The organism is Bacillus cereus group sp. MYBK220-1, from assembly GCF_051916445.1.
Classification (GTDB): domain Bacteria; phylum Bacillota; class Bacilli; order Bacillales; family Bacillaceae_G; genus Bacillus_A; species Bacillus_A cereus.
In genome coordinates, this window is the sequence record NZ_JBQAGQ010000005.1 from 1 (window position 1) to 230,686 (window position 230,686).

Below are 230,686 nucleotides of genomic sequence, written 5' to 3' on the forward strand. Positions count from 1 at the left end.
AACGTGGTGAAGTATCTGTTGGTTCTGATGAAACCGAATTATTTTGTTGTGAACGTGGTGAAGTATCTGTTGGTTCTGATGAAACCGAATTATTTTGTTGTGAACGTGGTGAAGTATCTGTTGGTTCTGATGAAACCGAATTATTTTGTTGTGAACGTGGTGGAGTATCTGTTGGTTCTGATGAAACTGAATTATTTTGTTGTGAGCGTGGTGGAGTATAAAAAGGGATAGGATCTATATTAAACAATTTAAACTTAGGTTGTTTAATATTTTTTTGATTTGAACAAAACTGAAACATCTAAACACCTCCTAAAAAGAGTTGTACTATATAGTAAACAGATTATGTAAAAGAGTGCTAATAAAAAAATAATAAACAAGCCAAAATTATTTTCTATATAAGTGATATTTTAGGCTAATTTATATCAATTAAGGTTTTGTAAAATGAAATTTTAAAAAATGCAATGGGTATTTACAACCCATTGCATTTTTGGGTTTTATTGATTATTCCCCTTGGTCATCACTAACTGATAAAATTGAACTAATTTTAACACTAATTTGGTTTGGATTTTCAAGGTCTCCCCCAGTAGCATTACTTTCTACTTCGACACCTTCGCCGTTACCACGACGAAGAGTAACAAAGTTTTCTCCAATTCGAGTGATAAGACCTTCTACATGAAACGATGGTAAAAATAATACGACTCTTGCACCTACTAATTGAAATGCGTGTAACAATTCACGGATTTCATCTTCATGACGTTCTGGCATTTATATCTTCCTCCTCAAATAAATTAAAAAAGTAGAAAGGGGTTAAAAAAATACCTCTTTGCTACTTCTCAAGATAGGGTATGTTGAAAATTACTAATCGTAATAGACAAAGTGGTAATTTATTTTTAATGATGCGGAATTTTACTAGGGTTCAAATATCTCTATAGTGAGAAGTTATTAAGAGGTTATTAGCCCTTAAAATAGTAGTTAATCTTGTGTTTAAGTGAGAGATTATAGACATTCTGCTAATTTTAAATGGTAAATAATCTTGTTTTGGATTCATTTTAGTCTGTTTAATATTTTTTGATTTAAACAAAACTGACATATCTAAATACTCTCTAAAAAGAGTTGTATTATAAAATAAACAGTTTGTGTGAAGGAGTGATAATAAAAAGAATAATAAAGGAATCAAAATTACTTTCCATATAAGTAATATTTCAGGGTAATTCATACCAATTAAGATTCTGTAAAATGAAATTAAAAAAATGCAATGGGTATTTATAATCCCATTGCATTTTTGGGTTTTATTGATTATTCCCCTTGGTCATCACTAACTGATAAAATTGAACTAATTTTAACACTAATTTGGTTTGGATTCTCAAGGTCTCCACCATTAGCATTACTTTCTACTTCGACACCTTCGCCGTTACCACGACGAAGAGTAACAAAGTTTTCTCCAATTCGAGTGATAAGACCTTCTACATGAAACGATGGTAAAAATAATACGACTCTTGCACCTACTAATTGAAATGCGTGTAACAATTCACGGATTTCATCTTCATGACGTTCTGGCATTTATATCTTCCTCCTCAAATAAATTAAAAAAGTAGAAAGGGGTTAAAAAAATACCTCTTTGCTACTTCTCAAGATAGGGTATGTTGAAAATTACTAATCGTAATAGACAAAGTGGTAATTTATTTTTAATGATGCGGAATTTTACTAGGGTTCAAATATCTCTATAGTGAGAAGTTATTAAGGGGTTATTAGCCCTTAAAATAGTATTTGATCCTGTGTTTAAGTGAGAGATTGTAGACATTCTGCTAATTTGAACTGATAAATAATCTTATTTTTATAGCCATAATAAACTTTGATGAATGGTATTTTTATATATATTCATAGAATGGAATTAGCGTATTGTATACTGCGAAGATTAAGAATGAATAGGGATGAAACTTTATTACATCCTGTTATGGTTGGTAAGTATGTAATTCTTGTCGAGTAATCAGTAAATGAAATTTGTTTTTGGGATAGAATCATGAGGGAGCACTCTTTTTTCTTTGAATGGGATTTGGATATGAGGATATTTTGCTAGTTTAATAGATAAATTTTATTAATTATTTGAGCAGATTGTACAAATAAAAAGATTTAACTCAGAAGTACAACAAACTGCAACTAATATTTGGATATTTAAACAAAAAAATCCACAATTAATTCTCACATATAAATTGTCAGGACAAAATAATTTTTTACTGTTAGTTGACCATACAAATAGGTAAACTGATTATTTTAGAAAATGTTTTCTTGTTAAGGATTACAGCAGAGTCTGCTAAATTTATTGTTCATCTTCTTGCTCCATCAGAAAAAAAGTTTGTAGACACAGACAGGTTAATGGTCTAATGAGCGATGATACCTCCTCATACATCGAGTTACTAATTGAAGAAGAGAATAAGGATCAGAAGGAATCATTGTATTAATCAAGAAGGAAACTTTTATAATAAAGAGGGCTCCAAAGCCTTTATTTTTTGTTATCGGATATTTTATTTGCTTTAATAAATTAATTATTACAATGGACATATTGAAAAAAGACACCTCAAAATGTCTTTTTGTTTTAAATACAAGCCGCGTTTTAAGAAGGTTTAATTGGCGTATGAATTAAGGAGATGTCTTACTTGTTCTATAAAATAATGATGGTGTATATTATTTTTTGATACTCGACTAGCCATAATAGCTCCTTCCATGGAAGAAGAAAGGAAAGAAGTAAGTGACATAACATCTATATCATCTTTAATTTCTTTTTTTCGATTCCGTCTTTAAGTACTAAGAAGGTTTAATGTTGTTTATGTATTTGTTGAAGCTTAATGGATTTCGTAATGATTATGATATAATAAAGTTCAAGTATACTAAGGGGGATTAATGAGATGATTTTTCAAAGCATGATAACAGCTATTATAGAAAAATTACAAGAGACGGTGAATCCCTATTGGATAATTGTGTTTGGATCAACGGCTGAGAACAGAGAACGAGAAGATAGTGATATTGATATAGCTTATTTAAGTGACACAACTTTAGGGAACTATGAACGTTTTTTATTAGCACAGGAGTTAGCTAACATTGTTCATAGAGATGTTGATTTAGTTGATTTATCCGAAGCTTCTACAGTTTTTCAGGCTCAGATTATACATACAGGAAAGACAATATTTTGTTCGGATGAAAAACGTAAGGTCATTTTTGAAATGAAAACCTTAAAAATGTATTCAAAGTTGAATGAAGAACGACAGATAGTATTTGATGATATAAAGAAAAGAGGTTCTATATATGAAGAATGAGGTTATTTTAAATAAAATTTCTACAATAGAGCGTTGTATAAAAAGAATCCAAGATGTATATGGAAATGACCCTGAAAATTTAGAGGACTTTACAAAACAAGATTCAATAATATTGAACATACAAAGAGCTTGTGAAGCGAGTATTGATTTAGCAATGCATATTGTTGCAGGGAAAAAATTAGGACTACCCCAATCTAGTCGAGAGGCCTTTGATTTATTGGTTACAGCAGGATTACTTAGCGCTGATTTAGCAAATAAATTAAAGGCGATGGTAGGATTTCGTAATATTGCTGTTCATGATTATCAAAGTGTAAATTTAGATATTGTTCGTCAAATTATTGAAAAACATTTAACTGATTTTAAACTATTTACAAAAGAAGTTATGGGGATATTAGAATTTTAGGTAAAAGAATAGAATAATTAAGTTAAGATAAATTAAAAAAGAGATCTAATAAATAGGTCTCTTTTTTAATTTCGAAAAACATTAAATAAAACCAGTCTCCATTCCTCACCGATAAACACATTAAAATAAATAGTAACGAATCTAGTGTGAAATTTTTAAGGCGATAAATATGAAATTAAAAATCATGTTTAGTAGTCTATTAATTATTATAGTTGTTCTGGTAGGCTACAACTTTGATGTCATCGATTTAAAAAATATAAGTAGAAGTGGAAAGAATGGAGCACCAGAGGCTTCATATCTTCCACCCTTTATATTTCCAAAAACAGCTGGACATATAAAGGGTGCGAGTGTTCAATATATAGCCCTATGATAACCGAGGAGCGGTTTCTTGCATAGGGGAGGAAGTTAAGGGAATTAAATGACGGTATGAAGTTTAAAATTGTGGTGGAGTAAAAGAATTATAGCTGTTATTAGAAGTAGATTGTACTTATTTTCTCGTATAAAATGAAAAATTTGCAATTATAAAGAAATGAAATGATTAAACAATATAAGCAGAAGATCCAATAATTACAGAAATATTGTACCGCCTAATATTAAATTCTATAAAGTGTTATTGTATTAAGGAGGGGAAATATAAAAACTTTAGCATTATTATTTATAGATGTGATGGCTATCATATCTTTAGTATTGTTATATAAGGGAGAGCTAAAAATTAGCTGTATTTTAATGCTTATAAAAATTGCATGTTTTTGTTTATACGTACATAAACGTTTGGAGTCCTTAAATATTGCTATGAATATAGTGAAACAATCAAGATAAAAGAAAAAAGTTTTTTAAAAGATATTGCTACTTGCTTTAGCTTTATTCCAGAAATTAAGAAAGGTGATGTTAATGAAAAAATATTGGCATAAGCTATCGTTGCTTCAAAAAAATGTATTACTAACGGTATTAGTAATTCTGACCCTTGTTGGAAGTATGGGAGCGTTAAGTTTTAATATGTTTCAAAGTAGTATGATGTCTATATTTGAGAGGCAGTCTTTTGAAACAGGTGATTCGGTATTAAATCAATTAGATCTAGAAATAGTAAAAGATGTAGCAAAAGACCCCACAGCTCAAAGAGTGAAGAAAGAAAAATTGACGGAGCAATTAGATAAATCTATAAAAGATATGAAAAGTGTTGGACAAACATATGTTACAGGAGCCAAGCTAAGTGAAAAAGCTGAATTACAAATAGTAGCTCTGGATACAGAATTAGCACATACTGTTTCTGTAAAACCAGGTGAATACTATGAGCAGCCCACTTATTGGATGAAAACATATGATAAAGTAATACAAACAAAACAGGCACAAATGACAGAAGTGTATGAAGATGAATTAGGGTTCTGGGTAACAATTTTAGAGCCAGTTACAGATGAAAATAAAAATATAATTGCAATTGTTGCAGCGGATTTGGAAGCTTCTATTATTCCTCTTACAAAGAAACAATTTATGATACAAGGTTTACTATTTATTATAATTTCATTAACAATCGCAATTACAATTCAAATATTTATCTCACGAAGCTCTCTATCGCCTTTAAAGGATTTACAAGAAGGGTTACGTAAAGTTGGCGAAGGGGATTTAAGTATTAAATTGAATGAAAGATCTGATGATATAGGAATAACTAATATCTATTTTAATAATACTATTAAAAAGTTTAATAGTATTATAGATAAAGTAAGGCAGACTGCTGAACAGGTGTCTACATCTTCACAGGAATTGTCGGTAAGTACAAAAGAGAATAGCATAGCCTTTAAAGAAATTGCAAGTGCTATTACAGGATTAAATGTAGGAGCACATTCTCATGAATATGTATTGCAAAAATGTTTAGGGATTGTTCAAGAAATGGAAAGTAAGATGAAAGAAATTAAAGGAGCTGCAAAACAAGTTGGCAATGCTTTGGAAAACATGGACCAGCATTCTGCAAAGGGAAAAGATTTGATTAAGCAAATCGTGAATCAAATGAAAAGAATCAAAGATACAGTTCAGGATGTATCTTCTAGTATTTATGCATTAGAAGCACAATCTAAGGAAATTCATGAAATTCTTACTGTAATTACAACCATTTCAAATCAAACACATTCATTAGCTTTAAATGCTTCTACTGAATCCTCATGTGCTGGAGAGATGGGGGAAGAATTTTCAGGTGTTGCGGACGAGGTACGTATATTAGCGAAAAGAACCGAGGCATCTGCAAGGGATATAGCTAAATTAATTGGTGAAACCCAGGCTGAAGCAGAGAGAGCTGTAAGATCCATACAGAAGAGTTCAAAGGAAGTTGAATCAGGAATAACACTTGTTCAAAGTAGTGGTGCTTTCTTTGAAAAGATTTCAGAATCTGCACAATCTGTTACAAATCAAATTAAAGCGAATTCGAATAATTCAAGTGACATTCTAAAAGATAATCAAACAATTGTTCAGTTTGTAAATGAATTATCACACATTGTAAATACATATGTGAATAGCAGTAGTAATGTGGAGAAAAGTATGAAAGAGCAAGAACTATATGTACAAGATATTGCAGAGTTAGCAAATTCTTTAAATTGGCTCTCGCAAGAGTTACAGGGGTTAATAGGGGAATTCAAAAGTAAGTAGGATAGGAGAAGGTGTAGGTATAGAGTATGATCTATACCTTTATTTATTCCCACATAAGAGATGAAAGCTTAGGTATATATGTAAAATGGCTAAACGAATAATTTTTTTGCATATTTTGTTGGAAATAGAGCATGATATTACCAAATTCAACGGAGGTGTTTAAAAAATGCAAATTCGCGAAAATAATAATTCAAACGAAATCTTAATAGCAGCGGCAGCAAGTGCAATTGAGCAAATGAAGTATGAAATTGCTCAGGAGTTTGGCGTTACACTTGGACCAGATTCAACATCACGAGCAAATGGTTCAGTAGGTGGAGAGATTACGAAACGTTTAGTTCGTATGGCGCAAGAGCAGTTATCTGGTCAATATAAAATTCACTAAAGTTAAAGGTATATCCCATTGAAGGGATATACCTTTTTAATTTGCTTTTAAAGAGGATCGTTACATTTTTTATTGTTGGTTAAGTTTAGAAACCGCAAATTTAGCTGTGAAATTCATTTTCTTCATGTAAGAAGAATTTACTCCTGCTTGAAATTGAACAGAAATATTACCGTCTTTTTGTGCTTTGAATACGCGACCATATGGTGAATTAGCATTGTATGTGCCAATTACTTGATTATCTGCATCAAAGACTGTATAAGAAATTGGGAACCCGGAATTTTGTACAAAGACTGTAAGTTCTTCCCCTTTACTAAGATTAAATGATTCTTTTTGAGAAACTTCATAGGAATTCATAGAGTAATATTTTGTAACTTCTTGAATTTCTAAATTCGTAGTTGCCGCACTCGCTTTTGGTGCCTCTGCTCCTGGTAAATTCATACCTGATAGTACTGCAATTCCTAGTGCCCCTGCTAAAATAGCTTTTTTCATAATGCTAGTTCCTCCTTTAATATATTTTGAGATTTGAAAAGGAAGTGAAAATACAACTCCTTGAAACCATTATAGTTACAATGAGAATGGTTTTCAATATGGTTTGATATGTAATTCTGCATACACAAGGTGGCGATATAAGATAATCTATCTGAGATTTAGAATATTCTTAGAAGAAGAGGGGGACAAATTTTTAAAACTATGAATAGGATTGTAACTGTTTTTTACATACGTTGTTTTTTAAGTGAATATTTCGTTGAGTTTATTTTTGTTCGTTTGCTTTAAATGAAATATTTTAATGTTGATAAAGTTTTATAAGTTGGGATTATTAAACAAAAATGAGATATTGTGTGTTATTCTAAAAGAGCAACATAGCACACCATCCTGATAATATTGTGTATATTTATCCTATGTATGTCGTTTGTATTAGAAATGAGAAGTCTCTTAAAAAGAGACTTCTTATTTTTGTATGGAGGGAGTATTACAGATGATTGATTATTATCAAATTTTTTAATTAGCATGACAGGTATTGCCTTATTTTTTATATACAACATGCAGGAAAACCAACGAAAAGAAACAATTTGAGATCAAAAAGAAAACGAAATAGAAAGGATATTTTAGGTTAGGAAAATTTGAATGGCCTTGTCATTAAAGATAGGACCTTTCAAAAAGGAAGGATAATTGACAACTGTACCTACTATGATTAGGAATTTAATTCTAATCATCTTATGTTGAGAATTAAAAAATTATTTTGTAGAAGGCGAGATGGGAGGGGAATTCTTATAGATTTTACAAGAAGGGAAGGTAGAAGTAGAATTTTTATTGAGAAAAGCTTGTTGGCTAGAATAACTTAAAAACCTTATAATCTAATTAAATAATATAATTAGATTATAAGGTTTTATTTTAAATATAATAATACTTACTGTGATTTTTTATCGAAGAATAAATTTAAATCTGTTTTGTCTGTGTCATCTGCTAAAGCATTTTGTATAATATCATTTAATAATTGCATTTTTTCTTTTTCAAAGAATGGGACACTAATATGATAAGGTGTTCCTGCTTTTTCAATTCTTAATATTGTTTGAATGCCGCTACCCGCCATTCCAATACCTAATAGTAGTAAAATTAATCCACCAATAAAACTGTCACTTAAAGTACCTAATCCAAATAAGAAAATTAGTATTCCTAAAATCATCGGTTTAAAAAAATACTTGGTAGATAACATTGCTCCAGAAATATTTTTTAGAGGAATGTTTTGTTGGTCTTTACCAGCTGGAATAAAACCAAATAATGTGTTTGATAAGTTGGTTTTTACAAACCTATTATCAACGTCTACTCTGCCTTTTATCCAAAAAAATAATAGGCTGGTTGAAAATTCAAGTCCTTTCATCTTTTCATCTCCTGTTATAAATTACTAATAATAAAATTGCAATATTGTTATATTAACATGAATGATAAAATATGTGTATAATTTTTTATGCTTTTAAATAAAATTATAATATACAGAATAACAATAGTGAATAAAGTCTTAAGGGCAATACGATTATAGGGGGACTATTAACTAGTACAGGTTTTGCTGAAGTAAAAACGAAACGAATTCTGTTTGATGAGGTGCCAATGGATTATTGGTCATTTATGTAATATATAATTTATCTAACGAGGGAAATATTATTGTAGGATACGGAAATGGTATATTTGGTTTGGGAGATAATGTTACCCGTGGACAAGTAGCTGCACTACTTTATCGAGCGCATTTGAAGGGGGATGTGAAAGATGATCAGATACTACATATTCAAGGGAAGTCGTCATTTGCTAATCCTTATCATGATATTAATGAAAACTCAACAATGTTTTTAAAAGAATTTTTGATTGTGACAGAGTTAGGGATTTTTAAAGGAGATCCAAAGGGGTGCGTTTACACGCGCGGAGGTGGAACAAATAATTAAAAATGCTTTTCCCTACAGTGTGAAAGCTCCGCATTAATTTAAAGATATACCTGCTAACTTTTGGGTAAAAGAAGCAATTAGTGTAGTTTACTCTAATTATATTTTTGCAGGAGTAGAGATAGGAGAATTTGCTCCATTTATGACAGCAACTCGTGAACAGTATGCTCAATTTTTATATAATGCTCTTTGAAATGATCTTTCATTGAATCATAAGGATCTATTTGAATAATGAGAAAGACTTTTTGTGAAAGGTAAATCAGTTAGTGAACTACTCGCCACTTAGCAAAGTTTGAAGGGGGAGCTTCTCAGTTCCACGACGAGAGTAACTTTTCGTCTCCCTGAGCGTTACTTTGGGGTGTTCCACCCCTAGATGTTCAACGCATGGATGCTCTTTTGGTACGGTTGATATTTTACGCAGGAACCGAATGGCTTGGTTTTCGCACTCTATTTTCTTCCTGCAACCTTCTATATCAAGTTATCAAAGAACTTCATATAGCAAGTTTATCAAAAGTCTTTGGCTATGCCAAACCGAAATTCATCTCCCACCTATCGTTGGGCTACGCCCTTCACACGCTTGAGGAAGGAGAATTCTTTCGGGGAATACGTTAAACAAAGGCTATGGGATTTTCTTACTGTAACCATTTCTTATTTATCGCTAGACAGCTTTATTAATAAGAGAAAAAGGTTGGTGGGATAAAGGGCATCATTCTAATTAGAATGATGCCCTTCTTATTTTAAATATAATCTAATGAAATACTTTTTCAATTGTGGGCATAACAGCTATTGGTGGTAGGGATTTAGTCCATGCAGCTGCATATACATTTAATTTCTCACCTAATGTATAGTTTTCACTATCTGAAACAGGGACCTTTAAAATCTTATTTTGAGAAACTAGATCCCACCAATCATGTTGATAAGCAAGAGCTTCATCTTTTGTAGACGTAGCAGCAACTACTAAATAATTGTTCTCTACTGAAATAACATATCCAGTAAAAGGTTCTTGTTCTTGGTTCTGAATAGAATGAACAGGAATATTGTTTGCGGAAATCTTGTTAGAATCTGCAAAGGCCGGTGTTAATCCGAATGTAAATCCACAACCTAGTGTTAAAGCTGTTACCGTTGTTACGAATGTTTGTTTTTTGTTAAACATGGTATATCCCCCTTATATTTTATTCTTACACTATCCACTTTCAATTTACATACATATAAAGCCTTTTAATATTAAGATGTTTAACAATTTTGTAACAATAATTCTAAAAATGTTAATATTATCTATTTATGGAATTGAATTTGTGTTATAATTCACTAGGTGAACTATTATTGTTCATTTCATCTCTTGATGAATATATGCCCTTCCTTAAGTGTAAAGATGTTCGATTTTATTGGTGAAGAGAGGATATATCCCTCTTCTTTTTTTATTAATATGGGACTTTAGGGAATGAACAGAAAAAGAACCCTATAGGGTTCTTTTTCTAGGCATATTAACAGTAAGGAGAGTAATGAAATGCTATTTTCAAATCTTTACAAGGAGAAAAATTTGAAAAAGCTTATCATGTTATTATTTTTACATACATGTACTATAAAGTTAATTGATAATATGTAGATTCACTATTATTAATATTCAATTAAAATAGTTAGCACTTTGTTAATAGTGTTAACTATTTTAATTGGTGTGGAATGTGATAGAAAGTATAGGTTTACCGCAAATTTATGCTTTCAGGATTTGAAGAGTATTCTTAATATGAATTTTAAAGAAAATACAAAATTTTACTAGACGTGAGAAAAAAGGAACTGAAAATATCCTTTAAAATAAGATATATTTGGGTCAAAAAATTAGAGGGCACCAATTCATTAAAGCAGTAAAAACGTTTTAATGAATTGGTGTCCTTTTTGTTTTAAAAAGAGAATATATTTTCTCAACAGGACAAATGGTAATTAGCTATAATTATTAATTATAAGGATAACAGGAAAATAGAAATTAATAATAAAGGAGAATGCGAAATGATAACATTAATATCTGAAAGAAATCTAGCTGAAATCCAAGAAGACGATGTAGATGTATTAAAAGTAATGGCACATCCTGTTCGATTACAAATTGTAAATGAATTAATGCAACATAAAGTCTGCAATGTTACACAGTTAACGGAGATATTGAGACTACCACAGTCCACTGTTTCACAACATTTATCAAAATTGAGGGGAACCGTACTCCGCTCAGAAAGAAGAGGGATAGAGATGCATTATTTTATAGATAATGCTAAGGCACGTCAGATTGTTGAAATTTTAGGTTTGTAGGTTAATAATACATAAAAGGTTTTCTGTTACAAGGCAGGATGCCTTTTTATATGTATCTAATGATATTATCATATCATTAGATACTAACTAACCTAACAATAATTTAATTTATTAGCTTGTTTCATCTTGCCACACAAAATTTAACATAATGTATCAGTAAAAAATTAAAATAAGGGGTTTAAACGGAAAATGATATTAAATATTAGATATAACAATGGATTTCTTTAAGGAGGGTTTTGTTAAAAGCCCTAATTCCTCTGCAGAGATTAAACGTGTAGTAGCTGAAGGGGATACAGTTGCTCTTCATGTACATTTCCGAGCTAATTCTCAAGATAAGGGAGTTGCTATAGGGGATTTATTTCGTATAAAGGATGGTAAGATTGTCGAGCATTGGTATGCAATACAAGAGATTCCAAGTGAGACAACTAATAATAATAATAATAATAATATGTTTTAGGCAGAAGATATATTTTAGGTTTGTTTAATTGTTAGAGCTGTATAGGGTCTAAAGATTTAGATAAGTTATGTATAAGATGAGTAAAGTGGAGGGATGTCCTAGATATGGTATTAGGACATTTCTATATGTTTAAGGGTAGGGTATTCTCTTTTTTCTCGTGAACATTTAAATTAATAATTTAAATGTCTTATTTCCTTTAACAAGATTTATAAAATTTCATTCTTGAATGTAATATTAAATTATCTTCTGATTTTTGGTAACTTCGGATTTCCGAAATTAGGAATAAGTGGTTCGGCAATAGCAACTATAATTGCTTTAAGTATAAATTTAATTATTTATATGTATTTGTGTAGAAAACATTTAAAAATTACCTTTCAAAACATTAAAATATATATTAATAATTTAAAGTTCTTATGTAAAAAGAGCACCTCTCTAGTTGGTCAAGAGATTTTAGAAGGCGGTATTTTCATTATAGGTGTAAATGCTATGATTGCTCGAACAGGAGATATACAATTATCAGGATACTTATTAGTTTCTCAAATTTTAAGTATTATTTTAATTCCAATGTATATGTATTCTTCTGCTATTCTAACTTTAGTTAGTGAAAGGTACGGCTCTAAACAGTTAATAGATTTAAAGGAACTACCTAAGGTGACTTTAGGACTTATTATGGTATTTTACATGTTTTTAAGTATTATTTTTGTATTTTTAAAATATGAGGTTGTAGCTTTTATTACAAATGATACGAATTTAATTAATTATGCTGCAAGTATACTTACCTTTATTATAATAGCTAATGTCTTTAATCCGTTACATAATGTTTATAAATATGCTTTACAAGCTATAGGGCAAAGTAATTATGTTTTAATAAAAACAGCTATAATAAATTTAATTACTTTTGTAATGATGATTATTACCATTTATGTCTTCAACTTGAATATATTTGGTGTATTTATTAGCTTATTTTTTAATTATGTAATGTTATCAATTATATTTTCTAGAAAATATAAAGGGATTCTTAATGGTATTGAGAGTAATAAGAAAAAAATTCTTGCTTAAATTTAACAATGCCTTTTTCGTGTAGTAATTCTTAAAGAAACATCCTTAAATGAAATAAAAAAAGGCGGTGTATACTGCCTTTTTTTTACTCAATATGTTCTTTAATCCATGTTGTCTCTAATTAATAGCTTCCCATTTCTTCTCAGTATTTCTTTTCCAAAACCAAGTTTTATAAAAAACGACTCGAAAATTTCATCATTATTCACCCACTTTTTTATTCATCCCTTCTCAATTTCTATAGTTAAAACTGACGATTTAAAGCTTGGATCAATAAAAATATTTAATTAAAATGCTGGAGAGTAGGTGACATGGAAACAATTAGTAAAAGGTAAAATTAGTGCTAGAACCTTTAATAGACGATAATATTGAATCTGTACCTTTTGTACGCAAATCATCTGGTGATAAAGCAATTAAAAAAAAATGATTACGATTAAAGTAGTTGTAAACATAATTAATCTTGATGCCAATTATCTTCGCAAATTAATGAGAGAGGATAGAATCTTATCTAAACTTATGCAAGATAAGATGTGGTAGTATATGGAATAGGATAAAGCCAGTTAGGAGGGGATTTTATATTGAGTAAGAAAAAGTAACCAAGAATGATTGTTTAAGAGGAGAAAGTGGACTGTATATATCCCGCATACAAGTTCACCAATGGGAACGCAATCAGTAAATGTACCTATATAAGAGGTTCCAACCCTTGAGGCAAAACGTGTTGAGGGTAAAACACTTTTATTTGAAAGAAGAGTAATTCACCTATAAAGCATACAAGAAAAATCTAAATTCTCTGAAAGTAACCAAGATAAAATCCCTGCTATAAAAAAGAAGGGGAGAAAGCCCCCCTACTTTAAAATTTATTAAAAAATAACTTAATTCATTGATGAAATATTATTGAATTGGTGCACAACTCCAAATGTATTTTCCAACTACTTTTATTTCTGGACAATTTTCTATATCTGTACAATCAAACATTAATGGATGTATACTAGGATTAAAAGAATCTGGCTCTAGGATAATTCTATTATTAGTTTTGTAAATTCTTTTTAAAGTGGCGTCATATCCGTTGATGAGTACAGCGGCTATGTCGCCATTATTTATATTTGTTGTCCTCTCAAGTACAGCTATATGTCCATCATGTACAATTCTATTCATACTGTCTCCGTTTATACGAAGTGCTAATAGTTTTTCAAATCCATATTTATCTAAAATGATATCAGGTACCTGTATATCCCCAATTACATTTTCTATAGCTTCAATTGGTTTACCAGCTGCGATTGTACCATAAATGGGAATATTTCGTTTGGTAATTGCTTGATCTTCAGGACAATAGGATTCATTTTCATCAATAAAGTAAGTTGCAGAGACATTTAATATCTTAGCGATTTGAGATATTTTTGACATTTTAGGGCTTCTTTCACCATTTCTCCACCGCAAAACAGTAGTTCTACTAACAGATAATAATTCAGCTAATTGCTCGTCTGTCATATTATTTTTCTTCATCAATTGAGATAATTTTAAACCAAATGATTTCATGACTTTTTGTCACCTCCGTCTTGATTGATTATATAATCGGTGTGACAAAAATGCAACTTTCTTCGTGAATTGGTAAAAAAATTCTTGACTGTTTTGTCACGTAGTACTATATTTGAATTTGAAAAGAGGTGACAAAAATGCACAAGATGATATTTTTAGAAAGAAAATTAAAGAGAAAAACTATTGAAGAAGTTGCTGATTTTCTTAATGTTTCTCCACGTACATATTGGGCAAAAGAACATAATAAAAGTGAATTCACTCTGAAAGAGGCACATATGCTATCGTGCTATTTAGAGAAATCTATAGAAGAATTATTCCCGGATCTTTTTTTAAATAATTTGTGACAAAAATGCACGTATTTATATATGGATTATAGGATGTTTATTGGGGTATTTTAAACCAAATATCTAATAATTCTACTATTAAAGGTACTTCATATATAGTTTTTTTACTTAGAAAATAAGGAAAGAGATTCAAAAAATGAAACGCTAAAGTGTATTTGGTATATAAAAATTGAGATGAAATATAAAATGCTAGATATTCAAGTGGATGAAAGAGCAATCAGAAGATTATATTTAGAAAAATTAGAAGAAACGCTTAAAGAAGTGGATGCAGGATTTGTATTTTGGGATACAAGTGAATTAAAAAAAGAACGTGCATGTCGTGAACTACTATTCAAAAAGAATTCTTTTTTGATCAGCGTGTTCAAAAATTTAAAGTGGGCGGGACATGGTATTTTCCGGCTAAAGAAACGAAAGCATTTTTATTGAATTGGTTAACAGAGAATGAGGTGTAAGAAAAGAAAGACTATCGTCTTAAAAAACAAATCTTATAGGAAAGTATATTGTAGGGGGAAGGATTAATCATGATTTTTAAAGTGACAAAAAAACAAGGATATGTCAGCAAGAGTACTAAAGAAAATGAAGAATTTAGTAATACTATTCGTTTTGAATCGGAAAAGCTTTCGTATAAACAGTTAAAAATGATTTATGCCAAAATGCATATAATAGCATTGAAATATGATGGAGTAATATCAAAAGAGGAAATCAAAAATAAATTAAAAGTAAAACTTAAAATTCAATCACTGAGTGATCTTACAAGGAAGCAAGCTAATCAAGCTATAAAAGTATTAATAGGTTGGGAAATTTAAAGGTTTTGGAGCATAAAACCTTTAATATTTAAGAAATTTAATATATTGATTTTAAGAAAAAATCTGGAGGAAGATAAAATGAGTAGTTTGCTAATACAGGATGAGCCATTATTAGTATTACCTCGATTAGCAAGTAAGATTGGATTGAACGAGGCAATTTTTCTTCAACAAATACATTATTGGCTCAAGCGCTCGAAACATTATTATGATGATCGTTATTGGGTCTATAATAGCATTACAAATTGGCATAAACAATTCCCGTTTTGGAATGAAAGAACGTTGAAACGTATTGTTAAAAATCTAGAAGAGTTTAATTTATTGATAAGTGGTAACTATAACAAATTAAAGTTTGATAAAACAAAATGGTATTCAATAAATTATGACAGATTAGTTGAATTAGAAATAGATAACGATTGTGACAAATTGTCTCAACGAAAAGAACATATTGTCATGATGGAAAATGATAATATGTCTCAACCAATACCAGAGACTACACAAAAGATTAACTCAGAGAATACCACTCAAAAAGATATAGTAGAGATAATTAATTATCTCAACAGTGTATGTAATACAAGTTATCGTATTTCAACTAAAAAGACACAAATGTTAATTAAATCTAGACTACAAGAGGGATTTAATATAAATGAATTTAAAGAAGTTATTGAGACGAAGGCGAAAGAATGGCTTTATACAGAACAGGCAAAATATTTAAGACCAGAAACCTTATTTGGAACTAAATTTGAGGGATATTTGCAGCAGAGAAAGATGGTGAAATCAAATGGCTTTAACAAAGGTAACAGATATAGTACAAAGTCTTTCGAAGAAAATGAACTTCCTTTCTGAAACATGTGTGATATGTAATCAGGAGAGGAAGCGAATTGTAAGATTGATGGAGATTCAGGGTGAAACGATTTGTCCAGTATGTCGTTTAGAAGAAGAAAATAGAAGGTTAGAAAAAGAAATGAATGTTTTTCGTTATGAGAAAGAGGAAAGAAAACGTAAAAGTATATTTTACGATCAGAGTCTTATTAAAGATGAAACTATTAAATTAGCTAGATTTTCGACATTTATATCAGAATGTGAAGAGGATGAAAAGAATTTAATTTTAGCTAAAAAGGCTCTTACAGACTATTTAAATGATATTCGATTTAATTTGATCCTTGTGGGGAAAGTTGGAGCCGGAAAAAGTCATATTGCATACTCTATAGCGCATGAAATGAATGAACAAAGTTCGGATAAAGTTATGTATGTTACAAGTTCAGAACTCTTTGATTACATACGTTCGACATTTAATACGCAATCTTGTGAAACAGAGCATAGCATAACAAATATGCTAATTTCTATGGATTTATTAGTCATTGATGATCTAGGAGCAGAGCTAGGGGATATGGATATTAATGATTTAAAAGCCACAGCATTTGTAAATCGTGTGTTATTTAAACTATTTGATGGACGACAAGGGAAAAAAACAATTATTACAACGAATTTAACAGGTGAGGCAATTATAAAAGCGTACGATGAAAGAGTTACATCTCGTATGTTTAATACATATCGACACATAGAATTTAAAAAAACAAGAGATAAGCGTAAGAGAAAATTACCTTTTTAAGAAAAGAATATATATGCAGATAAAAACATGTTGTTCAAGAAATTTGTACTGTACGAATTGGTTCGGAAGTTAAGAAAGAATATGAGGAACGGAAAGAGTATTTGATTAGAAATTCCATGTACTTACATTGAAAGCAGTTTTTAAGTTTATTCTATATGTTTTAAATAATTAAATGGAGGCATCTTGAAAATGAGAACATATAAAGGATTTGAAGCAATTAAACGAATGCAAACAAATTGGATTACAACAGTACAAGAGACACCGATGTGTTGGAAAATAGAAGGTGAAAGAGTGATTGCTGATTATTTAGGTAAAAAAGAAAGCTATCAACAAATTAATTTCTTTTTTGAGAATGAATTTATAGATTGTAGAGAAACAATTCGAAAAGGAGAACTATTGTATATTGAAAATGAAAAAAGTGAAAAATTCATCGCTGAATATTGTAAAGAAAATGAAAAAGAAATAAAGCATGGTAGTTGGTTCTGGATTAATGGAGAGGAGTTCTCTAATGATTATGGTCATTTTGAAAAGAGTACGAAATTAAAAATTAGGAAAGCTGAAAAAAGTGAAAAATTATTATTTGAACGGGCAAAATTATTCGCTATTAAAGGGCGTAAAATAAATGAGTTTAGACTTGGTGATGTAGTTGAAAGAGATAATAAATTGTATAAAGTGGCTATTGTAAAAAGTAGAAGTGAATCTCAAATTGTAGTAGGATGTGTTCCGATTAATGGGGGCGCAATTTGTTATTATAATTCAAAAGATATTGAGATTCAATTTTTCGTTGAAGATATGGTGGTGTAGCAAGGTGAAGTTATTTTTAATTAATCAACTTATTGAAAATGGAATTTACAAATATAAGGATAAGCAATTGTACGAATTAAATAGTGATGAGTTAATAAAATTAATCAAAAATCATAAGGATAAGAAAATAAATGTTAGCAATACAATGTATGAAATAATACATGAAGGATATAAGCCTTAATAGAAAATCATTGTAATGATTTTGATATGTGAAATTCAAATTATGATTAAGGATAAATGATAAGAAAGGGGCTTAACATGTTAAATATAGAATTACCAGTATTAAATAAAGAAGCTACTAAAGAAAATGTACTGAAAGCTATAAAGAAATACAGATTATTTATGAAGTGTAATTATCTTAATGAAACGGTACTCTCGAAAGAAAATATATTAAAAGAAAATGCGAAAGAAGAGCGGGTCAATTATATTATTGCGATGAACAAAGGGTTAGAAAAGTTAGATATTGAAAGTGATAGAATAATTATTCAAAAATATTTGTTAAAGAATCGAGTTAATAGATATGAGGTTATGAAAGAGTTGAATTTATCCGAGGGAGATTATTATAGAAAAAGAAATACTGCTTTTTACAACTATGCATATGCATTAGGGATTGAGGTTGAGGAGTGTTAAGATTACTAATCATAAATAAGTTTTTAATATGGATTATAACCACCTGTGTAAACAAACAGGTGGTTATTTTTATGTAAAAAAATGATGAAAAAGAGATAAAAATGAATCGTTATATACATATATCATATAAGTACAAAGTAGCAATGATAAATAGTATTAAGCAAGATTTTTTTATAATTTTAGTTTTTTGGTGAGAAAAAATAAATGGAAATTAAATGTAGATTTAGATGGTCTCTATTTTTAACAATTTTGCTTTGTTATAAGGGTGGGAATGGTATATGCGAGATTTAATTATCCAATATAAAGAAACGTTATGTAAGCTAGAGAATGCTAAAATAAGTGCAAAAGAAGAAGAGATTAAAATATTAACAAGTATGATTAGTGATGTCACATATGCTTTGGAGTGGATGAAGAATGCAAAGATGCCGGGGAATCGTAGGGGAATAGAACGTAGAGCTGCTTACCAACGAGAAAAATCATATGATTCCTTGTTAATGCAAAGGTATTTTCGTAGTACTGATACAACATATGAATGGGATGATGAAAACAAAGAAAGTGTCATTTCAGAATGGGAGAGAATAAAACTAGAAGATGCGCTCTCTACTTTGACAAAATATGAAAAAGAAATATATATCATGTCAAGAGGAAGAGGCATTACACAAGAGAAAATTGCTAAATATTTGAATGTTTCAAGAAGCACAATTAAAACGATTCTATATAGATCTGAAATAAAAATTGCTAAACAAGTAAGAAAAAGTCTTTTCTGCGAAAGTAGTTAAGGCTTTTTTTAATTACAAATACATTCTTGTCACCATAGTGCCACCTATAAATAGAGAGTAATAAAATAAGTTTAAATGAAATATAAAAAATGAAGAATGGATACTAGCAAAAAGAAAGAGTAATCCAAAAAATATCTATAAATGAAATGAGAGATTTTAAAAGTGACGGCATCTTTTTATTTACTACAAAATAGGCAGTAGTACATGAAAAACTACAGAAGGATGCGATTAGATGTTAGAACAAGATATAGATACTATGCCAATATGTTCAATTTGCCTTGAAAAATGTTTGTGGGTTTTGAAATTTCCAATCACAATTCAGTATTGTGAACAAATGTTAATTCGTGAGGTAGTTGACGACAATATAACAACAATATGTATTGAGTGTTTAGAAAAAGAAATACAAATGATGAGTTAAAACGGGAGGGAATGCTAGTGGCGCGACCAATGAAATTGAATGATGAGCTGATAAATAGGTTGACCCAATATATTAAAGTAGGGAATTATATTGAAACCGCATGTGCGTTAGTTGGAATAAGTAGAAGTATAGTTTATGTTTGGTTAAAACAAGGGCGTAGGGCAATTGAAACGAGTGAAAAAACAGGTGAAGTAGTACCGAGAAAAGATAAGATTTATGTGAAGTTAGTCATGGAAATTGATCAGGCATTAGCATTTAGTGAAGCTAGAGACGTTGAGACAATTGGGGAGCATGCAAAATCTAATTGGAAAGCCGCAGCATGGAGATTAGAAAGAAAATTCCCAACTAAATGGGGAAGAAAAGATCAATTGCAAGCAAACGTAAATCATTCAGGAGAAATGAAAGTAGAGCATAATAAAATGGCTATGAAAATTGGGTGTGATGAGGAAATGCTTGATTTAGCTATGAAATTATTTGAGAAAGTTCAAGGAGGAGAATTACAATCATGACACGGATGAATGTGCATAAGTTAATAGATGAAAATACATTTAAGGAATTGGCAAAAGTGAACTACCCCTTTCTATGTTCAGTATACACATAAGGGATTCTATAAACATGCAAAGCACACAAAATTAATAACAAAGATTTGCCAAGATTTAATTGAAGAGAAATTATCGACTAATAGATTAATGGTGTTTATGCCACCTAGGCATTCAAAATCACAGTCTATAACAGAAACATTGCCAAGTTGGTATTTAGGAAATTACCCAAATAAGAGAGTTATAGAGGTATCTTATGCATCAAGTTTAGCTGAAAAGTTTGGTAGAAGAAATCGTGCTAAGATTGAAGAGTTTGGTAAAGAAATATTTAACATTAGAATTGATGAGCGGCAAGGTTCCGTAACAGATTGGGCACTACATAATCACTCTGGTGGAATGTTGTCTGTAGGAGTTGGTGGTTCGATTACAGGGGAAGGAGCAGATTTATTAATTATTGATGACCCTATTAAAAATCGCCAAGAGGCCGAATCAATTACATACCGAAATAGACTATGGGATGAATGGGAAGATACTTTATCTACACGTTTACAAAAAGGTGCAAAGGTAATTCTAATTTTGACGCGATGGCATGAGGACGATTTAGCTGGTAGATTGTTAGAGAAAGAACAGGAGAAATGGACTGTGTTATCAATTCCCGCTATAGCAGAGTCAAGGGATGATCCATTGAACAGAGAAATAGGAAGAGGCTTATGGATTGAACACTATGGCCAAAATTATTATGAAGATAAAAAGAAGTTTTCCTCTGCACGTTCATGGTTATCTTTATGGCAACAAAAACCATCAAGTGATATAGGGAATATTTTTAAAAGGAACTGGTTTCAATATTACGATGTATTACCAAATTGGGAACAATTTGATCAAATTATTACTTCCTGGGATATGGCTTTTGATAACACTACAAATAAAAGTTCATTTGTGGTTGGACAGATCTGGGGAAAGATAGATGGAGACAAATATTTAATTGATCAAGTGAGGGCGCAAATGAATTTCCTAGAAACAAAGAAAGCATTTGTTGTTTTTCATCATAAATATGAGTCGATCCTTCGAAATTCTGGTTTTAAAAAGTCCATTCCGAAATTAGTTGAAAAAAAAGCAAATGGCCCTGCCATTATTAGTTCATTGAAGAATGAAATAAGTGGAATTATTCCTATAAATCCACAGGGTTCAAAAGAAACACGCGCTGAGGCGATATCCCCTGAATTTCAATCTGGAAATGTATATATACCTAATCCTAAAATACAATCTTGGGTATATGATTATATAGATGAATTAGCTTCTTTCCCATCTGGTAAGCATAATGATCAAGTAGATACAACGTCACAAGCCTTAGAATACTTTTTTACTAAGCAAAAAAAAATAATGGGTGGAAAAATAAAAAGAGTTTAGCTGAACATGTAATGTTCAGTTTTTTTATATTGGTAAAGTTTTTATGAAAAACATTGAATAAATGATTTGTATATGAGAGGAGGCATAAATCTTATGGTTGAGAAAAAAGCAATTAAAAATGTGAAGGTACTTAATTTACAAAGTCGTGAGATGGCTTTACGTGATGAGGAACTTCAAAGCAAACAAATGACAATTGATCCATTTGCACAAGTGTACGGTGATAAAGAACTAGTGAAGCCTCCATATGATATGCAAGTATTATTAAATTTGAGAGAAAGTAACCCTATTCACTCGGCATGTATTAGTGCAAAAGTAAATGATATTGCTGGTATGGGATTTGATTTTGCACCGCTAGATGAAGTGACAGAGGCAAATCAAGAACAATATAAAGAATTAAAGCGTTTTATGAGGTATTGCAACAATGAAATGACAAGTAGCGAAATACTTAGGGCAGTTTGGGAGGATTATGAAACTGTAGGTTGGGGAATTATAGAGGTTGTTCGTAATTTGAAAGGGGAACCAGCGCAGCTACACCATATTCCAGCACATACGGTACGTGCGCATAAAGATAAGATTCGATTTGCGCAGATTGTAAATAATGAGGAGAGATGGTTTAAGAGATTTAGTTATCCATCTGATTTTAGGTTAGTAGATGGAAAAATGATTAGTGATAGCTTAGATGAAAACTCGTTATTAGACACTGAAGAAAAAGCTGGTGAAGTTATTGTAATTCGTAAATTTGGTTCTAGATCATCATACTATGGTATTCCGGATTATGTGAGTTCTATTGGTTCCATTGTAGGATCACAAGCTGTAAGAGATTACAATATTAATTATTTTACTGGTAAAACAATTCCAGATGCTGTTTTGTTTGTTGAGGGTGTTGATGAAATAGATGATTCAGTTGAAAGAGAATTAAAAACATTTTTCTCTGTCGAAACAAAAGGAGAACATCATAAGTTAGCAGTTGTTCCTGTCCCTGAAGGAGCCAAAGCTCGCTTAGAGAAATTAGGGCCTGATGTCAAAGAAGCGAGCTTCCGTTTATATCGCCAAGATAATGCTATGGAAATTTGTGTAGCTCATCGAGTTCCACCATATAGAATTGGTTGGGCTATGACAGGGTCACTTGGACAGACGACAGCAAAAGAAATGAATGAAATGTATAAAAGATCAATTATTGAACCAGGTCAACAAATTTTAGAACATCGATTAAATACACAATTATTTAAAGAGTTTACAGAAACGTTGGGGGAGTTGGACTGGCAGTTTCAATTAAATGAAATTGATACAGATGATCGAGCAAGTGATATGCAATATGCAATAGATGGATATGAAAAGAGTATATTAACAAGAAATGAATGCCGAAAAGTTATTGGATACGAACCAGTTCTAGAAGGAGATAAATTTTTAAATGAAGATTCAAACTCGATTTAGTAGTCTTGCTAGAAAGTAGGAATATATTATGCCAAATGAATTGAAAAATGTAGAAATTAGTTATGTTTCATTAGTAACAAAGGGGGCTAATGGTAGGCCATTTGCAATTATGAAGGGTATGAACATGAATGGCTCTAACGTTTTGAAAAATGTCCCTATTTTAAAGAGGGAAGATGAAAAACAACTTGTAACAGGGGTTGTTTATGAACCAAATATAGAAGATGCACATGGTGATATCATGACGGCTGAAGAAATTGAAAGAGCAGCTTATAATTTTTTGGAGAAATATAGATATATAGATAAAAATCATGACGAGTTGGCAGGAAAAGGAACAGTAGTAGAAAGCTGGATTTCTAAAAATAATACGGTTGTTGGAAAACAAAATATTAAAAAGGGAACATGGCTTATGACTGTTCGAGTAGACGATAGTGAAACATGGAAAGAGATCAAAAAAGGGAAAATTACAGGCTTTTCGATGGGAGGGGTTGGAGAAAGAATGGAGATGCCACAAATGGATGAGTTTACACAAGATGAGAAAGGTGTAATTCGTAAGATGTTTAATTTTTTTAAGTCACATTATGACGAGGAACAAACTCAGGAGATGGATAATCAGTCAGTAAATAGTAAACAAAACTCTAAGATGCAAAAGGTATTTAATTTGTTTGAAGACGTATTTTATGTTGGGATTTGGGAGGGAAATGTAGATATTAAGCGGATGGTTTCCACCTTAGATGAAATGAAGGACATTTTAAATACAATGAAGGGTGGTGATACAGATTTCTTGCCGGAAGATATTACTATTAATTCCATAAATGAAGTAGGCAAAATCTTATATAAGAAAAATGATAAAAAATTTGATGAAATGATTTCTTTGATGAACCAAATTAAAGAAAATAAGTTACAAAAAAACACAGATCAAAATTTAGATGAGATTGCAGACATTGTAAAGAGAGAAATGGGTCCTTTTCTTGAGAGATTACAGGAGTTGGAAGAACAGTTAAATAAAGAACTTGAATCAACTCATGATACTAATGAATTAGAAAATGACAGAGAATCTAAAAAGACAAGTGAATTTATTCAGAAGGTAATAGACCCCATTTCAAAGAGACTTGAAGTAATTGAGCGATCAGCACAAGTTCGTAAAAGTCTTGGGGCTGATGCCAAACCAACAAACGAGATGAGAAAACCAGTAAATAAATGGGTAGGATTAGATCTATAAAGATAAGGAGAAATGAATCTATGAATAATAAAGAATTATTAGCACGTATTGAACGAATTGAAAAGAGTACAATGACAACAGGAGGAATGAAAGCGGGGCTATTATATCCGGAACAAAGTAAAGAATTTTTCCGAATGGTATTTGATGCAACTCCATTTTCTCAATTACATCGTAAAGAGATTCGCAAAGCGAAAAAAGGTGAATTAGATAAAATTGCAATCGGTGGTCGAATTTTACGTAGGAAAATGGAAAATAGTGATGATGGCTACCGAGCAGGTGTAGAAACGTCGAAAGTTGAATATGATACAGTTTCTATTCGTTTACCATGGGAGATTACGGAGGAGCTACTTCGAGAAAATATCGAAGGTGAAGGATATGAAGATACTGTTATGACATTAATGTCAACTCAGTTAGGTATTGACCTTGAAGACCTTCATTGGAATGGGGATGTAACTTCAGAGGACCCATTTCTACAAATTAATGATGGCTGGTTAAAACAAATTAAACAATCAAGTAAATCTCATATTGTCGATCATTTTAAATTAGTGACGGGAACGGGAGATGCTGAAGCTAGTGCTGGGTTTAGTAAAGACTCAATCTTTAATTTATCTAAGGCGATGCCTAATAAATATAAAAATGAAGGTTTAAAGTGGATTATGTCACCTGCTCGTAGAGAGAAGTGGATTGAATATTTAACAACTCGTTCAACTGGCTTAGGTGATGCAGCGTTATTAGGTACAGGGGATCAAGTTAATAAGCCGTTAGGGTATGAGATTGTCACAGTTCCTTCTCTTCAAGATGATGTAATTATTTTTGCAGATCCTAAAAACTTTATTGCGGTAAATACGTATGACACGCGAGTTCGTAAGACTGTAGAAGGTAAATCTGCTGTTATGGAAGATAAGCGATTCTATGTTATTCATTTGGATGATGATGCAGTTATTCAAGAAATGGACGCAGTAGCAATTCTTACTAATATACCTGATAAATTTGGGAATTAAGTAAGGTAATTTGCATATGAAGATTATAGAATTAAAATTAGGCGGTACATATACTGCATATGGCTATACTTTTTTTAACGGAGTAAAGGAAAAGGTTGCAAATGAGAAAGCAAACTATTTACTAAGTACAGGACATTTTAAGTTAATAGATAGTATAGAGGTTAAAAAGAAAGAGAAGTAAAAGAGGTGGAAAGATGGAAATTACTGTACAGGACATAAAGAACAGGGTAAATGTTCAACGAATGCCCGATACGGTAATCCAGGAGCTCATAAGTCAATATGAATTGATTACTAAAAACTATTTGAGAAGTAAGCCAAGTAACCCAATGAAAGAGAAAGTTAGAACAAGTAAATTGGCTTGGCTTTCTTTTCGAGCAGAAAATTTGATCAAGGTAATCCATATTGGCTCTGGAGAAGAAGTTACCAGTTCAGTTTTTTCTGATGGTTGCACTGTATATGGTTTAAGTGAGAATCAATTATATGAATTTGAGTATACCATACAAGATTATGATGGGCTTTTGACTTTAATGAAAAAATGCATCATCGATATGACGTGTTATGCGGTAATTCGAACAAATCTACAATATGAAAATATGAAAAAATCAGCAAATATCGGAGATTATTCATATGAAATAAATATTGAATCGCTAGATGAGGAAACTGTTAATAAAAAGATTTTAAAAGTATTAAAAAAATACCGAAGTAGAAACCCTTTAATAGCATTATGAATGAAAGAATAGGCTGTGAACATTAGATATGGAAGAATTATATATACATGAAGTAACTGTGAAAAGGAATCAAAAGGTAAAACAGCCGGCAGGAAATTTTAAAGAAGAGCCTGTCATTATTTATGAAAGAATGAAGTGTCGTGTAACAACACACACAGCGGTAGATAATGAAAGGTTAAAAAGAAATAAACAAAATTTTGAGCCGAATTTTAAAATTTATACTTCTGCAGAACATAACATCCATACAAATGATGTAATCTATTTTCATGATTATGTATTTGAGGTAAGAGGAGAACCAAGAAATCCATCATTTTTAAATCACCATATTGAATTGTATTGTGAGTTGTTGGAATAAAATGACGAATACATCGGAATTCATGGTTACACGTAATGTAGAACAGGTTAAAGAACAACTTAATAAAATGATGGTAGAAAGAATTATAAGTGCTTGCAATCAACTGCAACGAGAAATGAAACAAACAGTATCAGGTAGTCACAATGGTGTGAAGTATAAAATTCCACGATCAAGTCGCACATATATTGCTTCAAAACCAGGAGAGACATTTGCTTCTAGAACGGGAGAATTACAAGATTCTATTAAATATGGCTTACATATTACAGATAACGAAGTAGTAGGAACGATTGGAAGTCAATTAAAAAGAGCGGTGTATGTCGAAAATGGTACAAGTACTGTAGAAGCCCGACCTTTTTTCTTAAAAACGTTTGAAAAAGAGCGTGGTGAATTAAAAAGGACATTGGGAGGAGAACAATGACGACAAAAGCGATTGCAACAATTAGAAATATTATTGAGAAAGATACAATTGTGCAAAGTAATCTATCGAAATATGAAGGAGAGCCCGCTCTAACATTTCAAACTGCACAAAATGATATGAAAATGCCTTATGTGGTAATGAGAATTGAATCTAATAATCCGGATGATATAGAGGTAATTGATCGTATGATCCTCACTTTTGATATATATTGTGGCCAAGGTGATTATGAAAAAGCGGATGTAATTTCAAGGCGAATAGAACATTTGTTAGACAGAGAAGCGGGATTGTTAAGAGATTCTGGTATTATTACAATTCATCGAGCAGGCAGTATTACAGTTCCAGATGAAGATCCATCAATTATTCATATTAGTATTAAGTTTCTTGTACGGGTAGGAAGAATGGAATTATATTAAGGAGGGAAAAAAATGAGTTGGAAGCTTATTAATGGTGTACGTGAGGGTACAACTGATAATTTTGTTATTGGACCGGGTGTAATGTATAAAGGTTTTAAAAGTGTAAAAGACCTAGGTGAGATGTTAGGAGCTACTACAGGTGGCTGTAAAGTGGGGTTTACTAGAGAATACTATGATGCTGATATTGATGGTGTTTTAGGAAAACTAGTTCGCGGAAAATGGCTATTAAAAGATGAACCACATATGGAGGTTACACTTGTAGAATTTACGAAAGAAAATTTAGAGTTAGCTCTACCAGGTGTAGATGTAGATAGTACGACTGATAATGATTATAACATTGTAAAACCATCTAATGAAATTAAAGACGCAAGTTATAATGATATTGCAATAGTAGGTGTAGTTTCAGGAAGTGATATTCCGGTTATTTTTGTTATCCGAAATGCAATGGTAGTTTCTTCTGTAGAAATTGATTTAAAAGATGGTAAAGGAACTGTAGGACTTAAATGCAAATTTATTGGTCATTATAGCGAAAGTTCGCCTAATACACCCCCTTATGAAATTTATTTACCAAAGAAAAAAGCACCTAAATTACCTACAACAAGTAAATAAGTTGTAGGTTTTATTTTTAGGTTATAAAAGGAGATATTGAATATGACAACAATGCTAGAAAAAATGATGCATAATAGTACAGAAATTACAATTTCAGGTCAGAAGATGAAGATGAGACGTTTAAATGTAAAAGATGTTTGGCGTTTTACTAAGATTATTTCTAAAGTTGGTCGTCATGCAATGACTGATTTTATGGAGTTTGGGAAAGAAAAGAATGAAATTGATGAAAAAATTCAATTGGCCCAAATGAATGAAGAGCAACAAGAACAGTTAAATGAAATTGAAAAACTAAAAAAAGAAAAGGGTTTAGAGTTTGTCTTTCAATTATTGTCTATGATTCCGGAATGTGAAGATGAGTTTTCGGAATTTTTCTCTAGTCTATTACAGATTAAGCGTGAAGAATTCGATCAGTTACCACCAGAAGCTATGGTAGCAGTTATTGAAGGATTATTAGAAAGTGAAGATTTAATGTCTTTTTTCAATCAGGTCAAGGGTCTAATCAAATCTCAAAGTCTCAAGTGGAACAAACAAGAAATGTAGAAAATGACTCTAATAAATACATAGAAGAAACAGAGCAAAATATGCTAAGGGCTTTTGATAAAGTCCAAAAACGGTATGGATGGACAGATGATTATGTCTTATCCATACCGTATTCTCGTTTAATGGACTTATTTTCTTTTATTAGTCAGGAAGAGCAGCAAGAAGAATTAAATGAATGGAAAAAAATGGCCTTTATTGGATTTCAAACAAGGCAATTAGAAGAAGGAACAACTTTTCAGGACTATTTGCAAGCTTTTGGACTTACGGAATCTACGTCGGATGGGGAAGAAAATGAGACTATGGAAGTTTGGTCCAAAGAGGAATGTATCGACCATGCAAATAAGCTGATTGCAGAGTTTCAGTTTGAAGACGATCAGGAATAAAAAACTTCCTAGTTAGAAAGGGGGGAGTGAATGTTTACAGAAGTATTCCAGTTGTTTGGTACAATTGGAATTAAAGCAGATGAAGCTTATAAGGATTTAGCAAAGTTTGAGGAAAGTTTACAAAAGGCTTCTAAGAACATACAAGAAAAATTTCAAAAACCAGCAGAAGTACTTAATCAAATAAATGGCCAAATTCAAAAAATTGGTAACGGGGCGACCAATGTTTTTGGGAAGATTGGTAACAAAGCGGATCAGGCATATAAAGGTGTAGAAAAGTTTGAAGAGAGAGTGCAAAAAGCCTCTAATACAATGCAAGAAAAAATCCAAAAATCAGCAGATTCTCTTGGGAATATTAGTAAGCAAATGCAAACATTTGGTGACACTATTTCAAATAAAGTTACAAAACCTATAGAACAAGTCAATAGCAAAGCTTTACAATTTGCTACCGATGTGGAAGGTTCTCAAAAAAAACTACAGGATATGCTTGGGTTAACTGAAAAAGATGCAAAGAGTTTGGCTGGAACTATTCAACCTATCGCTCAACAAGTCGTGAAGATTTCCAATATAGTAATACCATCGTTGAAGCAAACGGTTGAGTTAATCAAATCTGTTTCTAGTCTTATATCTAAGGCGAGTGAAATCATTGGTGGCCTTGTAAATATAGTTAAAACATTAATGCAAATACCGGGTGCAATTACGGCGATTATTAAAGATGCCTTAAAACTAATTAAAGTTTTTAGTGAGTTCGCACAGATATTGACTGGTCTTGGAAAATCAATGTTTTCATTAGTATTAAGTCCATGGGGCATTGCAATACTTTTAATGGTTGGTTTAGTATATGTGCTGTATAAAAATTGGGATTCAATTGTGAAATATACAAAGCAGGCAGTGCAATGGATCAGTGATATTTGTTCTAAAGCCTGGGATGCTATCGTTAAAGTTGCGAAGTCAGTATGGGATAGCTTGTCAAAGTTTTTCTCAAGTTTTTGGGAAGGAACAAAAAAAGTATTCCAATCTGCGGTATCGTTTATAGATAAAATACTTAGCGGGGCATGGAAAATAATTACTACTGTAATTACAATGTATATCAACATATGGAAAAAGACATTTGAAATTGGTTGGAATTTAATAAAAACGATATTTAATACAGTGCTAAACGTAATAAAAAGTGTTGTTAAGTTTGCTTTAGAATTTATTAAAAGCTATATTTCTACTGCTATTAAAACATGGCAAAATATTTTTAAAACTGGCTGGGATATTATAAAAACAGTTTTTACGACGGTGCTAAACTTTTTGAAAACATTTATAAGTGGTGCATTTCAAGCAATTCGCAGCATAATTACGACTGTGATGAATGGGATAAAAACCGTCATTTCTACAGTGTGGAATGGAATAAAGGCAATTTTTACGACTGTATTAAACTTCTTAAAATCAGTTGTAAGTAGTGTGTTTCAAGCAATTCATAGCATAATTACAACTGTAATGAATGGAATAAAGATGGTTATTTCTACGATTTGGAATGTAATTAAAACAGTTTTTATAACTGTATTAGAGACTATAAAGAATTTTGTGGTTACAGCATTTCATTTTATAAAAAACACAATTACGACTGTAATGGATATCGTAAAGTCTATTATTGTAACCGCATGGAATTTTATTAAAGAAACAATAATAGTTGCTGTTCGGACATTTGTTAACTTTGTGGTGGATAACTTTAATAAGATAAAAAACACAATATTTAGTGTTGTTGGTGCTATTAGAGATTTCATAGTAAGTAACTTTGCAGCAATTAAAAAAGCTATCGTCGGAGCGTTTGACGGCATTGTTGATACAGTAAGGGATGTATTCGGTAAAGTTGGTTCTATAGTTAAGGGGATAGCAAACGACGCTGTAAGCTGGGGGAAAGATATTATTGCTGGTATTGGTAAAGGTATGACATCTATGGCTGGCTGGGTTGTTGATAAAGCTAAAGGCGTTGTAGACGGAATACCAAAAGCAGTTAAAAGTTTCTTTGGTATAAAATCTCCTTCTCGTCTAATGATGGAATACGGCGGATATATTACAGAAGGTCTTGGTGTAGGGATGGAAAAAATGATCCCGGCTGTGGACAAGGCTTCTGGATTGTTAAATAAAGCGGTTGTTCCACCAAAACCGATGCAACTAGTAACGGATGTATCTACCCGAATTGGACAAATGGGTGCACATTCTGCTGATATGATTGGAAAAGCTGCACATCCATTTGCTGGGCACTCTTCTGTTGAAAAGAAAACTGATAAGGGTGTTACAATTCAAAATGCTACATTCAAAGTTGCTGTTGAAAAATTGCAAACTGCAGAGGATTTTGTGAAAATGAGAAAATTACTACAAAACGTAGTTGCTGATGATCTAATGGGAATGGCGGTGCGTAATGTATGAGTATATTAAAAACATTGCATAGAAGAGCTGGTTCATATCATCTCTTATGGGATGTTACAGAATTAAAAAGTACAATTAAATATACTATTAATTTTTCATGGCCTGGGACATATAATTTTTCTTTTATGTCCCAAGTTCCTATTGGTTCTGATGGTATGTTACCAGATAAATACTTTATTGTTCGAGTAAATGGTATTGAAAAATTTAGAGCAAGAGGTGCTTATGCCTGGGAAGCAAGAGAAATTTTTGTTGGTGCAGGGCCACAAACAATTGAATTTACAACAATCGGTTACGGTTCTTCTGACGTAGCCTATTTGCGCGATGTTTATTATCATGCATATGGACCTATACCTACAATTGCAATGATTGAACAAACGAAAATGCCTAAATCCTTAAACGGATTAAAAAATTACAATGTTATGCATGGATATCCTCGTTACCAAAGTACTGGTAATAAAGGATGTGAAGTAGAATTTACTGCTTTATTCAATGATATCAGTCATTGGCGTGAGTTCATGAGTGAAATATATCGCCCTCATATTATTACAGGTGATTACGGTACCTATGGTGGTATTATTCCACCTAATGAAGTTGATGCAATACGTAAAGGAACACTAGTAATAGCAAAGTGTAAATTAATATCTATGTCACAAGCAGGTATTGGAGTTGATGGAATGTGAGAGAAGGATCTATTTCTTTAATCAGAATGTTGGGGAGCTATTTCCAAGTGGGGAATAATGCTCCTAATTTAATTGTTTATATGAAAAAAAGAGAATCTTCTTCTTATGTACAAATACAACATCGTGTAGTAAGCCTGGAAGTGCAAGAGAACGCAGATCAGTTCGCAAGTACATTTTCTATTACCTTTGCTAATGAATATGGGCAAATGGCACCTGATAACTGGTATGGTAAGTTTTCTTCCATTCAAGAATGGTTTTACAACAGTGAAGTAACAAACACAAACCAACTATATCCGCAGACTGAATTTAAGGTTTCTATCGGTTATGGTGAAGAAGCTTTACCGTATATACATGGTTTTGTATCTGACGTAAAGGTGAATGCCGAAAGCGGCACAATATCAGTTACCTGCACAACATCTTATAAAAAGGTTCTACAAAAATCAGTAATTCCAACGCCGGGATCAGATGAAATTGTTGCACCGACTGGAAATGTGTATGATGTAGTGAAATTCTTCCTTGAAAAAGCAGGAGTTACATTACACGGTAGTAGGGTAAATATTCCCGGTACAAATCAAAGCTGGATTGTTGAAGGGGCAACTGGAAAGAGGTTTCAAAAGTGGGATGAAATTGTAAGGGATATTATAGATACAACATTCCACTACATTAAACATGAACCAGATGGAAGTTGTACATTTATGAAAATGCCAGACTATGCAATTAATGAGCCTGCAAAGTTTAGTTTTAGAGAAGGCGAAAACCTTATCTCTTTAGATATGCAATTAACGGATCAGGACATTAGTAACAGTATTGTTATTAAATGTGGAGATTATGCTAATGGTTTTATTAATTCATTCTTACTTAAAAATGTCTCTTTAGGGGATTTGCGAGAGGAAATGATAGAAGTACCTTGGGCAACAACATTCTTTGCAAGAAGGGCAGTTGCTGCAGCTTATCATTTAAAAGCGATTCAAAAGTTCAGAACATTAACAGTTGCTGTGATAGGGGATCCGCGAATTCAATTGTTTGATGTGGTTTCCGTCTATAATAGGGATTCTGGGCAACAATGGAACTACTTTGTTAAAGGAATTAACACAATGATTTCTGCTGATGATGGATTCTATCAAACTTTAGATTTATCTGTTAACTATGGGTATGAACCTACCCCATATACAGATATAGCAGGAATCACAGTAAATGTTGATACATTAAGATTAAAGCTTTGGGATTGGGATGTAGAGGATGGAGATTTATTAAATATTTATTGTAACAATAAATTAGTCGAAGAAAATTATTTTATTCGGAACAATCCTACATACGTTGATATTTCGCTTGAATATGGAGTAAATATCATTGTATTTGAAGCGGTTCGAAATCCTAAAGGGATTCTTACAGGCCGTTTGCAAGTACTAGATACCAAGAATAATATCTTGTTCGATTATGGTTCCTTACCAGATTTATCATTTCCTCGAGTAAATCAAGATAAAGATCACTATTATACCCAAAGGCCAGCAAAAACTTGGTCTGTTACAAGGGTAAATTAGGGGTGATTCTATGATAATGCAAAAGAACTTATATGATCCTATTATGTATTTAATGAAAGGATTAATTGATAGAGAATTTTACAGCGGTGGAAAACCGATGCCTGGTAACGATCCAAATGATGTTTTTAAAGAGGCTATGACCGAAGGGTATACACTGGTTCGTGATGGTGCTCGTTTATCGGCAGTTGATGGAGATAAATATCTGCACTACGATTTGGTTTTTAATGGACAAGCACTACTTGAAAAGGTCATTATATCCCATAAAATAACAGGTAAAAAGATGGAGATTCAACTAATTTATAACGCAAATAAACAATTAGATCGAGTACAACCAAGGCTTATTAATAAAGGTAACGGTATGTTATCAGATTTACCAATTCCCGATGTGTCGTAATGATGCATGGGGATTTTTTAATACAATAAAAAGGGTGATTACCTTTGTTTGAAACAACTTATATAGCTGGTGGCCGATTAGATGCGCCATTTTATCCAACGAAAACTTTTCCGTATATGAAAGGTTTTATAATGGATTCTAAAGCATGGACAGAAGATAAGATGGAATACGTATTACCAATTGACATGGAGTTTTATGCCATTAGCGTGAGTAGTTCTATGTATGAAATCGATGATAAATGGTCGCTTATTGTAAATGACGGTATTGTTTGTGAGGATATTTATACAAAAAAAATACCAGAAGGTATAAGTCTTATGTCCTATATGCAATTAAAGGCTGGAGATAAAATTATTTTTAAATTTCATAACCAAGGAATTAATAATAAGCAAGTATGGATTGCTTTACAGTTTTTGAAGTAATGGGAGGGAGATTATGAGTTTTGCTGTAAATTATATGGCGGGTGGCCGATTAGATGCGCCATACTTTCCAACCAAAACAATTCCTTTTATAAAAGGAAGAAGAATAGGTGTTTATGAAAATATTCATCATAATGAATTTATAGCACCAGTTGATATGGAAATGATTGCATTTTCTATTGGTGCATCAAAATATAACGATAATGATTATTGGAATTTATATATTAATAATGAAAAAATAGCAGATGAAATTTATATGAAAGATGTTCCCGAAGGATTCAATTTTTCTGTTGTTAAACAAATTCCTGCGAAAGCGATTATCCGTTTTGAATATATAAATAAATCTTTAGAGAAAAAAGCTATTTGGCTAAATTATCAATTTTTAAAAGATTAGGAGTGAAGTAAAGTGGCGTTTATTGAAAAGGTATTTCAAGAAGGAAGTTTCTTAGATGATCTTATAAATGTAGCAACTAGTAACGGATGGACAAAGGTTAAAAGGTTTCAAAAAGCAGGTTATCCATTAGAAATTTTAAGGAATTCTGGTGTGAATGAAACATTATACCGTTTTGGAATTGCGGAACATACGATTATTAAAAATGCAGAAGGGGCTATGTATGGATTAGTCCAAATCGCATCTTGGGATATTGCTAAAAAGGATCTTTCGTATAAATTTAATACGGAGGAGGATAAAGCGGAGTTTATTAAGGATGCAAAATTAAGATATAGTAAAAATCTTGATCGTTCCTGTTTTTATGTTTATATGATTGAAAAAGATCCTGCATTTAAAGATGGGACAGCGATAGCAGTAGCTTATGATTCTTTCACAAAAATTTTAATAGATGTAGAAGTGAGTAAAACGGATATTCTTATGAAGAATGGCTATCCAAGTATAGATTATACCAGTGCTAATACGGATGTTATGATGTCACCGTTTGTAAAAATTACATTACGTAACCCGAATTTAGAAGGGGTTGATGTAAAAACAAATTGGTGGCCTGATTCATTAGTTAGAGTGACTGGCCAAGTAGATAAGGATCGTGTAGTTTTATTAATTCAAGCAGATAATACACCTGCATTTGAAAATAATGTAGTTCCGGTTACACCTTTATACATGGGTAAAATTGAAAGCTATGCGAAAGATGATCAAATTGGTGACGCACTTTGGGCTGGGACAGCATTTGATACAGGTACAGAAAATAGCTCACATGCATTTGATTTTAATGATAAGAAACCATATAGAAATGTGAATGATAGTTTGCCAATTTTAAAAACGTATCCTAAATCACCAGGTAATGGTATTGATAACGTTATTATTAAGCGTTCGCGATTAGGGGCTAGATATCAAGCGCATTATATTGCTTGGAATGTTGCTCCGAATGAGATGCCGCCTGATAGAAAAGGAGTAAATGGTGGTCAATATCCACTAGCTTGGCAGTCTCATGATAATGATGAATATAAGTATCAATTTAATCCTTCGGTATATAGTGGTCGAGTTCATACATCTCGTGCTTATGTTGTTCATCCAGATGAAGGTGTGCGAGGTTTCTTACCTCACATGGTTTTACTATCTCCTTTAGGATTATTGAATGGGGATAAGTTAAAAGTGCGAAAGAATACTTGTCCAGATACATTTGATATTTATCGTTTTTATAATGTTGATGCCATTTCGCCAATTACAAAAAGACCAGCGACACCATATCGTCCAGCTGGATTAGGAATTTATGAGAAGTCAATGTAAAGGGGAGAGAAAAACATGTGGTTTGATAAAGTAGCTTATTTACAAACATTACCAGTTGAATTAGAGAAAATGATTACAGAGCGAGGATGGAGTCGAAAGTTATACTTTAAAATTAGAAGTGGTATCAATAAATTTATTGATGTTCGATTATTTGAATCGTTAGGTAGCGATGGAGAATGGCGCAGATTTGGAGTGGCAAATGCTTATGATACGAGCGATTCTGATTTTACAGATGGTAGATTTATTCCTGTGGATTCTCCATTAGGAAAGCTAGGCATGGGAGATGGAGTGAAAAAGGAATTTCAAATTCCGACATTTCCTGTAGTTGAAAGTTCTTTATTAGTGTATGTAAATAGTATTTTACTAGAAAAGGATAAATATAAAGTTGATGCTAAAGCGGGGAAAGTTATTTTTAATCAAGCGATTGTAAAAGGAGATAAAATCACCTGTGAGTATCGATTAACAAATGATGCATACGAACCAAATAATGATATGATTTTCTTTACGTTTAACCAATATTTTATTGAGAAGGAAGTAAAGTTATCAGATGCTGAAAGTGATTTAGGAAACGGTACCGGTTCAAAAAAATCATTTAATTTGCCATTTTCAAATTTTGATGAAAGTCGTTTTATGGTTTATAGAAATAATCAGATGGTCGATCCGGGGGAATATACAATTTCAGATACAGCAATTGAATTTCAAACTGCCCCAAAAAGTTCCGAGAACATTAAATTTTCTGGAGTGTATTTTCTAGCACCAAAGGCAGACGGAACGTTAGATACTTTAGTAGCGAAGACATCATTTGACGTACAAAAAATGGAAAGTATTATGGCTGAAGTATATTCTACAGTTAATTTTGTAAATCCTTCGCCTTATACACCGATTAGTTTTACACCAGAAGCCCGTTTTACAAAAGATTGGAAACGTGATTCTGTCGTTTATATGTATGGTAATGGAAATAAAGATCGTATTGTTATGTTTATGCGTGTAGATCCAACACCAAGTCCTGTTCGAGCATTATTTGTACCATTATATATTGGAAGAATGTACACATTTGATAATGCACCGCGTAAAAACACTGTAATTATTGGTGGTTGTCGTAACGGGGATCAATATAATTATGCGCCTAATAAAAAAATTGGAAATGCAAATTTAGACTACGGAGAAAATACAGGTAATGGAAATGATTCTGTATTATTAGCTCAATCATATACAGGTGCAATGTATCAAAAACATTATTTATCATTTATTACTCACGATATGGATATTGATAGTGGACAAGGTCGATTTAATCCATCTGTCTATAGTGGAAAATATCATTTGTCACAGATTTATATCGTTCATCCTAATGATGGATATGTTGGGAAATTAGATGATGTTTATGCTGTTCACCCAAAAAATATTCAACAGGCCGATGAATTGGAAATTGAAAAGGAAGTTACAAGTGAATCTTTAGGAAAAGGAAATGGAATGAGAAAAGTTTTCCATTTAGAGCATAAACCTAAAGCAGGAACACTTAAGTTGTTAAGTGGATGTACTTTAGTTCCTAATACTGACTTTGTTTTAAATGAAGATGATAAAACAGTGACGTTTAAAGAAATTCCAATTAACGGGGTAGAGATTACAGCAAGTTATGAATTTGCACAATTATATCGTTATACGTTGCCGACTACCGCAGTCTCTCCGATGACACAAGCGAAAGCAACGCCATTTAATCCAATTGGTCTAGCTATTTATAAAGAAGATATTTAATCATTAATCATATAAGGGGGAATGCAGAGAGTGAGTGAGAAAATTTATTCTATTGCTTCCCCTTCTTTATGTACGAAAAAGAAGAGTCATGTTGTTTCGATTCCTTTGGGATCAACAATGAAGAAAACATATAGTCTCTCGCTTTCTGTTTTAAATCCTTTTGTAAAAAATGCGAATAATTTTCCAGTCAGTTTGCCACCATATTCAAGATTCAAAGCTGTTAAGGAAGAAGATGCTGGGGTATTTGCAACCAAAATAGTAAAGGGAAAAGGTATATTAACAGACCTTGTTGTAGAGGCAATAAGGCAAGTTGAGGTGACTGCTAATATTGCTAAAGTGGATATTGCAAACCTAATGCGGAGTATCAACATGGAACTGTTAAGCATACAGGATTCTAAACCGCTTAAAGAAATTCTTGCAGATGTTCATTACTATCAGAAAGCAATGCAACATGACCGAACTTTTGATATGGAACATATGGAAGGGAACAATGGAAGCAGATTAGATACAAAGTATGCAGATGTAACAGAAATGTCTAGTACAGATCGTAAGATATATAAAGCAGGTAATATGCTCCCAATTGAGCAAGAGAGAGTAAAACAGAAATTACGAGAATTTGCAACCAATGTAGATGAAATACCGCGATGGGTACAGGTTGCACGTATTTTATATGGCGAAGGGTTTTATGAAACAATATTGACTGAAAGAAGAGAAAAAGAAATATGTAGTACTGTAGTTAGAAATGTGGATCATGTAGAGATTAGCCAAAAAGAATTACCTGTACAAGATATAAGTGATTTTGAGCTTTATAATAACATGCCAAGAGAAGTAACTACTTCTTATGAGGAATTTGATTTATTTACTGATACAGGAATTCCGGTTTATATGCCAGATTATGATTTGTTTGCTCGTAAACAAAGAGAAATACAGGCTCGTAATATAAATTACAATACAGCGAATAGAAATGCCATTCAGCGAAATGGTGAAATAAATTATTTTGAATTTGTAAATAGAAAAGCGCTGAAGATAGATGGAAGATTTATTAATATAGAAGATTTAGAACGTAAAAAGTTAGAACTGCAAACTAATGAATATGATGTGTCATTTGCGGACCGCATAATGGAAGACATATATACATATGGTGGCCATGTATATAATAACGCTCAAAAACTATTAATAGAATATGATTCATCTCACATAGAAATGAATGACATGAATCATATAACGCATGAATATGAAAGTAAATTCATAAGTGAATATGAGTTATTGGAAAGACAGTACCATTCTAATGAGGTAAATTTAGTAGAAACATTGATGGTATCAAGTCAGAATCATTTGTACATGGATTATAATCTTCCAGAAATGATACAGAGTGATGTGCTCACAAAAGAAGTAGAAGTAAAATTAGCTGAAGACGAACAAGTTAATAAGAAAACGAAACATGTATGGACTGAATATATACACCATGAGGAAATGGACCTATTACATAAACAATTATTGGGGACTATTCAAGATAACTATGAATTTGCTAGTAGACAAATCAAAAAATTGACCGGATTTTATGAGGAATTTGATCTGTTTAATAGTTTAGGAATCCCAGTTTATATGCCAGACTATGATTTATTTGCTCGTGTACAGAGAGAACTACAAGCGAAACAAATAACAGTTAATTCAGCTAAAAGAGACATACGTTCAGTATATGGTAATGTTCGTGATACTGATCTAGCAGATAGAAGCATGCAAGAGAAAGAGGGAGTCTTTTTCGATGTAGCTGCTATTGATAGAAAAGTATTACAAATGGAAGTGAATGTACCTTCTTATGAACTTTCTAATCGAGTTATAGGTGAGCAAGAAGATATAGGAATATATGGATATGAACATTTCAATCGAGTAAATGGACAGTATCATACTGCTCAAGCAGATATATCTTCCATGAATCGGATTCTATGTGAAATAGAAACTCCATTTACAAATGCGTATGAATTAGCAAAGCGTGACCTTCATGAGTTGTTAGTGGAGGATGATAGAGTAGCGAATTCTGTATTGTATGATCGATTGTTTATAAGTGAAGAAAGTAATGAACCAATAACAAGTGAAAGAGTTAAAGTCGATAATGAATCAGAATGTATTAGCCCTGTAGAGTTTACAAAGCAAGAACAATTGATAGCACATAATGAAGAAGGATATGACCTTGTTAGTAGACACGTAAAAGAACAGGATTCTCGTTACGAAGAATTTGATCTTTTTGATTTAATAGGAACTCCAGTTTACTTACCGAAGTATGATTTATTCGCAAGGATTCAAAGGGAATTACTAACGAATATTGAGACAGCTGAAATAGCAAATAGAGAAAATAATATAGACGCAGAAATTAATACCGTTGATTCGATTGGTCATCTAGTGAAAGAAGTAGCAACTAATATAATTGATAGTAATGATATAGGACATATTGAGAAAGAGTTACAAACTAGTATTGAACAATATGAAACTGCAACGAATGATAGGAATTGGTATGCAGAAAGTACTATATCTGATCCGATGACAAAGCGAGTGCCAGAAATAGATACGCATATAATCGCTACTGATCAATTAGAGAGAATAATAAAAGAACGTAATACAAATGTAATTAAGGATGAAGAATTAGAACGACTTACGAAACAACTCATAATGAAAATTAAGCATTTTGATGATATGCGACAAATTAATAATGAGTACGAGTCAAATATTTTTGAAACAGACGAATGGCAAAGAAAATTAGATAATAAAGCAGCAATACATGAATATGATATAAGTGAATTTGAAAGAGAACTAGCTAGTGAAGAAATCCGTACAACTTTAACGAATAAGTACAATACTTTTAATACTACTATTGGTCATATAGAACAATCCAGCCGAACAGTAGACAGCGAAAGTATACTTGTTGAAAGTGATACTTTTGTATTAGAAAAAGAACTAGAAGCATCGTATGAAGAGTTTGATTTATTCGAAGGATTAGGAATTACAGTTTACTTACCAGATTATGATTTGTTTGCAAGAACCCAAAGAGAATTACAAACAAATATAGATACGTATGAAATAATGAATAAAGAAAATGAAACAAGAGCAGAAATTAGTTCATTCTATCAGTTTGGTAATGTCTTGCAAGAAGTTGATGCGACTGTTGCAACGATAGATAATGTAAAAGTCGTAAAAGAATTAGCTGCAAAAATGATCGATAAAGAGAATTTTAAGATCATTGACAGAGAGTTACAGATTAGTATTGAACAATATGAAACCGCAATGAATGATCGAAACTGGTATGTAAAGAATATTACATCTGCTCCAATGGAAAAGCTTATGAAAGAGGCAGAGGCAAATATAGTAGTCACGGATCAATTTCATAAAGATGTAAGAGAATTTAATACAAATGTAGTGAAGAATGAAGAATTAGATCGTACAGTACGAAATATAATGATGAATATTTTAGAATTGAAGGATATGCATCGGAAGTCAATTGAAGAGGCTTCAAATATAAATGAGCTATATGAATGGGAAAGAAAATCAACTCATAAAGCATCCATAAATACATACGGTATGTTTGAAAATGTAAGAGAATTATCTAGTATAGAGATCCAATCAACCCCAGTGAATAGAAGAAATCTCGTTCATACGAATATAGATGAAATAGAACAATTTAATCGCATTTTAGACAACGAAAGTATACTTGTTGAAAATGATACGTTTAAATTAGAAAATATCTATCAGGCAGAAGAACCGGTTGAATTTGAGGAAAGCGATATATTAATCGAAGAAGAACCAAAAATATGGTTAAAACATAGCCGGGAATCTTGGTGGAATAATTGGAATTGGAAGAAAACGAGATAATAAAGTAGAGTGCTAGACTAGCTTTTATTTAAGTATATGATATCGAATATTTGTATTTTCATGACATTATGTAATTTTTAAAATTGAACTGCTAGAGCTGTTGTAAAAGTAAAAGCTTAAGCAGTTCAATTGTATTTTAAATGTCTTTTAGTAAGTAAATTAGTTCCTTTCTGTTATGCATGAAATATTTAAATTTATTGATCCATCAAGCTGTTAATACAAATAGTTAGGGCATAGTAATTGCTACTGATGGAGCAATTGAAATTATTTTAAGATAAAAATGGAGAGGTGATATGATGGTGAGAGTATTAACTCAGCCCGAACCAGGGTGGCAGCGTATTGATGATAGCGATAGGAATATTATCTTTGAAGGAGAAAATTGGTTTAGTGGATACTCTAAATACTCTGATAATTATTTGAAAACATTCCACTATAAAAGTTCTAGTCAACCATCAAACTCAGTACAGATTAAATTTTCTTTCGTAGGTACTAAACTTCGGCTTATTGGACTTGTTAATAATGGTGGTTATGATAGATATGCAACAATCGTTATTGATGGCAATACAGAGAGATTAGATTACGATGCATGGGAGGGAACAAGGCAAGCTGTTATATATGAGAAAACAAATCTTAATAAAGGGCCGCATACAGTAACGATTCTAGGTATATACTTAAATCTTGATGCAATTGATATCGATTCAGATGGTTATGTGTTTACACCAAAAAAAGTAGGGGAGATATTAGATAAACCTGATCCTGGTTGGAACCGTTTCGACGATAATGATCCATTAATTAAGTATGTTGATGGTGCTTGGAATAGAGTATCTGATGATAGGTACTATAATAGTACAGCAGTATATTCCCTTACCAAATCAGTTGTAGAATTTTCGTTTAAGGGTACAGGTGTCAGACTTGTTTCTAAAAGTGTTAATTTAGGTTATGGTCCTGTAAATATAACGATCGACGGTGTTAAAGAATCGTACAATCCAGTACTAGGTTCAGATAACTGGAAAGTTCTACTTTACAATAAAGAAGGTCTGAAAAATGAATTTCATTCAGTTAAACTTGAGGGTCCTGAAGGAATTATAATGGATGCTATTGACATTCTTGATGGAGAATTAGTGAAAACTGCTAAAGTAGGTGACATTCTGCTTCAACCTGAAGATGGTTGGAAACGATTTGACGATTCAGATAGCTTAATTAAGTATTCTGGACCATGGAATGTTTCTACATCTGTTGACGGTAGTTACAATGGAACTCTTCATTGGACTGATTATACGTCTGCAGGTATTGTTTCTGCTACGTTTGCATTTTATGGTACATCCTTACGAATTATTGGATTAATGACAGAGTATTATCAAAAAGGAATTATCACGATAGACGGTATTACGAACGATATAAATTTCAATCGAACAGGGGTAACAAAATGTGCTCTTTTATATGAGGAACTCAACTTAGTAGAAGGGAAGCACATTGTTACAATATCAGGAGAAAAAATCAATCTAGACGCTATTGATATAGATAATAAGGGATACTTAGTAAAACAAGCTGAAGTAGGTGATGTACTTAATACACCGGAATCGGGTTGGACAAGGCATAACTATGATTCTAAGTTGTCTAGTGAGAAGCGCAAAATTGAGTTATTACCTCAAGACGTATGGAAGACTTTCGAAGATTATACTTGTACAGGAGTTAAGAATGTCGGTCAGATTAGATTTAAATTTTTCGGAACGGCATTTCGAATCATCTCTAGGTGGTTTAATGATGCTACAAAATCAGCTAAAGTAACGATAGATGGAATGGCTAGTGGTACTTTCGCACAATACGGTGATCCGAAAGATGGATTAAAATTATGCTACGAGAAAATGGGTCTTTCAAAAGGTATTCATAGTGTAGTAATTGATGTAAATGAAAACATGAACTTGACTTTATGTGCAGTCGATTTACTAGGCGCAGACTATTTTGTAGATTATGATGCAACTGTAGGGGAAGTTATAACTATTCCTGAAGTTGGTTGGAAACGAATTGATAATATAGATACAAATATTCAGTATCTAGGTAGCAATTGGACAAGTGATTCAGATTCTACCAGACAGTACTACAATAACACTTGCCATAACAACTTGAACACCGATAAATCAGCTCAAATTAAATTTAATTTTAAAGGTACTAAGCTGAGATTGATGTGTTCTGTTTATGAGAATCATAGTAACAAAGTTGCAATAAGTATAGATGGTCAAGTTCAGTACTATTCAGAGTCGAGGGTTGTAGATAGAGCTTATGGAAGTGTTTTATGCTACGAGAAATTAGGATTAACTGATGCTGTTCACGAAGTTACTATTAAGTGTGAAAACCCTGGTGCACTCTCACTTGACGCTATAGACATCGACGACAATGGTTCAATGAGTAAACCTCCTATTAAAGTAGGAGACCAATTATTACAACCGGAGGCGGGTTGGAAGCGTATTGACGATACCGATTCTAGTTTTAAATATGTAGGTGATTGGTGGAAGTCGGGTAATACTACTCCTGAATGGTTTAACAATACATTCCACTATGTTGACGGAGCTTCAGGGGAAGTACAATTCCAATTTTCAGGCACTAAACTTAGAATTATTGGTTGTATACACGAGTCCCAGTATCGAAGTAACGATATTAAGATTATAATCGATGGTCAAGAGGAATTTTACAGTGAGCAAGCTACTAAAGTTGGATATCAAACATTGGTTTATGAGAAATTAGGTTTGGCAGAAGGTGTTCACGATGTGGTTATTAAATCCGGAACTAATTCGCCTTTCCCGTTAACTTTTGATGCTATTGATATTGATAGTGACGGAAGTATTGAAAAACCACCTGTTAAAGTAGGAGACCAATTACTCCAACCAGAATTTGGATGGAAGCGTATGGATGACGCAGATTCAAATATTCAATATGATGGAAAATGGAGTTTCATAACTTCTCAGAAAGGTGCATACAATGAAACTATTCATTATTATTCTGCACCATCGGGGAGTACAGAAGAAGCGTCTGCTAGCTTTAAATTTAAAGGGACTAAGTTAAGACTTGTAGCATTAAGCAGTTACTTCCAGAAAAAAGCTATTTTAAAGATCGACGGAATATCTTACGACTTAACTAAGGTTGAAGGAAGATCACCAATTAACGGAGTTCAGCAAACTTTAATGTTCGAAGCAACTGAACTTGAAGATAAAGAGCATTTAGTTGAGTTATCTGGTATAGACATAACGCTAGATGCAATCGATATTGACAAAACGGGGTCTTTAGTAAAACCAAACCCACCTGCTAAAGTAGGAGACATTTTATTACAACCTGAACCAGGATGGACTCGTGTAGATGATACAAATCCGCTAATTCATTACAGAGGTGATTACTGGACTTTAGCTAAGGATGGAGGGTATGAAGGCGGATACAATAAAACAGCAACTTATAGAGTTCCTGACTACTCGAACAGGACATTAGGGATAGTAGAGTTCTCTTTCAAAGGTACAGGCCTTCGTGTCATTTCAGCAACCTACTCCATGAGTTCTTGGGAGGATGTTTCCATTACAATTGATGGTGTGACTGAGAAATATAAGGTTAACACTACAACTGACCCAGCCAAGAATCATTATCAGGTTATACTATACGAGAAACACTTACCCGACGGCGTTCATAAAGTAAAACTTTCAGGTACTCAATGTACATTCGATGCTTTTGATATAAAAGGAGGAGAATTAGTAGGAACTCCTACAAACCTTCGTGATGTATTATTTGAGCCTGAACCAGGTTGGCAACGAATTGACGATACGGATAGTAATATTCAATATATTGGTGTATGGGCAACAAGCGATGCTGATGGTAGATGCTACAAGAACACTATTCATTATAAACATGCAACTTCAAACACACCAGCTGATGCTAACCCGGTTTCGATAAAGTTTAACTTTACAGGAACAAAACTTAGAATTATCGGAATTGGAGTATACGGGTATGACCCTGACGCTAAGATTTTAATCGATGGAGTAGAAGAAACTATCAACTTCTTTAGACCTTCAGGCTTAGCTGCTGTCTACAAGTCGTTAATATACGAGAAGTTAGGTTTATCAAATAAATTGCATACTGTTGAAATAAAAGGTAAATATATAAATCTTGATGCTATCGACATTGATGAATCTGGTTCAATTGGAGGTAAGTCATCAGTTAAGATCGGGGATCAACTTTTACAACCTGAAGTTGGTTGGAAACGAGTTGATGATACTGACTCGTTACTTAAATACCAAGGTACTTGGGAAAAAGGTTCACATTCTTCTTGGTATAATGGTACTTGCCATTATGTAGCAGATAAGGACTCTACCGGTGCAGTTGAATTCGATTTTTATGGAACTCAGCTTAGAATTATTACTTGCTTCGATGTTGCATCATATCGTACAGATGACATATCAATTACAATTGATGGCGTGACAGAAAAGTATAGCGAGATAGCATCTGCTAAGGTATATCAAGGTCTTGCATATGAGAAGTTAGGATTAACTAAAGGGAAGCATAGAGTTAGAATTCAGTGTGGAACTAAAGGTACTTATCGACTTAATATTGATGCAATTGACATTGATGCAGATGGCTATATTGAAAAACCACCAATAACAGTTGGAGATTTCTTAGCTACACCAGAATCAGGTTGGCAACGTTTAACGAAGGAGAATATGTATTTCGATTATACTGGTGGTATGGATTACCAAAGTCAAACACCGCCAATCAAGTACTCGTTTGATAAAATTCAGTTTAGATTCTTCGGTACAAAATTTAGATTGATTTATTCGTCTAACTTAGGCTCAAATGAAGAACAACTTGGTAACGTATTAATTGACGGAGTAAAGTATCCTGTTAATATGTTCCCTGTATCCGGACCAGCTAAAATTGCTTGTGAAGTACTTAATCTAGATGAAGGATATCACGTGGTAACAGTCAACGGTGGAACTCATGAAGGTTGGGACCCTCAATTTATTGGTGTTGATATCGACGCTACTGGACACATTGATAGACTACCTGTAAGTATTGGTGATGTTTCTACTTATCCAAACTATGGATGGCAACGTTATGATGACAACGCCACATACATTCAATATGATGCTAACTGGAGTAAAAACGTAGCCTATAATGGTGCTTATGGCGGAAAAAGTACTTGTGCTAAAAAGGGTAAAAATGCAAGTATGGTATTCAAATTTAAAGGTACTAAGTTACGACTCATTGTTGGTTGTGCTACTAATCAATATTATTCAGATAGAATCAGAGTAAAAATTGATGACTTACCGGAAGAGTATTTTGACGCTATTGCACCACAAGATACAAACCAAGTCTTGAAATATGAGAAACTCGGTTTAGAAGATATTGAGCACGATGTAACGGTAACAGTTATCACAACTCAACCCGGTGCTTTAGAATATGACTTCCGAATGGATGCTATTGATATTGATGACACTGGTAGTCTTGTTTCACGACCTGGTGTAGGTACTGTTCTTACAGAGCCTGAAAAAGGTTGGAAACGGATTGATGATACCGATCCATTAATTCGTTATATCGGAAACTGGAAACTAGCCACGGGTAATGATAAGCACTACAACAAGACAACTCATTACAATCTCGACAAGAAACTTGACACGAGTTTCGAATTTGAGTTCGTAGGTACTAAACTTAGACTTCTAGCTTATGGCGACAGTGGTTACGATGCAACTTCTAAAGTACTTATTGATGGTAAAGAAGAAACTATGGTTTACAATAGTCCTTCAGGTAACCAAGTCATACGTTACGAGAAAATAGGTTTAGACCGTGGCAAGCATACTGTAAAAGTGATTGGTAAAGCTATGTCGTTAGATTCCATTGACATTGACGCTGACGGATACTTACTTGCTAGATTAGGTGACAAGTTAGTTGAGCCGGAACCTGGTTGGGTACGTTTTGACGATACTCACAAGAATATTGAATACAACGGTTTCTGGAAAACAACTGAAGCTGATGTTAGTTGCTACAATAATACTCATCATTGGAAGAGTAAGGAAGACAATAACGATAGCACCATCTCGGCTAGATTTTTATTCAAAGGTACTAAGTTCCGATTAATTAGTATGACAAGTCCATCCTATCCGGAAGACATTGAATTGAAAATTGATGGCCAAAAGGAAATCCTTAAACTTTCAGGACAAGTTATGCAATACCAAACACTTGCATATGAAAAGAAAAATCTTGAAGATATGATTCACGTTATTGAGTTGTCAGGGAAATACATCAGTATCGATGCTATTGACTTAGAAGAAGGTGCAACACTATTAAAGCTACCCGATGAGAAATTAAAACCATATCAAATAAGAAGTGGTTTAATCTTTAAGGATGATTTTGATACGTTCGATTCCAGATGGATTGCATCTCCTGTCGGTAGCTATTCTTTAATTGATCGAAAAGGAAATTTTAGAATGCTACACAATGTTTCGCGTGACACATTATTACTTGCAGATCTTCCAAATGAGAAAGAATTCGCATTTGAAGTATCTGCTGATTATACGCCAACCCATGAAGATGACAAAGGCGGTATTATCGTTTGGAAAAACGGTGAGGAGAATATCGAGTTCTTAGAAACAGAAGATGGTACTCGAGAAACAACTGAATTGAAGTGGATGGCGTGCAAAGATAATGAAGATTGGACGTTTTTTTCTGATTATGGCGAAGGTTTTAATTTTTATGACTCAGATAGAATGAACTGTAGTAAGTTTGGTGTTGTATTAAAAAAAGGATCGAATTCAAAATTTGTAAATCTTGATATTGATTCCATTATTGCTACAAGAGGAAGAAAGTTAACCATTGCTAATATAGCGCCGAATATAAGTGTGCAGATGGAAGATGAATTTGGGGGAATTATTTTCAATGGAAATACAGGGTATAACACTGGTATTCAAATTACTCTCCCGTCACTAGAATTTACAGGTAAAGTTATTTTGACAAATGTAGAAGGTAAAGAATTAGGTGTTATTAAGACTACATTTTATGGTGGAGATGTATATGGATTCGGATCTAATTTAGAAATTAAATTTTCAGGTGAGGAGCTTTCAACATTAGCACAAACTCGATTGCCAGATATGATATCAGGGAAATCAGAAATTATGCTAGAACTTGTGAATCCTTCAGTTGCACGAGCGAATAATGTGAATTTAAGTATTGCTCAATTTGAAGATAAATTTGGATGGTCATGGGCGGATCTTGCGTTAGACAGTAATGGTAAACCAGGTCAATATCAAGATAGTATCAATATTCCTTATGTAAATCCAGAAAAAACAATAAAGTTTTGGTTAAAAGTAACAAAGGGAACAGATTATGTTGGCCTTGCTCCATTACAATTTCAAATACATCTTGAGCATGAGTAGTTGGAGGGTGAAAAGATGGGAACATCAATGGTCGTAAATCGATATTATAAGCAAGAAGAACAAACAGAAAATATTCTTCCAAAGCTTATCGAAAAAAAAGTAAAGGTTGAGATTAATGGTAATGAAAAGAAGTATATACCTATTGAACTAGGTATAAACAAGTATGAACTTAGGACAATCTTTATTGAAAATACAGCAAATAATGATTATGAGTGTACAATTTTTGATAAACAAAAAGATGGGCAAATTCAGTACAGCAGTATTAAAGAAAAAAGAACATACGATATAATCAATATTCCTTGTGACGATAAAGATCAAACAAAGTCTTGTCACATGTTTATTGAAAATTTTAGTAATGTTCCTTCTTTGTATACTGTGGTATTAAAAGTAACGACATTAATTTAGAGGTGAAATTAAATGACTAAGGCTATTTTTACCAAAGGGACGTGTAAACGGTTTGAATTATTTGATACGTTTATACAAGTAGCTTTAAATGCAGGTTGGAGACTACGTGAAGGAGCAGATTTAACAAATAGGTTAGTTGAAATATATACTGATGGCTATAATGGTGATAAGCATTTGGCCGTACAGCTAAATGCTTTTGATGGTGATTGGAATGAAAGTTATGATTGTAGAAAAACAGATTACGCAGACGCAACTATGAAAATGGGAGTAATGACTTCTCCAACAACTTTTTATTCCGTAGATGCATTTGATACTTTTTGTTTTTTTCCCGGAAGACAATATGATAGCAATAATTATACTGGGGCAAGAAAATATAATAGATTATGGGAAATGGAGTATTTTTACTACGCTGATAAAGAGGTTATTATTTTTTTAGTTAAACCTTTTAGATACACGGGCTTAGGTAATACCCTTATATATTTAGGTTTTCCAGAGCAATCATTTATTGAAGAAAGCAAGAGAAATGAACACAAACCATATTCAGGTGCTGTTTATGCTAATAGTGGCCATTCTGGAAGATATACAGGGCAGAATAAGTGTAAGGTGTCAGATAACCCCAAGAATTTACTAGAGGTGGAAAATGCAATAACTATTGCACAATCAACGATGAGCATAATTTCACCATTATCGCCTAATGTTGATAATAAATTTGTACTAAGTGAAGTGTTTTATGGTGACAGCAATACTGGAACTAGGGGGCGATTAGGTAGAGTGTATTTTTTACAGCCAGGTGGTATGCTGGATGGTGATATAATTCACATTGAAGTAAATAATGAGATTCAAAAGTATAGATATACAACATTGGGAAGTCCTAATAATAATTACACGTCTTTTCCGACTCAAGCAGTAGCATTAAGAATAGAATGAGGTGATCTAAAGTGAGTATCATTTATAAAAGGGAAACATGTTTAAGGAAGGATTTGTTTGATTCATTTATAAGAATGTTTGTAGAAGCTGGATGGGAAGTTCTTGAGGATAATAGTGATGAGAAAGACTATCGAGTTGTAATACATTCTAAAGGAAGCAATGGAAGATCACCAATGTATTTAGCTTTTTACCCTTATGCGGGACAAGATGCACTTGGAAAACCGGGTTATGATATTAGAACAAGTAGTTCAACGGATGGACTTTTTAAGTGGATTAGGGAATGGGATTATGAAAATAAAAAAGAAATAAGTATTTATGGGAATTGGAATAGGTTGAATTTCTTTTATCGAAGCCCCAAGCTAACTTATAGTGGTGAACTAACATTGAGGCAAGATCTGGAAATGGAGTACTATTGTTATGCTGATTTAGATAGAGTTGTTTTTATAGCTATACCAAATGAGACGATTTTAAAGCAGCAAAAACCAGGTCAAGCTGTGCAACCAATAGTACACTTTTTTGGTATACCTGAAGAAACATATGTTGAAGAAAAAAATGAACCATCCTATTCTTGTGCGATACATGCAAGTAATAGCACGTCGTATTTTGGTATGGATTATGCTTTCCTTATATGTAATACACCTAAAAGGCTTTTAGATAATTTTGCATATCAAAATAAATTTACGTATTTAATGTGTTATCCTGCACCGGCAGAAGGTGGGGCAAATAATGGGACAATTATGTTATGGGACTTATATATAGCAGAGGGGAATGTTGGATTAAGGGCTAAATTGGGATTTTTACAATGCTTTAGACCTAATGGTAAGATTATAGCTGATGGAAGAAGTGGAGATACAATTGAAATTGAAACTGAGAATGGTATTGAAGTGTATTTACCATTTTGGGCAAATTATTTTTCATATGGTAGTGAATCCAATTCCAAAACTACTTCTTCATTTGGTAGCGAAATATCATATCTGGCTATAAGAATAAGATGAGGGATATGAATAATGGCTACTTATAGAGGAATAAAATTAACTGTCAGTCACCAAGGTAATAAAATAGGAATTCGAATTAATGATAAAACAATGGGAAAGATAGTACCTGAAGTTAATATAAAGGAACAGGGCAAACGGATAATTACAAAAACAAGTGGTAAAGTGTTACCTCAGATTATGGTGAAAAATTATGGGGAACGAGAAATTAGAAAGACTGCTGGACAAGAAGTTTCGAATCCGATATACGTAATTAAAGGAAGTCGTGTAAAAACAAAAGTAATGAGTACTTTTCTTCCTATCCCATTTTTAACAGGGGGGGTTCGAGTTCCAAATGGGACATTTGAAGGTTTTTTTCAGCAAAATCAGTATATATCTGAGGAACAAATCCGTAATCAAGCACTACCAAGAAAAGAACCATTAGAATCACCATGGAAAAAGCGAACGTATAGCAAAAATAATTTGAATTAAAACAATAGCGTGCTAAAGCAGGCTTTTTTATTTTGCTTTGAAATGTAAAAAGAGGGGGTGAAAGTTTGGAACGAATTCAAGAGCTTGTAAAAACATTAAATGTACTAGATGTTATTAATACCACCTAATTTAAAGTTGCTTCTTTAATTAGTGGGGGATTGGGACTATATGTAATTTTTCATATGATAAATCTAATATAATTTGAATTATCATTTTGGTATGGGTAGTTGTATTAGATTGGATAACTGGTAGTAAGGCTTCAAAATTAGATGGTACGTATTCATCACAATATGGAATTGAGGGCATTGCACGAACTGTGTTGCTTTTTTTATTACTTTCTTTAGCTCATTTATTTGATATTGCATTTAAACTACCAGAGTTTTTCTATTTTATGGTAACTGGTGGTTTGATTTATCATACTTTTAATAGTTTTACAGCCAATTGTGTACGGATAGGGTGGGATAAATGGATTCCTACTTGGTTGTTAGAAAGTGTATCTTCTGAAATTGAGGCGAAAATTAGAAGATCAAAATCTAGAAAAGAAAAAAATAAATAAATACAGATTGATTCAGTAGCTGCACAAAGTATGCGAGATTTTTGGGTAAAGGCTGTGAAGGATACAAATGTCCTAGCATTTGAACCAATTTATTTTAATGTTCATCTAAAACATAATTGTGGTGAATACAGTATGGGAACTGTAATGAATTTTATAGATATACATCCGAAAGAGAGATTACACCATCAATCTTTATTGAGAGGAATGTACAAATTACAATTGAACCAGGGAAAGTTCTATATACGCCACTGGATGTAGGGTGTTACAAATACAATATTCGTACGATTCAAGTTACAAATGATTCAAACGTTGAAGCAATGTTATTTATGTACGATTAAAAAGAGAATGGGAATCAAGTCTATAAAAGTTTATCAGAAAAAAGAACATATGATATTTCGGATATTCCTTGTGAGGATAAAGATCATACAAACAAGGTAAATTTTTATATAGAAAATAGGGGCGTAGCAAACTCTACTTTTAATGTTTCTATGAAAGCAATACGTTTAAGTTAAGGAGGAACATATAAATGACAAATAAAATTTGTAAATTACACAGACTAGAGCGCAGAGAAGTCTTTATGAAGATTATCGATGAAATGAAAAAGGCTGGATGGCAGCAATTAAATGCTGACAAACCGGATAAGAATAATATTTTTGTTATGTATTCTACAGGTAATGATGGAACCAAAAACAATTATATTGAGCTACGTCCTAATGACTCAAACTCTAAAAACGACCAACTATCGAGCGCAAATGATATAAGGGATCCAAAAGGTAATCGTGCTGATGGGAGTTATAGACTGATTAGAGGTTACGATAAAGATACTAATGCTGGTATCGGAGAAGAAAGATGGTTTCCGTTAGTATTTCATCATGGAAAAGTATATGACACGAGCGGGATAACATCTTTAGATTTCCTACAATATATGGTTGACCTATATCTATACGTTGATAAAGATACTGTCATTTATTGTGTATATGCGAATGATGATGAAATTCCATCTCACAAAGGAAAGACAACGATTGGTTTTATAGGTCTTCCAGACGAATACTACCAACCTGAATTATTTTCACCTTATTCATATCCCTTTGGAGTTTTATTAAGTGCCGGAGTACCTAGACAAGGATGCGTACATGTAACTAATAGAAGTAAATTTTATAGTAGTTCTTCTAGTTCGATTGGGAATTATACCTACTATTGGGATAAGATTTTTTCAAAAGCACCATCTAATGAAGGGAAGATAGTTTTTACACCGCTGTATTTCGGAGATTCGAATGATGGATTCAGGGGGAAATACGATGGTTTTTACATCTATAAAGGTAGCGGATTTATTTATGGTGATATTGTAGAAGTGATGGAGAATAATGAAGTTCAGAAATACAAGTTATTTTATACGCATAATCCAAGTATAAGTGGACAATACAATTCATTTACTGAATATGCTATAGCTTTACGGATTGAGTAAGAAGGAGGTAAGTATATGACAGTACTTCAAAGTATAATCATATCTCCAACAACGCTATATCATGATGGAATACGTGAAATCAATACACATCGTCAAGGAGTTATTGTTAACCCAATCGATTTTTCACATACAGGCGTTAGGCAACTTCTTACACATCAAGGTACAGTTATTAATCCGGATGATTGGATACGAACAGGAATTAGGCAGATTTCCACCCGTCAAGGTACCATAGTCAAACCGTTTGATTTTTTACATACAGGCGTTAGGCAACTTCTTATACATAGAGGTACAATTATTAATCCGGATGATTGGATGCACACAGGAATTAGGCAAATCTCTTTTCGTCGAGGCGTTATGCATAACTTATCCCAAAATAAGGGGGGAACTTGTGAAAAAGAAGTAATGAAACCGCCACGAAATGAACCACTAGAGTATGCGTGGAAGAAAATGAATATGTAAATCTTTTATACGATAGCGTGCCAAAGCAGGCTTTTTTATTTTGCTTTGAAATGTAAAAAGGGGGTGAAAGTTTGGAACGAATTCATGAACTTGTAAAAACGTTAAATGTACTGGATGTTATTAATACCACCCAATTTAAAGTTGCTTCTGTAATTAGTGGGGGATTGGGAACTATATTTAATTTTTTATATGGTAAATCTAATTTAATTTGGATTATCATTTTGGTATGGGTAGTTGTATTAGATTGGATAACTGGTAGTAAGGCTTCCAAATTAGATGGTACGTATTCATCACAATATGGAATTGAGGGCATTGCACGAACTGTGGTGCTTTTTTTATTACCTTCTTTAGCGCATTTATTTGATATTGCATTTAAACTACCAGAGTTTTTCTATTTTATGGTAACGGGTGGCTTGATTTATCATATTTTTAATAGCTTTACAGCCAATTGTGTACGGATTGGGTGGGATAAATGGATTCCTACTTGGTTGTTAGAAAGTGTATCTTCTGAAATTGAAGCGAAAATTAGAAGATCGGAATCTAGAAAAGAAAAAATTTAAATAATGGTAGCAAAAGGAGCAGTCTCAATTGAGTTGCTCTTTTTGTTTATCGAGATTTTATTTCAGGTATTCAATAGGGAGCATGCGCAGCATTATTTGTATGGATGCTTTTTATTACACAAAAAAGAATGAACAGCGTGAAGCGCAGTAACAAGCTGTTATTCAAAAGTACCAGGAAGTTATTGAAGAATAGGCAAAAGCTTTTAGAGCTATTTCTAAAGACGTAACAGGAATTAAACAAAAACTATTTAGAGGAGATGTTCAGTAATGGGACACATTGTAGATATTTCAAAATGGAATGGAAATATTAATTGGGATGTAGCAGCAGTTCAATTAGATTTAGTAATTGCTAGGGTACAATATGGTTCAAATCTAGTAGATCATTTGTATAAGGAGCATGTAGCCAAATCAGAACAATACGGTATTCCACATGCTGCATATGCTTATGGATGTTTCGTATCAGTAGCAGATGCAATTGTGGAAGCTAAGGATTTCTTAGCAAGGGTAAATCCTAATGCTAAATTCCTTGTATTAGATGTGGAAGATGACACAGTAAAGTCAATGAAAAGCAAAGGTAACCTTAGTGATTTAGCTAAAGCATCACAAGCTTTTATTGATACATGTAAAGCAGCAGGTTGGAAAGTAGGATTTTATGTAGCACACCATATGTACGGTGACTATAATTTACAAAGTGTACAAGCTGATTTTATTTGGTTACCAAGATACGGAACAAATGACGGCAGTCCACAGAAGAAACCATCCTATACTTGTGACATTTGGCAATATACCGATAATGGTTATATTGATGGTATTGGAAAAGTGGATATTAATTTATTGCAAGGTAACAAAACGCTAGATTGGTTTACTGGAGAGAAACAATCAGTTGCTAATGGCGGTTATCAATATGTTAAATCTGGTGGTTTTGGTATTTCATTGGTTCAAGAAGCTCTAAATGCTATGAATGAGCGTGGAACTAAAGGGCAAGTTATTTCTGATCCATTAACTGGTTTAGCATACTTGCAAACCGAAGCGTTACCAAATGGTGAGCTTGATAAGATTACAGCTTGGATGGACGAAAGAAACTGGTGGTACGAGTATTTGAAATAAAACATAAGCCGTCCTGTTTGATGTGCACCCCAATTGTTAGACACGAACAACAATTGGAGGTGTACTTTTTTATGGCTATGTAATTAAAATTCACTTTTAGATAATGCTTTTGATATTGGTTTTACAATTAAACCTATTAAACGTAACCTATTAAATATAGAACGTACAACTTTTATAGAGATGCCTCCTGTTTATATCACGCATTCATAAGTAATTCTTTTAGTTCTTTTGTGGATAATTTCATTTCTGTACACTTCTTGTTGTGTTACCTTTTTCATAAAGTTTTACCTTTTGTTTTTATGTGCTATTTCACCTAATACATCTATATAAGAATCAAGTGCTTCCCCTAGAAGATATGACCCTCTCAAGAAATCACTGTTTGTTTTATCATCTATGTTTGATAATATTAACTCTATACCTTCTCTTCTAGTTTTCATTGATTGAAGTACTTTCTCATGAATTGCTTTGTAATCATCACTAGGCTCTAATTCATCGAATTTAAGAGTTACTTTCTTTAAATCGTTGAGTGCAATTTTGTAATTATCATCACCAACTGCATCATACACAGCATTAGAAGCTTCGGTTAATTCATCACTTAGGTCAAATAAGGAATCCGTATATGTTAAGGACTTATCATTTAAAGTCTTATGTCTTGATGACTCCGTAGAAGTCTCCGATACAGTTTCTTGTGAAGCTGACTCTTTCAGATGGTCTTTTGATATCCCGCAACCTACCCCTAATAACATGATTGGTAAAATTACGTATGCTAGTTTTTTTGCTTGCATTTTTGTACACTCCTTTTTGAAAATATTGTAACTAATTAACATATGGAACCATAACATAAATTACATAAATAATATATATAAATTTTTTAGGTAATAAAGGGAAATTCAGATGTTTTTACAATGTGAAACTATGATAATCTGTATTGTGGTTGTAGAGGTGTCTCCCTCTGCATGCTTTTTTTCCTTTTTGAGCTCCGAATGTTTAGTGTTTGAGGGCATTTTCTATGCTCCCATAAATTCTTTATCAAAATAGAACTTGTCCATTAAGTTATTTACAATCCTGTTGAAATAAGCGAATTTCTCCTTATTCATGTTTGCCCCGGATTTAATTTTCATAACAAATTTTTTTATAGCTTTAGTGCCAATAGTAAACTTCTGTTCTTTATTAAATGCTTGTTCACCAATAGTAAAGTTAGTAGTTTTATTGCACACCTTCCACAGATATTGAATTGCTTTAGATTCACTGTAAAAAGAGCTAACAAAAGAAACGAAACGTTCTGATACACAGTGAGCAACAAAATCAGCATCTTTAATCTTTTCTTCGAGTGTAGTGTTATTCTCATTAAATCACTTCTTTTAAATGGTAAAATAGGGAAAAGGGGGTCTTGTAAAATGCCTTTAGAAAACTCTATTTATTACATTGGAGTTGTTATTATTTTAATGATCATCGGTGCACTGTTTGGGGGGATTATACGTATAATTCGACATACTAGCAATCACAAAAAGCAAAATTCAGTTGAGCAAAAGTTAGATAAAGTTATTCAACTGTTAGAAAAACAAAACAAAGATTGACCTTACTCAAAATAGAGGTAGTTTGCAATAGCTCTCAATAACGAAAATTATGTAAATGAGCTGTCCATATGGATGACTCATTTTTTTCTTAGCGTGAGTTTTCTTCGAAATGTTGGTGGTACCACATCACTATCAATTTCAAAGAATGACTTCCACGTTTTATGAAAAGATTAATTTGTTGTGATTGAAAATAGATTATAAAATTAATATTTAAATATAGTAAATCCGAATATTAATATGTTATTATTTAAATAATTCAGATATGTGGTACAAAGTTAATATTTGTAGCTAAGGTCGTTTATACATATGAAAGAATTAAATTATGAAAAGGCGGTATTTATTATGAAAGCAATTAAATTAGCAGGTTTAACAATTGCAGCAGGTTTATTATTGGCAGCGTGTGGTACTGAAGAAGCGAAAATAGAGCAAGATGTGAAGAAAGAGGAGCAAAAAGAAAAAGTTAAAGCATTTCACGCAGAAAAGAAGCAAGAAGATAAGAAAGTAACGGTGCAACAATCGACGGATAAGTCAAAACAGCATGAAAATGTAGCAAAGGAAACAGTTAAAGAAGAACCAAAAGCGGAGTCAACGCCTGTTGAACTACCGAAAGCCAGTGGGTTAAATGAGGCACAATCACAAGAAAAAGTGGAACAATCGAAGACAGCACAAGGCCAGGGAGCGCGTAATAAAGATGTAAAATTAAGCCAATTAGGCATCCAAACAGCAAAGGATGGAATAAAGGTGGCTGCACAGGCGCAAGACGTCCATATTGAAGCGAAAGACAGTCTAACTCGAATTGTAGTTATCGTTCCAGCGGGAACAACGAAAGAACGAGCACAACAAGTAGGAGACACAGCAGCGCGCCAGGTGGCAAGTTTTGGGACTATGGGATTATATGTAGATTTGAAAGCACCATCAAAAGACTATTTAGGGGAATATTGGGAAAACTTCTCTGGTGATATCGGTATCTATGACAGCAACGAAAAACAATTGGTACGTGGAAATATTTCTAAGTTAAATCCAACAAAAATTAATTGGTAAGAAAAACAAGATCCCTACACAATGTGTGGGGATTTTTCCATATAGAAAAGACACCCTAAGGTTCCTTTTTTTATAGTTTTTAGCAGAAATAACTGCATCCGATAATGATTAATAGTATAAAGAGTACAACAAGTAACGCAAAGCAATTAAGTTGCTAAAGTAATAAAGGAAACAGCAACTTCTTTAGTTGCAATTTCCTAAAAATATTAGACGTTTGAGGGGATTTTTTCTTGCAATTGTTTTAAGCCATGTAAGACTAATTCCCAATTTGCTGTGAAATAGAAAAATAAGAGACTATATTCTGAGGGAATCTTGAATATAGTCTCTTATTATAGGTTTTAAAACATTAATTCAGGGATTTTTAATTGATTTTCAAGTAAGTTCCAAGTCTCATCTAGAATAGGTTTTGGTGGTATGTAAATAATTGTTCCATCTCGCCCTCTTGTTAAAATAACTCTATATGCATTGAGTTTAATTTGGAATGAATCTTCGACACCCCATTGATAGTGTTGTCCTTTCCAAGCCCCATTCTGTAGATAAAGATCATCATCCCAATGAACGAGCGCCATATCTAGTTCAAGTCCTTGTGTTTGAAATTCAGTTGCGCTGTAGTTGAGATTTTTACAATAGTATTGAGAACCTGGATAGTTAAAGTATTGAGCGATTTTACTAGGCCTTTCATACCGTTCATCTCGTGGTAGAACAGGGACTTCTTTTTGACGATCAGCGCCACCAGCACAGACGACACCAACTGTTTTTGTATCATCCTGATAAAGCTGATTTAAAGTGCTTTTTGCTTTTTCTAAATCACGTGTAATAAAAAGCTGATAATGTTCCTTTGGTAGGTTATGAATAAGCTGTTTCGTTTGTTCAAAACTAACATCTAATAAAGTATTAATAATTTCATAGTATTTTAAAGCTGCATGAGCACGGAAAGATGAATTTAAATGTAGCTGAGAATGAGTTTTATAATGTGCTGCATTTGTGAATACAGAATTAGGGTGTTTAGAATGAACAGTAACGTTTTTTTCAGCAATCGCAGTATTCCACAGAGGGAGACCGCCTTCTTCACCAGAATAGATTTCTTGACCTTCCCCAATTAAGCCAATTGTTACACTCCACGGCTTATTATGTGTCGTAATATTCATTATAATATCCGGTTCACTTAAGTGTTGGGCTTCTCGCTTTCTTCGAGTGAGTGATTGGTCGACTTTTTTTGTATCCCATGCTCGCTGTGCCTCATCAAAAATGATAATTTGTTCTTTTGGAATCATTTTCTTTTCCAGAAAATCCATTTTATATCCATATAGACCTTGTACGAACGTTCTATTTTTCAACGTATCTTGTAATACGTCTACTAATGGCCCGTTACCAGATAAATAAACTGCATTTTTCATTTCATGTGCAATGGTCAAACCCAAATATGTTTTACCTGCTCCTGGCTCACCAGATACTAAAATTAAGTGATGAGTATTTGTATTTTGTGCTTCCTGAATAATTGTGCGTATAGTTTGTTGTACTTTTGGAAAATTACTGCTTGATATTGCTTTAATATCAGGGAGTGGTTCATTATGTAAAATGGAACGAGCAGCTTCTAGCATAGAAGGTGAAGGTTCATAGAAACCATTGATTATTTCGTCTAGCGTCAACGTTTGTACTTCTGTTTTCTCTAATATTCGTTTAATAATACTTTCCAATCCATCAACTGTTGAAAGGGTTACTTGATAATCTTTTTGGAATTCCCATTGTTCACCTTCATAGTTTGTAAGCAGTAGAATACCTATGACTTGCATGTTAGATTGTTGAATAGCTGAGTGATAATGCTGGAGATCACGCATATAAAGCGATGTTTGAATGTATTCAGAAGGTGAAACGTTATTAAAACTTTTACATTCGATGACTATCAAATAACCATTAATTAATAAAAGTATATCTGGACGACGGCCACCTCCGCGTAAAATCTCATATTCAAAAATAAGTGATGCATCTAAATTAGGAAATCGATTAAATAAATCTTGTAGTTTATTGTAACTATCAATCCATGCTTTCTTTTGAGAAGCTATTTTGGGATCATTTGTATTGGTTTTATAAACATGATATTGCAATTGTTTAATGAATGATTTTAAATCTAATTCTTTAAATTGTTCAATAGTTCCAGCCCAGCCATAGTTCAAAATAAATGCCTCCTTGAGAAGTAGTAGAATATATTTAAACTATTAAAATTTATATATATACCAAACTTATTCGGAATTCTTCTTCTTTCTATGAAACTTCGTGACTTTGTTCTAAATCTATATTAGCATTTGTGTATATAAAGTGAAAATAAGAGGGGCTACCATATGAAAATAAACAAAGTAACATATAGCATGATGATTAGTTTACTACTATTAACATCGTGTGATATATCGAATGAAGAAATTGAACAAAAAGCACAAAATTATACAAAATCGGAGTATGGTCTTTCTGTTAAACTAGATCAAGTTGAAACAATTGGAAACGGTAAGGATATACTAGGGCCAGATGTACGAATAGCCCATGTACAGCAAGTAGATAAACCGTATTTACAATTTCAATTATCATTCGATGGACAAGTTTCTCCAAAAGTAGTGAATGATAATTATAAAATAAAAAAAGAAGCGAATGATTTAAAAGAAAAATTCAATACATATTATGCTAGAAAAGGGAATCACGATATATTTACGTTTGATCAAATGTATACAGGAGATGCTGTTTTCGATAAAAAGGCTGAAGCAGAAATAGAAAAGAAAAATTCAAAGAAATATGTTACAGCAGTGTTTAGAAGTAATATCTTTATAGATGTAAACAATCACGTACATATGGAAAAATTAGCGGAGCTTGCAAGAAGTGTACAAGAGTTTAATAAAACAATTGAAAATAATAAGAGTAGCGTGGAAGATATAACGATTCAGCTGCCAAATGCTAAGAAGGAATTATTACAAAATATTGTAGTAGATTATGTATTAACGGCTGAAAATGCAAAAAAGACTCTTGAGAGGAAAGAGCATTATATGAAAGCATTACAGCTTACAAATTAAAAAGATTTTGGATTATATTCCTATAAGAAAAATGATTTCATTTGTAATCCTTCGCTTACTGCAAGTGAAGCATCTGAAATATTAGGTGTAAAGCATACGTAAATGAATCAATTAATTAAAGAGAGAACTTTGAATCCTTAAAGAAGTTGGACAAGGTTAGTTTATTTTTACGTACGGATGCTGAAGCAAAGAAAAAAGAATTAGAAGGATTACGTGAGAAATTCTAATCTTGTAATTAATCAGGGGGCCATCTGTAAAAATAGGTGGCTTCTTTGTGAATTAACTGTAGAAATATTTTTAAGGAGAGAATGCAATCATGGGACAAGTGGTGAGAGAATTATATTCTCTAAGTAAACAATATAAAGCTCAAATGAATATTGGAATTCTAATTAATAAAAAACAAAAAAATAACTAATATATACATAGTATCTATTTGCCTAAGTGAATAGGATTGATCTAATAAATATAGAAAGAATGAAAGGGGGATACAAACTGGCAAAGTTAGCACTGATACTAGGAATGATACTTACAACACTAACAATCATCGAAAAAGTCCTAGTTATCCACGAAAAGTAAAAAAGCTCAAAACCAAACGGAAACGCCCAGCCAGACGTAAACAAAAATGATTTTGAGCAGAAGAGAGAAGCCCACCTTCTCCCTTCAATACATATTATAACAACTTGCCAATTTGTAAACAATATGAAGAAAACACGTGATTCATCAAGCTTCTTAATTATTTTCATTACACTGTGTTACTTTACCTATTTTCGAAATTCAGTTGAAACGAGTATTTTTAAAACGATTTTGGATATTTTGTTAATTATTATTTTAGTCCTTTATATAATAAATACGTCATTGCGACTCTTTGGGATTTTTAAAGAAAAAAGAGATGAATAGAGTGTACAAGTTTGAAGATAAAGAGCAACTGCTTTCTTTTTTACATGATGAAGTATTAACGACACCAGAGGTAATGGATGTTTTAGAAATTAGTAAAGCGAGGATTAATAAAATGATTAAAGATGGTAAACTTGTGCCATTTGAGAAAATGTAACGAGTAAGTTTATTTCTTCGTGAAGATATTGAAGAGAAGAAGAAAGAATTAGAAGTATTGCGTGATAAGTATAGACCGTATGATGAAGTTTAGAAGCTGTCTTGAAGGTTATTCTATACAAAACTTAATATTAAGTTTTATTGATTTTAGTGCAGTCTTCTTTTATCCTTGTATAGAAGGAGGAGGCTATCATATATGAGAAAAATCCGTAAAGACATTCGAGCTATTACTCGATTAGTCGTTGCTTTAGCAATTATTACAGTGATAACAGTAATATGTAATACTGTAGGAAATATGAAAATGTTAACAGAGATGCTTCAGGAAACAGCGAAATTAGGAATAAGCATAATTATAGGTCTGGTTGCAATTTCTATTGCTTGTATGTCTTTTCAAAATCATGAATCTAGAACAGAAAATAAAAACGTTTATTTGAACTATTTGACACTGATGCTCGTTACGTTAACGTTTTTACTCACAACTTTTTTGTTCCCTTATTTGCCGATAAATTCTAATTTGTATGTGTATTATGCAATTTTTATTATTTATTTTCTTCTGGGGATAATTTTGTTAGGAGGGTCAATAAAAGCTACTTTTGAAGTTATTAAGAAGGCTTTTGAGTAGGAAGGAAGAATCAAAAATCATTCTCTGTAAATGATTTTTGATTTTTTTTATGGAGATAGAAAAAAGAGATGAAAATAATTCATCACTTTTCTACGTTCTTGTTTTCAGTAATACCTAAATGCTTTTTTAATGCATCTTGCAACACTTGAGAGTAGTTTACATTATTAGCTTTTCCCATTTTATCAAGCCAATGAGGAATAGTTAAAGTTTTCTTTACTGCTTTATTTTCAATTTCACTACGGAATGGTGGCATCCATACTTCCATTAAGCCGATAATTTGATTGTCTGTAGTTTGAATAGAAGTTGGATTAGAAGCGGGCGGAATAGCGCCTTTATTTTCTTCTATTTCATATAGATGAGTTGCTAACGTCTTTTTAGCCGTTTCAAAAGCATCTTCATAGTTAGTACCATTAGCATGACAATCTGCTAAGTCAGGGAATATAACAATGACTTGTTCATTAGAAAAATCAAAAATAGATGGGTAGATGTAGCGATCGTGGTAAGTGCTTATTTATTTTTCCTCCTGCTATTTCTTAAATTTCATGATAATTGAAATGGTAACGACCAAAATCCATAAAACAATAACTATTAAGTAGATGGTGTCTAACATTTTTAAATTAGAAAAGTCGGTAACAATAAAGAAATGAATAGCTAAAAATAAACAAATAGTATTTAAAATCAATGAAGTTTTTGACATATTGATAAGGGGAGATAGATATTGTTCTTTGAGAAATCCAACTAGTTAGTTGGGCTTACTTGTGTCATCTTTGTTTTATTTAAGAAGTATGTATATTCATAGGATGAAACAAGAAGTCCATGATATTTTGTCTAAAATATATAGAATTTCCAGGCGGGAAAATTAACGGGGGGGAAATGCCGCAAGAAGCATTGGTGCGTGAGATTAAAGAAGAATTAGGATGTTTAATTACTGTTGGTGAAAAAATAGAAGAAGTGGATCATGAGTATGAGAATATTATAGTTCATCTTGCTACTTATAAGGCATACATAGAGTCTGGTATACCTAAAGCTCTTGAGCAAGCCGAGTTGATATGGGTTCATGTCAATAATTTATTGGAGTTAAATTGGGCCCCGGCGGATCTTCCAACCGTGGGAGTTTTATGTTTGAAGTTTAAAAATTAAGGTCTGAAATAAGAAATAATGAGACAGATTTTTATAAGATATAAACTGTTTTGAAAGTAGTGGTATGACTCCGGTAGCTCGGGCTCATGACCTCCACCCTGTCAAGATAAGAAACATGTATTTTATGTTTCGGTAATATCGAGCAAAAAGCTAGTTGTGTCAAGGATTTACAGGGTATTCTACATTTTCTTATGCAAATCCTGTAACGTAGAAAAATAAAATTTGTTGACCAGAATCTTGACCAGTTTTTATTCAATTTCTTATAAGTTTAAAGAAAGGCTTGTATTAAGTTGTTGTGACTATATCTGCTTAATGCTATTAATATGATAAATTAATAGAAAAAATACCTTTTTTGTAATATATTAATAGTAAACATTGGAGGATAAATATGGATATATTAAAAAATTTACTAGATGTGTCGACATTTGAAGGTGCAGTTTTTGCAGGTACAGTTGGTGGAATAATTTCTGGATTTATTATGGGATTTTTTACTGGAAAATCAGTTGAAAAGAAATCTAAAATAAAGAATAAGGGAAATCATAATACTTTTAATGTAAATAATAATTAAATATGAGGGATGGTAAATTGTTTAATAAAAAAGGGGAAAATTCGAAATCGAAAATAAAAAATAGGGGAAATCACAATACTTTTAATGTGAATTCCCCAACTACAATTAATCAAATATTGAGAGAGGATAGTCAAAGATCCGAGGTTATAGATAACAAACAAAATAGCGGAGTGTATGAAGTAGTAAAAAGGTTTATTGAAGTGTATGAAAATCATTCAATTATGCAAAATCAAATACCATCTTTTATTGATAAAAAATTTGATTTATCGCTTAAAGATTTTAAGGATTATGATAGTATTCTTAAGGTATTGAATGATGATATCATTAATTGGACATGTGAGAAGTTTGGTATACGTAGGGAATGGATAGATGGTGCTGATAACCAAATTTATTCTTATAAGTCTTATTATAAACAAGTACATTCATTTATTAGAGATATATATAATTTTAATTCTACTAGAGAACAAATAACAATGTATGTTTTTAAGTACGGCAATTTAAGTTTGGAAGAAGACAATGAGCATAATATTGTACTTTTATTAAGATGTCCAATAGGTAAGATTAATTCAAAACAGGTCTATAAATATATTCCAATATCAACCTTATGGAATTGGGGCTATTGGAGAGGTAGATATCAAATAAAATCTATTATATATTTATGTGATAACATGGGAATAACTATTCAAGGTTATGATTTGATAGAGAAGGAAAAAATTGCATATGGAGAAACCTTTCCTGAAAATATAATTAATGGGATATCAATTAGAGCTACATGGTATCCAGAGGATTACATTGATGTACAGTCCCAGAATAGTTCAGCTAAAGAGGTTGAAGAAACTAAAAAAGTTAAAGAGTATATAAAAGAAGAAGGATATATTGATTATCTAAAAAAATTAAAAGAAAAATAATAAAATTTTTTATGAATTAACGATATTGTATTTTTTTATAATTATATACATAACCTTATATGGATTTACAGTTATACTAATGGATAAATCCAAAATATTAATAGTTTAATTATTTATATGAATATAAATAATTAAATCAGAAGGAAGAATGGAATATGTTTAAAAAGATAGTTAAGAAATTCCAGTCAAAAATAAAAAATAAGGGTAATAATAATACGTTTAATGTAAATTCACCGTTAATAATTAATCAGTCATCGGGAGAGGAAATTCAAAGGTTAGTAGCTAGTGGGAAACAAGATGAGGCTATTGCATTAATGACACGTATAATTAAAGGGGTTTCAGCGCAGCATCCTGTTCATCCACATTGGAGATACAACTTCTCTGTAGATAAAAATGGGAAAGTTAGTTTAGAGCATGTACCTAATTACGCAGAGGCTGTTTTTACTCACCCTTTGCGTATAAATACTAACATATTAATCCCTGAAGAAATAACATCCAAATTTAAAAATTTGGATGAATTAGTGAGGTATTCATACGAAAAGCAAATTCCTTTAGAATTTAACTTGAATTTTTTTGAAACATGGATTGGTGAAACTCTTGTGGAAAGAGTGGAAGGTAATAAGACCTCAGGGGATTTAGTCCTAAAAATATTTAACCGAGAATTTCCACCGCCTACACCGATGAAGTTATATTTTCCTACTAGTAAAAATCATTTTGGCTATGATTACTTAGAAATAGGTTTAACAAAAATAGAAGATGATTATATGTTCTTAGGTAATGAGCAACAAAAAAATTGTCCAGTTCTAGTTCAAATACAGATAAATCCTTCAAATCATTCGGCAAATTTCAATATTAAATTAAATGAATCGCATATAACAGATGTAGAATCTCAGTTAGAATTTAATAAATTTTTATTAAATATGAAGGAGTATCCAATTACCCTGAAAGCATTAAAAAATAATACTGAAGTTCTCGTTGCTAAGAACTGGTCGGCAGATATTGAAAGTGACGAGGTAGGTAAATATATTGATTTGCTAGAAATACTATTAGATATTGAAAAGCATTATAAAGTAAAATTCAAGTTAGCAGAAACGATTACAGAAGATGATAGAAATTGTATTTTTATTTTACGAAATTGTATGAATGGGCTTCACATAAATGGTACATTTAAATATGCAAAATTTACTACAAATAGTAAAAAAGATGTTAAGGATTTATTAAATGGATTTGCAAATAATAATGAATTATGCCTCTGTGTTTCGTGTGATAAACCATATTTAATCTTATTTGGGATTAAATTTGAATTTAAAAGATCTATTTTAACTTATGATTCGGTTAAGGTAACAAATCTAAATAGATTATATGGTTTCCTTCAATACATGGGGGAGGGTGATACGATAGAAATTGAATTTGTACCTGGTGAAAAAAATACATTTAGAGAGGAATATATAAGATAATTCGTGAAAAAATTTGATATTTCACTTATAGTGAGGGTACGGAAAAGAGTAGAGTAGTCGAGCGTTTAAACGTAAATAAAACAAATTTGACATTAATTATATTGGGGAAAGGCAGGAATTATTCCTGCCTTTTTAAAGGTTTTAGGGCTAATGTAATTAAATTGGAGAATTTAATTTTTCAACTTCAAAAGATTGAAAGGCATTAGTAGCTTCCTGCATAATGTTATCTGCGATATAAAGCCATGGCAGATATAAAGTTTGAAATTAAAGAAAATGTAGGTGTTTTATCTCAATCATCTAAAGGTTGGACAAAAGAATTAAATCTTATTAGTTGGAATGGAAAAGAATCAAAGTATGATTTGCGTGATTGGGCGCCAGAACACGAAAAGATGGGTAAGGGCATTACATTGACGGTTGAAGAACTAAAGGCATTAAAAGACACTTTGAATAGTATGGAATTAAAGTAAAAGGGGTATCTGAGGCACAGTCTTTAATAGTCTGTGCCTCTTTTTCTTGTCTTTAACCGAAGTGGCGGTCTACTTTGAATATATTTAAGTAAGACAAGATTCTACTATCAGTTTAGAATGGTCTTCTATTATTCCGAACATATTTTTAGGTTTAGTGGATAAAAATGGTACTCAGGCTAAGGAATTGATTATGGAGGTAGAAAGAGTATTAATCATAGAGCTGAGCAATTATTGGGTGAAATAATATGAACCAATGGGAAAAAAAGATATTAATCGCTACTTTAGATCTAAAATGATATAGAGAAATTCTATGCAGCAATGTAGTTAATTTTAGATGGTCTATCGAATTTTAAAATCGAATGATGGTTTCAACAAGAGAGTTTAATGGTGTTAGATTTGATATAATAAGGTTATGATTAAGCTATAAATTAAGACAAGATACTACGATACATGAGTTTTTGCTTTTTGCTACATATTTTCAATATAAAAATTTTGATTTACAGAGATCAATCCCAAGTTATTGTGTTGAATCCTATAAATGAATAAGGGTGATGATTGTGTCGGGAAGATTAAGCGCACAACAAAAAAAAGCTGTAGAAACGACTGAAGGGCCATTACTAATTATAGCTGGACCAGGTTCAGGTAAAACTTACACACTAGTAGAACGTATTTTATATTTAATTGAACATAAGCAAGTCGAACCAGAAAATATTTTAGTAGCTACTTTCACTGAAAAAGCAGCTAATGAATTAGTTACTCGAATATCAAATAAACTTCATGAAGCAAATATTAAATTTAATCTTAACGAAATGTATGTCGGTACAATCCATTCTTTATGTCTTCGTATACTAGAGGAAAATAGAGAATATACACGATTAAAGAAAAATTATATATTAATGGATCAATTTGACCAACAATACATGCTTTATCAAAAATTAAGCCGATTTTTAGAACTCGATGAAATCGAATCCTTATTAAATTTTAATGCATCTCGTTGGAAGCAATCACAGGAATTATTAAAATGGATTAACAAATTAAGTGAAGAGATAGTTGATATTAATAAATTAATTGATTGCGATGAAGCACGACTAAGCGTGCTAGGGAAATGCTACAAAGTTTATGAACAATTATTAATTGAAGAAAATGCATTAGACTTCTCAACAATCCAACTTGAAACATATAATCTTCTTCAGAATCATGAAGATGTAAGAAATAATCTAAATGAAAAATTACATTACTTAATGATCGATGAATTTCAGGATACGAATACGATTCAAGAAAAATTGGTATTTTTATTAGCTGGTAAGCAACAAAATATTTGTGTTGTTGGTGATGATGATCAAGGTTTATATCGATTTAGGGGAGCTACGATCCGTAATATTTTAGAATTCCCACAAAATTTTCCGAAAGGTATTTGCCAGCAAGTAGAACTTTCAACTAACTATCGTTCAAATTCAGCAATTGTTCAGTTCTATAATCAATGGATGGAACAAAATAATTGGTCACAAAATGGTACAACCTACCGTTTTGATAAAAAAATTACTGCACATGAATCTAATAAAGTAAATCAAAAAACAGTTGTTAAAGTATCTGGAGAAGATGGATTGGATGATTGGGAGAGTGAAGTATACTTATTCCTTCAAGCAATGAAAAGAGAAGGCAAAATTTCTGATTGGAATCAAGTAGCATTTCTTTTCCGTTCAGTAAAAAATCCAAGAGTATTGAATCTTTCTCGTTATTTAGAAGAAAGAGGTATCCTAGTTTATTCGCCTCGCTCCAATCTGTTTTTTGAAAGAAGAGAAATCAGACTAGCATTAGGCGCAATCTTGTTTTTATTTCCGATGTATGCGCAACTTAGAAAATGGAATGATAGTGCTTTTCTTCCTGAATGGGAGTTTTATGATGCTTGTTTACTAGAGTTTGCAGAGGAATTAAGAAATCCAGAAAATCATGACTTGTTACGTTGGTGCAAAGAGAAAGCTAGAACTCATGTGACGCTGAATAAAAACTTAGATTATGCGTTTTCAGGATTATTTTATCAGCTTATTCAATTTGAGTTATTTAGTAATTTATTGAGTGATAATGTATTTACCGTGAAGGATAGTAGAGAAGTACGCAATCTGTCCCAGTTTTCTAAATTACTCACTAAATTTGAGTACCTTCATCATATTTCGGTATTCACGCAAAAAAATATTGGCGATTCAGTGGTACGATTTTTTAACCAATATATACGATTCCTATTACAAGGTGGTATTACTGAATACGAGGATGATTCTGAGTATGCACCAAGTGGATGTGTATCATTCCTAACGATTCACCAATCTAAAGGTTTGGAATTTCCAATTGTAATTGTAGGGTCTCTAGAATCTACGCCGAGAAAGCAGTATACAGACATTGATGAGCTATTACAAACTAATTTTTATCAGAAGCCACCTTTTGAACCAATAGAATGGACGAAAATCTATGACTTCTATCGATTATATTACACGGCCTATTCGAGAGCGCAAAATTTACTCGTTTTAAGTTGTCAGGAGAATGTGGCGAATGGGCCAGGAACGAGAAATATACCATCCAAATACTTTACTGAATCTTATCATCACCTAAAAAGCTGGCGAGATGAACCAACTATTTATAATGTCGAATTAGCGCATGTAAAGGATGTTAATATTAAGCGAGAGTATTCTTTCACATCTCATATTAATTTATTTGAAACATGTGCTTTACAATATAAATTTTATAAAGAACTAGGTTTTGCACCTGTACGTCAAGGGGCCACAATCTTTGGTACATTAGTTCATCAAACAATAGAAGATATCCATAAATCTGCGCTGAAAAACGAAGCATATTTAATCACTGAAGCAAATATCGAAGATTGGTTTAATACTAATTATCAGCACCTGTCTAAACGTGAGCGTGTATACCTAGCACCGCAAACACAAGAAGCTGCATTGAAACAAGTGAAAAGTTATGTAGAAAAACAGTATGGTGACTGGTCCCATATTCAAGAAGCGGAAGTTGATGTATCCTTAGTAAAGGATACATATATTCTCAAGGGAACAATCGATTTGGTAAAAGGTGACGGAGATACAGTAGAAATTGTCGATTTTAAATCCGAAAAGAAACCAGATTTAGTAAAAGAGCAAGATGCACTTTATCGTTATAAGCGACAACTTGAAGTGTATGCACATTTAGTAGAAGAACGGACAAACTATAAAGTAAGCAAGATGCACCTTTACTATACAGGAGAAAAAGATAGTAATCCGTATGTAACGTTTGAAAAAGACACATCTGTAATTAATCAAACGATTAAATCGTTTGATCGAATTGTTGACCGTATAGAAAGTCATGATTATACAATTATACAAAGACCGAAAAAACACTGTGGAAACTGCGATATGCGTTTTTACTGTGATCGAAATTTATGAGGTGAAATGAATGAGGAATGAACAGGAATTACAAAGTGTAGAAGAATATAAGTTTGAGCCAATTAAGGGTTATCCAATGCTGAATTGGAAAGGAAAGCGGCCATACACGTCGACGCAATATTATCCCGCACAGCTTAAAGAAACTTATGGAAACTCAAGTCAAGAATGGATGAATAAAATATTTTGGGGTGATAATCTTCAAGTAATGAGCCATTTGCTCAGAGATTTTCGAGGGAAAATAGACTTAGTTTATATAGATCCACCGTTTGACTCTAAAGCAGATTATAAAAAAAAGATATCTTTAAAAGGAGAAAAAATAGAGAATGATTTAACTGCTTTTGAAGAAAAGCAATATACTGATATTTGGTCTAATGATGAATACTTGCAGTTTTTATATGAAAGAATAATTCTTTTAAGAGAATTAATGAATGAAAATGCTAGTATTTATATTCATTGTGATTATCGAAGGTCTCATTATATTAAATTAATCATGGATGAAGTGTTTGGAGCTGATAATTTCATTAATGAAATTATATGGAAAAGAACCAATGCACATAATATGAAAGCTAAAGGATATGTAAGATCTAATGATCACATATTGTTTTATTCAAAAGGGAAAAATTTTACTTTTAACGATCAATTTTTGCCATATGGCGAAGCGCAGTTAAAACGATTTAAACAGGATGAAAATGGGGATTTATACAAAGCGGAGAATTTAACTTTTTCATCAACTAATAAAAATAGACAATTTGAGTGGAGAGGGGCTACTCCACCTCCAAATAGATCTTGGGGTTTTTCCTTTGAAGACCTAGAGAAATTATGGGAACAAGGGCGTATTATCTGTAAAAAAGATGGTACGCCTCGTATGGATGGTTTAAAAGTATATTTAGATGAAACAAAAGGAACACCAGTTACATGTAACTGGACTGATATAGCCAGAGTGGGAAATACTTCTTCTGAAAGATTGGAATATCCTACGCAAAAACCAGAAGAATTAATTGAAAGAATTATTAAGGCATCTTCTAATGAAGGCGATATAGTTTTTGACTGTTTTATGGGCTCTGGTACTACTCAAAATGTATCATTGAAGTTAAATAGAAAGTTTATTGGGGCAGATATTAATCTAGGTGCAATTCAAGCAACAAAACAAAGAATTTTAAAAACTATAGAAGTACTCAATGTAGAAACGGGATTTGAAGTATATAACGTGAATAATTATGAATTGTTTAGAAACCCTGTAGAAGCTAAAAATTTATTAATTGAGGCTTTAGAAATTCAACCTCTTATTAATAGCGTATACGACGGTGAAAAAGACGGGCAAATGGTAAAAATTATGCCTATTAATAGGATTGCAACTAAAGCTGACTTAAATAATTTAATAACAAATTTAGACTACAAAACTCTAGAAGAAAGACAAAAAGAAAATCCTAATCAAGTAGTTGAAAATATTTTATTGGTATGTATGGGACATGAAGCAGATTTAGCAGCAACTTTAAAAAAGGAAATCCCTTATAAAGTTAATGTCGAAGTAGTAGATATTTTACGTGATAGAGCTAATTTAGAATTTAAACGAGATGCGGAAGTGTTAATCAAAATTGATAATAACCAATTAATTATTCAAAATTTCTATCCAATGAACCTTCTTCAAAAGTTAAGTATTATGAAAGAAAATGTCGAAGATTGGAAAGAACTTGTTGAATCAGTAATGATTGATTGGAATTATGACGGAGCAATTTTAGAGCCTACTGAAGTGGATATTCCTTCTAAAAAGGAGTTTGTTAAGGGTATTTATCAAATTCCGGAAAATGCAGGTACTATTCGTGTGAAAATAACGGACCTATTGTCTGAATCGTTAGAGGTGAGTATTGAAAATGAGTAAAAAGAATTCTTTCGCTTTAGATTTTGCTTTCCATACGCACCTATGGGATTTCTACTTTCAAAATAAAGCGCGTGTTCGTACAAAATATAAGTTGTTGTCAAAGAAGTTTTTAGATTTTAATAATTATCAAAATCCAACTTCTTTTTTACGCCAACCTCAATTTGAAGCGTTAGAAATCTATATTTTCTTAAAGGAATATCAGGACAACAAGAAAATTCATGACATATTTACTGATTGGTATGAAAGAAAAAACGGTTTTGAAAAGCGTGATGATATGGGTCTTGATAAGAATGAACAAATATCCTGGCTCGCGCTAGAAGTAGATCAGTATAAAAGTGTATTTGCTCGGATGAAAAAGTTTGAATTAACTTATGCAAACTATATTTTTGCGTTAACGATGGGGACGGGGAAAACGATCTTAATGGCTACTTGTATTTTCTACGAATTTTTATTAGCTAATAAGTTTCCAAAGGATAAACGATTTTGTCATAATGCGATTGTATTTGCACCGGACAAAACCGTTTTAGAATCTCTACGTGAAATCCAAACATTCGATAAATCAAAAGTGATTCCGCCTGAGTATTTAGCTTGGCTAGATAGCAATTTAAAGATTCATTTTTTAGAGGATACTGGTACAACATTAAATACAATTGATCGTTCAAAATATAATATTATTATTTCAAATACGCAAAAGATTATTTTAAAACGTCAGCATAAGGAAAAATCAAAGGTCGAAACATTATTTAATTGTGCCTCATCAACAGGCTCAGCCTATGATCAATTAGGCGATTTATATGGTTTTGACGAACCTCTAGAAGAAGGTGAATTACTGAAAAATCAAAGATTTTCTAAATTAACTAGCTTAGGTAATTTAGGTGTATTCATTGACGAGGCACATCATGCTTTTGGTGACGCTCTAGCAAAGGATATGGGGCTAAAAGCAGCTAAAACAAGTCTACGATTGACGATTAATGAGTTAGCATCTTCTCTTGAAAAATCCGGTACATCTATGATTGGGTGCTACAATTTCACTGGTACACCATATTCGGGTAAGGAAGTTTTCCCTGAAGTAGTCTATTCTTATGGTTTACAAGAAGCTATAAATAAAGCGTATTTGAAAAAGGTTCATATTGAAGGTTATACCAATCCGAAATCAAAAGAATTTCTACGAATCGCAGTAAAAGATTTCTGGGAGAAGTACAATAACCAGCGATATGAAGGAATGTTACCTAAACTCGCAATTTTTGCTAGTACTGTAGAAGAATTACAAAATGAATTGCGTCCAGAATTAGAAGAGATCTTAAATGATTTAGGTATTCCAATTGATAAAATTTTGGTGAATGTTGGTAATGATAAAATCACCTCAAATGATGACATTCGAGAGTTTAATAAGCTGGATTCGCCTGGATCTAACAAGCAATTCATCCTATTAGTAAATAAAGGGCGCGAAGGATGGAATTGTCGTTCATTATTTGGTGTAGCATTATATCGAAAGCCTAAATCAAAGGTATTTGTACTACAAGCTACAATGAGATGTTTACGAGCAATTGGACCAGTGCAAGAAAAAGGACAAGTTTATTTATCAGAGGAGAACTTAGAGATTTTAGATGACGAGTTAAATAAAAACTTCCGTTTAAATATCGAAGATTTAAACAAAATGGAAACTAATAAAGAAAAATATAAAATTAGATTAGTTCCACCACCTGTTAAAGTTACATTAAATAGGACACAAAAATTACATTCATTAAGGGATAAAAATATTACAGGTGTAATTGATTTTGAATTGGATAAAATTGATTTAACGAAATACCAATTAAAACGAATTAGTCAGGATGGATTAAAAGGTAATCGAAAAATCAGTGAAGATTTAAAAGGTGAAAGAGATAAAAGACAATTTAGTCAATACACATTAGTGGCTGAAATTGCTAAATACCTTAATAAGTCCTGTATTGAAATAGAAAAGCTTTTATTGAATTCATTACCTGGCATCGAACAACTTGTAGAATTAGTAAGTGATTATAATGAAGTATTGTATGATCATATTATTCCTAAACTCTTTGAGTTCCTTTATGAATTAAAACCTTACGAAAGTAAAGAAGAATATCAAGTCGATTTGGTTAAGGAACCAAAGGAGGGTTACTATCAGGTTACTGCTAAGCCAGAGCTAGTTGCAGAGTTATCACAAAGTGAATATATAGCCTTTAAAGAAAAAAGCTTCCATTTAGACACGTATTGTTTTGATTCAAAACCTGAGAAAAGATTTTTCGAATATGTTGTTAATCTGCAAGATATTCAAAAAATCTATTTTACTGGTATGCTGACTCATGGTCAGACAGATTTTTATATTCAGTATATTGATCCCGACTCAAATATTGTAAGAAATTATTATCCCGACTTTTTAGTTGAAAAGACTAATGGAGATTATGTAATAGTCGAAGTTAAAGGTGATAATAAAATTGAAGATCCTGTAGTCTTAGCTAAAGAACGTGCAGCTAGAGAAACAGCTACTGCAAGTAGAATGGAATATAAGATTATTAAGGGTAGCGAAGTAATGAATGGAGAATCTAATAATATTTTTTAAAATTCACTATGTGTTTTACAGGAGTTCTTATAGGATGTCTTGAAAAACATGCATATTAATTTAATCAAAACATTTTATCAAATCTAATTTAATAAGTTAATAAAAAGGACTCGTTTTGATCTACTATGTAATATTAAAGATAGGTAATGGTATATGAGGGCTTTAAAGTTAATAACTTATCTATAATGTTGAACATTATATTAACTGAGGTACATCACTAATTATATAGTGGTGTACTTTTTTCTTTATGAGTTCTTTTTCCTTCCATTGAAAATCAGGATTATCCCCTAAATTAACATAATTTTACGTATAAATATCAATTATTATTAAAATCAAAAAGTCCTCAGTCATTAAGAGAATTTTTTATATATGGTTGAATCTAGAAAATACATTTAGGTAAAAGAAGTTTTTATATACAGTGCTTTTACTTATGTTAAAAATTTATTACGTGTCATTCTAATGAAAATCCTGTCAATTGAGAGGCTTTAGTGTGAAGTGCCGTAATATTTTGAAATTGATATTGTTTATTCAATCAAATATACTATAAATATTACATTTGATTAGTTATTACATATTTGAAATGAAAGTTAAGGATGTCATTTAATATTTCATTAAGTTATTTATCCTCAAATATTAATTATACCTATTAAAGTATAAAAATGTGATTAGGGAGGATTGGAGTATGCAATTACAAACTTTAATAAAGAGGAAGAATTTTTGGGTAATTCTTATTAGTGTACTAATTGGTTTGGTTACTGTGGTGTACGTAGGGGTAAATTACGTAGAAATGAAGAAAGAAAAAGCTAGAATGGAAGCGATAGAGAAAGAAAAACAACGTTTAAAGGAATATGATGAAAATTTAGACGATATACTAAAAACTATTATAACTACTAGTGCTTTTGCAGAAGGTATGGCAAATGAGTATGCAAGTGTTTGGAGAAATGCAGTTTATGAGCCTACTTATATAATAAATGGAGTGTCTCCGAAAGATTTTAATGAGGCACTCAGTATTCTTAGGAAACATTTTGAACAAAAGGGAAGCATCAAAAAAACAGAGGATGGTGTTAACTTAGCTAAAAGTCAATTAGAAAAATTATCCAATCCACCAAAGGAATACAAAGAATCTTATGAAGTATTAATTCACTTATTTCAAGATTTTAAGAGTTTTGTAGATTTATCAACTTCTCCAAAAGGTTCTCTTATGACATATCCAAAAGAAGTTAGAGAATTAAGTGATAAAATAGTAAGAGGTTATGATGAAGTGAAGTTGAAAAGTCCAAAAATTAAAGAATAGTATTACGTTTTCGTAATTGTGGATAGGTTACTCATCAAAAAACAATATTATGGTTGTATGAAAATGGGGGATAGAATAATGTTCCATACAAGATTATGTTTAATACAAAAAGGTTTACCTAATAGTTTGCAAAGGTATACTTTTCAGGCGTTATCAAACTGGGTTTTTTGTTGATTGTAAAGAGGATGTGTGACTTTATAAATGTTTGTAAAATGGAGTATACCTTTATAAACATTTTTTGGTTAGAGCTTTGACAGGGGCTTATCACCTTTTTAAATGATTTATATAGTGAATAGTGTATAAACAAACCTGCTCCTACAGTCCTTGGTAAAAAATCAATAGTAAATACCTCAAACATTAAACTGGTACATAGTTTCCTATTTTATATGAAGATATAGCTAGGGATCTGTGTACTTATTTTTTATTCTGTTTAGAAGTGTGGCTGATGACTCATTAATGCCTGTTTAAATGTTTCATCAATAAGTGGTTTGATATACTCTAGACTCGTAACATACTTCAACTTAATATCAATTTGATTAGGCTCTTTGTCTTTATATGTATCCTTATGGAAATTATCAGAATATTTATCTTTGTAATGGTATAGTTCTGGAATTGTAATTTTATATTTGGTGTATATACTGTCACGATGTCCATTAGGAAAATGAAATAACAGGCGGTTTCCAATGGTGGATATAGATAAAAATTTCTCGTTACATTTTACTAATTGAAACATAATTCCATCCGAGATATTACAGATAATAGGGGTGTCTAAAGTATGTAAGTTGTTAGCTATGTACTCGTAAATATCATCTGCAATAGTGCCCTGCTTGTTTAGTTTCTTTATAATATTTTCTTTAGTTCTATAAATAGAATTTCCCTTTGTTATTTCAACGATATTCTTTAACTGTACTTGAATTTCGTTTTTATTTATACTCATATACTCTATTTGTAGTTCCTGTAATTTTAATTGATAAGTAACATTTATTGGGTAATTTGCAATCAACATAAACCTTGAATTATTCTCTTCAACTAGTGTTCTGTACCCTAGAATTTGTTCAATGGCTTTGTCATCTGCAACTTCTTTTACTTCGATATAAAGGTTTCTTCCGTCCCTATCTTTAAATAAAATATCGCATCTTTTTCGTCCGTAAATCACTGATTCTCTTTCAGTCAATGTTAGTCCTTCCTCAATTAAATCGTGCCTAATTAGTAATTTATTTTGTAAAACAATTTCTTCGTTTAGTGTCATGTTATTACGCTCCTATGTATACTTTTAGGATAATTTTAACATAAAAAAGTTAATATATATAAGTTTCACTGTTATTGAGATTTTAGTTTCAAAGTAACGGTTATATAATGTATCATTTGAGTACACCTTATTGATACATTATTAAGTGCTTGAGATACTTGGATTACAAATGCATCATATGCATGTATCAAAATAAAAGGGTGAAATTTATATGAAATATGGTTATGGTCGTGTGTCATCAGCAAATCAAAATTTAAGTGTACAAATTAAACAACTGCAAGAAGCAGGATGTGAAACTATCTTTAAAGAGAAGGTCAGTGGAAGAAAGAAGATAGAGAACAGTTCAATCTACTTCTTGAGACAGTACAAGAAGGTGACACTATTACTGTTACGAAGTTAGATAGGTTTGCCAGAAGTACAAAAGATGCTTTAAACACCATTGAATACTTAAACAGCAAAGGTGTTTCTCTTATTGTCTTGAATATGGGTGGAGATAAGATTGATACAAGTACAGCGATTGGTAAGTTAATGATTACTGTCCTATCTGGTATAGCCGAATTTGAAGCTGATATGATTAAGGAAAGACAATTAGAGGGCATTGAAGAAGCTAAGAAAAGAGGTGTCTATAAGGGAAGACCTAAGAAGTATACAGAGAATAACAGAGGTTTACAGTATGCTCTTGAGTTATTCTACAATAGGGCAACCAATCAGATGACGGTTAAAGAGATAGAAGAAATAACCAAGATAAGCAGAGCAACTCTTTATAGAGCGGTAAGGGAACAGAAAAGCAATGTGGAATGAAAATATATCCAAGGTGAATTACCTATCGAGAAAAAGAGACATGGGGGCTACATATTACCTTTTTAAATGATTTATATATTGAACGGTGTATAAGCACATCTGCTCCTACACTCTTAGGGGAAATTTAGAAATCTGCAATGGTGAGAAAAAGGAATGCAATCTAAACATCTGAGTAGGTCTCAAATAAATCTAAGTAGTATATCGAAGCATCAACGTCAACTACTTGAACAAAACTATTTAAAATGGAAAAGCAAAGAGATTACAGATGTTGAATTTATGGGAATGTTAGAGCTTAAGAAGAACTCCTTTTACAAGATCATAAAAGAATATGAATCAGTAAGGATAGTCGGTTGACAGACTATCCTTTTATTTGTGTCAAATGGGATAATTAGTAGTATGATTACTATACTCGATACTATCCCGTAGAACATATAAAAATTTGGGATGATTATGGCTGTATTCTTTAGAGGGGGATGTTTATGATTGGTTTATATGGGCATAGAAATATTGATGATAACAAGCTACGAGATTGGGTATTAGCTTGGGATGAACAGAGATATGTCGATTATGTGTTTTCGGTGATAAAGGGAAGCCATGAGGATTTAGACACTGTACTAAGGCAACACGTTCAACTAGTTAAATCCTTAGCTTCTAGGGGATGGGATGGTGAGAAGGGATATTTTTTTGATACACTTATTAAACCCATGAACCAATTTATGATAAATTGTTATTTTCGTGCTAGTTCTTTCATAGCTTCTGTGGCAAACTTTCATGAAATATTAATTGAGCCTTCTGACTATTATACAAACAAATGTTTAATTAAAGGTTTTGACTACGTAGAAAAAGGAAATATCTATATCTCATGTGGCGGAGAAGTGATTGGAAATATTGGGACTATGAGTGATTTGTTCTGGCACAGTTTTTATGATGAATATATCTTTCAAGATGATTTTGGAGGAATAAGTCATACAAGGAATAATGACCAAGATTTCACTTTACAAATTTGGAAGTCTGATAATCTTGAAGATATTAATGAACTGGAAGAGTTAGTAGAAAAAATATTATACGATTGTTCAGTAAAGTTAGGTTTAAATTTCAAAAGAGCAAAATTTGACAGTTTTCAAAAAACTGTAGGACTTTCTAATCAATATTCCTTAGAGGTAAGTGAAGACAATAATTATGAAAGAACTCCTCTACAGTATTTTAATTTTGCCAATTATACTTCAATAGGACGACATAAATATTTGGCTTATTATCAGGTTATAGAGTTCTACTTTATCAGAGCGAGGAAGCAAATTAAACTAGCATCTATAAAGGAATTAGATTTAGTAAATTATATCCTAAATACAGCGTTAAACGAGGATGAGATTAGAGGATGGTTCCATTCTAATGATGAGAACAGATACTATACAACATCAAACGATAAGTATTCGTCTATGGTAACAATTAATTTGGGAGAAGATTTAATAGAACAGCTTGCAAAACGTGTTTACTTTATCAGGTGTTCATTAGTTCATTCAAAAGAAGCCCCTAAGGATGCCAACTTTATTCCAAATTTGAATGATGCAGTCCTAGATAAAGAGGTTGCCTTAATAAGGTTTTTAGCATCTAAGGTACTTGAGAATAGGATTTTAAATAACTAGTTGTAATACCGATAGAAGAGGAGTTAGCTGATATATTAGAAGTAATTGATGGCTAGCAAAGGCATTTAACCTTAATATGGATAAGGTGAAAAGTTTTAAGGTAAGTAAGAAGGAAGAACGAGGTGGGTTTAAGAAACGGATTGTTTTGGAAAAGGTAATAGAAAGGGAATTGTAGGCACTTTTTAAGGGTGTCTTCTTTTTATATAGGGGGGTATTTTCAACCAAATATAACACTGCGTATGTTAAGTGAGGTAGTAGCACTGATATCCGTGCAATCAGAGTGAAAATCGTTACCACCGTATGGATTGTAAGAAAATAATGTTAGTAGATACCGTTTTTACGTGTGAATTATCGTATAGAAAAAGAGGGATGAGTTAGAGTGAAACCCACATCTAAACTTGAGCTTTACTTATCAATGATAAGTTTATATTAATACTCCATAAGAAAAAATTAACAAAAAACCCACTATTTTTTATATAATCTATAATGAAAGGTATTTATCCTATGTAACGTGGAAGGGAATAGTTTATGGAATTAATTAACAGAGATGCAAGTGATAAATATAAAGGGTTTAGATATCAGAAATTAAGGCTTGCGAAGAAAATGTTAGAGCTCATAAAGGATGATCGTAAAGCAAATATAATTGCTATTCCAGAATACAGAGATGATGGCTATTTAATTGATAAAGATGGAAAACCGATGCTGGAGCAAAATAAAGAATACAGCAGTAACTTTACGTTAAATAGTGAGGAGATACAAAAATCTATAGTGAATTTTCTAGATAATTATTTTGATTTAGATGAAGACCTTCATATAAATTACATATTTCATACAAATGTAAAATACAGTAGAGAAAGAAAAAGTAATTTATTGGAAAGGTTAAACCTCGAACCATTGGAAAAACCCGTCTTGGAATATTTAATTGAATATGATTTGAATGATAGGGTAATAGAGTTTGTATCCAAAGTAATTATAGAGTGCTATCAAGAACAATATAGTATTGATGCGAATGATCTAAAAACATACAAAGGATTTTATGAAAAAATTATCAATATGGATAAAGAAAAGTGGATAAAATTTCTTAAACGAACAACGTTTCAATTTGGTCAAGATAATTTAGAGAAACTAACTGAAGAATTGGACAAGGAAATTAAGGAATGTGAATTATACGCTTTAGAACATGTAAATAAGGAACAGCAAATTAAAAGCTATTTACTAGAAAAAATTGATGAAAGAATGGCGGAAAAACATCTATTACAGAAAATCATGAATATTGATACTGTCAGAATTATATTCCATGAGGTAGGGAGCAGGGAAAACAATCTAAAGATTGATGACTTGCATAAATATTGGATAGAAGTAGCTAAAGAACTAGGTGATGATAAAAAAATCCGAAATTTAAGGGATAAAATAGAGGCAGTTTGTGATGAATTTAAAAAAAGTACAATGATAAGATATAACAGGGAAGCTACTACGGTAAGAGAAGAATTAAAAAAGTATGATAAACGGCAAATATATGCTTTACGATTTCGTGTGTATGAGAGTATGGAAAGATACTTTGATGAAATATTTAAGTATAAGGAATCTTACGCATTCGAGGAATTAAATTCTATAATTAATGAATTAAAGAAAAAGGTAATAGAAGATATAACTACTTTAAAACAGGACTACGATTATGGGGTAAAAAATGACATTACAGTAGAAAAAATGGTTCTCTTGTTAATAGATGAATGTTTCTATTCTTTTGATGAGGAGTAATATATGAATAAACAATTTGATAAAAAAAGACTAACGTATAGTAGAAGTGAAGATTTATATTTTATAACATACAATATAATTTTAATCTTATATCATTTAAACTGTGTTAATAAGAAAAAGCAATTTAAAGATTATAGAAAGTTAGTGTTTTTAATACCAATAATCTCTGATGATAAATTAACTACAATTTTCTTAGACTACTATAAAGGAAAAAATACTCCAAATAAGACCATTAGAAATGTCATAAATAGGTTATATTATGAATCTATTGAAAACATAATCTTAATTAGATATGTATTAATGATCTTAGAGAGGAAAGAAATTATCACGTTAGTAAATGACACTAATAAAACAAACATATATCTAAATAAAATAGAGAATTGTGCAATGTTAGTAAGGGATAATAGATTCAGTAGAGAGATAGAACGAATAGGAAAAGTGAAAAATAATATTAATCGGATCAGTATCTTAAATTATATGACGTTTGTAGATAATTTCTTTAAAAGAAATGGAGTAGCCATATGGGAAAACTAAGTATAAATTCAATTTATTACAAAGGGGAACAATATTACTATAAGAACGACAAATTCCATAAGGGAATAAATATTTTAGTAGGGGATAACGAAAATGGAAAATCTACTTTTACATACTTAATTGTCTATGGGTTGGGTATAAATGTTGAATATTTTCAAGGAAATAGTAATGAACCAATAAATGAAATAGTAAGGGATAGCGATAATTATGTTGAGCTTGATATAAGTATCGAAAACGAACAATATGTATTAAAAAGAACTATAGGCCAAAATATGATTACTGTACATGATAAAAAGCAAGGAACATTTGTAACATATAGTTTGATAAGAAACGGATATTTGTATAAGAAAGAGGGAGAAACTTTTTCAGATTGGATTCTTGCTAAGTTAGGGATAGATGTAATTGAAATTACTCAAAACTCCAGCACTCATAGGATCAACTTTGAAGACTTGATGAGGTATGTTTATTATGATCAAATTACGGACAATAGAAAAATAATAAATGAATTTGGAATTAAATCTTCTGATTTTTACAAAAATAGTAACATTATGAAGAGGAGTATATTTGAACTATTAATGTCAGGATATTTTGAAGAATACTACTCAACATATTATAAAATCAAAAATTTAAATACCAGGTTACAAGAAGAAAAAGAAAATAAGAAATCTCTTGAAATTGTAAAACAAAATATTTTAAAACAAATTATTTATACAGATAATGAGGATTTTAAAGAGAATTTGATTGAGATAAGAAAGAAGAGAATCAGGCTAGAAAGCATAAGAGAAGGATTAAAAGAAGAGGGGAGTTTTGGTGTAGAAGGAGTAAATCGGCTTACAGAATTGCAGAAAGATTTAGTAGCGTTGACACATAAAATCAAAAATATAGAGTTTGATTTAGATAAAGTGGAAGAAAACCTAATAAAAGCAAAAAGGGTAGGAGAAGATACTAAAAATGATATTGAGCATATAGACAAAATATTATTCACTTCTCAATATATAGATATTATTAGTGAGGATAAATGCCCATTTTGTTTAGAGCCCATAAATTTAGAGGCAGGGCATTGTATTTGTGGATCTGATAAATTTCTAGATTTTACAAGGTTCATTTATTCTGATATGGAATATATCGAGATAATGAAATCAAAGATAAAGACTCTAGAAACTATAAATGAAGCTATTAATGACTACAAGGATGAATATAGTGCATTGGAGTATAAACTAACTAACACTAAAGATGAATTAAAAAGGAATATGGAGGAAATTAAGAGAATCACTCAAGATCTACGATATAATTCCAATGCAAGCACAATTGATGAAATCACAAGTAAAATAATAGATTTTAAAGAAAAGGAAGCACAACTTAAATTACTGGTTGAGAAAAGTGAAGAGATAAGAAAGTCAGAAGGTAATATTAATAAATTGGAAAAAGAGATAAAGATGAACAGGGAGAAATTAGCTCAACTTCAAGAACAAAAGGATAACGATTTACAGAATAATATAGAGAATTTTGAAGCAATATATAGTGAATACTTGTATGAATTTTATAATAATGAACATAAAGATTATGAAATTAAATTGGATAGAAACTATATGCCTCTATTAGGGGAATATAAACATCAAAGCTTTAATGTTCCTAAGAGGTTATTTTATTACTTAACAATGTTGAAAATGTCTCTTAATGACGAAATAAAAATAAATTTCCCGAAATTGTTGATTATTGATACTATGAAAGATGAAGGAATTGAAATAAATAAATTGATAAAACTATTTAGTTATTTTGATGAATTTAAAAACAAAGATTGTCAAATAATTATTACATGTGGATACGATGAATATACGAAAGCATTAGAACCATATTTGATAGGTTGGTTAAGTGATGATGATAAATTATTAAAAGAAATTAGCATGATTGAAGCAGAAGAGCTTATACAGGATATATAAGCTCTTCTGCTCTTGAACCTTCTATAGAAAATTAGTATATTGGTGTTTCATTAATGTATAAAGTGACAGTTAAGCTTTTCTCCTTTATATGCAATAATGACTAAAAAAGGAGTGAATGTTCTGTTCGCTCTTTTTTTTTTATAAGTTATTAATTGGACTGTGCCTATTATGTTGAGCTACAATATCCTTACTGGTCATATTGACATATTTCCTAACCATCTCAATTGATGAATGCCCCAAAATCTTTTGTAGAGTCATCACATCGCCATTATTAAGCAAATAATACTTTGCAAAAGTATGCCTGAAAGTGTGAGGAGAGACTCTTACTCCCTTAATTCCTGCATTATCGCCATACATTTTTAATCTCTGTCTAAAACGTGCAGGATCAATGGTATTTCCATAAACAGTAGCAAATATATGCAGGGTATCAAATTCCTCAATTTCAACTAGTAATTCCCGCAGTAGCTTACTAGTCTTTTGGGAAATAGGTACATATCGAGTTTTACGTTTTTTTGTGCTAGTACCTTTTAACTCAATCACATTCGTTTTAAAATCAATATCCTCTTGTTGAAGATTTAACGCTTCACTAATCCGCATACCTGTATCAGCAAGCAACATCATTAATACATAATCTCTAAATCCTGCATACGTTCGTTGATCTGGTTGTTTAAGTAAGATTTTCAATTGGTCAACAGACAATGCTTCAATATTATCTTGTGCTTCTTTTAATGACTTAATTTTTGTAAAAGGATTTAATTGTACATACTCCTCTTCAACGAGGAAGTTGTAGAATGCTCTCATATGTTTCATGATAGTATTTATATAAGAAACTGAAACACCAACGGATTTATATTTTTCCTTAACGCAATGGTTATTTTTATGCTTAACGTGATCATTCTTTAAGTAATATAAAAACTCTCTAATGGTATTTGTATTGAGTGTATTAGGTGTTACATCTTCATGATGTTCTTCTAAATATCGGTGAAATACTAAGAAATATCCTTTCTTATTTTCGAGGGTTCTTCTTGCAAGTCCTTCTGCTTCTTTTGCAAACATATAAATGTTAAATAACTCTTGGAATGTGTAAGTTTTAACTTGTTTAAACTCAAAGCTTGTACGACCTAACTTTGCCCTACCTCTTTTACCTGTTCTGGACAAAATAAAACGCCTCCTTATATCGGTAATTTGGTTTACCGTATAAGAAGACGTGAATGACCTGCATCCTAAAAAGTAAATGACCGCAACACTAGGGTGATTTTTGGTGTGCAAAGGATAAAACCTTAACGCTTATAATCCCTTGTAAAATATGGTCTCATTTACAAATATGACCCCGGAGAGGCTCGAACTCACGACCTCCACCCTGTCAAAGTGGCGCTCTCATAGCTAAGTTATGGGAAGTAACTACTTTTCAATTTTCAAACCTAATCCACGAAATCTATTAATCTGCACCCAATTACTTCCTTCTTTTCTCCTCATATTCTATAATTAATCTATAAAATTAAATGGGGGTAATTTCCAAAGTGAAGCTTCAAACCGTAACCCAAAAAGCTACTCAATTTGAACCCGATATTTCATTGCTTGCTGAAAAAGAATCAGGGCGCCAAGAATTCGTAAAACGTTTTCCATTAGAATCCTTAAGAAATCTCACCATAGAAGAATATGCAAATACTAAAACAAAAGATTGTTTCAATTACTGGCTCGAGCGAAAAAATATTTTAGGCGGTATTGGCGGAGCCAATTCTGCTAAATTCGGTATTTATCTTGCTAAAACTGGTGAGTACTGTAAAAGTTATGGTAAACAAAAAGTGGTATTAAAAGATGAACAGTTACAAGAAGAATTTAGAGTCCTAAAAGAAGGGATTTGTGAGGCAATACGACTTGCAAAGGAAGGCCGCATCTCTGAAATTCTTAAATTGAATTTACCAATTTATAATATGGTGCTGCTAAAAATTTTAAATATTTATGTTCCAGAGAAATTTTTTAATATTTATTCACCACCAATATTGATTGAGCTTGGGAAGGAATTACATATAAAAGATGAATTGCTTACTCCTCAGAATGCAATTGAGTTGAATCATGCAGTGTTGCATGCTATTAAGAGAGACGATGTTTTTTTAGGTTGGTCTAATGAAAAAATTTCAAGATTTATCTGGGATACATTTTCAGAACGAGATAAATCGCTTGATAAGAATACAAACTATTGGCTAGCTGGACATACTTATGGAAAAGATCGTTCCATCCAAGATTATTTGTTGAAAAACAACTGTATAGCGATAGGCTTTTTACGTGAAAATTTATCCTCTCTTTTAGAAGAAGAAAATATTGAGGATATCATTGATGAGAAGGAAGAAACATCAGCAGGACAAAAAGCGTTAAAGCAATTTTTTAAAATGAAAGAAGGAGACCTTGTTGCTTTAAAAACATCATTTACTCGTAAGGTTGATGGGAAGACAAGATCAGTGTTACGAGTTAGTGCTGTTGGGAAAATTACCAAAGATACTATTGATGGTTATGAATTCTCTGAAGAGTACGGACATCTACTTCCTGTTGAGTGGATTAATATTGAAGAGAGAGAGTTCATAGGTTATGGAGGATATCGTAGTACATTAAATGAAGTGAAAAATAAAAATGTCATTAACTTAGTATTTATGCAGGGAAAGGAAACAAGTAATACGCCCCAAGAATCTATCGAAGTATTAGATACAGATCCAAGAAACTATGTCTTTTTTGGTCCACCTGGAACAGGGAAAACATATCAAATCGTTGAACGTGCTCTTGAATTGATTGATAAAAGAACATATGAGGAACTGAAAGTAGATGGACGAGAAGCATTACAACAAGAGTTTTCACGTTTCACTAAAGATGGGAATATTCATCTCGTGACATTCCATCAGTCCTATGGATATGAAGATTTTATAGAAGGCTTGAAATCTGATGGAAAAGGGAATTTTGTGCCAACGGATGGTATTTTGAAAAAAGCAGCGCTTGAAGCTATGTATGAAGGAATTCAAAGTACAAGTCAGGACTTTTCGAATGAAGTTCGTTTTGAGCAACTTTATGATTACCTGGTTGAAAACGGATTGAAGAATAATATTCAATTTGAATCAAAAACAGGAACGACAAATTTCATTTCATATATATCAGAGCAAAATAATATCGTTGTAACGAGTGAAGATGTAAAAACTAGTTCAATAGTTTCAAAGAATCGTTTACTAAGCTTGTATCGATATGTTCAGGAGCATGATATTGATTGGAAGAATAATATTATGTTTGTTCGTGAGGCGATTGGTGGTTGTAATCAGACGAGATATTGGTCTGTACTAAATTGGATATTAGAAAAAATGGAAGATACAGTAGAAGACGAAGAAAAAATTGAAGTTGAAGTAGAAGAGAAAAAGGCAATTATTCAAAAGGCATTGTTGGAAAACAGTTCGTTTGATTATTCGAATGCGAAAAAACATGTTGTAATTATTGATGAAATGAACCGAGGTAATATTTCTAAGATTTTTGGTGAGCTGTTAACGTTATTGGAAGAGGATAAGCGTTTAACACAAAGTAATGAATTGATTGTTGAATTACCTTATTCAAAAGAGAAGTTTACGTTACCACCCAATCTATATGTAATTGGGACAATGAATACGGCTGACCGCTCTATAGCTTTGCTTGATACAGCGTTACGTCGCCGCTTTGTGTTTGAAGAAATCATGCCAAATACGGATCTTCTTGAATCGATTGGTGATGAAATTGATCTTGCTGAAATGCTTTCTGTTATTAATAAGCGGATTGAAGTGCTATATGATCGTGATCATATGATTGGGCATGCGTATTTTATAAACGCGAAAACGGATAGTGAAGTTATAGCTATTTTTCAAACGAAAATCATTCCACTTTTACAAGAGTATTTTTATGATGATTGGGAAAAAATCAGTCTTGTTTTGGGTGGAATAGGGAGTTCAAAGGAAGATCAATATATTGTTTATAAAGAAGAAGTTAATGTAAAGGAACTGTTTAAACAAAAGCCATCTATTTATATTCCTGCGTTGTACCGAGTAAAACGAAAATTAACAGCACAAGAGCTAATAGCGATTTATGAATACGACAATTATAGTGCGTGAGGCGTATGACTGGATTACAGAAAATGACGTTACATTAGAACAATTTGATGAGCTTATACGGTATATTGAAGAAAAATATCCTAATGAACAGGTGATTGATCAAAAGTATAAACGACTTCGCTTTATTAATTATGTTGGAGTGATACAATGTTGTGATGTGAGGTACGAAATTATTCCTAAATTAAAACTCACACCTACTGACGATCGAAAGGCATTGCTAGGAATGCTTTCAATTACAGGGTTTTTGCCGGTTTCATTTTATGAGGAAGTGCTAAATGGTGAGGATAGAGGAGAACTGCTTACGGCATTTCTTGCTACATTTCTTACTCGTTTGCTAAATGAACTCAGAAAAGGGACTTTTAAAACATACGAACGTCATGAAGAAAATTTAAATACACTGCGTGGCAAACTCGAGCTTAGTAAACACATTTATAAGAATGTATTTCAAAAAACAAAAGCATATTGTGCATTTGATGAATATACGGAAAATAACTCTTTAAATCAGCTCTTTAAATGTGCATTGCTCATTGTAAAAAAACATACCAAAATAAATACTTTAAAACTTTATCTTGAGCGCTGTTTAGGCTACTTAGAACCTGTGGATGTAGTACATTTCACAGAGAAGGAATTAAAAAGTATTACATTTAATCGACAGAATGAACGTTTTCGTCAAGCTGCTTTATTTGCTAAGCTAATTGTTGAGCGGGCAACGATTTATAGTAAAGGACGAGGAGCATCATCGTTCTCTTTCTTATTTCAAATGAATATGTTGTTTGAAAAATATATTGAAGTAGCACTACAAGAGACTATTGGTAATAATAAAATAATCAGTCAACATGCAGAAAAGAGGCTATTACGTAATAAGAAGAGTGGACGCCAGAACATTTTATTAAAACCAGATTTTGTGATTAATAATGTGATAATCATGGATACGAAGTGGAAAAGTGCAACAAATAATGGAAGAAGTAGTTATGTACAGAGCGACATTTATCAAATGTATGCGTATGTAACTGCTTATAAGGAAGTTCAAAGGTGTATATTGCTGTATCCGAAACAGGAGGGAGAAGTTATTCATCCTGTGTGGGAAGTTATCGATACTGAAAAAACTATCGAAATGTGCACGATAAGAATTGATGAATTTTCCGAGACTGTGCGAGAATTAGAGGGAATTCTACAAAAACAAGTTAAATAACTTTGTAAAGACACTCAATTGAATATGGGTGTCTTTTAATATAGAAATCAAATCTCCTTCGTAAAAGAATGAATTTTTAGTTTATTTCGTTTGAAATAGAAATGAACTTATTATATAATAAGTTCAAGAAAATTTTTCCTTTTTAATCATTCCTAAATAACCACAAACCTTTCGGGTTTACGATTCATTACAAGGAAGTGTATAAAACATATACGCTAATTTGTAATACGAATGTATTCCTGGAAGGTTTTTTTGCGTTGTAGGAATAGGGTAAGTATTGAACTAACAAGGATGTGATAGGATGTCTTAACTTTTTAAGAAATGTAGTAAGGAAGTAAGAATTTTGAAGTTCAAAATACAAAAGAAGGTGAAAAAAGATGAGAGGAGCAGTCTCGTCTTTTTTATTTCGAAAGGAGAAGGACATGGGTAAGAAAATTATGGTTCAATCTGTAAAGTTGGTAAAAGACAGTAATCGTATTTATGATATTGAGAAAAAGAAAATCACTTGTCCAGCGGATGCTGTACGCTTTGCACAGATTATATTTGATATAGAATCAAGGCCAAATGAAATTTTTGGTGTGTTTAACTTAAATACCAAAAATGAAATTATTGGATGTAGCATTGTGTTCGAAGGAACTGTTGATTCATCGTTAGTCCATCCAAGGGAAACCTTCCGCACAGCAATATTAAACAATGCATCTTCAATTGTATGTTTTCATAACCATCCATCAGGACATAGTATGGAGTCTCATGAAGATGTTGAAGTAACGAAGAGATTAAAAGAGTGTGGAAACATTATTGGTATACCTCTTCTAGATCATGTCATCATTGGAGATAATAGTTATGTAAGTTTATTGAAAAAAGGGATTATCTAATACAAAGCAATAAGCCAACTATTTTAAGGGTGTATATGGAGGAATAGGAAGATTCTAAAGCGTTTATTCGCATGGATCTTCTTATTTTTATATTTGTAAGGTTGATTTATAAATGAATTCATAATATGCGACTCGTAGAAATGGATAGACTAAAAGGTTAGAAATATAGGATAAGAAAAAAAGGATCTATGCCTAATAAACTAACAAGATAGCTCTAACTTAACGCGAGGAAAATTAGCTTAAAGGCTTTTGATATGAAGGAAAAAGAAGCAGCAAGCTGCTCAAGTGATAGAAAAGTAGTAGAAGAAAATCCAATAGCATTCAACGAGCAAACTTTGGAGTTAATAAACCATTTGTGGCTGAAAGAATTAATGCGGGGATTGAAGATTTGAATACACAACTTGTTCTCAAAGCAATGAAAATAGCCTTAGAAAAGAATGCGCCTAAGGTGAACGTAAACGTTTAGAACAAGTATTAGCTAAATATCGAAAAGAAGCTTAAGAAAAATGGGGTTTTCTTCCCTAAAAGAGCTGTTCCATTGTTATACATAAGAACCCCTCTTAAATATCAAGGAGGGAGCGGTATAATCTCGTTTGGGTTCGAACCAGCGACCGCAACCTTATTAAGATGGCGGTCTTTTTGATATATTAATCTTCCTTCTGTATTATAAATTCCCAAAACTTCTTTAATTCCTCTCGCTTTTGAGGAGTCGCATTCTTTATATCTTCAAACCATTGATAAAGCTCAGGATCTTGTATGTCTGTAACTTGTCTCATTTCAGTTGTACCGAGGAGGTAATCAATTGATACTTCAAAGAAAGTCGCTAATTTTATCAATGTATTATAATCAGGTTCTCGATTTCCTTGTTCATACATTGCATATGTAGTTCGAGCAATCCCTAGTTGATTTGCCATGTCTTCTTGACGCAGTTTGCGTTCTTTTCGAAGAGTGTGTAGTCTAGTGCCAAACATATGCTACCTCCTTTTAGGTGTTTTCTATATCAATTATAACGTCACAATATGTAACATTTAACAAAGTACACGAAATGTGTAAAAAACATTGATTTCATACTTATCATTGTGTAATATAATTATTAATTACACATTTTGTGACAATGGAAGGGGGAAATAATGAGGTTTTGGTTATTAGAAAAACGTAAAAATAAAGAGAAAACACAAGATTGTATTGCATATAAGGCAAGAATATCTAGAAGTATGTATGCAATGATTGAAAGTGGTGAAAGAAATCCAAGTGTTCCTGTCGCAAAGAATATAGCTAAGGTACTAAATTTTGATTGGACTCTTTTTTTTGAAGATTAGTGTCACGATACGTGTAATTTTTAGAGGGAGAATTTAATTTCTATATTGTTTTCCTAAAACGAAATAAATTATTACTTATTTTTTAAAAAATATTAGAGAAGGGAAGTGTTTAATATGAACATGAAAACATTTGAAATGCGTGAAAAACGTTTAGCAGAACTACTAGGTGCAAAAGTACTATGGGAATTTATCAGTGCCGTCACAGAGGAAATTGAAAAGCAGGAATTAGAGTCTACACCAGGTTTGTTAGAAGATCTATTCATACATGTGAAAGAAACCATTCAAATTCAAAATATGAATCAACGCATAACAAAAGCCCCTGTAAAAACAGAGGCTGGTAGTATAGATAAAGAGACATTATATATAGAAGCATATGTAGAATTAATTAATCATAAGTTTGTTATTTCTGAATTAGCTGTAGAGCTTTCATCTGTTCTAAAAGAATTAAATTGTTTTGTTCAATCATCTTTGCCACAGCTTCAAAGTGAGCTTGATTCTCAAGAACCTCAATCTGCTTCTCTTTAGGGAGTGATTGAAGTATTTCTTTTATTTCTTTACACTCGTATATGTTATTCTCCGAGTCTTCGATTAATTTATTGCGACGATTGGTGTATTCAAGTGCACCTAAAGTCGCTAATGCGCGAGGATCTAATCCTAGAATTTCCATGTATTCCTCTCCTTTCCTCTACAATAATTCGATAGGGGGAAAGAGATTCCTTTAATAATTTGGTAGAGTTTTTATAGTTATATAACATATTTTTTATTAGTCAGAATTTTATTTAGCAGGAATACAATAGAATTAGACTTAAAATGTTTACCTTCGTCTAAATACAAGTTATACACACATATATTGATCTTATAAAGGTATATATTACACATAATATTATGTTAAAGGTGGCGAATTGTATCATGAAAGATTTTGTTCTCGAAAAAGAAAACATTATTCGTAAATATGGTGAATGGACCGCTTATGATATTAAATTAACGGATACTCTATATACAAGAGATATTCGACAACCAAATCCTGCGTTAAAAAAAATTGTGACAATGATTCAAGATATCACACAATGTGATTTTAAAAATCTTCGAATCTTAGATTTAGCTTGTTTAGAGGGGCATTACGCTATTGAGTTTGCTATGCAAGGAGCAACTGTTGTAGGGATAGAAGGAAGAGAATCAAACGTACAAAAAGCTATATTCGCTAAAGATTTATTAAGGCTGGAAAACTTAACCTTTTATCAAGATGATGTAAGAAATTTAAGTGCTGAAAAATATGGTCAATTTGATATTGTTTTATGCTCTGGTATTTTATATCATTTAGATTGCTCAGATGTATTCCCTTTTTTAGAAAAAGTGTATGAAGTATGCAAAAGGTTTGTAATAATTGATACTCATATCACTCATACTCCGAATGTATCAGTACTCTATAAAAATTATGAATATAAGGGGCACACAATGCTAGAACACTCTGCTAATTCATCAATAGAAGAACGTTTAAAATCAAAATGGGCATCATTAGATAACATTACTAGTTTTTGGATGACAAAATCCTCTCTATACAATTTTTTAACGCGAACAGGTTTCTCTTCTATAAATGAATCCAGAAGTTTAGTTCAAGAAGATAGGGTTACTGTTGTAGCTTTTAAGAAATATCCTATAGAAATTAAAAGCTCTCCTGAAACAGAAAAATACATTGAACCCGATTATTTAGAATGCTAAAAATAACACGTTTAAGTTTAATATCCTAATTACTCTGTATGAGGTAGTACTATATGCCCTTCAAGCTAAAAACTTAAAGTATCCCTAAACAAAATTATCAATTTTCCAAAAGCTATTTATATAAATGCAATCCGTTCCTTCCGCTTTGGGGGCACTATAAAGTTTTAGCTTTATAGTGATGGGATAGCACCGCATTGCTATCAACTTAAAGAAATACTTCCGAAAACAAAAAATGAAAATAATAATAAAAAAGCTTATCATTACATGTTAAAGGATAAGCTTTTTTACTTAGAGTTCGATAGAACTCTTTACTTAGGAATTCTCCACTTCTAAACGAAGTGAAAGTGAGGGTAGTTCAATTGTAATTACAACAAATTAGTTAACAAAGACTTAAATACAAGTGGTTACTAAAATAGTTTTTTTCTTAAATTGTTCTCATTTAATGTACCTCATGTATCAGTCTTCTTATCTCATTTTTTCTAAGAGTCATCCCAGCTTCAGAAACTGTGTAACGGAAACCAAAGAAACATGAAGCCAAATTAATACAGTAAAATAACAATTTAAAAATATGTTGTGATTATAAAATGGTGCCAAGAAAGGATTGCTCATTTTATGCTTCTACAGTTCATACAATAAATTGATGAATTTTTAAAAGCGTAACTATATTTGGAATTTTAGGCTGATGGTGAGGGAAGTAAAGATGCTTGGTGTTGTGAAAAATTAGGTAGTTTAAAAGGGGATTTTTTATGAAGAATGAACGAGTAGTAACTTGTAATAAAAAAGGAAGTATTGCTGTCGTTACAATTAAAAATCCACCAGTCAACACTTTAAGTTTAGAAGTAGTTCAACAATTAGTAGATGTATTAGAGGAAATAGAAATTGATAATGATATTTCAGTCGTAATTATAACTGGAAGTGGAGAAAAGGCCTTTGTAGCAGGAGGGAATATAAAAGAATTTCCAGATTGGATGGGCAAAGGTGAAAAATATGCCGAGATGAAATCATTAGAATTGCACCAACCTCTTAATCAACTAGAGAATCTGTCTAAACCGACTATAGCTGCTGTTAATGGGTTAGCACTAGGTGGTGGATGTGAATTAGCACTTGCTTGTGACTTAAGGATAATAGAAGAACAATCTTTAATTGGATTACCGGAAATTACGTTAGGTTTATTTCCTGGGGCTGGAGGAACCCAACGCTTACCTAGATTAATTGGAGAAGGGAAAGCAAAAGAGATGATGTTCACAGGGAAATCGATTACAGCTAAAGAAGCAAAAGAAATAGGCTTGGTTAACTACATTACCCCTCGAGGAGAGGCGTTAAATAAAGCAAAAGAGATTGCAAGGGATATAAGTAAATTTTCTCTTCCAGCTCTCGCCTATATGAAGTTGGCAATTCGCGAAGGGGCAGCAGTACCTTTACAAGAAGGGCTTGAGATTGAAGCGCGTTACTTTGGAAAAGTATTTCAAACAGAAGATGTGAAGGAGGGGGTAAAGGCATTTATTGAAAAAAGAATGCCGCATTTTACAAATAAATAGAATGGGGCGAAAAAGTTATCCAGGTTTATTCTACACTATGTCAACATAGATGCTGTTTTTAAAGCTATTTATTTGTTTTTCGCAACACCTTTCAGATCTAGTTCGTCTAATAAATAGATTTGTAGTAGCATGTCTATTTCAAAAGTGAAAATAAATAAAAAGGCGGAGGAATAGAATGGAAAATGGTACAAATGAAAAGGAAATAAATCAAACGCCTTTAGTAAGTGTATTAATTCCTACGTATAATCGTCCACACTACTTTGAAAAAGCTTTATGTAGTGTATTAGAACAAACGTATCCTAATATAGAAATTATAATAGGGGATGATAGTACAAACGACGAAACAGAGAAAGTGTTACAAAAGTACTTGTATGATCATTCAAATATTATTTATATAAAAAATAAGTCAACTCTTGGACAATTTGAGAACTCACGTATGTTATTTCATAAAGCGAAAGGTGAGTATATAAACTTCTTAATGGATGATGATTTATTTCATGTAAATAAAATTGAAAAAATGATGAAATACTTTTTAAATGACCTAGATAATGAAATTAAGCTTGTAACATCCCATCGCCAAGTAATGGATGCAGAAGGAAACCTATTGCCAGATGTTTATGCAACGATGCGTTTATTTTTTACAGATACGATTATAGATGGGCTACAATTAGGAAAAATGGTGATTATGAATCAAAAGAATTATATAGGAGAACCGACAACGGTTTTATTTCGTAAAAGTGATTTAACAGAACCGTATGGTGTATTTGATAAAAGGCGGTATCTTTGCAACGTAGATGTAGCTTCATGGTTATCCTTACTGAGTAAAGGGAAAGCAGTATATATAGCGGAGACACTCAGTTACTTTCGATTACATTCAAATCAGCAGTTAAATGAATCTAATAAAATGATGGATGGGTTAGAGGATTTTTCTCATAGTATTATTATAGCTGGAGAAAAATATGGTTTCTTATCCACCGAAGAGGAGTTAGACAGAGCTATTACAAATTTTCTAGACTATGCAAGAAGAATTGTTCCATCATCCATATTATATTCATTGGATTACTATCAACAAATCAAGCTAAAGAAAATAAATATTGAAAAGAAAAAACAGCGTATGAATATCAACTCGCACCTCCCAAAAGTCAGTATACTAATTCCTGCCTACAATAGACCTCATTACTTAGAATTAGCCCTCAAAAGTGCTTTGAATCAAACCTATGAAAATATTGAAATTATAATTTCTGACGATAGTACAAATGATGAAGTAAAAACAATGATCCAGCCATACTTAAAAGAACATGAATGTATAACATATGTTAAAAATGAAAATCCATTGGTGGCTGAAAATTTTAATCAATGTATAGAGCTTGCTACTGGTGAATATATAAATTTTTTATTAGATGATGATTTATTTCATCTTGAAAAGATTGAGAGAATGATGAAATACTTTTTTGAATTAGAAAACATTGCATTTGTGACGTCGTACCGTGAACTGATTGATGAGAATGGAGAGGTATTACCCCCCTCAACATTGAATGTGAAAATTGCCATAGATACTACAATTTTTGAAGGGGAAACACTAGGGAATTATATGTTGAAAAACTTGAAAAACGTAGTTGGAGAACCGACAACGGTTTTGTTTAATCGCAATTTTTTTGGAGGGAAATTTGGTTATTTTAAGGGGAAAGCGTATTCTTCTATTAATGACATTGCAACTTGGTTAGATATGATGAGGAAAGGAAAAGTAGTTTATATAGAGGAACCTCTTAGCTACTTTCGACAACACAGTGGACAAAATCAAAAACAAATGTACTTTATATTAATGACAATTGAAGAATGGATTGAATTAATTACAGATGCACATAATAGTGGGTTTTTAAATTCTGAACAAGATTATAAAGAGAGCTTATCTTATTGTTTGGAGAATGCGGGATTTATACTTAAGGATGCAGTAAGAAGTGGAGAACTAGATCAAATTTATAATGAAAAGATAAAAAGCGGGTTAATTAAACTAGTTACTCATATATTTGAGAAAAATATTTGTTATTGCCAATATTGCAATCAAGAATTTAAAAGTTTTTCTCCTTGGCCAGCACATTATGATTTTCTAAAATATGAATTTGAGATGTGGAATAAAGATACAGGTATCTGTCCAGTTTGCTATTCGATGGATCGTGACAGATTGTATCGTGCGTACATTGAAACAGAAACAGATTTGTTAAGTAGGAATTATACTATGCTTCATATTGCACCTGAAGTGAAGGTAAGAGGATGGCTTAACCAGCTTGAAAACATTACTTATATATGTGGGGATTTAGAACCAAAGGATTCTTTAATGGAGGAAATTGATATTACGAGAATTGCATACGAAAATAATACCTTTGATGTTATTTTATGTAGTCATGTATTAGAACACGTGCCTGACGATGAAAAAGCAATGCGAGAATTATATAGGGTACTAAAGCCAAATGGATGGGGAATTATTCAAGTGCCAATCGTAATGAATGTAGATTTTATTATAGAAGATAAATCTATTGTAACGCCATTATTGAGAAAAATAGCCTTTGGTCAAGAAGATCATGTTAGGATTTATAATCGTTCGGGATTTATTCAACGATTAACAGATGCGGGCTTTAAGGTGGAATTGTATAACATAGCTCAGAAACAAGGAATAGAAATTGCTAGGAAATTCGGATTATCTGAAACGGATATGCTCTATATTGTCCGAAAATGATAGAAAGGAATAGATGCATATGGAGAATATTCCTTTTTTACGTGCGTCAATTGTACCTGCAAACGAGTACTTAGATGAATTAGAGCGAATTGATACATCTCACATATATACAAATTATGGACCTATAAATCAACGTTTTGAAGAAACAATTATGTCGGAATTTTTTCAGAACAGGGGAGCAGTTACAACAGTAGCAAACGCAACGCTAGGGTTAATGGCGGCAATTCAATGTAAGAAAAGAAAAAAAGGAAAGTATGCTCTTATGCCTAGTTTTACATTCCCTGCTACTCCATTGGCAGCTATTTGGTGTGGCTTGGAGCCTTATTTTATTGATATTTCATTAGATGATTGGTGTATGGATAAAACGGTACTTTTGGATAAGATTGATGAATTAAAAGAAGAGGTTGCAGTTGTTGTTCCATATGCAACATTCGGATCATGGATGGACTTGAAAGACTATGAAGAATTAGAGAAAAAGGGCGTTCCGGTTGTTGTAGATGCGGCACCAGGGTTTGGATTAATGCATGAGGGTATACATTACGGTCAGAATTTTAGTGGTATGATTGTATATAGCTTTCATGCAACAAAGCCTTTCGGAATTGGTGAAGGTGGTATGATATATAGCCATAATGAGGAAGAGATAAATCAAATTAAAAAAATAGGTAATTTTGGATTTGATCATAATCGTGAATGTACGATGATGGGGTTTAACTGTAAAATGACTGAATATGCAGCAGCTATTGGGATTACAACGATAAATAAATGGAATCAAAAAATGCAAGAACGAACTCGTATCTCTGAATGGTATAAACAGTTATTACAAAGTACGGGATTAATAAAAAAAGGCTGGCAAGTTCAAAGGACAAAAGCAGTTATTCATCAATTTATGCCTATCCTCTGTTCAGAAAAAATTAACAATATGCAGATAATAGAAGAGTTGAAAAAGCAAAAGATAGAAGCTAGATCATATTTTTCACCATCTTGTCATCAACAAGATTTCTTTAAAAAATATAAGTCTACAGATTTAACAAATACAAATAAAATAGAAAAACGAATCATTAGTCTACCTTTATGGGAAGGAATGACAAAAGAAATCGTAGAGAAAATTATAATGTGTTTAATGCAGAAGGGGGTTTCCACAAATGAATAGTTTTTATAGTCAAGAAGAGTTGAGCGAAATTGGCTTTCTATCTGTCGGGGAAAATGTATTAATAAGTAAAAAAACCAGCATATATAATCCAGGTGCTATATCTGTTGGGAATAATGTAAGAATCGATGACTTTTGCATTTTAAGTGGCAAAATTACAATTGGAAGTTATTCGCATATAGCGGCATATACAGCGTTATTTGGAGGAGAAATGGGGATTGAAATGCATGATTTTGCAAATATTTCATCAAAAACAATTGTATATGCAGCAATTGATGATTTTAGCGGAAATACATTAATGGGACCGACTGTTCTAGATCAATATAAAAATGTGAAAGCTGGAAAAGTTATTTTAAAAAAGCATGCCATTGTTGGTGCGCATTCTATTATCTTTCCAAATGTAGTAATAGGAGAAGGAGCGGCTGTTGGTGCGATGAGTATGGTAAAAGAAAGTTTAGATGATTGGTATATGTATGCTGGGGTGCCTGTGAGAAAAATAAAAGCTCGTAAAAAAAAGATAGTAGAATTAGAAAATGAATTTTTAAAAAGCATTAATTCCTGAGTGTTTAAAAGATTTTGTTGCAGCATTTCTCAAAAAAATAAAAATAGAAGAAATGACAAATGTATCAAAAGCTACTCTTTACAGAGCAATTAGAAAAAGAAAAAAGGATATTATTTAAGTACTCACTTAATACGTGAGTACTTTTTTGGTTTAAATAAAGCATTTAAAAAATATCTGAAACAAAAATGTAAAAGTAGATGATTTAGAAATATATATTAAACTGGTGATAGTTATGATGAAAAAATGTACTTAATCTATCGGTTATAGGTTAGTTGAAGAGTGGTTTTTATTTGTTGGGGGTCTGGAGAAGTCAAAAACGCTAATGGTGGATATCGAGTGTTATTTAAAAAAGAGGTTGGGTATCTAAAAGTTCCAACCCTTTTTGTGAATGAGTAAATTCAGATAGAAAAATGTTCTATATTATAATTAATGCTGTGAATATAAAAAGTAATAATTTTTTTATAAAAAACCATGATATGAATATTCTTTTTTCTTATCCTATCTTGGTGGTTGTATTATAGATTTATAATCTCCTTGCTCCCCTGATGTTAAGCATATCAGTTGGCATTCTAAGAGATTTAATTGTACACATCTCATTATCTTTAAAAGAGAATATTGCTGTAACCATCTCATGACCTGCTTCAAGGTCAATTCTGTGTACAAATAAACGTGTTCCAGCAGGAATTACAAATAGAAAAGATGTTTGACCAGTAGGGGTCATTTCTATTTTTAAATCTTTTTGTGTGTCATAAAAATGTCCAACCTCAAATGCATGAAATTCATTTGAGTTATTATAATAGTTATATGGATATAGATTCTAATACATAAATCTAACCTCTTTCTTTTTGTAAATTTATTTAATACATTAACCTATTAAAGCAAATATAAGAGTGATCTCGATAGGTTAGGCTTAGAAAGTGACTATTGAATTCGAAGAAGTTAAAATGTGAAAAGTTTCACTTATGTTAACCTGAATATCTATTACTAATTTACTCTATATAAAAAAGCAGCTGTACAAAAGTACAGCTAGTCTTCTTCGCAAATTTATATGGCCTGGATGACGAATTGGGATTTAGGTATATATAGTAATTGTGCTGCTAAGGAAGTTGTTGTGTTAGCAAATGGGTATGCTTCCTTATAAAGAAATTTACTATACACTATTTCATTCATTTCAAAGGTCGTATACAGTTTTTTAAGGATTTTTTGAGAAATTTTATTTGTACAAGCAGCGATAAAATCATAATCTCTTTTACTTATTTCTTGAATGGCATGTGAAAGAAGGGTAGTGATTATACCACTTCCCATCCAATCTGGATGACAAGCGCCCATATCTAGATAGACCAATTTTTCTTTATCTAAATGAGAAAATTCAATAGATTCTGTCTCTAATGTATCTAAAAGTTGAAAAATAGGTTCCATTTGCGGGCATAGTTCAATCGCTTTCTCTGTATCTATTAGTGGCTGAGTTACTTTTTTTGTTAAAAGAACTCCAACAATTTGAAAATTTTCTATTGCTACAAATGACATAGCTTGAGATACAGCTTGTTTCATCATTTCTTCGCACATTTTGTGAAAAGGAGCAAAAGGAATTTGTAAACTGCTTACAAGAGGTTCGTTATTCACAAAGGAATGTGCAAGTAAGTGTGCTGCATCTTTCACGTGGTGTGTATCAAGTAGCTCTATATTCATATGTTTTTCCTCTTTCCTGATATAGTTAATAGTAATTAAAAGGATTAAAAAATTTTATTTAATTTAGTTAAGTTTAACTATTAAAGCGCTAACAAAAATGGTGATTAAACATATGAATAAATCTGTTTAGTAGCAATCGAAATATTTTCATAAAGAAATGCTACAATCTCATCTATAGATTCAACAGTTGTATATGGAGAGATAGAAAAGAATTTTAATGTGGAAATTGAATTTCTACCACAACTGTTTATTGCATCTACTACACAAGAACGAGTTGTATCACCAAAAAATACTTGATCGCGATTTTTTCCTAGGTAATTAAATAGTTCTATATTTAATCGGTTTGTATCCTCAATCTCTTCTTTTGTTGCAAGACCTATTCGTTCTTTTTTCCAATTTTCTTGGCCATCTCCATTCATATAGAAACGGAAAGTTGTAATTGGTCCATATGTAAAATCATTTGTGATTGCGACTTGAGGTAGAGCTTCACGTAACTTCTCTCTAAATAATAGATTTACACGAATATAATTTGCTAATAATTTTTGATATCCTTCAATTCCAAAGGCTACTAGATTGATATACATCGGAATAGCACTACCAGCTCGTGAGCATTCTAAGGTATAGCCTGTATGATAACTACCATATGATCTATTACCAAGATAAGGTGTATCATCTTGTTCAATGTCCATCAGTTGTAAATCAGTATGATTTTTTACGATTAAAATACTTGAAGCATAAGGTGTTTGTCCTAATTTATGAAAATCAAAACATACACTATCTGCAAGAGACATATATTGCATTTTATCTTGTACGTATTGTAAGGCATTTTTTACAGTAGGTTCAAATGAGAGTGGATTTTCTACAAAATTATAATTGTTAAAGAAGCTATAGAATCCGCCCATTGCAGAATCAGCATGGATATAAATAGGCTTTAATTTATATTTTTTCTGTATTGTTTCAGCGCTCTCTTTAATTTTTTTTATATCATCAATGGTAAATGTATCTGTGGACCCCATAGTAGCTAGAATATAGAGAGGGATACCGCCATTTTTAATAACCTGTATCATTTTATTCTCTAAATCTTCTATATCCATAGAATTTGTATAAGGATCAGTTTTTACTTTTATTAAGTGATTTGACCCGATGCCAGTTGCTTCAGCTGACTTTAATAAACTATAATGTGCATTTTCAGAAGCAAAGCAATATACATTTTGTGGAGCGCCATGTTCTTTTGCTGATGGGAATTGTTTAGAAATTGCTAAGCGCAAGCTCGAAAACACACATCCTTGTCCACCCCATGTTGTATAGCCACCGCTATTATGCGGATTATAACCAATCAGTTTTGAAAGCATGGATACAACTTTTACTTCTGCTTCAGCTGCCCCTGGACCATATACATCCCAAACACCATTACCATTTAAAAGGGCCATGGTTATTACACCTAATAGTGAAGGTATACTTGGTAGTGGTACAGCGTTAGACAAGTAATATTTATTTGGATAAGGATGACCATTCATAAATTGGTTTAGCTCTTCTATAACCTCAGACATAGTGATTCCAGCTAGTGGAATATGACTTTGGTGAATTAAGTTATTGTAGTATCCTTCGGATTTTTCCTCACATTTACCTAAAGTAGCTCGCTCTTCATTTTTTAATCGGTCAAGATTTTTAATTATTTTCTGCATAGATTCTAATAAAAGTTGTTGTTTTTCTTCATTTCCGTCAACGCTCGGAAATAGTTTTAAAATATCTTGCATGCAGTCACTTCTCCTTGTGAAAAACTGGATTTTTATTTTACTTGGTTAAACATAAGGGTATAATGATTTGTAATTGCCCTTTCGAACACTTAGAAATGAGGAGCTATTTAGAAAAAAATGTAATTCCATAGAAGATTATATGAACTATGGAATTTAAAGTAAAGAAAAATTTTTTGATTTATTTTAAAAAAGTAATTGTGAGATAATGAAGTTTCTAAAAATATTTCTGAATTAATTGTTTATTCGGTTTGGATGTTGCCCTAGCATGTATTCAACTAGTGTAATAGATATTTTTATATAATGTAGAACGTATTATAAGGTAGTTTAATAAAAGGGTTCAAATACCTTATAAACTGTAGATATTGTTGGGAAAAGATAAAAGAAATTGGTTGGAAGTGCTAAAGATATATTCTAGTGGAGAAGAAGTAGTAGTATGGATTTGGTAGAAAAATCAGCATAATTTTTTATAGAAGAATAATTACTTAATCAAAGTTGTTTAATGAATTTAATTTTATTATCTAATAATAATGGACGAATTAAATGTGAAGAGTTTTCTTTAACCTGATTAGAATTTTTTGCACCAGGAATAGCAACTGAAATGGCTGGGTGAAGGAGAAAAAGATGAGAATAGATCTACCAGATAAAGTAACAAAATATGATCATGTAGATTTATATGATGAGAATGGGAGTAAAGTGGATATTAAAAGTACAGATGCTCTTATTCCATATAAAAAGTAAGAATTGAGGTCGAAAATGAACGTAAGGGGAATACAAGCAGAATTTGAAAAGTTACACTATTTTGATGCATGGGTTACTAAATTAGTATGCGACTATTTTGGTGATGAGGTATACCTAACTTATAAGAATGAAAATGGCGACGTAGATTTTCAATTTAGCGGTTGCTATAGAATAGATTTCAAACATAGCATGGGATATGTAAAAGAAAAACCAATAAAAACATTTACATATGAACAGTTACCATATTTTCTTCATGATATTGAAATTGGTGAAGTAGAAAAAGAGGGCTTGAAATTATTTACCTGTAATATAATTATGCCCCCTATGGAATTAGAAATATGGTGTAAGGATATAAAAATTGAAAGCTAAGTATTATAATAAAAAACGCTCCAATTATTGTTAAAAATTTACAAGTATTAGATGTGAAAATACTAGGATTTCCTACAGGTTTCAATATAAGAATAAATCTTGCAAATGCATTTACGGATTGAGCTAATAGAATAGCAAGCCATAAGATTGATATTCCGGCTGCGAGAAATATTGATAACATTGATTTATGTAATGTGTTATATGACCTGGGTGTACCACAGGAAAAAACGTTAAGTTTATAGCGGGCTAAAAGTCTGCTAATCAATTCATGACAACATCCATAGACTTTGTTTCTATACTGAGATGAAATAGAGAGGATATTTATTATAGAAACAATCCAATTAGATAACGGAAATTTACAAGTAAAGAGATAATGCATAAAATATTGAAAAATAAATTAGATTTACCAAATTATTATGGAGAGAATGCTGATGCATTGTGGGCTTGCTTAACAGCATGGGTTACTCTTCCTTTAACAATAGAATGGGAGTTTTTTAAAGATAGTAAGAATATGTTGGGCTCTGAAGCGGATTTGATTTTAGAAACATTTCAAGATGCTCAAGAAGAAATGACAGGTGAATTTTATATTGTTGTAAAATAATGGAAAGAACCTTGAGTAAACATAAAACTGTGGAAATATTTAATTTCTGCGGTTTTTATTATATTAATTTCGATGATTTTAATTTGAAAAATAAATTTTTGGTTGATAGGAGCTTGTATATGAAAGTAAAGTGTATAAAAAATTCAGGAGATACATTTTCAGAGGAGTTATTAAAACAAGGATATAATCGAGATTCAATAATAAATTTAGAAATCCATAAGGAATATGTGGTTTATGGTATGAGTTTATTAAATGGAGAATTAGACTATCTAATCTTAGGGGAAAATGAAAACTTGCCTTCATGGTACCCAGGTGAATTGTTTGAAGTGTCGAATCCTTTACAACCTTTAGAATGGTATTTTGCAGATCATAAACATAGTAAAGCGACAACAATAGAATATATATGGGGTTATAAAGAATTAGCTTTAAACGATAGACATGCTCTAGGTTTAATGGAAAGAGAGAATAAAGATATAGAAATATTTTTAAAGCGTAAAGCTGAAATGGATGAATTTGAGGAATTGTAATAGTATATGAATTAATTGATTAACCTATAAAAAGCGTAGAAATTAAATATTTCTACGTTTTTTTGTACATAACATTTAAATAAACAGCTTATTTTTGGAAAAGTTGAAAGATGTCATTTATGTTGGCGCAAATATCTATTACAATGTATTCTATATAAAAAAAGTAGCTGCAAGTGCAACTACTTTTTCATAAAAACATTATGATTCTAATAACACCTTTAGCGTAAACTTGCGCTTAATGGTACTTGAGAATAAACTGTGAAATTGTTACCATAAGTACCGTGTCTTGAAAATGAGGAAGAAATTGAACTGTTCCAACTTTTGTAGGTAGCCCCAGATGTATCTGTTCTTAGAAGTACATTTGAAAAGCTAGCTTGGCTAAAGGAGTTACGTCCAGTATCTTCAACCCCCTGAACCATTTTTACTGGCTCATATTGAGAAAATGAGCCATATACAGGCTGATTTGCATATCTAGGGTTTCCATTTACATACATAGTAACCGTACCATTTCCGTTATTAACTATTTTAAGATTTACTTGATCACCATCTTTAATTGACGCATCAAACTGTGTGTTCCAATACTTACTGTTTTGACCTGATTCATTATATCCTGAATTTAGAAATACTTTATATCCACTTGGTGTTTTGGAAATACCACCCTCAACTTTAGATGCTCCAATACCTAAATACCAATTCACATACCCATCTTTAACAACAACTGATTTTGGTAGATTTATATCAGCTGCAATCCCAGTATAGGTACTATTTGTAACACTTTTTACAGCACCTTCTGTAGCTGCAAAACTAGTAGTTGAAAACATTGATAGAGAAATTAGAAGTGAACCAACTAGATACATCATTTTTTTCTTACTTTTTCTTAATACTTGATTCATTTTAGATCCCCCATATTTTAAATTATTAAATTGTATGGAAAGTTGGCCAACTAACTACAACTTACAAACTAAAGATATATCAGGTTTTATTTAATGTATATATTTTCCTGTTAGAAGTCATCGAAATGTCAAATAGATTTGTTTTTTCGTATTTATCAATATAGGTGGAGTTGACAGATTAAAGTAGTATGTCTATTTAAATGTAAGAAAATTTTGTTAAAAATCCTATAAAAACCTATAAATGTATTGAGGATAATATGTACTATGATTCATTTAGGAGAGAAAAATATGGAATGAATATAGTGGGATCTATCAAAGAGTATATCTGAAATGTTTATAAATAGATTAAATTCAAAGAAAATAAATAAATCGTTTTTCTTAAGGAATTCATTGAAATAGTCCGTAGATTAAGGGGAATATATGATTTATAAGATATGGATTTCCTATATAAAAGAAGAAAGGGGATCCAGGTATGGGAATTACAAATACAAGATCGAAGTTAGATAATGCAGCTATTGAAGAGGCTATAGAGGCATTAAAAGGTGAAAATGAATGTTTACGTATGGAAATCGATTACTTAAAAAAGTTAAAGGCCTTCGTTCAAAAAAAGATGAAATTACAGAACAAGACAAAGAAAGAGTAATTTATCTTACAAAATTCGAAAGTACAGAGCATATTAAGATAGTATTAGATAATTATATAGGTCATTACAATCGCAAAAGAATCCAAGTACAGTTAAAAGGAATGAGTCCAGTACAATACCGGACTCACATTCAAACAGCTGCTTAATTTTTTGTTTAATTCTTCAGGTCCAGTTCATCATAGGCGAGCGATTGTTGGCTTGCTACGCGCAGTGATTGTTATTCTTTAACTCATCTCATATTACGTTAGTTTAAGTATTGAGAGTAAAAGAATAGGAATAGAAAAATTAATGTTTTGCTAAATAATCTATTAAAGAAACTTAAAGGAATAACAAGTTCTCCTATTGTAAGGATTTTAAGTTTATCCTTATTTAGTCCTTTTATTAATTCTTTTAATGTTTGGAAATTTATTTTATTAACGAAAGACCAACTTGGCACAGCTTTTGTATCTGAACCTATTTTGAAAATGATATGAATACTATGTGCATGAAAACCGCTTATTATTAAAATAAGCATAAACCCTAAAATAATGAACCAAGTCATTTTTCAACATCTCCTTTCAGTATTTAATATTAAGATATTAAAACTGTTGAGAAAGTGTGCTGTTGTCCATGAAAAATATTGAGAATTTGTTGAGGGAATATTGAGGATGTTGCAATGCGATTGATTGTAGCGGAGTTAATAATGCTTGTCATATTATATGTGTGAAAAAAGGAAATAGGAAAGAGAACAGTTGCGTAGACTGTTCTCTAAGGAGCGGAAGTGCTGAACATTTTCAATGACAATGATTCAAGCATTCCGTTAATAGTATGTGTAAATATTTATGATTCATACAAGAAAGGCAGCTATAAAAAATAGCCGCCTTGCCCAGGGAGATTTCAAGAAAATTAGAGATTCATTATGGATACAGATTGGCTGTTACCAGCCTTTTTTAGTATTGGAGAAAATTTCATTAATTATTCATACGTTAAAATTATATTATTTGAAAGATAATGATAGGAATTAGGTCAAAATTGCTAGTGAACAAAACTTTGAGGAATATTGAAACGAAATCAGCATTAATGCTCCAAAATAGTGTTAATAAATTTATCAAAGAAGGACGAGAACTAATGCATCGGGAACAAAAGTTGGTTCCGAACTGGCAAGTTCAATGGATTAGGGAACACCCTATCATTAATGAACGGGAAACGATAGAATTCAATGACAATAGAATATCGCTGTTTATAGCCCAAAATGGAAAATGTGCAGTAACTGGGGAAGAATTGATTCTAACGGAAATGGATTGCCATCATAAAAACATTAAAAAAGGATCTATGCCTAATAAACTAACAAGATAGCTCTAACCTAAAGCGAGCAAAATTAGCTTAAAGACTTTTGATATGAAGGAAAAAGAAGCAGTAGGCTGCTCATGTGATAAAAAAGTAGTAGAAGAAAATCCAATAGCATTCAACGAGCAAACTTTGGAGTTAGTAAACCATTTGTAGCTGAAGGGGATTAATGCGGGGATTGAAGATTTGAATGCACAACTTGTTCTCAAAGTAATGGAAACAGCTTTAGAAAAGAATGCGCCTAAGGTGAACGTAAACGTTGAGAACAAGTATTAGCTAAATATCGAAAAGAAGCTTAAGTCAAATGGAAGTAGATTATATTATGTGAGAGAGATTTAATCATGTGTGGAGTATTCAATAGATTAATGATTTTCAAGAGGTGAGGAAATTTGGTATTTCTGTAGGGAATATTTTGAAAATATTTAAACGGAAACCCCAGTAAGTAATTTTACTAGGCTATGATTAAGCTGAAAAACAAAAAGTAATTTCAAGTAGTAAGGGTTTGGTGTGATTATAATGCCTGAGCAACTATCAATATTTGATTTTGAAAAGGCTTATATTAAAAAGCTCAATTCTATGGTGCGTTATACATATATTATTATTTATATATCAAATGAAACAAAGGTAATTGATAAACTCCCAAAAGAAATTGCACTAGATGATTATTATGAGTTGTTTTAATTAATATTTTTATATTAATATTAAATTACATATAAATATTTGGATTAATAATGGGAGGAATTTTTTTGTCTGGGGTTAATACAAATGAGCAAGCTCAAAATAATACTAGTAAAACAAGTATCCAAGAGGAAGCAAGAATACGTGGTATAGAAAAAAGTCGTAGCATATATAGTTACCTAAATGAGGAGTATACAAGCTTTAAAAAGGGTAATAACCTTTGGGAAATGGAAAAGTTTAAAGAGTATATTGACTCAAAAATCAGTGATAAGAAGCAACTAAACCTTTATTATTCTATGTTAGTTTCTTATATTGATACTGTGAAAATTAATTTTCAAATTTATACAATATTTGCTACTTTTGTCGGGATTGTAGTATCGATATTAATAGCTACCACGGCGCAATTAGCGCAAATTTCCAGTAAGGTTGGTGGAGAAAATATAGATTATGCTAAAACAATTATAGACATTGTAGGAAACAGTAATATGAAAATAATTCTAATTCCAAGCATTGTATTTCCATTGGTACTGATTTTGGCAATAAGAAACCATCGTATTATAGATAAAGCAAATTTATTTTTAGCGATTTTAGGATCCATCAAAGAAGATAGAGAACAAGATTAAGTAGTCCGAGAACGAAAGCGTGAGGCACTGGTTCACGTATAACTTTCTGAAACTAGCAATCTTCTTATGAACTTTATGTAAAGCTATTAGCTAAGATTTTAAAAGATAGAGGAATTCATCCAAGCAAAGGTTTATGGGCACATAAAGATATTACTTACAAATTAGGTGGAACTGACTACAAAGATCCAATTGATTACCTTCGCAGTCATGGTGTACCAGAATCACAATTCAGAGCGGAGGTACAAAAGGCGTATGAAGATGCGATAGTTACAGTTAAACCAAAAACCACAAGAACCATCTCAAAACGTTGTAAGCGGAAACAGGAGTAGCTTATATTGATGGACTTAACGTAAACCTAAGAAGTGTACCATCAATAAATTATGGTGTTATCCGTCAATTAAATAAAGGAGAAGCATAACAAGTATGGGGAAAACAAGGTGATTGGTTAAATCTTGGCGGTAACCAATGGATTTATAACAACCCATCTTACATTAAATATCAAGGGGAACAAACTTCTGCAGTAAGTTCTGTAGAAGATAAACGTGTTGTTTCTAAAGTGGACGACCTCTCTGCTTCTTGGTCTGATAAAGATGTAGCAGGAACGGTAGATGAAGGGCTAGGATTTATGATTGATGCTAAAGTATCAATTAATGGTTCACCACAATATAAAGTACATAACAGCAAAGGTACAACATACTATGTAACTGCAAATGAAGCCTATGTGTATGTGAAGTAGAGAAAAGGGCTACTCAATATGAATAACCCTTTTTCTTATAAATTGGTAGAAAACAACATACTAATAACTATTTAGAATACTTTTCAAACGCTTTACTAATAACTACAAGTCCTATTATGAAAGAAAGTGTTCTTATAATTAATTCGGCAACTAGCAAATCACCCATAGTCTTTGAAACATCATATAATTCACCAGTAATAATAATTGGTGCCATGATTATTAGTATTCCTATTAGAATTTGAATGAACAGAATATATTTAGGTTGCAGAGAGATCACCTCCATTAAATTAGCATGTATAATGAACTTAACATGTAATTAAGAAGTAATCGATCATTTAAAAATTTATCAACTTTAAAAATATACATATCCTTCTTTATAAATATATTTATAGTGACTCGTCGCATAAGATGCATTAAAACCTACACTTCCTGTCTTCCCTACAGTAATGGATACATTGCCATTAAAAGTAGTTGTACCATTATTATGAAAATCACCATTAACAATATAGAAAATTCTGTTAGGATCCTCTAAATTCGCTTGAACTGTACCACTGAACGTTTTAGAAAGACCATTTGCATCTCTATTCATATTAATATGTTTTATTTCCTTAATACCCCTGAAGCTACCACCCCATTCATTTGTTTCACAATAAAACCTTAATGAAGGGCTATAGAAAGGTGTTACTGAAAAATTGGTTGTTAGTGTTCTGTACGTAGCGGCAAGTGTTGCAGCAGATGATTGTCCACGAGCTTTCCCTTGAGTCATGAGTTGCTGAGAAATTTCTTCTCTAGGTTTATTGGTATCTGCAGCAATTTGACTAACAAGTTCCCCAAACGTTAATACCTCACTCATTTGTACATTCGATTGATCTGATAAATCTAATACATTACCTTTTTTTACAGTAGAATCAGCTGTGTTACCCTCAGATGCACTTGCAATTGTTCCTCCTCCGAATATAGCAAGAGATAATCCTGCAACACTTAAAACGCTACTAATCTTTTTCATTTTTCATACCTCCTAAAATATTAATTAAGAAAATACCATGCTAATTTACCTTTATTTGTTAGCATAGTTAAATGTTAACTCTTAAAGTATGGAAAATAAATACTTAACAACCAAATATTTTCCATAAATATTTCGACAAATAGGGTTCACACAATACCATTACTAGCATTACGATTAGTTTTATATAGGTAATTCTTTCTTTACAATCTAACGATTTACCGATAAATTTTCGTCAATTGATAAAATAATGTAGGAATATTGAAAATATTTTTTATAAATTTGTTTTTTACAACTTATTACAATTAAACTTTGTTATGATTGTTTTTATATAAACTGAATAAAGGAGATTATGATATGATAATTCTGAATAATGAAAAAGTTACTAAATTATTAAACGAATGGTATAAAGTTATTTTATCTAAACAAATAACAAAAGCGACAAGAATGAAAGAAGAAGTTGATGAAAAGATTAGTGTCTTAATGGTCGAACAAAATCGAGATCTACAAGATCAAAATCTCTTATTGTATTATTCTCTATTGGATTATAGTTATAAAGTGTTAATAAATAAATCATATGTAACTCGTAGTGATTTTGATGCAGTTGAAAAACTTACAACAAAAACTATTGATGAGTATTTAAAATACTACTACCATTTCTATAAAGCTGTGCATAACACTATGATTGCTAACTATATGGAAGCTATGGAACAATTTGAAGAAGCTGAACGACTTTTAGAGTATATTCCTAGCGACATTGAAAAAGCTGAATTTAATTATAAACTTGGTGAATTATATTATCATCTTCAACAGCCTTTATTAACAATTAAGCATGTCATGAAAGCAAAAGACATATACAAAAAGCATGAAGACTATGTAATAAATCAAATTGAATGCGATACAATCCTGGGATTGGCAAGTGTTACTTTAAGTCAGTTTGAACAAGGAGAAGAACTTTTTGTTAAGTGTTTAGATATGGCAAGAAAACATAACTGCACTCGACTAATTACCTTAATTCAATACAACTTAGGTTTTCTTTATGCAAAACAAGGTATATCCGCAACTGCAATTCGACATTTAATGGATGTTTATAAATCTGAGAGACCTTATCATAAAACTGTGTTCTTATTGGCTCGAGAACATTTCAAATTAAACGAAATTGAGAAAGCGCAAGAATTTTTGATTCAAGGTTTTGATTTAGCTGATGTTGAATATACACATCATTTCCGAATACTTCGAGCGCAATACGATGAAAATTATAAGCAGAGTTTAGAGACAGCTATTAAAGATGGTCTGAATTACTTTGAATCTCAAAAACTTTATGGATTTATGGAAGAGTACTCTGGAATTTTAGCGAAAAAACTTTATCAAGAAGGGAATCATGAGAAAGCTAGCCAATATTTTAATATATCTTATGATGCTAAAGAATTACTTCAGAAGGGAAGTGCGTTAAAATGAAAAAAGTACTAATGGGATTTGTTAGTTTTGCTGCTGTTTTAACTATTGGAAGTTTTACAGAATCTTTTACATCACAAGCTGATCATGGTAGACCACCTGCACCACAAAGACCAGATTATATTTCTAATGTGGCCGATTTTGATCACGGTAGACCACCTGCGCCGGCATACGAATACGGCGATACTTATATTGATCATGGTGAGCATATCTAAAACAAAAAGAGGACGTGATATATACGTCCTCTTTTTGTTTTATTTTGATTACGACCAAATGCTATCATCTTTATATTTGAAATATCGACTATTGCGGAAATACAGAAATTTGGTATACCGCTTTTTCATTATTACTAACAAATACACCAGAAGCAAATACAAATTGGAAAAGCTGCAATAAAAATATAAGGTTTACACATTATAGATTCGATGATTTTATTAGTGTATTACCAAGAGATATTACCAAAAATTTGAATCGAGTCTTGCAATTTACAAAAGATCTAAATCCAATATTGGATGAAATAAATCTTTTTGAATCTAATAGCTTCATTGAACAGGGACATGAACATATAAATTATGAATTACAACGATATGAAATGAAAGAATATATAGAACTCTTAAATGATACCAAAGATTATCACTAAATTTTATAATCATTAACTGTTTAGTTAATATTCATGTATGGAAATTATTATCTGAGTAAAAATAAATAAAAATCCAATATCATTTCCAAAGAAAGCCGTGCATTCCGATCTAGATAGAGGAATCTAAGGCTTTTTTTAATTACTCCCATTCAATTAGGGGCTGAGCAGTTAAATTATCCACTGGGAACAATTTATTACGTAAATGAGAAAAACTACGTCTGAAAATAAAAATGCTTACAAATTTTAAAGGATTTCCTTTTGTGTATCAAGAAGCAAAATATATTTATGATAAAATATAGAAAAAGATGATTAAGAAGGGACAATTAAAGTGAAACCAACAATTTATGATGTTGCAGAAAAAGCAGGTGTATCAATAGCAACTGTATCTAAGGTGATTAATCAAACAGGGCGTATTAGTGAAAAAACAATAAAAAAAGTAAATCAGGTAATGGATGAACTAGATTACCAGCCAAGTAGTGTAGCGGCAGCGTTAACAGGTAAAAAAACATATACGATTGGGGTACTTGTCCCAGATATCTCAAATCCTTTTTTTGCAGAAGTAGCAAGAGCTTTTGAAAATAGTGCACGAGAATCAGGGTATACACTCATTTTATGTAGTACAGACCATCAAACAAAACGTGAGCATGAATACATTGATTTATTATTTAAAAAGCAAGTAGATGGCATTATTATTGCAACGGAGCTAAATGATTATAAACTTGTAAAAAAAATCGTGAATCGAGATTTGCCACTAGTACTATTCACTGTAGATCACCCTTCCATCACGACTCATGTTGTGACAACTGATGATATGAGGGGAGGCTATCTAGCTGGAAGTTATCTAACGCAGAAAGGCCATACATCTTTAACGATTATGATGGAGAAGGATAGAAAAAGTAGCTTGGGGAGATTGACTGGTTTCAAACAAGCTCTTACGGATTCAGGAATTTCGTTAGATGACGATGCTATCATTAGTTGCTATTCGACAGTGGAAGATAGTAAACGTGCAAGTAAGGAATTACTTCGTTTGCCTAACAGGCCTACTGCCGTTTTTGCTTGTACAGATTTAATTGCTATATGCCTAATGAATGAAGCAAGAAAACAAGGGCTTTCGATTCCAGAAGATTTATCAATTATCGGATTTGATAATACAATCTATGCTGAGATTGCAGATCCTGGGTTAACGACGATTGAACAGCCAATTACACAAATGGCAGCTTGTACGTTTGAACAACTCTTAAAAACGATGGAAATGAAGGAACACGCTAAGCAAAAAATTACTATTATTCCTCAATTAGTAGAGCGATCATCAGTAAAGGATATTACATGTTAGCATTTTCGATAACCTATTTGAATGTAACGAAAAGAAGGTCATCGTAACCATGTGCAGTTATGATGACCTTCTTTATTATTAAGAACTTATACTGAGAATTGCTCGCCGCTTTTCGTATTTAAATCCTGTTTCATCTTATTTTCCTTTGGAATAGTCAGGAAATGAGTTAAAAATGCGCCAAAGAAGTACAAGCCAGCAAAGATCCACATCACGCCGCCAACACCTAAAGGACCGATGAAGGCAGTTACTACTAATGGTCCAACAAATGCTGATAATCCTGAACCTAAATTTAAGACAGACATTGCAGCTCCTTTATTTTCAGGAGATAAAGATGGAACTAAAGCTGTAAGAGGTACATAACCGGCGAGTGTTGCTCCGTAGCAACAGGCAACAAATAATATAGCCCAATAATTATGCCCCACCATTTGAGGTACATAATAGAGTGCAAGAGTTACAATTCCGCAACCGACTCCTCCGAACCATTTAATTGTATTTACCCAACCAAACTTGTCTCCAACAATACCAAAAATAATATTAAACACCATATTTACAAAGAATAGAGTACCCCAAATTTGAAGCCATTCAGTCATCGTAAAATTATATTTCATCATATAAGTAGGCAGGAAAACAACAAATCCAAACTGAGCGGCCGAATTTATAATTTTTACAATACCGCCTATACCAACCTTAGGATTTTCAAATGCGATGGTAATGCCTTTTAGTAACTCACTTGATTTGTTAGCGCTTACGGTTTGTGCTTTAAATCTGTCCTTATTTACAACAATTGAGAACAATCCCCCGATGACAACAAAAATTAAAGCGCTCCATAATGTAGCGATTTCTCCGATTTTAGGAACCATATAGCTAGAATAAAAGGCCCCTATAACACTGAGGCCAAGCTGGAATACGAACCAGAACCAGCCAACTGCTCTTGAAAGCATTTGCTGAGGAGTACTGTAAGATACCCAAACTAGAAAAGAATAAGCAAATAAAGGATAACCGAACCCTCGTAGGGCATAACAAATTAATATTACGGGATAATTCATATGTTGAATTCCTATACCTATGAACCCAATTGAACCTAAAATGAATGATACTAAACCAAACGTCATGACTTTTCTTGGTCCCCACATTTGTACAAATACCCCTGAAAACCAAGAAGAAGCAGATACAGTAATTCCGTAAATAGTAAACAAGAAAGCAGCGTGTTCTAGCGTTAGTCCTTTTTCAACGAGATAAGGGGATAACCATCCCTGTTCTAAACCATCCCCAATCATAAAAACAATAATCCCTATGTATCCCCAAGTTAAATTAGAAGGGATGCCAACCTTGTCCATAAATGTTTTGTTTGAACTCATTGCGTTCATTCTCCCACCACCGATAAGTTATTTTTTGGTTAAGCGCTTAATTCTTTTTGATAAAAAAAGTATACGCTTACATAATAGGGTCGTCAATGAAATTTTTTGACAATTTACAACTTTCTTTTATAAGGGCATTCTATTTACTTATTGGACAATAAAATAATAATGAGTATGAAAAGAAAGGAATACCTTATAGATGGGGTTTACTAATTAAAAGGCTTATCTTCCCTTGTTATATCAGTATTTTAAAAGATTATTTTTGTAGCGGTTTAGATTATTTGTTTCTAATTATTAATTTGTATATGGACGTAGTACGTTTACTTACGAAATTTGAAATTCGAATAAAAAGAAAAGTATTCAAAAAAATAAAAATGTTTTCAATTTAGAATCAAGTGTGTATAATGAAGAAAAATAGGGAAAGCGCTTAACTGAATTTGATGTGCTAAACCTTATAGACTTTCATTTTTTTCTTAAATTTAAATAAAGAGGGAGAAATCATATGAATGTATTAACGATTGGAATTATTGGGGCTGGACGAATTGGGAAACTACATGTTGATAATTTGCAGCTGATGCCACAAGTGAAAATTAAAGCGGTTTCAGATGTTGTGATTAGTCATCTGGAAAAGTGGGCCGAGGATAAAGGGATTTCCACTCTGACTACAAACTATCAGGATTTATTAGCAGATCCAGAAATTGATGCTGTCTTTATATGTTCACCAACAAATACACATGCGCAAATTATAAAAGAAGCGGCTCTTGCGAAAAAACATATTTTCTGCGAAAAACCTGTTAGTTTCTCAGTAGAAGAAACATTAGATGCATTAGAAGTAGTAAAAGAACAAGGGGTATCTCTTCAAGTAGGTTTTAATCGTCGTTTCGATCCTAACTTCAGGAAAGTCTATGATCTTATTCAACATGGAGAAGTAGGACACCCACATATTTTAAAAATTACGTCACGCGATCCACAACCGCCAAGTATAGAGTATGTTCGCTCTTCAGGTGGATTGTTTATGGATATGATGATTCATGATTTTGATATGGCTCGTTATGTGATGAATAGTGAAGTCGTTGAAGTATTTGCATATGGCACAACATTAATTGATCCATCCATTCAGGAAGTAAATGATGTTGATACAGCAATAGTCACATTGAAATTTGCGAATGGAGCTTTAGGCGTAATTGATAATAGCCGCCAAGCTGTTTATGGATATGATCAGCGTCTTGAAGTATTTGGTGAAAAAGGGGCGGTCACTGCGGATAATTGTTGCCCGACAACAGTACAAGTTTCAAAAACAGAAGGTGTTGTAAAAGATAAGCCGCTTTATTTCTTCTTAGAGCGGTACACGCAGGCTTACATTGAAGAAGTAACACAATTTACAAAGTCAATTATAGAAGGACAAGCTGTTATTTGCAGTGGTAATGATGGGTTACAGGCAGAAAGAATTGCGAAAGCTGCGAAGGAATCATTACTAACAGGAAAACCTGTTCAAATTGAACATAAACAGCCTGCATTAAATCAATAAAGAGAGCGCTTACTTCTAGAAAGATAAAGAGTTATGAATAGTAGGTTTATAAAAAATATGAACCATATCATTCACTCTTTCATAAAGCATGGGAGGTAGAAATAATGAATCCACTTATTTTTAAAGAAGATTGTCCATTAGACTTAATTGCAGTTGGACGTTTATGCGTTGATTTAAATGCCAATGAAACACAACGTCCTATGGAAGAAACAAGAACGTTTACTAAGTATGTGGGGGGATCTCCTGCGAATATCGCAATTGGTGCGGCGCGTCTTGGCTTACAAACAGGATTTATCGGTAAAGTGTCCGATGATCAAATGGGCCGCTTTATTACAGGGTACCTAAAGGATAACAATATTAATACAGATCAGATATGTATTGATCGTACTGGTGCAGTGACAGGTTTAGCTTTCACAGAAATTAAAAGCCCTGAAGATTGCAGTATTTTAATGTATCGCGACAATGTCGCAGATTTAAATCTTGATCCAACAGAAGTTTCTGAGGACTATATTAAACAATCAAAAGCTCTCTTAATTTCAGGAACAGCTTTAGCGAAAAGTCCTTCTCGCGAGGCGGTATTTTTAGCGCTAGAATATGCGCGTAAACATGATGTAGTCGTATTTTTTGATGTTGATTACCGCCCGTATACATGGCAATCAGAGGCTGAAACGGCTGTGTATTACAATCTAGCGGCTGAAAAATCTGATGTCATTATTGGGACGCGTGAAGAGTTCGATATGATGGAAAAACTATTAAACTACGAACAATCTAATGACCAAGTTACAGCTGAAAGATGGTTTTCTCATCATGCGAAAATCGTCGTAATTAAGCACGGCGGGGATGGTTCAATCGCTTATACGAGAGACGGCCAATCACACCGAGGCGGTATCTTTAAAACAAAGGTATTAAAGACGTTTGGCGCTGGCGACTCGTATGCATCTGCGTTTATTTATGGCCTAATGCAAGGGCTTGAAATTCCTCAGGCGATGCGATTAGGTGGTGCTTCTGCTTCGATTGTTATTTCTAAACATAGCTGTTCGGATGCAATGCCAACAAGGGCAGAGATTTCAGCATTCATGGAAACGGCTGAGGAAATTGTATAAAAACATCATAAATGAGTAATCAAGTAAGTGCGTATCTTATGTACGCTTCTACATTACATAAAAGGGAGAGAATGAATATGACAGTACAAACAGCACAAATTGTAAAAAACTACATTGGCGGCGAATGGGTAGAATCTATTTCAACTAAGATGGAAGCTGTATATAATCCAGCAACAGGGGAAGTAATCGCCCAGGTACCACTTTCAACAAAAGTAGATGTTGAACAAGCTGTATTAGCAGCAAATGAAGCATTCAAATCTTGGTCCAAAACAGCTGTGCCAAAACGTGCTCGTATTCTATTTAAATATCAACAATTATTAGTAGATAACTGGGAAGAGTTAGCGAAACTTATTACGATTGAAAACGGAAAAAGCTATAACGAAGCTTACGGTGAAGTTCTTCGTGGTATTGAGTGCGTGGAGTTTGCTGCAGGTGCTCCTACATTAATGATGGGAAAACAGCTTCCTGATATTGCAACAGGTATTGAGTCTGGTATGTATCGTTACCCAATTGGTGTTATAGGCGGCATTACACCATTTAATTTCCCGATGATGGTTCCATGCTGGATGTTCCCACTTGCAATTGCTTGTGGTAATACATTTGTATTAAAACCTTCAGAGCGTACACCACTTCTAGCAGCAAGATTAGCTGAATTAGCTGAATTAGCTGGTTTACCTAAAGGTGTATTAAATATCGTAAATGGCGCACACGATGTAGTAAATGGTCTTCTGGAACATAAATTAGTGAAGGCAATTTCATTTGTAGGTTCCCAGCCTGTCGCAGAATATGTATACAAAAAAGGAACAGAAAACCTAAAACGCGTGCAAGCATTAGCGGGTGCGAAAAACCATTCCATTGTATTAAATGATGCGAATCTTGAACTAGCAACAAAGCAAATTATTAGTGCTGCATTTGGTTCAGCTGGTGAGCGTTGTATGGCTGCTTCTGTTGTTACAGTAGAAGAAGAAATTGCAGATCAATTAGTTGATAGATTAGTAGAAGAAGCGAATAAAATTGTCATTGGCAATGGTCTTGATGAAGATGTATTTTTAGGCCCAGTTATTCGTGATAACCATAAAGAGCGTACAATTGGTTACATCGATTCAGGTGTAGAGCAGGGTGCTACATTAGTTCGTGATGGACGCGAAGATACAGCTGTAAAAGGAGCTGGCTACTTCGTTGGTCCAACAATTTTTGACCATGTTACAAAAGAAATGAAAATCTGGCAAGATGAGATTTTTGCTCCTGTTTTATCTATTGTTCGTGTGAAATCATTGGATGAAGCGATTGAAATTGCCAATGAGTCTCGGTTTGCAAATGGAGCTTGCATTTATACAGATAGCGGGGCAAGTGTACGTCAATTCCGTGAAACAATTGAATCTGGTATGTTAGGTGTGAATGTTGGGGTTCCAGCACCAATGGCATTCTTCCCGTTCTCTGGCTGGAAAGACTCTTTCTATGGTGATCTTCATGCGAATGGTACTGACGGCGTTGAGTTTTATACTAGAAAGAAAATGCTTACATCTCGTTGGGAAAAGTAATCATAAAGAGAGAAGTAGAATCTCTCTAGTTGCTTGTAAGCGAAAGTAACGGAAGTAGTAAAACATAAGAAGGAAGTATTAGGAGTCTATCAAATTCCTGATACTCCTTTTTCATATGCAGCATGACGGATAGAGATAGAAAGGAGCAAATCATATGCAAACTGTTAGAATGACGACAGCACAAGCTTTGGTGAAATTTTTGAATCAGCAATACGTAGAGTTTGATGGGAAGCAACAAAAATTTATTAAGGGAATCTTTACGATTTTTGGTCATGGAAATGTAGTAGGCCTAGGTCAAGCTTTAGAAGAAGATGCAGGGGAATTGGAAGTATATCAAGGGAGAAATGAACAAGGGATGGCAAATGCTGCGATGGCCTTTGCAAAACAAAAACATAGAAAACAAATTATGGCATGTACTTCTTCTGTTGGTCCTGGATCAGCAAATATGATTACCTCTGCTGCAACAGCTTCTGCAAATAATATTCCTGTTTTACTACTTCCAGGTGATGTATTTGCAACGAGACAACCTGATCCTGTTCTTCAACAAATTGAACAAACACATGACTTATCTATTTCTACGAACGATGCTTTTCGTGCAGTAAGTAAGTACTGGGACCGGATAAATCGTCCTGAACAATTGATGACAGCTATGATTCAAGCCATGCGTGTTTTAACGAATCCGGCAGATACAGGTGCTGTAACAATTTGTTTACCACAAGACGTCCAAGGGGAAGCGTGGGATTTTCCAAGCTACTTCTTCCAAAAGCGTGTTCATCGTATTGAACGTCGCCTACCTACAAAAGCCAGCTTAGCGGATGCGGTTGAAATGATTAAGAGAAAGAAAAAGCCAATTATGATTTGCGGTGGTGGTGTAAGATACGCAGAAGCGGCAGAGGAACTGAAACAGTTTGCTGAGGCATTCCGCATTCCATTTGGAGAAACGCAAGCTGGGAAAAGCGCGATAGAAAGCAATCATCCGTATAATCTTGGCGGCATTGGGGTAACTGGAAATTTAGCAGCTAATACAATTGCAAAGGAAGCCGATCTTGTTATTGGAATCGGGACAAGATTTACTGATTTTACAACGGCATCTAAACAATTGTTTCAGAATGAAGAGGTTGAGTTTTTAAACATTAACATTTCAGAATTCCATGCGAATAAGCTTGATGCATTAAAGAATATAGCAGATGCAAAAGAAGCACTTCTTGCTCTAATAGATGAACTGCAAGCAATTGAGTATCAATCTAGTTACACAGTAGAAATTGATGATGCAAAAGAGGCTTGGGAAACAGAATTAGAACGTCTACATAATGTTCGCTTTACAGGTCAAGGTTTCACGCCGGAAGTTGAAGGTCATTTCGATGAGAATTTAAATGAGTATGTAGACGCACTTGGTACACAATTAACACAGACCGCAGTCATTGGACAAATCAATACATTACTTGATGAAGATGCAATTATTGTTGGTGCGGCAGGAAGTCTTCCGGGTGATTTACAAAGAATGTGGGCAGCAAGAAAACCTAATACATATCACATGGAGTATGGATACTCTTGCATGGGCTATGAAGTTGCAGGTGCACTTGGTGCAAAGCTAGCTGAACCATCGAAAGAAGTATATGCAATGGTAGGGGATGGAAGTTACCAAATGCTACATTCTGAGCTTGTCACAAGTCTTCAAGAAAATAAAAAAATTAATGTTTTATTGTTTGATAACTCTGGATTTGGCTGCATTAATAACTTACAAATGGGTAATGGAATGGGGAGCTTCGGAACAGAGTTTCGTTACCGAAACCAGGAAACTCGTAAATTAAACGGGGCTATTATGAAAATAGATTTTGCAGCTAGCGCGGCTGGATATGGCGTAAAAACGTATCAAGTTACATCAATGGAACAATTACAGGAAGCGCTTAAGGATGCGAAAAAACAAACAGTTTCTACATTAATTGATATTAAAGTATTACCAAAAACAATGACAAATGGATACGATTCATGGTGGCATGTAGGTGTTGCAGAAGTATCTAATAGTCCAAGTGTACAAGCTTCGTATGAGAGTAAAGTAAGTAACTTGCAAAAGGCAAGATCATATTAGATTAGGACACAAAGAGAGCTTTTTATCTACATGCATATTGTCTAGGAAGTTCTCTTTTTAACGAACAGTTAAGTGAACTTGGCAAGATTCTATAACATTTTGCAAAGAGGAGAGATAAGGGGATGTTTAAAGAAAATACAATTAAGCTTGGAATTGCACCAATTGCTTGGACAAATGATGATATGCCAGAGCTAGGAGCAGAAAATACATTTGAACAATGTATTAGTGAGATGGCACTAGCTGGATTTAATGGAAGTGAAGTAGGGAATAAATATCCGAGAAATACAGTTGTATTGAAAAAATCATTGGAATTACGAAACTTGGAGATTGCTAGTGCATGGTTTAGTACGTTTTTAACAACGAAGCCGATTGAAGAGACGGTAGAAGCATTTATTAAGCATAGGGATTTCTTGCATGACATGGGTGCAAAAGTCATCGTTGTTTCAGAACAAGGGCATAGTATTCAAGGTTTAATGGATGTACCACTATTTCAAAACAAGCCCGTTTTTACAGAAGAAGAGTGGGAAAAGCTAGTGGATGGGTTACATCACCTCGGTAAATTAGCTCAGGAAAAGGGGCTACATATTGTATACCATCACCATATGGGTACGGGTGTTCAAACAACGGCAGAAATTGAAAAGTTAATGGATATGACGAATCCAGAGCTCGTATCCCTACTTTTTGATACAGGTCATCTTGTTTTTTCAGGAGAAGAGCCGCTTTATGTTTTGAAAAAATATTTACCTCGTATTAAACATGTACATTTAAAAGATATTCGCCAGGAAGTAGTAGATGCTGTAAAGGAAAACAATTTAAGCTTCTTACAGGCAGTGAAGAATGGTGCATTTACAGTTCCTGGAGATGGCGTAATTGTATTTGATGAAGTGTTTAATACCCTTGCGAACTCTGAGTATAAAGGATGGTTTGTGGTAGAAGCAGAGCAAGACCCAGCTTTAGCGAATCCTTTTGAATACGCATTAAAAGCTCGAAAATTTATACAAGAAAAAGCAGGTTTGTAATTTAAGCATTTTAAGATTATCCCTAAGTAAATGGTATGGTAATCAACATGTCTTCTTACAAAAGGGGTAAAAAGACGTGACGGTTGGTTTTACATTTAATAAATAATATTGAAATAGGGGAGTATGTAATGCCATTAGTTCAAATGAAAGATATTTTAATTAAAGCAGATCAAGAGAATTATGGGGTTGGAGCTTTTAGTGTCGCTAATATGGAAATGGTAATGGGAGCTATTCAAGCAGCTGAAGAGTTACGTTCCCCGCTCATTCTACAAATTGCGGAAGTTCGTTTGAATCATTCGCCCATTCATATGATTGGTCCTTTGATGGTAGCTGCAGCGAAAAAAGCAACTGTTCCAGTAGCAGTTCACTTTGATCACGGTATGACGTTTGAAAAAATTAAAGAGACATTAGAAATTGGTTTTAGTTCGGTTATGTTTGATGGCTCTCACTATCCGTTAGAAGAGAATATCCAAAGGACAAAAGAAGTTGTGGAGCTTGCGAAACAGTACGGAGCGACAGTAGAGGCTGAGATTGGCAGAGTAGGTGGTAGTGAGGACGGATCAGAAGATATTGAAATGATGCTGACAAGTACTAAAGAAGCAAAAAGATTTGCTGAAGAAACAGACGTTGATGCGTTAGCTGTTGCAATTGGAAATGCGCACGGGATGTACAATGGAGACCCTGATTTACGATTAGACCGCTTGCAGGAGATTAATGGGATAGTCGATATTCCTTTAGTATTACATGGTGGGTCTGGCATTAGCCCAGAGGATTTCAAGCAATGTATTCAACATGGTGTTCGAAAAATTAATGTAGCAACAGCGACGTTTCAGAATATAGTTTCTACGGTTAACACTGTTGTCCTAAATACTCCTTATTCAGATTACTTTATGTATCATCAAGATGTAATTGAGGCCGCATACGAAAACGTTAAAAATCATATGCTCATTTTCGGAAGTGAAAACAAAGCACAACCAGAAAAGGTTTCTTCATTAATTAATAGAAGGAACTCATAATTTAGTTAGCTGACAAAGATAGAGAATGATAGAGTAGCCATTAATTAAAAGGGGGAGAAAGCCGTGTTAGGAAAATTAGGTGAATTAAATGAAGGGTATAATGTATTAACAGAAATGAACGGTCAATGCAGTGATATGTTAATGGATATAGGCATATATAAGATGTCTAATGGAAAAGAAGAGCTGCTATTTGATAATAAAAATGAAACGGCAGTACTTTTACTAGAAGGGACAATACGTCTAGAGTGGGAAGGAATGGAACAAGTTATTCAAAGACAGTCTGTTTTTGAAGAAAACCCTTGGTGTTTACATGTGGCTAAAAATGTGAAGGTTACAATTACTGCTCTTTCAGATAGTGAAGTGCTTGTTCAAAAAACAGATAATGACCAAGAATTTGCGTCAAAGTTATATACTCCAAATGATTGTCAAAGTGTTGTAGCTGGAGATGGAGTATGGGAGGGAACAGCGCAGCGTGTTATTCGTACAATTTTTGACTATAATAATGCAGCATATTCTAACATGGTTGTAGGAGAAGTTATTTCTTATCCAGGGAGATGGTCCAGTTATCCACCGCATCACCATGATCAACCGGAGGTATATTATTATCGCTTTAACAAGCCACAGGGATTTGGATGTGCAATGGTTGGTGAGGATGCTTATCGCGTTGTACATAATAGTTTTATTACAATTCCGGGTGAGCTAGACCATCCGCAAGCAACTGCGCCTGGATATGCAATGTATTTTTGTTGGATGATTCGACATCTTGAGAATAACCCATGGAATGATCGTATCATGGAGGAAGACCACAAGTGGTTATTAGAACCAAACGCGAAAATTTGGCCAGAAAAAGAATAGATGAAAATAAAGGTTCTGGACAAAAACGATGTCACTTGCAATTGTTTTTGCTCAGAACCATTAATTTTTTGTCAATGTAGGCAGGCTCTTATGTGAGGTAACGTAAGAGCCTGTTTAAATGTACTACCTTTTTTTATGTACAATAAGAATATAGACAGGGAGAGAAAATCCATATCCACTAAATTAGTAAATTTACGTATTGATTTTGCTTTTAAACAGTTATTTGGAACGAAAGGAAATGAGGAAGTTTTAAAGAAGAAAAGTAATTCTGGATAATAAGGACTTGTTCATTTTAGTTTAGGAAAAATTAAGATTTACTTATTATTACTTTAACTATTTAAAGTGAAACCTTAAGAGAAAGTTTAGATAAAATAAAATTTCGCGTTATAACATAATAATGTAATTTTCATTTGAATAACAAAAAATCTTATAAAAAGGGTACTAGTAATTATTATGGAGCGTGGAATTTATTGAGTACTACAGGAGGGTTTCATGAGTAAAATAATAGTATTATTAAGGAGTCTAGATACAAAACTAATTTTAATTTTATGCATGTTTTGTATTATTAGTACCGCTGCAATTTATAGTAGTCAACAAACTGGTCAGTATGGAAGCACAAACTTTGCATTGCAGCAAGGTAGGAACTATATAATTGGTTTTGTACTGTTAATATTTGTTGCAAGTATTGATTGGGATCAATGGCAAAAGTTCTCTTGGCCATTGTATATTGTTGGGTCTGTGGCAATTGTTATATTAAAAATACTACCGGAGTCAACGTTTACTCCCGTTAAATTAGGAGCAAAAAGATGGTTTCAATTTCCTGTTATCGGTCAAATTCAACCATCGGAGTTTTTCAAAATTGCACTTATTATATTTGTCGCCAATTTAGTAGTGAATCATAACGCCAAATATATGATTCGGACATATAAAACTGATTTCATATTGGTCGGAAAAATTATGTTAGTTTCGATTCCTCCTATTTCTTTAGTATACAGTCAGCCAGATACAGGTATGGTGTTTTTATACGCAGCATCTATTGCATGTATTTTATTTATGTCAGGGATTCAAAAGAAATTAATTGCATTTTGTACAGTCATTCCGGTAACTATATTATCTACATTAATATTTATATATAAAAAATATCCAGATTTTTTCTTTAAAGAATTAGTTACTAGGTTAAAACCGCACCAACAATCACGCATTATAGGTTGGCTAAATCCAGCTGAAAATGCAGATCAAGGATATCAAACGCAACAATCTCTTTTAGCTGTTGGAAGTGGTGAATTACATGGAAAAGGATTCGGTCAAGGTAGTGTATATATTCCTGAAAAACATACTGATTTTATTTTTGCTACCATCGCTGAAGAAGGTGGATTCATAATTGCAGCTATCGTTGTATTGGTCCTGTTACTTCTTATATATCGAATAACTATAATTGCTTATTCAGCAGAGAATCTGTTTGGTACATTATTATGTGCTGGGACAAGTAGTGTTTTAACACTACAAATCTTCCAAAACATTGGTATGATTGTTGGGATAATGCCGGTAAAAGGAATTGCACTACCTTTTTTATCATATGGAGGAAGTTCGCTATTTTCAAATATGATAATGATGGGGCTTATTTTATCGGTGCATAAAAATTATAAAAAATACATGTTTCAAGTTAATTAAAAGTTAAAAATGTGTTAGGGATTTTTTGGGAATTTTAATTTTTGGAAATGAAAAGAAATAAGATATAGTCCGGCTAAAAAACTAGAGGACACTAATTCATTAAAGCAGCCATAAAAGGTGTTTTAAGAATTGGTGTCCTCTTTATTTTGAAAAAGGAGATGGGGAAAAAATGAAGGCGCTAAGGATTATTTACGTGTGTGAAAAAAATAATCGAATCAAGAAAACTAAGAAAAAACGAAAAAAGAAATTAAGCACTTGTGACATTGAAGGTTAAATGGGAATTCATGAACCACGCTATGAATGAATCTTTAAATATTTTTCATTTTGCTCACAATTATATAGAAAAGTTGAAAGAAGAACGTGAATAGTCCGAAACAAATGTGTTTCGGACTAGGGGTTCGATATTTTATCCAACATTTTTTAAGGATTAAGAGGCTGAATTTTCTGATTTCAAAAGCAAGAAAAATGTATTTCGTTAATCAATAGATACCCCGCTAGAGACAATCGGTTTTGTTGGTGCTGGCGTATCTCCACCATTAAACGAAGAGTTTTGTGATACATTTAAACTAATCATGCTACATGCTAATGCACTTACTACTACCATACTCAATAACACTTTTTTTATTTTTTTCATTACTTTAACGCTCCTTTTCTCAAATGTTTCTTATCAGCATTATTACTAATATAGAAATATTTGCTCGCTTTAACATGATTATTTGCCTCGTAAAATTGGAGTGCTAAAATCTCTGCATATTCTTTTACACAATCCCACATGTCCTCTTTTTCAAAATAAGAAATTGCATCAGTAACTACTTTTTCTAGTTTAATTCTAGGTAGTTCTGTGATTAGTTCATTTAAAACTGCGAAACGATGCTTATATTCCTCATTTCCTGATTCATTTGTATACTTTATTCCTTGCTTGATATACGCTTTTGCTGTTTCAACTCCTTCTAAATTATAATATGCTCTTGCTAAGACAAATAATGCTTTAAAATGGTTCGGTATGGTATTTATAATTTCAGAACTCTGTCTAATCGCCAATGGATATAAATCTTGAATGTTATATAACCAGCCTAAATTGGATCGTACTCGTAATAATAATTGTTCTTCATCATACTTCTTACAAACATCAATAACCATATTGAGACATTCTTCCGCTCTTTCAAATTCTCTTAGATCTATACAAGCCAGTCCATATACATTGTTGCATAAAGCAATATTAATTTCATAGCCTCCATGATTCCGGTATATTTCTTTGGCTTTTACGACATGTTGAATCGCTTCAAATGGTTGATAAGATTGATAACAGTAAGTTGAAAATCTATACTCAAACTCGGCTTTTTCTACATCATCAAGTATATTAATTAAAAGTTCTTCTGCCTTTTCATAGTGTGTTTTCGCTTCAGTATAATTTGCTAAAACTGTAGAGTGAATTGCCTTAAAGAAATAATAATAGTAAGCTAAAAATGAAAATTCCTCTTTGATATTAGGGAGTTTTTCTATTTGATTAAAAGAATCTTTTGTAATACTCATTCCATCTACCAAGACTTTATATCTAAAATTCAGTAGGGAATAATAGAATGATACATATTGGTCTGTTTCTATTTCCTTTAAACGTTCTTTTACTTGTAGATATATCTGTTTTGCTTCTTTTACATGATATAAACGAATTTCTTTATACCATTCATGTAATAATTCCATCAATTGCTTATTACTTTTTTCTTGAACAGTCATAATATCCCCCATTTCTCTGTAAAGGCTTATTCTGATAATAACAGGAATTAGATAAATTAAATTTAACTACGTTTTTTTTCATTAATATACAGAATATTCTGAATTATAATGATGTACATGCTTTTAATTTTGAAAAAGTATAGCTAAGCCAGTACAAGTTTCGTTAATGCTTTTTTTGATTTTGATTTATCAATTGTTGTCTATTGAATACTTCTTATAAGAAGTGGCGTAGCACTATAGTAGAAAAAGAGAGAGCTTATACAGTTATGGTATTGAGAAATATATAGGGCTTATTAAGCTTCAAGAGATTCCTCGAGAATAAATAGAAGTATATCAATATCTATTTACATTGAAGAGGGAGCATTAGTTTATGATAAGTTTTGGGATTAATTTCCGCCATATCATTAGTTATACACAAGAGAGTAGGAATCTTAATAATATACGGATTTTAAGTAAGTTCGGTATATTATTAGTTGATATATATGGAGAACCATTACCTGTATCAGATGTTAATCGAGAATTAGTAACGGCATTAAAACGCCAAGACATAAATACGCAAAGATATATATTAAGTCATTTACAAGGTTAGAAAAACCGATATTATGCTGCGTTTTTTATACATATGTTCTATTCGATAAACCAAGAAGCTATCATCAAAGGTTTGTGAAATTTTATTTTCTTAAATCGATTGAATTACGTAGTAATATTTAAAAATTATTTAATTGGGTACTATAGTTTGTATCACCATGAAATGTATAAACCTCGTCTATATCAATAAAAATGAATAAAGAATGTGTAATGAAGTACCCATCCAATTATTATGTGTATCACAATTGGATGGGTACTTTTTTACTTATTCCAAAATAGGGACAAAGCTAAATGCAATGGATAGTTATCAAAAAGCGAGTGTACAAATGTAACAAATGAAATTTCTATTCATAAGTGTGGTTCTTCTATTTAATTAAGGATGATTTAATACTTTCTTAGTTTTGGTTAAGGAAATTTATATACTTAAAGTAAAGGGGGTAATTTTTAATGAAGGGGGAGGAGAATTTGAAAATTTTCAACTCAGTTGCTCCTGCGCAAACAAAAACCGAAGATTTACCATTCGATATTTCGTGGATGACCGATTGGATTGTAGACTGGTTTGGTTCTTTGTTTAATGGTGGCAGTGATGTAATAAAAGATGGGGGAGGTAAAATAGATGGTGTAGTCCATGCGAGTGTGCCTGCATTCTTTGATGTTATTTTCCTTATACTTTCTGTAGTAATTTTAATATCATTATTAGTTTTTGGGGCTTCGTTATGGTTTAAACATATAAAGTGGAAAAAAAGATCTATATATTTAGGAGTAGGTTCATTTATCCTCATACTTTTAATAAGGATTCTACCAGTGTTAATGTTGACAACACGTTCTTTTGATTTTCAAACTTTTATGAGTAATATGGTGGGCTTAATTACTTCTATAATTTTAGGAACAGCTGTATTAATGTTTTTGATATCTTTAGCATTAGGTATGCTTTATAAGAAGTTTGAACATCCCAAATATGGAAAATGGAGTTCAAGTTTGAGATATAGTTCAATTTTTATATTTGTAATGACATTGCTAGTACCGGCCTTACTGCGTCATTTATAATCTTGTTTTATCTAAGGAGAAGGAGGAATAGTGCAGGTAATTTCTATAATGTTTCTCTGTAATTATGCTAGTGCTCGTCCTCCTATAGATTTCTGAGTTAAGTCTAATACATTAAAAAGAATTTTGTTGTATGAAGTTTTGGCAAAGGGGGAGAGGTACTAGTGACTACTTTTGTTGTCATGGTGAGTATATTCTTAATTCTGTTCGTAATTGGTCCCAAAGCGACTAAGAGAAAAGAAGAAAGAGATAGAATTGAAAAGGAACATAAAGAGAAAATTGAGGCTTTACAGGAAGAAAAAATTGACTTAGATATTAATGGGACCAAAGTACGGTTACACAAGAAGCCTAAGCTAAAGAACAGTATATATAAAATAAAGAGTAATTGATAACGAAAAATTGGGTTACATTTAAAAGTGAATTTAGAGCAGGTAGCAAAAAAATCGGATAACATTTAAATATTTAGGGGGATTACATTATATGTTGCGTATGCCATTACTTGGTCCATTATGCTAAGAGCATTTCTTAAACCACCTTCAGCTAATTGAGATATTAAATGTAATGCTTCGTCTGTAATCCGAATCCCTTGATCATGGGAGATGAATTTTAACCTTTCAATCATTGCTTGAAGAGGTATATTTCGAAATTCAAATTGTTGGCATCTAGAAATGATAGTTTTAGGTGCTTTTTGTGGATCTGTTGTAGCCAGTATGAAAATAACATGTGCTGGCGGCTCTTCTAATGTCTTTAATAGAGCATTAAATGCGCATATGCACTTCATCTATAATGTACACTTTATTTTTTTCCTGTAACCGGTGCTAAATGTACCTGATCTCGTATCTGCCGTATTTCTTCCACTCCATTATTACTTGCAGCATCAAATTCTAGAATGTCCGCGAATTTATTATTGTTGATATCACTACAGTTGGCGCACTTTTGACAAGGCTCACCATTATTTAAAGGAGTTAATCATTTTATATTTAGGTCATAGATGTTAAACTCAATAAAATCAAAGGTAGGAACATATTTGATATGTACAAAATGTTCCTACCTTTTTATTATGTGGCGAGTGTAGCTTTAAAATAAAGTTTGATCAAAAATACCCCACAAGCCAGCACTTTACAATATATAAAAAGCATCCATTTTGAAAAAAGATTAATCAAAACGGATGCTTTTCTAGTAGATTTAAGATTGGTTTTTATAAAAAAGATTGATCCTTTTTTACTTATGTTGTTCAATAATAGCACCCGTTAATTGAAGAAATACTTATTTAAAAATATGGAAAGTAAATTGGTGTTTATAAAGGTATACATTCACAGATATATAGGAAACTATAAAAATAAGAGAAGTATGTAGTATGTTATTTAGAAAAATCTGATTATTTAATGATATAATAAAAATATGGCAAAACAATTCTGATTTTAGCCCGGCGTTAGCGGGTTCCAACATAATAGCTCCGGTAACTTGGCTATTTTTATAGCGTTATGTTTTGCGGCAAAAAAATTTAGCTTGGGATATGATTAAGACCATTTAAATAAACTTCTAACCAGCTGTAGGCGTTGCGTTGGGCTAAAATCAGAATGTAGAAATGGATGAGCTATCTTAATTCGATGGTAGCTTTTTGTTTTTGAATGGGCGTATGGTGCCACACTTTTCAGGAGATAAAAAAAGAACTTCGAAGTCGAGTTCGAAGATGCAAAGAGGATTTACGGAGCGCAAAACAATATCAAATTACTTTCTAAAACACTTCCAAAAGATAAAGTGAAAAAATTGTATCAAATTCTATTGAGTAAGGAACCGCCTTACTTAAAAAAAAGTTAAGTAACCCAATCTAGGAGGAGCCATTAATGAAAAAGGAATTACATACAGCTAAAGAAGTAGCAGTTAAAGCAGTTAAAGGATTCGGATTTGTTGCAGTGTTATCTGTTGGATTAGTTGGTTGTAGTAGTGAAGAACCAGTTAAGAAGGAAGAGACTAAACAGTCCCAAGAAGTTAAGAAAGAAGTTAAAGAATCAGAAGAAGTGGATAAACAACAGGAAGAAGCTAAACAACAACAAGAAGCAGAAGCAAAGAAAGCTGAAGAGGAAAAAGCTAAACAACGACAAGAAGCAGAAGCAAAGAAAGCTGAAGAGGAAAAAGCTAAACAACAACAAGAAGCAGAAGCAAAGAAAGCTGAAACGGAAAAAGCTAAACAACAACAAGAAGCAGAAGCAAAGAAAGCTGAAGAGGAAAAAGCTAAACAACAACAAGAAGCACAAAAGCAACAAAAAGAAGACGTAAAAACAAGTGCTATTGCTTTAGATGATGCATTGAATATTCATAAATCAAAAGTAGCTGTAATTGTTGGATATATTGAAGACGAATTTACACGTGCAGATTTAAAAGACTCAGCTTGGAGACAAGGTATGCACGCCAATTTAGCTAGCCTTAAAAGATTAGTTGTTGATATGCCTAATGGGGGTGTAGCTGAAGGGAAGCAGAATGATTATAACCGTTATTACAACATCATGGAAAAGCTTTATTACTGCTCTCAAACATTATCTGAAAACATTTCGAATGGAAACCAAGAATTGTTTGAACGTGCTAAAACTAACTTTATTGATGTAGCTGAAAACCAATTCAAACCATTGGGTAAATAATGATTATTTTACTAATTGTAGAATTCTAATTTAAAAGAAATCCCAAAAGTCAATTTCTTAACGTATAGGAAATTGGCTATTTCTTTATAAAATTTTGCTTAGCGTACGAAATTCGCGTTTTGTTGGAGCTACGCCTTAGTGTATCGCTTACCTAGCTTAATAAATGCAGATTCTTCATACAAGGGCGTAATACGTGTACTCCCTACCTGAAATCTTAAATAACATCGTTTGTGATGTTAAAATATGAAAGATAGATAATATGAGGTGAGAGGAAAATATGGGGAAGAAATGAGGTTTTAAAGTGGGGAAAGCATTATTTAATGTAATTGGAATAACACTGGGGTTCTGTGTATTTATTACTGGGTGTTCAAAATCAGATACTACGTCTTCTAAATCTAATGATCCAAAAAGTGAAGTAGTTGAAAAGGAAACCAGCAAAAAAGAACTTAAAAAAGAGGATACCAAGACATATGAATCGTTATTTGCTACAAATGCTCCGTTAATGATTCAAGAAGGACCAGGTAAATACGCACAGGAAAGGGCACTCTCATCAGAAGAAATGAATGGACTTGATCAGGAATTGATGAAATTACCAAAAGATTTAAGTGCAGAACAAATATATGTACAATTACTAAAATTACAGGCGCAAAGTTATAAAGAAGCTGTAAGTAAACTGGAGGGAATTATTCCTGAATTAGCGATTAAAGAACAACATAATGACAATGTACATTCTATAAAACCAAAAGCTAAATCCCTGAATGTGGAGATCTTACTTGATGCAAGCGGGAGTATGGCTGGTAAAGTTAATGGTGAAGTTAAAATGGAAGCAGCTAAGAAAGCTATTTACAACTATCTTGATAAGATTCCGGATAATGCCAATGTAATGTTAAGGGTATATGGACATAAAGGAAGTAATAATGAAAATGATAAAAGTTTATCCTGTGGATCTTCCGAGATAATGTATCCATTACAGCCTTATAATAAGGAGCAATTCAATGCTGCTTTATCTAAATTTGGTCCAAAGGGTTGGACGCCATTAGCATCCGCTATAGAGTCTGTAAATGATGATTTTAAAGAGTATACCGGAGAAGAAAACCTAAACGTAGTATATATTGTGAGTGATGGAGAAGAGACTTGTGGGGGAGATCCAGTTAATGCTGCCAAAAATCTCAACCAATCTAGTACTCATGCAGTTGTAAATATTATTGGATTTGATGTGAAAAATAGTGAGCAACAGCAATTAAAGAATACTGCAGAAGCAGGAAAAGGGAATTACGCGACAGTAAGCAATGCCGACGAATTATATCAAACTCTTAATAAAGAGTATGAAAAACTATATAAAGAATGGGAAAATTGGAAGATTGATCAATACTTCAGTCTGAATACGCAGTGGGCAGATTTATTTATGGATATTAAAAAGGCTCATATGGAGATTAATGATGTAATTAATAAAGAGCATTATAACTTAAAGAATAATATTTCTTACTTAAGTGAGAAAGAAATAATTGATACTCATAAAAAGCTCAGTCTTGAAAAACTAATTAAGCTTCGTTTTGAAACACTAACTAATTATTATAATGATAGAGAAAAAGAGTTAATAAATCTTATAACTGAGAATGAAAAGAAAATGAAACAACAATTGGAGTAATCTAAGCCATAATGAAAAGGTGTTAAAATATAAATGGTTGATAATTTATCATTTTAACTATAAATACCCCTTCCAAAAGAAACGTGAAGGGGTATTTTCCAGTAGATGGGAGTTCTAAGGTAGAATATTATTTAAGCAAGTTTAATTTTTTGCTAGAGGGGGAGATTCTTTGTCTTTTATGAATATGATACTTAGAGGTTCAATCCTGGTTATTGTTTGGGTATGTATGTTTGCATTTTTGATTTGTGGTGATAAGTTTCTTGGATTAGGTTTTTTAAAATTAAGTTTTGGTGTCGAATCACTAATTCTACTAACATTGTTTTTCGCTTTTTTGATTACTATACCCAAATTAAGAAGTGACTTTGCAGGTTATTTCTATTTGAGTAATAAAAAACGTTTAACTATTGGACTACCAATATTGTTAGCACTAGGAATGCAAGTTGCGTTTAATTTTGTGCGTTTTATCCCAACATGGATGGGGAGCGAAATGATAGGGGGTGGATCAGCACAGTTTAATACGCCTGGAGTTTTAAGCGAGATAGGAGAACGTATTTTGGTTAGTATCATTGTCCCATTTAACGAGGAATTTGTATTCAGATATGTTCCTTATGCGGCGCTATTATGGCTGGCTAATAATGCGAAAGAGTATTCTAATGTGTCAAATAAATTGTATTTTAATTTATTTGTAGAAAAAAACACTAAATATGTTTGGGTATGGATATTGTCAACAAGTTTTGTGTTTGCAATGATACATGAGCCTAGTATATTGAATTTCTCATTCTATTTTATTCCTGGGATTGTATATGCTATTCTTTTCTTAAAATATGGTCTCTTTTCGGCTATATTAGCTCATAGTTCGTATAATTTATTTTCAGGAATTATATTTGAGATGATGAAGCGTATATTATAAATTATTACTAAAAACCAAATAAAACAATATAAAGAGTTCTTTTTATTTGGTTTTATCATCTGTTTTTAAAAAAATTTGGCCGAAGCAATGAAGTTAGTTAGGAGATCAACTGCTCGTAAAACCTAATGGTTTTAGCTGAATATATGAACTTAAAGACGTATAAGTCCAATTTAATATAATGAAAAAGAGCCATAGCATCATATATGGCCCTTTTTCATTATATTAAAATGTTTCTCCGTGTTCAGCATTTTGTATTGTGTTGTTTGAAGTAAAACCAAAAACGGCTACTAATCCTAGAGTGATACCTAAAACTTGAATTACTTTCTTCATTTTCTTCTGTGAATATTCAAAAATAAGTTTCTCAAGTTAAAATATTGTGAATATATTTATAAATGCAAGTATACCGTGATAATATTTGATAAAAGGGGGTAGGAGCAGATGAGTGTTAACCTCATATCTAATGAAAAAATCACCAAATTATTAAATGACTGGTATCAAGCTATGATTGCACAACGTGTATTACAGTCTGAAAAGATAAAGGAAGATATTGAAAGTAAAATTAATTATATCAAGGAAGATCAAACAATATTAATGTATTACGCTTTACTAAATGCGCGGTACAGCCTTCTAATTCGTGATACGAAGGGTTCAAAAGATATTTTAGACAAAGTTGAACCTTTACCAGATGAAAATGAAACATTTTTAGAGTACTATTATCATTTATTTAAAGCGATTTACGCCATTAATACGGCCAACAATAGTGAAGCAAGGGTTCATTTTGAAGAAGCTGAAAAGCTTCTAAATTACATGCATGATGAAATTGAAAAAGCAGAATTTAATTATTGGGTTGCTGTTTACTACTACCATATAATGAAACCAATTCAAGCAATTCAATATGCTATGAAGGCAAATGAAATATTTATAAATAATGCAGGATATGAATTGAAAATAGCTGCATGTTTAAATACTTTAGGAATGGCAAACATACGACTAAATGAATTTGAAAGTGCAGAAGAATATTTACTTTCAGCATTAGACACTTTCAAAAAATCAGGTGATGAAATTCTAATTAAACGCGTTAAGCATAATTTAGGACTTTTATATGCAAGTCAAAACATGCCAGAGTTAGCAGTTAAACATTTAGAGAGTTCATTAGAGAATAACTTTAAAACTATGTTTCTTTTAGCGAGAGAACATTTCAAGCTAGGAAAGCATACTATTGCTAATGAATATATTGAACAAGGTTATAAGCTTAGTGATGTAGGTTATCGTCATCATTTCGAAATCTTAAGGGCATTACATAATAAAGCACCACTCGAAGAATTTGAGAAATTAGTTATAGAAGGTATTTCGTATTTTGAAGCAGAAGAATTATATGAGTGGGTAAAAGAGTATGCTTCTCTTTTAGGTGACCAATTCTACAATTCAAAAAATCATGAAAAGGCAAGCAAATATTTACACATTGCTTTAGACGCAGACAAAATAAGCAAAGAAAGAAGGACGCTAAAATGAAAAAAGCTATCTTATTAATGATGATGTTGTCCACCGTTTTTACTTTTGGTCTTACTAATGTAAAAGACGTACCACAACAAGAATCAATTGAAGTATTTATGGATCATGGGGAACATATTTAATTTTCTAAAAAGAGGCTAATAAAGTTTTATTTAATCTAATTATTAAACAGAGATCTGAGCGTATTACTGATGCTTGGATCTTTTTTAATAATAGGGATTCGTGAACATAACTATCGGTTGAGTACGGAAATAATGATTGTGGGGGAAAAAGATGAAATGGGGAATAGAAGCAATAAAGAGTTATGAATTAAATTGTAATGACTTAGATCGATATACATTTTTAGGGGAAGAATACCAAAGTACAAACTGGAGTTATTTATCTCTCTCGCATCTTCAAAATTTCTTAGAAACATCAGGTTTGGATAGAGATATGATATTAGAACTGCTGCCAATTAATTTTAAAGGAATTGTATGGAAGTCTCTCGAAAGCGAGGACTTGGAATTTCTAAATACTTTAACAAACCCTATTAGATGTTTGGAGATTTTAGATAGATATAACTTAATGAATTCTGCAGCAACTTATAAACCAAGCATGGAATATAAACTGAGATGGTTAAAAGAGCGCTGGGTGAAAGGATATTATATTTTCGCCAACTGTTGAGATAAAGCTTGAATAATAGAAAGGAGGATATATTTGAGAGGACCGACTCATGTAGCAGCAGGGGCAGCATTCGCTTTAATTGGAGACTCTTTTTAAAATTACATGAAAAATAGGGAAGAAATAAGGCACTCGAACAGCTATTTAATGTTTAAGTGCTTTTTTATGTAGAGTCTACATTTTAATTAATGATGAGATAACTTTATATCTTATTTATACAAATTATGTTATGGTACAATATGTTAATTAAATACAATTTTTTCTAAGGGGATGGGGCATAGTGAAAGCAAAAAAACTAGTAACGTTAGCGATACCATTTATGCTATTGGCAGGTTGTGGTACCGATAAAACAGACGCAAAGCCAAAAGAAAAAGTAGAATCTAAATCAGAAACGAAAGAAAAGCTGTCAAAAGAGAAGTATCCAACTCGAATGACTGGTTTATCTTCTGAGTTAGTGCAGAAAATTACAGTAATAACTGAGATAGCTATGGATAAAACTAAAAAGGAAACAGACTTAAAGAAAGAAATTCTAAAGGAAGAGTCTGAGTTGCAAAAGATTATCGCTAAGTTTAAGAAGATAGACCCACCAAAAGAGTTTGAAGACGCTCATAAAGAGATTTTAAAAGCAGTAGACTGTTATAGTGAAGCCTATGCACTTCAAGTAGAAATTTTGAAGGGGAAAGGAAAAGTAACAGACGAAGATAGAGAAAAGTCTAAAAAGTCAATGGACTTGATTAATGAGGGTAACAAGTACTGGCATAAAGGGTTCGACCCTATTGAATCCCATAATGAGAAGGAAGCAAAAGCCTTAGGTTTCGATGTAGATACGAAGACCAACTCTAAGTCGTCAACTACTTCTGATAATGGTAACGTACAAATATCCGCAGACGGTAACGAGTTAATCGGTTCTTGGGGGAGTTACAAAGGTTCTGAGTTTCGTAAGGGTTTAGACTTTAGACAAGATAAGTCATTCACGGCTTATGATGACACTGGTAACTCTTCTTATGAAGACAATCATATGACAGGAACATGGTTATACAATAAAGACAGTAATAAAGTAACTTTGATTCCTACTGAGTTTGTTAAGGACGGTAAGAAGATAGATGCTAGACAAATGAATGCGGTAGTAGATTATACTGTTGAGTTCTTGAGAGCAGGTTCTTTAAGAATGGTAGATAGTAAAGGTAACAAATTAGAAGTAGAGAAACAGAAATAAATTTGAAATAAAGTCGAACTGTTTATAAAAAAAAGCTGAAGCACTAGATTCCTTTGTATAAAAGGAATCTTTTTTATGCTTATTTTTAATTACAATATTCTTATAGGGTAATAATTTTGTTACAAGTAATGAGGTAAAAGACGAAAGAGGTGTGGATTTGAAATAAAGTTTAATCGTTTTGAAAATTTATTTCAAACCAACAATATTACTAATATGTATCAGCGTAAAAATTACTTAAATAAATTCCAAACAAAAAACTCTTTAAAATTATTACAGAGTTTTTTGTCGACTTTTCATTTGCTATTTACTTGGTGATAAAGTCAAATCTCCAAATTTCTTTTTAATAGCTGAAGTCGTTGCCTTAAATTTATATTCATCACCATCTTTATTTACTCCAAATACAATTGGATCTTTCCCATCTTTTTCTAAACTAATTTCATCTTTGTTAATCTTATTGGCTTCGAACAAGGGATGGCAGGAAGCCATCTTAATTGTTGGACATACAGAAAGTGTAACTTCACTATCTATCGAGTGTGTGTTTGGTGCATAATAGTCATACACCGAAATGGATGTGAATTAACTGATGATTAATAAAGCCTATAAGTTTCGTATCTATCCAAATTAAGCACAAGCTATTCTAATCAATAAAACGATCGGTTGTTTTCGCTTTGTATTCAATCATTTCCTATCCCTATAGGCTCACGCATGCAAAGAAACGCAAAAAGGTTGACATATGATTGACGTTTAACAAATCACTTGATAATATATTAGGTATCTAACATGTTAGTGGGTGATTTTTTGTCTTTATATGAACAAGTTAAACGCATTAATGAAGCTGAATATACAATAAACCGTTTGATATATAAACATTACAAGCAATATTTAAATATTGGCATTACAACACAACAAGCAGTTGTGTTAGATATTGTATATTTAGCGAAACGTATTACGGTCGGTGAAATTGCGATTGAAATGAATATAAGCTCCAGCGCAGTTAGCCAATTAATAGCGAAATTGGAAAAGAATCAATATATTAAAAGGGAAATTAATCTTCAAAATCGACGTGAAATATATATAACGTTAGATGAAAAAGGATTAGAGTATTTTTCGAAACAAGATTATGTAGAACAGCAAATTGCAGATAAAATTTACAGCAAACTTTCATCAAAAGAGCTAGACGAATTTGAAAGAATTGTTGATAAATTAAGGGGGATTGTGATGAAGGAATTATAAAAATCCCTTCATGCCTAATATGTTAGATATCTAATTTGTTTAGGGGGCTAAAGTATGAGGGGTTTACTTGAAACTATCGCTTTTAACGGTGCAGTTTATTATGAAAAAAACGGTCAAATCAAGCAGTATTTTCATGGTTATCAAGAACTCGAAAAGAAGCACCTTATTAACAAAAATACACAATTTAATCTAGCATCATTAAGTAAAATGTTTACAGCGGTAATGACGTTTCAGCTAATCGAAAAAGGACAGCTACAGTTAGAAGATAAAATTACATGTTGGTTTAACGTACCATATTTTACAGAAGTAACAGTTGCAGAATTACTTACACACACATCTGGTATTCCAGAGTATATCACAGACGATTTAACAATAAGTGTTGAAACATTTATCGAAGGAGTGCTACCACAAAATACATCAAATGAGCATTGGTCTTATAGTAATACAAATTATGTTTTACTTGCCAAAATAATTGAAAAAGTGAGTGGTTTATCGTATGAAACGTATTTGCAACAATATATTGCAGAGCCATTAAATCTTACTCATATGACCACGCAACCTATAAAGCAATCTGTAGCGCAAGGTCAAACGTTTAATTATGAGAAGCAACAATATAAAAATGTGCTTGATGACCCATATTTACACGAAATCGAAAAATATAATGATCAATATGGTGACGGTGGTATTTATGCAACAGTCGCAGAGGTAGCGAAGTTTTTAAAAGCATTTTGGCAAGGGCAGTACATTAGCAAAGAGATTGTTCAATTTATGTTAACACCGACAGAAGTCACTAATAATTATAGTTATGGCTTTATCATTCAAAATGAGTGGGTTGGTCATACAGGTGGATGGCTTGGTTGCTCAGCACAAGCTTTTATAAATATATCTACAGGGGAAGTAATTGTGTTAGCGACGAATCAAGAAGTGTTTCCTCAATATGAACAAGAAATTATGAATTACTTAATGGGAATACAATATGCTGTAGAAGCACCAAAATATGTGATGACTTTACCGCTCACTATTAAAGATGATATTACGGGTTGCTATGAATTAGCAGATGGACTTGGCACAAGATTTACAATTAAAAAGGATGTACAATTTATGATTTCATTTGAACATCAGTTGTCTGTCCCACTTTTTAAAATAGATGAGTCATATTATTGGATACGTAATACGATGAGTTATGTAGATGATGCGAAGCATTTATTTATCGATGAAGGTATTGAAATACCATATCAAAAAGTTAATTGATATGGTCAGGAAGGTTCTGTTGTGAACTACTCGCCACTTAGCAAAGCTTGAAGTGGGAGCTTCTCAGTTCCACAAAGAAATTAACCTTTCGATTCCCTGAGCGATACTTCGGGGTATTACACCTAGATTTCCAATGCATGGACGCTCTTGTGGTAAGGTTGATATTTTACAAAGGAACCACATGGCTTAGTTTTAGCACTCTATTTTCTTCCTATAACCTCTTATATCAAGTTATTAAAGAACTTCATATAGCTTGTTTATCAAAAGTTTTTGGCTTTGCCAAAACGAAATTCAGCTCCCATCTATCGTTGGGTTACGCCCTTCACACGCTTGAGGAAGGAGAGTTCTTTCGGGGAATAAGTAAAATATCACATGTATAATTCTCCTTTTGCCTTTTTCTAGAGTGTTGCCTCAGTTAGACAACTTTTCAACATAATTTTCAAAGTTATCCATATGATCAAAAAAGAACAGATGGATTTGCAGGATTAGTCTATCCAAAAGTGGGAGGTGTTCATTCATTAAAAGTTTGAACTTACAGTATAGGTTTCGATACCATTAGGAATCTACTAGCATTTGTAATCTTTTTCATGTATTTGCACCAAAATCCATTATTATAAGTAAATATGGTACAAAAATGATAAAACTCTTTTAAGGGAAATAATAAAGATTGACGGTTTATAAGTCACCTGCTAACATATTAGTTACCTAACATATTAGTTGCTTAATATATTAGTTATCTAACGTATTAGCGGGTGATTTTTTGTCTTTATATGAACAAGTTAAGCGTATTAATGAAGCTACATATACAATAGACCGTCTGATATTTAAACATTATAAACAATATTTAAATATCGGTATTACAACACAACAGGCGGTTGTATTAGATATTGTGTACGTGGCTAAGCGCAGTACGGTCGGCGAAATTGCGATGGAAATGAATATAAGCTCTAGTGCAGTTAGCCAACTGATTGCAAAATTAGAAAAGAATCAATATATCAAACGAGAAATTAATCTACAAAATCGACGTGAAATATTTATAACGTTAGATGAAAAAGGAGTGGAGTATTTTTCAAAGCAAGATTATGTAAAACAGCAAGTCTCAGATAAAATTTACAGCAAACTTACATCAAAAGATGTAGATGAATTAGAGCGTATTGTTGAAAAATTAAAGGAGATCGCGATGAAGGAATTATAATGATTTTTTTATGTTTAATTTGTTAGATGTCTAATTCTTTTAGGTTATTAACAAGTGAAGGTTTACTTGAAAATATTACGTTTACTTGTGCTATGTATCATGAAAGAAATAGATAAATCATGTTATTAAGAAATTACAAAGCAGCATCTTATTAAGGAAAATACACGATTTAATCTAGCATTATTAAATAAATATCTACAGCGGGGCATTCTAGCTAATCGAAAAAGGGCAGCTACGGTTAAAGATAAAATTATAAGTTGGTTTAACGTACAGCATTGTACAGAAGTGACAGTGGCAGAATTACTTATACATCCGGTATTTTAGAGTATATTGCGAAAGATTTCATAATAAGTGTTAAATAATTTAATAGTCTTGTAGTTTTCTATTATAAATGGGATACAAGATTGCTAACATTATTTAAATTACATCATAAAAAAGTTGTATAGTGTCATAAATCTAGCTTTGAAATAAAGTCATTATGTATATAAACAAATGTGATGTTTAGAAAAAGTTTCTCAATCTTCATTTCCAATTAATTCGTTTACAAAATTACCTACATATGCTAATTTAATGGAGCTGAAGTAATAATATGGAAAAATAGTGATGTAGTAACTCTGAATTGAAAAATGAAGTAAATTATTTGGGAACTATGTTAGAAACTATCGTTGGTGTCATGAATGGTGTATCTGTATAATCAAACGATACATTGAATAATACCCCGTATAAAAATGTATTGAGTCAAGGTATAAATTCTGAGTAGGATTTTCTACTATTGAAAGATGAATTATCAGAATTGATGAAATTCAAAATCTTAATTCTTAAAATGAAAATCTATAATTTAATAGTTTCTCAAAGCAAAAAGAATTAGTATCAAAAATTACAAAAGTAGAAAATAGATAGAGCAAACTGTAGAAATTGAATTATTAAACGTTAGTATGTACGTTGGTTTTCAAAAAGGAGACTCTATTGAAGTAGAGGAAGGTGGTTCTATAGTTAGTTATAATAAAAATGAGATAACACAGATATTCTACCGTTGTTTCGCTTAACGGCATTTATAAAAAAGTTTAAAGAAATGCCATTTTTAAACTTTTTTATGAAGGGAATTCTATATCACGAAAAACTGACTATACATTTTGCATATTCAATTGGTGTGTGATTGCCAAATACTGAGTTGATTCTCTTTGAATTATAGAAGAATACAATATACTCAAAAAGTGATTTTTTACTTTACTCATTGTTTTATACTTCGTTTGATAAACAAGTTCTTGATTAAGAATGCGGTGAAGGTATGTGATACAAGCATTAATTGTAATAGTTTCTTTTGCGGTTCAAGTTGCCTATCAATTTATATTGTTTTAATAGTTTTGATAATCACTGGAAGCATACTGAATACTATACTCACTTGTTCTTTTTCAATTTTGATATTTCTATATATTTGGTTGAATTCTTGGGGGCTTGAAATGTTTTGCGCATAAGTTTTTGGTCGGTATAGCCATTTGGAATAACTACATTTAGAAATTCTCAGACTTTGCAGATCTTCTTCACTCAATATTGGGAGCGATGATGGTGAATAAATTCTAAATTAATCGAGTACTATGTCAGAATTAGTGCATCGCCTTTTTTAGAATTCTATTTTCCTCTTCGAGATTATTTAATTACTTTTGTAATGCTCTTAGTTCAGTACCTGAGGTAGAAATTTACTTCAAGTTGTTCGCTATTCTTTTTAATTCAACTATATAAGGATTCACAATTAATCCAGTTTCTCGAATTAATTGTGCCACGGGTTTATTGTTCTCTAGAATATACTTTACTGTTTCTTTTTTATGTTGCATTATGACATTTTCCATTTGCTTTTTCCATATAAACACCACATTATTGTTATATTTTTTAGTAAAACAATATAGGGCTGCCTTTTAGTCTAGTATCAAGCCTAAAAGCATGAATTTATTACTATTTAATGTCTGTATATTCTTATAAAATTTAACGAAGGGCAGGTATAAATACTTATGGATCATGTGTTTTTTGAAGAGCTGAGCTTTATTATATGTAACATGAAAAAGTATAAAGATGAATTAAGATCAATCCTTATGGAAGTCAGCACGATTGAAAGTGCTGAGTATGAAATTAGTTCTAGCATTAATGTTCTGGAGCAAGCAACAAAGGAACTGAAATATATGAAAAGAGATATAGTTGAAAAAGTAGCAATCTTCTATCCAACTAACTCTATTCTATATTCTTATATTTTATATGCAATTATTCCAAGCTATTACTGTAAAAATATTTTCTTAAGACCGTCCACATTATCTCATTCTACTACGTTAAAAATTCATAATTTTTTTAATAAATATTCTAATTTGAATGTAAAAATTGAACCTATTGGATATGCAGAATTTAAAAAGAAAACATCTGATGCAGAAGTGGTGGTATTTACAGGTAATTATCATAATAGCCTATCTGTTCAAAAGGACTATCCTGGCGCGCTCTTTCTATTTTTTGGTTCCGGCTTAAATCCTTTTTTCATAGGCGCTGAAGCTGATATCGAATATGCTGCTGGAAAAGCTGTAGAGGCTCGAGTGTTCAATTCTGGTCAGGATTGCATGTGTCCGGATTTATTTTTTATCCACAGAAGTCAAAAAAAAAGGTTCGTCAAATGCTTGTTGCAGCAGTTAAATGAGATGAAAATGTCTGGACGAATGAGTGACAAGGTCAAAAACAGTAATTATAAAGAGCTAGTGCTGCAGGCTGAGATATTTCTTACTGATTATCAAGAAAAAATTGTATATGGAGGCCAAGTGGATATAGATAAGAGTTGGATTGAACCTACTGTTTTGGTTTCCGATATGGATGATATGCCGCGATATGAGGAGCACTTTACCCCGATTTTTAATGTTGTTTCCTATCATGATGCGTCTGAGGTACTCAATTGGCTTATGGATGCAAAACGCTTGGAATCGTCATTTGGTGTATCTGTTTTTGGGAATACAGATTTAATCGGGCCATTAAAAAAACATTATACAGTTGCCCTTAACAAAACACTTTTTGATATGGAATGTGGCCATCAGCCTTTTGGTGGTTATGGTCCAAAGGCAAGTTATGTGAAATACAACGACTGCATGGAAAGCAGGCCAATTTTAATTTCTAAAGAAGTCAACCGAGTATTTAATCAATATATAATGCAGGTTAATTAAAAATTAGGGGGAGTTGTTTTTGTTCACTTCTATATGGGATTTTTATGCATATTTATTAAAAAATTCAAACATTAAAAAGGTCTTTGCTATGGTGGGAGAAGGCGAAGGTCTTCTAGAATCTGCACACTTAGCCAATATGGATGTGTATACATCGAAAGACCAAAGAATTGCAGCAAGTATGGCTATGGGGTATTCTCAAGCCTCAGGTAAACCGGTCGTTTATGCGACAAGCCCCGGTCCAGGACTTGTGAATGGATTAACGGCAGTGTTGGAGTCTTTTTCTGCGTGTGTTCCTCTGATTATCATTTCTGCAGGGACATCGAGAACATCCATTGGAACAGGAGCTTTTCAAGAACTCAACAGTATCGAATTGATGAAAGCTATCACAAAATGGCAGTATAGGGTTGAACACGAAGATCAAGCAGAGTGGGCGCTAAAAAGAGCGGTACATATGGCTATAAATGGAAAGCCTGGACCGGTTTATTTAGAAATACCAAATGATCTGGAGCAACAGCGGTATGAGCAGCCCTCTTCATTGATTCAAAAAGAGCCGATTGTCATGTGCCCACATCCACAACAGATAAGCTTGACTGCAGAGATCTTAACGAGATCAAAACGACCGGTGTTTATCGCAGGAGGAGGTTGTCAAAATAATTCTTTGTTAGGTCAATCTCTTTTGACCTTGGCTGAAAAATTTCAGGCCGCCGTGTTTACCACTGCTTCTGGTAGGGGGATTGTGAATGAGCAGCATCCACATGTATTTGGCAATATAGGTCTTTATGCTTTGCCAGAAGCAAAGGAATTATTGAGGGAAGGGGATGTCTTTCTGGCTTTTGGCACGCAACTTGAAGAAACAGCTTTAATGGGTTGGAAAGATATTGCAGATGAAAATTTGTTTATACATATCGATTGTGATTACCAAAGTTTGAGAAAGTCCGTTGATGAAGATGTGAGCATCTTAGGTGACGTTTCCTTAACTGTGCAGCAGCTGCTGGAACATGAGGAGAATGAAGGATCGAAGCGACATCCATGGCTAGAGAGACAGAGGCGGGTCAAATATCAGCTCACTAGCGAATGGACTAAATCTGATTTTTCAAAGCACCCTGTCAGAGCTGCTTATCATATATTGTCACAGAACATGGAAGGAAATAACATTTTGGTTCAGGATAACGGACTTCATGATATATGGGGCTATTCCTATCCTATTTTTATTAATCAATTGGGAAGAACTCTTGTACCTGGCGAACAAACTGCCCTTGGTGTGCCAATGGGGGCAAGCATCGGAGCTAAATTAGCTCAGCCTGAATCCACCATTATTACGTTTATTGGAGATGGCTCATTTGAAATGGGAAAAGGGGCATTAGATGCAGCATACGAGCTGGGTTTGGGTATGATTTATATCGTTATTAATAATGGAGGCTATTCGTGGCCGCGATTTAATCAACAAAAAATGAATGTTTCTATTGGATGTGATTTTAGAGAGCATCAATGGGCTCATGCGATTCAATCTCTTCAAGGAGCTTTTTACTCTCCAACTAATGAAGAAGAATTCAAAAATGCTATTTGTGAAGCTAAAGAGCAATGTAAACAGGGGAAACTGTCCTTAATTGAAATATGCATAGACTGGAAAACGGATATTCCATATACAGTACAACAGGAGTATGGGGTGTAGGGCATGATAGGATTAAAAAACAAAGTGAGTGTCGGCCATCAAGATCAAACAGATAAAATTCAATATTTAACAAATAAATTCATCCTCTTAATGAAGGCTAACCATATAGAGTCGAAAGAGGCTGTCGCTCTTTCAATAAGAGATCCGCTGCTATTTTACGCAGCCTATAAAGGGTGTAGTGAACTGGGAATTATTCCAGTCGTGACAGGTGCGATGAAAAATCCTCAAAAAGAGCTTGCACGGATTCAAGTGCCGCTTTTCTGCTATGAGGCGGATCATGGTTTTTGTGTTGAACGTTATGATGGCATTGAAAAGGCGCTTCTTCCAGAAGGAATCGGGGCTATTATCAGAACGACAGGATCGGTTACTGGTATGCCTAAATTTGTCATCTGGTCTAAAAAGGGAATCAAATATCAAAGTGAACAAACAATCACAAGAATGGGCTTTACCGAAAGAGATATTATGTTTGCGGCTGTTCCTTTGTGGGGAGCTTATGGCTTGACTCTGATTAATATCATTGAAACATGCAAAATGAACCTGGTTATTCCAGAACATTTGCGGCCTCGGTATGTTTTGCAATTAATGAAAGAAAGTGGTGCTACTTTGTTTGAGGGAACACCTTCATTCTACAAAATCATGCTTGAGCATTTCAGTAAGGACATGGATGAACGAAAGGCAGTTTCCAACATGCGGAGCTGGGGATGTGGAGGAGAAATCTTACCTGAAACTGTCGCAGAAAAATGGTTTGAACTAATAAAATGTCCTATTCTCGACGGATATGGGCTTTCAGAAGCTGGACCCAATGTGGCGTTGAATGCATGGAATGATTTTTGTATAGGAACGGTGGGAAGGCCACTGGAAGGGACGGAATTAAAACTGAACGAAAAGGGAGAGCTACTTGTTAGGAGCCCTAGCAATATGATGGGCTATTTTGGTCCAAATTCACAGGAAAATCCACTCGATTCTGAAGGATGGCTTAATACTGGAGATTTAGCAGAGATCAATGAGGAAGGTTATGTAAAAATTATAGGCCGGACGAAAAATATTATTGTGATTAAAGAAAAAAATATTAGTCCTGAATATATCGAGAATAAGCTGCGCCACTTTCAAGAAATTCAAGACGTTGTCGTTATTGGTGTTCATAATGAAAACAACGGTGTGCGTCTCGCTGCCATATACATTAGCAAAAACAAAAGTGAAATCAACTCAAAAAATGTAAAATGCTATGCACAAAAGCATTTAGAAAAAGAACAAGTTCCTTTTTATTACAAACAACTGGATGAATTTCCGATGCTGGCAAATGGAAAAATTGACCGGAATGCTTTAAGGGAAATGTGTTTTACAAAACAAGCAAAGGGTGTGATTGAGTGAAGAATGAACCTTCAGTTGTTCTTATTGGCATTGAAGTCGACGTTATAAACGGGGTTCCGAGCTATCAATGGATCACAAAAAATGAGATACCAATTGAAAGAGAACCCTTTCAATATCAAAAAAGTAAATTTAACGATGAGACTGTAGAACCGTTATGTGAAGGACTGTATAAAATTATTACTGAATTATCACATCAAGGATTTGTCCATTCTAATGATGATATTGGCCTGTTTGTCAATGTTTCAAATGCGATTTGGCCTGATATTGAACGATACGTAAAAGCTTTGGAAAAAGGAAAAAAGGCTGTTAGGCCTCACATGACGATATCTTTTGAAAATAGTCTTCCAACTGCTCAAGCAGCCATACAACTTGGTCTCAATGGACCCTCTACAACGTTTGCAGATTACTGTGGCAAAATGTATGGAATTGGATTAGCACATAACGCTTTAGTAGACCGACTGGCCGGTCTAATGTTAGTGGCAGAAATTTATCGAGCACCTGAAACTGACTATGAAAATTTCACCGGTCGGATTACAATTGCCGCTTTAACAAATGCATGCCGTCTTCAAAACTACCAACCTCTGTTTGAAATACGGAACTGGGAATGGGAAAACGAACATGATGAACACTTAAGTTTTAGTGAATGGATTCACCATTGCGTCGAGAGTAATAAAGGACAAGGTGTAAGTCGTTTAACATAAAGGCAGTGGAAGGAGCTGTAAATATGAATAGGATTGGTATTAGTGGAATGGGGCTTGTTTCTCCATTTGGGCTTGGAATGAATTCATTTGAAGAAGGGTTATATTCAGGGGAATGTGCTATGTCGCCTATTATCCGTTTTGATGCAAGTGGTTTTAGGAGTCAAATAGCTGGCCAGGTAAAGGGGAATGTTCTTCATTCTAAGGAAAGTATCGCTAAACAATTTTTATCATTTGCCATGAAAGAGGCTGTAGAAATCGCTGGTTTAAGTGAAGAAAAGATAGAACATCACAGGACGGGATTGATTCTTCCGGTTGTAACAGGGCCGGACAATGACACAATGGAAAATGAAGCTAATGAATGGATCATGGATCCTGAACATCATCTTCCAACTTCTTTATTTCAGACAAGAAACATCATTAGACCGACGTCTGCTTGTGCGTCAATTGGTACAGCACTTTCAATTGGCTACAGCATGATTCGACATGGCCAGTTGGATAGGGTCTTTATCGCACGTGCAGAAGTATTTAATAAGTATGACTTTGCTTCGCTTGATATTGTCAGAGCCATAACAAAAACTGAAGCAAAGCCCTTTGATCTCAAGAGAAATGGCATTACGATCGGTGAGGGGGCAGGAGTCATTATATTAGAGTCGGCGGATAGTTTGAAAGAACGTAAACATAAGCCGTTGGCATGGCTTGACGGTGCCAGTTGTGTATTAGGTGGAGAAAAGCAAAATATGATTGAGCTAGATAAGGGAAAGGTAGTCAAATCTATTCAAACAGCGCTCCAACTGGCAGGGGTCAATAAGCCAGATTATATACATGCTCATGCAACTGGAACGCCGCAAGGAGATGTGATCGAATCAGAAGCATTGGTGGAAACCATTGAAGATGGAAGCAGTATACCGGTGAGTTCTCATAAAGGAGCATGTGGGCATTTGTTGCGTTGTTCAGGTTTTTTGGGAACAGCAGCTGCTTTATTGGCCTTGAAGCTGCAATGTATTCCGCCGACAACAGGTTTAGATCAGCTTGATCCGAAAATTACCGCAAATATTATGAAAGAAAAGGCATTTGCGAACATATCTAGCGTGCTTGTCAATAACTTTGGGTTTTGTGGGAATTATGCATCCTATTTGATTCAACACCCTACAATTGAATGGAATGGAAATATCAAGTGAACTATGAAAAATTGTTTATTTAATTAATATAGATAGAGAAAAATAATCTTGGAGTTTACTCGTTGTAAGGGATCTTGTATAGTTAAGCCCCATTTTGGAAATGAAAATTGCAGAAACAATCAAAAGGCACTTGTTTTTTGCTTGCTACAATATATACAATTTCTCAAATTATCTAAGCAGGTAATCTTGTCATTTTGAATGGTGGAAGTGGTGAGAAAGCAAGGCGTGTTTGCATTAATAAAAGGAACCTTCATTGTATATGTAGAGAGAAATAAAGAGGAAATAAAATACAAAGAGTTAGAGTTTTTGAAGGGGGAATAACGTTGAATTTTAGCAGTGAGCAATCACTAGCAGATATTGGACGTGCATTGACAGGGGCTTCGTTTGTCATCGGCGTGTTTATTTGCATCAATTTATTTATTTTATACAGAGTCATTGTACAGGCTCTGAGAAAAGAGCGTTCACTTGTTGTATCGGCAAAGAATAGATTGCTTTTGGGTGTGGCAGTTGTTATATATGGGGCCTTAATTTACGTTCTTCATGAATCTTATAAGTGGCTAAAATCTGAGTTTGTCGATTTACAAGCAGTTAGTACACAAATGTCAATTGTATATTGGTTATCGATTGGATTGATAGGTCTGTATATTCTCTACTATACGCTTACTTTATTTTATAAAAAAGAAGGGCAGGAACAGTTTCTGCTAATGATTATCAGTGGGGCTGTAAGTGGGTTGAGCAATACGTTTGTCATATACATCATTAATCAATCGTTAAATACGAAAGACAACTTTACGAATGGTTTATTCTATGCCTTTTTAATTGGGTTGGTTGTTCATATCATTGCAGAACGATACATTCGTACAAGGATTGCTGTAATTACCAATCGAGTAGTTTATGAAAAAAGGGTTAAGCTGATTGATAAAACGTTGCAAATTCCATTTGAACGAATGGAGCGTTTTGAGAAAGGAAAAATCAGTGCTTGTTTAAATAATGATACAGAAAAAATTAGTGAAGGCATGCATTTAGCAGTTACTGGTGCGACCAATTTAATTACTTTGTTTTTCTGTCTAATTTATTTGGGTATGTTGAGCTTTTGGGGCCTTGTTTTATCTTTGGGCGTTGTTGTGGTCACTATTCTAATCAATCTATTTGTTGCAGGGGAAGCAACTAGACTGTATGAAGAGACAAGGGACATTCAAAATAAGTTTTTTGGTTTTATTAATGACATGTTGGCAGGATTCAAAGAGTTGAAGCTAAATAGAGCAAGAAAACTGGCATTCCAACAAAATTTTGAAGAAGCTTGCAGCGACTATCGTAAAAAGGGAACAAAGGTTGACCTAAAGTTCGCTAACGCTTTTATTATGGAAGACATGATTCTATTGTCGGTTGTTGGATTTGTGGCGTTTCTCTTTCCACTGATTTTCAAAATGCAAGGTGAATTGCTGTACAATTATGTTTTTATTTTCCTTTATATGATTGGCCCTGTCACCTATCTGCTGCATTCTTTTCCGCAAATTATGCAGATTCAAGTAAGCTGGAAACGTATTAATAGTTTAATGGAAGAGGTCGCTGAATTAGAAAAAGAAGACCGTATTTCTGTCGAACCGTCGCCTGAAAAGAAAGTGATTCTCACTTTAAAGGGAGTCCAATTCCAATATAAAGGTACAAGCGGAGAAGATTTTTCAGTTGGACCAATTGATTATGAATTTAAGGCTGGAGAAATTACCTTTATTACTGGAGGGAATGGAAGTGGGAAATCAACCTTTGCTAAGCTTGTTACCGGCCTTTATCCGGCTGATCGAGGAGAAACTCTCATTAACGGCGTTTCTAAAACACCAGAACAAATCCAAGAATACTATTCTGCAATTTTTAGCGACTTTTATCTTTTTGACCGTCTCTATGGTATAGATATTGATGGAAGAGAGCAGGAAATTCAAAGCTTGCTTGAGCTTCTTAGAATTCAGGATAAGGTCACAATCAAAGATGGTGAATTCAGCACGACTAAACTGTCGACAGGTCAAAAGAAGCGTTTGGCTTTGCTAGTTTCATATTTAGAGGATCGACCTATTTGTTTATTTGATGAATGGGCGGCAGATCAAGATCCAGAATATCGCAAATTCTTCTACTACAATTTGCTTCCTATGTTAAGAGATGAAGGGAAGTGTGTCATTGCAATTACACATGACGATCAATACTTCCATAAGGCTGATCATCTTATCAAAATGGAGCAAGGCCAGTTTGTAGAAAATAAGGATATATGAGGAGGTACATGTAGATGAGTCGTTATTTTCCATTAAGTAATGGACAGCTGGGCATTTGGTATGTTGAAAAAATGTATCCTAATACAAGTATTTCAAACAACGGGGCACTTATACAATTGGCTACAGAGCAGCCCATTCTTTATAATCTAATTTCTATTGCTATAAATGAGTATATAAAACGAACAGACAATATCCGTTTACGTATGATTTCTAGAAAAGAAGGCGAACCAGTTCAGTACGTAGCTGAATATATTGAAAAAGAAATAGAAATTATCGAGTTAAAAGATGCAGGCACTGAAAGTGTAAAAGAGGCTGCACTTGCCCACTTTCAGCAACCTTTACCACTAGAGGACGAGGATCTTTTTGATTTTAAAGTGTTTAAAGAAAGCAGGCATCAGTGCTTTCTTTATGTGAATATTCATCATATTATTTCAGATGCTGTGTCTGTCATGAGTTGCATAGAGAGCATTATTTCCATTTACACTGATTTAGCAAGTGGTGCGGTCATCGATATGGTGAAAAGTCCATCGTTTATCGAGCAAATTGAAGCGGAGCAGACATACGAGAAAAGTCCGCGTTATGAAAAGGATCGTCTTTATTGGGAACAGATTTTCCAAAGTAGGCCAGAATTAACATCTCTTAAGCCTAGCAACGATTATTGCAGCAGTGCGAAAGCAATACGGCTGTCTAAAGCAGTTCCGAAATCTCTTGCGGAAAAGTTGAAAGAATATTCGACTAAGAATCATATTAGTTTATTTAATTTGTTCTTGTCAGGCGTTTTCTTGTATATGTCCAAAATGAGTCAGAAAAAGGATATTGTAATCGGTACAATGTTTTCTAATCGGACAACGCTTCGTGAAAAGGAATTGTTTGGCATGCTTGTTAGCACTGTTCCTTTTCGTGTAGAGGTTAATCCAGCTCTCACTTTTTCTTCATTCGTAAGAAATTTAAATCAGCAGCAGATTAGAACAATGAGGCATCAAAAATATCCATATAATCGTATTTTAAATGATTGGCGAAAAAAGCACAGCACGCATGATTATTTGTATACAACTTCCTTACAATATTTGGAGGTGGATTTCCCTAAGACAGATGGGATTAGATATAATGTTGATTTTTTATATAACGGTTATGAAATCAATGATCTCGCCTTTCATATTGTAAAAAATGGGGAAGACATTGCATTTGAAATCGACTATAGAGTTGATTTATTTGAAGAGACAGAGATCCGCGACATGTTTAATAGAATAATGCTTTTACTTTCTAAAGCATTATTGGCTCCGCAGCAGCAGATTGGAAATTTAGATTTATTAACAGTTACTGATCAATCCTTATATTTTAGGGAGCAAATGGAAATAGTCTGTCATGAACCGGAGGAATATTTCCAACAGATTTTTCAAAGAATTGCAAAAAAAATACCTGAAAAGATAGCGGTTGTTTGTGAGGAGCGCACACTGACGTATAAGGAACTGGATGAGCGGTCGAATCAGCTTGCACGACTCCTTCGACAAAAGGGGATAACACGAGAAAAAACAGTTGCTATTCTTACTAATCGTACAGAAGATATGATCGTTGGATCGATAGCGGTGATGAAAGCAGGTGGAGCTTATGTCCCAATCGATGCCGAATTTCCAGAGCAGAGAATCCAATTTATTCTAAAAGACAGCAGTTCTGTGATTTTGCTGACGGATCAAGTAAATAGAGTAGAACAAGATGCTTCTATTGAATGCATCCACTTTCAAGATGAAGCAATTCAGCAACAGCCGACATCTTCTATTGAAAACCTGACGAAGCCTGAAGATTTATGCTATATCATATATACGTCTGGAACAACAGGCACGCCAAAGGGGGTTATGATTGAACATCGGAATTATCTAAATATGTGGAAAGCCTATAACGAAGCATACGGTTTTCAAGAAATGAAGCCTTGTATCTTACAGATGGCCAGCTTTTCGTTTGATGTCTTTTCTGGGGATATGGCAAGAGCTTTATTGAATCAAGGAACCCTTGTCATTTGTTCGTCAGAAGCAAAGCGTGATTTAGTACGTATTCAAAATTTGATTGAGACACATCAGATTACAATGCTGGAATCAACACCAGCTTTAATTGTTCCTCTTTTAGATGACATGTATGAAAAAGGGATTAAGCATACTTCTCTTGAATTGGTTGTGCTGGGTGCTGATTCTTGTTTGAAAGAAGACTATGAACGTCTCTTAGAACGTTATGGTGAGAGTATACGAATTTTTAATACATATGGTGTCACTGAAGCGACAATTGAATCGAGCATTTATTGTTCTGAGCAGGCGTTTGCAGATTATGAGGGTATTACGCCAATCGGTAAACCGTTATCAAATATGTCAATGTACATTTTTAGTGAAAACATGGAGCTTCTTCCACCTCATTATATAGGGGAGTTGTACATTGGTGGAAAAGGCGTCGCCAGAGGCTATTTGAACAATGCAGAGCTGACAGAGGAAAAATTCATCTTAAACCCTTATGATCCGTCTGAAAGGCTGTATAAGACAGGTGATCAAGCGAAAATGCTGCCTGATGGAAATATTCAGTTTCTTGGGCGCAATGACTTTCAAGTCAAAATTAGAGGGCATCGAATTGAAATTGGAGAGATTGAGGCAAAAATGATTCAGCACTCTTTGGTGAGGAGAGCGGTTGTAAAGACTGTTAAACCTAACTCCCATCAAACCGTATTGGCTGCTTACTTTGAATCAGATGAAGTAGATATCACAAATCAAATAAAAGCATTTTTATTTAGAGAGCTGCCGGACTATATGGTCCCGACATATTTTATTCAATTAGACCGATTGCCTTTAACTGAAAACCACAAAGTCAATCGGAGAGAGCTGCCAGAGCCTGAAGTCTTTTTCAAGGAAAAGGAAGAGACAGGTTTGTTTCATAAAGCAGTTGAGGCGAAATTAGCCGAAGTTTGGAAGAAAACGCTAAAGGTAGACGATTTACATGCAACTTCTGATTTTATCCAGCTAGGTTTTCATTCATTGCAAGCATTAAAACTTTTGAATGAGATTGAGAATGAGTTCGGGATTCGACTGACGCTAGGGGATATTTTTTCTAATACACTTTTGTTTGCAATGGCAGATGTCATTGAAGAAAAAATGAAGATAGGCAATTTTGAACAGCTGCTACCTGCTAAGAAGAGTGATTCTTATCCTGTGACAGCTGCGCAAGAAGGGGTATACACAAGATCATTAATTACAGACGCTAATCTGTTTAACATACCTTGTGTATTCCAAATAGATGGGCCACTTGACGCGGGTGCGCTTATAGATGCAATGCAAAAGTTAGTCAATCGACATGAATCGCTTAGAACCGCTTTTATAAAAGAAGATGGCGTCATTAAGCAGAAAGTTCATACAAACGTTTCCTTGCATGTGGATTATGATGTATACAAGGAATCTGAAATAGAGGAGATTATTTGCGCTTCGCCTCATTCGTTTTCATTGGACAAGCCTCCCTTGATGCAGGCACGGTTGATTAAAATACAATCTCTTCAAAAACATGTTTTATTATTAGACTTTCATCATATTATTTTCGATGGTATGTCTCTCCAAGTATTTATGGAAGAATTGGCATTGATATATCAGGGGAGAACTTTGCCACAATTGGAACTTGGGTACAAAGATTACGCTGTATGGGAGAAGCGCCAATTAGAAGCAGATCGGTTTTCTGCACACCGAGATTTTTGGAGGGACATTCTTGTTGACCATACAGAACAGCTCAATTTGCCTGCTGATTTCCCAAGGCCAGATGTGCAATCTTTTGATGGAAAAACATTTGAATTTGAATTAAATATAAATCTACTAAACAAACTAAAAGATTATTCTATGAAGCACGGCCTGACGCTTTATATGAGTCTCTTATCAGTATATTTTGTCTTGTTATCAAAATACACGGGTCAAGATGACTTGATCGTTGGTACGCCTATATCAGGACGCATTCATTCAAATATAGAAAGGATTACAGGATTATTTGTCAACACTCTTCCTATTAGGAAGGTAGTTGGCAGAACAGTTAGTTTCGCTCAATTTTGCCAAGAAGTCAAACGCGATATGCTTGGTATGCTGAATCATCAGCAATACCCTATTGATGAACTAGCCAAGCAACTGAAACTCAATCGTGATCCAAGCAGAAATCCTATTTATCAGACTGTATTTGCTCTACAAGATGTCAAAGAGAGTTATGAGCTGTCTGAAGGTGTCAAAATGTCTATTGTCGATACAGACTATAACACTTCTAAAGTTGATTTAACATTGGAGGCTGCAGTTCTTAATGATTGCCTTGGGTGCCGGTTTGAATATAGTACAAGTTTATTCAGAAAAGAAACTATCGAACAGATGGCAAAACATTTTGAACATCTTATCGAGACGATGGTGGCCGATCCACATCAAATAATCAGTGAAATCGGGTTGCTTTCCCAGGAGGAACAAGAGCTATTGGCCGGTATGAATGATACTTTTGTACCGATACCTTCCTACCAATCTATCTCGGCTCAATTTGAAAAGCAGGCTGAGATGCGTCCGGAGGAAACAGCGGCTGTCTTTAGAGGAAGCTCCATCTCCTACGGAGAATTGAACAGTCGTGCCAATCAGCTAGCACATGCTCTCATTCAACAAGGTGTTGGAACGGATATGTTGGTAGGCATCATGGTTCGCCCATCATTTGATCTACTCATCGGGATGCTGGGAATTTTAAAGGCGGGGGGAGCCTATGTACCAATTGACCCTCAATATCCAGATAGCCGTATTGAGTACATGCTGAAAGATAGCGCGGTCCCTCTTTTACTTACACAGTCGGTGCTGAAAGAAAGAACAGACTCATACTCAGGCAAAGTGATTTATTTGGATGAGGGGATGGAAGGAGAGCGTACAACGAATCCACCTTCAGTGGCAGAAGGGCATCATCTAGCCTATATGATTTATACGTCTGGATCAACTGGGGAGCCGAAAGGCGTCTTGATTGAACAGCACAGTGTACTGAATTTATGGCAATGGTTTGAAAGGACGTATCATGTGGCTCCTGGAGATGCTATTCTTCATATGACCAATTCTGCCTTTGATGTTAGTGTGGAGGAAACGTTGATTCCACTCATGTCGGGAGCTGTTGTCGTTATTGCGGAAAAACAAGTGGTGTTCCAAAAGGAAATGCTAATTGACTTCTTGAATGAGCACAAAGTCCGCATTGCTCAATTCGTTCCGGCAACCTTACGTGCACTTTTAGCTGGACAAACGAAAAAAGCTAAGAATTTAGAAGTGGTCATCTGTGGTGGAGAAAAGTTGGATCCTCAATTGGCTAACCAAATTACATCGCAAGGGTACCACTTATACAATCATTATGGTCCAACCGAAGCGACGGTCGATACACTCGTATGGTCCTGTCCACCGAACAGAGGGGTAATTAAATTGGGAGCGCCCATTGACAATACAAAAGTCTATGTGCTTGATGAAGAAGGAAATCCTGTACCATCAGGCATTCCTGGTGAACTGTATATTGGTGGTGCAGGTATTGCAAGGGGCTATTTGAACCGTCCAGATCAGACGGATTGTGCTTTTGTACCCGATCCATTCGAACAAAACGGGCGCCTTTATAAAACAGGTGACCTTGTCAAATGGCACAGCGATCAGACAATCGAATATCTTGGCAGACTGGACAAACAGGTCAAAATCCGGGGTATGAGGATTGAGCCTGGTGAAATTACAGCGAAGCTGTTGGAGTTGGATGAGATCGAGAATGGCTATGTGATGGCTCATCATGATGAGGAAGGACAAGTAAATCTATGTGCGTATATCGTGTGGAAGAAAGAGAGTGAGCCGCAGAAAATAAGAAGAAAGCTGGCGCAAGCTCTACCAGAATATATGATTCCTGTGCATTTCATGACAATAGATGAGTTGCCTTTAACGCCAAACGGAAAAGTGAGTGAACAGCTGCTTCCAATACCTGAAAAAGAAACAGAAACAGTAGAAGCATATGTGCCGCCTTGTACAGAGATTGAAAAATTGCTCACTGACATTTGGCAGGAGGTGCTTGGTATAGAACGTGTCAGCATAAAAGGAAGCTTTTTTGACTATGGAGGAGATTCGATCAAAGCCATTCAAATTTCTTCTCAATTAAGAAAGTATCGATTGAAACTTGAAACAAAGTATTTATTTACACATGCAACAATTCAAGAAGTGGCTATCTATATCGAGCCTTTAAAGAAACAGATTGATCAACGGCAGATATCTGGGGAAATTCTACTTTCTCCTATACAAAATTGGTTTTTTTCAAAAAACTTTGTTAATCCACACCACTATAATCAGGCTGAGACACTCTACAAAGCAGAAGGATTTGACCCTGAAGCGGTTGAATTGGCGTTGGACAAACTCATAGAGCACCATGATGTACTAAGAGCTGTTTTTGTAAAGAATCCGCAACAGATGGTTCAAATCAACCGAAAAGCGTATACAGCTGATTTTTATACATTGGAAGTTATGAACCTTAGAAATAAAAATAACTGGCGAGAGCTTGCAGAAAACCATATTGATAGTATTCAAGGGGAGCTCGATATAGAAAATGGACCTCTTATCAAAGCGAGTATCTTTCAAACCAATAAAGGGGACCACCTTGTTATAGTTATACATCATCTCATCATAGACGGTGTTTCTTGGGGGATCTTGCTTGAGGATCTAGAAACAGCTTATGAACAAGCTGTTTCTGGAGAAAAAATAAAATTACCTGAGAAAACGACTTCTTATAAAGAATGGACAACAGAATTGTGGAATTACGCCAAAGAGGAAGTAGTAAATGAAAAAGCTTATTGGGAAGATGTTGAAAACAGGCTGGTAGTACCTTCTTCTTTAGCCGTACGTCAATCGATCAATCAAAAGAGATGGTACAGTAAACAGCTTGTTCGGCAACTTAACAAAGAAAAAACGGATTTGCTTTTAAAACAGGCGCATCGGGCATATAACACAGAAATAAACGAAATTCTGTTGGCGGCGTTTGCGTTAGCTATGAAGGAACAATTTGGAATAGAAGAACTACCACTTGATTTAGAAGGGCATGGAAGAGAGACATTTTCGGAAGATGTCGACGTTTCAAGAACGATTGGGTGGTTTACGTCTGTATTTCCAGTTGTACTAGAGGCGGGAAGAGAAGAAAAACTAGGAACCGCAATAAAATCGGTTAAAGACCAGCTTCGCCGTATTCCTCAAAAGGGAATGGGATATGGATTGCTTTATTGTAAGGAACTGCAAACTATTGAAGAAAGACCGTCTCCTCCAGTGAGTTTTAACTATTTGGGTCAGTTTGAGTTGCATGAAAATGAGGGCCAATCTTTGCACTTAGGTAATTCAAACAGCTTGGAAAATGAAAGAACACACATGCTTGATTTGAATCTTGCAGTCATAAATGGCGTGTTAGAAATCAATTTGGAATATCATGAGCGTGAGTTTGATAGAAATGAAATCGAACAACTTTTGAATGTTTACACGGAAACACTTGAAAAAATGGTCGATCATTGTATAGATAAGGAAGATGACGGAGAAAAAACGTTAAGTGATTTTGATGATCAACGATTGACGGACGAAGAACTGGATCATATTTATGAGCTGCTTGAAGACATGTAGAGAGAGGCCTTCCTCTCTCTATGATAGAAAAAGGAGTGGAAAAATGAAAAATAAACAAAATTTCCAAAACATTTACCCGCTATCGCCTATGCAAGAAGGTATGTTGTTTCATCATTTAAGCGATAAAGATCAAGATTTTCAAGCGTACTGTGTCCAATCCGCTCTGAAAATTTCCGGTACGTTTAATTTTGATATTGCAGAAAATAGCCTGAATATTCTTGTAAGACGTCATGATTTGTTACGGACAGTTTTTATTCATTCTAAGTTAAGCCGTCCTCGACAAGTTGTATTCAAAAATAGAGAGATGTTCATCCAAATGCATGATTATACTCATTTACAAGGGATTCATAAAGAGCAAGCTATCGAAAAGTTCTTGGCATCGGATTTAAAGGAAGGGTTTGATTTGGTAACTGGCCCTCTATTTCGGGTACAGGTACTGAGATTAAGCGATTTTGAGCATATACTTGTTTTTACGAATCATCATATTATTTTGGATGGCTGGTGCTCTAGAGCTGTTTTAGAGGAATTCTTTGAGATATATGCTACGTTATTGCACCAGGAGCCGGTGAGAGAGAAGAAATCATTTTCTTTTAGTAAATATATTCAATGGATTGAAAATCAGGACAAAGATAAGGCTCATGCCTACTGGAGGGAATATTTAAAAGGACTTGAGACAAATACAGAAATGCCGAGATTCTACAAGAAAGCAACAAAAAAGGGCTTTCAAAAAGGGGAGTTTTATCAAAAAATAAATGATGACTTGCTTCAAAGTCTTGAACGACTATCAAAGCAATACAAAGTCACTGTCCATACTATATGTCAGACAGCTTGGGCTTTGTTGCTCAGTCATTACAACCAATCGAAAGATGTTGTATTTGGATCAGTTGTATCTGGAAGACCACCTGAATTAGAAGGCATTGAGCATGCTGTGGGATTATTTATCAATACCATTCCAGTCAGAATAAAGATGGAGCCTGAAATGTCTTTTGCACAGCTCCTGCAGAATGTACAAGAATCAAACTTGGAGTCTGAGCGCTATTCATATTGCTCTCTGGCTGAACTTCAGAAAATGACAGAATTTAAGACAGATTTGTTCAGTCATTTGCTTGTTTTTCAGAATTATCCGTCTAATGATACTTCAACAGAAGAGGAAGAAGAACTTTTTGGTTTTCGCATAGAAGAATTTCATGATACCGAGCAAACAAATTATGATTTTCATTTAACTGTTGCTCCAAAGGAACAATACATCATTTTTCATTTTAATCAAAACGTATATGAAAATGATGAAATCCGTAACATAAGCAGACGATTTATCCGTATATTAGAACAGATTATTGAGGCACCTGATATGAGGATGTGTGAAATAGAGCTAATTGATGAGAAAGAAAAAAGGCTTATAACTGAAACATTTCAAACGTCTAATTACAATAGGGGTGAAGACAATCTCACCCTTCATGAACGCTTTGAACAGCAGGCCGCTTGCTTTCCTAATAAAACAGCTGTTTCATTCAATGGAGAATCTCTTACATATGAAATACTAAACAGTCGCGCTAACGAGCTTGCTAAAAAGCTTCGAGGACTTGGAGTACAATCAAATGACTTAGTAGGTGTTATGCTGGAACGCTCTCACTCATTTATCATAGGCATTCTTGGTATTTTAAAAGCAGGAGCAGCATATGTTCCAATTGATCCAAATTATCCGCTGGAACGGATAAATTATATGATTCAAGATTCGAGAATATCCATTCTTATCACGGATCAAAAAAAGCATGCGGATATATTTCCTACTATTATATATACAGGAAAAGTACTGATTATAGATGACATGTATAACGGTGACTATTGTGAAAATCTTCCTTCTATTTCCTCTTTACAAGACCTTGCCTATGTCATTTATACATCAGGATCGACAGGAAAGCCAAAAGGAATTCTCACCAAACATGAAAATGTAATGAGAGTGGCTGTAAATACAAATTATGTAGATGTGACACATGAGGATCGTATTCTACAATTATCTAACCCATCTTTTGATGGCTCGGTATTTGACATTTTCGCAGCATTACTGAACGGAGCAGAATTAATCCTTATTGACCCAAACATCATTCTGTCGCCAAGAGAACTTTCTACGTTCTTAGTAGAACAGAAGATTACAACCATGTTTTTAACTACTGCTTTATTCAATGCAATCATAGCTGAAAATCCAGCAGCTTTTAATGGACTTCATACCGTTTTGTTCGGCGGTGAAAAGGTAACGGTTTCTTTTGTCGAGCAAGCCTTAAAGGAATCTGGATCTAACAAATTCATTCATGTGTATGGGCCGACGGAAAGCACTGTTTTTGCCGCTTTTTATCAAATTCAATCTATTGATAAAAGATTAGGAACTATTCCAATTGGAAAGCCGCTGAATGATACAGAGCTCATAATTTTAAACCAATATGGGCAACTTCAAGCAATCGGCCTGCCTGGTGAACTATGCATAGCTGGGAAAGCTCTTGCCAAAGGATATCTGAATCGTCCTGATTTAACCGACGAGAAGTTTGTCACACATCCGTTTAAAGAACAGGAGAGAATGTATAAAACTGGTGATTTGGTAAGATGGCTTCCTGATGGAGCTATTGAATTTATGGGGCGAATTGATCGTCAGGTGAAAATCCGAGGTTTCCGTATTGAACCAGAAGAAGTAGCGGCCGAATTATTACTCGTCCATAACATAAAAAAATCGTATGTTATGGAAAGAAAAAACGAGCAAGATGAAACATATCTATGCGCTTATTATGTGTCTGATACCAAGAAAGAGTCAAAGGAGATAAGGAACGCTTTGGCTAAACGGCTACCTGATTACATGCTGCCTTCCTTTTTCATTCCATTAAACGACCTTCCAATCACACCGAATGGAAAAACCAATGAAAAAGAACTGCCAGCTCCTGAACTTATGTTAAATCAAGAGGAGGAGTATATTGCACCTAGAACAACGGTAGAAAAGAAACTAGCAGAATTGTGGGAGCAGATTTTAGGGGTAACTCCTGTTAGTATTAGTACCCATTTCTTTGAAGTGGGAGGTCATTCACTCAAAGCTGTTTCTCTGATAGCGGCCATTGAGAGGGAGTTATCGGTTAAATTGTCGATTAAAAAGATTTTTGAACATCCTTATTTAGAGGAAATGGCAATAATGATTGAACAGGAAAAAAATAGGGAAGTGCTTGGTATTCTCCCAGCTCCATCTCAGGACCATTATCCAGCTTCTGCAAATCAGCAACGGATATATGCAATCAGCCACTTACCGGGCGGGGAGCAGAGTTATAACATGCCGTTCCTTTTAAAGGCTCCGCATACTTTACACATTGAGCGTGTTCAGAACACACTTAATATGCTTGTTGAGCGCCACGAAAGTCTAAGAACTTCCTTTGATATGGTTGGGGATGAGCTGGTACAGCGAATCCACTCTTCTGCCAATGTAGAAGTGATGAGAGAAAGAGTATGTGAAGGCGGGCTAGACAAACTTATGTCTAAATTGGTAAAACCATTCGATCTTCATCAGGTTCCACTGTTAAGAGCGGGAGTTTTTGAGTATCAAGGAGATCATCTGCTGTTTATTGATATGCATCACATCATATCAGATGGTCAATCAATTGAGATTTTTATACGGGAATTCATTGAATTGTATAAACACAATCAGCCGCTACCTCCTCTTGCGCTCCAATATAAGGATTATGCTGTTTGGGAAAAGCAGCATGAGATGGATGCGGATGTTTCCTATTGGGAGCAGCAGTTTAAGGGTGATATTCCAGTTTTGACATTGCCTTTTGATGAGAAGCAGACAAGTGGAACACAGCCAGAGGGTGGCTTTTATATCAGAACGCTTAATCAGGAAATAACAAATCAATTGAAAAAGTATGCCCTGCAACAGAATCAAACTCTCTTTTCACTATTATTAGGGATGTATCAGCTTTTGCTCTCTAAATATACAGGGCAGAAAGATTTAGTAGTCGGTACTCCTTCTGCTGGGAGAAATCATGCGATTTTTGATAAAACTGTTGGGATGTTTGTTAAAACATTACCTATTAGGACTCATTTACCGTCTGCACAGCCAGTAAATGAATTTTTCTCAAAAGTACAGGAGCATTGTTTTGCAGCCTTCGAATGTGATGTGGATCCTGTAGAATGGATTATGAATCGAACTAGTATGACACGGAAGACAAATGGTACTCCTCTTATTCAAACCATGTTTTCGTTTCATCATGAGCAGGAAGAACTTGCTGCACAATGGGAGATACAAAACGTTTTCAATCCCAATGTACAATTTGATCTATCATTGGATGTGTTTGAACACAGTTCCCATTTAGACATCTATTTTGAATATAGTACAAGTTTATTCAGAAAAGAGACTATTGAACAGATGGCCCAAAATTTTGAATATCTTATCCAGACGGTGTTGGCCGATCCACATCAATTGATTGGCGAAATCGGGTTGCTTTCTCAGGAGGAACAAACGCTATTGGCCAGCATGAATGATACTTTTGTACCGATGCCTTCCTACCAATCTATCTCGGCTCAATTTGAAAAGCAGGCTAAGGTGCGTCCGGAGGAAACAGCGGCTGTTTTTAGAGGAAAATCCCTCTCCTACGGAGAATTGAACAGTCGTGCCAATCAGCTAGCACATGCCCTCATTCAACAAGGTGTTGGAACGGATATGTTGGTAGGCATCATGGTTCGCCCATCATTTGATCTACTCATCGGGATGCTGGGAATTTTAAAGGCGGGAGGAGCCTATGTGCCAATTGACCCTCAATATCCAGATAGCCGTATTGAGTACATGCTGAAAGACAGCGCGGTCCCTCTTTTGCTTACACAGTCGGTGTTGAAAGAAAGAATAGACTCATACTCAGGTAAAGTGATTTATTTGGATAAGGGGATGGAAGGAGAGCGTACAACGAATCCACCTTCAGTGGCAGAAGGGCATCATCTAGCCTATATGATTTATACTTCTGGATCAACTGGGGAGCCGAAAGGCGTCTTGATTGAACAGCACAGTGTACTGAATTTATGGCAATGGTTTGAAAGGACGTATCATGTGGCTCCTGGAGATGCCATTCTCCATATGACCAATTCTGCCTTTGATGTTAGTGTGGAGGAAACGTTGATCCCGCTTATGTCGGGAGCTGTTGTCATTATTGCGGAAGAACAAGTAGTTTTCCAAAAGGAAACGCTGATCGATTTCTTGAATGAGCACAAAATCCGTATAGCTCAATTTGTTCCAGCAACCTTACGTGTACTTTTAGCTGGACAAACGAAAAAAGCTAAGAATTTAGAAGTGGTCATCTGCGGTGGAGAAAAGTTGGATCCTCAATTGGCTAACCAAATTACATCGCAAGGGTACCATTTATATAATCATTATGGTCCAACCGAAGCGACGGTCGATACACTCGTATGGTCCTGTCTACCTGACAGAGGGGTAATTAAATTGGGAGCGCCCATTGACAATACAAAAGTCTATGTGCTTGATGAAGAAAGAAATCCTGTACCATCAGGTATTCCTGGTGAACTGTATATTGGTGGTGCAGGTATTGCAAGGGGCTATTTGAACCGTCCAGATCAGACGGATCGTGCTTTTGTACCCGATCCATTCGAACAAAATGGGCGCCTCTATAAAACAGGTGACCTTGTCAAATGGCATAGAGATCAGACAATCGAATATCTTGGCAGACTGGACAAACAGATTAAAATCCGAGGTATGAGGATTGAGCCGGGTGAAATTACTGCGAAGCTGTTGGAGTTGGATGAGATCGAGAATGGCTATGTGGTGGCTCATCATGATGAGGAAGGACAAGTAAATCTATGTGCGTATATCGTGTGGAAGAAAGAGAGTGAGCCGGAGAAAATAAGAAGAAAGCTGGCGCAAACTCTACCAGAATATATGATTCCTGTACATTTCATGACAATAGATGAGTTGCCTTTAACGCCAAATGGAAAAGTAAATGAACAGCTGCTTCCAATACCTGAAAAAGAAATAGAGGAAGAATATGTACCGCCTTGCACAGAGACTGAAAAGACGCTCGTTTCCATTTGGCAGGAGGTGCTGGAGACAAATCTAATTGGGAGAAATAGCCACTTCATTAAAGCTGGTGGACATTCCTTAAAAGCTATAGATTTAATGAACAAAATCAGAAAGCAACTATTTACAACAATTTCTTTACAGGATATTTTTGAATATCCACTCTTAAAAGAGCTTGCTAATAAAATTGACAAAACGGGTCAAGCAAAAAAAGAAATCATATCAGTGGCTAAAGAGACCGAAGAGTACCCGATGACCTCTGCACAAAAACGTATTTATGCAGTTAGTCATTTAATAGGTGCTGACACAACCTATAATATGCCTATTGTTCTAACAGTGCCATTTAAGCTGGAAAAACAAAAGACAGAAAAAGTGATTAAAAGAATAATAGAACGTCATGAAAGTTTACGAACCTCTTTCCAAGTGAAAAATGGCGAAGCAGTACAGGTAGTTCATGCTAACTCTGATTTAGATATAGAAGAAGAAGTACTGAAAGCAGATGAGGTGCCTTCACGGATTTCTGCGTGGACTAAGCCTTTTAATTTGAAAAAAGCACCTCTCATGAGAGTAAAAATAGCGAAGGTAGACAATGGAGAGCATTTGCTGTTTTTGGATATGCATCACATAATTTGCGATGGTGTATCAATAGATATATTACTAAATGAATTCTCCACACTGTATGCTGATGAAAAAGCTGAACTTCCTGTTGTACAGGTGCAGTATAAGGACTATGCAGTATGGAAGCAAAAACAAGATTACAGCCAGTCGAATAATCATTGGGAATCTATTCTGGATGGTCAGCTACCTGTGTTGAATCTACCGACTGATTTTAGCAGGCCAAAGGTTCAACAGTTTGAAGGAGATTATATATCGATTTCAATTAATCGAGAAGTGGGACGTGGTCTTCTAGAGAAGCTGCAAGAGCAGGAAATGACACCTTATGTTTTGTTCCTGGGATTGTATCAGATACTTCTTCATCGATATTCAGGTCAGAATGACATTCTAACAGGAACCCCAGTTTCAGGGAGAGGTCAAATGGGCCTAGAAAATACAATAGGTCTATTAATGAATACACTGCCCATTAGAACAGTTACAACACCACAGATGTCGATAACTAGCTTTTTGGAGCAGGTGAAAAATCAGGTATATAGCATGATGAAATATGCTGAGTATCCGCTCGATGAATTCATTGAACGTAAACAGATTAAAAGAAATCTTAATCGGAATTTATTATTTGACACAGTCTTTTCGTTTCATACAGAAGAGGAAGTTTCTTTATGGACACCACTTCAAACAGATCAAAAGACAGCGAAATTTGATTTGACATTTGAGGTCACTCAGTTAAACGACGAATTTCACATCAATATTGAATACAGTACAAACCTATTCCGTGTAGAGAATATTGATAGGATGGCTAGACACTATGTGGAGCTCGTTAAGCAATATCTGACGGGAACGGAGCAGTACTTATATGAAATTGATTTTCGTTTAGATGAAGAAAAACAATTAATTGAGCGTGTAAATGATACTGCTTATCCATTGTCGGTTAATCAGACGGTGTGCACCATGATGAAATTATGGACTGAACATCACCCTGATAGCGTAGCAGCGGTGCATCAAGATAAAATTTTAACCTATAAGGAATTAAACGAAAAGGCTAATGCAATTGCCGATTGGCTTGTGCAGCAAGGGATCAAAAAAGGTGAGATGATTGGAATTATGACAAATCCATCATTCAATATGCTGGCAGGAATTTTCGGTATTTTACAGGCTGGAGCAGTTTATGTACCTATAGACCCAGCATATCCTAAAAAACGGATTGACTATATCTTGAAAGACAGTGAAGTCGCCTTCTTGCTGACTGAATCTGAGTATAAGAGTTTGCTAACAGGGTTTGAACAGGAAGTGGTCTTTTTGGATGTCCATCATTTTGAGAAAAATGGATTGTCCAATTCTATTACAGTACAAGGGCATGATGTAGCTTATATGATTTACACTTCCGGCTCTACAGGAAATCCAAAAGGTGTCATGATTGAGCATCATTCATTAATGAATTTGGTTCAGTGGCATCAAAGGAGATTCCAATTAACAGAGGCTGATCGTTGTTTGAAATTTGCTGGTTTTGGATTTGATGCCTCTGTATGGGAGATATTCCCTTGTTTGTCTTATGGGGCATCTCTTTACATCGTCGATGCTCATGTACGACAGGACATATATCAGCTAAATGATTTTATTGAACGTCACCAAGTTACGATTGCATTTATGCCTACGGCCTATTACGAACAATTTTCTCATTTGACAAACAGCTCACTTCGCATCCTTTTAACTGGCGGTGAAGCGTTGAAGACTTGTAAATCGCATTCTTATAAACTTGTCAATAATTACGGACCAACAGAAAATACAGTTGTTTCCACAAGTGGTGTAATTGAAAGCGATTCTAACATAACTATTGGAATCCCAATTGATAATTGCCGGGTATTCATTGTCAATGATCAATTCCAAGAGCAACCAATAGGAGTAAAGGGAGAAATTTGTCTTGCAGGAGCTGGATTAGCAAGAGGATACTGGAATCGTCGTGAAGAGACGAAAGAACGTTTCATACATCATCCGGTTACAAAAGAACGTTTATATAGAACAGGAGATTATGGGCGATGGACATCAAATGGAACAATTGAATACATTGGAAGAGCGGATGAGCAAATTAACATACGCGGATATCGTGTCGAATTGCAGGAAATTATACATGCTATAAAAACGTTGCCCGGCATAAAGGACGTCTATCTTTTACAACATAATATGGGTACGACAGCTGAAAGATTAATTGCCTACATTATTTGTGATCAGCCATTTTTCGTTGACGAAATAAAAAGTCAGCTTTCAGAAAGGCTTCCAGATTATATGGTTCCTTCACAATTTATAAAGCTGGATTACTTTCCTTTAACTGAAAATGGAAAGATAGATAAGATAGCACTGCCAAAACCGATACAAGTAAAAAATGATGCAGAGCAGCAAATAGAGCCTAGAACGAAACTTGAAACCGAAATGAGAGAGATCTGGGGAGAAGTTCTAAATATACCTTCTACTTCTATAGGGATTCATGATGATTTCTTTGAACTTGGCGGAAATTCTATCAATATTTTAAAGATTCTTGCCTTAACGATGGATAAGGACTGGGAGATATCGATTCAAGACTTTTTTGACGGAAAAACGATAGCTGCTATCTGTGATCAAACGGAAATAGAAGAAAATCAAATCGATGATAGTGTATATGTCCGTCCAGCAGAGCTTAGTTTGATTGATGATAAAAGGCTGCATAGCAAAAGTGGTGTATTTTTGACCGGGGCAACAGGATTTTTAGGCATTCATTTGCTGGAAAGGTTACTACGTACAACACAGGGTCATATTATCTGTTTAGTAAGGAGAAATAAGCAATATACAGCAGAAGAGTGGCTCAAACAAGTCTTTTTACAATACTTTCCGAAGGATATTGACTTGATAGAACAAGCATCAGACAGATTAAGTATTGTTGCCGGAGATTTAACAAAAGAACGATTCGGCTTAACCTATGACATATACGAAGATATTAAAAAACGGACAGAGCATATCTTTCATGCCGCGGCTAAAACGGACCACTTTGGACAGTTTAACGAATTCAAAGAGTTCAATATAAATGGTACAAAAAGAATATTGGAATTTGCAGGCGACAATAAAAAACTTCATTATATTTCGACTATGAGTGTAGCAGGTCATGTCGCAAAAGGTGAAGAGGAAAGAGTTTTTACTGAAGAAGACTTTTTCATTGAGCAGGAGATAGATGACAATGTTTATGTGAAAAGTAAATTTTTAGCTGAGCATGAAGTCATGCAGGCCGTTGCTCGTAAAGAGGTGAATGCAACTATTTATCGCATAGGATTGATTACAGGGCGACACGTGGATGGATGCGTCCAATTGAATTTGAGGAAGAATGCATTCGCAAATACACTTGAAACTATCTATCATCTAGGAGCTGTTTCAGAGGAAATTGTTGGCCAGTTATTAGATGTTTCACCAGTGGATTTATGTAGTGAAGCAATTTTAAAACTTGCCTCCTCTTATAGTAATAAACCTGTTTTTCATATTTATAATCCGTATAAAATTAATATACAGAAAATGTTTAATTTAGGAGGCATTGAAATAAATAAGGTGCCAGATCATGAGTATGAATTGCTAGTAGAATCCTATGCTAATGAAAAAAACTATCAAAAGATTTTAGGGTTTACTTATTATATTGTGAAGGAGAATGAGGCGTATCGTGCCGTAGTAAAAAGTAAATGTGATGTAACAGTTCACTATTTAAAACAGTGCGGTTTTGAATGGCCAGAGCCTTCAGTTGATTATATAAAGAAACTATTTTCAATGATGAGGGAAAAAGGATATTTTTTAGAAATGCATATAAAAAACATTTAATAGGATAGGTATTACCCTCACTTTTCTTATGAAAGGTGGGGGGATTGTTTTAAGGGGGAACGATAAAATGCTTATGTTAAAAGCAGAAGGGTGTAAAGCTACTAGAAATGAAAAGGTGATTTTTGAAAACGTTCATTTAGATATAGAAGAAAAGCAGAGAGTAGCCATTATTGGCAGTAATGGTGTTGGTAAAACGACATTGCTTAAAGCATTATTTGGTAAGGTGCAATTAGAAAAGGGAAAAATTATGAGAAGGTATCCTGCAGATGCTTGGGGATGGGTTGAACAGATGGAGGAACTAGCGGATGTGACTCTTTATGAATATGTTAGTTTGGTTCGTCCTGAGCTGGCAACTTATCAAAAGAAGATTGATGAGCTTCAAAAAAAGATGTCGATTGTAACAAAAGAGGAGCTAGAAGGCTTGATGGAGGAATACACGACATTTTATGAGCGTTTTATCGCAATGGATGGTTTTCAATTTCAAACGGAAATTGAAAAGCACCTGAGTCAATTACAGTTGCCCCCAGCAAGCTGGTACATGCCTTATAGTCAATTAAGTGGTGGAGAAAAAACTAGGGCGCAATTAGCTAGGACGATGCTCAAAAATCCAAAATTTTTAATTTTAGATGAACCAACCAATCATTTGGACAAAGATGCAATTGAATGGCTTACGAATTGGATTAAAGCTAGTGATACAACCGTATTGTTCGTTTCTCATGATAGACATTTTATTGATCAGGTGGCTGATGTAACGTATGAGTTGACAGCAGGAGGAACAAAAAAGTACAAAGGCGGTTATTCAGCATATAAAAAACAGAAGGATCATGAAATATTAACCCATCAGAAACTTTACGCCAAACAGGAACAAAAAAAGAAAGAGTTATTAGAGTCAATTAACCGTTATAAGCAATGGTTCCAGCAAGCCCAAAAATCATCTGGAAAAGATGATTCTGCTGCGCAAAAAAACAATTTCTCATCGAGGGCAACGAAAAGCGCCTCACGATTTAAGGCGCTTGAAAAAGCATTAGATCGCCTTGAGAAAAATAAAATAGAAAAGTACAAAGAAGCAGATCGAGTGAAGCTTGATTTTCATGAAACAGATTTTGGAGCCTCACGTCTTTTGCAAATACGTCAAATGACATTTGGATATGATGGTATTCCTATTTTTAAGGATTTTAACTTAGATGTGAAACGCTCCGAGAGATTAGCTGTAATTGGGCCAAATGGTTCCGGGAAAACTACTCTACTTCAGCTTATTTTAGGACGGAAGCAGCCGGAAGAAGGAATGGTACAGCTTCATCCTAGATGTAAGGTTGGTTATTTTTCACAAGAGCTTAGTGATCTGGACGGAAGCGATACAATATTGGATCATATTATGAAAATTCCTAATTTAACTCAGACAGAGGCAAGGACAATTCTCGGCTGTTTTCTGTTTAAAAGAGATAATGTGCTCAAAAGAATATCTCATTTAAGCATGGGTGAAAAATGTAGGGTCGCCTTTGTAAAATTATATTTCTCCGGCGCCGACTTACTCATTCTCGATGAACCGAATAATTATTTAGATATTGAGACGAGAGAGACGATTGAAGAGGCGCTTCAAGAATTTCCAGGTACGATAATTGCTGTTTCACATGACAAATATTTTTTGAGAAAAATTGCAGATAGAATACTAGATTTAGGAAGCACAAGCAAAAGAGTATTTGAAGGCTCTTATTCTGATTATGAGCGGGAGAAACAAAATAAAGAATCAAAATTAACAGTAGAAATGCAAAATGAACTTTTCTATTTGGAAATCAAGAGGCAGAATTACTTGTCAGATAGTCCTGTAAATGAAGAAGAGCAAGAGGAGATTTTAGCAAAAATTTACGAAATTAATCAAAAAATCGACAAAATTAAAAAGCAGGCTTATCGTAATTAATAAAAATATGCAGGCTCATAAATCCAGCAGTTGTTGGCAAAATTGAAAACTTTTCTTCATATTATAGGATGCTAGGTAAAGAAATGAAGTACTAATTCTATTATTGAAACGGAGGAGGGAGCGATATGGTAAATTAAAGTATTTTAACATAAAAAATCCTCATAACACAGACTTATAAGCAATTTTAAGTTATGCATATTCCTATTTCAGGTATAAAATTTTTAAATGAATTAATGTTGATAAATCTAATATATTTAAAGATAAATAATAATAGGAGAATGACATATGGTTTCAAAAATTAAGCTTTTTTGTTTTCATCATGCAGGTGGGTCTTCGTCTGCCTACTACAATTGGAAGGATTATTTAAACAAGGATATTGAGATTATCCCTATTGAATTAGCTGGAAGAGGGAAACGTTTGAAAGTGCCCGTATATACAAGTATGGAAGAAGCGGTATTAGATATTTACGATTTGATGAAACCTAATTTAGATGGTTCTCCATTTGCGATGTTTGGACATAGTATGGGAGCTTTATTAGTATATGAAATGATTCAGAAAATCCATGATGTCAAAGGAATAAGTCCAATACATGCATTTTTCTCAGGGCGACTACCTGTTCATACTATAGATCAGCAAAAGCGTTACACTTTACGAGATCAAGAACTAAAGAAATACATAGTAGACTTAGGGGGAATTCCATTAGAATTACAATCTTATGATGAAATATTAGATATGTTTCTCCCGATCATTAGAGCAGACTTTAAACTAGTTGAAACTTATGAGCTTAAAGGAAAAATAAGTCCTTTTACATTTAATATTTCTATTCTATACGGTTACGATGATAAGCTAGTAGATAATCAAAAATTGATAGAGTGGACTGATTATACTAGTAAACAATGCTATTTTTATGGATATCTGGGAGGGCACTTTTTTATTAATGATTTTACAGAAGAAGTTGTTAAAGTAATAAATAAAACATTAAGTTCATCCGATTTTCAAAGTAAAATATTATAAATGAGACTTTAATATTTCTATGTTTTTTATAGGGGAATTATCAGAAAAACACCAAAAAGGGAATGACTTCTCTTGTTTCTTCTCCAATTTTTTTCGTAGTTTTACACGTTAGTACTCGCACATCTATTAAAGAAACTTAAAAGGTTTATAAAGGTGGTGGAATTTAAATGATAGAAGTATATATTGTAAGAATTCCTAATAAAATAGAAACTAGATTATTTAAACAATTACTAGGTTATGTTTCTAATGAAAAGCGAAAAAAGATTGAGAACTTCCACAGGAAAGAAGATAGTTATAGGGGGCTTATTGCGGACCTTCTTGTTAGAAGTTTGATTATAAGAAAATATAGTATTTCAAATGAAGAAATTGAATTCAAAAATAATCTTTATGGAAAGCCGTATTTACATAATTTTTCTAATTTCGAATTTAATGTTTCTCATTCGGGTGATTGGGTTGTTTGTGCTGTAGATAAATTTTCAATTGGTATAGATGTTGAATTGATAAAGCCAATTGAATTTGAAATAGCAAAAAGCTTTTTTGCAGAGGCAGAATATAATGATTTGCTTTCTATAGATCCACTAAGGAAACTAGATTATTTTTATGATCTTTGGACTATAAAGGAAAGTTATGTAAAAGTTTTAGGAGAAGGATTAACAATTCCTCTTAATTCCTTTTTAGTTAAAAAACATGATTTTAAACAAATTGAAATAATAAAAAATAATAAAAAAACCCCATATTTTGTTAAACAATATGATATTGATGATCAGTATAAGTTATCAGTATGCGCTATGCATAATAATTTTTCTGTTAATCCTCAACATGTTAATTTTTTTAGTATAGTGAAAGAAATAATGGGTAAAGAGGTATTATTTTAGTAGCAGGTCATCAATTGGATTAACAAATTGTATATATGAATGTAAGTATTAAACCAACCTTAACTACAACCGTTTTATAAGAAAACTACCGAATATTTTAAAATTATTAATTCTTATATAAAATTAATAAGATTTATAATATGATAAAAGTATCAAAATACTTCTAAATCTATCTTGCAAAAGGACACACCTACGCATACATATGCCATTGGTGTGTCCTTTTTTTCGTTTTCTATAAGTTTCTGAAAAAAGAGCGGGAATGGGAATTGTTTATAGAATTAAAAGATAAGGGTTATGATTGGAAAGATATCAATGATTGGATACTGTCTATTGAAACAGGGTACTCCAAACATGGAAATAAACTAGTCATATATTAGTAAACGTTTTACATTCTAATAAGACAGGTGAGGGGAATATAGGATGTCAATCATTCGAAAGTATCACATTGCAATTGCTTGGATGATAGCTACTAGTGCAATGCTCATAAGTTTGGTTTTTAATGAATGGATGAAGTTGCCTCCATGTAATTTGTGCTGGTATCAAAGGATGGCCATGTAGCCATTAGTATTAATATTAGGTATAGGTATGTAGTAAGTACATATGCATTTCCACTTGCATGTATTGGCCTATTAATAGCCGTTTATCAAATCACGATTCAGGCTTTTCCTACAAGTGAATTGAAGATGTGTTCAGTAGGAGTTTCTTGTACAGGAGATTACTTGAATTTGTTTGGCTCCATCTCAATTCCTATGCTATCTTTTGTTAGATTTTTAGGCATAATAATCCTTCTATATATTAAACTTGATAGAGAGACAAAAGATCGAGCAACAAAGTGGTTGTGAAATATATATTTAAACAAACTAAAAATGCTCATAAATTGATAATAAAAACAAAAAAGAAATGAAAAAGGAGAAATAAAAAATGACAACAATACAAGTAAGTAATGAAATGTGCAAAATTCCAGAAGAAGATGTAGAATTATTAAAGATTATGGCTCATCCAGTTAGATTACAAATTGTGAAAGAACTAGAACGTCGCAAAGTTTGTAATGTAACACAGTTAACAGAGCTATTAGAATTGCCTCAATCAACCATATCTCAGCATTTATCTAAGATGCGTGGCAAGATTCTACGCTCGGAAAGAAGAGGGTTAGAGATGTACTATCATATTGTAAATTCCAAAGCATGCCAGATTGTTAGTGTACTAGGTTTATAATTAACTTAAACTATATAGTAGTTTATGAGAATAAATATAAAAAAAGGGCAGCTATGCCAGGCTGCCCTTTTTTTATTTGTGATTTTGCATATATTTGTGCGCATTTAGTATAGCAAATATTTTTCTTTTCTATCAAATAAAAAGAGCCTGTATGCACAGGTTAAAATTACGTATGGAAAAGAGATCATGATACTCAATCTCTTTTCCATACAAGGGTTAGAGATTAGTTGCTATTCGACTCATACTCATTTTATGTGTAATACTTAGAATATTCAATCTAATTATTTATTTCTCAATATGTTTTGTTTTTATTTATAAATACGTCATGCTTTTTGTCCAGTGAACTACCTACCACTTAACGTCCTAGCGGACTGTTTGAAGTGGGGGCTTCTCGGTTAGTCGTTACTTTTGGTAGCTAACGAATTCGTCCTAAGGCAGCCGAGCTAACTCCCTTGTTCCAAGGGTTATTTTATTGCTATCTATGCTAACGCCAATAGGTGTATTGCTTCATTTTTGATATTGATAGCTGCGTTATAATCTCTATCGAGATTTACACCGCATATACAAGAATAGACTCGCTCAGACAATGACATATTTTTCACATTTCCACAACTGCTACATGTTTTTGTGGAAGGAAACCATTTGTCTATTTTCACAAGCTGTTTGCCTTGTTCATTTAGTTTATAAGCTAAGAAAGAAGTGAACATACCCCAAGCATTATCAGCGACGCTTTTTCCAAAATGAAGTGCTTGCGATATTCCCTTCATATTTAGATCTTCAATAGCTACAACATCAAAATGAGTAGCTAACTCTTTAGACTTACGATGAAGGAAGTTCTTACGTTGGTTTGCTACTTTTTCATGCAGCTTAGCTACACGGATACGTTGTTTATTCCAACGCCCTGAACCTTTTGTACGTCTTGATAATACTCGTTGAGCCTTTACTAATCGGTCTAACATTTCACGATAGAACTTAGGATAATTGGCTCTCTCATCCTCAGAACTGACGTATAATTGATCCATCGCAAAGTCTAATCCAACAACTGTTTCTATTTCTTTTTGTACGATCTCTTTTTCGTATTCAGTCAAAATGGACACATAGTATTTACCAGTAGGTGTCATAGAAATCGTACATGACTTGATTATATGGTCTTGTGGTATGTCTCTATGCTGTTTGATACGTACCATTTTCAGTTTTGGCAATTTGATATGACCGTTAAGCAACATAATATTTCCGTTCACTACATTCGTTGTATAAGACTTTCTGTCTTTTTTGCTTTTGAATGTTGGGAAGTCATTTTGACCACGAAAGAAATTTTTATAGGCAGTTTGCAAGTTTAGTTGAGCATTTGCCAAAGCTAATGAATCCACTTCTTTTAACCACTCAAATTCTGCTTTGTATTTTGCAGGAGTGGGAAGCTTTTGTTTCTTTAGTTGATCCTTATCATCTTTATGTTTTTCATACGCTTCTTTCCGTTCAGCTAACATTCTGTTATACACGAAACGTACACAACCGAAGGTTTTACGCATAAGATGTGCTTGGTCTTCTGTTGGATACAAACGGAATTTATATGCTTTATTCTGCTTTGTCATATCATTTCACCTCACTTTTCACTTTGATTTTCAATATATGTTTTTACTACGTCTATTGGTGAACCACCAGTAGTTAGCAAGCAAAAACTTCTTGACCAAAACATCTCTTTCCAAAGTTTCTTTTTCACTTGTGGAAAGTCTCTTTTAATAAGTCGAGAACTTGCACTTTTATAAGCATTGATGAATTTTGTCATTTCTGTATTAGGGTGTGCCTTGAACAAAATATGAACATGGTCTACATCATGATTCCATTCAACTAACGTGATGTTATAGTTTTCAGATAGTCGAACAAACATATCTTTTGCATAGTCTGACATATCATCATCAAACACATTTCTTCTGTATTTCACGACCAACACAAGGTGATAATATAACAAGAATACTGAATGGTTATTACTATCTAATTTCATTTATATACCAGCCTTTATCATTTATAAGACTGATTATATCAGAGGCAAAATAAAAAGGAAAACCTTTTGGCTACGCCAAACCGAAATTCATCTCCCACCTACCGTTGGGCTAAGCCCTTCACACGCTTGAGGAAGGAGAATTCTTTCCGGAAATTCGTTAAAAAGGAGCGAATATGAAATTGACATGAATCTATGTTGTAACTATAATGATTACAGTTAGGGGTTAACTATAATCCAATAGAGAATTAGATTCTATCTCGTATTTAAAGAGTGGATAAGTTGTACTATCCAAATTTACGATGCTCAAATACTTTAAAAAACTACATTTTTCAACGTATCTTATTTGGAATCCTCAGTATTGAAAATTGTAAACATCTACAAAAAGTTAACAAGACTGTTATATGTAGAAAGAAACCTTTTAAAAAAGGTCATAATATACATAATAGGTTGCACACATTTTAATTAGTAGGAGCTGTGCCACTATCAAGACCTTTTTAATAAAAGTATAGAAAAAACTCAAGAAGGTGAGCTCATTGCGTAAACATGCATATGTGCAATTTTATGTATTGCTATTGGCTTTAATAGCTTATATAAGTTTTTGCGTTATATTTTTATTTGTTTTTCCGAATCTTTATTTTGTATCAGATTTTAATATCCGGCTATCATCTTTAGTTGTTGAAACTACTGTATTTATCTCATTACTGTATTCTATATTATCCAGAAAAATTAAGTTAGGAGTATTCTGGGTTTGTATTACTATTGCGATAGGGTGTTTCTTGATAGGGAATTTCATATCTGCTTTTCAAGTACTTAATGTAGAATTACCAATCCAAAATTTTAATATCTCTGATGTATTTTTGTTGTTTTTTTTATTCTTCTTTCTTTTTGCGTTCTTTTATAAAATTATGATGGAATGTAACAAATGGGAGAAAGCGTATTTACTTTGTGATTTATGCATTGTTGTTACTGCTATTTTTACATTAGAGTGGTACCTATTTAATAAACCATCTGCAAATATCTTATTCTTATCAATTGGAGATGTTTTTCTCTCATTTATTTTTCCGATTATAGATTTATTACTTCTATTACTTGGAGTTACACTAATCTTTAGACCTGCTATTTTCAATGCAAAAAGTAAATTGTTTATTTTTATCCTAGTATTAACTGGATTGGCTATTACGGACTACTTGTATTTCTACTTACAGGATGATTTGTCAGAGCGTTCAGTTATATTTTTAAGGTGTTTGTATAGAGTTTTACTATTATTTATCGCTATTGCTGCTACAATCCCAAAGAATACGTCTTCTAAAAGAAATTATTTTATTATTAATCCGACATTTGGAGAGAAACTTCTTGGTATATTCCCGTATCTTGCAGTTGCAGTCTTAATTGGCTTTACTTTGAAAGAGCAAACTTCTTCAGCTACATTAATTACGGGAAATTGTATTGCTTTTGTATTTGTACTGATTCGTCATACAATCGTACGAATGCAAAACAAAGAGTTAACTAAAACATTAAAAGTGTTTAATAATCAATTAGAACAAACAGTATCTCAAAGAACAAGGGATTTAATAAATAAATCTAATGATTTGGTAAAAAATCAAGAGAGATTTAAGTCATTATATGAGTATCATCCGGATCCTATTTTAACGATTGATTCAAACGGTATCGTATTAAATATAAACCAGGCTGGAAGTATGTTATTAGGAAAAGAAAGTGCTGCATTAATAGGGAAAGAGTGCTTCTCTATTTTTTTAGATGAAGATAAATCTGAATTGGAAGCAGCTATAAAGAAAGGAAAACGATGTAGTTCATCTTCACTACAGTTACGTGTAAAAAATAACAATGAGAAGGATATACTCTTTTGGTATGTCACTATAGTTCCTATTATGATAGAAGGACAAACCTTTGGGAGCTATGTAATGGTAAAAGACATAACGAGGATGAAACAACAACAGGAAGAGATAAATTACCTTGCATTCCATGATACGGTGACGGAGATTGGAAATCGTATATTCTTCCAACAAGAATTAGATAGATCCATTAAGCGTGCACAAAAAACACAGGATAAATTTGGGCTCCTGTATATTGATTTAAATCGCTTTAAGACTATTAATGATACATTGGGTCATTCGATTGGTGACAAGGTTTTAAAAGAAGTTGCCAAACGTTTTAGGACATGTCTGTCACCGACCATTCCTCTAGCAAGAATAGGTGGTGATGAGTTTGCAATCATTGTCCATAACCAAACAGAGCAACAGCTATTGGATTTGTGTAAAACTCTATTTCGTATAACTGAAGAACCATTTGTAGTAAATCAGCATAGTTTTTACTTATCTCTTAGTATAGGAATAGCAGTATATCCATTTGGAAGAATAAATACTACTACACTTTTACAACACGCTGATATCGCTATGTATAGCGCAAAGGAAAAAGGTAACAATGCTGTTTGTATGTATGACGAGACATTATCTCAAAAAGTAACTCGTCGATTACGATTAGAACAGGATTTACCAAATGCAATTGAAAATAATGAGTTGTTTTTATTGTATCAACCACAAATTGATAGTAAGGCAGGTAAGTTTATTGGTGCAGAGGCTTTAATACGTTGGCAACATCCAGAGCTTGGGCTGATTTCTCCTTTTGAGTTTATACCTATCGCAGAAGAAACGACGCAGATTATTTCAATTGGGAAGTGGACGTTACAGAAAGCGTGTCAACAACTGAAAGAATGGCATTCTGCGGGCTTTTCAAATCTAAAGATGGGGATAAATTTATCAGCTATAGAGTTTGAACAGAAAGATTTTGTTCAAACCATTATATCTACCATAGAAGAGATAGGGGTACCTGCTAATTCGATTGATTTGGAATTAACAGAGCGAATTGCAATGGTAGATGAAAGAGAAACTTTATCCAAGTTAAAAGCATTAAAATCATTTGGTGTACATTTATCAATTGACGATTTTGGCACAGGTTATTCTTCACTAGCGTATCTGCCTCTTTATCCAATTGATACTTTGAAAATTCCAAGAGAATTTGTTAATAGGATTGGAACTTCTACTGATGGAGATGAAATTATACAAACCATTATTTCACTTGCTCATACTTTAAACATGAAAGTGATAGCAGAAGGGGTAGAAACGAAGGAACAATTAACAGTGTTACAACGTAATGCATGTTATCTAATTCAGGGCTATTACTACAGTAAACCTGTAAATGAAGATGATTTTATCGATTTTTTAATTGTAATGCAAAATGAATAAGTGAAAAATTGATATATGTATGAAGTAAAGTGAAAAGACGTTCTATCCACATGGATTTGAACGTCTTTCTTATGTTTGTTTTCAGTAGTTATGCAGTTATGTTTATGTTTCAGCCTTTGAGAGTAAAATAAGTATCTATATTCCTTGTGTTAGGGATGATTTTAAAAATATTTTATTTATTCCATCCCTATTTGAGTTTTACTTACTGCTAATTTTTGACCATCTTTTTCAATGAAACTAACGGTGAAATTAGCTCCTGTGCCACCTTTTGCATTTTTACTCCAACTAGCAGTATACGTTTTTACATTTTTACTTGTAGAATCAGATTTGATGTCAGGTTCGCCATATTTAGCAACTAGATCCTCGTATTTATCTCCGCCTTCACCAGTTACAGGATCACCAGTTTTAATAGTATCCACATCGGCAACCGTTATCTTCTTTTTATCGTCCTTTTTCGTTTCTTGTTTTTGGTCTTGTTTTGCTTCTTTCTTAGCCTCTTGTTTTGGTTCATCTTTCTTTTCTGTAGAAGCTTTGTTTGACGAATCATCACAAGCAACTAGACTCATCGCTAAAGCACTTCCTAATGCAATGGTACTCAACTTTTTGAACATGTTTAATTCCTCCATTTTGAAAATTGTAAAATTCCACAGATGATTATACCAAATTAAGGTGAATGGTGATGTCGTATTCTGTCGAGATAAGAAAAAACAATAACGCAAGTTCTACCGTTCACTCTAATTGGTAACAAATCTTTATTTGAAGTGTATTGGAAATGCTAATGTATATCGTTTTTTCTAAATGTTAAAATAGAGAAAAAGGAGGTTTTCACATGGGAGATGTAATTGGTGATGTATTAGGAGGCCTCTTTATGTTCATCCCTTCAAAAAGGGGAAAAGTCATTCGTAAAAATTTTAAGCTTTTGGAAAAAGAAGTGTGGTTTAAAGAAATAGAGCATAGATATGGTAGGTTAATGGTTTTTAACCATTCTATTAGAGATTTTGTAGCAAATGAGAACCTAGAGGATATCTTAAAGGATGTTGAGAAAACTCATACATTTCTTCATGAATTAGAAAAACTACTGCAGCAAGAATAGATTTAATTGATGTAGTAGTGAAGGAATGTTTTATCCGTAAAGGATACTTCAAGCGTAGAAGTCTAAAGATATAGGTTTAGATGAAACAAGAAATCAATTATATGAAAAATTGCTTTATTGATTGATATATTCAGCTCTTGGAGAATTATTTCTTGTTTAGTGGATAGAATGATTCAATTTGCATGAACATCGTCAAATAGAGCAAATCAAAAAGGGAAAATTGTTTTCTGAAGTTGGAAGTGAAAATCATTGTCTATTTTTTGAGCCATTGAAAATAGCGTCAAGTTCTTACGTAATATATTAGAAGCTTGGTACTGATCCATACAAAGAAAAGACACCAAAGGCGCCTTTCTCCGTATGGAACCATCTTAAGTTTAATGTTAAGCATAAGATTCCTAACCAAAATGATTGTTGCAATTTAATATATTTTGAATACATGGATGTGTGCATTTCTATGACAAATAGATTATGCACTATCATGCAAGTTAGTATTTTATTGGTAATCATTTTCATCTGAGTTACTATTATAACTAGAATTATAAGAAGGACTATCATACCTAGAGGAATCTTCATTTTTGTAACTAGAAGTGCTGTTATAATTGGAGTTACTATATGAACTTTCAGAACTTGAACTATTAGAAGAGCTATAATAGCTAGGGGAACTATAGTCGTCATAATAGTCGTTAAAATCATCTTCATCATCCAAATCAGAATTTACAACTTTATTTGTATTTGCTTTCTTTCCAACTGATTGAACTCTATAAGACGCATTCCTTTTTTTATTTTGTTTTCTTTTTCCATTTCCTTTAGATTGCAACGAAGGTGTATACGTTATAGGTATTACTCTAGATAATCCCCTTACAAATAATCGAACAATACATACTAAAATCCACATGCAAATAATAAATACAAAGACATAAAGAGCAATGTTGTAAATCATATTGTTTATTGTATCTATCATCGCACCCTTTGAAATATTAAACATAAAATCAATCACCGCCATTTTTCTATAAGTTTTATATTAAAAACGTAATATTAATCTAAATAGAATTATAAAATATTTTTTTCGCTTTTCATATAAAAAATATGAATTTGTTACCGCGGATTAGAATTAAGAAAAAGACACCCTGAGGTGCCTTTCAATGACCTTAGTATCATTTTTTAGTGTGAAAAGGTAAATTGTATACAGTTTGATACTCTCGCTGGATTATTTCATTTGTATATAAATTATTTTAAACTTTTTCTCATTTTCATGCATTTGAAATTTAATAGTGAGGGATAACGCTACATGCCCATCAACTTAAGAAAAATAAATGTCCCCAAAATTATAAAAGGAACAAATTAATTTACTCCTTTTTTACTTGAATTCCACATGACATTTAGTATCAATGATTCCAAAAGCAACTTTACATGGGAATGGATTTTTTCCTCTTGAAGCATCACGCATACATGAAAGCACCCAATAATCCAATTCTAAGGGTAAACGGAATACTTGGATACTACTATCATCGTTTTTTACTGTTACGATTGGTGTATTTACCCTAGTTGTAGTGAAACCGTCCGTTGTTATTATTGCTACTGCATCATTATTATGAAAACCCGTGCTTAAAACCTCGTAAGTTATTCCATCATTCTCATTAATAATCATAGGTATATTTAAATAGGGATAGTTATTTATATTGTTATGAATAACTGTTCTTGCTGTATTCTTTCTTATCTGATTCCCTTGCATTTTATACACTCCTTTATAACAATCCAAACGTTTAAATCTATTCTATTTTACATCCAGTATATCCGAAAATTGTAGTGTCAACTTATTAGAGAAAGCATCCGTACATATGATAGCGCTATTTAACGGATCTATATCAATGATGGTCATATAGTTAGTAAGTAAATAGCCGCCTTCATAATATGTAATTAGTATTTCTTCTTCGGATAATAAGGAACATAAAAGCATGTTCTCAATCAGTTCTTTTTCTTCAGAGGTTAAAATGGGACGTGCTATTTTATTTTTCTCTTTGATTATTTCACGTATTCCGGCGAATTGTTCTGGCATTGCTGCGAACGGAGACCATTTGACCATTCCTCTTCCTTTTGGCATATTGGCGTTACTCATGATTTATGTCCTCCTATTAGTGTGTTTCTGTGTCTAGCTGTAGCGCTATGCGTGTAGGAAATCCCTCGTAAAATACTGTTTTTCCCAAACTTTGTGCGTATTTCATCCATTACTTTTGTCAACTTCACTTCTTGTTCTCGTTTTGTGACATCATCAAAAAGAGAAATTTGTTCTTCCCCTTCTTGAATTAGGTTTGTTAAGGATATGTTTATGCTACGAATGGGTTCACCAGTATATTGCTGATGTAAAAAGTATGTACAGATATGATAAATATCCATTGTTAAATTTGTAGGACGGCTTAAACTATGTGTTTTTCTAATGCCACCTGCATTATCCTTGCTATAACCAACAGAGAAATGAACGGTTCGAGCAAGTTTGTTTTGTTGTCTTAATCGATAGCAAACTTCTTCGGTATGTTCCAGTAGGATAATTGGAAATTCTTCTATTGTATAATCACGCATTAAAATTTGGCTTTTTCCTATAGAAGTTGTAACCGGAACATATTTCTCTGAAATTCGACTAAAATCAATCCCATTACTATGTAAGTGTAATTCTTCTCCAATCACACCGAAGCTTTGTTTTAAATATTTAAGAGGATAATTAGCTAAATCTCCAATAGAATGTATTCCTTTTTGATTTAATTTTGTTTCTGTTTTATGCGAAATACCCCAAAACTTACTCAGCGGCCGTATGCTCCATAATTTTGTAGGTATATCTTCGTATGTCCAATAAGCGACTCCGTCTTTATTTTTCTTTGCTTCAATATCTAAAGCTACCTTACTCATCAATAGGTTAGGTGCAATCCCGATTGTGCATTCAATTCGTGTGTGTTCATATATTTCACGTTTAAACTGTAATGCAAATTCATTTGGATTTCGGGCAAATAGATGGATGCTATCGGTAATATCCATAAAAAATTCATCGATGCTGTATTGATGAAAGTCTTCAATAGGAACATATTGTAGAGCTAACTTCGTTATGTAATTGGAGCACTTAATATAGGTTCCCATAATTGGATTCACAATAAGGATATCTTTTTGCCGAGGAATCTCGTATAGCCTTGCCAACTTCTTTACTCCCATTGCTTTTAAAGGTGGAGTTGCGGCTAAAACAATGGACCCATTCCTATTCACATCACCGACTACAGCTAATTTTGTATGAAGTGGGTCTAATCCCATTTTGATGCAACTAACAGAAGCATAAAAGCAACGAAGATCAACACATAAAATGATTCTATTCGGTAAAATTGAATAGTCATACATCATAATTCCTCCTAATAACAAGAACATCCGTTCTTATTATACACGAACTTACGTTCTTTTATGAAGTGGTTTTTGAAAAAATATTTTATTATATGAATTAAAAATACGCAGAATGAAAGAGAGAGGTAGCGGCCTAATGTAGTTGGAGTGTTTAGGTTATAAACAGTGTTATCTACATTAGGTAGTACAGGAAGAAAATGATGGGAGGGAAGTTCTTTAAATCATTTTCTAAGTATTTGAAATATAAGTGTTGACTGTAATTTATTACCTATGCTAACATATAGATAATTTAATTTAGGCGGTGGATATGTATTGGACTCAGACGTTGACTCGGATAGTTGGCTAAATAACCTCGATTTTCTTAGAGTACCTCTTATTATTTTGAGAATGTAGATTGTAAACAATCTTATATTACACGCAGTTAATAAATAGTAAGTAGGGAAAGTGAAAATATATTAGGAGGTGAATCCTTTAGTTTTTACAAAACTAAGGGGATTAGTTGGACATATTTAATTTAATTATGGTAGCGGTTTTAGTCGCATGTACCGCGTTTTTCGTGGCAATTGAGTTTGCTATTGTAAAAGTAAGAGCATCAAAGATTGATCAATTTATATTAGAAGGAAAGAAGGGTGCGTTGGCAGCTAAGAAAGTAACGTCAAACCTGGATGAATATTTGTCGGCTTGTCAATTAGGTATTACAGTGACAGCAATGGGACTAGGGGCATTAGGTGAACCAACCATTGAGAGACTTTTATATCCTTTATTTGATAAGTGGAATATCAACCCTTCCATTGCAGGTGTATTATCTTTAGGAATTGCTTTTACTTTTATGACGTACTTACATGTTGTAGTTGGTGAATTGGCACCCAAAACATTTGCGATTCAAAAGGCTGAGAAGGTTACTTTATTGCTTTCAGCTCCGCTTATCTGGTTCCACAAAATCATGTATCCGTTTATTCGATTGTTGAATGGCTCTGCAAGGATGATAACAAGACTATTTGGTTTAAGATCAGCATCAGAGCATGATGTCGTACATACAGAAGAAGAATTACGATTGATTCTTTCGGAAAGTTATGAACGTGGAGAGATTAATCAAGCTGAATATAAATATGTAAATAATATTTTTGAATTTGATAATCGTATTGCAAAAGAAATAATGGTCCCTCGTACAGAAATTATAGGGCTTCATGTAGAGAATTCTTTAGCGGATCATATAAATATAATCCGTAATGAAAAGTACACACGCTACCTTGTATTTGGAGAAGACAAAGATGAAATCATCGGCATGGTGAATGTGAAAGATTTCTTGATTCGTTATATAAGTAATGAATCAAAAGAATTTAATTCTATTTCCTCGTATACGCGTCCAGTAATTGAAGCAATAGAAACCATACCAATACATGATTTATTATTAAAAATGCAAATGAAACGTATTCCATTGGCTGTGTTATATGATGAATACGGTGGCACAGCTGGTTTGGTAACAATTGAGGATATACTAGAAGAAATTGTAGGCGAAATCCGTGATGAATATGATGGTGATGAGCTTTCACCAATTCAACAAATGAATAATGATCATATTGTCGTAGAAGGTAAAGTGCGTATTAGTGAAATAAATGATTTGTTAGGATTACATATGAATGATAGTGATGTTGATACAATTGGTGGTTGGATTCTAATGCAGAATTATGATATCCAGGAAGGACAAACGTTATTTAGTGAAGGATATGCATTTACAATTCTTTCAAAAGACCCCCACCAAGTTAAGCGTGTTGAAATACAAAAAGAAATTTTAGAAGCAGCAACTGTATAGTTGCTGCTTTTTATAGGGGTAGCAGAAAATGAAAGCAAAGATACTTGTAACATTAACCTTACCTGTTATGTTATTAGCAGGTTGTACAACCGAAACATATGGACTTACACAATCAGAGTTCAGACAAGTAGATAAAGAGTTTAAAGCAGATAAGATGATAAAAGACATGAAACAGTTGCATTATAGCGATGAACAAATTGAGAAACAGCTAAGAATGGCGTTAGCACAATTAAAGTATGAAGAGGAAATGAAGAAGAAAGAGAATGACAAGTACAAGGGTATAGAGACGGAAGAAGACACCAAGAAAGACAAGAAGAAAGAATCAATAGGGGACAATGAAACACCCTATGAAAAGAAAGCAAAAGAAAAAGTAACGGTAGCGGAAGAAAGATATCCGTATGAGATTGATTAAACAAGGGTAAATATATTAGTAGGGTTAGGTGAAAAAGCCTAGCTCTTATTTTAGGGGGATATTGCATCAATGGAGCGGGTTATACAAGAGTTTTTTTCTTCAAGTAAAAACTATAAGGTTCAAATAATTAAAAGGAAGGATGGTCTTTACACAACAGAAGCGTATAGATGGATGGAGGATTGTGGATATGAATTTTGGAGTTATATATCACAAGGATTGACTTTGATAGATAGTAAGGAACATGCGCAAAAGATTGCTATGGAACAACTAAAGGAATGTTCAAGGGATGAGTATTAAAAATATGCTATTTTATCTGTAAAATTATAAGGAATTATGATGTTTTATGAAAATATAGAAGTGAATTCCAATTAATCCTATTTATCTTATGCGAATTATAAGTTATAATAAAATTGGGTGCAAAGATGCACTATTTGAAAAAGAGTGCAAGGCAAAAAGGAATTCGTAAAGGATTCCTTTTTTGTTTTTTAGAAAATGAAACAACTTTGTAAATATCTCCATCTTTTTTTAGTATAAATGAACTTCTACTTTATAAACATAAAAGGTTTTTTGGGGAATTGCCATATTCCTGTAACAAAACAAAGGTATGTTATGTGTGTAAAATATAAAGAGAAAGAAGGAAAAGTTGTGAAAAAAATTTTGCCAATTGTTGCGTTATTAGGCATGATGAGTTTTGGAGTACAGGAAATGAATGTAAGAGCTGATACCCATTATAAGAGCGATTCAAAAATTAGTTTTTGGGATTCGAAAAGAAAGGGTACTAATTTCATGAATAGTACGTCATTACCTGAAAACTATAAAAGTGCAAAAGAAGCTAATATTGAATATGTTCGTTTAGCACCTGATAAATGGGCGAAAGATAAAGATTTTCTATTTGAAGATAAACCAGATACTTCTGGAAAGGATTTTCTAATAGGTAATGCAGATAACTACCAGGGATTAGTAAAGGAAGATCTAGAAAAATTAAAGGCGGATTTAGATGCCGCACAATCACAAGGAATGAAAGTCGTTCTTACAATGTTATCCTTACCTGGTGATCGATGGCGCCAATTTAATAATAATAAGAATGACGACAGAATATGGGAAGAAGAGAAGTATCAAGATCAAGCAAGTCAATTTTGGAAGGACCTCGCTTTGGAACTAAAAGATCACCCCGCGGTGGTTGGTTATAATATTATAAATGAACCACATCCAGAAACAGCTAAAAATAATAGATATAATGATTTTTGGACGGAAGATTACGAGAAATGGTATGCAAAAGTGGAGGGAACGACAGCGGATTTAAACAGATTTTATCAAAAGGTAATCAATTCCATTCGTGAAGTAGACCAAGAAACACCGGTTATTTTAGATTCAGGTTTATATGCTACTCCATGGGCCTTTAAATACTTAAAGCCAGTAAAGGATAAAAAAACGCTTTACGCATTTCATATGTATGAACCATATGAATTAACGAGTCAAGGTGAAAAGAAAAATAAAGAATATCAATATCCAGGATTAATAAAAGTAGGAGACTTAGAGAAACCTGTAATGTGGAATAAGCAGGGATTAGAGAAGTTTTTGAAGCCAATTCAACAATGGTCTAAGAAAAATCATGTACCATCTAATCGAATTATTGCAGAGGAGTTTGGAATTAACCGTACTGTTCCAGGTGCTACCCAATACATACAAGATCTTATTTCTATCTTTAACCAAAAAGGATGGCATAAATCATTCTATGCATTCCGTGAAGACACATGGACAGGGATGAATTATGAATTGGGAACAGAAAAAATAAAATGGGATGAAGAGGGTAAACCGATGCGTCAAGATAATTCAATCTGGGATGTAATAAAAAAAGATTTAGAAACGCGTAAATAGTTTAGAATATTAGGCTTAAGGACTAAATGTAAGCATCTAATTCAAATAGAATTAGATGCTTTTTATTTCGAAAAAAGGTGGAGTTGAATTAAAGATTCCATCTTTTCTTTTGCATAAAGAGTACCAATCAGGTTTATTTACAACGAAAAATAAGATTTTTAGAGAATAGCTTAGAAAAAAATTGTGGAGGTTCAAACAAATGTGGTCACAATTGTTTAAACCTTTAAAGTAAATAAGTTTTATGAATTTTTCGTGAGATCCCAACTTTTAAATGTTGTAATTTATTTACTTATTTCCCCAATTGGATATATTTCTCTAATTGGATGGAAGTTTAGAATACAGAATCAAAACATAATAGGCTGTTATCGATGAGTTTATCGTAAAGTTGTTATTTAATGTGTCATCAAATAACATTTATATACAATAATACATAAAGAAAAGGAGATATTTATGAAAAAATATAGAGTAATAGACACAACTTAAATAGTATGAATAGTTTAGATTGTAAAAACATGAAGAAGAAAACAAAAAATCCTTAAGAGTAATAAGGAAAAATGAGGGAGTTAATATGGGGAATAATTCAAAACATAAAACTAGAAAAATACTTGCAGCTACTGCTACAGTAACTATGCTTGCGACTGGAATGATTTCTTCATCAGATGTCTTTGCGGAGCAAAAGGAGCAGCAAAAAAATTTATCGACATCACCGCAAAGTGAAAAGTCAGTCAAATCAGAAAATAGAACATTTACAGTCCCAGGAAAAGGGGATGTTGAGGTACTGAAACAACAGGAAAGAAAAAATATGGCATTTAGTCCATATGAACCAACTGGTTTATATGCAAAGCTAAATGAACAAATAACGATTAATGTAGAAGGTAATCAAGATATTCAGGTATATATTGGAACGTATTCGTATGATGCTTCTTGGAGAGAAGATTCTAAGATAAAATCATTCACATTAAAACCTGGTATAAACACAATCCAATCTCCAAATGGGGGGATGATTTATTTTTATAATAAACAACAAGGTGGTACCATTCGAACAACAATCACAGCAGGTGGAACGACTACGCCTTTCTTTGAACTAGGAAAGCATACGAAACAAGATTTAATAAACATGCTGGACCAGTATCCTAATGCACATGCAGTGGAGTTAAAAGGCGAACGTGTATTAATTACGGCCAGCCCTGCACGTGTTAAGAAATATTTGTTGGGTTCTAATACAGATCCTGTACAACTCTTAAAAAAGATGGATGAAGCTACTCGAATTCAAGACAAAGTAGCTGGATTATCTGAAGAACAAGTAGATAAACATTATGTTCATTACGTAGAAGAAAATCATTCTCCTGATTATTATATGTATGCAACTTCTTATCGAACAGCATATGTAGGAGATGCAATCCAATACGTGTTAGATATTAATAAATTTGTAACAGATGGATGGGGTCCTTGGCATGAGGCAGGACATTTGAGACAACAATCACCCTGGAAGTTTTATAATATGACAGAAGTACAAAATAATATATACAGCCTTTCTGTAGAAAAAGCATTTAATCAACCATCCAACTTAGAGAAAAGTGGAGTTTATCCAAAAGCGTTTCAATATCTAGAACAAACGAATAAAAACTATGACGAAATTAGTGATGTTTTTGTAAAACTTGTTATGCTTTGGCAACTACAGTTAGCGTATGGAGAGGATTTCTATCCTAAATTGCATCAATTGTATAGAGACATGCCTTCAAGTGAACTTCCACAAACTGATGAAAATAAAAAACAATTATTTATGATTTCAGCATCAAAAGTAGCCAAACAAAATTTGATTCCTTTCTTTGAGAAGTGGGGATTACGTCCAAATAACGATACCATTCAAAAAGTAGCTGCATTAGGATATCCAATTTTAACAGCAGAGATTTGGAAGGGGACGGATTCTAATCCAATTAAACCAGATATGCCTAATGTAAATAATATTTTAGAAGGAAACCAGTTTGCATGGTCACTAAAAGGAATTAGTGATTTCGAGTTTGCTAAAATTAATTTCAATAAATCGACAGAAGAAATGCAAGTAGACTTAAAAGCAGGCGTACCGCATCATTATTTTAATGAAATATATGCGAGTATTAAAGTACAAAATGCAACAGGGAAAGTAGTATACAATAAAGACATTTATGGAAATAAACAACAAAATGCTGAATCGCAAAAAGTTTCAGTCAAAGTAGGAGATTATATTGAGTTAACACATCTAGAAGGTGTGCATAGAGCTACTCTCACAAATGTAGATAATAGTAAACAAGAGAGCTTTGGAAAAAAAGCCATGTACGAAGTTACAAAGGAAGGTCTGAAGAAAGTAAATCAAATTGTTAATCCGAAACCGGACACAGAAGCTCCAACACAGCCACAAGGATTATATGCAAGCAACCTTACTTCTAACAGTGTAGAGCTAAAATGGAATCCTTCTACAGATAATGTAGGTGTAAAAGAATATCAGGTATTACGCGATGGACAATTGATTCAAACGGTACAAGGAACGACGTTTACTGATCAAAACTTAACAGTTAATAAGGAATATAAATATGCAGTGAAGGCTGTAGATGCAGCTGGGAATACATCAATCCAAAGTGAAATTCTTCTTGTAAAAACCAAAGATCAAAATGTATCTTATGAAAAATGGGATCCAAAGAAGGCATATACAAAGGGCGATAAAGTAGAACATCAAGGGACAGTGTATGAAGCTGTTCAAAATCATCAAGGAAATGGTGACCCGAATTGGATATTTGCACTATCGTTATGGAAAGCAATTACAATCAATTAATATGTAAGAATCAGATGTAAAGATAGAACAACATCCAGTATTTTAAAGAATTACTGGATGTTGTTTGAATTTTGATAGATTTCTCTACTACGTTAGTATTCAATAATAAAAATTAGAAAAGGATGTAGATTAGTGATTAGTCAGAAAACAAAGCAAAGATTTAATAAAGTTATTATAATTACCGCAGCATGTAGCATGTTTTCTATGTTTGGAACGTCTATTTTGCACACTAAAGCTGCAACACATTCAGCTGCTCCAGCAGTTTATGTGAGTCCCCAAAATATACCTGCCTCAGATATTATTAGTATAGACTGGTCACCAGTTCAGACACCACCTTATACGTACTGGGCTGTACACAACTGGAATGCAGGTGGTGAGGCTGGAGGATATGCTGGTTTTCAACAACAAAGTGGGTTTGATGAAAATGGAAAACGTACTTTACATTTTGCCTTATGGGATCCAATTTCCTCTAAAGAAGCAATAAAGGCCGAATACTTATCTCCGAATTCGCAAGCTGGACCCTTTGGAGGAGAAGGAACAGGAATGAAGGTTCAAACAACTTATGGTTGGAAAGACTACAATTGGTACACAATGACAATGCGTTCATGGCAAGAAAATGGTCATACTAAATTTGGACAATGGATGAAAGATGTAACAAAGAATAAATGGCATCAAATTGCAATTATGGACTTTCCGGTTGCTAATGTTGCATTTAATCATGGATTAGGAATGTTTCAAGAAGACTGGGCTGATAGTGGACAGAATGTTCGAGAAGCGCGCCTGAAAAATGGTTATAGCCGAAAATTAGTTGATAAACAATGGAGTTCTTGGAATAATCAAAGTATTTCTGGAACGCATGATAATACTTATCAATATGATGGAGGATCTACTTCAGAATATGTATGGGTCAAAGCAGGAGGTAATACGCAGTCTACTATTGGGTCAGGAAAAATATTCACGCTAAATCAACCTACTCAACCTGAAATAGGAAAACTAGATTTTGATATCCAATCTATATATTATGAAAATGAAAAATTAAATGTATCTTGGAAACTAAAAGAAAATAGTACTCCGCAATTTAAGGGGAAAATTGAAATTTATAACAATGAAAATATGACGGGCCAACCTATTAACATAATTAATGATATTAAATCTTATCAAAATGGAATCAGTCAATCTATATCATTACCAACAAATGCTTATGCAAAAATTGTATTAACGGATATATTTGATCAAACTGTTGAGAAAAAGGTACAAATCAAAAATGAATCTCCAAACATTTTTGAAGGTAATGAATTTGCATGGTCGCTGAAAGGGATTGGAGATTTTGAATTCGCAAAAGTAAATTTAAATAAATCAACAGAAGAAATGCAAATTGATCTAAAAGCAGGTGTACCACATGACTACTTTGATAGTACATATGCAAGTATTAAAGTGCAAAACACATCAGGTAAAATGGTCTATAACAAAGAGATTTATGGAAACAAACAGCAAAATGCTGAATCGCAAAAAGTTCCAGTCAAAGTAGGCGATTATATAGAGTTAACACATCTAGAAGGTGTACATAGAGCTACTCTTACAAATGTAGACAATAGTAAACAAGAGAGCTTTGGAAAAAAAGCCATATACGAAGTTACAAAGGAAGGCCTGAAGAAAGTAGAAAAAATGCCAGAAGCAACAATTTTAGAAGGAAACAAGTTTGCATGGTCATTAAAAGGATATAGTGATAGAGAAATTGCAAAAGTAGATTATGATAAAACGGTAGAAGAGATGAAGGTAAAACTAGAAGCAGGTGTACCACATTCCTATTTTGCTAGTACGTATGCGAGTATTAAGGTTCAGAATTCTTCTGGTAGCGTTCTGTACAATAAGGAAATCGTGGGAAATAAACAACAAAATGCTGAAAGCCAAACTGTGCCCGTCAAGGTAGGGGATTACATTGAATTTACCCATATAGAAGGAGAAGCAACAAAGGAAAAAACGCGAGCAACTTTAATTAACCTTGAAAATAACAAAAATGAAACCATTGGAAAAACAGCAAGATATCAAGTTACAAAAGAAGGCTTGAAGAAAGTAGAGAAAATGCCAGAAACAACGGTTTTAGATGGAAATCATTTTGGGTGGTCATTAAAAGGATATAGTGATAGAGAAATCGCAAAAGTAGATTATAATAAGACAACAGAGAAAATGCAGGTGAATTTAGAAGCGGGCGTACCACATTCTTACTTTAATAATACGTATGCAAGTATTACAGTAAAGAATTCAACCGGTAGTATTTTGTACAATAAGGAAATCGTGGGAAATAGACAGCAAAATGCTGAAAGCCAAACTGTGCCCGTAAAAGTGGGAGATTACATTGAGTTTACCCATATAGAAGGGGAAGCAGTAAAGGAAAAGATACGCGCTACACTTATTAATCTTGAGAATAATAAACACGAATATATAGGCAAAAAAAGAACCTATCAAGTTACTTCAACGGGATTAAACAAAATAGATTAACATGAAAAACATTCTAATTACTCGTTAGATGCTAATAGTCGTTCATTATGAACGGCTATTTGGCTTTTATTCAAAGAAAAGTGAAACGAAAATACTCTCTCTTTTGTATATACTCTCATTGCCATCAACTGCTACATTTGTTTATCAGGGGGGGGAATTTAAAAATGTGCTTGAGAATTGATACATGTTTAAGTGCTATAGATTTGAGAAAAAAGAAACAGAATAGTAAGGTATTTGTTGATAAACCCTCTCGAGCATTACAATATTTTACATATTCGGTATGATGTATATGAGTACTATGTATATTAAGGGAGGAATGGGAATGAAGAGGTTCATAACACGTGCAAGTGGTAATACAATCTCAAAAAAGTTAGTTTTAATGATGTTGCCGATGGTTTTAATGATATTGATGATTACACCATCGAATGATGTATCGGCAGCGAATCTATCAAAAGCAGGTTCACTAAAAGGCGTGAATTTATTTAATGGAAGTTGGACAGTTGCTATACAGGCGGCAAATTTACAATATGTTTCTGCTGAGCCTTTGGGAAATGTAACAGCAAATCGTAATGTAGTTAATGAATGGGAGAAATTTGAATTAATTCCGACTGGAGAATTATATACGTACGCTTTAAAAGCCAAAAGTAATGGGAAGTATGTTTCGTTTGAGCCAAATGGTAGAGTAGTAGCAGATCGTACATCAATTGGGGCATGGGAAAAGTTTATCTTATATAATGGTGGAGACAATAGGATATATGTATTACAAGCACTCAGTAATGGTAGGTATATATCAGCAAATGGTGGTAGAGAATTAACAGCTACTAGTTATGTAGCTGGAAGCTGGGAAAGATTTGTTATTGTATACTTCTAAACTTTGAAGTGTTATATGTCTAAATGATAATGGCATGTTTAGTATGTCTGAATGTCTAATACATTGAACTACTCGCCACTTAACGCCCTTACGGACTTTTTGAAGTGGGAGATTCCTGCGAACACCGGTGTATCCACCGGTTATCTTAGCAGGCTCTACCCGTAGTCCCTACGGTGAGAACATAAGTATCTTGTACGTTAACGCACCACACTCCCTACTTTAGCTTGGTTTTCGCAACTTCGGCAAGCATGGGGCGATAGAACGTTGAAGATTTTACGGTTGCAACGTTTTTCTGCAACCAACCTCATATCTTCAGTTTTCGAAGAGCAATCTGTATAAGTAAATGATAACAAACATGTTGGCTTATGCCAACCGACATTCATCTCCCACCTAAAATTGGTGTTTCACACCTTCACATTTTTGAAGAAGGAGTCTTCTGTCGGAAAACGATAAAGTGTTAAGTATTTAATACAAGTGTATATTAAAGTGTAAAGGGCTGCAGGTAATTAGCAGTCCTTTTTACATGTTAAATAAGGACTTACTGAGGTTATAATGAAAAGAAAAAGAACCCTATAGGGTTCTTTTTCAAGGCATATTAACAGTAAGGAGAATCATGAAATGCTACTTCAAATCTTTATTAGGGGAAAGATTTTGAATAAGCTTAACATACATCTATTTTTACATAAATGTAAGATATAGTAAATTGATAATATTTATACTTACTATTACCAATATTCAATTAACATAGTTAACACTATTTGTATAGTGTTAATCGGTGCTTAGTACAGTATACATTTAGAAATCTAATAGTAGATTTCATTTGTTAAAAAAGCTAATAGATATATTATTTCAAATTCTAACTAACATTTAAACGGTTTTAATTGAAAATGGTTGTGTATTAACTCTTATAAGCCAATAAAAGTAAATAAAATAAACAAAGACCCTGTAAAAATACAGGGTTAAGGGAACACATAGTTTCTTAGAATTATAATAGCATATATTCTTTGTATAGCTACATGAGGATTTTGACAGAATTAAGAACAAGATAGAAAATATGTAAGAAAGCAAATATAGTGCTGGAAATGTGATTTGAAATTAAATTATAGGCCTATTGAAATAGATGAAAACTCTTGAATACCTTGATTAAATTCCTTCTAAATATGAGGTTTAGATTAGAGGGATAATTGGATCTTACTGAAAAGGAAAATATTTTTCAGGTTAAAAGAAGAAAAGACACCTTTTGGGTGTCTTTTCTTTAGGTAAACAGCTCACATATTGCTGAATTAGATACGAAACCATAATTCGAATATGAAGTAAATCTTAACATAATCTGAACTAAAAAATATGTAATTTTTGTTAAATAAAAAAACATGCACAAAAATTGTGCATGTTTAATAAAAAGCTATGTCTTGTCTATGTAAATATATGTTTGGTTTATACAAACTGTGAGTATTTTTAAGTAAATTATTTGTTTATAAACAAATATAAAGAGCGTCCTGGAGGACGCTCTTCCACCCAAACTTACAATGAAAAAGAATACGTGACATTGTATGCGTTTTTTTTCTCTTTGTGTAGTTTTTCAAAAAAAAGAGCGCTTTTAAAGGCGCCCAATGAACAAGATTTATATAAAAAAGGTGCACAAGATATGGTATGTATGCTTCTTAAACTTGGTGCAGATTTAATACAAAATCCTTATTTGAAAACAAAAAGCCCTAGAATTAGGGCTCTAGGGCTTTTTGTTTTGGTATTCTCACATGGTTTTTCAAAAAGAATAGAACATATTGAAGATAACATGTGAATGTTTCATAAATGTATCAAAAAAGTGAACAAAATTGCTATTGCAGAAGAAGCAAAAATGAAGTTTCTAATACGTAAGTACGTGAAAGGTATTATTTCCAGTGGATAAAGTGCGCATGGGACATCCAATCATTACTTTATCGGGGGAAAAGAATATGTTATGAACTCAGTGGAATGAAAAAAATGAAAATTTTACTTTTAGATTGAAACTAAACAAAAACGCTATTTTGTAGAGCTTTAATTCCATGAGAAAAGAGAACTTCATAAAAGTGCTCTTTTGACCAAAAACCATTTTGTAAAAGAGAGGAATACGTAATATCATATGAATTTATTTTTAAATGTATTTAAAATCGTATAAAAACTTCTTTTTGCACAACAAAGCAGCCAGCTTAATTAGCTAACTGCTTGTTGTACAAAAGAAAATTAGGCCCTACAAGTAAATGATATGTAACTTTAAGTTACAACTATATTATAAGCAGAATTAAACATGTTATGCGGTAGTAAAAATAAGCTTAATCAAACTTTCATTTTGTATTAAGTTGGAATATAAAAAGAGCACTTAGTAAAGTGCTCTCGTGACGAGTCTCATTTTATAACGACTATTTTATAAAGAAAGGAACTCAGGATATTATATGTGCGCCAGTCAATTGAGTACCTTGTACAAATAAAGAGCAGCTAACAAAAGTTAACTTCTCAAGTTGTATTATGAGTATTATTGTTAGAATATTGAATTTTATCCGTTTAATAAAAAAGCAGCTAGCTAAAGCTAACTGCTTGGTTCATGGAATATGGTTTGAAAAATGGGTTGTCTATAGTATTGAAGGAATATTGAGTTTTATTAAAGTGATTACGTTATATGTTTGACGATATAGACTTTTATTAGTAAAAAAGTTACAAGGAGAGACATTACGTCAATCGAGAACCAAAACACACCTTTATGAGGTTTTTTAAACTCTGATATTATGGAAAACATTAAAAATAAGGCAACGACTATTACAATACAGACTTTAATTATATCAGGCATTTATAGCACTCCTAACATCTAATCATTTTTATTATATAGCTATTTCCAATATTGAGGAATTTTTAAAAATTTTTATGAAAATTCAAACAAAATAATCATTTTGAAATTATATAGGTACAATTTCCATTTGAGCAGTTTTTTGAATGTAATAGGGTATTAAATTAATGAAAACGCCCTAAAATGGACAGTAAACCGTTCCATACGAAGGAGTGAGAGGATTGACTAATTTAAAAAAGAAGAAATTAAAAAAAGCAATTTCTCGTCGCGCAAAGGCTATACAAAAATATGAGAAAGACAGATTAGATAAAGCATGGATGAATCTTTTCATGCAGTCAAGTATCATAAAATAAATTCAGTCTGGCTAGAAAACTAGAGGACACCAATTCATTAAAGCAGCAATGAAAGCTGTTTTAGGAATAGGTGTCCTTTTTATTTTGAAAAGGGAGATGGAGATGGGGAAATGAAGGGGTTAAGAGATCAATTACGTGAATGGAAAAAGAAATCGGATCAGACAAAAAAGAAAACTAAGAAAAAACGAAAAGAGAAATTAAGCACTCGTGAAATCGAGTATTTAATGGGGAGGGATAGATCTTGTTATGAACCTAGACGCGGAGCATTAAGACAAAAGTAATAAAAAATAAAAAGGAGTGGTCTTACATGACTAAACAATTATCTTTCTTATCCAAAATCGATAGAGTAGCAACGTAGAAAAAATGAGAAGGTGTTCTGGAATGTGTACGTTTATATAGGCAGTTTGGAATGACGCGTGAAGAAATGAAAGTCACTCCTTCTTATGAAATTAGATATCACGGACCTACAAATGATGTAGGAAAGCCATTAGAAGATGTTGCAATGGCTAAAAATGTCAATGGTGCGACACACTCTAAAGGCTAAATGTTTTATATCATAGCAAATTCAAAGTTAATTGCTGTGCAGTAAAGAGAAATTCATTTTTATAAGGAGGAATATTCTTGTTTGCTATTCTAATTTATTTGATTTAATAAATAGAAAATTATCGTAATTTTTGGTGAGGAAAGTATCAAGATTTTTCATAGAAAAATCCTCTAAAACTATTATCTGAATTTTCAGAATAAATAGGGGGACGTTTGTTTTTATATCAATAGTGATCAAGTCTAAGCAAATTGTAATCAAAAACATAGTCTATCTTATAAAGCAGTGAGGTAGTTCTAAAATAAGATGAGATTTACTTTACTAGTTTTCATTTTATATAGTAAGTAGGTTTGATTCAAAAAGACTTCTTCACTACTTTATAAATTCCAAAGGAAAGGTTGATGAAAATGGCAGAACATCATGAAGATGAAATCCGTACTTTGTTACGCGCATTTCAATTAGTAGGAGCAAGAGTTGTATTATTTTTACCTTCATTCCACGTAGAAGGTCTTATTACTCGAATCGGAGAAACTTTTGTTACGCTTCGTCGTGGTAATGGAGAAGGCGTAGAAGTAGAAAGTAATAATGCTGGAAATGCACTTGAAAATCCTAACCAAATTAGTGTGAAAATTAGTGATATTTTATCAGTTAGTGATGATCGAGGAGCGTAATTAGCAAGCTTAAAAATGCACTAGGTATTTGTAATCCTAGTGCATTTTTTTAATATTATATAAAATTTGTATAAATGATTTATCAAATGAAGAATTTGAATTTAATTACATACAAGCCTAGTGATAGTGCAATTACCTAAAATATAAGTAATATTAATATTTTAGGTAATTGCACTATCACTTTTATACAAGTCATGTTTACAATATAATACAAACTTTTATAGGAGGGGATTATATGTGTAAGTTCTGTTCAAATCAAAAAAATACTCAATTTAAATTATTTGATATAAAACCTATCCCGTTTTTTATTCCACCAAAAACTTTTGCATATTCATCGGGGCCTCAGGAATCACCTGATACTTTCACAAAACCGATAAGGTCTCAAGAATCACCTGATACTTCCACAAAACCAATAAGGTCTCAAGAATCACCTGATACTTCCACAAAACCAATAAGGTCTCAAGAATCACCTGATACTTCCACAAAACCAATAAGGCCTCAAGAATCACCTGATACTTCCACAAAACCAATAAGGCCTCAAGAATCACCTGATACTTCAACAGAACGAATAAGGTCTCAAGAATCACCTGATACTTCAACGGAACGAATAAGGTCTCAAGAATCACCTGACACTTCTGTAAAACCAATAAGACCTCAAGAATCCACTGATGCTTCTGCAAAACCATTAAAAACCCCAAAATCCTCTCGTGTTTTATTAAGATTAAGTGATATTTTTAAAAATCCACCAACCCCTAAAAAATTCATACTATCGCAAGATAATTCGCAATTATTATATAGTCAAAAAGAATCTCATTACCAAATAGATACATCTAATAATATTGAAATAAAAACAACTGAAATTAAAAAATTACTATGTGATTATCAACTAACCAATTTATACATTATATTATTTTTAGAAGATATTCATATCAAAGGTTTTATACTGCACATTAGCAAAGATCTAGTTACTATTATTGGACCAAATATAAAAGTAGAAAGCAATTCAACAGATAATCTTATAGGATCACCAAACAGAATTAACGTAAAAATTGACATGATTCAAGGGATTGGTGATGTAGGAGCTTCTCTCTCTAGCTAAGATAAATTTGTATATCAATATGGATAATGTTTATGTATTCGTATTGATATACAGTTATTACGGTAATGTGAAACCAATATTTCTTTTTAAATTTGCATTGAATCTATTAGTTCTTGCTCAAGTTGTTCTTATGTATCATCTGTAACTAGTGATTTCGGAACTTTATTTAATTAGTTAAGAATCTCGTTATTTCCAATGAACTGTTCCGGAATTGAAACGAATGACCTCCACTTTACTATACTTTTCCAATGTAATTACATGAAATAAAGGTATATCCTTAGAACGTAAGTACTTCAATGGGAAAATAATCAGTATGTAAGAAAGTGTGTGTATTATCTAAATAAAAAAGTGCTAACAAGTTTGCAAACGAACTTGCTAACACCAATATAAAATAGACATAAATTATCGCCGATATGTCGTCTTTGAAAATGGCTTTAATCAGTTACATCATACTTATACGAAATGCTCATAAAAACAGTCTTTATATCAAGAATAAAGAAAAAATTATGAGTAAAGATTTTGTTTGCTCTATATGAAAAGATAAATAGATATTCATCAGACAAGGATAATTTAGCATATCTTGAATAGGGTGTAGGAACGAATTAAAGAAAGGGATATTTGTTTAGGAAGGGACTGACTCAGGAGTGGGACTTTCGGACAGGATTTGGGGAGCGGTGGTTGCCTTTGGCATTGCGACTAATATCGTTGCTTGTATAATGGCAGTATACATTCAAAAATATGAGCTAATGATAAATCATCTTACAAATATTTTATTTTTAATAATTATCTCTTTAACGTTTATTAAAATGAAAATTAACAAATGGGTGGCTTTAGGATTTACATTGGTTGTAATAGAGAAAGGTATTAAGGCGGGATATGACTTCTACACACATAATTATTATGGTGTCAGTTGGAGTTTGGCTATCATTGTCTATTGCATATACGAGATGGAAAAGTATCATATTGAAATAAATGAATAGCCGCAACAATAAGGTGTTAGTAGGCGGAATTCTTTTTAAATACTTATAAAAAAGACACTACAAGAGTGTCTTTTTTTTGAAAATACTCTATAATTAACTTTGGGGAAGGTAATGTTAGAGTATTCGTTTAGCATTATCTTTATATTTGATAAACCATGAAATCGAAAGATTTTGTGGTTTATTTTTTGAACAATAGATATTACGATATTGGCAGTGAGCAATTGATCATTATAAGCATTAGGAGAGAAGGGATTAAAAGTCTAACATCGAATAACGGTTCCGGAATATAGCGTTGCGAAATGATCTCCCATATCCCAAACGGTACTAGCTTGTATATAGCCCTTAAAGCCTTCTGAAGAATAATAAATCTCTTTTGGTATACTTTCTTTAGTTTGGAAATGCGCTTTAGAATATTTTACATAATGGTTTTTAATAACTTTTGATTCTGGAACAATAGTGTTTTGTTGTTCCAATGTTTGTCTAGCACTAGAAGGTGGTATGAATTTTTGAGTGTCTTGGTAATTATGATCTAAGGTGTCAGCCTGTACACTGTGTGACGACATAAAGACGCTTAAACTACTTCCCACAATTAATGTTGCAAATGCTAACTTTGAGATTTTCGTTAATCTAATCATTTTATAATCTCCTTTTCGTTATTTTGTAAGGTACCTCCTTACACCTCACAGTCTATATCCACTACATAAGGGTGTACATACATATTGATAGACAAAATTCTACAAAATACCTCGTGTTTTTAGGTTTGTGTATAATAATTCAATATTTGATAATTTATCAGAAGTAAAAATGTAGGCCTTATATAAATGAAAATGAATAATTTATGCAGAGCTTGTATATAAAATTATTGTTCAAATATTCTAAAATGAGTTGATAAAGATGGTGTGGTATTATTAGACAATAATTGATTCGATAGGTTGGATTTGAAAAGTGAATTCTCTTTTTGAGCTTTTATTATATAAGCAGGAGCTTTAGTGGAGTAGCTACAAGAAGGGGAATAGTTAAAAATTGTTAAAGCAAAACGTAATTATCGAAACTTTTCCTTGTTTCTTTTTCGGATAGGATAAGTAGAAGAAGACAAGGATTTTTTCTTTGAACTGAGCATTTTTGACAAGAATAGATATTTTCATAACTAGAACAAATAAATGAATAATTGCATATACTGTCTTTTTGTTAAAGCAAAGCATTATTTTCTCAAAGGAATCACTAAAACAATATGTGATTCCTTTGAGAAATGCTATTAAATGCTAGATTAATTTCTAATGGTCCCAGTATCTTTTATTTTGACGTGTGTCTTTACATTTATTTTAGCCTCTGCTAACGCTTGCGACCAATCTCCTTTTACTTTTTTCCACTCTTTATATTGAAATGCTCTAGCATATAGGGATAATCCGATTGGATCAATTTTATTCTGCTGTATTTCATACAACATATTTTGTAAATTATTATTAATTTCTTTTTGAATAGCACTTTTTAAATTATTTATATTTTTTTTATTATCATAGTACCCCTTAATTAAATTCGGATTAGTTTTTTCTATTAAAGCTACATTAGCATATATATCGAGATTAAATACAAACTTTCCATTTTGAAAAGTTACATCTACCTTCCTTGTCGTGTTCTGTACGAAGATAGAAGTATTTGTTTTTTTGTTGGAATTTTTAGGAGGAAGTGCAAGGTGTAGTATCATTCGCCCGTTACTTTTTGGCTTATTTATAAGATTGAAAAATTTAACATCTTTTTTAGGGATATGAGTCAAATATTTCCCTTTTCGATTTAAAAATGCAATTCCTACTGTGTCGATTTCATCCTTTGTTTTTTTGATAATTGGAACAGTTTGCGTCATTCCTTCTTCATTTTGTTCTCTCATTAATTGTTGAATTGTAGAAGAGACTGATTGGTTATTTTGAATTGACGATTCAATTACACCATTTATATAAGATGAAAGTGATGGTTTACTAGGCTTATGAATTTTAAAAATTTCTTCTGCAGGTCCATCTACAAGTACTACTTTAGCATTAATGGTAGCGTAAGGATCACGGTAAGAAGAATCAAGCTCCTGCAACCAGTTTGCTTCTTGCGCTAATTTTTTCCCAATTAAAATGATTTCAGCTTTGGAAGCTGTCAGATATCCCGTTAACTTCGTATCTATCTTACTGAATCCATTATATACAGTTGATGCTTGTGTCCAATGCTCTATAGTACTTTTTTGCTGCTTATGATGAAAGAGTGGTATGCTTGTTCCAACTTTTATGTCTCCATTAGAGGTTCTATCCAAGCCGATTAAAAGGATTAATGAAACCTTCTCAAGAGGAACTCTCTGACTACAACCAATTATATACACACAACAAATTACAATCCATATCCATTTTCGAATCAAAGTTGTTTCCTCCTAGTAACCCAAGTAAAAAGAATACTGTAAGCGAAAAATAAGATTGGTAAAAGAATAAAGAAAATGACATTTAAGATATCCATAAGAGAATATATAAACAAATATTGATCCACATCGGGATTTAGGAAAATAAATAGCCCAACTATAAATAACATAAAAGCAAGCAGCGCCCAATTTCGGGCGTTTTTTTGAAGTGATATGGTCATAGATTCAAAACTGAAAAATAAATACGGATATATTGTAGTGGAAAATACAATCAAGTAGTAAGCGATATATATAATTTCTAATCTTTCCATGAAAGAAAAACGAACCCCTTTTAACAGATGAAATACTGGCCAGATTACGTCTTTTATCCCCTCTGGACTAAAGTATATATAAGAAAGAATAGTCACATATAAATAGAAAAACATAGTTCCAGTATTCGCTATTAGTAGTCCTTTTATGGCTTTTTGTTTTTTTTGTAAGAACGGGTATATATAATATGCAATTTCTAAGCCAGCATAAGGTGTAATGGTTTCTTTTGTTGCCTTTATAATAGGGTATAATCCATCTTTAAAAATAGGTAGTAGGTGTAAAGGGGTGTAGTTAGTCTTTAGTGAAAACAGAAGAAATAGTGGCATCCAAGTAGTGAAGAAGAAAACAAGCATAGAATAACTAGTAAGAGCCCTTAACCCACTCAGGGTTAAAATAATAAAAGGTAATAGTAATAATATGGTGATTTGATAAGCAGGAGTGGAAGGGAATATCCACACTTTTACAATATCAGTTGCCTTTAATAAAGTATTAAATCCAGCAAAAAATAAATAACAGGCATATAAAAGAAAAAAAATTGTTCCTATCCATTTACCAAAGTATGTTTTTAAGATTTGTGAGAAATTTTTGTTTGGATTTTTTTGTAACATTAATATAATAATTACACCGATTATAGAAGTAACTATCCATCCGAGAATGATCGAAATCCAGCCATCTGTACCAGCAGTAGTAGCAAGTGGGCTTGGCATAATTAACATACCAGATGCAAGTTGCAGCGAATGGATGAAAATAATAAATTCGAATAAAGTTATATTTTTGAATTTAAGATTCCCCATGTTAACCACCTTCTTTTTTCTTTCTTTGTTTCGGCTGCCCTGTACTCGAACGGCTGGTAAGCATAGAAATAGGAAATCTTACAAAAGAATCTTTTAACTCTTGGAGACGAAATGGCGCGATTGGCAATCCATATGGTGAACCATATGAAGTTAGTGAAACAAAATGAGCAAATAAGAGCATTAATCCACTAACAATACCTACAATGCCATAAAAGTATGCCAATAACATCATTGGAAAACGGATAAGGCGTATAGAACTTGATAAATCATAATTAGAAACAATAAATGATGCAATTGCTGTAATAGATACGATAATAACCATAACGTTACTCACAAGTCCAGCTTGAACAGCCGCCTGTCCAATTACAATCCCTCCAACAATTCCAATAGTTTGTCCAATAGGTTGTGGTAAGCGAATACCAGCTTCACGTAGCATTTCTAGTGTAATTTCCATTATAAAAGCTTCCAATAAGGGAGAGAAGGGGACCTTAACTCTTGACGTTGCAATAGAAGTGTATAAATCTATAGGAATGATCTCAAAGTGAAAAGATACTATAGCAATATAAAATGCGGGTAAAAAAATAGCTATAATAAATCCTGCAAATCGTAATAAGCGAAAAAATGAAGCAATGAGCCAATGAATATTATAATCATCTGGAGTTTGAAAGAATCCAATTAAATTCATTGGAACAATCATTGCGCCAGGGGATCTATCCATTAACACCGCTACTTTTCCATCAAGTATATGGTTTGAAATAGCATCTGGGCGTTCGCTTAAATAAGCCTGTGGAAAAGGAGACCAATTTTGATCCTTTGTAAAATTAGAGAGTTCACCAATGCTTAATACCGCATCCGTTTTAATTCTACAGATCCTGTTTTCTATTTCTTGAACTACATCTGCATTCGCAACGTCACCTAAATAAATTAAATAAACAACAGAAGTTGCTCGTTCTCCAATCGTCAGCTTTTTGATTTTTAACTCTGCAGAAGGAAGATATCGACGAATTAAGCCTATATTTTTTGTGGCATTCTCAATAAATCCATCATGCGATCCTTTAATAGTAACTTCTGAAATTGGTTCTTGAATTGCTCTCTCTGCCCAGCCTTTTGTATTTATTAGAAGTGAACGATTTTCTCCTTCCATAAATAGTACACATTGACCTTCAAGTAATCCTTCTTTAATTTCATTCCAGGTATATACTATTTTGGTATGAGTAGCGATAATATTAGAATTAAATATTTGACTGTCTTCATTTACTTCTTGTAATAATGGTGTAACAACATTGCCTTTTAAAGCAACACCATCAGTAAGGCCTTCAAAGTAATATAGTAGAATATTCGTATTTGTTTTTAATTGCAAAGGGTGTTCAATTAAATCTGCACTAATATCAAAGATGTTATCTAATGTATTTTTAAGTTCTTTTAAGTTACTTGTTTGGATCTTTTCAATGTTTTTATCTGTTTTAGTTTCTAAGATCTCTTCATTTAAAGACAAAATTGACACCTCTTTAATATATAACGATTAGTTATATTTATTATTTTTATAAGATGGAATTTTATTCACAAATTTAAACAAATTGGGAACGGAAATTAATAATTGAGAGCAAAAAAGTAGAGGTGATTTGTGGGGGAATCTAAGTACCAAGATAGAATTGAAATTTGAATGATTATCACAAAAAAGAACCCTTGATAGGCTCTTTTTCATAGTTGATAAATATATTGTCAACAATAGATGGCGTTTAAGGTAGTAATTTAGATGTCTTTAAGTTCATCAGCTGAATTTTGTAGGAAGAATTCTTTTTTAATATCTTAATGCTCAATTAAAAAGACATTATATTTATTTGGGTGTTCTAGTGTAATTAAAGTTTGCGCGCTAACAAATTTTGTTTAGGGACAAAATGTTTTTTCTGAATTAACAGAAAAATATATGCGCAAAATTCCTATTAGTTATTTTGGTAGGTATCAAATATTGCTTTGGCCTTATTTTCTTGAGATTACCGTACGTTTATATGTTTCTAAGGGAAAGAAATACTTTCATTTTTATGACCATCTATTGTTTGATTAAGATGGTAACATGAAATAGAAGCGTTTACAACCAGAAAATAAAGAAAAAATATTAAAATTAGACTTTTTTCGACAATTATTTTATGTTTATATTTCATTTTATTATAGGAAAAGGCGGGGGAAAGCGGACCTTTTCCTATAAAATGTTTTGTTGGAATTAGAAATAACTAAAAAAGTAATATTAGCTTAAAATTAAAATGAAATTCAATGATAAGGTTATAATTGAATTTTTAAACCTCATGTGTATTGAAAATATGGTCAAATCTTAATCCACGTTGCGTTTCTTCCTTTTGTAACTAGCTTAATATGGCCAAACACTTGCAAGGAATTTAAAGCCTTACTGATTGTACTTTCTGCAATGTCTGGATAAGTGTTACGAATACTTTCCTTAGTAAAAGGTTGTTTTTGTTTAAGTATAAAATCCTGAATTCTCTCAACTTTAGTATGTTTACATATAGAATCTAGAACTGTGTTATGAAGATCTTTGTAAGCCTCTAATATAATTGTTAAAAACGTTTTTAACCAAAAACTATTATTATGTTCCTCGCAGTACCAATTCACGGAAGATTTATAAATCGAATTGTAATAATCAGATTCATTTTTCTTAATATATTTATCCAAACATACATATTTTACAAATGTATGTCCACTCTTAATTAACAGCAATTGCATTAACATAAATGCCAGCCTGTTATTACCTTGATTGAAAGGGACTATGCAATAAAAATTTAATATAAAACGAGCTATTAATAAAAGTGAATGTAGCCCCTTGCTAGTATTTAATGAGTTGTATTGATCACATAATTGCTCCATAAACCGTGGGATAAGTTCATGCGGAAGAATGCGGTAACTATTCAAGTGCATTCCATGTTCTGGAACTCCCGGAATAATAAAAGGTTTTTCACGCCATTTGGCACTGTCAGAGGTAAGGTAATGTATTAGTTGAAAATGTAATTCCTGTATAGTTGCTGGATTAATTGATAAAGTACAGGAGTTTTTATGTACAAAAGAAAGTGTTTGATAATAACAAAAAATAGCATCTTCAGAAATATTTTGAGGTAATATATCATCTAAAATAAGTTCTTTTAATCTTTTATTAGGAACTTTTATATCCTCATAAATAGTTGTGAAATTTTTTATGTAATGTAGTGGTATAGTTTTTTCTAAACTATTAAATATGTCAGGGTTTTGTTCCTGATAAGCAGCTAATTTTCCTTTGAATTCGCTAATTTCACTTATTAAATTGATTAACCTCCTTTTTAATTCAATATTTTTGTACTTATCATCAAAAAAGTCTCTCATTTTTGTTCCTCCTGTAACCCCTTAACACGTTGTTGCATATATCTTTCCATTCTAAAGGTATGCTACGACATCATTGTAAAATAAAGATATTTTCGGTCTGATTTTGAATATATATCAGAATCTATATTTTTATTTAACAATTAAAATATGGAAATTATAAAGAAGAATCGTTAGGATTCAATTTTAATAGGCATAATCCTAACATCAAATGCACAAATGTACAATAAAAAAATAAAAAAATAAAACTATCGACTCTTTTGAAATATTATCTAAAAGAGTTTTAAGAAATTGTAGGTATAGATGTGCTTTGGTTTAGGAGTAAATAATAAAGCGGTAATAGAGTTTTCATAGGTAATTAAAAAGTAGATAGACTATTAATTTGTGACAATTATGTGCCTAATCTATCATATGCTTTTATGAGAATTCTAAAATTAAATCCTAACGAGCTGAATTTTCTATATTTAGCATAAATATTAGGGAGGCGTGCTGATGAAATGTATCATTTTATATAGAAATATGTAACGTTTAACACTCGTATTGTAAAATATTTTGACATACGTTAATTTAAATATTAGGTACAGGAACATTTAATAAAAACTCAGTACTAAAGTACCCTTTAAACGTTTCACCCTAAAAACGTTTCTCAAGCACACTGAAGTTTACCCGTTGTTTCTGTGCCTTATTAGATAAAAATAATATAATAAATTTTTAGAATATGATAATGAAAAATGGGTTTTCAAATCTTTCTCCTTAAATATTAACAATCTCTTGATAATCTGTTTAAAGTAAGAAAATGCAGGATAGACAATGGTTATTAATAAAGAAAATACAGTTAAGCTAGATACCTTAAGTCATTTTATAAGTAATTAAGCGTTAGATTGAATTAGTAAGAATATTATATGTGTTTGCTAAATGGCTTGTTTTAATTGGTCTGTTACTATTAATTTATGAATTTTAACATTTAGAAGCTAGTCAACATATAGGTTATATTAGTTATGTGAGTTTTAACCTCAAGTGTATATGTTGAAGGTTAAAGGATTTGTGAGTGTTATAAAAGAAGTGAAAGTCTGGAAGAAACGGATATAATCGGTTTCTTTCAGACTTTTTTTGCTTTTTTGTAATATAAAAAAATATTTTTCCTACATGATTTAATTATCTGTTTTAATATTTGAATTTTTTGTGAAATTAAACGGAGTTTTTATTCTTCTTTAAATACATAATGTTACAAAATAGCGTAATAGTATTTACTTTATTTTTATAGGAGATTAAAAATAATAATAAATGTACCAATTTATGAGAGATATTAATATATTAATTGGTGATTTGTTCGTTTATCCCTATATTGCTATTATATTAGCGATAACAATAATATATTGGGGGGACAAGAATGAATTTGAAATTAACATCTAAATTGGAAAGATTAAGAAAAAGTAAAAAAGGAATTAGTGCTTGTGTTCTGGCTGCAGGGGTAACGGTTATTACTATGATTCCTCAAAGTGCTTATGCACATGGATTTGTTGAAAAGCCAAGTAGCCGTGCTGCTTTATGTAGTCAGAATTATGGAGCATTGAATTTAAATTGTGGAAATATAATGTACGAACCTCAAAGCCTAGAAGCACCTAAAGGATTCCCAGATGGGGGACCGATTGATGGAAAAATTGCTTCGGCAGGAGGACTGTTTGGAGGAATTCTTGACCAACAAACATCAAATCGCTGGTTCAAAAACACGATTAAGGGTGGAGCAAATACCTTTACATGGAAATATACAGCTGCACATCCTACAAGTAAATGGCATTATTACATTACAAAAAAGGGATGGGATCCTAATAAACCATTAACACGTGCTGAATTAGAACCAATTGGAACTGTGAAACATGATGGTTCTGCCGCATCAAATAATTTAACACATACAATTAATGTACCAACTGATCGCAATGGTTATCATGTTATTTTAGCTGTATGGGATGTAGCAGATACGTCAAATGCGTTTTATAATGTAATTGATGTAAATCTAGTAAATAATCAAACTCCCGATACAGTAGCTCCAAGTCAACCAACTGAATTAAATGCTTCTAAAGTTTCTGCCAATAGTGTTGAAATAACATGGAAGGCCTCTACTGATAATATAGGTGTAAAAGAATATCAAGTGTTACGTAATGGCGAAGTAATTGATACGGTACCAGGTACAACTTTTATTGATAAAAAACTAAAAGCAGATACGGAATATACCTATACAATAAAGGCATTAGACTCTGCTGGAAACATATCAAAAGAAAGTGAAAAACTAAAGGTTAAGACAACACATGCAATCCCAGATATAGAGGCTCCAACTCAACCAAAAGGATTACATAGTATGGGTACAACAGCGACAACTGTTGATTTGATGTGGAGTCCGTCTGAAGATAATGTAGGTGTTGACCATTATATTGTATATAGAGAAAGCGCTGGGGTTATGAATAAAATTGGGACAGCGGCTAATATATCCTTTATGGATAAAGATTTGAAGGCTAATACATCGTATAAATATGTAGTGACGGCGGTTGATTTAGCTGGAAATGAATCTAGTAGAAGTGATGTTTTGAATGTAACAACAAAATCAGAGGATTCCACATATGAAAAATGGGATGCAAGAAAAGCATATACTAAGGGTGATAGAGTAGTACATGAGGGAAAAGTGTATGAAGCGGTTCAAGATCATCAAGGAAATGGTGACTCAAATTGGATTTTTGCCTTATCGCTTTGGAAGCCAGTTTTGAATAAATGATAAGATGGAAAAGGTAGTTAACAATTTTGAATTTCTCTTTAAAAAGTAAGGGTCGTTCCAAACATGAATTATCTAATGGTTTAAATGGTATATTAATAAATTTAATCATCATCCTAATGTTTACGAATTAAAATCAAAAAAGAATCCGAATGGTATTCCATCAAAAAGGAATTCCATTTGGATTCTTTATATTCTAATTTGTAATAGCATATATTTTCACTGTGAATTTGCTAGTGGCACCAATTGGACTTGCAATATAATATTTAGTATTTGTGTAAGCTTCAGTCCTAGATCCATGTGAAATGTTTTTCCAACGAGTAGAATCTATTCCTAGGGAAACATCAATCATTACATTGAAAGAGATAGTAGAAGGATAATCCTTTTCTGAAGGCTCAATAACCCATTTTAATTCTTTGGTACCTACAGGTAAGCTATCAATTTTAAAATTTTGACTGGATCGATTTTGTTGCCCGGATAAAGGACTAGATTCAGATGGTATTTGCGAAATTAATATTTCTTTTTCATTAGAATGTATACCATTTAATTCAATGATACTATCAATTAAACCTGGACCAGGAAAATCAGCTGCGATGATACCAGAATGTTTAATTATGCCTTGTTGTAAGAGTTCGGTCCCAAGTGTATTCATTCCCCCATAGTATACTTGTCCGTTTCTATCGCGAGGGAAATCACTCCATGCATTTGTGGAATTCGTTTGAATCAATTTAGGACTACTATCAGTATTTCTGCTCTCTTTTCCGCTTGCAACAAACCAAGGATATACATTATTTAAAAATGCTGCTGCGCCTCCCGTACCACTAAAATGGTTGAGATGAATTTTTCCATTATTAAAATTAGTATTTGCATTTTGTAGATGGGTTTTTATCGCAATCCATTTTGCATATATTTTGTCTGGTCCGCTTCCAATTTCAAATTTATCTTGTATATTCAAACCTTCGTAATCAATACCGTACAATTGAGTGGATGTAAAGTTTTGTAAGATTACAATTTTCCCGCGGGTATCTCCTAAAGCAGGGTTATTTCTATCTGAAGTTGGTACGGAATTAGGATCCCAAAAATATGAAGCATTAACGTTTTTATATTTTAAAAATATCTCCTCAAATGATTGAGATCCACTTTCAGGAGTAGTTTCTTCTTTTAGGCGCATTAATATTGTTTCTGTTGGATGATCTTTTAAAAATCGAATTGTCTCTTTTAATACATCTTCAAACACAGCTTTTTGATTTACAATGCCATGATACATTGCAAAAGAATCTTTTACACGTTTAACACGCATATCTACATATCGGATTCCAGAATTTAATTGTTGGGATAGACTCATAGTTTGATTTCTTGTCAAATTTTCATCAAGAAAGCTTGCTCCATGTAAAGCCATTGTACCGTGAGTCCCTGGAATAGATATTTCACTTAATTTTGTAGAATCTTCTATTTTCGACATCCACGCTGGATTTTGATATCCTATATTGGATTCATAGGAATAACCTGAATGACTATCAGCTAAAATAGTAGATGGTGTACTTAAACTTGCTAGTGTAATACAAGTGAGGATGCTAATTTTAATGAAATTTCTCATTTTTATTTTCTTCATTTGATCTCTCCTGACTTTTAAATAATGCTAGATGATTTTTCCTATATTTATTGTTTTTCATTCTTAAGGTAATAAATTTTTAGAGTTGAAAATAATTAAAAATAGGGGGAGTAAGTTATTTGGGACTTTAATAATTTGTTTTTATGAATTGTACCTAATAGCAAACGTATTCTTGAAAAATCGAAGTATAGCCTCCAAAAAACACCTGTTTATCGCATTGTATACAAACAAAACAGAAGTCCTAAAAAAGACTTCTATTTTGTGACATATAATGAATGATAAGGTTGTAAACAAATCAAGATAATGTGAATGAGTGGTAAAAATTTATTAATAGCTGTTTTAGAATCTCTTATAACAAGGCTGATTACAAAAAATGAATCCCTATAATGCTAATAAAAATTGAAAAATTCTACTCATTAAAACTTAGACTAACTACAGTTGCGATTGATTGGGCTGCATGTTCCCAGCTTCCATCTATAACTTTACCAATCTGCTGACCAAGTGTATTTAAATCATTTGGATTAACTGGAATTCCATTATAAGCAGCAAGAATTGATAAAAGTGGAGCAGCAAATGGTGTCCAACCACCTCTATCAATACTAAATACAGGCTTATCTACTACTTTTCCGTCTTGCACAGTAAACTCATAATAAAATTGATCATCTGGACGGAAACTTAAGTGATGAGAAATTTGTCCCTTAACATATTTTTTTCCTGCACCTAGATTTACTACTTCTATTTCTTTAACGTTAAATTCATGCTCGAATACTTTTATTTTTTTGACTTCTGGACCATTTAAGGCAGCATTAACAGCTGTTTCTAAATTATTTTGTGCTAATGGTTGAATACCCATTTGTTCCTCGTTTTGTTGGATAGGAGCCCCTTTTTCTACAGCAAACACTGATGTGGTAGGTAGTGCACCTGTAGCTAATGTTGCTGCAAGTGCTGTTGTCATCATGATTTTCCTTTTCATCTTCATAGTTTTTCTTCCTCTCTAAAAGTTTTGATATATAATCTTTTAAAGACTGACATTGTGTAATATTTTATTTCATAATGCACAAAAAACTGGTTTAAGAATGATGTGGAATTATGTCAGAGCATTAAAATTAATTATATATGTATTTAAGATGATATATATCTACACATGTTTTTTCAATTTTTAGACAAATATAATGTTATGACTTCTTAAGAGTCAATTTAGTACCTTGTTTATCTATAGAAATCCTATAAATAAACTAATTTCATAGTGAATGTAATATATTTGATATTAAATGTCTTACATAATGATATAAAATTTCACATTTTTTTATTTTTAAGAATGAAGCAATAAGGCTTCTAACCGCAAGGACTGCGGTGTTAGCCTAATCAATTAGAGTTCGATAGAACTCTTTACTTAGGAATCCCTCACTTCTAAACGAAGTGAAAGTGGGGGTAGTTCAAAAATCCTTTACATCAATACGAGGGATTACAAGCAAATAAGGAGAGGGATTTCACTCCAGGATCTTCTCTTACACGAGCAGAATTTGCATATTGGTTATCTCAAATTGCTTACTTTACGCCACCTTCAAAAAAGAACCAGTGTTTTCTGATGTGAAAAATCATCCGTATGCACCACATATTCAAAAGTTATATGAAATTGGTATTTTATATGAAAAAGAAGGGGAACAATTCCATCCAGACCGTGCAATTACTAGACAAGAAGCAGCATGGATTACCTGGCAGTATTTAAAAATGTTAGGAGCGCCATCTGCAGTTGCAATATTAAAGGGAGAAACTGATGATTGGGCCATAGAATCTGTGAAAAACATTGTAGGTCATGGTTTAGTAGGGCCTGAGGTTATATATAATGAAGATGGATCAGCAGATTATCTATCAAAACAAAGTATGAAACGACAAGAGGCAGCTGCATTGTTATTTTACGTTTTGTTATCTAGTTAATTTGTTATCTAGTTAATTTGTTTTGAGGTAAATTTCACAAAAAGAAAAAATCTAAAGAGTTTGAAATAATATACAGAAAAAGAATAGTCTTCGGCCAATGATTTATCGTAACAAACAGGGGTGGATGAGTTATAACCATACTCCAAATCTTAAGTAGAGCTGTTATTAGAAGAATTTCTTAAGTGTTTTGTAATGTAATGTGCTCCTTTGAGGGGAGCCTTTTTTTATTTTAATATTAGTAATTTCATGTACCGAAATTATTAATATTAAAATAAAAATCTACAACAAGGGGGTTCAATCCAAGTTAGGTAAAACTAGGTCACAGTCATACATTAGTTACCGCTTTTCTTTTTTTGAAGAAGATATTTGTATTTTGGCTAGCGCGACATTGTTATCAAGTTAAGATTATACAAAGTCAATTTAAGGCGGAATTGTTTCATTTTTCTAAAGGGAGAGTATATTGCTCTATCTATTGTAAATGATTTTGAATCCGATAAATCTTTTATTCTTGGTATAAAATTAAATCTTAATAAATGGGTAAATCCAAAAATCTATTTTGTGAAACCACCCCTGCCTGTATATAACAATAGGACTTTACAGCCCTTCCCGAACGAGAAAGCCCCTCGCGTTTAGGCAGGGGATGAAAGGGAGGTTGGATAAGGAGTGCTACTAAAAACCGCAAGGTTTGTCGCACTCTAAGTATCCAAAATATTGGTATCTTTTATTTTTTTCTCTTTCTTGTTGCAGTTTTATAATCAAACTGATACAATGCAAACATGATGAATGATTATAGAAGAACTAAAACAACCGTGTCATTAATTAACTATCATTTTGTGTTTTGCCCACGATATAGAAGAAAGATTTTTCTTAATACAAAAGTAGAAGAACGTTTCAAAGAGTTGGTTCAAGAAATATGCGGAGAATTGGATGTTTCTATTGTTGCAATGGAATGCGACAAAGACCACGTTCACTTGTTCTTAAATACACCACCAACACTTAGTCCTGCTGATACAATGGCAAAAATTAAAGGAGTGACATCAAAACGTTTGAGAGAAGAGTTTCCTCATCTTCAACACTTGCCGAGCCTATGGACGCGTTCTTATTTTGTTTCTACTGCTGGAAATGTATCAAGTGAGACAATAAAACATTATGTTGAAAATCAAAAAACGAGGGGGTGAAACTTGTGCCACAAACCATCACAGTTAAAGTTAAATTGCTTCCAACAAAACAACAAATCATGCTATTGGAACAAAGTAGCCACGAGTATATAAAAGTCATTAATGCCCTTGTATCTGAAATGGTTGAATCAAAGAAAAGCACGAAGAAAAGTACAAAGGATATTGAAGCCAATATCCCAAGTGCGGTGAAAAATCAAGCAATTAAAGATGCGAAAAGTGTGTTTTCTACAAAGGTGAAAAAGAGTAAATACAAAATCGTTCCGATTCTAAAAAGACCTGTTTGTGTATGGAATAACCAAAACTATTCATTTGACTTCACGCACATTTCAATTCCGTTTATGGTAAACGGAAAGTCAACTCGTTTAAAGGTTCGCGCTTTATTAATAGACAAATATAATCGCAATTTTGAATTGTTGAAGCACAAGTTAGGTACACTCCGTATCACGAAGAAATCTGCTAAATGGATTGCTCAAATATCTGTCACGATTCCTACAAACGAAAAAACGGGAACAAAGATTTTAGGAGTAGACTTAGGTCTTAAAGTTCCTGCGGTAGCCATCACAGATGATGATAAAGTTCGTTTCTTCGGGAACGGTAGGCAAAACAAATTTATGAAACGTAAGTTTCGCAGTGTTCGCAAGAAGTTAGGAGAAGCTAAGAAACTGAATGCCCTTCGTCAACTTGAGGATAAAGAACAAAGATGGATGCAAGACCAAGACCACAAAGTAAGTCGTGTAATCGTTGATTTTGCAACGGATAATAATATTTCTGTCATTCGATTAGAGCAACTAACGAACATTAGACAGACGGCACGAACAAGCCGTAAAAACGAAAAAAATCTACACACTTGGTCATTCCATCGTTTAGCACAATTCATCGAGTACAAAGCGACATTAGTTGGCATAAAGGTCGAATATGTGAACCCTTCTTATACAAGTCAAACATGTCCGAAATGTTCTGAAAAGAACAAGGCACAAGACAGAAAATACAAGTGCCAATGTGGATTTGAGAAACATCGTGATATCGTTGGGGCGATGAATATTCGCTACGCAACTGTGGTTGGCGGTAATAGTCAATCAGCCTAAGAACCTATATGGTCTGTCTTAGGAGGGGTGATGGCACACCCTCATCTTGAAGGCTGTTCAAAACAGAAATGGACTGCGAATGCTTAGTCATTCAAGAATCCCATCCGTTACACCGTAAGGTGTAGGACTTGCGGCTTTAGCCGTGGGAGTGTCAAATAGGATTTCAAAAAGAGACACCAAAGGGCGTCTCTGCATACTTACATTTCCACTTTAATTATTACAATACCCTTTTAACATACCTTTAGAAAAACGATTTGGATATAAAGCAATAAGCATCCCGTAGGGGCTTCCTTTCCAATAGCGTTGTAAGGGTGTCCGTAATTTTTGTTTTATGAGCCATCGTTGATTAAATACGTTTAATAGCTGTTTTTCATCCAGTTTTTCTTTCTCTTCAATGGTCCATCTTAATGCTTCTAGTGCTTTACATTTGGACCAAAAGCCAACTGGTGTAACTTTAAATTCCCATTCTTTAAAGCGACCGGGATATAAGTCGTTTATCATTTTAAATGGACTATTTCCCCACATTAATTGGCATGGAGACGCTAATCTGTGAGTCTTTAGCCACTTTATACTGTATACATCCAGTATTTGTTCGGGCGTTAATTTTTCTTTTTCTTCAATGGTCCATTTCAATGCTTCTAATGCTTTTTCTTTTGTCCAGAAGTTATTGGGCGTCATGAGAAATTCCCATTCTTTAAAACGACTAGGGTACAAATCGTTAATCATTGCAAACGGACTACTATTCCAGTACATAGCCAGAGGGGCACTAAGTTTGTTTTTCTCCAACCATTTTTTGCCGTATACGCGTAAGAGCTTTTCGTTCGATAAACCTTTTTTTTCTTCAATCATCCATCTCAAAATCGTTAATGCCTTTTCTTTCGTCCAAAAATTTAAAGGAGTCATACCAAACTCCCATTCTTTAAACTCACTTGGGTATAAATCATTTATTGCTTTAAAAGGGCTATTTTCGTATCTATGTTTGAGTAATCCTCGTAATTTATACTTTACAAGTAATTGAGTGTTCCATTTTTTTCTGATGTCTTCCTTATCCCATTTTAAGATACTGTGTAATAAATATGTGATTACTCTGCGGGCTAGCTTATTATCGATATCTTCTTTCCAAGTATTTGGAGGGAATCGTTTCCGTTTTCCATCCAATATTTCTTGATAAATATCTTCTATGGCAATGACTTTCATTGACAATATGTAAATCCTCCTACATTTGTATTTATATTTATACAGTATTAACATTCGAATTATTATATCTATATTATATAATTTAAATGAAATCAACATTAAAAACAATATATAAATTAGTTTTTTCTAAAAAATCTAATCATTTAACGAATTAATATTTGTTTAAATTTTCTATTTTTTGTTATATACTTAATTAGAATCATTATATCTGTATATTAGGAGTGTATTTCTATGGAGAAGCTTAACAAAAGCGATATTATTCGCAGCGTTCCGCAAAATGGTTTCTTTGGACATCCCAAAGGACTATTTACTTTATTCTTTACAGAATTTTGGGAGCGATTTTCTTACTATGGAATGAGAGCAATATTACTTTACTATATGTACTATTCTATTTCTAAAGGTGGCTTAGGGATGGATCATGCCACAGCTGCATCCATTATGGCTATCTATGGTTCGTTAGTTTACATGTCAGGCATTATTGGTGGGTGGATTGCTGACCGCCTATTAGGTTCAAGTAGAACAATATTTTGGGGTGGAGTTTTAATAATGATTGGTCATCTCATCTTAGCTCTACCAGGAACGGTTAGTACATTATTTATCTCAATGGTATTTTTAGTACTTGGAACAGGGTTATTAAAACCAAATGTATCTAGTATTGTTGGTGATTTATATAGTGAAACAGATACTCGTCGTGATTCAGGTTTCAGTATTTTCTATATGGGTATTAATTTAGGAGCACTATTATCACCGTTTGTGATTGGAACACTTGGTCAAAAGTATAACTTCCACTTAGGTTTTGGTGTGGCAGCAATTGGTATGCTATTTGGATTAATTATGTATGTTCTTACGAAAAAGAAAAATCTAGGATTAGCAGGAACGCAAGTACCAAATCCTTTAACAGACAAGGAAAGAAAAAAGGTTCTTATACAGTTTAGTATTGGTATTATCGCAATTGCACTAGTTTGTGTGTTAACAATTCCAACAGGTATTTTAACGATTGATCGATTTACTTTGCTTGTAAGTATCTTAGGTATTCTAATTCCAACAGGCTACTTTGTCTTTATGTACCGTAGTCCAAAGACCACAGAAGTTGAAAAATCTCGCTTAATTGCTTACATACCACTATTTATCGCTGCTACAATGTTTTGGGCGATTCAAGAGCAGGGAGCAATCATCTTAGCTAGTTATGCTGATCAACGTACGCAGTTAAACTTTGCAGGATTTGAGGTTCAATCTTCATGGTTCCAATCTTTAAACCCTATTTATATTGTTTTACTAGCACCAGTATTTGCTTGGCTTTGGGTAAAGCTGAATGCACGCCAACCAAGTACAGCAAATAAATTTGCTATCGGTTTATTATTTGCTGGTTTATCATTCTTAGTGATGATTATTCCTGCATATATCCATGGTACCGAATCCCTTGTTAGCCCAATTTGGTTAATCATTAGCTTCCTTTTAGTCGTAATCGGGGAACTTTGTTTATCACCTGTCGGCTTATCTATTACTACAAAACTAGCACCAGCAGCGTTCTCTGCTCAAACAATGAGTTTATGGTTCTTAACGAGTGCATCTGCACAAGCTATCAATGCGCAGCTTGTTCGATTATATAATCCTGAAACAGAGATTATTTATTTCGGTGTAATTGGCGGAATATCCATTGTTTTAAGTGTTATTTTATATTTCATGGCTCCAAAGATTCAGGTACTTATGAAAGGGATTAAATAATAGAACTGTGCCAAAAACTTGTTACCATGCAGGTTTTTGTGCACAGTTTTTTAGTGCTTTATCGTATGTAAAACTAGCTCCTTTTAAACGAAGAACTACAAAGGCAAATTGATCAGAAGTAAGTCATTTATCGATATGGATGATTGGGAGAAAGCATTTACGGTAACCCCAAGTCGAGAGTATTCCGATACTAATATAGTTTATACATCTAACCTTATTTAATAGGTTAGTTTTGAAAGATGGAACTCCCGCATTTGAAAATGATGTACATAAGTTTTCCAAATGGGCAGCTTATTTTTTGTTTTAGGGTTACTTCAATATCTAAGCTAAATGCCTATGGAGCAAAACTAAAAAAAGACGCCAAATGGCGCCCCCAACTTGGGTTAATGAGGTTTTAGTTTTCCAATCTAAAGAAATATTGTATCAGCTCACAAAGAGAGTATATCATAACATCCAAGAGAAATAATATGCATTCTTACATATCGAAATAAATTTTGTATTCTTGCACTGACGGACCAGGAATAGCAAGATATGAAGTAAATAAGCGCTGTAAAAATATCAATTCATAGAAGCGATCAATTTCTGATATGACATGTTTTAATATCACAAAAGCCATCGCGAAATGATGATTGCATGATGGCTTTTGTTGTTTTCTTATTTCTTTGTCTCATTGACCCATGTAACGATGTCCTGGATGACATACGCAGGAACATTGGAAGGGACTTCGTATTCACTAGGGTGACTGAATTCCCCGTCGCCCTCCGTGAAGATGTGATTCAATTTCGGATATTCTTTGAACTGAACATTACTGCGACTTGAAAGCCCTTCTTCCCATCTCGTAAACTCGTCTTTTACAGTTACTTGATAATCACGTGCGCCTTGCAGAATCAGTAATGGCTCTTTTCGTGATTTCGCTTCCTCAACTGGACGCCAACGAGTCACATCATACATGAAATGTGGAGAAGGATAATTATAACCAGCTGGTGGGTGATCTGGATCAAAAGTAGGATCCTTAATATAAGCGAATTGTTTTTTTAGTTCATCAATAAAATCCTTAGGTGCCCCGAGGTACTGATACTGATCAAGGAGCATGTCAGTAAAAGGACGTGCAGGAGGTGCCATTAAAATACTTCCTCTTACAAGTGATGAAGGTGCTTTGCTTAGTATACGCGGCATGGTGCCAGCTCCTTGGCTATGTCCGAGAATGAAAATGTTACCTGGGTCAATACCTTCCTGCTGCGCTGCTGATTTTGCTGCATATATGGCATCATCTGTAGTATCGCGATCTAATGTAGCAGGTTCTGCACTCATTTTAAAACCGTGTTCTAAGGAACGTTTCTCGTAACGTAGCACTGCGATACCGCTTGATGAAAGACCAGCTGCAAGGTCTCTAAAGATTTTAGCTCCCATAAATGTACTGTCACGATCTTGTGGACCAGAACCGTGAACAAGAACAACAACAGGTACTTTTTCGCCAGGTTTATGTTTTGGAACCGTTAATGTGGCTGGTAATGGGTATGTAGTATTTCCAATTACGATTACACGTTCTTGGTAGGAATCAGGTTGGTCATAACTAGGATGTGGGATGGTATAAGATTTCTGTGGCGTCGTCCGTACGCCAACTTCATCAATTTTGCCGCCAGGCGTGAATTTAAGGAGTAGTGGAATAGTAGTTCCTTCGATAGCTCCTGGAATTTCAACCGTTTGATGGACTAAGTTTCGTTCTTTAATAACAGGTGTCCCCATGCTTGTAATCATACTCCCGCCACTTTGTGTCCACCAGCTTTGTAATATGTTTGCCGTAAACTTGGATTGAAAAGCAGCAGATGTCAACTGAAGTGCCTCTGCATATTTACCTTGCTGGAGATAGTCAAAAAATAAAGACGTACGCTCCGGTAAAGAGACTTGTTTCTTTTCTGCAGTTTGTGCCCCTTGTGTATCCGCATGAATCGTAGTTGTAAGCGGAAAAGAAGAAACACCTAAAGAAAAGAGTAAGGTAAAAGAAAGTGCTGATTTTTGTAACTTCTTTTTTTTCATCCTGTTTAACCTCCAAATGTATAATGGTATGAAATAAGAATGGTAATTAGTGGAATGTTTCCCTATTGGGGTTTCGTTACATGTATGTGGGAATCCTGCATACATATCATAAAAATTCCGTTTGAAAGAATAGAGGAGTTAAGCAATGGATTTATACATAAATCTTTGTCCAATCATAGAAGTCAATAGTTTTTCAAACACTGATTCCAATCTCGTTATGATGTAAGGGAAGAAAAACAAGAAGAGAGGGAGGCATACGATAAAGAAATTTTTATGGTTCATTTCTACATTTTGCATGATTTTAGGATTGGTAACAGGGGGTAGTAGCAAAGATGACACTGGAATTTCCGTTACAAGAAATGTAGCGGAGAAAAACCAGCAGAAAAGAAGAGAAATAAAGAGAAACAAAGCAAAATTAGAAAGAAGAGAATAGTTATGAGGCAGCAGCGTCTGTACCTGTAAAAAAAGAAGAGTTTACGGGTAAACTGCAGTATCCAGAATTGGTCGAGCAGGCAATGAACCTAGTACCTGGGCAGAGTAAGAAACAAAATGCTAATAGAATCATCAAAGCTACGATACTGGATCATATCGACGGTGATACGTTTCGAGTGAAGTTAGCAAACGGTAAGGTAGAAGTTGTGAGAGTCCTATGTATTGATACGCCTGAAGTGCATCATCCAAGACTAGGACTCCAATAGGTTATTTAACAGAAGTGTAAGAACAGGCGCAACCCATATGCGTTTTGTAACGTATGAAACATAAACGCCGAGTCCGATAACGAAAACTGGCACAAGAAAAAGTTGACGTACGAAAGGCTCTATCTTGTTCAAAAAATCCATTTGACATCCTCCTTTTTACTTCATTTTACATATTTTATACGATAGAGCTTGGCAGGTCCCTTTTGGAATCGTTTCTATATGATATTGGGTATTGTATAAAAGTACTTAAAAATAAAAAAGAACCCTCATCAGGTTCTCTTTTTAATCGTGCTAGGATAACTAGAGTTGGAATAATTACTAATTAAAGTAATGCATTTAGAAATGGTTATTCTCCAGCATATATCTTTTTATATTGAATGCTTGGCTTACCTTTGTATTCGATTAGCCCTACATAGTGAATATAGTCGCCTGTCAAACTGAAGTGGTATAAATGCTTTTCAGAACCACCTAATAGCCCCCCTACACCCGCGCGTTGAATTGCTTCTGATTCAATACTTCTCATTGCTTTACCACCAGTAGTAGTATTATACACGTCAAAATTTAATTTTGAACCATTGTTTGTGTTAGCAATGACGTATTTAGCATTTGCAGCGATAAGGGTTTGACCGTAGTTTATCCCATACTTTAGTTTTTGACCTTGTTTATCATACACATAATCGCCCTTGTTTATATCAAATACTGTTTTTCCAGAGCCATCATATAGTAAGTTTTGTTTTAAATCAATATAGATATTGTTAGTGCCATAATCCTTTAATTTCAGATTTTGTATCTCCTTTTTTGAACCGTCATCTAAATGCAGGAAGACCTTCTCTCCTTCTTGTACTAAAAGAGCGCTACCGTTCGAGGTTTGTACATAATGATATGTATTGGCTGTATTTTGGCTATTACTAATATTATTAAAAGAGGAACTTTCTAGGTTGGTATCAATCTCTACCATTTTAGCTTGTTCATCCATAAGAGAAGTTCTTGCTACGGAACCATTTGAAATGATGTGTGCATCTCCAAAGAGTGTAGAGGATACGCCGTCTTCTCCATTATAAAAATGTTGATCTTTTATGATCCATTTTCCTTCTTTATCGTCTAATTTGCCGATTGATACAAAAGTCTTATCTTTTTTCTCTTCTTGGATGTATTTTTGGAACATGACATAAATGTAATCGCCCTTTCGAGCAACACCAAGTTCTTTCACTTTTCTATCGTCTAATAAATTAGAAAAACTTTCTCCGCCGAATTGATCTATAGTAATTTCTTTATGGTCTTTGGCATTTGTATTTTTTTTAGACGAATCGGAATTACTAGTTTCTCCTATTTTTGACCCGTTGGCCACTTGGTCTTTAGTTGTATTTTCATTCGCAGATGCAGTTGTTTTATTTCCTTCTTTTGGTTCTGAATTGTTGGAAGAGCAACCTACCAATAAGCTAAACGTACAACCTGCTAATAATATGTTCTTACTTGCTTTAAGCATATTTCTTTTCATAATTTCCTCCTACAGATATGTTGAATGATACGATTATACTATATATAATTATATATTAATATACTATTTAATAGATTTTAATAATAGAAACATACTGATAATGAAAGGGTGTATAAATAGTGAAAAAAGTAGTGTCATATATTGTTAGTTTAGGAATACTGTTAACAGCATGCTCAAACGAAGACAAATTAAAGGTTGAATCAGAGAGTCGTGCAAACACAAATAAAGAAGCTGTCGGTCAAGTAGAAAACGATAACGATAAAGTGAAGGATAATGATCATGCTTCACCATATAATGAGGAAATGGCAAGAGTAGCCATACAAAAAATGATGAAGAAATATCCAAAAGAAGCTGGGAAGAACGTGTTACAAATTGAGAGAAGGGCAATGGATATTTTTCATGTTACAACGGATAAGCTAGAAGTTCAAATGCAGTTTAAAGATGCTGGGAGTGGAACAGTGGAATGGATTATGTGCGACTGGAACACAGGTCAACCGTTATATCAAAGTGATAAATGGAATGCCTATAGCTAACTACAACCTATAATTATCACATAGGGACTGGATACTAGATAAAAAGAATTTGCACTCAAATGATTTCAAAGTAGTAGATTGATTTTAGACAGGAAACATTCAATACGCATATATGGGAGAGTCGACATATGGACTTAGAATTAAAGGTAAAAAGAAAATAAATACATACTACAAAACTACATAATGAAGAATATCCGTATGCCTGGCAACTGGATCGTATAGTGAATTGGGATGAGTTTCGTAGAGAAGGTGTAGTGAAAACATAATCTAGTTTAAAAGAGTAAATGCATGAGCTGGAGTTGCTGGTACATTACGAAGTAGTCTTCATATAGAATGGAATTTCATGTACCGATTGCTATAGGAAAGCATTTTGTATGCAATTCGAAGGAATGCAAAGCAAATCATGTTTTTACAGATACAAAAAAGGAGCTGTTAGTAAAGCTAACTGCTCCAGGTCAAGGAATCTCCAAGGGGAAAGGAGAAAGACTAAGAAATTCAAATGAGTTTTGGCTAATGCCTACCCCTAGTATTGACGGAATAATAAGTTTTATTCAATCATAACGAAAGTAATGTGTAAGTATGTTACAAGAATAGTCCAATACCTATCCATGCAACTCCTAATATAGACAATGATTCGATAATAATTAAACGTTTAGCCTTATCTTGTTTTGGCGTAGTTAGCTTCCTAATTAGGGAGAATAGTCCACTTATTCCACACAAAGTAAGAGCTAATAGTAGTAAAGTACTTGTCATCCTGATCACTCCTAGTATATGGATATTCTTATTGTATACCAAGCTGCAGACTATAAAAATAGTAATGTTATCGTATCTTTTCTATGAAGTATGTAAAGTGTGACGTGAATCTTCAATGGATAGAGATCGTGTAAGGTAACTTTCAGTATTAGAAGTATGAATATTACGTGAAAGGAATGCAGACTGTTGAAAATATAAAAAACGTATAGTACAATAAGGGTGTAAGCTAGATTATAACGAACAAGAAGTCGGGTGGTTCTGATTCTCGTTCTATTGATAGGTCGTAATCTTTTTGAAAAGTCTTGGTTTGGTCACCAAGGCTTTTTTTCGTACGCAGACAGGAATAAAAGCACTGCATGTCGCAATACTATATAGAGTAGTAATCTGGGTTTCAACGTCTTTGCACTTCAAAATGATACTGCATTGGTCGTGTGCAATGAAAGTATGGTCAGTACTTCACCTTGGAACCCAATCATAACTACAAACTGGTCTTAGTGTCGCTACTTATAGCGGCACTTTTTTATTTAAGAAGATGTCTTACATATTCAGTTATACCCTTACCTATTTCACTTTTGGTGAAAAAGTAATGTATATTTCTAAGGAAACTGAATGCTGTAACGATTGTGCCAAAAGAAAAAAGACGCTTACGTTTCTTTTCTCTCTCTGAACGTTTACGGGTGGTTCTAGTATTCTCCACGTTCTATTGTCACCTCCTCTAAAAAGAGAAGGGCAAAGACGGCACGTATTCAGTGTACAGTGTTTGATAAATCTCTACAAGAACTTATTTTCTGGTATGGAACATTCGAATATGTAGGATCAATTTCGAGTAAGATTTTTGAAGAAACGTACAAAGGTTATATGTACTGATTCTCTTTTACTAGATAAATAGTATCGGTGGATTTAAGATTTTTTCATGTTGTAATTAAGATAAGTTAATGGAATACTATGATGAAATTTAGTGTGATAAAAGGCATAAGTGAATGGAGGGAATTGGATGGTTTATAACATAATACATAATAGATTCAAACTACGAGAAATCGAAGAAAATGATTGGAAGGATATACACAACACAGTCCATTGTGTGCCGATACCAAGCATGGGGCCCTAATTCGGAAGCGGAAACAAAAGAATTTGTAAACCAAGCTCTTCAAGATGCAAGTAAGGTCCCGAGAAGTCGATTTTCTTTTGCATTAGTTGAATTGGAGTACGAAAGAGTGGTAGGGGCAGGTGCGATTACGATTCGAGATTTTACTAATAGGGATGGAGAAATAGGGTATAACATAAATCCAGATTATTGGGGAAAGGGACTTGCAACGGGAGTAACAAGGTTGCTGATTACATTTGGATTTGAGGAATTAAATCTTCATCGTATTATCATGATGAGTGCGAATACTGATGTACGGATTTGCACTTACATGAAGCAGAAAGTACACAGAATGTGGTTACACCGATTGGTAAAGTAGGGGGGGAATGTCACTTGAAAAACGGCTATATAAAGGGATTTACAATAAATCACTTTTAATCAGTTTACATAACATATCTAATAGGGATTTATAAAAAACAAGTGAATAAATCTCAAAACGAAAAGAATACTTATATCATTGAGACGGAAAGAGAAATTTAGTAGTTACATTTTGAAATTTGTATTTAAATAATATTTAGCAGAACGTTTAGCTAAACCGGCTATAATAAAAAGAATTAAAGGAAATGCTCTATTTCGACATTACAACAATTAAATTTTGTAAAATACACCATCTATTTAGTCTTAAGGAGTTAAAGTAAACTGTTTCGCATTAAAATGTTATATATTAGATATGTTCTATAAGCAATCATTTATAATATTAATATGTATAGCTGAACATACCAGAAACTAAAAGATATTTATACTGATGAAAGGTAGGGTATATGATGCCTTTATAAAAGCTTGGAAAAATAATCACTAACAACTTCGCACGAAATACCAATTTTACGAACAATAAGATATATAAATAAAAATCTAATACAGTATTTAGGGATTTCTAGCTCAATTGCATGAATCTCAGTATATTGGTATGTGTCTATATAATTCATATTTTATATAGGAATCATTAAATACTGAACAATTCATTGAAAATATTCATAGTAAATTACCTTTTACTATATAGGATTTTTTCTTATGGTGATCTAATTAACTCCTCATAATTATGATTAAATTAACCAATTCATGTTAGATAACGAATTTTAAACTGTTTTCATATATTGATTTTTTGCATGAATTTATATATATTAATTGTTTTATTTTACATACATTTATATGTAGTTTTTGCACTAATTTTTATGGTTTTATACAAAATTATCAATTAGTTAGCTATAATTTTCATTTGACTAACTACACTATACCATTCAGTTTTGAGCATATTTTAGTATTTCATAATTTAATTATGTAAATAAGTTTGTGTAAAAATTGAATTTAACGCGAACTTGTGTTCGCTTTTGTTTTCTGTTATATTATATATGAGGTGATTTTTATGGACTACAGCAAGCAACGTCAAAAATCCGTACATCGTAAAAAATTATACGAAAATCTAAATGAAATGCCTTTTTACATAGAAGAATTTGTGGAATACAAAGAATTGCATGATGCCTCTCCCTCCACCCTACTGAATTATGTATATGATTTTAGAGTCTTCTTTAATTGGCTATTATCTGAACAAATTATTGAATTAAAGCCCATTAAAGACATATCTTTCTCTGATTTGGAGAATTTAAAGAAAAAAGATGTTGAGAACTTCATGAGGTTTCTAAAACTACAACAAAACATGCAGAATTCCTCTGTTAACAGAAAAATTTCAGCTTTAAAATCTTTATTTAAGTACCTTACCTCTCTATCAGAGAATGAAGATGGAGAATGTTATTTTTATAGAAATGTAATGGCTAAAATAGAAATACATAAAGATAAAGAAACATTAAATGCCCGTGCAAAACGTATGAGATCTAAAATATTTCATAATGATGATGATCAAGAGTTTTTAAATTACGTTAAGTATGAGCATGAAAAATCTTTAACAAAACATCAGTTGTTCTATTTCCTAAGAGATAAAGATCGAGATGTGGCAATCCTCTCCCTTTTTCTTGGTAGTGGCATTCGAGTAAGTGAATTGGCCGATCTTCGCATGGAAGATATAAACTTAAAAGAAAGGCTAATTGATGTAATCCGAAAAGGAAACAAAGAAGATTCTGTATGGATTACCCCAATCGCATTGAACGATTTAGAAAAGTATATGGAAATTAGAGATAACAAATACGCTCCAGGGAAAGAATTAAAAAATGTGTTTTTATCAAAGTATAAACATACTGCACAACCTCTTTCGGTTAGAGCTATCCAGGATATAGTAGAAAAATATACTAAAGCCTATGGTAAAAAAATGTCCCCTCATAAATTAAGACACACATTGGCAAATAAATTATACATGGAAGAAAAAGACTCGTTACAAGTGATGCAGCAACTTGGGCATACGAGTCAAGATACAGCTTTGTTATACACTCAACTTGGAGAAACAACTATTAAAGATAGTTTAGGAAGAATTGGAAAGAATAAAGAATAAAAGTTCAGTGATATATAATTGCTGAACTTTTATTCTTTTCCTTCCCCTTTTAAATTCCATATATTATTCTCATCCTATTTGATTTTATTATATAAAAAATACATAGTATAAAT

The 230,686-nt window shown here is 33.0% G+C and carries 186 protein-coding genes and 23 pseudogenes; 161 read left to right on the forward strand and 48 right to left on the reverse strand.

Translation table 11 applies throughout. The annotated features are described in order from the left end of the window. On the forward strand, positions 1 to 221 hold a 221-nt coding region (locus ACTFRU_RS20585), incomplete at its 5' end, for a hypothetical protein (RefSeq protein ID WP_440037790.1). 280 nt (positions 222 to 501) lie between these two features. On the opposite strand, the gene ACTFRU_RS20590 is transcribed toward ACTFRU_RS20585, so the two are convergent. Beyond that, a complete protein-coding gene (locus ACTFRU_RS20590) occupies positions 502 to 765 on the reverse strand; it encodes a hypothetical protein (RefSeq protein WP_065705211.1) in 264 nt (87 codons plus the stop codon). A 531-nt stretch (positions 766 to 1,296) separates the two neighbouring features. Then, positions 1,297 to 1,560: a hypothetical protein gene (locus tag ACTFRU_RS20595; RefSeq protein ID WP_001115161.1), complete on the reverse strand. Its 264-nt coding sequence runs from the start codon at positions 1,558 to 1,560 to the stop codon at positions 1,297 to 1,299. A gap of 460 nt (positions 1,561 to 2,020) precedes the next feature. Between ACTFRU_RS20595 and ACTFRU_RS20600 the strand changes: the two are divergent. After that, positions 2,021 to 2,370, forward strand: a pseudogene (locus tag ACTFRU_RS20600) (DUF2935 domain-containing protein); the annotation flags it as partial. A gap of 251 nt (positions 2,371 to 2,621) precedes the next feature. Here ACTFRU_RS20600 and ACTFRU_RS20605 read toward each other — a convergent pair. Continuing rightward, positions 2,622 to 2,803 (reverse strand): annotated as a pseudogene (locus tag ACTFRU_RS20605) (TetR family transcriptional regulator C-terminal domain-containing protein); the annotation flags it as partial. Between the two features lie 100 nt (positions 2,804 to 2,903). Between ACTFRU_RS20605 and mntA the strand changes: the two are divergent. The 5 genes from mntA (at position 2,904) to ACTFRU_RS20630 (ending at position 6,730) form a co-directional block, all read left to right on the forward strand. Beyond that, positions 2,904 to 3,311: a type VII toxin-antitoxin system MntA family adenylyltransferase antitoxin gene (gene mntA / locus ACTFRU_RS20610; RefSeq protein WP_000577223.1), complete on the forward strand. Its 408-nt coding sequence runs from the start codon at positions 2,904 to 2,906 to the stop codon at positions 3,309 to 3,311. Then, positions 3,301 to 3,714: a type VII toxin-antitoxin system HepT family RNase toxin gene (gene hepT, locus ACTFRU_RS20615; protein ID WP_000787540.1), complete on the forward strand. Its 414-nt coding sequence runs from the start codon at positions 3,301 to 3,303 to the stop codon at positions 3,712 to 3,714. The genes mntA and hepT overlap by 11 nt, the downstream gene beginning before the upstream one ends. Before the next feature lie 169 nt (positions 3,715 to 3,883). Then, positions 3,884 to 4,084 (forward strand): hypothetical protein, encoded by a 201-nt coding sequence (locus ACTFRU_RS20620; RefSeq protein ID WP_440037791.1) that lies wholly within the window; start codon positions 3,884 to 3,886, stop codon positions 4,082 to 4,084. 521 nt (positions 4,085 to 4,605) lie between these two features. Next, on the forward strand, positions 4,606 to 6,348 hold the full coding sequence (locus ACTFRU_RS20625) for a methyl-accepting chemotaxis protein (protein ID WP_440037792.1): 1,743 nt from the start codon (positions 4,606 to 4,608) through the stop codon (positions 6,346 to 6,348). Between the two features lie 166 nt (positions 6,349 to 6,514). Then, a complete protein-coding gene (locus tag ACTFRU_RS20630) occupies positions 6,515 to 6,730 on the forward strand; it encodes an alpha/beta-type small acid-soluble spore protein (protein WP_001167049.1) in 216 nt (71 codons plus the stop codon). A 69-nt stretch (positions 6,731 to 6,799) separates the two neighbouring features. On the opposite strand, the gene ACTFRU_RS20635 is transcribed toward ACTFRU_RS20630, so the two are convergent. Beyond that, positions 6,800 to 7,219: a hypothetical protein gene (locus ACTFRU_RS20635; protein ID WP_029443236.1), complete on the reverse strand. Its 420-nt coding sequence runs from the start codon at positions 7,217 to 7,219 to the stop codon at positions 6,800 to 6,802. 919 nt (positions 7,220 to 8,138) lie between these two features. Next, positions 8,139 to 8,609 carry a hypothetical protein gene (locus tag ACTFRU_RS20640; RefSeq protein WP_069604170.1) on the reverse strand — a complete coding sequence of 157 codons (471 nt, stop codon included), beginning with the start codon at positions 8,607 to 8,609 and terminating at the stop codon, positions 8,139 to 8,141. A gap of 235 nt (positions 8,610 to 8,844) precedes the next feature. On the opposite strand from ACTFRU_RS20640, the gene ACTFRU_RS20645 reads away from it, so the two are divergent. Together ACTFRU_RS20645 and ACTFRU_RS20650 are read left to right on the forward strand one after the other, a co-directional pair. Continuing rightward, a complete protein-coding gene (locus ACTFRU_RS20645) occupies positions 8,845 to 9,165 on the forward strand; it encodes an S-layer homology domain-containing protein (RefSeq protein WP_239660596.1) in 321 nt (106 codons plus the stop codon). 46 nt (positions 9,166 to 9,211) lie between these two features. Next, a complete protein-coding gene (locus tag ACTFRU_RS20650) occupies positions 9,212 to 9,355 on the forward strand; it encodes an S-layer homology domain-containing protein (RefSeq protein WP_078386447.1) in 144 nt (47 codons plus the stop codon). Between the two features lie 555 nt (positions 9,356 to 9,910). Here the strand turns inward: ACTFRU_RS20650 and ACTFRU_RS20655 are convergent. Then, on the reverse strand, positions 9,911 to 10,315 hold the full coding sequence (locus ACTFRU_RS20655; protein WP_078386445.1) for a DUF3221 domain-containing protein: 405 nt from the start codon (positions 10,313 to 10,315) through the stop codon (positions 9,911 to 9,913). Positions 10,316 to 11,166: 851 nt separating this feature from the next. On the opposite strand from ACTFRU_RS20655, the gene ACTFRU_RS20660 reads away from it, so the two are divergent. From ACTFRU_RS20660 to ACTFRU_RS20670, 3 genes and pseudogenes are all read left to right on the forward strand, one after another. Further along, positions 11,167 to 11,460, forward strand: a complete 294-nt coding sequence (locus ACTFRU_RS20660; protein WP_017657775.1) for an ArsR/SmtB family transcription factor — start codon at positions 11,167 to 11,169, stop codon at positions 11,458 to 11,460. 214 nt (positions 11,461 to 11,674) lie between these two features. Continuing rightward, positions 11,675 to 11,917, forward strand: a pseudogene (locus ACTFRU_RS20665) (nuclear transport factor 2 family protein); the annotation flags it as partial. 222 nt (positions 11,918 to 12,139) lie between these two features. Beyond that, entirely contained in the window at positions 12,140 to 12,976 is an 837-nt protein-coding gene (locus ACTFRU_RS20670) for an MATE family efflux transporter (RefSeq protein ID WP_227754020.1), read from the forward strand. Positions 12,977 to 13,864: 888 nt separating this feature from the next. On the opposite strand, the gene ACTFRU_RS20675 is transcribed toward ACTFRU_RS20670, so the two are convergent. Next, the gene (locus ACTFRU_RS20675; RefSeq protein ID WP_017657778.1) at positions 13,865 to 14,509 is read right to left on the reverse strand and encodes a LexA family protein; all 645 of its coding nucleotides are present in this window, start codon (positions 14,507 to 14,509) and stop codon (positions 13,865 to 13,867) included. A gap of 137 nt (positions 14,510 to 14,646) precedes the next feature. On the opposite strand from ACTFRU_RS20675, the gene ACTFRU_RS20680 reads away from it, so the two are divergent. The 44 genes and pseudogenes from ACTFRU_RS20680 (at position 14,647) to ACTFRU_RS20895 (ending at position 56,093) form a co-directional block, all read left to right on the forward strand. Further along, on the forward strand, positions 14,647 to 14,853 hold the full coding sequence (locus ACTFRU_RS20680) for a helix-turn-helix transcriptional regulator (RefSeq protein WP_000549412.1): 207 nt from the start codon (positions 14,647 to 14,649) through the stop codon (positions 14,851 to 14,853). A 186-nt stretch (positions 14,854 to 15,039) separates the two neighbouring features. Then, positions 15,040 to 15,279, forward strand: coding sequence for a group-specific protein (locus ACTFRU_RS20685; protein WP_440037793.1), 240 nt, complete (start codon positions 15,040 to 15,042; stop codon positions 15,277 to 15,279). 95 nt (positions 15,280 to 15,374) lie between these two features. Further along, positions 15,375 to 15,659: a hypothetical protein gene (locus tag ACTFRU_RS20690; RefSeq protein WP_017657780.1), complete on the forward strand. Its 285-nt coding sequence runs from the start codon at positions 15,375 to 15,377 to the stop codon at positions 15,657 to 15,659. A 78-nt stretch (positions 15,660 to 15,737) separates the two neighbouring features. Next, a complete protein-coding gene (locus ACTFRU_RS20695; RefSeq protein WP_017657781.1) occupies positions 15,738 to 16,502 on the forward strand; it encodes a conserved phage C-terminal domain-containing protein in 765 nt (254 codons plus the stop codon). Further along, a complete protein-coding gene (locus tag ACTFRU_RS20700; protein ID WP_048538558.1) occupies positions 16,438 to 17,268 on the forward strand; it encodes an ATP-binding protein in 831 nt (276 codons plus the stop codon). The genes ACTFRU_RS20695 and ACTFRU_RS20700 overlap by 65 nt, the downstream gene beginning before the upstream one ends. Positions 17,269 to 17,457: 189 nt before the next feature. Then, on the forward strand, positions 17,458 to 18,072 hold the full coding sequence (locus ACTFRU_RS20705; RefSeq protein ID WP_069603976.1) for a hypothetical protein: 615 nt from the start codon (positions 17,458 to 17,460) through the stop codon (positions 18,070 to 18,072). A gap of 4 nt (positions 18,073 to 18,076) precedes the next feature. Then, entirely contained in the window at positions 18,077 to 18,253 is a 177-nt protein-coding gene (locus ACTFRU_RS20710) for a Fur-regulated basic protein FbpA (RefSeq protein ID WP_000765291.1), read from the forward strand. Positions 18,254 to 18,330: 77 nt separating this feature from the next. Further along, a complete protein-coding gene (locus tag ACTFRU_RS20715) occupies positions 18,331 to 18,702 on the forward strand; it encodes a hypothetical protein (RefSeq protein WP_000931950.1) in 372 nt (123 codons plus the stop codon). 278 nt (positions 18,703 to 18,980) lie between these two features. Continuing rightward, complete coding sequence (locus ACTFRU_RS20720; RefSeq protein ID WP_017657992.1) at positions 18,981 to 19,481, forward strand: sigma-70 family RNA polymerase sigma factor; 501 nt, start codon at positions 18,981 to 18,983, stop codon at positions 19,479 to 19,481. 232 nt (positions 19,482 to 19,713) lie between these two features. Further along, positions 19,714 to 19,899, forward strand: coding sequence for a hypothetical protein (locus ACTFRU_RS20725; RefSeq protein WP_000892959.1), 186 nt, complete (start codon positions 19,714 to 19,716; stop codon positions 19,897 to 19,899). Between the two features lie 11 nt (positions 19,900 to 19,910). Next, positions 19,911 to 20,408 carry a hypothetical protein gene (locus ACTFRU_RS20730; RefSeq protein ID WP_069603977.1) on the forward strand — a complete coding sequence of 166 codons (498 nt, stop codon included), beginning with the start codon at positions 19,911 to 19,913 and terminating at the stop codon, positions 20,406 to 20,408. Between the two features lie 189 nt (positions 20,409 to 20,597). Beyond that, positions 20,598 to 21,845: a phage terminase large subunit gene (gene terL, locus ACTFRU_RS20735; RefSeq protein WP_227749024.1), complete on the forward strand. Its 1,248-nt coding sequence runs from the start codon at positions 20,598 to 20,600 to the stop codon at positions 21,843 to 21,845. Between the two features lie 93 nt (positions 21,846 to 21,938). Continuing rightward, positions 21,939 to 23,279, forward strand: coding sequence for a phage portal protein (locus ACTFRU_RS20740; RefSeq protein ID WP_017657990.1), 1,341 nt, complete (start codon positions 21,939 to 21,941; stop codon positions 23,277 to 23,279). Between the two features lie 28 nt (positions 23,280 to 23,307). Continuing rightward, positions 23,308 to 24,498, forward strand: a complete 1,191-nt coding sequence (locus ACTFRU_RS20745) for an XkdF-like putative serine protease domain-containing protein (RefSeq protein ID WP_440037794.1) — start codon at positions 23,308 to 23,310, stop codon at positions 24,496 to 24,498. A 20-nt stretch (positions 24,499 to 24,518) separates the two neighbouring features. Then, positions 24,519 to 25,499, forward strand: coding sequence for a phage major capsid family protein (locus tag ACTFRU_RS20750; protein ID WP_001060157.1), 981 nt, complete (start codon positions 24,519 to 24,521; stop codon positions 25,497 to 25,499). Positions 25,500 to 25,515: 16 nt separating this feature from the next. Then, positions 25,516 to 25,680 (forward strand): YqbF domain-containing protein, encoded by a 165-nt coding sequence (locus ACTFRU_RS20755; protein WP_000691127.1) that lies wholly within the window; start codon positions 25,516 to 25,518, stop codon positions 25,678 to 25,680. A gap of 13 nt (positions 25,681 to 25,693) precedes the next feature. After that, positions 25,694 to 26,227: a hypothetical protein gene (locus tag ACTFRU_RS20760; RefSeq protein WP_000406978.1), complete on the forward strand. Its 534-nt coding sequence runs from the start codon at positions 25,694 to 25,696 to the stop codon at positions 26,225 to 26,227. 28 nt (positions 26,228 to 26,255) lie between these two features. Next, entirely contained in the window at positions 26,256 to 26,582 is a 327-nt protein-coding gene (locus ACTFRU_RS20765) for a hypothetical protein (protein WP_000392019.1), read from the forward strand. 1 nt (position 26,583) lies between these two features. Further along, on the forward strand, positions 26,584 to 27,000 hold the full coding sequence (locus ACTFRU_RS20770; RefSeq protein ID WP_002153798.1) for an HK97-gp10 family putative phage morphogenesis protein: 417 nt from the start codon (positions 26,584 to 26,586) through the stop codon (positions 26,998 to 27,000). Beyond that, positions 26,997 to 27,413, forward strand: a complete 417-nt coding sequence (locus ACTFRU_RS20775) for a hypothetical protein (protein ID WP_000208342.1) — start codon at positions 26,997 to 26,999, stop codon at positions 27,411 to 27,413. Before ACTFRU_RS20770 ends, ACTFRU_RS20775 begins: the two co-directional genes overlap by 4 nt. Positions 27,414 to 27,425: 12 nt before the next feature. After that, positions 27,426 to 28,022, forward strand: a complete 597-nt coding sequence (locus ACTFRU_RS20780) for a hypothetical protein (RefSeq protein ID WP_016513545.1) — start codon at positions 27,426 to 27,428, stop codon at positions 28,020 to 28,022. 42 nt (positions 28,023 to 28,064) lie between these two features. Next, positions 28,065 to 28,562 (forward strand): hypothetical protein, encoded by a 498-nt coding sequence (locus ACTFRU_RS20785; protein WP_048538563.1) that lies wholly within the window; start codon positions 28,065 to 28,067, stop codon positions 28,560 to 28,562. Then, entirely contained in the window at positions 28,541 to 28,945 is a 405-nt protein-coding gene (locus ACTFRU_RS20790; RefSeq protein ID WP_000438521.1) for a hypothetical protein, read from the forward strand. Before ACTFRU_RS20785 ends, ACTFRU_RS20790 begins: the two co-directional genes overlap by 22 nt. A 30-nt stretch (positions 28,946 to 28,975) precedes the next feature. Beyond that, positions 28,976 to 31,360, forward strand: coding sequence for a phage tail protein (locus ACTFRU_RS20795; protein WP_440037795.1), 2,385 nt, complete (start codon positions 28,976 to 28,978; stop codon positions 31,358 to 31,360). Further along, on the forward strand, positions 31,357 to 32,040 hold the full coding sequence (locus tag ACTFRU_RS20800) for a hypothetical protein (protein ID WP_000025596.1): 684 nt from the start codon (positions 31,357 to 31,359) through the stop codon (positions 32,038 to 32,040). Before ACTFRU_RS20795 ends, ACTFRU_RS20800 begins: the two co-directional genes overlap by 4 nt. Continuing rightward, a complete protein-coding gene (locus ACTFRU_RS20805) occupies positions 32,037 to 33,581 on the forward strand; it encodes a hypothetical protein (protein WP_001206668.1) in 1,545 nt (514 codons plus the stop codon). Before ACTFRU_RS20800 ends, ACTFRU_RS20805 begins: the two co-directional genes overlap by 4 nt. 10 nt (positions 33,582 to 33,591) lie before the next feature. Continuing rightward, on the forward strand, positions 33,592 to 33,975 hold the full coding sequence (locus ACTFRU_RS20810; RefSeq protein ID WP_069603979.1) for a hypothetical protein: 384 nt from the start codon (positions 33,592 to 33,594) through the stop codon (positions 33,973 to 33,975). Positions 33,976 to 34,019: 44 nt separating this feature from the next. After that, the gene (locus ACTFRU_RS20815; protein ID WP_000464270.1) at positions 34,020 to 34,394 is read left to right on the forward strand and encodes a hypothetical protein; all 375 of its coding nucleotides are present in this window, start codon (positions 34,020 to 34,022) and stop codon (positions 34,392 to 34,394) included. Between the two features lie 13 nt (positions 34,395 to 34,407). Beyond that, positions 34,408 to 34,785, forward strand: a complete 378-nt coding sequence (locus ACTFRU_RS20820; protein WP_000006644.1) for a hypothetical protein — start codon at positions 34,408 to 34,410, stop codon at positions 34,783 to 34,785. A gap of 12 nt (positions 34,786 to 34,797) precedes the next feature. Further along, positions 34,798 to 36,129: a hypothetical protein gene (locus tag ACTFRU_RS20825; RefSeq protein ID WP_139849282.1), complete on the forward strand. Its 1,332-nt coding sequence runs from the start codon at positions 34,798 to 34,800 to the stop codon at positions 36,127 to 36,129. 15 nt (positions 36,130 to 36,144) lie between these two features. After that, a complete protein-coding gene (locus tag ACTFRU_RS20830) occupies positions 36,145 to 37,881 on the forward strand; it encodes a hypothetical protein (RefSeq protein WP_426937746.1) in 1,737 nt (578 codons plus the stop codon). A gap of 21 nt (positions 37,882 to 37,902) precedes the next feature. After that, a complete protein-coding gene (locus ACTFRU_RS20835; protein WP_440037796.1) occupies positions 37,903 to 41,745 on the forward strand; it encodes a hypothetical protein in 3,843 nt (1,280 codons plus the stop codon). A 293-nt stretch (positions 41,746 to 42,038) separates the two neighbouring features. After that, entirely contained in the window at positions 42,039 to 49,151 is a 7,113-nt protein-coding gene (locus ACTFRU_RS20840) for a hypothetical protein (RefSeq protein ID WP_440037797.1), read from the forward strand. Between the two features lie 15 nt (positions 49,152 to 49,166). Next, positions 49,167 to 49,556 (forward strand): hypothetical protein, encoded by a 390-nt coding sequence (locus ACTFRU_RS20845; RefSeq protein WP_440037798.1) that lies wholly within the window; start codon positions 49,167 to 49,169, stop codon positions 49,554 to 49,556. Between the two features lie 12 nt (positions 49,557 to 49,568). Beyond that, entirely contained in the window at positions 49,569 to 50,483 is a 915-nt protein-coding gene (locus ACTFRU_RS20850) for a hypothetical protein (RefSeq protein ID WP_440037799.1), read from the forward strand. An 11-nt stretch (positions 50,484 to 50,494) separates the two neighbouring features. Continuing rightward, positions 50,495 to 51,478 carry a hypothetical protein gene (locus ACTFRU_RS20855; RefSeq protein ID WP_431140591.1) on the forward strand — a complete coding sequence of 328 codons (984 nt, stop codon included), beginning with the start codon at positions 50,495 to 50,497 and terminating at the stop codon, positions 51,476 to 51,478. A gap of 12 nt (positions 51,479 to 51,490) precedes the next feature. Continuing rightward, positions 51,491 to 51,946, forward strand: coding sequence for a hypothetical protein (locus ACTFRU_RS20860; RefSeq protein ID WP_431140592.1), 456 nt, complete (start codon positions 51,491 to 51,493; stop codon positions 51,944 to 51,946). A 65-nt stretch (positions 51,947 to 52,011) separates the two neighbouring features. Then, positions 52,012 to 52,502 (forward strand): annotated as a pseudogene (locus ACTFRU_RS20865) (phage holin family protein). 125 nt (positions 52,503 to 52,627) lie between these two features. After that, positions 52,628 to 53,014 (forward strand): annotated as a pseudogene (locus ACTFRU_RS20870) (hypothetical protein). A 14-nt stretch (positions 53,015 to 53,028) separates the two neighbouring features. Continuing rightward, on the forward strand, positions 53,029 to 53,967 hold the full coding sequence (locus tag ACTFRU_RS20875; protein WP_440037800.1) for a hypothetical protein: 939 nt from the start codon (positions 53,029 to 53,031) through the stop codon (positions 53,965 to 53,967). Between the two features lie 15 nt (positions 53,968 to 53,982). Then, positions 53,983 to 54,426 (forward strand): hypothetical protein, encoded by a 444-nt coding sequence (locus ACTFRU_RS20880; RefSeq protein WP_440037801.1) that lies wholly within the window; start codon positions 53,983 to 53,985, stop codon positions 54,424 to 54,426. Between the two features lie 71 nt (positions 54,427 to 54,497). Then, positions 54,498 to 54,986: a phage holin family protein gene (locus ACTFRU_RS20885; protein WP_440037802.1), complete on the forward strand. Its 489-nt coding sequence runs from the start codon at positions 54,498 to 54,500 to the stop codon at positions 54,984 to 54,986. Positions 54,987 to 55,063: 77 nt separating this feature from the next. After that, a pseudogene (locus tag ACTFRU_RS20890) lies at positions 55,064 to 55,254 on the forward strand (BhlA/UviB family holin-like peptide); the annotation flags it as partial. Then, the gene (locus tag ACTFRU_RS20895) at positions 55,254 to 56,093 is read left to right on the forward strand and encodes a GH25 family lysozyme (RefSeq protein WP_440037803.1); all 840 of its coding nucleotides are present in this window, start codon (positions 55,254 to 55,256) and stop codon (positions 56,091 to 56,093) included. The pseudogene ACTFRU_RS20890 and the gene ACTFRU_RS20895, both read left to right, overlap by 1 nt. 284 nt (positions 56,094 to 56,377) lie before the next feature. Here ACTFRU_RS20895 and ACTFRU_RS20900 read toward each other — a convergent pair whose 3' ends face one another. Then, positions 56,378 to 56,878: a hypothetical protein gene (locus ACTFRU_RS20900; protein WP_440037804.1), complete on the reverse strand. Its 501-nt coding sequence runs from the start codon at positions 56,876 to 56,878 to the stop codon at positions 56,378 to 56,380. A gap of 222 nt (positions 56,879 to 57,100) precedes the next feature. Continuing rightward, positions 57,101 to 57,442: pseudogene (locus tag ACTFRU_RS20905) on the reverse strand (helix-turn-helix domain-containing protein); the annotation flags it as partial. A gap of 48 nt (positions 57,443 to 57,490) precedes the next feature. On the opposite strand from ACTFRU_RS20905, the gene ACTFRU_RS20910 reads away from it, so the two are divergent. Next, positions 57,491 to 57,670 (forward strand): DUF4083 family protein, encoded by a 180-nt coding sequence (locus ACTFRU_RS20910; RefSeq protein ID WP_440037805.1) that lies wholly within the window; start codon positions 57,491 to 57,493, stop codon positions 57,668 to 57,670. A 306-nt stretch (positions 57,671 to 57,976) separates the two neighbouring features. Then, positions 57,977 to 58,711: a DUF874 family protein gene (locus ACTFRU_RS20915; protein ID WP_440037806.1), complete on the forward strand. Its 735-nt coding sequence runs from the start codon at positions 57,977 to 57,979 to the stop codon at positions 58,709 to 58,711. A gap of 79 nt (positions 58,712 to 58,790) precedes the next feature. Here the strand turns inward: ACTFRU_RS20915 and ACTFRU_RS20920 are convergent. Together ACTFRU_RS20920 and ACTFRU_RS20925 are read right to left on the reverse strand one after the other, a co-directional pair. Then, a pseudogene (locus ACTFRU_RS20920) lies at positions 58,791 to 58,859 on the reverse strand (YjcZ family sporulation protein); the annotation flags it as partial. Positions 58,860 to 59,049: 190 nt separating this feature from the next. Further along, the gene (locus ACTFRU_RS20925; RefSeq protein WP_440037807.1) at positions 59,050 to 60,885 is read right to left on the reverse strand and encodes a DNA/RNA helicase domain-containing protein; all 1,836 of its coding nucleotides are present in this window, start codon (positions 60,883 to 60,885) and stop codon (positions 59,050 to 59,052) included. Positions 60,886 to 61,050: 165 nt separating this feature from the next. On the opposite strand from ACTFRU_RS20925, the gene ACTFRU_RS20930 reads away from it, so the two are divergent. From ACTFRU_RS20930 to ACTFRU_RS20940, 3 genes and pseudogenes are all read left to right on the forward strand, one after another. Next, a complete protein-coding gene (locus ACTFRU_RS20930) occupies positions 61,051 to 61,767 on the forward strand; it encodes a hypothetical protein (protein WP_440037808.1) in 717 nt (238 codons plus the stop codon). An 865-nt stretch (positions 61,768 to 62,632) separates the two neighbouring features. Further along, a pseudogene (locus tag ACTFRU_RS20935) lies at positions 62,633 to 62,911 on the forward strand (helix-turn-helix transcriptional regulator). A gap of 102 nt (positions 62,912 to 63,013) precedes the next feature. Further along, entirely contained in the window at positions 63,014 to 63,439 is a 426-nt protein-coding gene (locus ACTFRU_RS20940) for a hypothetical protein (RefSeq protein WP_440037809.1), read from the forward strand. 82 nt (positions 63,440 to 63,521) lie between these two features. On the opposite strand, the gene ACTFRU_RS20945 is transcribed toward ACTFRU_RS20940, so the two are convergent. Further along, the gene (locus ACTFRU_RS20945; RefSeq protein WP_440037858.1) at positions 63,522 to 63,950 is read right to left on the reverse strand and encodes a type II toxin-antitoxin system HicB family antitoxin; all 429 of its coding nucleotides are present in this window, start codon (positions 63,948 to 63,950) and stop codon (positions 63,522 to 63,524) included. A 323-nt stretch (positions 63,951 to 64,273) separates the two neighbouring features. On the opposite strand from ACTFRU_RS20945, the pseudogene ACTFRU_RS20950 reads away from it, so the two are divergent. The 9 genes and pseudogenes from ACTFRU_RS20950 to ACTFRU_RS20990 form a co-directional block, all read left to right on the forward strand. Then, positions 64,274 to 64,579, forward strand: a pseudogene (locus tag ACTFRU_RS20950) ((deoxy)nucleoside triphosphate pyrophosphohydrolase); the annotation flags it as partial. 388 nt (positions 64,580 to 64,967) lie between these two features. After that, a complete protein-coding gene (locus tag ACTFRU_RS20955) occupies positions 64,968 to 65,147 on the forward strand; it encodes a hypothetical protein (RefSeq protein ID WP_440037810.1) in 180 nt (59 codons plus the stop codon). A gap of 17 nt (positions 65,148 to 65,164) precedes the next feature. Further along, positions 65,165 to 66,055, forward strand: a complete 891-nt coding sequence (locus ACTFRU_RS20960) for a hypothetical protein (protein WP_440037811.1) — start codon at positions 65,165 to 65,167, stop codon at positions 66,053 to 66,055. Between the two features lie 155 nt (positions 66,056 to 66,210). Next, a complete protein-coding gene (locus tag ACTFRU_RS20965) occupies positions 66,211 to 67,512 on the forward strand; it encodes an abortive infection system toxin AbiGii family protein (protein ID WP_440037812.1) in 1,302 nt (433 codons plus the stop codon). 242 nt (positions 67,513 to 67,754) lie between these two features. After that, positions 67,755 to 67,979, forward strand: a complete 225-nt coding sequence (locus ACTFRU_RS20970; RefSeq protein ID WP_429660541.1) for a YdbC family protein — start codon at positions 67,755 to 67,757, stop codon at positions 67,977 to 67,979. Between the two features lie 551 nt (positions 67,980 to 68,530). Further along, complete coding sequence (locus ACTFRU_RS20975; protein ID WP_440037813.1) at positions 68,531 to 71,404, forward strand: ATP-dependent helicase; 2,874 nt, start codon at positions 68,531 to 68,533, stop codon at positions 71,402 to 71,404. Between the two features lie 10 nt (positions 71,405 to 71,414). Then, the gene (locus tag ACTFRU_RS20980) at positions 71,415 to 73,283 is read left to right on the forward strand and encodes a site-specific DNA-methyltransferase (RefSeq protein WP_131233670.1); all 1,869 of its coding nucleotides are present in this window, start codon (positions 71,415 to 71,417) and stop codon (positions 73,281 to 73,283) included. After that, complete coding sequence (locus ACTFRU_RS20985) at positions 73,276 to 75,864, forward strand: TnsA endonuclease N-terminal domain-containing protein (RefSeq protein WP_440037814.1); 2,589 nt, start codon at positions 73,276 to 73,278, stop codon at positions 75,862 to 75,864. Before ACTFRU_RS20980 ends, ACTFRU_RS20985 begins: the two co-directional genes overlap by 8 nt. Before the next feature lie 682 nt (positions 75,865 to 76,546). Continuing rightward, entirely contained in the window at positions 76,547 to 77,158 is a 612-nt protein-coding gene (locus tag ACTFRU_RS20990) for a hypothetical protein (protein ID WP_440037815.1), read from the forward strand. A 430-nt stretch (positions 77,159 to 77,588) separates the two neighbouring features. On the opposite strand, the gene ACTFRU_RS20995 is transcribed toward ACTFRU_RS20990, so the two are convergent. Then, a complete protein-coding gene (locus ACTFRU_RS20995) occupies positions 77,589 to 78,407 on the reverse strand; it encodes a DUF1411 domain-containing protein (protein ID WP_440037816.1) in 819 nt (272 codons plus the stop codon). 211 nt (positions 78,408 to 78,618) lie between these two features. Between ACTFRU_RS20995 and ACTFRU_RS21000 the strand changes: the two are divergent. From ACTFRU_RS21000 to ACTFRU_RS21025, 6 genes and pseudogenes are all read left to right on the forward strand, one after another. Next, a pseudogene (locus ACTFRU_RS21000) lies at positions 78,619 to 78,971 on the forward strand (recombinase family protein); the annotation flags it as partial. A 6-nt stretch (positions 78,972 to 78,977) separates the two neighbouring features. Continuing rightward, positions 78,978 to 79,208, forward strand: coding sequence for a helix-turn-helix domain-containing protein (locus tag ACTFRU_RS21005; RefSeq protein ID WP_440037859.1), 231 nt, complete (start codon positions 78,978 to 78,980; stop codon positions 79,206 to 79,208). Positions 79,209 to 79,687: 479 nt separating this feature from the next. Beyond that, positions 79,688 to 80,851: a hypothetical protein gene (locus ACTFRU_RS21010; RefSeq protein WP_098687554.1), complete on the forward strand. Its 1,164-nt coding sequence runs from the start codon at positions 79,688 to 79,690 to the stop codon at positions 80,849 to 80,851. Positions 80,852 to 81,379: 528 nt separating this feature from the next. Beyond that, the gene (locus tag ACTFRU_RS21015; protein WP_098687555.1) at positions 81,380 to 82,609 is read left to right on the forward strand and encodes a hypothetical protein; all 1,230 of its coding nucleotides are present in this window, start codon (positions 81,380 to 81,382) and stop codon (positions 82,607 to 82,609) included. 3 nt (positions 82,610 to 82,612) lie between these two features. Then, positions 82,613 to 83,143: a hypothetical protein gene (locus ACTFRU_RS21020; protein WP_098687556.1), complete on the forward strand. Its 531-nt coding sequence runs from the start codon at positions 82,613 to 82,615 to the stop codon at positions 83,141 to 83,143. Then, positions 83,131 to 85,083, forward strand: coding sequence for a hypothetical protein (locus ACTFRU_RS21025; RefSeq protein WP_440037817.1), 1,953 nt, complete (start codon positions 83,131 to 83,133; stop codon positions 85,081 to 85,083). Before ACTFRU_RS21020 ends, ACTFRU_RS21025 begins: the two co-directional genes overlap by 13 nt. A gap of 138 nt (positions 85,084 to 85,221) precedes the next feature. Here the strand turns inward: ACTFRU_RS21025 and ACTFRU_RS21030 are convergent, their stop codons facing one another. Further along, positions 85,222 to 86,241, reverse strand: a complete 1,020-nt coding sequence (locus ACTFRU_RS21030; protein WP_440037818.1) for a tyrosine-type recombinase/integrase — start codon at positions 86,239 to 86,241, stop codon at positions 85,222 to 85,224. A gap of 344 nt (positions 86,242 to 86,585) precedes the next feature. Between ACTFRU_RS21030 and ACTFRU_RS21035 the strand changes: the two genes are divergently transcribed. The 4 genes and pseudogenes from ACTFRU_RS21035 to ACTFRU_RS21050 all read left to right on the forward strand — a co-directional run. Beyond that, on the forward strand, positions 86,586 to 89,198 hold the full coding sequence (locus ACTFRU_RS21035) for an McrB family protein (RefSeq protein WP_440037819.1): 2,613 nt from the start codon (positions 86,586 to 86,588) through the stop codon (positions 89,196 to 89,198). Beyond that, positions 89,173 to 90,390 (forward strand): McrC family protein, encoded by a 1,218-nt coding sequence (locus ACTFRU_RS21040; RefSeq protein WP_440037820.1) that lies wholly within the window; start codon positions 89,173 to 89,175, stop codon positions 90,388 to 90,390. Before ACTFRU_RS21035 ends, ACTFRU_RS21040 begins: the two co-directional genes overlap by 26 nt. 422 nt (positions 90,391 to 90,812) lie before the next feature. Continuing rightward, positions 90,813 to 91,265, forward strand: coding sequence for a JAB domain-containing protein (locus ACTFRU_RS21045; protein WP_061530361.1), 453 nt, complete (start codon positions 90,813 to 90,815; stop codon positions 91,263 to 91,265). A 260-nt stretch (positions 91,266 to 91,525) separates the two neighbouring features. Next, positions 91,526 to 91,719, forward strand: a pseudogene (locus tag ACTFRU_RS21050) (DnaD domain-containing protein); the annotation flags it as partial. Positions 91,720 to 91,912: 193 nt separating this feature from the next. On the opposite strand, the gene ACTFRU_RS21055 reads toward ACTFRU_RS21050, so the two are convergent. Further along, positions 91,913 to 92,236, reverse strand: coding sequence for a helix-turn-helix domain-containing protein (locus tag ACTFRU_RS21055; protein ID WP_000468121.1), 324 nt, complete (start codon positions 92,234 to 92,236; stop codon positions 91,913 to 91,915). 159 nt (positions 92,237 to 92,395) lie between these two features. Between ACTFRU_RS21055 and ACTFRU_RS21060 the strand changes: the two genes are divergently transcribed. From ACTFRU_RS21060 to ACTFRU_RS21090, 7 genes are all read left to right on the forward strand, one after another. Then, positions 92,396 to 92,584, forward strand: coding sequence for a helix-turn-helix transcriptional regulator (locus tag ACTFRU_RS21060; protein WP_001213250.1), 189 nt, complete (start codon positions 92,396 to 92,398; stop codon positions 92,582 to 92,584). A 114-nt stretch (positions 92,585 to 92,698) separates the two neighbouring features. Further along, positions 92,699 to 93,109 carry a hypothetical protein gene (locus ACTFRU_RS21065; RefSeq protein WP_098178854.1) on the forward strand — a complete coding sequence of 137 codons (411 nt, stop codon included), beginning with the start codon at positions 92,699 to 92,701 and terminating at the stop codon, positions 93,107 to 93,109. Between the two features lie 384 nt (positions 93,110 to 93,493). Then, positions 93,494 to 94,303 carry a class I SAM-dependent methyltransferase gene (locus ACTFRU_RS21070; RefSeq protein ID WP_000651404.1) on the forward strand — a complete coding sequence of 270 codons (810 nt, stop codon included), beginning with the start codon at positions 93,494 to 93,496 and terminating at the stop codon, positions 94,301 to 94,303. Positions 94,304 to 95,049: 746 nt separating this feature from the next. Then, positions 95,050 to 95,841 carry an enoyl-CoA hydratase gene (locus tag ACTFRU_RS21075; protein WP_375366414.1) on the forward strand — a complete coding sequence of 264 codons (792 nt, stop codon included), beginning with the start codon at positions 95,050 to 95,052 and terminating at the stop codon, positions 95,839 to 95,841. Between the two features lie 175 nt (positions 95,842 to 96,016). Continuing rightward, the gene (locus ACTFRU_RS21080; RefSeq protein ID WP_440037821.1) at positions 96,017 to 98,575 is read left to right on the forward strand and encodes a glycosyltransferase; all 2,559 of its coding nucleotides are present in this window, start codon (positions 96,017 to 96,019) and stop codon (positions 98,573 to 98,575) included. A gap of 19 nt (positions 98,576 to 98,594) precedes the next feature. After that, a complete protein-coding gene (locus tag ACTFRU_RS21085; RefSeq protein WP_440037822.1) occupies positions 98,595 to 99,725 on the forward strand; it encodes an aminotransferase class I/II-fold pyridoxal phosphate-dependent enzyme in 1,131 nt (376 codons plus the stop codon). After that, on the forward strand, positions 99,718 to 100,284 hold the full coding sequence (locus ACTFRU_RS21090; protein WP_440037823.1) for an acyltransferase: 567 nt from the start codon (positions 99,718 to 99,720) through the stop codon (positions 100,282 to 100,284). The genes ACTFRU_RS21085 and ACTFRU_RS21090 overlap by 8 nt, the downstream gene beginning before the upstream one ends. 1,044 nt (positions 100,285 to 101,328) lie before the next feature. Here ACTFRU_RS21090 and ACTFRU_RS21095 read toward each other — a convergent pair. The 3 genes and pseudogenes from ACTFRU_RS21095 to ACTFRU_RS21105 form a co-directional block, all read right to left on the reverse strand. Further along, complete coding sequence (locus ACTFRU_RS21095; protein ID WP_440037824.1) at positions 101,329 to 101,973, reverse strand: hypothetical protein; 645 nt, start codon at positions 101,971 to 101,973, stop codon at positions 101,329 to 101,331. Positions 101,974 to 102,077: 104 nt separating this feature from the next. Beyond that, positions 102,078 to 103,730, reverse strand: a complete 1,653-nt coding sequence (locus ACTFRU_RS21100) for a pyridoxal phosphate-dependent decarboxylase family protein (RefSeq protein ID WP_440037825.1) — start codon at positions 103,728 to 103,730, stop codon at positions 102,078 to 102,080. Positions 103,731 to 104,216: 486 nt separating this feature from the next. Next, positions 104,217 to 104,345 (reverse strand): annotated as a pseudogene (locus tag ACTFRU_RS21105) (aldo/keto reductase); the annotation flags it as partial. A 138-nt stretch (positions 104,346 to 104,483) separates the two neighbouring features. Here ACTFRU_RS21105 and ACTFRU_RS21110 point away from each other — a divergent pair. From ACTFRU_RS21110 to ACTFRU_RS21125, 4 genes and pseudogenes are all read left to right on the forward strand, one after another. Next, the gene (locus tag ACTFRU_RS21110; protein WP_098593122.1) at positions 104,484 to 104,837 is read left to right on the forward strand and encodes a hypothetical protein; all 354 of its coding nucleotides are present in this window, start codon (positions 104,484 to 104,486) and stop codon (positions 104,835 to 104,837) included. Positions 104,838 to 104,848: 11 nt separating this feature from the next. After that, positions 104,849 to 105,049, forward strand: a pseudogene (locus ACTFRU_RS21115) (hypothetical protein); the annotation flags it as partial. A gap of 161 nt (positions 105,050 to 105,210) precedes the next feature. Then, positions 105,211 to 105,438, forward strand: a complete 228-nt coding sequence (locus tag ACTFRU_RS21120; protein WP_098593121.1) for a barstar family protein — start codon at positions 105,211 to 105,213, stop codon at positions 105,436 to 105,438. Positions 105,439 to 105,557: 119 nt separating this feature from the next. Then, positions 105,558 to 105,965 carry a hypothetical protein gene (locus ACTFRU_RS21125; RefSeq protein WP_098593120.1) on the forward strand — a complete coding sequence of 136 codons (408 nt, stop codon included), beginning with the start codon at positions 105,558 to 105,560 and terminating at the stop codon, positions 105,963 to 105,965. A 218-nt stretch (positions 105,966 to 106,183) separates the two neighbouring features. On the opposite strand, the gene ACTFRU_RS21130 is transcribed toward ACTFRU_RS21125, so the two are convergent. Next, positions 106,184 to 106,858, reverse strand: coding sequence for a hypothetical protein (locus tag ACTFRU_RS21130; protein ID WP_098593119.1), 675 nt, complete (start codon positions 106,856 to 106,858; stop codon positions 106,184 to 106,186). A gap of 472 nt (positions 106,859 to 107,330) precedes the next feature. Between ACTFRU_RS21130 and ACTFRU_RS21135 the strand changes: the two genes are divergently transcribed. Together ACTFRU_RS21135 and ACTFRU_RS21140 are read left to right on the forward strand one after the other, a co-directional pair. Continuing rightward, complete coding sequence (locus tag ACTFRU_RS21135; protein ID WP_440037826.1) at positions 107,331 to 107,501, forward strand: hypothetical protein; 171 nt, start codon at positions 107,331 to 107,333, stop codon at positions 107,499 to 107,501. 38 nt (positions 107,502 to 107,539) lie between these two features. Continuing rightward, positions 107,540 to 107,647 (forward strand): IS3 family transposase, encoded by a 108-nt coding sequence (locus ACTFRU_RS21140; protein WP_372585042.1) that lies wholly within the window; start codon positions 107,540 to 107,542, stop codon positions 107,645 to 107,647. A gap of 98 nt (positions 107,648 to 107,745) precedes the next feature. Here the strand turns inward: ACTFRU_RS21140 and ACTFRU_RS21145 are convergent, their stop codons facing one another. Then, positions 107,746 to 108,042 (reverse strand): hypothetical protein, encoded by a 297-nt coding sequence (locus ACTFRU_RS21145; RefSeq protein WP_000219733.1) that lies wholly within the window; start codon positions 108,040 to 108,042, stop codon positions 107,746 to 107,748. Between the two features lie 842 nt (positions 108,043 to 108,884). Here ACTFRU_RS21145 and ACTFRU_RS21150 point away from each other — a divergent pair. The 4 genes and pseudogenes from ACTFRU_RS21150 to ACTFRU_RS21165 all read left to right on the forward strand — a co-directional run. Then, positions 108,885 to 109,079, forward strand: a pseudogene (locus tag ACTFRU_RS21150) (DnaD domain-containing protein); the annotation flags it as partial. 264 nt (positions 109,080 to 109,343) lie between these two features. Next, positions 109,344 to 109,508, forward strand: a complete 165-nt coding sequence (locus ACTFRU_RS21155; RefSeq protein ID WP_176543036.1) for a hypothetical protein — start codon at positions 109,344 to 109,346, stop codon at positions 109,506 to 109,508. 65 nt (positions 109,509 to 109,573) lie between these two features. Beyond that, on the forward strand, positions 109,574 to 110,128 hold the full coding sequence (locus ACTFRU_RS21160; RefSeq protein ID WP_098529230.1) for a hypothetical protein: 555 nt from the start codon (positions 109,574 to 109,576) through the stop codon (positions 110,126 to 110,128). 56 nt (positions 110,129 to 110,184) lie between these two features. After that, positions 110,185 to 110,864 (forward strand): annotated as a pseudogene (locus ACTFRU_RS21165) (N-acetylmuramoyl-L-alanine amidase); the annotation flags it as partial. A 67-nt stretch (positions 110,865 to 110,931) separates the two neighbouring features. Here the strand turns inward: ACTFRU_RS21165 and ACTFRU_RS21170 are convergent. Both ACTFRU_RS21170 and ACTFRU_RS21175 read right to left on the reverse strand, forming a co-directional pair. Further along, positions 110,932 to 111,147 (reverse strand): hypothetical protein, encoded by a 216-nt coding sequence (locus ACTFRU_RS21170; protein ID WP_033667167.1) that lies wholly within the window; start codon positions 111,145 to 111,147, stop codon positions 110,932 to 110,934. A 69-nt stretch (positions 111,148 to 111,216) separates the two neighbouring features. After that, a complete protein-coding gene (locus ACTFRU_RS21175) occupies positions 111,217 to 111,870 on the reverse strand; it encodes a hypothetical protein (protein WP_098282866.1) in 654 nt (217 codons plus the stop codon). Positions 111,871 to 112,224: 354 nt separating this feature from the next. Here ACTFRU_RS21175 and ACTFRU_RS21180 point away from each other — a divergent pair, with 354 nt between their 5' ends. The 3 genes from ACTFRU_RS21180 to ACTFRU_RS21190 all read left to right on the forward strand — a co-directional run bounded on the left by ACTFRU_RS21180 (position 112,225) and on the right by ACTFRU_RS21190 (position 115,295). Continuing rightward, complete coding sequence (locus tag ACTFRU_RS21180) at positions 112,225 to 113,325, forward strand: aspartate phosphatase (protein WP_440037827.1); 1,101 nt, start codon at positions 112,225 to 112,227, stop codon at positions 113,323 to 113,325. Then, entirely contained in the window at positions 113,322 to 113,537 is a 216-nt protein-coding gene (locus ACTFRU_RS21185; RefSeq protein ID WP_000757098.1) for a hypothetical protein, read from the forward strand. The genes ACTFRU_RS21180 and ACTFRU_RS21185 overlap by 4 nt, the downstream gene beginning before the upstream one ends. Before the next feature lie 753 nt (positions 113,538 to 114,290). Continuing rightward, complete coding sequence (locus ACTFRU_RS21190) at positions 114,291 to 115,295, forward strand: LacI family DNA-binding transcriptional regulator (RefSeq protein WP_440037828.1); 1,005 nt, start codon at positions 114,291 to 114,293, stop codon at positions 115,293 to 115,295. An 86-nt stretch (positions 115,296 to 115,381) separates the two neighbouring features. Here the strand turns inward: ACTFRU_RS21190 and ACTFRU_RS21195 are convergent, their stop codons facing one another. Continuing rightward, positions 115,382 to 116,662 (reverse strand): MFS transporter, encoded by a 1,281-nt coding sequence (locus ACTFRU_RS21195; RefSeq protein WP_139849318.1) that lies wholly within the window; start codon positions 116,660 to 116,662, stop codon positions 115,382 to 115,384. Between the two features lie 493 nt (positions 116,663 to 117,155). Here ACTFRU_RS21195 and iolG point away from each other — a divergent pair, with 493 nt between their 5' ends. The 8 genes from iolG to ACTFRU_RS21235 all read left to right on the forward strand — a co-directional run bounded on the left by iolG (position 117,156) and on the right by ACTFRU_RS21235 (position 127,475). Next, positions 117,156 to 118,181: an inositol 2-dehydrogenase gene (gene iolG, locus ACTFRU_RS21200; protein WP_109736949.1), complete on the forward strand. Its 1,026-nt coding sequence runs from the start codon at positions 117,156 to 117,158 to the stop codon at positions 118,179 to 118,181. 104 nt (positions 118,182 to 118,285) lie between these two features. Then, complete coding sequence (gene iolC, locus ACTFRU_RS21205; protein ID WP_033659598.1) at positions 118,286 to 119,284, forward strand: 5-dehydro-2-deoxygluconokinase; 999 nt, start codon at positions 118,286 to 118,288, stop codon at positions 119,282 to 119,284. Positions 119,285 to 119,361: 77 nt separating this feature from the next. Beyond that, a complete protein-coding gene (locus ACTFRU_RS21210) occupies positions 119,362 to 120,825 on the forward strand; it encodes a CoA-acylating methylmalonate-semialdehyde dehydrogenase (protein WP_069604473.1) in 1,464 nt (487 codons plus the stop codon). Between the two features lie 154 nt (positions 120,826 to 120,979). Beyond that, positions 120,980 to 122,914 (forward strand): 3D-(3,5/4)-trihydroxycyclohexane-1,2-dione acylhydrolase (decyclizing), encoded by a 1,935-nt coding sequence (gene iolD, locus ACTFRU_RS21215; protein ID WP_440037829.1) that lies wholly within the window; start codon positions 120,980 to 120,982, stop codon positions 122,912 to 122,914. A gap of 122 nt (positions 122,915 to 123,036) precedes the next feature. After that, positions 123,037 to 123,933 (forward strand): myo-inosose-2 dehydratase, encoded by an 897-nt coding sequence (gene iolE, locus ACTFRU_RS21220; protein ID WP_440037830.1) that lies wholly within the window; start codon positions 123,037 to 123,039, stop codon positions 123,931 to 123,933. Positions 123,934 to 124,061: 128 nt separating this feature from the next. Then, a complete protein-coding gene (locus tag ACTFRU_RS21225) occupies positions 124,062 to 124,949 on the forward strand; it encodes a class II fructose-bisphosphate aldolase (protein WP_440037831.1) in 888 nt (295 codons plus the stop codon). 63 nt (positions 124,950 to 125,012) lie between these two features. Then, positions 125,013 to 125,804: a 5-deoxy-glucuronate isomerase gene (locus tag ACTFRU_RS21230; protein WP_173602591.1), complete on the forward strand. Its 792-nt coding sequence runs from the start codon at positions 125,013 to 125,015 to the stop codon at positions 125,802 to 125,804. A 492-nt stretch (positions 125,805 to 126,296) separates the two neighbouring features. Then, complete coding sequence (locus ACTFRU_RS21235; protein WP_048538690.1) at positions 126,297 to 127,475, forward strand: FtsW/RodA/SpoVE family cell cycle protein; 1,179 nt, start codon at positions 126,297 to 126,299, stop codon at positions 127,473 to 127,475. 475 nt (positions 127,476 to 127,950) lie between these two features. Here the strand turns inward: ACTFRU_RS21235 and ACTFRU_RS21240 are convergent, their stop codons facing one another. After that, positions 127,951 to 128,109 (reverse strand): Phr family secreted Rap phosphatase inhibitor, encoded by a 159-nt coding sequence (locus ACTFRU_RS21240; RefSeq protein WP_000721407.1) that lies wholly within the window; start codon positions 128,107 to 128,109, stop codon positions 127,951 to 127,953. Further along, entirely contained in the window at positions 128,109 to 129,209 is a 1,101-nt protein-coding gene (locus tag ACTFRU_RS21245) for a hypothetical protein (protein WP_440037832.1), read from the reverse strand. The genes ACTFRU_RS21240 and ACTFRU_RS21245 overlap by 1 nt, the downstream gene beginning before the upstream one ends. A gap of 370 nt (positions 129,210 to 129,579) precedes the next feature. On the opposite strand from ACTFRU_RS21245, the gene ACTFRU_RS21250 reads away from it, so the two are divergent. The 3 genes from ACTFRU_RS21250 to ACTFRU_RS21260 all read left to right on the forward strand — a co-directional run bounded on the left by ACTFRU_RS21250 (position 129,580) and on the right by ACTFRU_RS21260 (position 131,230). Then, positions 129,580 to 129,798: a hypothetical protein gene (locus ACTFRU_RS21250; RefSeq protein WP_440037833.1), complete on the forward strand. Its 219-nt coding sequence runs from the start codon at positions 129,580 to 129,582 to the stop codon at positions 129,796 to 129,798. A 446-nt stretch (positions 129,799 to 130,244) separates the two neighbouring features. After that, positions 130,245 to 130,844, forward strand: a complete 600-nt coding sequence (locus ACTFRU_RS21255) for a hypothetical protein (protein WP_017658211.1) — start codon at positions 130,245 to 130,247, stop codon at positions 130,842 to 130,844. 161 nt (positions 130,845 to 131,005) lie between these two features. Beyond that, a complete protein-coding gene (locus ACTFRU_RS21260; RefSeq protein ID WP_440037834.1) occupies positions 131,006 to 131,230 on the forward strand; it encodes a hypothetical protein in 225 nt (74 codons plus the stop codon). Between the two features lie 83 nt (positions 131,231 to 131,313). Here the strand turns inward: ACTFRU_RS21260 and ACTFRU_RS21265 are convergent. Next, positions 131,314 to 131,810, reverse strand: a pseudogene (locus tag ACTFRU_RS21265) (DNA polymerase III subunit gamma/tau); the annotation flags it as partial. Between the two features lie 878 nt (positions 131,811 to 132,688). On the opposite strand from ACTFRU_RS21265, the gene ACTFRU_RS21270 reads away from it, so the two are divergent. The 7 genes from ACTFRU_RS21270 (at position 132,689) to ACTFRU_RS21300 (ending at position 139,426) form a co-directional block, all read left to right on the forward strand. Continuing rightward, positions 132,689 to 133,480, forward strand: a complete 792-nt coding sequence (locus ACTFRU_RS21270) for a hypothetical protein (protein ID WP_440037835.1) — start codon at positions 132,689 to 132,691, stop codon at positions 133,478 to 133,480. A 301-nt stretch (positions 133,481 to 133,781) separates the two neighbouring features. Further along, the gene (locus ACTFRU_RS21275) at positions 133,782 to 135,128 is read left to right on the forward strand and encodes a VWA domain-containing protein (RefSeq protein ID WP_440037836.1); all 1,347 of its coding nucleotides are present in this window, start codon (positions 133,782 to 133,784) and stop codon (positions 135,126 to 135,128) included. A gap of 178 nt (positions 135,129 to 135,306) precedes the next feature. Next, complete coding sequence (locus ACTFRU_RS21280) at positions 135,307 to 136,038, forward strand: CPBP family intramembrane glutamic endopeptidase (RefSeq protein WP_239660601.1); 732 nt, start codon at positions 135,307 to 135,309, stop codon at positions 136,036 to 136,038. Positions 136,039 to 136,476: 438 nt separating this feature from the next. Continuing rightward, positions 136,477 to 137,550 (forward strand): hypothetical protein, encoded by a 1,074-nt coding sequence (locus ACTFRU_RS21285; protein ID WP_440037837.1) that lies wholly within the window; start codon positions 136,477 to 136,479, stop codon positions 137,548 to 137,550. Further along, complete coding sequence (locus ACTFRU_RS21290) at positions 137,547 to 137,672, forward strand: hypothetical protein (protein WP_017658030.1); 126 nt, start codon at positions 137,547 to 137,549, stop codon at positions 137,670 to 137,672. Before ACTFRU_RS21285 ends, ACTFRU_RS21290 begins: the two co-directional genes overlap by 4 nt. A gap of 151 nt (positions 137,673 to 137,823) precedes the next feature. Further along, entirely contained in the window at positions 137,824 to 138,213 is a 390-nt protein-coding gene (locus ACTFRU_RS21295; RefSeq protein ID WP_078385706.1) for a hypothetical protein, read from the forward strand. 277 nt (positions 138,214 to 138,490) lie between these two features. Then, positions 138,491 to 139,426, forward strand: coding sequence for a DUF7018 domain-containing (lipo)protein (locus ACTFRU_RS21300; protein ID WP_078385707.1), 936 nt, complete (start codon positions 138,491 to 138,493; stop codon positions 139,424 to 139,426). A gap of 300 nt (positions 139,427 to 139,726) precedes the next feature. Here the strand turns inward: ACTFRU_RS21300 and ACTFRU_RS21305 are convergent, their stop codons facing one another. Further along, a complete protein-coding gene (locus ACTFRU_RS21305) occupies positions 139,727 to 139,894 on the reverse strand; it encodes a hypothetical protein (protein WP_000460998.1) in 168 nt (55 codons plus the stop codon). Between the two features lie 115 nt (positions 139,895 to 140,009). On the opposite strand from ACTFRU_RS21305, the pseudogene ACTFRU_RS21310 reads away from it, so the two are divergent. The 4 genes and pseudogenes from ACTFRU_RS21310 to ACTFRU_RS21325 all read left to right on the forward strand — a co-directional run. Then, a pseudogene (locus tag ACTFRU_RS21310) lies at positions 140,010 to 140,120 on the forward strand (helix-turn-helix domain-containing protein); the annotation flags it as partial. Positions 140,121 to 140,224: 104 nt separating this feature from the next. Further along, positions 140,225 to 140,659: a MarR family winged helix-turn-helix transcriptional regulator gene (locus ACTFRU_RS21315; protein ID WP_000061082.1), complete on the forward strand. Its 435-nt coding sequence runs from the start codon at positions 140,225 to 140,227 to the stop codon at positions 140,657 to 140,659. 54 nt (positions 140,660 to 140,713) lie between these two features. Further along, on the forward strand, positions 140,714 to 141,910 hold the full coding sequence (locus ACTFRU_RS21320) for a serine hydrolase domain-containing protein (protein ID WP_001214685.1): 1,197 nt from the start codon (positions 140,714 to 140,716) through the stop codon (positions 141,908 to 141,910). 760 nt (positions 141,911 to 142,670) lie between these two features. Further along, positions 142,671 to 143,105 carry a MarR family winged helix-turn-helix transcriptional regulator gene (locus ACTFRU_RS21325; protein WP_000061084.1) on the forward strand — a complete coding sequence of 145 codons (435 nt, stop codon included), beginning with the start codon at positions 142,671 to 142,673 and terminating at the stop codon, positions 143,103 to 143,105. 1,110 nt (positions 143,106 to 144,215) lie between these two features. Here ACTFRU_RS21325 and ACTFRU_RS21330 read toward each other — a convergent pair. Further along, positions 144,216 to 144,317: pseudogene (locus tag ACTFRU_RS21330) on the reverse strand (IS3 family transposase); the annotation flags it as partial. Positions 144,318 to 145,111: 794 nt separating this feature from the next. On the opposite strand from ACTFRU_RS21330, the gene ACTFRU_RS21335 reads away from it, so the two are divergent. The 14 genes and pseudogenes from ACTFRU_RS21335 (at position 145,112) to ACTFRU_RS21400 (ending at position 176,633) form a co-directional block, all read left to right on the forward strand. Further along, a complete protein-coding gene (locus ACTFRU_RS21335; protein WP_000350127.1) occupies positions 145,112 to 146,293 on the forward strand; it encodes an aldehyde dehydrogenase family protein in 1,182 nt (393 codons plus the stop codon). 19 nt (positions 146,294 to 146,312) lie between these two features. Next, entirely contained in the window at positions 146,313 to 147,965 is a 1,653-nt protein-coding gene (locus ACTFRU_RS21340) for a thiamine pyrophosphate-binding protein (protein ID WP_000495214.1), read from the forward strand. A 3-nt stretch (positions 147,966 to 147,968) separates the two neighbouring features. After that, on the forward strand, positions 147,969 to 149,336 hold the full coding sequence (locus ACTFRU_RS21345; protein ID WP_440037838.1) for a class I adenylate-forming enzyme family protein: 1,368 nt from the start codon (positions 147,969 to 147,971) through the stop codon (positions 149,334 to 149,336). After that, entirely contained in the window at positions 149,333 to 150,037 is a 705-nt protein-coding gene (locus ACTFRU_RS21350; RefSeq protein WP_000787316.1) for a hypothetical protein, read from the forward strand. The genes ACTFRU_RS21345 and ACTFRU_RS21350 overlap by 4 nt, the downstream gene beginning before the upstream one ends. A gap of 23 nt (positions 150,038 to 150,060) precedes the next feature. After that, positions 150,061 to 151,215, forward strand: a complete 1,155-nt coding sequence (locus tag ACTFRU_RS21355; RefSeq protein ID WP_440037839.1) for a beta-ketoacyl synthase N-terminal-like domain-containing protein — start codon at positions 150,061 to 150,063, stop codon at positions 151,213 to 151,215. 323 nt (positions 151,216 to 151,538) lie between these two features. Further along, positions 151,539 to 153,476, forward strand: coding sequence for a cyclic peptide export ABC transporter (locus ACTFRU_RS21360; RefSeq protein ID WP_047956812.1), 1,938 nt, complete (start codon positions 151,539 to 151,541; stop codon positions 153,474 to 153,476). Between the two features lie 14 nt (positions 153,477 to 153,490). Then, the gene (locus tag ACTFRU_RS21365) at positions 153,491 to 161,113 is read left to right on the forward strand and encodes a non-ribosomal peptide synthetase (RefSeq protein WP_139849327.1); all 7,623 of its coding nucleotides are present in this window, start codon (positions 153,491 to 153,493) and stop codon (positions 161,111 to 161,113) included. Positions 161,114 to 161,156: 43 nt separating this feature from the next. Next, positions 161,157 to 171,611, forward strand: a complete 10,455-nt coding sequence (locus tag ACTFRU_RS21370; protein ID WP_440037840.1) for an amino acid adenylation domain-containing protein — start codon at positions 161,157 to 161,159, stop codon at positions 171,609 to 171,611. Between the two features lie 67 nt (positions 171,612 to 171,678). Then, positions 171,679 to 173,529, forward strand: a complete 1,851-nt coding sequence (abc-f, locus tag ACTFRU_RS21375) for a ribosomal protection-like ABC-F family protein (RefSeq protein ID WP_000928863.1) — start codon at positions 171,679 to 171,681, stop codon at positions 173,527 to 173,529. 285 nt (positions 173,530 to 173,814) lie between these two features. Beyond that, on the forward strand, positions 173,815 to 174,543 hold the full coding sequence (locus ACTFRU_RS21380) for a thioesterase II family protein (protein WP_139849329.1): 729 nt from the start codon (positions 173,815 to 173,817) through the stop codon (positions 174,541 to 174,543). Positions 174,544 to 174,710: 167 nt separating this feature from the next. Next, a complete protein-coding gene (locus tag ACTFRU_RS21385; protein WP_098529658.1) occupies positions 174,711 to 175,418 on the forward strand; it encodes a 4'-phosphopantetheinyl transferase family protein in 708 nt (235 codons plus the stop codon). A 167-nt stretch (positions 175,419 to 175,585) separates the two neighbouring features. Continuing rightward, a complete protein-coding gene (locus ACTFRU_RS21390; RefSeq protein WP_370624736.1) occupies positions 175,586 to 175,795 on the forward strand; it encodes a hypothetical protein in 210 nt (69 codons plus the stop codon). Between the two features lie 43 nt (positions 175,796 to 175,838). After that, a pseudogene (locus ACTFRU_RS21395) lies at positions 175,839 to 176,260 on the forward strand (disulfide bond formation protein B). Between the two features lie 79 nt (positions 176,261 to 176,339). Then, a complete protein-coding gene (locus ACTFRU_RS21400; protein ID WP_139849330.1) occupies positions 176,340 to 176,633 on the forward strand; it encodes an ArsR/SmtB family transcription factor in 294 nt (97 codons plus the stop codon). 479 nt (positions 176,634 to 177,112) lie between these two features. Here ACTFRU_RS21400 and ACTFRU_RS21405 read toward each other — a convergent pair whose 3' ends face one another. Both ACTFRU_RS21405 and tnpA (ACTFRU_RS21410) read right to left on the reverse strand, forming a co-directional pair. Further along, the gene (locus ACTFRU_RS21405) at positions 177,113 to 178,225 is read right to left on the reverse strand and encodes an RNA-guided endonuclease TnpB family protein (RefSeq protein ID WP_440037841.1); all 1,113 of its coding nucleotides are present in this window, start codon (positions 178,223 to 178,225) and stop codon (positions 177,113 to 177,115) included. An 11-nt stretch (positions 178,226 to 178,236) separates the two neighbouring features. Further along, the gene (tnpA, locus tag ACTFRU_RS21410; RefSeq protein ID WP_000762752.1) at positions 178,237 to 178,635 is read right to left on the reverse strand and encodes an IS200/IS605-like element ISBth16 family transposase; all 399 of its coding nucleotides are present in this window, start codon (positions 178,633 to 178,635) and stop codon (positions 178,237 to 178,239) included. Positions 178,636 to 179,168: 533 nt separating this feature from the next. Between tnpA (ACTFRU_RS21410) and ACTFRU_RS21415 the strand changes: the two genes are divergently transcribed. Next, a complete protein-coding gene (locus ACTFRU_RS21415; RefSeq protein ID WP_440037842.1) occupies positions 179,169 to 181,898 on the forward strand; it encodes an EAL domain-containing protein in 2,730 nt (909 codons plus the stop codon). 176 nt (positions 181,899 to 182,074) lie between these two features. Here the strand turns inward: ACTFRU_RS21415 and ACTFRU_RS21420 are convergent, their stop codons facing one another. Beyond that, positions 182,075 to 182,509, reverse strand: coding sequence for a hypothetical protein (locus ACTFRU_RS21420; protein ID WP_000473787.1), 435 nt, complete (start codon positions 182,507 to 182,509; stop codon positions 182,075 to 182,077). Positions 182,510 to 182,727: 218 nt separating this feature from the next. Between ACTFRU_RS21420 and ACTFRU_RS21425 the strand changes: the two genes are divergently transcribed. Then, positions 182,728 to 182,991 carry a hypothetical protein gene (locus ACTFRU_RS21425; RefSeq protein ID WP_098529664.1) on the forward strand — a complete coding sequence of 88 codons (264 nt, stop codon included), beginning with the start codon at positions 182,728 to 182,730 and terminating at the stop codon, positions 182,989 to 182,991. Between the two features lie 493 nt (positions 182,992 to 183,484). On the opposite strand, the gene ACTFRU_RS21430 is transcribed toward ACTFRU_RS21425, so the two are convergent. From ACTFRU_RS21430 to ACTFRU_RS21445, 4 genes are all read right to left on the reverse strand, one after another. After that, complete coding sequence (locus tag ACTFRU_RS21430) at positions 183,485 to 183,976, reverse strand: hypothetical protein (protein ID WP_098529666.1); 492 nt, start codon at positions 183,974 to 183,976, stop codon at positions 183,485 to 183,487. 372 nt (positions 183,977 to 184,348) lie between these two features. After that, positions 184,349 to 184,723, reverse strand: a complete 375-nt coding sequence (locus ACTFRU_RS21435; RefSeq protein ID WP_098529668.1) for a hypothetical protein — start codon at positions 184,721 to 184,723, stop codon at positions 184,349 to 184,351. A gap of 42 nt (positions 184,724 to 184,765) precedes the next feature. Beyond that, complete coding sequence (locus ACTFRU_RS21440) at positions 184,766 to 185,107, reverse strand: YolD-like family protein (RefSeq protein WP_098529670.1); 342 nt, start codon at positions 185,105 to 185,107, stop codon at positions 184,766 to 184,768. Beyond that, positions 185,104 to 186,369 (reverse strand): Y-family DNA polymerase, encoded by a 1,266-nt coding sequence (locus tag ACTFRU_RS21445; protein ID WP_098529672.1) that lies wholly within the window; start codon positions 186,367 to 186,369, stop codon positions 185,104 to 185,106. The genes ACTFRU_RS21440 and ACTFRU_RS21445 overlap by 4 nt, the downstream gene beginning before the upstream one ends. A 499-nt stretch (positions 186,370 to 186,868) precedes the next feature. On the opposite strand from ACTFRU_RS21445, the gene ACTFRU_RS21450 reads away from it, so the two are divergent. The 14 genes and pseudogenes from ACTFRU_RS21450 to ACTFRU_RS21515 all read left to right on the forward strand — a co-directional run bounded on the left by ACTFRU_RS21450 (position 186,869) and on the right by ACTFRU_RS21515 (position 203,113). Further along, positions 186,869 to 188,182 carry a hemolysin family protein gene (locus ACTFRU_RS21450; RefSeq protein ID WP_098529674.1) on the forward strand — a complete coding sequence of 438 codons (1,314 nt, stop codon included), beginning with the start codon at positions 186,869 to 186,871 and terminating at the stop codon, positions 188,180 to 188,182. A gap of 28 nt (positions 188,183 to 188,210) precedes the next feature. Next, positions 188,211 to 188,412 (forward strand): annotated as a pseudogene (locus tag ACTFRU_RS21455) (hypothetical protein); the annotation flags it as partial. Between the two features lie 251 nt (positions 188,413 to 188,663). Beyond that, positions 188,664 to 188,891 (forward strand): hypothetical protein, encoded by a 228-nt coding sequence (locus ACTFRU_RS21460; RefSeq protein WP_048538663.1) that lies wholly within the window; start codon positions 188,664 to 188,666, stop codon positions 188,889 to 188,891. Positions 188,892 to 189,203: 312 nt separating this feature from the next. Further along, positions 189,204 to 190,472: a glycoside hydrolase family 5 protein gene (locus tag ACTFRU_RS21465; protein WP_440037843.1), complete on the forward strand. Its 1,269-nt coding sequence runs from the start codon at positions 189,204 to 189,206 to the stop codon at positions 190,470 to 190,472. Between the two features lie 568 nt (positions 190,473 to 191,040). Further along, positions 191,041 to 193,281: a M60 family metallopeptidase gene (locus ACTFRU_RS21470; RefSeq protein ID WP_440037844.1), complete on the forward strand. Its 2,241-nt coding sequence runs from the start codon at positions 191,041 to 191,043 to the stop codon at positions 193,279 to 193,281. A gap of 132 nt (positions 193,282 to 193,413) precedes the next feature. Beyond that, positions 193,414 to 195,780 (forward strand): putative mucin/carbohydrate-binding domain-containing protein, encoded by a 2,367-nt coding sequence (locus ACTFRU_RS21475; RefSeq protein WP_440037845.1) that lies wholly within the window; start codon positions 193,414 to 193,416, stop codon positions 195,778 to 195,780. A 322-nt stretch (positions 195,781 to 196,102) separates the two neighbouring features. Further along, the gene (locus tag ACTFRU_RS21480) at positions 196,103 to 196,651 is read left to right on the forward strand and encodes a fascin domain-containing protein (RefSeq protein ID WP_098592445.1); all 549 of its coding nucleotides are present in this window, start codon (positions 196,103 to 196,105) and stop codon (positions 196,649 to 196,651) included. A 1,468-nt stretch (positions 196,652 to 198,119) separates the two neighbouring features. Continuing rightward, positions 198,120 to 198,449 (forward strand): hypothetical protein, encoded by a 330-nt coding sequence (locus tag ACTFRU_RS21485; RefSeq protein WP_237657519.1) that lies wholly within the window; start codon positions 198,120 to 198,122, stop codon positions 198,447 to 198,449. Positions 198,450 to 199,690: 1,241 nt separating this feature from the next. Beyond that, entirely contained in the window at positions 199,691 to 199,822 is a 132-nt protein-coding gene (locus ACTFRU_RS21490) for a DUF3983 domain-containing protein (protein WP_141402337.1), read from the forward strand. A 110-nt stretch (positions 199,823 to 199,932) separates the two neighbouring features. Then, complete coding sequence (locus ACTFRU_RS21495) at positions 199,933 to 200,103, forward strand: hypothetical protein (RefSeq protein WP_440037846.1); 171 nt, start codon at positions 199,933 to 199,935, stop codon at positions 200,101 to 200,103. 26 nt (positions 200,104 to 200,129) lie between these two features. Beyond that, a pseudogene (locus tag ACTFRU_RS21500) lies at positions 200,130 to 200,330 on the forward strand (ArpU family phage packaging/lysis transcriptional regulator); the annotation flags it as partial. Positions 200,331 to 200,764: 434 nt separating this feature from the next. Next, the gene (locus tag ACTFRU_RS21505) at positions 200,765 to 201,034 is read left to right on the forward strand and encodes a hypothetical protein (protein ID WP_440037847.1); all 270 of its coding nucleotides are present in this window, start codon (positions 200,765 to 200,767) and stop codon (positions 201,032 to 201,034) included. Positions 201,035 to 201,269: 235 nt separating this feature from the next. After that, entirely contained in the window at positions 201,270 to 202,133 is an 864-nt protein-coding gene (locus tag ACTFRU_RS21510) for a hypothetical protein (RefSeq protein WP_440037848.1), read from the forward strand. 644 nt (positions 202,134 to 202,777) lie between these two features. Next, a complete protein-coding gene (locus ACTFRU_RS21515) occupies positions 202,778 to 203,113 on the forward strand; it encodes a hypothetical protein (protein WP_440037849.1) in 336 nt (111 codons plus the stop codon). Between the two features lie 260 nt (positions 203,114 to 203,373). Here the strand turns inward: ACTFRU_RS21515 and ACTFRU_RS21520 are convergent, their stop codons facing one another. The 5 genes from ACTFRU_RS21520 to ACTFRU_RS21540 form a co-directional block, all read right to left on the reverse strand. Continuing rightward, positions 203,374 to 203,748, reverse strand: a complete 375-nt coding sequence (locus tag ACTFRU_RS21520) for a hypothetical protein (protein WP_440037850.1) — start codon at positions 203,746 to 203,748, stop codon at positions 203,374 to 203,376. A 632-nt stretch (positions 203,749 to 204,380) separates the two neighbouring features. Beyond that, entirely contained in the window at positions 204,381 to 205,508 is a 1,128-nt protein-coding gene (locus ACTFRU_RS21525) for a Ger(x)C family spore germination protein (RefSeq protein WP_440037851.1), read from the reverse strand. Beyond that, complete coding sequence (locus ACTFRU_RS21530) at positions 205,505 to 206,608, reverse strand: GerAB/ArcD/ProY family transporter (RefSeq protein WP_136985934.1); 1,104 nt, start codon at positions 206,606 to 206,608, stop codon at positions 205,505 to 205,507. The genes ACTFRU_RS21525 and ACTFRU_RS21530 overlap by 4 nt, the downstream gene beginning before the upstream one ends. A gap of 1 nt (position 206,609) precedes the next feature. Then, on the reverse strand, positions 206,610 to 208,103 hold the full coding sequence (locus ACTFRU_RS21535) for a spore germination protein (protein ID WP_000055695.1): 1,494 nt from the start codon (positions 208,101 to 208,103) through the stop codon (positions 206,610 to 206,612). An 827-nt stretch (positions 208,104 to 208,930) separates the two neighbouring features. Next, positions 208,931 to 209,974 (reverse strand): Fic family protein, encoded by a 1,044-nt coding sequence (locus tag ACTFRU_RS21540; RefSeq protein ID WP_440037852.1) that lies wholly within the window; start codon positions 209,972 to 209,974, stop codon positions 208,931 to 208,933. A 1,387-nt stretch (positions 209,975 to 211,361) separates the two neighbouring features. Here ACTFRU_RS21540 and ACTFRU_RS21545 point away from each other — a divergent pair. After that, positions 211,362 to 212,738: a lytic polysaccharide monooxygenase gene (locus ACTFRU_RS21545; protein ID WP_440037853.1), complete on the forward strand. Its 1,377-nt coding sequence runs from the start codon at positions 211,362 to 211,364 to the stop codon at positions 212,736 to 212,738. A gap of 193 nt (positions 212,739 to 212,931) precedes the next feature. On the opposite strand, the gene ACTFRU_RS21550 is transcribed toward ACTFRU_RS21545, so the two are convergent. Next, complete coding sequence (locus ACTFRU_RS21550) at positions 212,932 to 214,347, reverse strand: phosphatidylinositol-specific phospholipase C (RefSeq protein WP_139849916.1); 1,416 nt, start codon at positions 214,345 to 214,347, stop codon at positions 212,932 to 212,934. Positions 214,348 to 214,756: 409 nt separating this feature from the next. After that, complete coding sequence (locus ACTFRU_RS21555; RefSeq protein ID WP_139849914.1) at positions 214,757 to 215,326, reverse strand: methyltransferase; 570 nt, start codon at positions 215,324 to 215,326, stop codon at positions 214,757 to 214,759. A 456-nt stretch (positions 215,327 to 215,782) separates the two neighbouring features. Here ACTFRU_RS21555 and ACTFRU_RS21560 point away from each other — a divergent pair. Beyond that, a pseudogene (locus ACTFRU_RS21560) lies at positions 215,783 to 216,285 on the forward strand (S-layer homology domain-containing protein); the annotation flags it as partial. Positions 216,286 to 216,662: 377 nt separating this feature from the next. On the opposite strand, the gene ACTFRU_RS21565 reads toward ACTFRU_RS21560, so the two are convergent. Further along, on the reverse strand, positions 216,663 to 216,836 hold the full coding sequence (locus ACTFRU_RS21565) for a Tn3 family transposase (RefSeq protein ID WP_139849930.1): 174 nt from the start codon (positions 216,834 to 216,836) through the stop codon (positions 216,663 to 216,665). A gap of 225 nt (positions 216,837 to 217,061) precedes the next feature. On the opposite strand from ACTFRU_RS21565, the gene tnpA (ACTFRU_RS21570) reads away from it, so the two are divergent. Together tnpA (ACTFRU_RS21570) and ACTFRU_RS21575 are read left to right on the forward strand one after the other, a co-directional pair. After that, positions 217,062 to 217,463: an IS200/IS605 family transposase gene (gene tnpA, locus ACTFRU_RS21570; RefSeq protein WP_033681089.1), complete on the forward strand. Its 402-nt coding sequence runs from the start codon at positions 217,062 to 217,064 to the stop codon at positions 217,461 to 217,463. A 5-nt stretch (positions 217,464 to 217,468) separates the two neighbouring features. Next, the gene (locus ACTFRU_RS21575) at positions 217,469 to 218,548 is read left to right on the forward strand and encodes an RNA-guided endonuclease InsQ/TnpB family protein (RefSeq protein ID WP_139849911.1); all 1,080 of its coding nucleotides are present in this window, start codon (positions 217,469 to 217,471) and stop codon (positions 218,546 to 218,548) included. A 210-nt stretch (positions 218,549 to 218,758) separates the two neighbouring features. Here the strand turns inward: ACTFRU_RS21575 and ACTFRU_RS21580 are convergent, their stop codons facing one another. Next, the gene (locus tag ACTFRU_RS21580; protein ID WP_428004171.1) at positions 218,759 to 219,745 is read right to left on the reverse strand and encodes a DUF4046 domain-containing protein; all 987 of its coding nucleotides are present in this window, start codon (positions 219,743 to 219,745) and stop codon (positions 218,759 to 218,761) included. Positions 219,746 to 219,976: 231 nt separating this feature from the next. Between ACTFRU_RS21580 and ACTFRU_RS21585 the strand changes: the two genes are divergently transcribed. After that, the gene (locus ACTFRU_RS21585) at positions 219,977 to 221,470 is read left to right on the forward strand and encodes a peptide MFS transporter (protein ID WP_139849907.1); all 1,494 of its coding nucleotides are present in this window, start codon (positions 219,977 to 219,979) and stop codon (positions 221,468 to 221,470) included. A 654-nt stretch (positions 221,471 to 222,124) separates the two neighbouring features. On the opposite strand, the gene ACTFRU_RS21590 is transcribed toward ACTFRU_RS21585, so the two are convergent. Continuing rightward, on the reverse strand, positions 222,125 to 223,507 hold the full coding sequence (locus ACTFRU_RS21590; RefSeq protein WP_440037854.1) for an alpha/beta hydrolase family protein: 1,383 nt from the start codon (positions 223,505 to 223,507) through the stop codon (positions 222,125 to 222,127). A 515-nt stretch (positions 223,508 to 224,022) separates the two neighbouring features. Between ACTFRU_RS21590 and ACTFRU_RS21595 the strand changes: the two genes are divergently transcribed. After that, the gene (locus ACTFRU_RS21595) at positions 224,023 to 224,205 is read left to right on the forward strand and encodes a thermonuclease family protein (protein ID WP_239502865.1); all 183 of its coding nucleotides are present in this window, start codon (positions 224,023 to 224,025) and stop codon (positions 224,203 to 224,205) included. Here the strand turns inward: ACTFRU_RS21595 and ACTFRU_RS21600 are convergent. Continuing rightward, the gene (locus ACTFRU_RS21600) at positions 224,191 to 224,346 is read right to left on the reverse strand and encodes a hypothetical protein (protein ID WP_163092889.1); all 156 of its coding nucleotides are present in this window, start codon (positions 224,344 to 224,346) and stop codon (positions 224,191 to 224,193) included. The genes ACTFRU_RS21595 and ACTFRU_RS21600 overlap by 15 nt on opposite strands. A 205-nt stretch (positions 224,347 to 224,551) precedes the next feature. Next, positions 224,552 to 225,703, reverse strand: coding sequence for a hypothetical protein (locus ACTFRU_RS21605; protein ID WP_069604443.1), 1,152 nt, complete (start codon positions 225,701 to 225,703; stop codon positions 224,552 to 224,554). 119 nt (positions 225,704 to 225,822) lie between these two features. Here ACTFRU_RS21605 and ACTFRU_RS21610 point away from each other — a divergent pair, with 119 nt between their 5' ends. Next, the gene (locus ACTFRU_RS21610; RefSeq protein WP_139849903.1) at positions 225,823 to 226,236 is read left to right on the forward strand and encodes a hypothetical protein; all 414 of its coding nucleotides are present in this window, start codon (positions 225,823 to 225,825) and stop codon (positions 226,234 to 226,236) included. A gap of 582 nt (positions 226,237 to 226,818) precedes the next feature. On the opposite strand, the gene ACTFRU_RS21615 is transcribed toward ACTFRU_RS21610, so the two are convergent. After that, positions 226,819 to 226,989, reverse strand: a complete 171-nt coding sequence (locus ACTFRU_RS21615) for a hypothetical protein (RefSeq protein WP_166695909.1) — start codon at positions 226,987 to 226,989, stop codon at positions 226,819 to 226,821. 1,046 nt (positions 226,990 to 228,035) lie between these two features. Here ACTFRU_RS21615 and ACTFRU_RS21620 point away from each other — a divergent pair. Next, entirely contained in the window at positions 228,036 to 228,452 is a 417-nt protein-coding gene (locus ACTFRU_RS21620) for a GNAT family N-acetyltransferase (RefSeq protein ID WP_227749014.1), read from the forward strand. Positions 228,453 to 229,496: 1,044 nt separating this feature from the next. Beyond that, positions 229,497 to 230,573, forward strand: coding sequence for a tyrosine recombinase XerS (gene xerS, locus ACTFRU_RS21625; RefSeq protein WP_242264227.1), 1,077 nt, complete (start codon positions 229,497 to 229,499; stop codon positions 230,571 to 230,573). The last annotated feature ends 113 nt before the right edge of the window (positions 230,574 to 230,686 follow it).

Excerpts from the sequence above, each read along its gene's own strand:
- ACTFRU_RS20740 (WP_017657990.1), top strand. The coding sequence starts at position 21,939 with ATGGTTGAGAAAAAAGCAATTAAAAATGTGAAGGTACTTAATTTACAA.
- ACTFRU_RS20655 (WP_078386445.1), bottom strand. The coding sequence starts at position 10,315 with ATGTTTAACAAAAAACAAACATTCGTAACAACGGTAACAGCTTTAACA.
- ACTFRU_RS20730 (WP_069603977.1), top strand. The coding sequence starts at position 19,911 with ATGCTAGTGGCGCGACCAATGAAATTGAATGATGAGCTGATAAATAGG.
- ACTFRU_RS21480 (WP_098592445.1), top strand. The coding sequence starts at position 196,103 with ATGAAGAGGTTCATAACACGTGCAAGTGGTAATACAATCTCAAAAAAG.
- ACTFRU_RS21025 (WP_440037817.1), top strand. The coding sequence starts at position 83,131 with ATGGGAAAACTAAGTATAAATTCAATTTATTACAAAGGGGAACAATAT.
- ACTFRU_RS20965 (WP_440037812.1), top strand. The coding sequence starts at position 66,211 with ATGTTTAAAAAGATAGTTAAGAAATTCCAGTCAAAAATAAAAAATAAG.
- ACTFRU_RS21590 (WP_440037854.1), bottom strand. The coding sequence starts at position 223,507 with ATGAAAAAAAAGAAGTTACAAAAATCAGCACTTTCTTTTACCTTACTC.
- ACTFRU_RS20660 (WP_017657775.1), top strand. The coding sequence starts at position 11,167 with ATGATAACATTAATATCTGAAAGAAATCTAGCTGAAATCCAAGAAGAC.
- ACTFRU_RS21240 (WP_000721407.1), bottom strand. The coding sequence starts at position 128,109 with ATGAAAAAAATAAAAAAAGTGTTATTGAGTATGGTAGTAGTAAGTGCA.
- ACTFRU_RS21365 (WP_139849327.1), top strand. The coding sequence starts at position 153,491 with ATGAGTCGTTATTTTCCATTAAGTAATGGACAGCTGGGCATTTGGTAT.
- ACTFRU_RS21615 (WP_166695909.1), bottom strand. The coding sequence starts at position 226,989 with ATGACAAGTACTTTACTACTATTAGCTCTTACTTTGTGTGGAATAAGT.
- abc-f (WP_000928863.1), top strand. The coding sequence starts at position 171,679 with ATGCTTATGTTAAAAGCAGAAGGGTGTAAAGCTACTAGAAATGAAAAG.
- ACTFRU_RS21285 (WP_440037837.1), top strand. The coding sequence starts at position 136,477 with ATGAGTGTTAACCTCATATCTAATGAAAAAATCACCAAATTATTAAAT.
- ACTFRU_RS21345 (WP_440037838.1), top strand. The coding sequence starts at position 147,969 with ATGATAGGATTAAAAAACAAAGTGAGTGTCGGCCATCAAGATCAAACA.
- ACTFRU_RS20880 (WP_440037801.1), top strand. The coding sequence starts at position 53,983 with ATGACAGTACTTCAAAGTATAATCATATCTCCAACAACGCTATATCAT.
- ACTFRU_RS21550 (WP_139849916.1), bottom strand. The coding sequence starts at position 214,347 with ATGAAGAAAATAAAAATGAGAAATTTCATTAAAATTAGCATCCTCACT.
- ACTFRU_RS21055 (WP_000468121.1), bottom strand. The coding sequence starts at position 92,236 with ATGTTTGGCACTAGACTACACACTCTTCGAAAAGAACGCAAACTGCGT.
- ACTFRU_RS21435 (WP_098529668.1), bottom strand. The coding sequence starts at position 184,723 with ATGCAAGGGAATCAGATAAGAAAGAATACAGCAAGAACAGTTATTCAT.
- ACTFRU_RS21295 (WP_078385706.1), top strand. The coding sequence starts at position 137,824 with ATGAAATGGGGAATAGAAGCAATAAAGAGTTATGAATTAAATTGTAAT.
- ACTFRU_RS21580 (WP_428004171.1), bottom strand. The coding sequence starts at position 219,745 with ATGAAAGTCATTGCCATAGAAGATATTTATCAAGAAATATTGGATGGA.
- ACTFRU_RS20990 (WP_440037815.1), top strand. The coding sequence starts at position 76,547 with ATGCAATTACAAACTTTAATAAAGAGGAAGAATTTTTGGGTAATTCTT.
- ACTFRU_RS20770 (WP_002153798.1), top strand. The coding sequence starts at position 26,584 with ATGACGAATACATCGGAATTCATGGTTACACGTAATGTAGAACAGGTT.
- ACTFRU_RS20625 (WP_440037792.1), top strand. The coding sequence starts at position 4,606 with ATGAAAAAATATTGGCATAAGCTATCGTTGCTTCAAAAAAATGTATTA.
- ACTFRU_RS21605 (WP_069604443.1), bottom strand. The coding sequence starts at position 225,703 with ATGAAAAGAAATATGCTTAAAGCAAGTAAGAACATATTATTAGCAGGT.
- ACTFRU_RS20635 (WP_029443236.1), bottom strand. The coding sequence starts at position 7,219 with ATGAAAAAAGCTATTTTAGCAGGGGCACTAGGAATTGCAGTACTATCA.
- ACTFRU_RS21235 (WP_048538690.1), top strand. The coding sequence starts at position 126,297 with ATGAGTAAAATAATAGTATTATTAAGGAGTCTAGATACAAAACTAATT.
- ACTFRU_RS21010 (WP_098687554.1), top strand. The coding sequence starts at position 79,688 with ATGATTGGTTTATATGGGCATAGAAATATTGATGATAACAAGCTACGA.
- ACTFRU_RS21095 (WP_440037824.1), bottom strand. The coding sequence starts at position 101,973 with ATGAATATAGAGCTACTTGATACACACCACGTGAAAGATGCAGCACAC.
- ACTFRU_RS20975 (WP_440037813.1), top strand. The coding sequence starts at position 68,531 with ATGATTGTGTCGGGAAGATTAAGCGCACAACAAAAAAAAGCTGTAGAA.
- ACTFRU_RS20800 (WP_000025596.1), top strand. The coding sequence starts at position 31,357 with ATGAGTATATTAAAAACATTGCATAGAAGAGCTGGTTCATATCATCTC.
- ACTFRU_RS20820 (WP_000006644.1), top strand. The coding sequence starts at position 34,408 with ATGAGTTTTGCTGTAAATTATATGGCGGGTGGCCGATTAGATGCGCCA.
- ACTFRU_RS20750 (WP_001060157.1), top strand. The coding sequence starts at position 24,519 with ATGAATAATAAAGAATTATTAGCACGTATTGAACGAATTGAAAAGAGT.
- iolE (WP_440037830.1), top strand. The coding sequence starts at position 123,037 with ATGTTTAAAGAAAATACAATTAAGCTTGGAATTGCACCAATTGCTTGG.
- ACTFRU_RS20630 (WP_001167049.1), top strand. The coding sequence starts at position 6,515 with ATGCAAATTCGCGAAAATAATAATTCAAACGAAATCTTAATAGCAGCG.
- ACTFRU_RS21110 (WP_098593122.1), top strand. The coding sequence starts at position 104,484 with ATGAACGTAAGGGGAATACAAGCAGAATTTGAAAAGTTACACTATTTT.
- ACTFRU_RS21470 (WP_440037844.1), top strand. The coding sequence starts at position 191,041 with ATGGGGAATAATTCAAAACATAAAACTAGAAAAATACTTGCAGCTACT.
- ACTFRU_RS20810 (WP_069603979.1), top strand. The coding sequence starts at position 33,592 with ATGATAATGCAAAAGAACTTATATGATCCTATTATGTATTTAATGAAA.
- ACTFRU_RS20715 (WP_000931950.1), top strand. The coding sequence starts at position 18,331 with ATGTTAAATATAGAATTACCAGTATTAAATAAAGAAGCTACTAAAGAA.
- ACTFRU_RS20915 (WP_440037806.1), top strand. The coding sequence starts at position 57,977 with ATGAAAGAATTAAATTATGAAAAGGCGGTATTTATTATGAAAGCAATT.
- ACTFRU_RS20705 (WP_069603976.1), top strand. The coding sequence starts at position 17,458 with ATGAGAACATATAAAGGATTTGAAGCAATTAAACGAATGCAAACAAAT.
- ACTFRU_RS20940 (WP_440037809.1), top strand. The coding sequence starts at position 63,014 with ATGAGAAAAATCCGTAAAGACATTCGAGCTATTACTCGATTAGTCGTT.
- tnpA (WP_000762752.1), bottom strand. The coding sequence starts at position 178,635 with ATGAAATTAGATAGTAATAACCATTCAGTATTCTTGTTATATTATCAC.
- ACTFRU_RS21180 (WP_440037827.1), top strand. The coding sequence starts at position 112,225 with ATGATAATTCTGAATAATGAAAAAGTTACTAAATTATTAAACGAATGG.
- ACTFRU_RS20755 (WP_000691127.1), top strand. The coding sequence starts at position 25,516 with ATGAAGATTATAGAATTAAAATTAGGCGGTACATATACTGCATATGGC.
- ACTFRU_RS21175 (WP_098282866.1), bottom strand. The coding sequence starts at position 111,870 with ATGAAAAAGATTAGTAGCGTTTTAAGTGTTGCAGGATTATCTCTTGCT.
- ACTFRU_RS21060 (WP_001213250.1), top strand. The coding sequence starts at position 92,396 with ATGAGGTTTTGGTTATTAGAAAAACGTAAAAATAAAGAGAAAACACAA.
- ACTFRU_RS20680 (WP_000549412.1), top strand. The coding sequence starts at position 14,647 with ATGCACAAGATGATATTTTTAGAAAGAAAATTAAAGAGAAAAACTATT.
- ACTFRU_RS21065 (WP_098178854.1), top strand. The coding sequence starts at position 92,699 with ATGAACATGAAAACATTTGAAATGCGTGAAAAACGTTTAGCAGAACTA.
- ACTFRU_RS21400 (WP_139849330.1), top strand. The coding sequence starts at position 176,340 with ATGACAACAATACAAGTAAGTAATGAAATGTGCAAAATTCCAGAAGAA.
- ACTFRU_RS20620 (WP_440037791.1), top strand. The coding sequence starts at position 3,884 with ATGAAATTAAAAATCATGTTTAGTAGTCTATTAATTATTATAGTTGTT.
- ACTFRU_RS20725 (WP_000892959.1), top strand. The coding sequence starts at position 19,714 with ATGTTAGAACAAGATATAGATACTATGCCAATATGTTCAATTTGCCTT.
- ACTFRU_RS21125 (WP_098593120.1), top strand. The coding sequence starts at position 105,558 with ATGAAAGTAAAGTGTATAAAAAATTCAGGAGATACATTTTCAGAGGAG.
- ACTFRU_RS20980 (WP_131233670.1), top strand. The coding sequence starts at position 71,415 with ATGAGGAATGAACAGGAATTACAAAGTGTAGAAGAATATAAGTTTGAG.
- ACTFRU_RS20775 (WP_000208342.1), top strand. The coding sequence starts at position 26,997 with ATGACGACAAAAGCGATTGCAACAATTAGAAATATTATTGAGAAAGAT.
- ACTFRU_RS21595 (WP_239502865.1), top strand. The coding sequence starts at position 224,023 with ATGAACCTAGTACCTGGGCAGAGTAAGAAACAAAATGCTAATAGAATC.
- iolG (WP_109736949.1), top strand. The coding sequence starts at position 117,156 with ATGAATGTATTAACGATTGGAATTATTGGGGCTGGACGAATTGGGAAA.
- ACTFRU_RS21135 (WP_440037826.1), top strand. The coding sequence starts at position 107,331 with ATGGGAATTACAAATACAAGATCGAAGTTAGATAATGCAGCTATTGAA.
- ACTFRU_RS21440 (WP_098529670.1), bottom strand. The coding sequence starts at position 185,107 with ATGAGTAACGCCAATATGCCAAAAGGAAGAGGAATGGTCAAATGGTCT.
- ACTFRU_RS21555 (WP_139849914.1), bottom strand. The coding sequence starts at position 215,326 with ATGAAGATGAAAAGGAAAATCATGATGACAACAGCACTTGCAGCAACA.
- ACTFRU_RS21465 (WP_440037843.1), top strand. The coding sequence starts at position 189,204 with ATGTGTGTAAAATATAAAGAGAAAGAAGGAAAAGTTGTGAAAAAAATT.
- ACTFRU_RS20970 (WP_429660541.1), top strand. The coding sequence starts at position 67,755 with ATGGCAGATATAAAGTTTGAAATTAAAGAAAATGTAGGTGTTTTATCT.
- mntA (WP_000577223.1), top strand. The coding sequence starts at position 2,904 with ATGATTTTTCAAAGCATGATAACAGCTATTATAGAAAAATTACAAGAG.
- ACTFRU_RS21255 (WP_017658211.1), top strand. The coding sequence starts at position 130,245 with ATGAAGGGGGAGGAGAATTTGAAAATTTTCAACTCAGTTGCTCCTGCG.
- ACTFRU_RS20895 (WP_440037803.1), top strand. The coding sequence starts at position 55,254 with ATGGGACACATTGTAGATATTTCAAAATGGAATGGAAATATTAATTGG.
- ACTFRU_RS20930 (WP_440037808.1), top strand. The coding sequence starts at position 61,051 with ATGAAAATAAACAAAGTAACATATAGCATGATGATTAGTTTACTACTA.
- ACTFRU_RS20850 (WP_440037799.1), top strand. The coding sequence starts at position 49,569 with ATGACTAAGGCTATTTTTACCAAAGGGACGTGTAAACGGTTTGAATTA.
- ACTFRU_RS21245 (WP_440037832.1), bottom strand. The coding sequence starts at position 129,209 with ATGACTGTTCAAGAAAAAAGTAATAAGCAATTGATGGAATTATTACAT.
- ACTFRU_RS21540 (WP_440037852.1), bottom strand. The coding sequence starts at position 209,974 with ATGAGAGACTTTTTTGATGATAAGTACAAAAATATTGAATTAAAAAGG.
- ACTFRU_RS20860 (WP_431140592.1), top strand. The coding sequence starts at position 51,491 with ATGGCTACTTATAGAGGAATAAAATTAACTGTCAGTCACCAAGGTAAT.
- ACTFRU_RS21585 (WP_139849907.1), top strand. The coding sequence starts at position 219,977 with ATGGAGAAGCTTAACAAAAGCGATATTATTCGCAGCGTTCCGCAAAAT.
- ACTFRU_RS20700 (WP_048538558.1), top strand. The coding sequence starts at position 16,438 with ATGGCTTTAACAAAGGTAACAGATATAGTACAAAGTCTTTCGAAGAAA.
- ACTFRU_RS20910 (WP_440037805.1), top strand. The coding sequence starts at position 57,491 with ATGCCTTTAGAAAACTCTATTTATTACATTGGAGTTGTTATTATTTTA.
- ACTFRU_RS20690 (WP_017657780.1), top strand. The coding sequence starts at position 15,375 with ATGATTTTTAAAGTGACAAAAAAACAAGGATATGTCAGCAAGAGTACT.
- ACTFRU_RS21505 (WP_440037847.1), top strand. The coding sequence starts at position 200,765 with ATGAAAATGGCAGAACATCATGAAGATGAAATCCGTACTTTGTTACGC.
- ACTFRU_RS21155 (WP_176543036.1), top strand. The coding sequence starts at position 109,344 with ATGCCTGAGCAACTATCAATATTTGATTTTGAAAAGGCTTATATTAAA.
- tnpA (WP_033681089.1), top strand. The coding sequence starts at position 217,062 with ATGATGAATGATTATAGAAGAACTAAAACAACCGTGTCATTAATTAAC.
- ACTFRU_RS21040 (WP_440037820.1), top strand. The coding sequence starts at position 89,173 with ATGAATACGACAATTATAGTGCGTGAGGCGTATGACTGGATTACAGAA.
- ACTFRU_RS21185 (WP_000757098.1), top strand. The coding sequence starts at position 113,322 with ATGAAAAAAGTACTAATGGGATTTGTTAGTTTTGCTGCTGTTTTAACT.
- ACTFRU_RS20745 (WP_440037794.1), top strand. The coding sequence starts at position 23,308 with ATGCCAAATGAATTGAAAAATGTAGAAATTAGTTATGTTTCATTAGTA.
- ACTFRU_RS21280 (WP_239660601.1), top strand. The coding sequence starts at position 135,307 with ATGAATATGATACTTAGAGGTTCAATCCTGGTTATTGTTTGGGTATGT.
- ACTFRU_RS21045 (WP_061530361.1), top strand. The coding sequence starts at position 90,813 with ATGGGTAAGAAAATTATGGTTCAATCTGTAAAGTTGGTAAAAGACAGT.
- ACTFRU_RS20685 (WP_440037793.1), top strand. The coding sequence starts at position 15,040 with ATGCTAGATATTCAAGTGGATGAAAGAGCAATCAGAAGATTATATTTA.
- ACTFRU_RS20835 (WP_440037796.1), top strand. The coding sequence starts at position 37,903 with ATGCAGAGAGTGAGTGAGAAAATTTATTCTATTGCTTCCCCTTCTTTA.
- ACTFRU_RS21425 (WP_098529664.1), top strand. The coding sequence starts at position 182,728 with ATGGGAGATGTAATTGGTGATGTATTAGGAGGCCTCTTTATGTTCATC.
- ACTFRU_RS21005 (WP_440037859.1), top strand. The coding sequence starts at position 78,978 with ATGATTAAGGAAAGACAATTAGAGGGCATTGAAGAAGCTAAGAAAAGA.
- ACTFRU_RS20640 (WP_069604170.1), bottom strand. The coding sequence starts at position 8,609 with ATGAAAGGACTTGAATTTTCAACCAGCCTATTATTTTTTTGGATAAAA.
- ACTFRU_RS20795 (WP_440037795.1), top strand. The coding sequence starts at position 28,976 with ATGTTTACAGAAGTATTCCAGTTGTTTGGTACAATTGGAATTAAAGCA.
- ACTFRU_RS21530 (WP_136985934.1), bottom strand. The coding sequence starts at position 206,608 with ATGGGGAATCTTAAATTCAAAAATATAACTTTATTCGAATTTATTATT.
- ACTFRU_RS21070 (WP_000651404.1), top strand. The coding sequence starts at position 93,494 with ATGAAAGATTTTGTTCTCGAAAAAGAAAACATTATTCGTAAATATGGT.
- ACTFRU_RS20720 (WP_017657992.1), top strand. The coding sequence starts at position 18,981 with ATGCGAGATTTAATTATCCAATATAAAGAAACGTTATGTAAGCTAGAG.
- ACTFRU_RS20840 (WP_440037797.1), top strand. The coding sequence starts at position 42,039 with ATGATGGTGAGAGTATTAACTCAGCCCGAACCAGGGTGGCAGCGTATT.
- ACTFRU_RS20785 (WP_048538563.1), top strand. The coding sequence starts at position 28,065 with ATGACAACAATGCTAGAAAAAATGATGCATAATAGTACAGAAATTACA.
- ACTFRU_RS21445 (WP_098529672.1), bottom strand. The coding sequence starts at position 186,369 with ATGTATGACTATTCAATTTTACCGAATAGAATCATTTTATGTGTTGAT.
- ACTFRU_RS20780 (WP_016513545.1), top strand. The coding sequence starts at position 27,426 with ATGAGTTGGAAGCTTATTAATGGTGTACGTGAGGGTACAACTGATAAT.
- ACTFRU_RS20985 (WP_440037814.1), top strand. The coding sequence starts at position 73,276 with ATGAGTAAAAAGAATTCTTTCGCTTTAGATTTTGCTTTCCATACGCAC.
- ACTFRU_RS21320 (WP_001214685.1), top strand. The coding sequence starts at position 140,714 with ATGAGGGGTTTACTTGAAACTATCGCTTTTAACGGTGCAGTTTATTAT.
- ACTFRU_RS21270 (WP_440037835.1), top strand. The coding sequence starts at position 132,689 with ATGAAAAAGGAATTACATACAGCTAAAGAAGTAGCAGTTAAAGCAGTT.
- iolD (WP_440037829.1), top strand. The coding sequence starts at position 120,980 with ATGCAAACTGTTAGAATGACGACAGCACAAGCTTTGGTGAAATTTTTG.
- ACTFRU_RS20830 (WP_426937746.1), top strand. The coding sequence starts at position 36,145 with ATGTGGTTTGATAAAGTAGCTTATTTACAAACATTACCAGTTGAATTA.
- ACTFRU_RS21100 (WP_440037825.1), bottom strand. The coding sequence starts at position 103,730 with ATGCAAGATATTTTAAAACTATTTCCGAGCGTTGACGGAAATGAAGAA.
- ACTFRU_RS21035 (WP_440037819.1), top strand. The coding sequence starts at position 86,586 with ATGGGGGTAATTTCCAAAGTGAAGCTTCAAACCGTAACCCAAAAAGCT.
- ACTFRU_RS21225 (WP_440037831.1), top strand. The coding sequence starts at position 124,062 with ATGCCATTAGTTCAAATGAAAGATATTTTAATTAAAGCAGATCAAGAG.
- ACTFRU_RS21460 (WP_048538663.1), top strand. The coding sequence starts at position 188,664 with ATGGAGCGGGTTATACAAGAGTTTTTTTCTTCAAGTAAAAACTATAAG.
- ACTFRU_RS21290 (WP_017658030.1), top strand. The coding sequence starts at position 137,547 with ATGAAAAAAGCTATCTTATTAATGATGATGTTGTCCACCGTTTTTACT.
- ACTFRU_RS21380 (WP_139849329.1), top strand. The coding sequence starts at position 173,815 with ATGGTTTCAAAAATTAAGCTTTTTTGTTTTCATCATGCAGGTGGGTCT.
- ACTFRU_RS21075 (WP_375366414.1), top strand. The coding sequence starts at position 95,050 with ATGAAGAATGAACGAGTAGTAACTTGTAATAAAAAAGGAAGTATTGCT.
- ACTFRU_RS21385 (WP_098529658.1), top strand. The coding sequence starts at position 174,711 with ATGATAGAAGTATATATTGTAAGAATTCCTAATAAAATAGAAACTAGA.
- ACTFRU_RS21080 (WP_440037821.1), top strand. The coding sequence starts at position 96,017 with ATGGAAAATGGTACAAATGAAAAGGAAATAAATCAAACGCCTTTAGTA.
- ACTFRU_RS21090 (WP_440037823.1), top strand. The coding sequence starts at position 99,718 with ATGAATAGTTTTTATAGTCAAGAAGAGTTGAGCGAAATTGGCTTTCTA.
- ACTFRU_RS20695 (WP_017657781.1), top strand. The coding sequence starts at position 15,738 with ATGAGTAGTTTGCTAATACAGGATGAGCCATTATTAGTATTACCTCGA.
- ACTFRU_RS21370 (WP_440037840.1), top strand. The coding sequence starts at position 161,157 with ATGAAAAATAAACAAAATTTCCAAAACATTTACCCGCTATCGCCTATG.
- ACTFRU_RS21210 (WP_069604473.1), top strand. The coding sequence starts at position 119,362 with ATGACAGTACAAACAGCACAAATTGTAAAAAACTACATTGGCGGCGAA.
- ACTFRU_RS21020 (WP_098687556.1), top strand. The coding sequence starts at position 82,613 with ATGAATAAACAATTTGATAAAAAAAGACTAACGTATAGTAGAAGTGAA.
- terL (WP_227749024.1), top strand. The coding sequence starts at position 20,598 with ATGCCACCTAGGCATTCAAAATCACAGTCTATAACAGAAACATTGCCA.
- ACTFRU_RS21120 (WP_098593121.1), top strand. The coding sequence starts at position 105,211 with ATGCATAAAATATTGAAAAATAAATTAGATTTACCAAATTATTATGGA.
- ACTFRU_RS21085 (WP_440037822.1), top strand. The coding sequence starts at position 98,595 with ATGGAGAATATTCCTTTTTTACGTGCGTCAATTGTACCTGCAAACGAG.
- ACTFRU_RS21145 (WP_000219733.1), bottom strand. The coding sequence starts at position 108,042 with ATGACTTGGTTCATTATTTTAGGGTTTATGCTTATTTTAATAATAAGC.
- ACTFRU_RS20995 (WP_440037816.1), bottom strand. The coding sequence starts at position 78,407 with ATGACACTAAACGAAGAAATTGTTTTACAAAATAAATTACTAATTAGG.
- ACTFRU_RS20590 (WP_065705211.1), bottom strand. The coding sequence starts at position 765 with ATGCCAGAACGTCATGAAGATGAAATCCGTGAATTGTTACACGCATTT.
- ACTFRU_RS21430 (WP_098529666.1), bottom strand. The coding sequence starts at position 183,976 with ATGTTTAATATTTCAAAGGGTGCGATGATAGATACAATAAACAATATG.
- iolC (WP_033659598.1), top strand. The coding sequence starts at position 118,286 with ATGAATCCACTTATTTTTAAAGAAGATTGTCCATTAGACTTAATTGCA.
- ACTFRU_RS21405 (WP_440037841.1), bottom strand. The coding sequence starts at position 178,225 with ATGACAAAGCAGAATAAAGCATATAAATTCCGTTTGTATCCAACAGAA.
- ACTFRU_RS20595 (WP_001115161.1), bottom strand. The coding sequence starts at position 1,560 with ATGCCAGAACGTCATGAAGATGAAATCCGTGAATTGTTACACGCATTT.
- ACTFRU_RS20845 (WP_440037798.1), top strand. The coding sequence starts at position 49,167 with ATGGGAACATCAATGGTCGTAAATCGATATTATAAGCAAGAAGAACAA.
- ACTFRU_RS20955 (WP_440037810.1), top strand. The coding sequence starts at position 64,968 with ATGGATATATTAAAAAATTTACTAGATGTGTCGACATTTGAAGGTGCA.
- ACTFRU_RS21195 (WP_139849318.1), bottom strand. The coding sequence starts at position 116,662 with ATGAACGCAATGAGTTCAAACAAAACATTTATGGACAAGGTTGGCATC.
- ACTFRU_RS20765 (WP_000392019.1), top strand. The coding sequence starts at position 26,256 with ATGGAAGAATTATATATACATGAAGTAACTGTGAAAAGGAATCAAAAG.
- ACTFRU_RS21520 (WP_440037850.1), bottom strand. The coding sequence starts at position 203,748 with ATGATTAGATTAACGAAAATCTCAAAGTTAGCATTTGCAACATTAATT.
- ACTFRU_RS20900 (WP_440037804.1), bottom strand. The coding sequence starts at position 56,878 with ATGCAAGCAAAAAAACTAGCATACGTAATTTTACCAATCATGTTATTA.
- ACTFRU_RS21620 (WP_227749014.1), top strand. The coding sequence starts at position 228,036 with ATGATTGGAAGGATATACACAACACAGTCCATTGTGTGCCGATACCAA.
- xerS (WP_242264227.1), top strand. The coding sequence starts at position 229,497 with ATGGACTACAGCAAGCAACGTCAAAAATCCGTACATCGTAAAAAATTA.
- ACTFRU_RS20760 (WP_000406978.1), top strand. The coding sequence starts at position 25,694 with ATGGAAATTACTGTACAGGACATAAAGAACAGGGTAAATGTTCAACGA.
- ACTFRU_RS21510 (WP_440037848.1), top strand. The coding sequence starts at position 201,270 with ATGTGTAAGTTCTGTTCAAATCAAAAAAATACTCAATTTAAATTATTT.
- hepT (WP_000787540.1), top strand. The coding sequence starts at position 3,301 with ATGAAGAATGAGGTTATTTTAAATAAAATTTCTACAATAGAGCGTTGT.
- ACTFRU_RS21600 (WP_163092889.1), bottom strand. The coding sequence starts at position 224,346 with ATGGATTTTTTGAACAAGATAGAGCCTTTCGTACGTCAACTTTTTCTT.
- ACTFRU_RS20675 (WP_017657778.1), bottom strand. The coding sequence starts at position 14,509 with ATGAAATCATTTGGTTTAAAATTATCTCAATTGATGAAGAAAAATAAT.
- ACTFRU_RS21355 (WP_440037839.1), top strand. The coding sequence starts at position 150,061 with ATGAATAGGATTGGTATTAGTGGAATGGGGCTTGTTTCTCCATTTGGG.
- ACTFRU_RS21335 (WP_000350127.1), top strand. The coding sequence starts at position 145,112 with ATGGATCATGTGTTTTTTGAAGAGCTGAGCTTTATTATATGTAACATG.
- ACTFRU_RS20875 (WP_440037800.1), top strand. The coding sequence starts at position 53,029 with ATGACAAATAAAATTTGTAAATTACACAGACTAGAGCGCAGAGAAGTC.
- ACTFRU_RS21250 (WP_440037833.1), top strand. The coding sequence starts at position 129,580 with ATGATAAGTTTTGGGATTAATTTCCGCCATATCATTAGTTATACACAA.
- ACTFRU_RS21545 (WP_440037853.1), top strand. The coding sequence starts at position 211,362 with ATGAATTTGAAATTAACATCTAAATTGGAAAGATTAAGAAAAAGTAAA.
- ACTFRU_RS21495 (WP_440037846.1), top strand. The coding sequence starts at position 199,933 with ATGAAGGGGTTAAGAGATCAATTACGTGAATGGAAAAAGAAATCGGAT.
- ACTFRU_RS21170 (WP_033667167.1), bottom strand. The coding sequence starts at position 111,147 with ATGGAGGTGATCTCTCTGCAACCTAAATATATTCTGTTCATTCAAATT.
- ACTFRU_RS21420 (WP_000473787.1), bottom strand. The coding sequence starts at position 182,509 with ATGTTCAAAAAGTTGAGTACCATTGCATTAGGAAGTGCTTTAGCGATG.
- ACTFRU_RS21015 (WP_098687555.1), top strand. The coding sequence starts at position 81,380 with ATGGAATTAATTAACAGAGATGCAAGTGATAAATATAAAGGGTTTAGA.
- ACTFRU_RS21130 (WP_098593119.1), bottom strand. The coding sequence starts at position 106,858 with ATGAATCAAGTATTAAGAAAAAGTAAGAAAAAAATGATGTATCTAGTT.